Origin of the sequence: Maribacter cobaltidurans, assembly GCF_002269385.1 — a bacterium.
GTDB classification, from domain to species: Bacteria; Bacteroidota; Bacteroidia; order Flavobacteriales; family Flavobacteriaceae; genus Maribacter; species Maribacter cobaltidurans.
In genome coordinates this window covers 2494185-2724870 of record NZ_CP022957.1, presented here as the reverse complement: position 1 = coordinate 2724870, position 230686 = coordinate 2494185, and the positions used below count along the sequence as shown (strand labels likewise).

The following is a 230686-nucleotide window of genomic DNA, read 5'->3' as shown; positions in this document are numbered from 1 at the left end:
GGGGAGCCTGGGGAGCCTCGGGGGTACAACCGGGCACCAATGATGCGCTGAGGTTTTTCAATCCCATAGCCGCTACACTGGACGGACAAAGTGTTACCGGGGTCACTATTGGCAGCGTTGGAAACTCCGACTTAACCCCAGAGCGGTCAACGGAAGTTGAGTTCGGCTTTGATGCGAAACTATTGTCCGAAAAAATTGGCTTTGAAATGACCTATTTTAATAAACGTACCGAAGATGCTCTTATATTTAGGCAATTGCCCTTATCGCTCGGCGTGGGCGAAGGGCGCTTTGAAAATTTGGGTTCCGTTAAAAACTCGGGTATTGAAATTGGATTGAATACAAGAATCATCGAAACCGATAAGTTTTTCTTTGGGGTGGATTTTGTGGGTTCGTTCATAGATAATGAATTGATAGAATTGGGTGAGGGCATACAACCGGTCATTTTTGGTCAACAACGTCACGTTGAAGGCTTTCCCCTTGGCGGTTACTGGGATGAAACCTATACTTTTAACGATGCCAATGGCGATGGTTTCATTGGGCAGGATGAGATACAAGTTGGGGAAGTAGGGTACTTAGGTACGCCGTTTGCCACTACTGATATTTCATTTACCCCAACACTTAGTTTTTTCGAAAATCAATTTGTGCTAAGAGGACTCCTAAACTACAGGGGTGGTCAAAAACTTTATAACAACACCGGTTCTTGGCGAAACGGGAATAGTAACAACCAAGAACTGAACGATCCCAATGCCTCGCTTGCCGATCAGGCAAGGGCCGTTGCATCAAAATTTTTGGGCACTAATGCTGGTTATATTGAAGATGCTTCGTTTTGGAGGCTTCGTGAAATTTCGTTGACCTATAATGCGCCTGTCACCTTTTCGAGTCAACTTGGTTTTGACCGTATAAGCCTGACGCTTTCCGGGCAAAACTTGGGTGTATGGACCGACTACACGGGACTTGATCCCGAAATAAGTTCTGAGGGGCAAGCCAATTTTACTACTGAGGAATTTCTCAGTCAACCACCCGTGCGTTCTTGGAAAGCAAGGCTAAACCTATCTTTTTAACATTAAAAAATCTAAGAAAATGAGAACATTACTGAAAATAAAAAACAACTATTCCAGATTGATCTTTAATGTCGTTGTTTTGGTTGTACTTACATCGTTGAGTATATCTTGCGATTCGGTGGTAGAAGTTACAGATCCTGATATTGTTACACCGGAATCGCTTAATAGCGAAGCCGGTATACAAACCCTGCGCGCGGGTTCTTTGGGAGATCTTGCCGTGGCCATGAGCGGTTCCGCAGCAGGCCATGGGGCTACCACGGGCCTAATCGTTATGAGCGGCCTTATGGCTGATGAGTATAGTTATTCTGGAACCTTCCCCACTAGACGTGAGGCTGATACCCGAAACCTTCAAGATATTAACGGTGACATAAATACAATTTATGGTAACCTGCACAGATCACGAACCGGGGCCGAAACTACTATAGACCTTCTTGCCAATTTCGGCGGAAATCCAGAAGTGGAAAGCGAGATGCAAAGTATCGTTGGGTATGCCTATGTCATGTTCGCAGAAACCTTTTGCGGTGGGGTTCCCTTTAGCAAGGCACCTGCCGACGGAGGTGAATTGATCTATGGCGAGCCTTTGACTACTGAGCAAATGTTTAATGCTGCGGTCGAATGGTTTGATCAAGCCATCACCAACGCCGGCAGCAACGATAAATTGGCCAACCTGGGGCGGTTAGGCAAGGCCCGCTCCCTTTTGGGCCTAGGACAAATTGATGCCGCGGCTGGCGAAGTATCTGCTGTTCCATCAGATTTTGTTTACAATATTGAACAATCAGACAACAGTCGTAGACAAGAGAACGGTATTTATATAATGACCACTGTTCGCCGTCAGTTTTCTATAGCAGATGGCAAAGGCGGCAATGGTCTAATGTACCGCTCCGCTATGGATCCCCGGACACCTTGGGACGGGGGCACGGAATTTGGACAAGATGATATTACCCTGTATTACAACCAACTCAAATTCAATTCCTCCAGTGTACCCGTGGCCTTGGCCTCAGGAATAGAAGCAAGGTTGATCGAAGCCGAGGCGGCCGCTAGTGCAGATGATGCCCAAACCGTCGAGAATATACATAATGAACTTAGGGCCGCAATGGGTCTATCAGAGTTAGACCTCTCAGGAATTAGTGGCGAAGACCTGTTGCTGGCCCATTTTTCAGAACGTGCCTTTTGGTTGTTCAGTACAGGTCATCGACTGGGAGACCTAAGAAGACTTGTGGATGTTTATGATATGATGCCCTCAAGTGTGTTTCCATGGGGGCCTTATTTCAAGGGAGGGGAATATAATCCCAATCTTAAATTTCTAGTCCCACAGTCAGAATCGAACAACCCCAATTATGTTGGCTGTTTGGATTGAAAATATTTGAAAATGTCATACAAAAAAGAGAGGAGGCTTTTTAGGGCCTCTTTTCTTTTTAAGTTTGCTGAAGGCAAAGTTGTCAATTACATTTTTTATGAAAAACCTGTTAGCGATTCCAAAATTTGAACGTTCTGGAAGCTTCATTTTCTTATGTGCCTTGTTTTTGTTGTCCGGCACCGCTGGCCTTATATTCCAAGTGATTTGGATGTACCGGCTGGGACTTGTTTTCGGGAATGCGGCGTATGCAACAGCTGCAACATTATCCGCTTTTTTTCTCGGATTGGCCCTTGGGGGACGGTTTTTTGGCAAGGCTTCCGCCCGTTTTAAACGTCCACTTCGCTTATATGGCTTTATGGAGCTAGGTATTGCCGTAACGGCACTCTTGTTGGTTCCTGGCCTCCATTTCTACGAAAAGTACTATTCTGATATCGTATCTTTTTTAGGGGTTTCAAGAAGCGTTCTCTTAGTCATCAAGTTTGTATTTGGTATTTCATTACTTTTTTTTCCTTCATTTTTAATGGGAGGCACCTTTCCCGTTTTGGCACAGTACATCGGGAAAAATCGAATTGACCTTTCAAGACGTGGAACGATTTTGTATGCCGTAAATACCTTAGGGGCCGCTCTAGGTGCTTTTGCTGCCGCGTTTTATTTGTTAGCTAGGTACGGGGTCAGTGCAACCTATGGCTTTGCCATGGCCCTGGCTCTTTCCGTAGGGGTTCTGGCGCTTGTTATCGACCGCTTTTATAAGACTCCCCACCCAGCTGCTCTTGAAGCCTTCGATTGGCCTGAAAAGCACGAAAAATCCACTTACGCTACATCCGAATTGGGTTATGGCCAATTCATCACGGTCGCCTTTTTTTCCGGGGCCTTGGCACTAGCGGCCGAAACCTTATGGACTAAAATGTTAGCCCAAGTTTTACAAAATTCGGTCTATTCGTTCGCTGCAATATTGGTAGTGTTCCTTTTATCCCTAGGGCTTGGCGGTATTTTATCCCATGTGCTGGTAAGGCTAAGGGCGCCGTCAACAAAATTTTTGATCTTATTGTTGGCCTCGGCCGCAATTTTGATAGGAATATCTCCAACGGTATTCAGTACTGTGACAAACGGACTTGAGTACCTTGCAGTGAACGCATCTTGGCTTACATATATATGGTCCGTCTTTAAACTAAGCCTAATAGTAATTATGCCTCCAACTATTATTTTAGGTGCCGTGTTTCCCTTTCTGTTGAAAGCGGCCCCTACAATCCATATGCCATCTGGGATAATCGCGGGCAAATTAGTACTCTACAATTCGTTGGGCGGCTTTGTGGGACCGGTAGTGGCAGGTTTTGTTCTATTTGATTTGGTCGGCCTCTGGAATAGTATAAAAATCATTGCTGTTCTGTATGGCATCTTAGCTCTATTGATTGTTTTCCCAGCATCCGGAAAAAAGAAAATTATTCAACTTTTATTACCAGTTGCATTGATTTTCGGAATATTCGTGTTGAAAAACCCACCTCTTGTACAATTGAAAACAGGAGAAAAAGTACTGGATTATTGGCAATCAAGCGACGGTGTCGTCTCTATAATACAATTGGCGGGAAATTTAGAGATGCGATTAGATAATTTTTATGTGCTCGGGGATTCGAAATCGTTTTTGGTCGAGCAAATGCAGGCCCATGTTCCGCTTATGATACATTCAGCACCTAAAAATGTGGCGTTTTTGGGACTGGGTACCGGCATCACGGCAGGTGCCGCGTTTAATCATGATGTAGAAAATGTAGTAGCCGTTGAACTGGTGTCCAACGTGGTTACTGCGGCAAAACGTTATTTTTCACCTTGGACCAATGGACTTTTCAAAGATAAACGGGCGCATATCGTAGCTGACGATGCCAGAAACTTTCTTCTGGGCGCCAATAAGAAATTCGACGTTATTATCGGAGACCTTTTTACCCCGTGGCATGCGGGTACGGGAAGTCTTTACACCCTTGAGCATTTTGAACAAGTTAAAAAGCGATTATCGCCCGGTGGCATCTTTGCGCAATGGTTACCGCTATACCAGCTTACACCTGAGAACTTCAATACCATTGCCGCTACATTTGCAGCCGTTTATCCACAAGTGACACTCTGGCGGGCCGATTTTTCCACGGACCGGGCCAGTATCGTACTCGTTGGCCAGGAAGCAGGCTCACAGCTTAACGATAATACCTTACGCAAAAATATTGTCCATGTAGTGGGTAAGCAAATTGACCCGGAAAACAACCACATGGCCGGTCTTTTTTATCTAGGTAACTTGGAGGCCATTAGAAATCGGTTGTCGGGTGTTGAACTGAATACCGATGACAGAAGGTCTGTTGAATTTAAGGCACCTATTCTATCGCAACAAGCCAATTCGGGCAGTGCAAGCTATATTACAGGCAAGGAGTTGGATGATTTGTTGACCTTATTAAATACTAATCTTCCTGCTGGGAAAGACCCCTATCTTTCCAACTTGGCAGAGGAAGAAATTCGATTTGTAAAAGTGGGGGCGCTTTACCATCGTTATTTGCGATATGTCAGTACCGGGGAAGAAGATAAGGCAAAAAAAATACGGGAACAGATACAGTTCTTGGCACCGGACTTTTTACAGACGGAGACCAAAGCTATTGATGAATAGAATAAGGGAATACCAACAAACAAGAAATAAAATGAATTACCAAAAAACAACTGGACCGATCAAGAACTATATGAAACAAGTAAGCAACAAACCATTCTTTTTTTCGATTCCAATAATCATATCCATACTATCTTTTAGTCTTTCCTTTGCGCAACAAGATATCATCGATAAGGCCATAGCGGTTTCGGGAACCGAAAAATTGAAAAATGCAAAGGCTTCATTTGATTTTAGGGATTATCAGTATACATACAAAAGAAACCAAGGGCGATTTGAATACACAAGAATCGGCAAGAAAGGCGATGGCACGGAAATACGGGATGTCTATACCAATAAGGGGCTGGTCCGCTATGTGGCCGATACCTTGATAAGCCTTACCGAAAAAAGAGAGAAAGCCTATACCAATTCGGTAAATTCAGTGATGTATTTTGCATTTCTTCCATTATGGCTCAAAGACCCCGCGGTCATTGTAGAAGACCAAGGTAGAAGCTTGATAAAAGGTAAGGAGTACTATAAAATCCGTATTACTTTCAAACAAGAGGGCGGTGGCGATGATTTTGAGGATGTGTTCCTCTATTGGTTCGATGTTGAGGATTATAGTATGGATTATCTGGCTTACAAATACTTTACCGGCAAAGGGGGAATGCGGTTTCGGGAAGCATACAACCAGCGCAACGTTAATGGGGTCGTAATACAGGATTACCGTAACCTACAACCTAAAATAAAAGACGGCATTGATTTTGATGAAATCGAGAAGGCTTTTGAAAATGACCAACTGGAAGAACTCTCACTCATTCAATTGAAAAATGTGAAAATCAAAACGATACCCAAACCTTAGCTCAGTCTAATTCATTCAAAGACCCGAAGTAGGTTTCCCGTAAGTTCAGTCTGGAATATTTTTAAAGGGTTGCTCGTAATACTGTTTAAGGGCTTTCCGGTTTGGTCAAAGCGTGCGCCATGGGTAGAACAATAGTAAATACCGCCGTCGTTCTCCACAAACCTAACTTCCTCGGTCTGTTGATGGCTGCATATCTGACTGGCCGCCACAAAATTACCTTCTAAATTTTTAACTACGACCACATAGTCCTTCAAAATATAATCGCCGTTGTTCTGTAAGCCATTACCCTCGTTGGAGCTAAGGTCTATCGTAAAATCGATTCCGGTAGGTATCGGTCTCATATCCTCTGGGGAAACGTCTCCGTTACCATCTTTGGAACAGCCTTGAACACACGGAAAAACAATGGCAAACGCGGCACCGGCACCCAAACTTCGTAAAAATTGTTTTCTTTCCATAACAAAGACTTTTTAAAAATAAACGTCTTTTGCTAAAAAATCGTATGCAAAGAACAAATATGTAGTCTTCAGCGCATATTATAGAAGATAGTAAAATCAATAATTTCTCTACAAGGGGGTCTAATTGAGTGTTTGAACGCATCCGATTTATACTGTCCTATACCCGCAAGCGTCAACAATTTTTTTTAGTACTATGCTGATTGTGTTTAGTAAAGAACAAGAATAGCTTTTATTCGAGTTGCTACATTCAACTTTTTTTACAAACATGACGATCGTCATGTTTGTGTTTGATCACTTACGTTACTTTTGAAAAATAATGTCATTTAAATTGAGTGTAACTATATAAAAATGAGATTATTATATATTTTTTAAATTGACAGGTAATTTTAAAACCCAAACGGTTTTTTGCTAATTTTAGAGTATGAAGCGCTTTTTACGTAAAATAGTATCCATCGGTTTGACGTTCGCAATACTTTTTGCGACCACATCCTTTAGCGCTGATATGCATTTCTGTTGTAACAAATTAGTGGATATTGCCGTATTTGGTAAGGCAAAATCTTGTGATGATAAAGTTCAAAAAAGCGAAAGTCCTTCCAAGGAGTGTTCTGTAGGAGCCGAGGATTGTTGCAGGAATGAAACATTTAGCAAGGCCGGTGATGACAACGTTAAAAAGGTTACCGCGGAATTCAGCATCGAAAACTATGTTTTCTTACATAGCTTTTTTTACACCTATATAAATCGATTTGAAGGGCTAGATAAAAACATCGTTCCCTTTGTAAATTATGATCCGCCATGGATAGAGAAGGACACTCTTGTGCTTCATGAAACTTTCCTTATTTGATTTTTTTTCAAACAGATTATTGATCCAATAATCTGTACTTCTTGTTGGCCGACATCGCGTTCTGCCCTCTAATGTCGTACCCTTTATTCCAACGACACTCGCTCCAATTGGTCAAAATACCAAATAATAATGAGTCCTTATGGACACAAGCAATTAGAACATTTAATAAACCCTAAAGTATGGATTCTCAGAGAGAATACTGGATCAAGAATATGGTCTGCAGTCGGTGCCTTAAGGTCATAAAGCAGGACCTTGAAGAAATCGGTGTAGAAGTGCTTTCCCTTGAACTGGGCAAACTATCAGTCCGTATCACTACTGAAATTGATAAAAAAATCGATTTGAAAATAGCGGAGGTGCTTCATTCCAACGGATTTGAAATCGCCAAGAACGAGGAGGAAATGATCGTAGAGAATATCAAGATCACCTTAATCGAACTTGTAACAGACCTTCCTTTACATATTAAGGAAAAGACTTCCGAACATTTGGCAGCAGAACTACATCGGGATTATAAGATGTTGAGCAAGATTTTCTCTAAAAAAGAGAACATTACCATTGAAAAGTACTTTATAAAACTGAAGGTCGAAAGGGTCAAAGAGCTCATACAGTTGCAACAGCATGCGTTCTCGGACATAGCCTATCTACTCGATTACAGTAGCGTGAACCATTTATCCAGACAGTTTAAAAATGTTACTGGATTGAGCATGACAGATTATAAAAACAGCCAAGTATGGGAAAGAAGCTTCCTTGACGAAATTATATAGATAAGAACGAAAATTATGCAGATGTAAACATCCAACAAAAAATAGATTTACTAACAATTCAATACCAATAAAATGAAAAACAAAAGAGACATACGTATTTGGACCATATTAATGGTCACAGGTTTGTTAATTCTCGGGTTCAATGGCCATGCCCAAGAAAAATGGGTAGCCCCTGCAAGTGCCGATAAGATTGTCAACCCCTTAAAGGGGGACACAGATGCATTGGCAAACGGGAAAAGGACGTACAGAATGCTCTGTGTGGTCTGCCATGGAGCCAAGGGCAAAGGTGATGGCGTTGGTGGCGCAGGATTAAAGCCGCTACCGACCAATTTGACCAGTGCCGAGTTCCAAGCCCAGACCGACGGCGCAATTTTCTGGAAACTAGAGGAAGGACGCTCACCCATGGCCTCCTATAAAACCGCTCTTCCCGAAAAGAAAAGATGGGAATTGATTAACTATATCAGAACCTTGAAACAATGAAAAAGCTAATATATTTTCTAACAGTAGTGGTCTTAGGTACAACTTCATACGCCCAGACCTATAACACGTTTGAACCGAGCAAGACCCAATTTATGCTGCGTGGTTACGGGCATACAGGATTTGAATATATGGATTCTGGGGATGAAACAGAATCCACATTTTTGGGTGCGGCCTTTGCTCCAATATTTCTTTATAAACATTCAGATAGGCTGATGTTTGAGGCAGAACTGGAGTTTGTTCTTGAAGGGAACGAACTGGAAACCGGTTTGGAATATGCGGACGTTATGTATGTACTTAATAGAAACATGACCGTTAGGGCCGGAAAATTTCTTTTACCATTTGGCACTTTTATGGAACGCTTGCATCCTGCATGGATTAACAGATTGCCCAATACGCCTTTGGGCTATGGGCATGACGGAATTGCACCTTCCTCGGGTATAGGGGTAGAATTAAGAGGGGCATTTGATTTGGGAGGCCCTACTTTGAACTATTCGGTATACTCCACAAACGGTCCACGTCTCAAGGACGGTAATTTGGAACCTGAAGAAGCGGGGATGCTTCAATTCGAGAATTATGAGGACACCAATCTTGCCAAGGCTTATGGGGGTCGAATCGGCTTGCTGCCTTTTTCTGATTCTTCCACAGAAATAGGGTTTTCAGCGTATTCCACTAGTGGAACGGGGGAAGAAGATTCAGAATATGAAGATATCGGTGCCTTTCTCTATGCCTTGGATTTTTCCTTTGTCAAACAAATATCAGGAATAAGCGGCGTAGTTGACGTAAAGGCGCAATACAATAATTCCAATGTGGATACGGCAACTTTTACAGAACTGGAGGATGGTATCGCAGAAGAATACTCTTTTGATAACCAAAGTAATTCCTTTTATGGGCAATTGAGCTATAGGCCTACCATGGCAAGCAACGACTTTGTCAAGAAATTGGAGTTTGTTGGAAGATATTCAGATTTCAATGCTCCCGAGGGTGCCGAATGGGAGGAAAAATCAGTTCAGTATGCCTTTGGCGTCAACTATTGGCTGAGCTGGCGTTCTGTAGTCAAGTTGAGTTACCAGACCACGGAAACAGAAGGAGGCCATGACGGTAATGGAATCACAAATACAGATGGATTATTTCTGCATTGGGCCATAGGATTTTAATCGAATCATAAAAAGCAAAAAAATGAAAACAACATATAAATTATCGATAGTCTTGGCCTTACTGGCCATCACGGGTTTGACGGTGGTTGCGTGCTCTTCAACCAAGAAAAAATATTCGGATGTGCCCACCGAAACGGTAGCGGATACAGCTGATGATTTCAAGATAGAGAAATCAGGTGCACAGCTTTGGGGAGAGACCTGTAATCGCTGTCATATTGCCCCATCTCCAGCAGATTACAACGATACCGATTGGGAAACCATTAGCCTCCATATGAGGGTAAGGGCCAATCTTACCGAAAATGAAAGTAAAAAAATTGAAGAGTTTCTTAAATCAGCAAATTAGGTTTAGAGGTAGATGCTCCCATAGTAATAGATGCTTAGCTATGGGAGCAAAATTCCAAAAAAAGATAACAATTAAATCATAATTAAAATATAACACTATGAAAACAATAACAATCATTATTTCGGTATTCGCAATGGTTATCCTATCCAGTTGCAACCAGAAAACAGATTCTAATGCTATGCTCGAAAATTCACAAACGAGAACGGCACTCTTTGATGCAATTGCCAATAATCACAGCTATATGACCGAATTCATGGACAATATGAAAGGGAACGACCATGCAATGCAGATGATGCAGGGCAACCAACAGATGATGGGTAATATGATGAAAGGCCAGAGTATGCAAATGATGATGAAAGATAGTATGATAATGAATAACATGATGCAATCCATGATGAAAGATGGAATGATGATGGGCAATATGATGAAAATGATGCATGAAAAAGGCATGATGAGCGAAGATTGTATGGAGTCTTGCATGGATATGATGGCCGAGAAAGGAGTAGATAATATTGAACAGGCCAAATTGGAATTGAGCAAAAGCCAAAGTCATGGCGATCATCATTAAAGTATATAACATTTAAAACTAAAAAATAGAAATCATGAAAGGTCATTGGATATGGATGGTTATCGGTTGCGGACTTCCGTTACTATTAATTTTTTTCGCCCCAGCATTGGGCATTACGGGATATAACGGACTTTTTGGCTTTATCATCCTGATGTTCGTGTTTCATCTCTTTATGCCGCATGGCGCACATGGCCACGGTAGGCATAACCATTCGGAACAGAATTATAAGCAACACGAATATGGTAAGGACAAATCGTTGGCATCTGAAACCAATGAGGAACATAAGGGCCATAGCCATCATTAAAAAAAGCAGAAACCAATGAAACACACATATCAAATAAACGGACTAAGCTGTGGCGGATGTATAGCAAGGGTAAAAAAAACCATGGAAGCGCACCCGGACATTGAGAAAACGGAAATCTTTTTAAGCCCAAAAGGAAAGACGATCATAAGTATGAAAGAGAAACTTTCGGTAGAAGATTTGCAAAAGCAACTCAACAAACTTGAGGGCTATACCATTACTGAGGTCATTTAAAATAATAGTAACCATAAAATTAAGAACATGTTTTACAGAGATGGATTTTTTTGGGGAATGCACCTTATCTGGTGGGCAATTTGGTTCGTGGCTTTAGGCTGGATTTTTTTTGCGCCGTCTGGCACATCTGATGCAGAAATCAATGAAGACGATCCGGTAACAACGCTCAAAATCCGGTTTGCCAAGGGCGAGATTTCCAAGGAGGAATATGAGCAATCAAGGAATCTTTTAAGATCGGACAAATAGTCCAACAACTAACAACTATTAATCTTTAAATCTAAAACTATGCATTTTTTTGACGGACACTGGGGCGGTATGCACTTCGTATGGTGGATCATATGGTTGATCCTCTTAATATGGATCTTCTTTGTGCCATACGACATCCCTTACCGAAAATCGAAGAAGGAAGACCCTCTCGCAATTCTCAAAAAAAGATTTGCCAATGGGGAAATTACAAAAGAGGAATTTGAAGAATCAAAAAGGATTCTAAAATCCGAATAGTGTCATTTCAACTTTAACATGACACTAGGAAGTATCAGCAACTAGTAACCCTTAAAATGAATCAAAATGAAAACAGAAATCAAAAAAGCAATAGGAATTGTATTGGCCGTTTTCACATTATCGGCCTGTGCACAAAAACAGGAAAGTGCTGTAAAGGATATGCTTAAAGACCCCTCAAAACAAGAGGAAGTCTTGACCTTGATGGTCGAAGACCACGATTTGGGCAAAAAGTATATTACCAAAATGATGGATAATGATCATGCCACGGGCATGATGGTAGACGAACTCGTAAAAGCAGCGGCAAACGATACCATTCTCGCCGGTAAACTGAGCGATATGATTACCGGATACCCTGACCTTATGCTATTGACCACCCATCATTTTATGCCGGTCATTGCCAATGACAGCCTTTTGAGCGACAACTTTTGTGACCACACTTTGGAGCATGAGGAATTGGAAAAAGCTATGCACAATAAGATGGAGTACAAAAAAAGTATGGAAAAGAACCATTAATTAAAATTTTGGTTTAGCACAAAGGGTCTTTACTCCACAAATGAATTTGGAACAACTATTAACATAAAAACAACAATCATGTATCGATTAAACGTAAAAAAACTTGGTTTTGCTTTCGGTCTCACAGGAGCCTTGATTTATCTGGGCTGTATGGTCGTCATGGCTACCGCAGGGCAAGAAGGGAGCATAATATTTTTCAATAGCCTATTGCACGGTCTGGACACGACCAATATTATTAGAATGGATGTCCCCCTACTGGAGGCTCTCTTTGGCATCGTACAAACCTTTATTCTAGGTTGGCTCATTGGAGCATGCATTGCAGGCTTTTATAACGCACAAATTAAGAGGAGATAATCTAAGCTTGTGGATAGAAGAGGCTTTAGGATATGGCACTGCATTGACCGCTGGTAAGTTGTTTTTTCCTGACAATCTGCTAGCAGAAAGTGCCAAAGAACTGGGTAAATAACAAGGGTCTCACGGAAACCTTATTTGGAAAAAGTGAGCACCGTGTCCAGTAGGCTTTCGTGTATTCCTTAAGTTAAATATTCAATAAACAGTTCGGCGACAGGGAAGACCTGTTGAATCTGGAACATAATTATATCAAATAGAAGATTCCCATGCAATACGTTTGGTTTATATGGTCGCTTATCCTCCTTGCCCTTTGGGGCCTGGTTTACCTCCTGAAAAAGGATTCTAGGAAGGAAATGCTCAAAATGAGTTGGATAACGATGCCCTTCGGGCTTACAGAACCTTTGTTCGTTCCTGAATATTGGCATCCGCCGTCCCTTTTTGATTTGGCGTTAAAGACAGGCTTCGATATTGAAAGTCTCATCTTTTCATTCGCCATTGGGGGTATTGGTACGGTATTGTATAATCTTATTTTCAAACGTGGCTACGTTGAATTCCCGCACACCGAAAGAAGTCATAGAAGACACTCCCTTCATGTATATATTCTCTTTGTTCCTGTTTTGGTTTTCGGGGCCTTGAGTCTTTTTACCGAATTGAACCATATTTATTGTGGGATTCTGGCCATGTTCATGGGCGGTTTGGCAACGCTGTATTGCAGGCCAGATTTAATAGAAAAGATTTGGATCGGAGGTCTATTGTTCACGGTGCTCTACTTTATTTATTTCGGTAGCATCCTTCCGTTCTATCCCGATTATGTGGAACTCTACTGGAATCTGGAGAACCTGACCCATATACTGGTTATTGGTATCCCCGTTGAGGAACTGTTGTTCGCTTTCACTTTCGGAATGTACTGGTCGGGGCTGTACGAGCACTTATATTGGAAAAAGTTAATGAAGCCTATTATCATAAATTGAGATTAGGAAACATAAATAAAAATATCAAGAAAAACTAAATATAAAAAAGATGAAAATAGTATTAGCAATAGATGGTTCTGACTTTAGTAAAGTCGCCATAGATGAACTTGCAGCGCTGCCGTTGCCTGCGGGTACCGAAGTATGTATTGTAAATGTGTTCGAAAATCCCATGTTGGCCGCTCCTGGTGCCCTTCCATTGGGCGGCACACTTGGCAATTATTATGAAGAAACCATATCCAATGCGAAAAAATCAGCAGAAGATCTTGTTAATGATGCCTCAAAATCATTAAGAAATAATAATAACGCATTGTCTATAACAACAGCGGTGGTCAATGGACTTCCCAAAAGTGCAATTCTAGAAAAGGCGGAAGCCTTTGATGCCGATTTAATTGTAGTCGGGTCTCAGGGTCATGGTGCATTTTCTAGATTTTTGCTTGGCTCGGTCTCCCAGTCTTTGGCAACACATGCCGACTGTTCCGTCATGATAGTCCGGAAACGCGACTCGAAAGAAAAAAATAAACAGTAAAAAGTTAATGAAACAGAATCAAATGTTAAACGGTATCGACGATCATACGTGCAAAGTGACGGAAGCAATCTGCTTGCCAAATTCTAGGTTGCCACGGGTAGTTATAGTTGGAGGGGGCTTTGCGGGTCTAGCATTGGTGGAAGGGCTGAAAAACAAAGATGTTCAGGTTGTACTGATAGACCGCAACAACTTTCATCAATTCCAACCCTTATTTTATCAGGTAGCCACTAGCGGCCTCGAACCCGATAGTATTGTGTTCCCTTTTAGAAAACAAATTAAGGGGTATAAGAATGTGAGCTTCAGGCTGGCCGAGGTAAAGGAAATTCAAGCCTCTACCAATACTGTCATAACGAACAAAGGAAAACTTACCTACGACTATCTGGTCTTAGCAACGGGAACAAAGACCAACTTCTTTGGTATGGAAGAAGTGGAAAGAAATAGTTTGGGCATGAAGGATATCCGAGATTCCCTAAATATCCGCCACATGATGCTGCAAAACTTGGAGCAGGCCGCGATTACATGCGATGATGAGGAACGCGATGCCCTCACGAATTTTGTGATTGTGGGCGGCGGCCCCGCCGGAGTAGAAATGGCAGGTGCCTTGGCGGAGTTTTGCAAATACATCCTTCCAAAGGACTATCCCGAGTACCCTTCTTCCATAATGAACATCTATTTGGTGGAAGCTATGGACGAACTACTCATGGCGATGTCAGACAAAGCTTCCTCAAAAACCCTGACCTATTTGGAAAATCTAAACGTAAAAGTGTTGTTGAAAGAATCCGTTAGCAATTATGACGGTACGGTAGTGCAAACCAAAAGTGGGAAGACGATTTTAGCAAAGAACTTGATTTGGACGGCAGGTGTAAAAGGGGACTTCCCAAAGGGTATCGATGAAAGGCATGTAGTGAAGGGAAATCGCTTAAAAACCGATACTTATTTGAAAGTAGACGGTCAAGAAAACATTTATGCCATCGGGGATATTGCCGCCCTGATTTCCGAAGAGACCCCAAAAGGCCACCCACAGGTAGCACAGGCGGCCATCCAACAGGGAAAATACCTTGCCTGCACATTGATGGGGATCATCAATGATAAACCAATAGGGTTATTTAGCTATAAGGACAAGGGTTCTTTGGCTACCGTTGGTAAGCGCAAGGCTGTTGCAGATTTAGGTAAACTAAAGTTTGCCGGCTATTTTGCTTGGTTGCTGTGGTCGGTCGTACACCTGTTATCCATTAGTGGGTTTCGAAACAAGTTATTGGTCGGCTTCAATTGGGCCGTAAGCTATTTTTCCTATGAAAAGAGCAATAGGGTAATTATTAGGAATTTCAAACTTAATACTACTGGGAAAACTCAAACAAAGGATAATTCCGAAAATCATTTGGAAAAGGATGTAAACACAAAAAAATCCAGTATTGATGTCTAAACACCATACAAATAACAGCATTATTAAATTCTTCGGCAGCACGGCCAAAGAACTCAATAACAGTGGTGTTGTTCTCTTTATCACGGTCGTCGTCGCAATGGTCTGGGCCAATTCGCCGTGGAAGGAATATTATATCGACTTAATGCAAACTGATATTGCCTTTACCGTTGGCAGTCTTCAGCTATCGGAGCCACTGCTGTTATGGATCAACGATGGTTTGATGGCCCTCTTCTTTCTACAAGTAGGTCTGGAGCTGAAACGTGAAATAATCGGTGGTAAACTTTCATCCCCAAAGAATGCGGTGCTACCTATTGGTGCAGCTATAGGTGGCATGGTACTTCCTGCCCTTGTTTATTTTATGTTCAATAGCTCGGGCGAAGCTTCTAATGGTTGGGGCATTCCCATGGCCACGGATATTGCCTTTTCTCTAGGGGTTCTGGCCCTTGTCGGCAAAAGACTGCCAGCCTCTTTAAGGGTTTTTCTTATTACGTTGGCGATAGTGGATGATTTGGGAGGCGTCTTGGTCATTGCCCTATTTTATACTTCCGGTATATCCGAGATGGATCTACTACATGGGCTATTGTTCTTCGGAGCTTTGATTATCGGCAATTATGCGGGAGTGAGAAGCACTTGGTTCTATGCCATTATTGGTATCGGCGGTGTTTGGCTGGCCTTCTTTTTTTCAGGGGTACATCCAACCATTGCCGGGATTCTGACGGCATTTGCCATTCCTGGTAGGGTAAAAATTAAGGAGAATACCTTTTTAGAGCGTTTAGACCGTTTGCATAAGAGATTTCAAGAAACCAAGTCTATAAAGGGAACACTTATCTCAAAAACGCAATTGGAGATATTGGAGGATATAAAGACTACAAGTTCCGAGGCTGAAACTCCACTTCAAAAATTGGAAAGGACTTTAAACCCAATAGTGGGCTTTGTAATTCTTCCCTTGTTCGCTTTGGCAAATGCCGGAATACATCTTCATGGAGATTTGTTGAAAGTACTATCCAGCCCCGTTAGCTTGGGGATTGGTCTAGGCCTGATTCTTGGTAAAGTCATGGGTATTGCCACTTTTTCAAGACTATTGGTCGCATTAAAACTCGCCAAGCTTCCGGAAAACGTGAATTGGAACATGATTTATGGCGTGGCTTTTCTTGGAGGAATAGGCTTTACAATGTCATTGTTTATAAATGAATTGGCTTTCACGGACGAGTCCCTAATATTTACGTCCAAAGTAAGCATCCTATTCGCTTCTATGATAGCAGGGGTAATAGGCGCGGTACTATTATACAGAAACAGTAAAAAATTAATAACAGTTAAATAATAATAAGGATATGAAAAATATTGCAGTAATAGGATACGGAGTCATCGGAAAAAGAGTGGCCGATGCCATCAATGTACAAGATGATATGAACCTTGTCGGGGTTTGCGATGTCATAAGTGATTGGCGCATACAGACCGCCATTAAAAAAGGGTATTCAGTGTTCGCGGCTACAGGACAAGCAATGGGGCAAATGAAGATGTCTGAAATTCCTGTAGCTGGATCCATGCAAAATCTTCTGGGTCAAGTAGATTTGGTAGTAGACTGCACCCCAAAGAACATAGCGGCAAAGAACGTAGAGGTCTATAAAAAACAGGGTATAAAATTCATTCTTCAAGGGGGTGAAAAGCACGAGACAACAGGGCATTCCTTTAGTGCGGAAAACAATTATAGTACGGCGCTAAATATTGATGCTACCCGAGTGGTTTCCTGTAATACCACATCAATCTTGAGAACATTGACCGCTTTAAAAAGGGCAGATTTATTGGATTATGCACGGGGAACATTATTAAGAAGGGCCACCGACCCATGGGAAAGCCATTTAGGAGGTATAATGAACACCATGGTGCCCGAAAAGGAAATTCCAAGCCATCAAGGGCCCGACGCGCAAAGTGTCGATCCCGATTTGGATGTCATTACTTCAGCGGTCAAAGTTCCCCAAACCCTTAGCCACATGCATTATTGGAACGTGAAGCTAAAGAAAGAAGCATCTAAAGAAGAAGTGCTCAACGCCTTTAAAACCTCTACACGCATTAAGCTAATCCATTATGATCAAGGATTGGTTTCCAACAATACGATCAAGGAAATGTTTATGGATATGGGAAGACCTTGGGGCGATATGTATGAGGTAGCCCTTTGGGAAGATATGCTAAAGGTTGTGGGCGATGAACTTTTTTATGCCTACGTGGTCGATAACCAGGCGATCGTAATCCCCGAGACCATCGATGCCATTCGGGCACTTACCGGAATCGATTCCGATGGTAACAAATCCATCGCAAAGACCAATAAAAGTCTAGGTATTAATCAATAGCAACAACAATGAAAACATACGAAAATATAGTGGAACAATTAGGGGACAAAGCGTCCTTCTATTTGGACCACGTAAGCGAAAAAATTACCAAGGATGAACTACAACTGCCCGATGCTGATTTTGTCTCTAAAGTTTTTGCCAATAGTAATCGAAATCCACAAACGCTTCGGAGTCTTGCCCAATTGTACGGGCATGGCAATCTGAAGGATACTGGATATTTAAACATACTTCCCGTAGATCAAGGGGTCGAGCATAGTGCCGCTTTTTCGTTTTATAAGAATCCCGATTATTTTGATCCTGAGAATATTATAAAATTGGCCATTGGAGCTGGTTGTAATGGGGTAGCCTCAACTTTTGGGGCATTAGGTCTCTATGCCCGTAAATATGCCCATAAAATCCCCTTTATTGTCAAGTTAAACCACAATGAGTTATTGTCCTATCCCAATACATATGACCAAAACGTGTTCGGAAAGGTCAAGGAAGCTTGGGATATGGGCGCAGTTGCTATTGGGGCGACCATATATTTTGGATCTAAGGAAAGTAATCGACAGTTAAAAGAGATTGCGGAAACCTTTGCCGAGGCCCATAGCCTCGGTATGGCCACGATATTGTGGTGCTACACCCGTAACGACTCCTTCAAAACGGATAAGGAAGACTATCACACCGCTGCGGATTTAACAGGTCAGGCGAACCACCTAGGGGTAACCATACAGGCTGACATCATCAAACAAAAGTTACCCACCACAAATTATGGCTTTAAGAATCTGCAATTCGGAAAATATGACGATGCCATGTACGAGGGCTTAACAACAGAGCACCCCATTGACCTATGCCGGTTACAGGTCGCCAATTGCTATATGGGTAAAATTGGATTGATCAATTCCGGCGGGGGCTCCAAAGGAGCATCCGACTTGACCGAAGCCATTACAACCGCAATCGTAAACAAGCGCGCTGGGGGTTCTGGTCTTATTTTGGGAAGAAAAGCTTTTCAAAGACCTTTTAAGGAAGGGGTGGAATTGATACATGCGGTCCAGGGCGTTTACCTTGAGAAAAGAATCACAGTGGCATAATACAGATATAAGCATGCTCGATACGGAAATAAAATCATTAAAATCCCTAAACCACTACCTGCGTAAACTGGTAGAAAATAGGCTTTGGCTCAAGGTTATCATTGCCTTGTTCCTAGGTGTCGGGGCCGGCCTGTTGTTAAGCCCCCAAAACGGTTGGATCACCAAAAGTACGGCCGATGTTTTAGGGAATTGGCTGGCCTTGCCGGGAATGCTCTTCCTGAAACTGGTGCAGATGATCATGATTCCCTTGATCGTGGCTTCCATCATTACGGGTATCGCTAGTAACGATAAGGATAACTTGAAAAGGTTGGGTGGTGGCGTACTCTTATATTTCATATCGACAACAATTATATCGGTAACCATAGGCACCGTACTTGCACTGATCTTTTCCCCCGGAAAATATCTGCACCAACAGGCGGAAGTCGATCATACAAATGCATTGGCCGACGCTGCCAAAAGTTCGGAACTATCCTTTGGAATAAACGATATTCCGAATGCCATAACCAATTTACTGCCCGAAAACCCATTGGCCTCCATGGTAAGTGGCGAAATGTTGAGCATCGTCATTTTTACCATTATCATAGGGGTCGCCGTATTGTCGCTGACCGACGACCTGCTTAAACCTGTAAAATTGCTCTTAGGGGCCATACAGGAAATCTGTATGACGGTGGTCAAATGGGCCATGTTATTGGTTCCGGTCGCCGTATTCGGTCTAATGGCACAGCTTACGTCGAGCGTTGGCCTGAACTCCTTAACGGGTCTGGGATTTTATGTGCTCGTGGTACTGATGGGATTGCTCATATTGCTCGGCATTTACATCATGCTGGTCAGCATACTTGGCCAGAGCAACCCTTTTAAATTTTTGCGAAAGATCACGGATGTACAGCTTTTGGCGTTCTCAACAACAAGCTCTGCCGCGGTAATGCCCTTATCGCTGAAAACAGCGGAGGAAGAACTCAAAGTGGATGGGGCCATCAGTAATTTCATAATCCCCATCGGGACTACCGTGAATATGGACGGGACGGCCCTCTATCAGACCATAACGACCTTGTTCATAGCACAGGCCTATGGCCTTGAAATGGGCCTTCTCAATGTCATCGTTGTCGTAGTTACCATAGTCGCCGCTTCCATCGGCACCCCGGCCATACCGGGTGGTGGCGTGGTGATTTTGGCCTCTGTACTATCCAGTGCAGGAATTCCTGCCGAAGGAATCATCATCATCATCGGGGTCGAGCGCTTGCTCGGGATGTTCCGCTCTGCGATCAACGTTACCGGAGACCTAACGGCCTGCATGGTATTCGATAGGTTTTATGGAAATAAGCCAGGGGGAACCAAAGTGAGCGATGTAAAAAGGACTACCGAATATTCAACTGTTTAATTATTAAAAGAAACGGATAATGATAAAATCAATTAGCAAAATAGATCTTTCCCCGAAACCGGGCAAGGCGTACTGGGTAAACTGTCACAGGGAATGGCGGGAGGAGATCATTTATTTTATGATGGTCGACCGGTTTCATGATAGCAATAAACGGCATTCGATGAATTTCGATATCCGGCATGCCGGTTTCGGGAACGAAGAACAGCTGCAAAAGCCTTTTGGGGGCACCATCAAAGGCATCACAGACAATATCGATTACATCAAAAATTTGGGCTGTACGGCTATCTGGTTAAGTCCCGTGTTTGAAAATAACCCAGGATCCTACCATGGCTATGCCATCCAGAACTATATGGACGTGGACAAACGCTGGGGCACCAAGGAAGAACTGGAACAATTGGTGGACAAGGCACACGGGCTTGATATAAGGGTCTTTTTGGATATCGTTCTGCACCATTCAGGCGATAATTGGTCCTATCCTTTTGATTATGATTATTTCTATGCTGGTGGCCAACGGTTTCCACTAGGAGGTTGGCGCCAGAAGGACAGGCCGCTTCCAGTCGAACTGGCAGACCCCGAAATGTATAACCGAAAAGGGCAGATCAGGAATTTCGATGCGTATCCCGAGACCCAGGAAGGCGACTTCTTTACCTTAAAAACATTTAGGAACGATGGTTCTCCCGCCAGCGAAAGTTTACTGGATATATTGGTCAAGATACACTGTTATTGGATACGCGAGACGGATGTGGACGGTTTTCGTTTGGATGCCGTCAAACACATGAAAGGAAACGACATTAGCCGTTTTTGTTCCAACATAAGGGAATATGCCTACACCTTGGGCAAAAGAAACTTTTTCCTGTTTGGCGAAATTATCGGTAATGATGAGATGGGCAATCCCTATATAGGCCCCAAAATGCTGCCGAAGGACCGGAATGTATATTACGGGCTAGATTCCATTTTAGATCATCCGTTGCATAGTGTTTTGGCAGAAGTGATAAAGGGTAATTCATCCCCGAACCGATTGATACAACGGTATTCGGATTTGCAAAAGAATGCCCTAAGCCGAGGCGAATATGGGGAATTCCTGGTAACCTATATCGATGATCACGATCAGGTGGGGATGGACTTTAAGCACCGCTTTGGCCATAATGCCGCTCCCGAGCAAATTGTTGCGGGCGTGGGCTTTCTTATTTGTGCCCTTGGCGCTCCATGTATTTATTACGGTACTGAACAAGGATTTGAGGGCAACGGAATGGATGACCGATATATTAGGGAAGGAATGTTCGATCCTGATGATAAGGAGACGAACGTATTGAACCAAGATTCATGGATATTCAAGAGAATTTCGGTCTTGGCACATCTTAGACAAAAGGAAGCCATTCTAAAGTTCGGTCGAATGTATTTCAGGGAAACTTCAAAAAACGGACTTGATTTTCAGTTTCCCGATTGTGAGGAATGTCTTTTGGCATTTTCAAGAATCCTGCATCAGGGCGAAATTCTCGTAGTCTATAATTCTTCCCCAAAGGATACCAAAGAAGAATATATAGCGGTCGATACCAATATCAATGAAGAGGGTATACTTATGGAATGCCTCTATGGTAACAAGAAAAATATCAAGATAGAAAAAAATACAGATAAAGAAGCTGACCGCCTTTTCATCAAGGTAAAGCTAAAACCCATGGAGTTTTTGATGTTCAAGAACAATTCATTCAAATTTTAATTAACGGCATTATGGTTATGAAAGAACAAAAGATCGATACAAGTAAATTCTACGGATTGATGCATACTGACATCGAGGGAATCGATGCCCTTATAGAACTGGCCCTGAACATCCGTTGGTCATGGAACCATGCCTCGGATAAATTATGGGAACATCTAGATCCGGAACTATGGGAATTCACACGCAACCCATGGGTCATTCTACAGACGGTTTCACGGGATCGGTTAGAGGAGCATTTGACAGACCCAGTTTTTCAGGAAAAACTCAATGATTTATTAGAGGCAAACGAACAGGCGATTTCCGCTCCCTCTTGGTTTCAGCAAAACCATCCAAAGACCGCGCTTACCACTATCGCCTATTTCAGTATGGAATATATGCTTAATGAGGCCCTACCTATTTATGCCGGTGGCCTGGGCAACGTGGCAGGCGATCAACTAAAAGCGGCCAGTGATCTGGGCGTGCCTGTTGTCGCTGTGGGATTGCTTTATGCCAAAGGCTATTTCCGACAGGAAATAGGCAAATATGGAACGCAAAATGCCTTGTTTCCCTATAATGACCCAGGACAATTGCCCGTTACACCCTTACGCTTACCGAACGGGGAATGGCTTCGTATAAAGGTATCGTTGCCCGGTCATCCGATTTGGCTCCGTGCATGGCAGGTACAGGTAGGAAGGGCGAGACTCTATCTTTTGGATAGCAACGACGCCGCCAACTTGCCGATTCATCGTGGAATTACCGATGAGCTGTATGGTGGAGGGCCCGAACTGCGCATAAAACAGGAAATCATATTGGGTATAGGAGGATACAGATTACTAAAAGCCTTGGATATAAAACCCGAAGTCTGCCATATGAACGAAGGCCATGCGGCCTTTCTGGTTCTGGAACGTGCCAATGATTTTATGAAGGCAAACGGAACTTCTTTTGAGGAGGCACTTGCCGTAACCCGTACGGGCAACCTATTTACGACACACACGGCGGTTGCAGCTGGTTTTGATCATTTCAGTCCCTCGTCAATGGAATACCATTTAGGCGCTTATGCCAAAAAACAACTGGGCTTGGATTTTAATGATTTAATGGCCCTAGGGCGGGCCGACATCAATAACCGATCAGAAAGTTTTAACATGGCCTATCTGGCCATTCGTGGCAGCGGGGCGGTAAATGGTGTTAGCCGTTTGCACGGTGAAGTAAGCAGAAATCTTTTTAACAATCTTTTCCCGCGCTGGCCAGTAGAGGAAGTTCCGGTAGGCCATGTAACTAATGGGGTGCACATGCCATGTTGGGATTCCAAATATGCAGATGAAATCTGGACGGAATCCTGCGGAAAGGATCGCTGGAGGGGCGAACTCGCTGACCATACAGCGCATATTTCGAAACTATCCGACGAAAAATTATGGGAATTTAGGACTCGCTCCAGAAATCGCCTTGTCGATTTTATAAGGGCAAGGTTTGAGAGGCAGGCAATAGTCTTGGGCCTACCGTCGGAAGTGGTCGGGATCGCAAACCAAGTTTTTGACCCGGACACCCTGACCTTGGGCTTTGCCCGCCGATTTGTGCCTTACAAAAGACCGGACCTCTTATTACACGATCCCGAACGTTTGGTCCGAATTCTTAATAATTCGGAACATCCGGTACAATTGGTCTTGGCCGGTAAAGCTCCGCCATTTGATGAAGCTGGAAAAGGATTGATACGAAAATGGGTACAGTTTATCCAACAGCATAATTTGTATAAGCATGTCCTTTTTCTAAGTGATTATGACATGATGTTAGCGGAAAATTTGGTCCAAGGGGTTGATGTGTGGCTAAATACCCCGAGACGGCCCTGGGAAGCTAGCGGAACCAGTGGTATGAAAGTACTTGTAAATGGCGGCCTCAATTTATCGGTACTGGACGGTTGGTGGGCCGAGGCCTATACTCCCGAAGTGGGCTGGGCCTTGGGCGATGGCCAAGAACATGGCGACGATCCGGCATGGGACGCTCACGAGGCAGCAACACTATATGAGATACTGGAGCAGCAGGTCGTCCCCGAATTCTACGCACATAACAAAAAAGGAGTATCGGAAATTTGGGTGGAACGCATGAGAAAAAGTATGGCGACCCTAACGCCCCGTTTTTCCACCAACCGAACGGTTCGCGAATATATGGAGGACTTTTATCTGCCAGCGGCAATCAACTATAAAAAATGCGCAGCTAGAAAAGGAGCTAAAGGGAAAAAAATTGTTAGCGTAGGAAATGAGCTCAAAAACAAATGGAATGCCATACAATTTGGGAGCGTCGAAATTGAAAGTGCACGTCAAAAGCATCACTTTAAAGTACCGATATGGTTGCCAGAAATAAACCTTAAACATATTCAGGTAGAACTATTCGCGGAAGGAATCAACGGTGGAGCGCCCGAAAAAATCAAGATGAAATTTGATTGGATGGGGGAAGATGGGGCACATAACTTTTATGCACAGGTAAATACTTCCCGACCTATCAATCACTATACCGTTCGTATTGTACCCAGTTACGAAGGCATTTCCGTGCCGTTGGAAAACAACTTGATACAATGGCAGCATTAAAAATGGAATTTTAAATAAAAAGAAAAATGGAAACATTAGAATATCATGAAACTATATTAAATAAAGTCAGCTTCGACAAGAAGTTGTTAAAGATGGAACTGAAAAAGGCGGTTCGCAATACCACTTGTTCCCAACAGCCAGCGCTTCTTGAATGGTGCGGAGAACACCTTGGCGAGGAATACAAAAAAATGGCTGCCGGTTTTATGGAAAACAAGAGCTGTGCTTTTGAAGAGCAAGATTCATGATTGGTATGAATAGTCATTTTGGTCACAAAACCGAGTTATCAATATTCTAATTATTAAATACCTAGAACAAAAAATGCTTCCGGAAAATACAAATCTTCTAACCATCAATGGCGGTTCATCCAGCATCAAGTTCGCTATGTATAAAATGGTCATGAACCCAGAGCCCTTATTTTCCGGGAGTATCGACCGCATTGGATTGGATGGTACCACATTCAATTTTACCTACCCTGACAATGATGAAAAGATAAGTTATAAGATATATTGCCCGGGCTTTTATGAAGCTGCCATATTTCTAGTCCTTTGGCTCAAAAAACAACCTGGTTTTGATAGGGTCACATGTATTGGACATCGCATTGTCCATGGTTTGAACCACACACACGCAGAAGTAATAAACGCGTCTTTACTAAAGGAATTAAAAAATATCCGTGATTATGATCTAGATCATCTTCCTGCAGAGATCGAAATCATCGAACTATTCAAAAGTAGATGCCCCGACCTGTTACAGATAGCATGTTTCGATACTTCCTTTCACACAACGATGCCCCGTATTGCTAAAATACTGCCCATACCAAGGCGATTTGACAAAGCAGGTATTCAGCGGTATGGTTTTCATGGCTTGTCCTATACTTATCTCATAGAAGAACTCAAAACAAAAATGGGAGTTGAGTCTGATGGGAGGGTCATTCTGGCCCATCTTGGGAATGGAGCCAGTATGGCAGCCGTTAAGGATGGAAAAAGCATTGATACCACCATGGGCTTTACCCCCACAGGTGGTTGCGTCATGGGCACACGGAGTGGCGATTTAGACCCCGGCGTGGCTTGGTATATGATGAACAGCGAAGGAATGAACACCAAACAGTTCAATCATTTGATCAATCATGAATCAGGTCTTCTGGGAATTTCCGAAACAAGTGCCGATATGCAAGATCTGTTACAAAAAGAAAGCTCGGACGAAAGGGCGGCAGAGGCAGTAGCCCTTTTCTGTTATCATATACAAAAGTGGATCGGTTCGTTTATGGCCGTGTTGAGAGGCCTTGATATATTGGTTTTTTCCGGGGGTATCGGCGAGAATGCACCTATAATCCGTTCAAGAATTTGTGAAGGCTTGGGCTTTGCCGGAATTGAATTGGATGAGGACAAAAACAATCAAAATGAGTTTCAGATCTCCATGATAAATGGCAAAGTAAAAGTATTGGTAATGCCTACAAATGAAGAGTTGATCATTGCAAGAAACACAACGGATTTGTATAACAAGTCCAAAGACAAAGAAAGACAGCTATAAAATAAGTAAGACATGGAAAATCAAAATAGTAAAAAAGGAAAAATGGAAATAGCTCCGGAACTTCTGGATAAAATGGATGCGTACTGGCGGGCGACCAATTACCTATCCGTAGGTCAGATATATCTACGGGATAATCCCCTGATGCGGCAACCGTTGAAAGCGGAACATATCAAACCCATGTTATTGGGGCATTGGGGTACTACACCGGGCCAAAACTTTATTTATGTACATCTAAATCGAATCATTAAAAAATACGATCTGAACATGCTTTATGTGTCCGGCCCCGGACACGGAGGGCCGGCACTTGTAGGGAGCACCTATCTTGAGGGAACCTATAGTGAGATCTATCCGGCCATAAGCCAAGACGAAGAGGGATTGAGAAAACTGTTTACCCAATTTTCCTTCCCTGGCGGTATTCCCAGCCACGTCTCCCCCGAATGCCCCGGATCCATTCACGAAGGAGGCGAGCTAGGCTATTCGCTTAGCCATGCTTTCGGGGCGGCCTTCGATAATCCGGATCTGATAGTGTCCTGCGTGGTGGGCGACGGGGAAGCGGAGACAGGTCCGTTGGCGACCGCATGGCACTCCAACAAATTTCTGAACCCGGTTATGGACGGAACGGTACTTCCTATTCTGCACCTTAATGGGTATAAAATCGCTAACCCCACGATTCTTGCCCGAATTGGACATACAGAGCTGGAACAACTTTTTTTAGGCTATGGATGGAAGCCCTATTTCATCGAAGGCGATGATCCTATGACAATGCATCGGAAAATGGCGGAATTGTTGGACCAAGTGATCGAGGAAATCAAAACGATCAAGGAAAACGCCGCCCAAGGATCTGCTACCGAACGTCCGCAGTGGCCCATGATTATTTTGAAATCCCCCAAAGGGTGGACAGGCCCCAAATTTGTGGATGGCTTGCCCGTAGAAAACCATTTTCGATCGCATCAGGTTCCGTTGCCCGATGCCGCCAGTAATCCAGAGCACTTAAAGCAATTGGAAGATTGGTTCAAAAGCTATAGGCCCGAAGAGTTTTTTGATGAACAAGGCCTTCTTTTAAGGGAATTGGCCGATCTGGCCCCTGAGGGCGAAAGGCGAATGGGTGCCAACCCACATGCCAATGGAGGTCTTTTGTTAAAAGACCTCCATATGCCCGACTTTAGGAAGTATGGTTTGGACGTATCGCTACGTGGAAAGATGGGAAACGGGGATACCCGCGTTCTGGGAGAGTTTGCGAGGGATATTATCAAGCTGAACCGGTCGCAACGGAATTTCAGGATCTTTGGACCGGACGAAACACTTTCAAACCGTTTGAACTCGGTTTTCGAGGCTACTAGTAGGCAATGGGAAGCGGAGACCATGGATACCGATGAATTACTTGAAAAAGACGGCCGTGTAGTGGAGATGTTAAGCGAGCACCAGTGCGAAGGCTGGCTTGAAGGTTATCTCTTGACTGGAAGACATGGGCTGTTCAATTGCTACGAAGCATTTATACATATCATCGATTCCATGTTCAACCAACACGCCAAGTGGCTAAAGGTAACAGCGGAACTGCCCTGGCGCAGAAAAATTGCTTCCCTCAACATTCTTTTGGCCTCGCACGTTTGGCGGCAAGACCACAACGGGTTTACCCATCAGGATCCCGGGTTCCTTGATGTCGTCATGAATAAAAAAGCCGAAATAATTCGGGTATATCTTCCGCCCGATGCCAATTGTCTTTTATCGGTAATGGACCATTGTTTTCGCAGTAAGCATTATGTAAATGTGGTTGTTGCCGGAAAGCACCCCGCACCGCAATGGCTTCCCATGGAAGAAGCGGTCATACATTGTGCCAAGGGAATCGGTATCTGGACCTGGGCGAGCAATGACAACGGTACGGAACCCGATGTGGTCATGGCCTGTGCGGGAGACGTACCTACCTTGGAGACCTTGGCAGCGGTATCCATATTACGTGAAAAATTGCCAGACCTGAAAATACGCGTGGTAAACGTGGTAGATTTGATGAAGCTACAAACCGATACGGCGCATCCGCATGGATTAACCGATGCTGATTTTGATATGTTGTTCACAAAGACCAAACCGGTCATATTCGCGTTTCACGGCTATCCCTGGCTGGTGCACCGTCTTACCTACAACCGTACCAATCATGTTAATTTTCATGTTAGGGGCTACAAGGAAGAAGGCACCATAACGACCGCTTTTGATATGACGGTATTGAACGATATGGATCGTTTTCACTTAGTGCAGGACGTATTGGACCGATTGCCAAACTTGGGCGATGAAGTGGCTTATCTAAAACAGGAAATGCAGGACAAGCTGATCGAGCACAAGTATTATATCCGTAAAAACGGGTTGGATATGCCCGAGATCAGAAATTGGAAATGGAAAAACTAATTGGCTTTATAGACCACTTAGCATCAAGTGCAATAAAAATTAACTACACAGAATGAAGACAACTGTATTTAGCACCCATAAATTCGAAGAATCGTATTTGACATCCGCCAATGACGGCAAACATGAATTGAGGCTATTAGAGGAACGACTGTCCGAGCATACCGTTCCCTTGGCAAAAGGCTCGGAGGCCATAAGCTTATTTACAGGCGATGATGCATCCGCCAACATACTAGAAAAACTAGGTGCGTTCGAAGTCAAATACATAGCTCTTCGTTCGGCAGGCTACAACCATGTGGATATGGAAAAGGCGAATGAAATGAACATCAAGGTGGCTCGTGTTCCTGCATATTCTCCTTACGCAATAGCAGAACACACGGTCGCACTAATATTGGCTTTGAACAGAAAATTGATAAGGGCTCATAGTAGGGTACGTGAACAGAATTTCTCGTTGAACGGACTCACAGGGTTTGACCTGAATGGAAAGATCGTCGGTGTAATGGGCACAGGGAAAATTGGGGCCGTACTCATTAAAATACTTCACGGCTTTGGCTGCAAAATTTTGGCCTATGATGTCAACAAGGATGAAGACCTAGTAGAGAAATTTGGTGCCCGCTATACCGACTGCAAAACGTTATGCAGCGAAGCGGACATTATAAGCCTTCACGTTCCCCTCACATCAGAAACAAGGCATATCATAAATGCCGAGCAAATTGGGGTCATGAAAAAAGGTGTTATGCTCATCAATACGAGCAGGGGCGGCCTGGTAGATACCAAAGCGGTCATTGAAGGTTTAAAAACAGAAAAAGTCGGATATTTTGGGATGGATGTTTATGAAGAAGAGGAAGGATTGTTTTTTGAAGATCATTCCGATGAGATACTTCAGGATGACGTAATTGCGCGTTTGATGACCTTCAAGAATGTTCTAATAACGAGCCATCAGGCATTCTTGACCGATACCGCATTGACGAACATTGCGGACACTACCGTATATAATCTGGATTGTTTTGAAAAACAAATCGAATCGGGAAACGAAGTCTCCAATGAATAAAGGACAGGCTCCAATTGTAAGCTTTGAAATACATATAAACCTAAAAACAATAGCACTATGAAAAATATATTAGTACCCACTGATTTCTCCGAAAATTGTAACAAAGCCGCCGATTTGGGCGTTGAAATGGCCAAATTATATAATGCGGAAATTCATTTCTTTCACTTGATACATACTCCCGTAGACTGGGTCAAACTCGACAAGCTAAAGGAAAAAAGATATCCTAAGACCTTGAAGGAAATCGGATCGGCCAAATCTGCATTGCGGGAATTGGAAAAAAAAGCGGAGAAGGAAAACCTAAAGTGTCGCACCTTCTTGGAGTACCAGATTGAGACCACCAATATTTTAAAACATTCCGGTCATTTCCACCATGATTTTATTATCACGGGGAGTAGCGGCACCAAAGGCACAGCGCGGGAACTGTTTGGCAGCAATGTGGAAAAAATTGTACGGAAATCAGATGTCCCCGTAATCGTGGTTAAAGAGGACGAAGTTTCCTTTCCTTTTAAAAACATTGTATTTGTTTCTGATTTTATGGAGGATGTGAGTGGTGCTTTCGAACATGTAATCTCAATCGCAAAAAAATGTAATGCACATATTCGTTTGTTGCGCATCAACACCCAAACGGATACCAATAGCATCGCGGCAGGATTAAATCCGATTAAGAGATTCTTGGAAAAGTTTCCCGATTTGAAAAATTATTCCATGTACGTCAATAACGAACCCTCTGTGGAAACGGGTATAAACACGTTCCTAAGACACGAACCTGCGGATCTGATTGCTTTGTCCACCCATGGTAGTACAGGCTTTTTGAGCCTGTTTTCCAAGAGCATCGCCGAGGGTGTGGCCAATCATTCGGCACTTCCGGTAATGACGATCAAAATTTAAAAAAAAGCATAGATAGTACGATGTCGAATAACTTAAATCAAATACGAGAAAAGCCCTTTTACAAGTTATTGTTGGGAAGAACGGTATTGCCCCTCGTTACCATTTTGGGTATCGGCATCTTGTATGTTGTTTTAATGTCAATGGTCGATCATAAATCTTTGCCATTCCACATTATAATTGCAACGGCGGCCTTGGGTAAGACCATCGTGATTACGATGACTACCTTGAAGCGATTGTCTAAATTGATAAAAATCTGTCATTCATTGGAGCGATTGCTTTGGGTTTTTGGGCTGATAATCGTCATAAGCATATTCTCCTTTGCAACCGATTATGCCTGCCTTTTTCAATTCAGCCATACCACATTTGAAGGAGTTCCCGATTATTCAAATTCGTACTTGTATAATTTGTACCACTTTTTCTACTTCAGTGTGATTACTTTTTCAACGGTAGGCTACGGCGATATTGTTCCAACTTCCGATGAAGCCCGGTTCGTTGTCATGCTCGAAATATTCTTAAGTTTTTTCCTAATCGTATTTGCTTTGACCAATATTAAAAAAATACACATCAATGGATAAGATACATATCATAAAGGCAAGTGGGGAGAAAGCTCCTTTTGAAATAGGTAAAGTAAGGCATTCATTAGAACGGGCCGGTGCCGATAAATTGTTGGTCGAAGAGATAGTTCAAGAAATTGATAAGGCAATTTACGAGGGAATGACCACCAAAAAGATATATCAAATGGCGTTTAAAATATTAAGGAGAAAATCTAGAGTAAGTGCCTCTCGATATAAGCTCAAGAAAGCCCTTATGGAACTCGGGCCTTCGGGTTATCCCTTTGAAAAATTTGTTGGGGCCCTATTGATTCAAGAAGATTTTGAAACAAAAATCGGGGTAATCGTTAAAGGCAATTGTGTACAGCATGAAGTGGATGTGATAGCTGAAAAAGACAACAAGCATTATATGATTGAATGTAAATACCATAGTGATCAGGGCCGGTTTTGCAATGTGAAAATCCCGCTCTATATCCATTCAAGATTTTTGGATGTGGAAAAACAATGGGGAAAACAGCAAGGCCATAAAACCAAGTTTCATCAAGGAGGAGTTTATACTAATACACGTTTTACCACCGATGCCATACAATATGGTACCTGTGTTGGGCTGATGCTTACAAGTTGGGATTACCCGAAAGGGAACGGTCTGAAAGAACGGATAGACAAATCCGGCCTTCATCCCTTAACCTCTTTAACAACATTGACAAAGGCCGAGAAATCCAAATTATTGGATAAAGGCATTGTGCTCTGCAAGGATATTAACGAAAACCCATCACTATTGGAGCAAATAGGTATCGCCAAGCAACGACAAAAAAAAATTCTCGAAGATTCGGAAGAATTATGCACAGCACATTAAACCAATAAACATTAATTAATCCTAAAAAGAAAACAGATGAAAACAGAAGCATTGCAAAAACAGAATAACATCGAACTGGAGCCATTTTACCAAGCAATGGAAGATGATCCTAGCTTACTTGAAGAAGCCTTTGAAACATTACTGGAGATGGTAAACTCCGAGCCCAAATCCGTAAAGAAACTAGCCCTTCTTATCAAAGAGGAGTTTCACGATCTCTATTCAGAAATAGCGGAGTTATGCCAACCGGACCAAGATAAAGGGAACACATCTTCCTGTTGTGGAGGGCACTAAACGGGTACTATAAATGAAAAACAACAAAATAAACATTCACTTTTTAGGAGCTGCCGGAACCGTTACTGGTTCAAAATATCTCTTGGATACCGGCGAACGCAAAATCTTGATTGATTGTGGTCTTTTTCAAGGGCTAAAAGAACTACGTCTAAAAAACTGGATGTATCCACCCGTTGAAGTCTCGGAAATTGACGCGGTCTTGCTCACGCACGGGCATATGGACCATACAGGCTATCTGCCCAGATTGGTCAAACAGGGTTTTAAAGGCCCCATTTATGGAACGTACCCCACATTGGACATTGCCAAAATCATTTTGAACGATAGTGCCAAGATTCAAGAACAGGAAGCCGAACGTGCCAATAAGGAAGGCTATTCCAAACATAGTCCCGCCGAACCACTTTATGACTTAAAGGATGTTGAAAAAACCGTTCCCTTTTTCAAGGGAGTACCGCCCGGCCAAAGGCTGCCCTTGATGAAAAACATAAAAGCTAGATTTCAGTACAACGGCCATATCCTTGGTGCTACCTACATTGAATTGGATGTTCTCGGAAAACGTTTTGTTTTTTCAGGGGATATCGGCAGAACCAATGATTTATTGCTATATCCACCTCTAAAACCAAAAAAGGCAGATGTTCTTTTTATAGAATCGACCTATGGCGGCAGGTTTCATCCCGAAGAAGCAGAAGCACTTCCCGAAATTGAAAAATTGGTCAACAAAACCATTGAAAGGGGCGGAAGCCTTTTCATACCAAGTTTTTCCGTAGAACGTGCCCAATTGATGATGCTGATATTTTGGAGGTTGTTAAAACAAAATAAAATCCCCAAAGTACAGATGATTATGGACAGCCCGATGGGGGCCAACGTACTGGAACTGTTCCATCGAACTAGAGACTGGCATAGGTTGGAAGATGCTGAGTGTGACGAAATGTGTTCACATTTTATGGTAGTAAGCAGTTATCGTGAAACTATGGAATTGCGAAGCGATGATACACCTAAAATCGTCATCGCCGGAAGCGGAATGCTCACGGGAGGTAGAATGCTTAATTACTTGGAAACTCAAGCGCAAAACCCAAAAAACACCTTGCTTTTTGTTGGGTATCAAGCAGAAGGTACTCGGGGACGGAAATTGTTGGAAGGCGACAGAGAATTGAGAGTGTACGGAAAAACAGTATCCTTTCAAATGGAGGTGGCAGAAATAGAAGGTCTTTCGGCACATGCCAACCATACCGAACTATTGGATTGGCTAAGCAATGTCGAACAGAAACCGGAAAGGATCTTTATTGTTCATGGAGAGCAGGAAAGTGCAGAAGCATTGCAAAAAGGCATCAGGGAAACCTATGATTGGGATTCCGAGATTCCTCAGCTATACAATATTGAAGAAATAATACTTAATTAACTAATATGGTCGAACTAATCATTGGGGTACTATTAGGAATTTCCATTGTATTACTTGCAATAAAAACGGGCTTTGATAAGGACAGCAGTTTCTATCCTGTATTATTGATTGCTATTGCTTTCTACTATGTTCTTTTCGCTTTTCAAGCTAACAATACTTACGAAATTATATTCGAAACAAGCATTGCTTTGCTATTCTCGGCAATAGCAATATTAGGACATCATAGAAACCTAAAAATAGTAGGTATCGCAATGATATTACATGGGATCTATGACCTATTTCAAGGTAATATTGTGTTCTCTACAAACCCACCTCAATGGTGGCCACTTTTCTGTTTGGGAGTTGATGTAACTCTCGGTATTTGGCTTCTTTGGACTTCATCGAAACATTTAAAAACCAAATAATGAAAAATAGTATGGAAGAAAAATCAAGTACTTTAAAATATAAACACTTGGGCATTTATACACAGAATGAGCATGTGGTCTATATGCGGGAAGATTGCCATGTCTGTGTTTCCGAAGGTTTTGAAGCATTGACCAGAATCCGGGTATCCAATTTCAATACTTCCATCGTTGCCAGTCTTAATGTAATAACGTCTGATGTGCTGCTAGTCGGAGAGATAGGGTTATCCGAAGCGGCGGCGAAAAAATTAAAAGTGTCCGGAAATGAAACACTAAGGGTGTCGCACTTGGAACCTATAGATTCCTTAAGCCATGTAAGGGCCAAAATCTACAATCAAAAACTAGTTTATACGGCCTTCGAAGAAATCATTACGGATATCGTTGAAGGAGATTACTCCAACATTCATCTTTCGGCTTTTATTACGGCCTGTGCCGGAAATAGATTGGATGTCAATGAAATCTCGGACCTCACAAAAGCCATGATCGCTTCTGGAAAACAATTGGATTGGAACAAAAAAATCGTAGTCGATAAACATTGTATCGGCGGTTTGCCAGGCAACAGAACAACGCCCATCGTTGTGGCCATTGTTGCCGCCTACGGGCTTACCATGCCCAAAACATCATCGAGAGCTATCACTTCCCCGGCAGGAACAGCCGATACCATGGAGGTATTGACCAATGTTACCCTTTCTTTGGAAGAAATCAAAGCTGTTGTTGAAAAAGAAGGCGGATGTTTTGTTTGGGGGGGTACCGCGCAATTAAGTCCGGCAGATGATATGCTCATCAAAATTGAAAAAGCCTTGGATATTGATAGCGAAGGGCAGTTGATTGCATCGGTTCTTTCCAAAAAAGCGGCAGCAGGTTCTACCCATGTGGTCATTGATATTCCTGTCGGCGAAACGGCCAAGGTTCGTACCGATTACGCTGCCATGAAGCTTAAGGAACATCTCGAAGTCGTGGGCAAAGCTGTTGGCCTTGATACAAGAGTAGTTATTACAGATGGTACACAGCCTGTCGGCAGAGGTATTGGTCCAGCCCTTGAAGCAATGGACCTCCTTAGTGTACTCAAGAACGAAGTTGATGCTCCGAAAGACCTAAGAGAAAGGGCAGTTCTATTAGCGGGCGAGCTATTAGAGCTTTCTGGCGAAATCGAATCGGGAAATGGAAAGCAAACCGCCAGAGGGCTATTGGAATCAGGTAAGGCATACAACAAATTTCTCGCTATCTGTAAAGCCCAAGGTAATTTTAAACAACCTCTCCTAAAACCTTATAAATTCGAAATAAAAGCCAAAAAAACAGGTGTTTTACGGCGTATTGACAATAGAAAGATTGCAAAACTCGCCAAACTGTCAGGTGCGCCCCAATCAAAATCTGCCGGTATTTTACTGAACGTTCATTTGAACGATGAAATAGAAAAAGGCCAGTTGCTCTATACGCTCTTTGCAGAATCGCAAGGCGAGTTGAACTATGCCTTGGAATATTATGAGAGCCATGACGATATTATAACAATAGAATAAAAAAAAGAACAAATGAAAACTATATTATTCAGTCTTCCGGGAAACCAAGAACTCACGGAATTGTTAGCGGAGAAAATGAAAGCGGAAATCGGGGAATGCACCATACGCAAATTTCCTGACGGGGAATCCTACACGCGTATCCTTTCCGATGTGAAAGACAAATGTGTGGTCATGGTCTGCACCTTGCACGAACCCGATGAAAAACTATTGCCATTGTATTTTTTAAGCCACACCGCAAAATCTTTGGGCGCTATGTGCACTTGCTTGGTGGCTCCCTATTTGGCCTATATGCGACAGGACAAGGTCTTTGATGAAGGGGAAGGCGTCACCTCTAGCTTTTTCGGGAAATTGATTTCAGGTTTTGCCGATAGCATCACGACCATTGACCCCCATTTGCATAGAATACATATGTTGGGCGAGGTATACAATATTCCGAAAAGGGTCATTCATGCAGCGGACGAAATCTCCAAATACATCAAGAAGAACATTCATAATCCGGTACTTATCGGGCCCGATTCCGAAAGTGAGCAATGGGTTTCCGATGTGGCAAAAAAAGCGGGAGTACCCTTCACGGTGTTACAAAAGGTCCGCCATGGCGACCGTGATGTTGAAGTTTCTGTTCCCGATGTAGATAAATATAAGGAAGCGACGCCAGTTTTAGTAGACGACATCATTTCTACGGCCCGGACCATGATAGAAACTACGGAACATTTGAAAAGTACGGGAATGAAACCTGCAATATGCATTGGTATTCATGCCGTATTTTCAGGAAATGCCTATCAAGATTTGTGGGACGCTTATGTGGAGGACATCATTACCTGCAACACGATTCCACATCAGTCGAATAAAATTGATTTGAGCGATGTGATCGCCAAGGAAGTAAAAGAGTTGATGCACCACATATGAAAATAGGATTACACTTAATAGTATTCGTTTTTATGATTTTTTCCGCATACCCACAAGATAAAATGCTAATCGGACAATTGTCCGATAGAAGGGTGGTACGGGAAAATTTTGATAAAAATGGAGACTTTCTGAACAAGCAAACTTTTAAATCCGGAAAGCTAAAAGTAGTCAATGGTTACTATGAAATTATTGTCACAACCGAGCTTTTTGATAAAAAAGGTACCCCGACCGATAAATATACCACCACTTACCGATGCAAACCGGATGAATCCAGTATTTTGGTAATGGCATTTCCGTTTTCAAACCCAAAATCAAAGGAAACCGAAATCAATACAGTGTCCAAAAATTTCAAAGAACTCTATGATCTAGCGAACTTGGAGAATGTTGAACTCGAAATGAGCTTTGATTCGGGATTGTTGAACTTCCTTGGTTCCAACAGTAAGATTAAAATTTATGACCGCGTGTTGGAATCTAACGGAAATGGGAAAATAATCAAATCCAAAATCAATATTAAGGCCTATGCCATTGGTATACGAATTAAACAATTGGACTATGTTGCAAGTGAAAAACTTACAAGTGAGAACTTGTTATCATTCCAGAAATTTACCGAGAAAGACGGCAGCTATTTTACGATGACATACAAATAATAAATGATGAGAAACTATGACACCCTATCAGAGGCAATAAATGATTTACAGATCAGGGGATATACCTATGATTTTAATTTGGCCCCCGACTGTATAAAATGTGCTTCATTGGAATTGGAAATCCATCCCGAAGATTTTGATGTGGATGAAACCCATCGTTTTGAAGGTATGAGCAGTACGGACGATAACAGTGTTCTTTATGCCATTTCATCAAAAGATGGTATAAAGGGGCTTTTGGTAGATGCCTATGGGGTCTATGCTGAAAATATCTCGGAAGCAATGCGAAAAAAATTACGATAACCCTTAAATAGAATACTATGGACAATCACGAAGAGCAAAAGAACAAAAAAATGGACCATTTCAAAATGAATCACGACAAAGATGACCATTCAAAAATGGATCACTCGAAAATGGACCACTCAAAAATGGAAGATCCAAAATCCGACGACCATAGCAAGATGGATCACGGTTCTGGCGACCATTCAGGTCATAATCCAGGTCACGGTCAAATGGGACACGACCATCACAAAATGATGATTGCCGATTTTCGAAAACGGTTTTGGGTAACGCTCGTGCTGACCATTCCCATATTGTTCTTCTCGCCAATGATACAGGAGTTTTTCGGATATGAATTTCTCTTACCAGGAAACCCATATATCCTATTTGCACTTTCCACCGTAGTGTATTTCTATGGTGGCTGGCCATTTTTAAAAGGATTTTGGTCAGAAATAAAGAAGGGTTCACCAGGAATGATGACCCTAATTTCTATGGCTATTAGCGTCGCCTACTTTTATAGTACCGCTACAGTATTCGGTTTACGTGGTGAAGATTTTTTCTGGGAACTTTCAACACTGATCGCAATTATGCTTTTAGGCCATTGGATAGAAATGAAAAGTGTGCTAGGTGCATCAAAAGCCTTACAGTTATTAGTAAGTATGATGCCAGCCGAAGCCCACAGGGTAAAGGGTGATACTATAGAGGATATTCCCTTGGAAGATTTGTTAAAAGACGATGTGATTTTAGTAAAGCCTGGTGAAAAAGTACCTGCTGATGGGATTATAGTAGATGGTTCGAGTTACTTAAATGAATCAATGCTTACAGGGGAATCCAAGCCCGTGAAAAAAGATGAGAACGACAAAGTAATTGGTGGCTCAGTAAACGGCAATAGCACCTTAAAGGTTAAGGTAGAACATACCGGAAAGGACAGTTATCTCAACAAAGTAATCACAATGGTTGAGGAAGCGCAAAAGACCAAATCTAAAATGCAGAACCTTTCTGATAGGGCCGCAAAATGGTTAACCTACATTGCGTTAGCGATTGGCTTTGGGACATTAGCTGTTTGGCTCATTTTAGGCTTCCCTTTTGTATATGCCTTAGAGAGAATGGTAACGGTTATGGTTATCGCTTGCCCACACGCATTAGGACTTGCCATTCCGTTAGTTGTTGCTATATCTACCGCCGTATCTGCCCAAAATGGCTTATTGATAAGGAATCGAACAGCTTTTGAAGAATCCCGAAAAATATCAGCTTTATTGTTTGATAAAACCGGAACATTGACAAAAGGTGATTTTGGTGTCACAAGAGTTGAATCGGTTAAACAAGAATATTCAACAAAAGAAATCTTAAGGCTTTCAAGTGCTTTGGAACAGAGCTCGGAACATCCTATTGCAGTTGGAATTATAAAAAAGGTCAAAGAAGATAATATTACAATCCCGAAGCCAGAAAACTTTAATGCCATTACTGGTAAAGGTGTAGAGGCCAATGTGGAAGGTAAGCAAGTGAAAGTAGTAAGTCCGGGTTATTTAAGGGATGAAAAAATCACTATACCTGAAGATGCCTATAGTGACGCTGCTGAAACTGTTGTTTTTGTATTAATCGATGGACAGCTAGCAGGATACATTGCTCTTGCCGATGAAATAAGACCAGAATCTGCGGAAGCTATCAAAATATTCAAAAAGAATAATATCAAAGTTTTGATGGCCACAGGTGACAATGAAAAAACTGCAAAAGCCGTTAGCGATAAATTAGGTTTGGATGGCTATTATGCCGAGGTACTACCCCATCAAAAAGTGGAAATCGTAAAAGAGTTGGAAAGCAAAGGAGAGTTTGTGGCCATGACGGGCGATGGGGTCAATGACGCACCTGCATTGGCACAAGCCAACGTTGGAATAGCTGTGGGCTCCGGCACCGATGTCGCTGCGGAGACTGCGGACATTATTCTAGTAAACAGTAACCCACAGGATATTGCCAATTTGATTTTGTTCGGCAAGGCCACCTACAACAAGATGATCCAGAACTTGATATGGGCCACCGGCTATAACGTGGTCGCCATCCCATTGGCAGCAGGTGTTTTGTACTCATCAGGCTTTGTACTGGGTCCCGCAGTTGGTGCCGTGTTTATGAGTTTGAGCACCATTATTGTAGCCATTAACGCTCAATTGTTGAAAAGAAAAATTGGGAAAAAGTAATGAATAGAAAGGACAAACTCAACAGGATATTTTTAGTGCTGTTAAGTTTATTTGTGGTAATGCTCGGGTACGGTATTTTACTGCCTACCCTTCCGTATTACACGGAAAGACTGGCTCTAAAAGACAATCTGGATACGGACCTTATCAACTTCCATATAGGAATGTTGACCAGTATTTATCCGTTGTTCCAGCTCTTGTTCGTTATCGTCTGGGGCAAGCTTTCCGATAAATACGGCCGTAAACCTATAATACTATTGGGGCTTGTAGGTTTTGTAGTGATGAACTTGCTAACGGGTCTTGCCACTTCCCTGTCGATGCTCTATATGGCCCGTATCATAGGGGGCATCTTTACGTCAGCGGTCATTCCCGTCAGTAATGCCTATTTAAGTGATATTACCTCAGAAAAGCGAAGGACCAAAATAATGGCCTGGTCCGGGGTCGCTATCAGTTCCGGTGTGATATTTGGCCCTGTTCTGGGGGATTTCTGTCGCAAACGAACCTTCACTATACATACTCTTTTGGAGTGTTCCACCTAGACCGTTTTTCGGTTCCCTTTATTTTGGCCGCTCTTTTGGGCTTTGTGGTATTGCTGATAATCATAAAATGGCTAAAGAATACGGAAGTAAAAAGTCGTATTGCTTCTGAGGTAGTCAAATTCAGTTTTTCCCTTAGTAACTATTTTATCATTTTGTTGCTTTTATCCTTTGTGATGCAGTTCGTGGTTACCCTGTTTGAGACCGTGTTTTCAATTTATGGGAAGGATGAGTTGGCCTTTACAACCAATCAGGTGGGTATTGGTTTTATGCTTTGTGGTTCCGTGATGGCCGTTTTGCAACCCGTATTCGCAACCTATGGCGAAAAAATATTGACCTCTAAACAGCAAATAACATTGGGGTTATTGATATCGGGTGTTTCGTTAATCGTCTTCCCTTTTGTGAGTGGTGAACTATACATTTATGTTACTATAATAATTTTCGCAGCCGGGGGAGCCATGGTGACACCAAACCTGCTTTCGGCAGTTTCTTTGATATCCAAGGAAAACACGGGAAGGAATATATCCATTCAAAGTTCTACTAACAGTATCGGTCAAATTTTGGGTCCGGTATTGGGGACTTGGCTGATTGCCGGAGGGTTTTATTATCCTTTCATCATTGCCGGAGTAACCGTTTTGGTTTCTATGGGATTGGTTTATTTTTTGAAGCAACAAGATAAAGAGGTTAATCAGATCTTATTGGCCGACCAGCATAAAAAAGGGTAGCGATGGATTATAAATGGAAAATTGAAAAACATACTAAAACAGCGTTTCAAAATACTAAAGACAATTCAAAATATGTTGAGTTGGTCCGTTCGGGAGAAGACTATTTTTTAAGGCTGGAAAAGTTAATCGATAAGGCGGAAAAGGAAATCCATTTACAGACCTACATTTTTGAAAACGATGAAACAGGAAACCGTATAGCCTCCTGCTTAAAAAAAGCCGCTCAACGAAAAGTAGAGGTATATGTCTTATTGGATGCCTATGGTAGCGCTGCATTACCCAATAGTTTTGCCCAGGATTTGGTACAGCATGGTATTTTACTTCGCTTTTTTTCGCCATTATTCTCCTTGAACAATTTTTATATCGGTAGGCGGATGCACCATAAAATTGCGGTCGTCGATGAAAAAATAGCACTGATAGGCGGAATCAATATTGCCGATAAATACCGCGGAACCAAGGCTTCTAAACCTTGGTTGGACTATGCCGTTCAGTTGAATTGCCCGGCAGCTAAGAATCTACAAATATTGTGTAGCGATTATTTTTATAAAAGGGGAAGCTCAAAAAAAATACCACCCGTGTTACATTCGGCAGGTAGGGCACTCGTGGGAATTTTACAGAACGACTGGCTGCAGCGAAAAACGGAAGTCTGTGATGCCTACACGAACGCCTTCATTTATGCCAAAGAGGAAATAGTAATCGTGAGCTCGTATTTTTTACCTGGAAACAGATTGGCAAAGGCTTTGAAAAAGACGTGTAAAAGAGGAATAAAAACAACGGTTGTCTTAGCGGGTATTAGCGATGTGCCGTTGGTGCGTAGGGCCACCGAACATTTGTACTCGTCTTTTCTAGACCATCATATGAGAATTTTTGAATGGAATAATTCCGTAGTACACGGTAAAGCTGCGGTGGTTGACAACAAATGGTCTACCATAGGCTCATTTAACCTGAACAGTCTTAGTTGCTATGGCAGTATTGAAATGAACGTAGAAGTTCACTCGGTCAATTTTGCCGAAAGCCTTCGGGCCGACTTTGAAATGGTTATAAGCCAGTGTAGCGAAATTACAAAGGGGAGTCTAAGACAAAGAGCCGGTATATTCAATAAGTTGGGTAATTGGATTTCTTACCAAATGGTACGCACAGCCATGCTTTTTCTAACCTTTCTTCCGCATTTAAGGTTTTTGAAAAATTATAGGTTATAATATGTTGGCAAGTGGTTAAATGGTTTCGCCTCTTTATCTGTCTGTACGGACAAGGCGATAAATCATGAGGCACAACAACTTAAAGTAAGGAAAAATATAATCAGTGGCGGAATGCAAGCTGTAACTACGCTTGGCACGATACATATAAAACGATTAGTAATATTTAAAAACATTAACAATGACAGATTTAACAACGAACGCCATTGAACGCGTACTCCGGAACAATTACCTCGGCCACTTGGCCTATTTATGGCAAGGGAAGCCCTATTTGATTCCTATTACCTACTATTTTGATCTTACCGACAATACGATCATTAGTTATACCTCGGATGGCCATAAAATCGATGCGATGCGAAAAAACAACTCGGTCACCGTACAGGTCGAAGAAATACAATCGATGTTCAATTGGGAATCGGCCATGGTGCACGGCACATTCGAAGAACTTGAGGGCAACATTGCCAAACATAAGTTGCACCTTTTTACCGAAGGCGTGAAGAGCATTATCCGTAGAAAAGAACGGAGAGAGGTTGAGTTTATCAATGAATTTTCGAGCAAATTATACGAAAGGGGAAATCCGATTGTCTATCAGATCAAAATACTTGAGATTTCAGGAAAACGACGGGAAACGTAAAAGCAACATCGCTAATCAGATAGACTTTTTTGGCCTTAACAACCCAACAGGTCTAAATTCCAATGCTAGAATCTTATTTGTATTTTGAAATTATTTAGTGAATGGCCATTTAAAACAACTTGGAACCTATCTAACTATAGTTCTTTAAAATAGATGTACTTAATGTTAGGATAAGATGTAACTTTATATCAATTGAGTAATGCCAAAACAAACAATTTACATATTATCACTTTCCTTGTTGATTATGTGGTCTTGCAAAAAAGACGACCAAAGTTCAGAACAAGTCAACCTTTTGTTTACCGAAAATAATTTAGCAGGAGATTGGAAAAGGATTGCAGAATTTAGAGGACAACCCAATGATTCATTGGGCATATTGGAGCCCTTGGAAGATTTGCTTGCCCAATTCGAAAATTGCCGAAAAGATGATATTCTCAGATATGTTAAGGGTAACGAGCAAGAAGATAACCCCTATTTCTGGGGAATCGGGGCAATTGCTTGTCATAGCCAGATATCAAAAACTTTCACTGAAATTGGCACTTGGTCTCTCGAAGAATCAGGAAAACTGAGCCATGTTAATTCTAATAGAAGTGAATACCATATTGTAATTCAATTAAATGCCCAACAATTACTTGTCAGAATTGAATCGGATAAAAACGAAAATAGCGAGACTACGTTCGAATTTACGGAGTATGAACGCATAAGATAACTTTTATAAAAATATCCAATTGATATTACCTGCCATAAAGGGATATAGAATTGTCCTTGAAATTGGCGATGAAAAGCCTTCCCTTGTCAAAGTGAATATCTGTTGGATAGAAAATGTCTTCCTTTAATATTTGCAGCAACTTTCCTTGATAATCAAAAATTAATATCCGGCTATTTTCTTGGTCGGTGATGGCTAATTCATTAGTGCTCAAAGCAATGCCGGAGGCCACGTTTATTTTTTCATTTAAGCCGATAGTCTTGATGTGGTTTCCATCAAAATCAAAGACCTGAACCCGATGGTTGTACGCATCGGCCACGAATACCTTACCATCCTTTAGTTTTACATCTATTGGATAATACAATTGGCCCTCATTATGGCCTTGCTTTCCAATAGTATAGCTATAATTTGGTGTCTGAACGATGATACGATGGTTATAGAAATCGGCTACCAGAATGGTATCCCCATATACAGAAACACCCGCCGGGGCCTGTGGTCGTTTGTTGATTTTCAACGGACTGGTTTTACCTTTTTTATATTGCCAGATGGTGTCGGTCAAGAATTCGGGTATGTAAAGTGTTTCCTTATCCATATGGATGTTCATCGGCCGTTGTATCCCCGTGATGGAATCCAACACCTTTCCATTCAGATCGATTTTATACAAGCGGAAATAATCCGGATCTGAAAACCAAATGGCCTCCTCGTCCTTGGCCAAAGCCAAGGGGCGGGCTTCTTTGGGAAGTATAATTTTCCGTTCGAACTGCCATTGTTCTTTCGTTCTTTCACAACCGGATGTGAGAAGAACCAAAGCAAAAACCGGAAAAATGAATAGCTTTCTAAAGTTCATGCCAGTAGTTTAAAATCATAAGAGCAAGAATCAGCAACGTAAATATCCAGAGAAACCAAGTGTTGATAATGTGTTTCCTTTTGTCGTTTTGGCAGGATTCCTCTCCACTACATTTTCTTGAATTTTGAAAATTCCTTAAATGAGCGAAACCAAGTGCACCGGCCGAAAAGGTGGTCAGAAAGGGTTGGGCAGGATGTACCCATTCAAAAGTTGAACCCAAGAAACCAAATCCCGCACCGACCGATAGCAGAGCAGGCAAAAAACAGCACATCAAGGGAAGAAGGGCGGCAACCAAGCTGCTTCCCAATACCATTTTGGAAATAGTCTTCATAAAATCTATTCAATTTTGGTTAGTACGATGGACCATTGGCCAGAGAGGTTATCATCTTCCTCATCATGCACCGTTCCGCTTATGCTTGCTGTTCCAACGGTTAATTTTTGTAACAACGCCGTAGGAGTATCCTGCGATACGGAAAATCGTTCATTAGCGGTCTCAATGTACCATTGGCCATCTTCTTTCTCCGCGTTTCCAATTAGGGTCACTTCAGCTTTTTTTGCCGAAAAACCGTTCTTTTTTACCTCTTCCTGAATGCTACGTAATTTAAGTCCGTTCTCGGCAGCCAATCCTACCATATATGCCTTTCCGTCATTGAGGCTGACACGTACTTCCTGAAGCCCATCCATCTTTTTCAGTCCCCGTTCCAGGCCATAGGCGCAAGGGGCGCAATCCATTCCATACACTTCTTGGTCAACTTTGGTAATTTGCCCCGATGCTGTGCCAATTCCGAACAGACCTATCATCATAATTCTAAATATATTTCTCATTTTATACATTTTTAAAATTCTTGCTTTATAACCAGTAGCTTAAGTTTATGGCTAATCGATACCTTTCTTTCACTGCCCAAAGTGTCAAGTCCTGTACGACCGGAAACATCACACCAAAAGATATGCCCCAGGCACCATACAGACCAAGGAATGATGGGCCGACCAAAACTTTTGTACTGCGCAAATCGCTAAGATCCAGTTGTCCGTTAAATTTATTGTTACCTGGGAATTCGGCCAACGATTCTATAAAGATGCGCCAATCCGGTTTTGGGTAATCCCCCATAAAGATATTGGGCCGGTACCCCACAACGGCACTTGCGTAGGGTAGGTCGCCCAATTGTTCGCCTCTTTTCTCAAAATAATATTGGTATCCGCCACCGATCCATCCATACCAAGTGCGCGAGGCATAGCCCGTTGAAATGGCCGCGTGTAACGAGTTGCCCACATTGGCCTGTCCCCTGACATCATCGGTTGGTGCAGAAACGCCCACGATGGCGGTGGACTCAAAACGCTTCCCCACACCAAAAGCATTCGAGAAAAACCGGTACCAAAGGGAAGCCTCAATATCACCGTTGGCGGTCATATTGCTATTGCCCCTTGTCCTTGGTGCATCACCCAACCGTTCTATCATCGTGGGGGTGGTCAGGTTGATCTGCAGGTCTTCCGTAATGCCATAAGAGAACAAGTAGCGCAGCATATATGACGTTTCGGTCTCCGTACCCAGGCTCATCCCGGCCACGTTCAAATCAACCCCGCCTTTGGCAAGGGTCGGGGTCTGTAGCCCATAGAGCGGGCCGTGGCCTTGGGCCATCGCCGTTCCTGATATGGCCAATAACACTATCAATTTAAAATAGCCAATGTTCAGCGATATTTTCGGGAATATTTTGCTAATCATACTTGACCTCTTTTTTAATTATGATTGTCCAATTCCAGCTTCCACCAATTTCGCTTCGGTGATGGCCGAATCCTTACAGCAATCCAAAAGTTCACCGCTCACTACCACAGCGGGAACTTTCTTTATCCCATATTCAGCTATCTTATCAAGACAGGTCTTGTCTTCACATTGCTTGACCAGATCATAGGTCGTTACCTCACATCTACCACAGGCCAGTTCCCTGATCATTTCGACCACCGGATCGCAGACCGGGCAATTGGCCGTAAAAACTTCTACTTGACGTTTCATACTTCTGTTTTTTTTTACTGTTTATATTTCCTTGACTTGTCATTGGATCCAAACAACGAATCAAATGTAGGTCGGTGGGTAGGGTGGTCTCCAAATAAAATTTCAAAAAAAAATGACCCACATCGTGTGGGCCATCAAATCGGTTGTGATTGTGGGGGTCAACCATTTTTGTATGCTTCAAGCTTGGCCTTGAGCACATCGATTTCCTTCATCTTTTCAGTTAGGTTGTCCAATTCCAAATCTGGAAACTGTTTTCTTATAAATTCGATACGGTCTTCATTGCCACAATTTCCGGGGCAGGCCTCGACAGTTTCAGATATTTTTATGGCCAAAGCTTTTCGATAAACTTCGTCCAGTAACAGAAAATGGGCTTTATCCAATCCTTTCTGTGCTGCCTTGAACTGTATTAAAATCTTCTCTGGGTCTGTATCTTCATCGAGCATTTTAATGAGGCCACCAATTTGCCCATTGATACTTTGCAACCTCGTTTTTATGTCCTTGCTTAAATCTCGTGGTATCATCGATTTTAAAATTTTGGCAATATATAATTGTACTGGGGGTGCTCTACAAATTTATCCTGAAATTATTCAACAACAACCAGAGCCTTCTTGTATTGGTGGGCAGGCAACCGTCCCATAAGAGCAAAAGACACAGCAATCGCCTTCCTTTGGTCTTAATATTTGATTGCAGTTTTCGCATTCATAGAAAAACTGACAGGCCGTTGTTGGCATTTCCTCCTCTTTCGTATGTCCACATTCGGGACAGGTAATGGTTGAATTTAAAAGGATTCTCTCGTAGTCCATATTATTTTTTCTGAAACAGGTTATAAATAAAATTTTGCTCTGTTTTAAAAGGGGTTTTATGAATTTTTTCAAAGGATTCCAATAGGGTGAAATCTACTTTAAACAATTCCTTTAGTTTTTCAGGAGAATATTGGGTAATCTCCAATCCACTACATCTTTTTGGCCCGGTGGTCGAAAAAGTTGCCAGTATAAAATATGCTCCCGTCTTAAGGGAACGACCTAGTATGTCAATATACTTTAAGATATCTTCTTCCCGTGTGAAGAAATGAAAAGTAGCCCGGTCGTGCCATAACTCAAAGTCTTGGGTCGGTTCAAAATTCAATATGTCCGAATTTATCCACTGCACCTTTGCGGCTGACTTGCCTAATTTTGATTTGGTACGCTGAAGTGCATTTTCTGAAATATCAAGAATGGACAGGTTGTTATAGTCATTTTTTAACAAATGACTTATAAGGTTTGAGTTTCCCCCGCCAATATCAATAATTGAACTATCTTTAGGTAAGTCAAGGGAAGCTATAATATCCAATGAAGTCGAGGGTTTCCCTTCAAACCAACTTACTTCTTCATCACTTTTTCCGGTATAAACCTCTTCCCAGTGCTTTTTAGTGTATTCATCACTTTTCATAAATTTTGATATTTTGTTAAAGCATATAGGGAATATCCGAGGATAATGTTGGATAAGAAAAAATCATCGTCCTTAAATCGTGGATCCTCATCTTGGTCTTTATCGCTATTGCGAACAAATTAATGGTTTCCTCGGCGTTGGGACCAATTAAATGTGCTCCCAGTATCGTATGATCTTCTTTATTGACAATAGTCTTAAAGGCATATTCCTTAACATTCAACCGCTCTGCGTTGAACCAATTGCCCACCTCGTTATAATTGACCTGATATTCGATTTTTTGTGATTTGGCCTCTGCCTCGGTCAGACCTACGGCTGCTAATGTTGGCAAAGTGAAAACCACGGAGGGCATCGGTGGATAGCTCACTTTTTTCGTGTTCCCCTTGATGATATTCGAAGCTACAATATGTCCTTCCATAACGGCTACAGGTGTCAGGGGCAGTCCTTTTGAATCTGCCGCATCTCCGGCCGCATAAACATTTGGGTTCGATGCGCTTTGAAGATATTCGTTGACGGCAACCCCTTCTTTTGAAAAGGATATTCCGGACTTGTCCAGCTCCAAATCAAAAATTGCAGGCGGGCGACCGGCCGAATTGAAAACGGTTTCCGTTCTAAATGTCATTTCTTTACCGTCGGTAGTTCCTGTAACTGTATAGTGGTTATCTCTCTTTTCGATTTTAGAAACTTCGGTCGCTAGAACCAGTTTTATTCCCAATTCCTTCGTGGCATTTATCAAGTGTACTACAATATCCTGTTCAAAGTTTTCCAAAGGTCGTTTGCCCCTATGTACAATAGTTACATCGGCACCACAACGGGCGGCGATATGTGCAAATTCAAAGGCGATGTAACCTCCACCAATAAAGAGCAGGGATTGGGGCAGCTCCTTTAGATTGAGGAAATCGGTACTCGAAAGTGCCAAGTACCCACCTTCAAAATCCAGTACCCTTGGTTTTGCGCCCGTTGCAATCACAATCTTGTCGGCTTCGATAGTATCTGTTCCCAACTGTAGGGTATTTTTGGACAGAAATTTTGCCGAAGAATGATAGGTGTCTATATCATTATGCCTGTATCCTTTTTCTATTTTGGGCGGCATTGCATCCACAAAGGATTGTTTGAAGGCCATAATATCCCGCCAATTGACATTGGGAACCGTATCGATACCCTTATCCTTTAAGCGTATTGCAAAATCCCTTACTTCTGTCGCACCGATGATTACCTTTTTGGGGTCGCAACCTCTTAGCGCGCATGTTCCACCGTAGGGCAGTTCGTCAGTAATGCCTACCTTAAGGCCTTTGGAAGCACATTTATTGGCAATGGTCATCCCTGCCATCCCGGAACCGATAACAAAAACATCGTACTTTTTCATCTACTCGTTTTCTTTGTTTTCACCATCGATTACTTTATAACCTGTGCTGTTAATGGCTTTTTGGATTACGGTCAAATCGGCTTTGGTTTTATCATATTCCACTACGGTATTTGCACCTTCGTAACTAGCCTTGACCGATAGAATTCCATCCAATTTGTTGACCTCGCTCTCTACATGGGCTTCACACCCTGCACAGGTCATACCCTCAACATTAAAAGTGTGCTTTACAATATTGGATTGCGAGACATAGACCATGTCCTTGCTGGGCTGTGCATAAAACATATTCGAGTAATATGGAAATGCCAGCATCAATCCCGCAAAAACGGTAACTATAAAATGAAAGCTTTGGGATTGCCAAAAGGAGGGTTTTACATCATCCTCACAGGCACAGTCAATTTCCTCCTGCGTTTTTGGTCGTAGTTTCTGATACCAGGCAAAGACCAATACGAAGATAGTGATGCCGATAAGATAAGGTCGAAATGGTTCCACCCAAGAAAAGGTAGATGCGATGCCAGTGGTTCCGGCAATCAATGCCAAAACCGGGGTTATACAACATATTGATGCCGCTATGGCTGTCAATATTCCTGCATAGGCTACCTTGTTCGAGGTTTTTCCTGTTTCCATTTTATGCTACCTTTTTATTTTTCTGAATTTTGGTAAATACATTTTCCAATACCTCATTGTGATTCTGGACCAATGAATAATACAGGGTCTGCCCCTCACGTCTTGAAGTAATCAATCCCACATCCTTCATTTTACGGATATGCTGCGAAATCGCAGGGACACTCATTTCAAGTATATCGGCAAAATCGCAGGGACAAAGCTCACCTTCCTCGTTCAACAGGAATAGTATCCTTAATCGCGTTTCGTTACCGGCCAGGGCTAGCACTTTGCTGATTTCGACAATCGCCTCTGAGTTTGTTCCCAAGGTTTCGCGACAGCGCATTAACTGCTTTTGGTCGGCCTCCGCACGTGTACAACTTAATTCTGGTGCCATAGTACTGTTTTTGACAAAGGTATAATAATATAATTATTTAAGCAAATACTTAAATAATATTATCCATCGATGCTCTTTTAAAATCACACCTTACTTAAGTACATTCTACCCGATATGAAATGAAAGCCGCTACGTTGAATATTTTATTAAAAATAGGTGCTAAACCCAAAATACCATGAAGCCGTTCTTGAAGCCGGATTGTTGAGAATATCCTGTTGCCACTGGTATCTGTAGTTAATCCTTAGAACGGTCTGTGGTGTAGGCCTAAAGCTTATTGCAGGTGTAATTGCGAATAAATCATCCCCAATATTCGTATTGGTCTGGCCAAAGTTGCCAATATTGTAGTCCACATAATCCGTTCTGAGCGACAGGCTGAGTACGGCATCTTCCCAGTCCAATACTTCGGTCTTTAGTACCGGTTGGACAATATCCACAAAAAAACCAACTTGCCGATTGCCAAACTGCTGGGTAAAAGTGTCCGGAACATCGAGCCATATGTAGGCCATCTCACCGATAAACCTTGTCCCCGTTTTTTTAATGGCTGTATTTAAATCCAAGGCAAGAACATCTACCCTCCTTGATTTGGTATCAACCTGAAGCCCGTCAACTTCCTGCCTATTGTAGGTCCCGCCCATATAGGAAATACCCAATTCCCCTAATTTTCTATGCTTGATGGCGAACTTTCCATTGATGAGGGCATTGCCGCTAAAATTCTCCTCGAATCGCGAGGAATTTTCCTTGACCGAAGCCAAAAATGTTCTTTCTTCCTCGTTATCTATAATGCTTGTATCAAAGCCATTGGTGAGATATGCTTCATAGCCCAAGGTCCAAGCTCCCTTATATGCCTTTCCATATATACCAAATCCGGCATTGGAGAAAGTGGCGGGCAACAAATTGGTGCTGACATCTGGCCGCTCGACGAACTCCCATTTTGGTCCGTCATGGTTTTGGTTAAAGGATCCTATTGGGTTCAGTACGATGCCTCCCCTAAGGTTCAACAAGGGGTGCAAAGCAATGTCCATGGAGGCGAATTCAATGGCAATTTCCTCTGTCCCGTTTTCAAATTCCAGTTCGGTCAAGAATTTAATTCGCTTTGAAATGGATGCCGAAACGAAAAGGGTCAATCTTCGGGCCTGAAAAGAAAGCCCCTCCGACAATCCATCCTCAATACTGTAGATTGAGTTCGCCTCTAGATAACCGCCCAGATTGACTGGAAATTTATCGAAAGTCAAAAAAGGACGGTCATAAACCGCATCCATATTCATCGATTCCTGAATACTGTCCCTGTCGCTAGTTTGCGAGCTAAGGGTTAAAACGTAAATGTTCATTAAAGCAATGGCTGCATATATTTTACGAGACATGCACATAGATATTCTCATTATCGGCGGTTATTTCAAATGACTTTAGATTTTCTTCGGCCGGTCCTTCTAAAACTCTGCCCGAAGGGTCGAACTCACTGCCATGACATGGACAATTGAATATGCCGCCGCCGATGTTGAGTTCACAGCCCCTGTGGGTACATTGCATCAAACTGGCCAGATAATCACTGTTTTGTGTTTTGAAAATTCCTATGGGGTATCGCATGGAATGGCTCTGGATGACCACAAAATCACGTTCAATCTGCTTTTCATCTTTCACCTGCTGAAACTCACCCTTTGAAACTCGTAGCACTCCCCCTTCTTCAACGAAGGATGCATAATACAGGCCTGCGCAACTACTTAGTAAAGCGGAGGAAGCTGGCAGGACTGCAATCAGATATCCAAATTGTTTAATAAAATCTTTTCTATGCACCTATAGGGAATTAATGAATTTTATCAGTTGTGATTTTTCTTTTGGGGTCAGGGACAAATACTGGGCTTTTGAATTATCGGCCTCACCGCCGTGCAATTCAATGGCCTCTTCAATGCTCGAAGCCCTTCCGTCATGTAACAGGAACATTTGCCCGCCTTGGGAATTGCCCGATAACCCAATTCCCCAAAGAGGTGGGGTTCTCCATTCCGAAGTCCCAACATTTCCTTCGGTGAATCCATCATCCAATTCCGGCCCCATGTCATGTAACAACAAATCCGTGTAGGGATGAAATTCCTTAAAGGATAACGATTCAATTGGGGAAAATCCTGTGGTCAAAGTGGGTGTGTGACAGGCAGCACATTGTATGGATTGAAAGAGTTCTTTTCCAGTAATAATATCGGGATCCGCCTGATTTCGGGGTACGGGTGCTTTCAAAGTCTTGAGATAGAACACGACATCATTCAAGGTTTGGGTGCTTACCTCTGGGTCTTCTTCTAGCCCGCTGAATGGGTCAATAGGGTCATAAAGGGATGTAATTCCTATGTCCTGGTTATATGCGCTGACGCTTTGGTGCAACAAATCATAACTACCCGCTTTCTTTCCAAACCTGAAGATATAATTGTTTCCCTGGGGAACACTATTATTCCGAATCTTGGTGAATTCAGGAGGAATATTGTAGTGAGGTCTTCCACTAATACCGTCCTGATTTGCATCAGAAGGGTCTGCGAGAGCCAAAATATCTGCGTCAGGGACAGCATCCAACAAACCCAATCCCGTTACCGCCGGAGCGACCAATATGGAAAATGGGAAGCCGTCCGGCACGGTCTCCGGTTCAAAACCCGGTATGGCTTTATTTTGAATTTGGTTCCTGCCATCACCAAGGGATAACATCGAGGGTAAGTTTAAGTTATTGTTGCCAAACCTGACAAGTTGATTGAAAGGATGACCCTTGCCATCCCCTGAATGGCAACTTGCACAGCTGGTACCAACAAACAAGGGACCAAGGCCTTTTTCAACGGTAAAAACATCATCATTGAAAGCAATATCGCCAGCTAAAAACAGTTGTTGCTCGCTTACGGACAATCCGTCCAATGGCCCGTCCAACAGCTCAAATTCCATAGGTTCTTCGGGGCCGAAATTTTCACAGCCAAGTAGAGCGATTAAGGACAGGCCAATAAAGAAATAAATGATTTTAGACATTACTATAATAATATTTATGCTAATATAATTATATTTTTAGATAAGTCTAAATATAGATGTAAAATTCTTCAATAAAGAAGTGGTTAAATCTTAAAAAGGTTTGTTGATTTAATTATGCAAATCCCGTACTGTGGGACATTGCCGGTTAGTTAGAATGAAAATTTATATTTCGACATTTACTATGGGCTTATGCCCACTTCATCCTTTGCAATCGAATCGCATTGAATATTGCCAATAATGCTACCCCAACATCCGCAAAAACGGCTTCCCACATGGTAGCCAATCCACCTGCGCCAAGAATGAGCACGATAATTTCGCATAGTAAGCTATACCTAATATTTACTAGAGCAGCACATAGGTAGAAAGGCTACTTAACTATCAGCAATGGGGCCTTAGAGGCATACAACATTTTTTTTCTTAGCCCCTTTTTGAAAAGTGCCTCAAAAAATCCGTGTTCCCTGTAAAGCAAAACCAATAGGTCTATTGGGGTTTCAGTCAAAAATTCATCGATACCCTCTTCGGTTTTGTCTTCCTGGATAACTGTAAAGAACCATTGCCTAGGTACAAGAAGTTTGCCAAATCTTTCACGAATAAATGCTTTCTCCAGCACCCTTTCCTGTTCGTCCGCTATATGTACAAAGTGCAACTGTGCATTATAGTTTTCCAATAATCTGGACAATATTTCAAAATCTATTCTATTATCCATACTATCCGTATCCACTGCGACCCCGATACGCCTATACGGAGTATAGCTGGCATCTTCAGGTACGGCCAGTACCGGACAAGGTGCCTTTTGTGTCACCTTTTCGGTAACGGTTCCAATAAAAATTTCATCAAATCCCGAAGACGCACCCTTGGTACCCATAACGACAAGACTGGTATTCATTTCCTTAGCCAGGCCAGAAATCACATCGACCGTTGCCCCGAAACCGACCATTGCCTGAAATTTCAACTTGTCCAATTCAGGAAAGCCCCTTAGAAACTTATCCAATTTTTCCTTATTGATTTTTTCTTGTGATGCAGTGGTATCTGTTACATTGTGTGCCATAGTTGCCATACCGATGGGCGTACCGGATGGATATGCCACTGAATAGGCGTGGACAAAAACCAGTTTTGATTTCAATTTTTGTGCTAGCCCAATTGCGTAGCTCACCGCATTTTTTGAAACCTTTGTAAAATCTACAGGTATTAAAATTCCGTCATCTTTCATATCATTTTGTTTTTATTGATTTGACTCCATTAATCTTTCTTTTTAGGTTTAATTATTCAATTGAAAAGCAGGTAAAAACCATATAGAATTGCGTCTAGAAAGGCAATTGTCAGCACCGCAAGGAACATTGCCACAAAAACCAACAAGCAATACCCTTTCTCCTTTCTGGTTCTTACTTTCCTGTTTATTGAATTCCCCTTTTTTTCCTCTAGTCTCCGCTTTCTCCTTTCCCGTGACATATTATACTGTGCTTTACTAAAATCAACGCACCAATGCTATCCCCTAAGGTCATAAAACCATTCTTCTGCACGTTTGATTCCCTCCGTAATGGCCTTCTCACGAGAATACCCATTCTCTTTTACCAATTCTTGTGCAATTTTGAGGGCCTTGTTCCGAACTGACGGCTGTAGGCCATCAAGTTTTGTTTTGAAATCTTCAAATGTCCAGTCCATATTGTATACTTTTTTTAGAGCTTTCGCCCTTCCATCTCTGCTTTTACAATGCCGCGTTCAAGGGCTTCCTCCTTGGAGCATTGGTTTGTCGTATAGTATTCTTTAGCATACTTTACGGCCAATTTGTGGATGTTTTCATCCAGCATATTGAGCCTCATCGAGCAATCTTTAAAAAGTTCGTCTTTCATCTATCAAAAAAGTTTCAACACGTAAAAAACCATGACCAGTAAATAAACTATATATGCCGCATCAAATACAAAAATCTGCCAACGAGAGAAACCGTGCAGTTCCTTGCTTTGATGCACAAATAGTGTGTAAAGCAGCGGCATAAGCCCGACAAAGGCAAGGTTGACCCAGAACAGTTCAAAGTCCTCAATGGGGGTGGTTACCAAAGCCAGCGGAAAAAATGCCACCGTCATCGTTACGGCATTGTCTGCAATAACACTGGTGGTGCCCGCTGTCACCTCGCCCCCTTTTACCACGCTCCAGGTCTTGAATATTTCCGGTGCCGTGGTCATTATGCCCGTGATGAAAAGGCCTCCCACGATTTCAGAAATATTTAGGGCAGAAACAATATTTTCGGTCGCCTTCACTATGAAAAAAGCACTAACTGCTATCGCAAAGGCCCCGGCAATCGATAACCGGACCTGTTTTTTGTTCCATTCTACTTTTTTGCCCTTTTCCTTGCCTTTTATGATTGCGTGGGTCAAGAACGCAGCATAGGCCGCCAGCATAATCCACCCGTCCACAGGTTGCAGGCCACGCCAGGGCTTTGGCAGAGTTAAAATGGCCACAAGGGCGATAATGCCCAGATAAGGAAGGGACAGTACGGAAACCGAACGTTTGTTCAACGCCAGAATGTTTTTATCAAGATGTTCTTGATGTTCCTTGTTGTTCTTGAATTGTTTCCTGGAAGCAAAATAAGCTATGGTCACCATCAAGGGAATGGAAATAATATTGGAACCCAATAAGTTGCCCAGGCCAATATCGGAAACGTCCCGTGCCGCACTGGTTATATTGATGGCAACTTCAGGACTGGCCGTTACAAGGGCAAGAAAAGCGGCTCCAGCGGATGCGGTAAGCCCCCATTGCTTGCGGAGCAACTTTAAAGGAGTCAACAATCGATCCGCACCCCAGTGTGCTGCCCAGGCCGCTAGGCCCAAAACGAGTACCCATAGCCAACTGTTCATAATTCTGTCATTTTAACATTTCTCTCTTTGCTAGGTTCGATATGGATGTGCACGTCAAGTATCTCGGAATATGACCTGAACAATCTCTCCTTTACTTTGTGTGCAATATCATGGCCCTCGGTCACAGTTAATTCCCCATCGATCCAAATATGCATATCGATATGAAAGGCCGTTCCCATCTTTCGGGAATGGCAGCGCTCTACCCTTACCACTTCAGGAACGGCTTCGGCCAGTCGGATAACCTCATTTCGAAATTCGGGCTCAACAGCTTCGTCCAGCAACTCCCTTACCGATGACCTAGCTATTTTATAGGCATTGAACAGAATAATGCCCGCTGCAATGAGTGCCGCGAAATCATCCGCTATCTCAAACCCTTCGCCACCGATCAATGCTATGGAAATCCCTATAAAAGCGGCTATCGACGTAATGGCATCACTCCTATGGTGAAATGCATCGGCCTTGACGGCCGAACTATTGATTTCATCACCTGTTTTCATGACATAGCGATACAACGCCTCTTTCGTGAGGACAACAAATACCAGTATGAAGAGTGTGAAGGGTGCAGGAGTTTTGTGGGGTACCAGAATATGGTCGATGCTGTCCCTTATGATTATACCACCTGCAATGGTTAGGGCTATGGCAATACCCACCGCCACCAGGGCCTCTATCTTACCGTGCCCGTAGGGATGGTTTTCATCCGGTGGCCTTGACGACCATCTCAACCCGGCCCATAATAGTGCGGATGTCAGCACATCCGCCCCGGATTCGATCGCATCGGCAATAAGGGCATAAGAATGCCCGAACACCCCGCCCAAACCTTTGATCAATGCCAATAATGCACTGATCAAAATACCTACGAGGGTAGTTTTGAGTCCTATTCGGGATATGGCATTTGGATTCCTTTCCAAAATCTTTCTTTTGCTATTTCTTTTCTTCCCAATACGTTATTTGGACAATTTTAAAATTCTAATGGCTCCTCGCGTCACAAAGGCAAATACAATACCGCCTATGACCAAATCGGGCCATTTACTGTCTAAAAAATAAACCAGCACCCCTGCCAGTATTACCCCGCCGTTCACAATAATGTCGTTTGAGGTAAAGATGGCACTTGCCTGCATATGCGCTTCCTTGCTTTTGGCCTTGTTTATCAGCCATAGGGAAACGAGATTACCTATAAGAGCGAAAATGGAAACGATTATCATCCATTGGAACAAAGGGGTTTCACTACTGCTCAAAAACCTTCTCAGGACTTCCGAAAATCCCAGCAGGGCCAAGGCCATTTGAAAGTAACCGCTGAATTTCGCCACTTTCTTTTTTAGTGCAATGGCACCACCTACGGCAAAAAGGCTCAAAGCGTACACAATGGAATCGGCCAGCATATCCAGTGAATCGGCAATTAGACCCATCGAGGAAGAAATCCAACCCGTAGTCATTTCGATAACGAAAAAACCAAAATTGATGTACAAAACCCACCAGAGTATCTTCTTTTGTTTGGTCTCGTCTTCGGCAATAGGTGTTTCCGCCTTTTCTGTTCCCAAAAGTTTTTCCCCCAGCTTTAATGCACCCAATTCCACGTTTATTTCTTGGGCATTCCCCTGATGGTACACATCTAATTTTCTTTTCGGAATGTCAAAGTCCAGATATTTGATTTGAGGATTTGACTCCAGTTTCATCCTTATCATCTGTTCTTCGGAAGGGCAATCCATTTTACTTACCTTAAAAGTGGTTTTGTTTATGGTGGACATTTAAATAATCTGTATTAAATTCTAAGTTTGGTGTTTTAAATCTTTACTTATTATGGGATTCCATATATTTTTCCAAAATCGATTTTAAGCTCTCCAAATAATCAGCGAACGATTTAATGGTCGGTTTTGCTTCATCATCTACGGGAATCGTTATGGGGTTCTCATCCAAATACCGATAGAGTTCGGGATATTCGTGTTCAATCCTTACTGTCAATTCGTTGATTTCCTGGGTTAGCTTTTGAATTTTCTTCATCATCTTATATTTTATATGGTATTACTTGCCCCAATATTTATATATGCAATGCCCTATCTTCGGTAGCGGCCAGAAAGGCTTCCTTAAAGGTTTCTGACAATGTGGGATGCCAATGGGGCATCCGTGCGATATCCTCTGCCGCTGCCCTGAATTCCATTATCGCCAAAACACAAACCAATAATTGTTATATCATATTTTTCTATAGTTGTATTTTTTTGGTTAAATAAGGTGGAAGAACCTTGAACTTGACTCTTGGGCGCAAGGGTTCAAAGTTCTGGAACTCCCACCTGTTATTTTTTCTTACATTTCACGCATATTCCTTTTAATACCAGGTTGACATCGTTTATTTTATAATCAGCTGGTAAACTTTCTTCCGGTATTTTATTTGGCAAACAGATTGTTTTCTTACATTCGGTACAATGAAAGTGCAGATGTAAATCTGAACCGTATTCACCTTTTGCATTTTCACCGGAAATCGCAAATTTTGCCACTCCGGTTCCATCATTTATCTGATGAATAAGTCCTTTATCCTCAAAAATCTTGAGGTTGCGATAAAAGGTCGTTCTGTTTGCTGTCTTATTGGTTTCGCTCTTTTCAGCAAAGACCTTTTTCAAATCGGAAAAGGACACGGCACTTTGCTTCCTTCTCAGATACCTGTATATCTTGGACCTCATTTGAGTAGGGCGAATACCGTGACTTGACAATATTTTTTCCGTTTTGGTCATTTTAAGCTTGCTTCAAAAGCAATCTCCTTTATTGGATTTATTTTTTATAGGCGAGCAAGCGCAATGCATTGACCACCACTACCAACGTAGAGCCCTCGTGAATGGCCACGGCTATCCCTATACTTGCCCAACTCATGATTGTCGCAGGAATTAAAAGGGCAACAACCCCCAAGCTAACCCATAAGTTTTGCTTGATTATCGCCTTCGCTTTTCTGCTCAAACCGATGGCAAAAGGCAAGGTTTCCAGTTTGTCTGCCATTAGTGCTATATCTGCGGTTTCTAAAGCCACGTCGCTTCCCGCCGCACCCATTGCAATACCAACGGTACTGTTTGCCATAGCAGGGGCATCATTGACCCCATCACCTATCATTGCCAGTTTATTTTCCTGTTCCGCAAGTTTTTTGATGGCCTCCACTTTTTCTTCGGGAAGCAGACTTCCGCGAGCTTCGGTCAACCCAATTTCCTCGGCTACGGCATCTGCCACTTTCTGGTTGTCGCCCGTAAGCATTATCATTTTCTTGATGCCTATTTCCTTTAGTTGGGCAAGGGTTTCCTTGGCTTTTTCCCGTGGCGTGTCCATCAGCCCCAGCATCCCTATAAATTCATTGCCCATTTTTATTAGCATCGTGGTCTTTCCTTCCCCTTCAAGCGCTCTTACCTTTTCTGATACATCGTCGGGTACGCCCTTATCAATGTCCTCGAAGAGTTCCAGGTTACCAATGTAAATGGAATTGCCTTGATAGTTTGCCTTTATGCCCTTGCCTTGTACGGCCTCCAAATCATCGGCATCCGGAATCTTGGTGTCTTTCCCGAGCCGTTCCATTCCGTCCCGTACAACTGCCTTTGCCAGGGGGTGGTCGCTCAGTTCCTCAACCGCAATAGCAATTTCCAACAGTTCCTTTTTATCTATGCTGCCAAAGCTTTCGACGTCGGTCAGCTTTGGTTTTCCTTCGGTAAGCGTTCCTGTCTTGTCAAAGGCCAATGCGGTAAGCACCCCTAAATCTTCCAATGGGCGACCGCCTTTTATCAAAACCCCGCCACGCGCAGCCCTTGCCACACCACTCAATACAGCAGATGGCGTAGATATAGCCAGGGCACAAGGACTGGCTGCCACAAGTACCGCCAGGGAACGGTATAGGCTTTCGCTCCACGGTTCATCGATGACCAAAAAAGCAAAATTCAGTGCAACGACCAGTATAATGACCGCTGGCACATAGTACCGCTCAAACTTGTCGGTCAACAACTGGGTGGGCGATTTCTGGTCTTGAGCCTCCTGAACCATTGTAACCAAGCGGTTGAGGGTAGAATCTTTTGCCTCTTTGATTACCTTTATTTCAAGGGTATTGTTACCATTGATGGTTCCTGAAAATACACGGTTCTCATTGGGAATATCGCTTTTTGAGTTATACTCTTTGTCCGGATTTTCTATTGGTGTTTTGTCCACCGGAACGCTTTCCCCGGTAATGGGTGCCTGGTCAACACTACTGTTACCTTTTACAATTACACCATCGGCGGATATCTTGCTGTTGGGGCGCACCACGATGATGTCGCCCACCTGTAGTTCTTCAATACCCACTTCAACGGTATCGTCATCTTTCTTGAGAAGGGCTGTTTTTGGGGCGAGGTCGGTCAGTGCCGCAATGGACTTTTTTGCCTTGCCCATTGCATAGTTTTCCAATGCGTGACCCAGACTAAAAAGGAAAAGCAACAAGGCACCTTCTGCCCATTCGCCCAGATAGGCCGCCCCCGCAGCCGCGACCAGCATCAGGAAATCGATTTCAAATGCGCCTTTGGACACTTTGGTAATGGCCTCCTTTAGGGTAAAATAACCTCCAAAAAAGTAGGCTGCAATATAGAGTCCAAAAGGGATGTTGGCTGAAATCCCTGTATACTTTTCCAACAGAAAACCTGTAATTAGTGTGACCCCACTTAAAATTGCAAAATAGAGCTCCGTGTTTTTGCCGAAGATGCCGCCGTGGTCGTGATTGTGGCCATCGTCTTTGCTATGTTTTTCCTTGTCTTTCATATTATTAATGGTTTTGTTATTGTTAATTCAGGTTTAATCCGCTTTTGGGCTTGTATTTTGTTAAAGGTTAACACTTTTGCTATTTCCAATTCATTTTTTGCAAACGTATTGCATTGAGAATGGCAACGAACGAAACACCTACATCGGCAAACACAGCCTCCCACATCGTAGCCAAACCGATGGCACCCAAAATGAGAAAAATCCCTTTTACCCCAAAAGCAAGACCAATATTTTGCCATACGATACGGCGTGTTGAGCGTCCAATTTGGATTCCTCGGGCCATCCTGCTCGGCTGGTCGGTCTGGATGATAACGTCTGCGGTCTCTATGGCCACATCGCTGCCCAAACCACCCATTGCAATACCCACATCACTGGCTGCAAGCACGGGTGCATCGTTGATGCCGTCGCCCATAAATGCTACCGTGGATTCAGGTTGTTCCTTGAGCTTTTCGACCTCGTTGAGCTTATCTTCGGGTAGCAAGCCGCCTTTGGCCCAATCAATATTCAGTTCCTTGGCAACTTGTTGGGTTATGGAATCCTTGTCTCCTGAGAGCATTATGATTTTAGCTATTCCGGCCTCCCGAATCTGTTGAATGGTGTGATGTGCGTCTTCCTTAAGTTCATCGGCAATGGTCACATAGCCTGCGAATTTTCCATCGATGGCGACCATCACTATAGATTCGACTATCACATCGGTTTCAGGGGGAACATCAACACTATTGGAAGTCATCAATGCTTTGTTGCCGACCAAGACCTGCTTATGGTTGACTGTGCCCTTTAATCCCTTACCGGCAACTTCAGAAACTTCGGATGCCTTAAAATCAGTACCGTCCGCCTTGTATTCCAGAATTGCCTTTGCAATGGGGTGAGTAGATTGTTCTTCCATCGCCATCAGGTATTTCATAAATTCCACTTCCGCAAAAGCGGATGTATTTATCACTTCCTTAATCTTAAAGACCCCTTTGGTAACGGTTCCGGTTTTGTCAATCACCACAGTATTCACTTTGGTCATTGCATCGAGAAAGGATGCACCTTTGAACAGGATTCCGTTGCGCGATGCCGCACCCAGACCGCCGAAATAGCCCAGTGGAATGGAAATGACCAAGGCACAAGGGCAGGAAATCACCAAGAAAATTAAAGCTCGGTATAGCCAATCCCTAAACACATATTCATCGACAAAAAAGTATGGTAACAAAGTGAGTCCGATAGCAAGGAAAACCACGATGGGCGTATAAATCCGTGCAAACTTCCTGATAAATAATTCGGTCTTTGATTTCCGGGCCGTGGCATTCTGTACCATCTCCAGAATACGGGCGATAGAACTGTCCTTGAATTTCTTGGTGGTTTCTACTTCGATGACACCGTCGAGATTGATGCTTCCCGCAAAGACTTTTTCGTTCTGTGTTATGGTGTCGGGTTTGCTTTCGCCAGTAATGGCAGCTGTATTGAGCGATGCTTTATTTGATAACAGTTTGCCATCCAACGGGATTTTTTCGCCCACCCGTACCTGTATCTTCTCGCCAATATTGACCGTTTCGGGATTGACGGAAACGAAGTCCCCATTACGATAGACCAATGCCTCGTCCGGTCGTGCATCCAGAAGCGCCCTGATGTTTCCTTTGGCACGGTTTACGGCAGCGTTTTGGAACAGTTCGCCCACGGCATAGAACAACATCACGGCAACACCCTCTGGATATTCGCCTATGGCAAATGCTCCCAAGGTTGCGATGGACATCAGGAAAAATTCTGTAAAGAAATCGCCATTTTTAATACTTTCCCATCCCTCCTTGATGACTGGAAAGCCAACAGGGATGTAAGCCACCGTGTACCACACAATCCTGACCCATCCCTTAAAGAAAGGAAAGGCATCGAAATAGTCAATGGCAATACCAACTATGAGCATCACAAAGCTGAAAATTGCCGGTAAATAGGTTTTGAGCTTTTTTTCGCTTGCTGAAATTACAGTGGACTGTTTCCCTTTTAGCTCCCGTAGCTGTAGTTTTTTCTTTTTCATCCTTTTGTTGAGACCCAGGTCATTGCCTGCTCTTTATTTTTAATATCAAAAAATTTAACTTCAGACTTTATGAAAAAATCAGTTGCCTTCGCGGCCCATTCCTGCCATTTTTTGTTGCCCACAAAAGCCATCTTGCCATAATCTCCCAAGTGTGCCGAATCAATCTTTAGGTCTTCCCAAAAGCCTTTAAGGGTATAGCCTTCAAAATCTTCCATTTCAAAATAGAAATCCACTTTATGGCCTTTTTCAATGATTTGGTGGATGAGCGGATGCATCTTTTCCATATCCTTTTCCGTAAGTTTTCCGCTGATTTTAGCGGCAACAAGGTTCTCTTGCTTTAAATTTAAGATCTGTAACATATTCATAAATTTTAAATTGTTCTATTGAAGCTTCGCCGTCAAGCTCAGCAAAGCAGCCCTCCAATCCGGCTATTAGCGTTAATTCAGGTTACACCTTATTATTATAAAACGTAATATGTTTCAGGTTTCTTTTTCTGTGGGATGTCCTCATCACCTGTCATCTGCTTTAAATTGATTTCTATAGTTTGGGCCAAATCGGTCATTGGTGTGTCCATTGGGTTGTTTTCAAAGGGATCCTGCATTAAAATTGATGTTTTCTCAATGGCTATAAAGATGATAGGGATAGCGATGGTAAGGCCAATTTCCACAGAGAGGTAATTATCGGACAAACCAAACGGAAGCATTGTGGCAAAAACATAAATGATGAGGTGGATCAACAGGCTATGTGCCTTGGGGAATACCGTGTTTTTAATCCTTTCGCATTTGCCCATTGAATCGCAAAGACGCGCAACAGTACTGTCAATTTGTACCTGTTGGAATTTATTGATTGCCTTATCGTTGCGGGCTTCTGATAAGGCTTCAGAATGTTTTAATAGAATAGCATTGGGAACATTTTGGTCATTAATGTCCTGAATTTTTAAATAGCTAGCTACCTTAGGGGAAAAGTCCACTTTCCTTAAGGACTCACCCAGTGCATAGCACCACACAATTTGTCGTAAAACTATTTCTTTAATCCTAAATTCATACTGACTATCCTGTCGGTCATAAAAGGTTATGCCCTGTCGTACCAAAGTACGAGAGTCGTTGACAATGGCGCCCCAAATAATACGGGCTTCCCACCAGCGTTCATAGGCTTGATTGGTTCTGAAACCTAACAGTAGTGCCACAGCAGTCCCGAAAACCCCTGTAACGGCTATAGGTATCGAAATTTTACTTAGAAAACCGAATTGGTCTAAAATACCCATAGTTATGGCATAAAACACAATAAATATAATGTCATATTTAATGTATTTAAGAAAGGACCAGATGGATATCCGTTTGTTTAAGAGCATTTTGTTTGTTTATTTTTATGTTTTAAAATTGTTTGCTGGTAATTTCCGTTTATACTTTTCATTCTTGTTTATGCTGGTGCTCAAACTTCTTTCCTATTTTTTGTATAATTGGATAGATGAAAATAGCAATGGCAGAAAGGAAGACGATTCCAGAATACATTGCATAAATCCCAGAAAAAAGTTTGCCGGCATTGGTATTTGCTTCGTCTAATGGTCCCATTCCCGTAAGAATCATTGCGGCATTTAAAAAACTATCTATCCAACTTAAGCCCAACAAAAAATGATACCCCATCATTCCTATACCCAAAGAGGCTGTAACGATTACCATCATTATTACCGTACTATTGAATATTTTATGATATAGCCTATCGTTCCAAGTTCCCATATTTTTTTATTAAATTACTGGTTGTCCATTTTCAAAACCATTTGTGCAAACTGCACCTCTATGGCATCATCGATACCTTTTATGATGGAATCCAAGCCTGTATCAGCCACCAAAACCTGTCCTCTGGCACTTATCAAACACGACATACTTACACCTTGTTCAATATGTGTAATGGTTGCTTTAAATTGTGATTTAAAGGCTTTTCCTTGATAAGTAACATCTATCAGCCAATTAAAGTCGATAGGGTCGTGCCGTTTTGACAAAAAATCAGCAGAAGGCACCGTACCGGTAAACCGAAGCATCAAGGGGTCTTCCTGCCTTTCCAGCATTGCGCTGATTTCAGGGTTGTTGGTCGATAGCGTTTTAAGGTCGAGTACCCCACTGACCACTTTGGAATCATAGTCGAGATATAATGCCAGTTTGTGACTTTCTGCCTTAAAGGTTACACTATCGACCCTTGCCATCATCTCAACGTGGCCTTCTTCGGTCCTGTAAATTTTTTGGGCGTTCGCTTTCAGGAAACCAAAAAACAGGATTATTAAAAGATAGTATTTCATCTATTGTTTTACTTCAGTACCGCAATTAGGGCAAAATTTTGCCTCGACCGGCACACTCTCGTTACAGTTGCTACACTTAAACTTGCCTAAAGGTGAACCGCACTTTTTACAAAAGGCTGCGCTCTCTTCATTTTTCTCACCACAGGCCGTGCAACGAATCATAACCTTTGCATCTGAACTATCTTCCCTATAGCCATAACCGCGTTTATTGTGATGTCCGCGGGAATGATGGCCTCCATATCCGGAGCCTCTAAATAAATGTTTTAAAAATCCCATATCAGTTTATTTTTTAGTTATTCTTTAGTTAATCATCCAATGCCCTATCATCAGTTACTTTCAATCCATATTTTGGCTTCCTGTTTTTGGTCTGGACCAAAATATTTGATTTCGGCATTGCAAAACGGTTTCATAAATTGGGTGGCCCACTTTCGCCACTTTTTTTCGCCGACCAATGCTATTTTTTCATACTCCTTTTCGTGTTCAACATCTTTAGTGAAATCTTTCCATAGCCCTTCTATGTGCCACCCTTGAAAATCGTTCATCTCAAAATACCACCGAACCTTTAATCCTTTTTCAAGAATACTATGGATAAGCGGGTGTATTTTTTCAAGATCATGCTGGCTGAGTTTACCGCTAGCAATTGTGGCAACCACATTTTCGCTCTTTATGTCTGTAATCTGCAACATCTGATAAAGTTAGTATTCATATACGTGCAACGGAATTGCAAATAATCCATCCCACACCTCCCGATAGCCTCCCGTATTTAATTGTACTGTTCCTTTTCCTTACCTATATATACCAAGGCTTCGGGCAAATCGAGTTCGCGCGTTCCGTTGCCCGTTCTAATATAAAACCGTGACCTCCCGTCCTGACTTAGATAGACCGGTGTTTTGGCCGGGGCTATTTCTATGTAGCACACGTCATTTTCTCCATATCTGTAAAAAGATACATTTACAGCCGTACATAAATGGGTGCCCAATTCTAGGGCTATCAACTGCATCAAGTATTGCTCAAAACCATCTTTATCAGGTTTTTTCAAAGTTTCAAAATCCTGATTTAAACCAAGGATGTTGCCGTTATCATCTACTCCTATAAGCAATTTACCACCGTTGGTGTTCATAAAGCCCGCAATGGTCTTGGCAATAACAAATTCCAACTGTTTATTCACTTTGGATTGACGTAAATCCCACCTCAGGGTAGCCTTGAATTCCACAAACTGATTTTCGCCATCTTTGATAAGCGCTATAATTGCATTGCCGTCATTCCTTTTCTTTGTTAAAATGAAAATTTTATTTCTTAGAAAAACCATAAAGACAAGGCTGCTGCCCATAATCCCGAACAAAACATTTTTGAATATTTGGTCTAAATCACCAAAGCGTATCGTGTTTTTAATGGTTTTTAAAAAAAGTACGTACCAGTTACCAGTATCTCCTCTTTCATCATATAAGTAAAGTGATAGTCCCAAGGGCTGAATGATGAACAGTCCAAAGGCAAAGCCTGCCAAAAGCCATATCCCTATTTTTTTTCTTTGCATAGATAACGGTGTTATGGTCGTTCGGTCAAAAGCAAAACACTGTTATTTTTTGTTCTTTAACAAGACCGTCTTGCGTTTCTCAAACTCCTCTTCGTCGATTTCGCCACGGGCGTACCGCTCCCTCAGGGCTTCCATTGCCCTGTCCTTTCTGTTTTTCTGTCCCGGTGTGGGGTAGGGAATTAAAAATATCCAGAAGATGAGGATTATCCATAACCCCCACCATATCCAGTGCATTCCCCCAAAATACCAATTGTCCATCATAATTTTCTAGATTTAAAGATTCATGTTTCAGTTACTATTGCTATTGCTTGTTTGTTCGAGCCAGTTGTTGGCCATGTTTCCATCTTCAGGTCCGAAATATTTTATATGGGCTTCGCTAAACGGTAATAACGATTCGGTAAACCGTTCTTGCCAAGTTTTTTCGCCCACCAAGGCTATTTTCTTAAGCCGTGTTTCTTCGGGAAAGGAAAAATCCAACCTCTCACCGCTGCTTTTCTTCACTCCTTTTTTGCGAGGCTCCATTTCCATATACCAAGCGGCTTGTTCATTGCTTTTCAAATGTTCATTCAGGGCCTTGACCAAGGTCGCCCCATCATCGGCATCCATTTCTTGATCTGCGATGGTATATATGATTTGGTCTTTTTTATAGATTGCTATCATCGTCGTATTCTTTTGATGTTATTGGCCTTTAAGGCTACTCCAAATTGCCACTGCATTTATTGCATACTCCCGTTACGACCAGATTGATATCGTCTGCCATATATCCTTGAGGCAGGTTTACCTGTGGGATTTTACGATCGGTCAAACAAACGGTCTCGTTACACTGGGTGCAGTGAAAATGTAGGTGCAGGTCGCTGCCCACCTCACATCCACAGTTTTCCTCACAGAGTGCATATTTCATAATCCCTGTACCGTCCGCTATCTGATGTACAATATTTTTTTCCTCAAATGTTTTCATCGTCCGGAAAAGGGTGCTCCTTTCCGATTTCTCGAAAAAATTCTCTAGCTCTCCCAAACTGATGGCTACCTCGCTTTGCAGTAACTTTTTATAGGTCAACAGTCGCATCGGTGTGGGTCGTATTCCCTTGCTCTCCAATTTTTTGACGATTTTTTCCATGTGCGATGGGTCAGAGGTCGTACCGTTTTAAGGATTCCCCCGTTTTGATCTGGAAGGCATCCTCAATATCCGATAAATAGATGATACCGTCCCCTGGGTCGGGCGTTTTACCGTTTTCCGTAATAATATCGATTGCCGATTGTGCTTCTTCATTTTGACATACCAGCTCCACTTTTACCACCGGACTATCGGTTACGTGAAAATCCAATGAGGGCTTCGCGCCTTTTGCTTTGAATGCTCCAGTACCCTCCGCCTGTGAAAGCGTCATACTTTTAAAACCTTTATCGCTAAGGGCTTCGATGACCCTTTGTATCCTGTTCGGTTTAACAAATGCTTTTATTTCTTTCATTTTTAAAATGTTTAAATTTTTAATCGATTTTGAACCGAGCCTGTTCTTTAATTTTTAACTAACTAAATTAAGTCGATAAACAAACTCGGAATCAAAATCCTTGATTTTTAGAGAATTAATGTCCGTGCTCCAATTCGCCTTTCACCATTTCTGAAGAAAGAGTATAGGCCCCATTTGTTACTATTTTGATATTTTCGGGTGTTCCTGCAGGCAGGTTAACTTCTACAAACCCCAGATCGTTGACCCCCGTGCTCACGGGGATGCGTTTATATTTCATTTTATTTTCAACAGGTTCTTCATCCTCATCCATGATGAAGATATAAGACTGTTCACCTTCCTGGACAATAGCTTCCTCGGGAACAGCAAAGCCTGATTTTTCTCCTTGTACAATTCTTCCCTCCACATACATTCCGGGCAAAAGGTCCTTGTCTTTATTCTCGATATCTGCCAATACCTCTATGGCCTTTGGGTCGCTCTCAAACGTCTGCCCTATGGAACGCACGGTGGCCTTTAACAATTCATTAGGTTTTGAGGCTGTTGAAAAATAAATCTGTTGTCCCTCCTTGACCTGCTTGATGTCCTTTTCATATACTTTGAAATTGACATAGATTTTCGAATTATCGCTTATCGAGAACATTTTGGATTGTGGGGCCACATAATCGCCCAGGCTTACCATTACTTCGCCCACATAGCCACTAATGGGCGTAATAATGGGGATGGCAGAATAGATCTCCCCTTCGGCCACTTTGGAAGGGTCCAGTCCCAACAAGCGTAGTTTGGACTTTAGGCCGTTTACACTGGAAGTGGTGGAACGAAATTTGGATTGCGCCATTTGGAATTCCTTGCCAGAGGAAACCCCTTTGTCATAGAGGGTCTTTTTGCGCTCAAAATCCTGCTTTAAAAATACCAGTTCGTCATTCTTTTCCTGGTATTCCTGTTGCATGGCGATGATATCCGGGTGTTCTATATAGGCCAACACCTGTCCCTTGCGCACAATGTTGCCCGGTACTACCTTGATCGAGCTAACATTTCCACCAATAAAGGGACTAATGTTTGCCCTGTCCTGTGGGAAGAGTTCGAGTGTTCCTGTTACCTTAATGTTGTTCCCTAAATTACGTTCCTCCAGAGGTTTCGTTTCCAGACCGATGGTTTCGGCCTGTTGTTTTGAGATTGCTACAACACCTTCTTCCCCTTCTTCCTCTTCGTGGCCTTCTTCGCCATGCGCATCTTCTCCACTAGCTTCGGTTTTTGATACGCCTTCCGTTTCGTTATGCCCAAGCTCGGATTTTGGGGCATCGTTACAGCTCAGAAACATAAGTGTCAATAATACGGTACTAACTAATAGTATATTCTTCATTTTTCTTTCTTTTTAAGATTATAGATTGCCCAATTGATATTGTATCTCAATGGCCTGTTGGTTATATTGGTTGATGAAATCCAAATGGTTTATTTTGATGTTGATGGCACTGTTGAGGATGGTGATATAGCTAATGTAGTCTATCTCACCTTCCTTGTTTGCCAGTTCGGCAGTGGTCAATTGTTCCTCTGCCAGTGGCAGTGCCGCTTGTTCATAGTACCTCAACGACTTCAACGTTTTGTCCTGGGCTTTGTACAGTTGGGAGACCAGGCTCTCGGTGGTCGCCTTTTGTGTCAAATACTGGTTTTCGGCCACCATGGCATCTGCCTTGGCCGCCCTTACCCTATTTTTTTGCGGAAGGAACCACAAAGGGATGCTGATGCCCGCCTGATAGGCATTGAACCCCGTAACATCATTGTACTTGAGATTGTCATAGCTCAGACTGAACTTTGGCAGGAACTGGGATTTTTCGACCTTTACGTTCGCTTTGCCCACTGCTGCGTTCTGAAGGTCGAACTGCAGCAACGGGTTATTGCTTATATCCAAAGTGTCCACAACCGATATTGGGTTTATGATCCCATAAGGCCCATCCATCGTATCAATGGAACCATCGATTCCCAGATATTGCTTCAATGCCCTTTTGGCGATCTCGATATCATCATAGGACTGTTGCTTTAATACCTGTATTTGTTGGTACTCCGAGGTAGCCGAAATATAGGCGAGTTTTCCGGTCTCACCGCTATCGTACCTCAATTTGGCCGCACTTTCAAAATCGGCATAGATGCTGTCCAGCCTTTCGGCGAGTTTCAGGCGGGCCTTATTGTAGGCAATCTCGTAATAGGCCTGCATCACATCCCGTACCAGCTGCTGCTCACTAAGGTCATAGAATTTCTCGCCCAGCTTGGTGCGTTCCTTATAGAACCTGGATTTTGAAAACCCGGAGAGCAGGTCAATGTTGCCCTGTTGTACCCCGAAGGTACGCAGTCTTCCCTGATTCAGGCCTTGGTCTTCCCTGCCGGCATATAAAAACGTGCTGCCCAGGTCAAAACTGGTGCCCTTCAAGGCCTGTTCCCTGTCTATGAACGCTTGCCCTTCCTTAAGGGTGGGGTAATTTTCCCTTGCCATTGCTATAGCTTCATCCAAAGTCAAGGTTTGAGCGATGGGATTGTTTTGGGCCGATAGGTTACCAGATGATAAAAATCCTCCAACCAACAATAAAACTGGAATGATGGCTTGACTTTTTTTGATATAACCCGTATCGTCACCATTATTTCTACGCTCCTTACGGGATTCCAACCAACTATAAAGTACCGGGACTACTACCAATGTTAAAAAGGTTGCCGTAATCAAGCCACCAATAACGACGGTTGCCAATGGTCGCTGCACTTCAGCACCTCCCGAGGTAGAAATCGCCATTGGGATAAAGCCCATAATGGCCGCCGTTGCCGTAAGCAATATAGGGCGCAAGCGCTCGTGGGTTGCCTCGTATATCCTGTCTTTTAAATTTGTCATACCACTTTCTTTTAAATCATTGAATTTGTTGATCAGTACCAATCCGTTCAATACCGCTACCCCAAAGAGCACGATAAACCCAACACCTGCGGAAATACTGAATGGCATTCCCCGTATCCAAAGGGCAAACACGCCACCAATGGCTGCCAGGGGTACTGCCATATAAATCATTACCGACTGTGAGAACGAGCTCAAGGCAAAGTAGAGCAATATGAAAATTAGGAACAGTGCAATAGGCACTACGATCATTAATCGGTCGGTCGCCCTTTGAAGGTTCTCAAAAGAACCGCCATAGGTTATATAATAGCCCGGGGGCAGTTTCAACTGGGCATCGAGCTTTTGCTGAACCTCCTCGACCATGGACTTGACATCCCTGCCCCGAACGTTTACCCCCACATAGATTCGCCGGTAGGTATTGTCCCTGGAAATCTGCATGGGCCCGGGTTTATAGCTGATGTCCGCCAATTCCTTTAGGGGCACTTGGTTACCACTGGGCAGGTCTATGTACAGGTTTTTAAGGTTGTTGATATCCTTTCGATAGGCCTCGGCCAGACGGATGACCACTTCAAAGCGCTTTTCGCCCTCGAATATGACACTTGCCGATTCCCCTGCGAAGGCGGCACTCACATAATCGTTGAGCTTGTCAATGGTAACCCCGTATTGCGCCATCTTTGCCCGGTTATAGACAACGGTCATCTGTGGCAGGCCACTGGTCGCTTCCGCCCGTACATCACCAGCGCCATCTACGGTTTGTATGATTGCCGCCATTTCTTGCGCCTTTTCGGCCAGAACATTCAGGTCCTCACCATAGATCTTGATGGCAACATCTTCCCGCACACCCGTCAACAGTTCATTGAAACGGAGCTCTACGGGTTGGGTAAACACAAAGTTCACACCGGGGATAACCGAAATCTTTTCCTTTATTTTTTCTATGAGTTCTTCCTTGCTCTCCGCACTGGTCCATTTGCTCTTATCCTTTTCAAGGATGATGTAGCTATCGGCAATGTCCATGGGCATGGGGTCGGTAGGGATTTCTGCCACCCCGATCCTCGAGATCATGGTCTTCACTTCGGGAAATTCATTTACCAGATTTTGTAGTTTTTTTGAAGCTTCAATGGATTCGGTAAGGCTACTGCCCGGTTTTATCAGGGCCTGCATGGCAATATCGCCTTCATCCAGCTTTGGGATAAACTCCCCGCCCATAGTGCTAAAAATAAATCCTGCGATTGCCAGTAAAGCAACTGCCCCTAAAACAATACCTGCCTTAAAACGCAATGCAAACGAAAGCAATGGCTTATACGCTTTGTTCAACCCTGCCATGATTTTATCACTGAACCTATCGATACTATTTTCAAATTTGGCGAACCAATGGTCCGGGTTTTTTGCAGGTTTCAGGAACAAGGCCGAAACCATAGGTACGTAGGTAAGGCAGAGGATAATCGCCCCAAGTACGGCAAAACCAAAGGTAAATGCCATTGGACGGAACATCTTTCCTTCAACTCCAGTAAGGAAAAGGATCGGTGTAAATACGATAAGAATGATAAGCTGACCGAAAAAGGCAGAGTTCATCATCGTACTTCCCGATTCGTATGCCATTTCGTCCATTTCGGCCTGACCTATCGCTGCTTTTGATTTTTTCATCCGTTGATGGATATGCAATACCATACCTTCCACAATGATTACCGCGCCATCCACGATAATCCCAAAATCGATGGCACCAAGGGACATTAAATTTGCCCATACGCCGAACTGTTTCATCAGGATAAATGCGAAGAGTAATGATAACGGGATTACCGAAGCGGTAATCAATCCGCCACGTAAACTCCCCAAGAGCAGTACAAGCACAAAGATCACAATCAATGAACCTTCAATCAAGTTCTTCTCTACCGTACTTGTGGTCCTGGCTATAAGTTCGGCACGGCTTAAGAACGGTTCAATATAAACGCCCTCGGGAAGCGATTTCTGTATCTCGTCAATTCGTTTTTCTACATTATTGATTACATTACTTGGGCTTTCTCCCTTTAACATCAAAATCTGACCTCCCACGGATTCGTGGCCATCTTGGGTAAACGCACCATAACGCACCTGGTTGCCATAGCCCACTTTTTCGGCGATATCCCGTACCAATACGGGAGTTCCGTTTTGGGTGGTAACCACCGTATTTTCCAAATCTGCCAGACTGCGTGCCAATCCCTCTCCGCGAATAAAGTTGGCCTGATGGTTTTTTTCTATATAGGCACCTCCAGTATTGGCATTGTTCACTTTAAGGGCTTCAAAAACCTGCCCCATGGTAATGCCAAAACTTTTTAGTTTGTCAGGGTTTATGGCCACTTCGTACTGCTTTACATAGCCCCCAAAAGCATTGACCTCGACCACACCGGGCACTAATGCCATTTGGCGTTTAACGATCCAATCCTGAATGGTACGAAGTTCCATTGCATCGTATTTATCTTCGTATCCTTCTTTTACCTTTAAGGTGTATTGGAATATTTCGCCCAGACCCGTAGTAATGGGAGCCATAAAAGGCGTACCAAAACCTTCAGGGATTTCCCCGGCGACTTCGGTTAATTTTTCTTGCACCAATTGCCGAGGAAGATAGGTGCCTGCTTCGTCCTCAAAGACGATGGTAACCACTGACAATCCAAAACGGGATACTGAACGCAGCTCGATAACGTCAGGAAGGTTGGCCATTGCCAACTCAACAGGGTAGGTTACAAATTGCTCAATATCTTCAGTGCCTAGATTCGGGGCTACTGTAATAACCTGTACTTGGTTGTTGGTAATATCGGGGACAGAACCCAGGTTTATAGTGGCCATAGACCAAATGCCCGTACCTACCAGTGCCACTATGAAGAGCCCAATAATAAACTTGTTATTAATGGAAAATGAAATGATTTTGTTAATCATAGAAAAAGTATTAATTCAGTTTAAACCTCGCAATGCAAATAGATGCAATGCGTTTATAATGTGATACTTACTTTGAAAAGCATCACGTAAGGATATAGCTATCCTTAAAAAACTGAATTATACTTTAGGGGGTTGTAATACTGAAGATACTACTCCATCGGAAACGCTCTCGAAGTGTGAGAAGTTTTCCTGTGAAATAGGATTTGGTAAGGGTGTGAAAGCGATTATACCAAAATCAATCGTATGTACGTGACAGCAATGGCATTGGCAGAATGGGGAACACAGCTCACAATCTTGATCGTGGTCGCCATCATAGTCCACTACCGAAACGACCTGGGCATCGTCTTTAGCCGTTCCCGAATCGCCACAGGCCACTACATTGAGTGCCAAAAAGTAAAAGGACAATATGATTGTTAAAAATTTCACGGTACAAAAATATAAAAAAATTGATGCAACGCCTATGCAAAAACTTGAAAGGCTGAAAAATTGGCAATTTATAATTACGCATCAAAACACAAGAAATAATCCTTTGGTGCTAATTCAAATACCATACAGATTCATCATCATGTTTCAATTCAGGATATAGGGTATTTAGCAGGAGTAGGCAATCAGCCTTCTGTTTTGGATTCGTAGCATGGAACTTTGCCAACTTTTTTTGAAAGGTTTTCTTTTTGTCCAAAAGCATCAATTTTTCCCAAATACCATAGTTCTTAAAGGCTTTTTCGATATAACTCCAATAGTCGGCGTAACTATGTATAGCATTGTTTGCAAAAGCTATCCATTGAGTTTTTTGATATCGATAACCAATAATCTTATCCCTTTTTGCGCTTTCAATTATGCATACAAGGGGTTTATGTTCGAAAAGTTCATCGATTAAATAACAACCATTTAGCTCATTTGCCAAATGAAAAACTATTAATGTCGATTCGTATTCAATAGGGTCTGTTTCGATTTGGGCCAATATTGCTTCGTCCTCTTTCTTTAAGTTATATCCTTTTCGGATAAGTCTTTTTAAAAGCCACATCTTATGTTCAATAGCTATGTTTTCAAACATAGTTGCAAGAAGCGTTTTGTCGTCTTTGGATTTTTCGTTTAAGTCGATTTCCAAATATGAACTATCAATCATGTGTTCCAAGAAACCGATATGACCCTTTTTTGCTATTGAAAACCAATGGTGAATTCTTGGTTGACCATCTTTAGGTTTAAAAGCATCGGATTTATTTAATATCGATAGTTCGAATTCGTCCAAATTTTCCATTTGTTCTTCGATGGAAGAAAAATTATACCCTTTATTTTTCCATAAAAATCGGAGGTCATCGATTATAGAGTTTGTTTTTTCTTCAGCCACTACCTTCCTTCGACGCTCTTTATTTTTGACTTCCTCTTCTCTTTCCTTTTGAAGACGTTTGGCATGTTCGTTCTCTCTAACCTTGAGCTTTTTCCCATAGTCAAAATAATAAATCTGATAGGATTCAACATTGAACTTGAGTTGTCCAAGACTGACGGATTTTTCTATCCATTTGCTGAGCAATTTATTATCCTCCGTTAGAAATGGATATTTGTACGTACACAACAATCTAAAAGGTTCTGAAGATTCATCCAGTTTGAAAAAGTTTTGAAAATCCGTAAGATATTTGATATCGCGTTCCATTTGTCGCCGGCCATGAACGTCAAAATCATCCAATATCCAAATCAGAAAAACTCCTTTCCGTTTGTAAAAATCATGTCGGTCATAAATGTAGCGCAAGGATAAATCGGATAGCTGTATTTCGAAAACGAGTTCTTTGTCCAAGTATTTACAATACACATCGGGCCTACGTTTTTCATTTCCATCGTAAATAAAGGTATCATCTACGCAGATGGAATCAACACCATCTAAATTGTAAAGTTTCTCGGCTATTTTGTTTTTAAGTGTTTTATGCCTTGCACTTTCTTTTCCACGATAAAGCTGTGCCAATTGTTCCGTTTCCTCCTGCGACAGGTCGGTCTCCTTTAAGTAACAGAACGCCGCATTTGGTTGATGCTTAAAATGTAGTCTATCATACTTACTACCTGAAACGTTCAATTTTTGTTCACATTCGCAACAGTAGAGTTCTACTTCATCTCTATGATACTGCCTGCGAAGCTCAAATGAATTTTTAGCCGTGTCAAAGACATCATCGGCTTCAAGAATCTCTCCAGAAGTTTTGTCAAAAGCTACTTTTATACTTCTTTGAAACGACATCTCTATTATTGGGTAATTGTAGGGTTCGAAAACAGGTTTTGTAGCACTTGTTTATTCCCATTCATTTTCTCCAATCGCAGAATCGCCTCCTTTAAAAATTTTATAAAATCCAATTGTTTCTGTACAATTGGTAGTTCCTTAGTATAAATATCCTCAGGATTGACTCCGTTTTTGGGATATCTTGTCTGCGAACTATGTTGAATGGTCAGTAAAGCGCAAAAGTAAAATGTATGGTCTATAAATATAGAATCAAATTGAATTGGTATCAAGTGATGCATTAAATTTTGAAAATACATTTGCGACTTTTTTTTATCCGCAAGCATCTTCAAAATTTCCCTTTTTGTTTCCAAAGCTTCCTTCGTACCTAATTCCCCAAAGTATCTTGCCATGGCTTGCATTTGTGACCTAAGTATTGAATTGCTATTTTCCGGAAAGGCATATTCAATGGTTTCTAAGCCCGTTAGGATTTCTAAAAAGCCATCGAGATCTTCCAATGTAAAATTAACCAAGTCGCAATTTTTCAAACTGTCTATACTGCAAATGGCCGCTGAAATTGATTTATGGTGTTTGGCAAAGCTCTTATGGGAAAGTGGCTCCAGATCTTTCGGCATTGGATAGCTTTCAAGAAGCTCTATTACGGCCTTCATTTTTTCTTCTTTTTGCACCATAATCTTTCTTGGGATTCTAAATTGATCGTGGGATGTCTCCTCGATTTCCTTTTCGGTAAAATCGCCAGAGAAAAGAGCCGCAGCTTTATTGGCTTTCTCGCTTGCCTGTTGGAACAGAAAATATGAATTTCTATACTTTCCGTTTCGGTGGAGCAAGATGGCAGATTCCAAATCATTAAGAGCGATATTTAGCCATGTATTAATTTTTGTTTGCATAAGAGGTGTACGTGTAACCTGAATGATATCTATAAATATATTGATATTTCTTTCAGTTAATAATCTATAAGCCAATATGTCAATGTACTTTCTTATGTTTACTTCTCCTAGATGAATTTGTTTAAGGAAGCTTACTATATTTATTCATGAAAAATCTAAATAAATCCTTTGAAACAAGACTTTTTTATAATACTTTTACCGTATATAAAACCGCATACAGCGTATGCATTTTATAAAATCAAGCGATTATTAACTCGCTGTCAATTAAAGAGTTATGAAACCGCGGGATAGAGCAGTAGGTAGCTCGTCGGGCTCATAACCCGAAGGTCACTGGTTCGAGTCCAGTTCCCGCTACTAGCAATCAAAGGGCTTTCAAGAGATTGAAGGCCCTTTTTGATTTCCTTCTCCAGTTTATTTTTAATATAATCAAATTATCTGGGGATGATTAAATGATTCCGATCCAATCTTTTTCATTTTGAAACTATATTTTCGACATAAGGTCATCCTGACTTTTTAAAATTTGTTATAATTGAAAATACGGAAAACCAAAGAATATCATCAAGAAAAAGCTGTAATTAAGTAATTTGAGTTTATTCCTTGTTTTGCTTTCAACCGTGAATGAAAAAAGATAAAATAAGATTCAAAAAACCATGGGGCTTGTATATGGTACATCTTTTTACTTCCATCAACATTCCTTTTAATCCCTATCATTACATTATCATAAACAAAAACTTGTAGCAGGGGTATTTAAGGCTTCCCTTGGTTAATATTGAAAGAGTTTGCAATATTTACAGAAAGAAAAGGAGATTGATTTTAAATTATTGAACCAAAATCACCAATTAAAACCATTAGTTATGAAAAGAATCCTATTGTTCCTCGTAACGGTTTCAGATTTTTAATCAATTATTGGATTTGCCCAAAACTTCGATACTCTTTTCGAAAAATTAACTCAAACCATCGCTTCCAAATCGGATAAAAAGGATAAGTACTCTTGCAAAAGCAACGTTTATTTTCTAGTTATCTAAAGGGTCTGTCAAGACTAATTCGTAACTACTAAATAGTGTGTCCTCCAAATGGTTGATAATTTCGTGATCCAAACCATTTTGCCCATATATTAGGATACTAAGGGTGTTACTTTTTGGGGATTCTCCGTAATCTTTGTCTTTTGTTTTAAACGTGTTGTCTTTTTGGAGGCTAGAAACTGTTTTAACCAAACCCTCCTCTTTTTTCCCTTCCAATGGATTTGCCAATTCCAAGGAGTCTAGCTCGGGTGTAACGTCCGATGGGTTCTTCTCGTTGTTATCGCTATAAAAAAATTGGAAAATTTTAAGAATAATGAGAAAAGCCCCAGCTATTTTAGTAAAGCCAAAGAACCAAGATTTAATTCTACGCTCCTTATCTAAATTCATACCTTGCTCCCGATGTAGTTAAACCAAATCATTCATACTATCATCACCCAGTATGATCGAATGATCATCGAAAAACTCTTCCAATACACTTTCCTTACTTACCATATCATAATCAATTGCGACAAAAAACAGCCCCACGCTACCAAAAAAACGATATATTAACGTTGATAAACTTCTTTGCTTTGTTAACTTGTCAATTTTGTTTTCCAGTAATTTTATCATGGCTGCTTTCCTTTCAAGGTCTTCTTGAAAATGCCCAAAACTTATTTCCAATTCTTCACGAACCCTTTCAGATATAAAATCCTTGAATAATTTGGACTCCAGCTCAAGCTTTAAGTGTGTATAGATATCCTGCTGATCACGGATATGTTCAATCTTTTCAGGTTTGGTTCTAAAGATTTCAGCCATTGTGGCTGAATTAGGCCTATTTATTTCATAGTACCTTAAAATTTCTGCTTTACTCAAGCCTATGCTTTCGGTTGGCTCAATTAAATCCCTAAAAATAAATTCATTTCCATAACTATATTTTGTCAACGCATCCAAAGTTTCCTTCTTTGGTATAGAATACACCTGATCTGCAGAAATCTCATCATTCAAAAGTTCCCTTAGACTAAATGCCCTATTTAAGCTATGCCAACTGGTCTTTATGTCCTTTTCATGACACTCTTTCAAAATCTTACTAATAACAAAATCATGGTTTAGGTTTTTGATCTCATTAAATAAATGAAATAGGGCAGATGTTCTTCGGTGAGCTTAACTATAACCATATTTCCAAAAATAATTAAAAAATCCAATGCTTTTCACCCGCTTTGGGATTCGTCATGACGGCCGTGACGGTCATGACGACGACATATTCTTTTATCTACCCAAATTGCGGTGTAATTGATTTGTAAGACGTTTCAAATCTTTAAGTTACCACGAGAGGCCTCTCATTTTAAAAGATTCATTAACCATTAAAATCTTAAAAATGAGACATTTAGTAAAAGTAGTTTTAGTTGTATTGGTGTTTGGTTCGTTCATGACCTCCTGTACAAAAACAAGCCAAACGGAAGACGACAAAGCCTATGAAATGGCCACCGAAGGAGACGACGAAAGCCCGGAGGAAAAGAAGGAAGATCCCGACCATTAACTTTGATTATTCAATTACTATCTTTAAACCGTCCAATATTGGACGGTTTTTTTATTCAGCAATTCGATATTATACATGCCGCGCCAAACTATAAAATTGTTTTTCTCCGCTTTGGCCCTTATTTTGACCAATGCATGTCGAAAAAATGAAGAGTTAGCAAAATCATCAGAAGTTGAGGTTCTTTTTGAAAAAAGCAAGGCGGATTCCATTGACACGAAAACTCGGCTGGATTATATCAATGCAGCTCTTGGAAAACTATCGGAAAATGAGTTTGACTCCTTGGCCTTGGCTATGCTCTACAATAAGAGTTACTGCCACTATAAGTTACAGGAACCGGATAGTTCCCACACTATTGATGCATATACGTTTCGAAATGCGGTCCGATTAGATAACAGATACTATATCGCGAGAACCGCTAGAGATTTGGGCATCCATTTCGAAAAGAAACAGGAGTTTGACAGTGCCTTTTTCTACCATAACATTTCGAAGAACAATTTCCTTTATCTAAAGGACAGTGTCGAGGTTGGAAGAAGGCTTTTGCGACAAGGCATCATTCAAAAAAACCAGAACGATTTTTTCGGGGCGAAGGAAACCTTGGTGGAATCGCTTCGTTTTCTGGAAACGGATAGTAAGTATCGGGCCATTGTTTATAACGAATTGGGGACGATACACCGAAAACTTTCCAATCCCGAAGATGCCAGAGTGTATTTTGAGAGGGCGATATCCAGTAGTTTATCATCTTCCGATATTATTGCATATAAAAATAACCTGGCTATCCTTTATACAGAATTGGGGGAATTTGAATCCGCCATAAACCAATTACAAGATCTATTAGAGAATTCGGACATGGACCAAGAATCCGCTAGGTACGCCCGGGTTTTGGATAATCTGGCCTATTCCCGTTGGTCCCAGGACCATAGATATGGAAACATCGATTTTTTTCAGGCCCTTCGAATCAGAAAGGAAGTGGACGATCGAAGAGGGCAGATTGCCAGCTACTCGCACCTTGGCGAGTTTTATGCAGCGAAGGACCCTGTGTTATCAAAATCCTATCTGGATACGGCCATTCAAATTTCCAGACAACTAAAAATTCCGGTTGGGGAATCTGATGCCCTCGCCCTACTGATGAAAAACCAACCGGACAACATGGTGTTCAAGGACCGGTATATTTTCCTTAGGGATAGCCTTTATGCCCGAGAACTTAGGGTAAAGACCCAATTTGCCAAAATGAAGTACGACGATGAGCAGGAAAAAAATAGGATTCTACTTCTGGAAAATGAAACCTATCAAAAACAGGTTGCCCTAGTGGAAGAGAAAAATCAAAAAATCATTCTATTGTCATTGAGTGTCCTACTCTTTTTAGGAGGGCTATTCTATTATAAACTTTTAAGGCAACGTCATCGCCGCGAAAAGTTGCGTGAAGTATATTCGACGGAGAAAAGGATATCAAAAAAGATACATGACGAACTGGCCAACGATATATACGGTATAATGGCACGTATTGAACATTCCGGTACACTAGGTGGGGAAAACACCTTGATCGAATTGGAAAGCATCTATAATAGAACCAGGGATATTTCACATACTACCGGTGATATAAAAACGGATGACTTTAAAAGTGAGCTTAAAAGATTGATTTCGTTATTCAATGGTGGTAATACTAATATTATAACTAAGGGCATCAATGATATAGAATGGGGTAAATTAAACGAGGAAAAAAAGATAACCCTATACCGGGTAATAAACGAGCTCTTGGTCAATATGAAAAAACATAGTGAAGCCAGTTTGGTATCCATTCAGTTTATTAAAATAAAAAATAAGCTTAGGGTAAATTATGTAGATAACGGAAAAGGAGTTATAAAACCCATTGATAAAAGTTCCGGTCTACTCAATACGGAAAACCGTATTAAAAATATGAAGGGAACTTTTAGTTTTGATTCCGAACCGGGCAAAGGTGTGACAGTTAAATTCACGTTGCCCATATAGCAACCAACAATGTTCAAAAAAGTTCTGGTCGTTGAAGACCTTGATAGTATCGGCTTTGGTATTGCACAAATGTTAAAACAGGAATTTTCAATAAAGGAGATACAGCACGCCCTTTATTGTGATGATGCCCATTTAAAATTTCTAAGAGCCGAACAGGATAACGAACCTTTTGATTTATTAATAACGGATCTCTCCTTTAAGTCGGATCACAGGGAAAATAGGATCAGTTCTGGAAATGAACTGGTAAAGACCCTTAAATTAAAAGAACCCAGCTTAAAGGCTATCGTATATTCCATTGAAGATAGGTCGATCAAGGTAAAATCATTATTTAACGATTATAATATCGATGCCTATGTGGTCAAAGGAAGAAAGGGCTTGAAACATTTGGTAGACGCCATAAAATCCATTTCAAAAAACAAAACATATTGTTCTCCCGATCTGCAGGGTTTTTTAGGTAGACCAGAAGCCTTTGAAATTGAGGATTATGACATAGAGCTTTTAAAACAACTTTCAAATGGGCTCAACCAAAAGGAAATATCCCACTTGTTCAAAAATAAAAATATTCAACCCAGTGGAATTAGCTCCATTGAGAAACGTCTCAACAAATTAAAGTTGGAGCTCAATGCCAAAAATGTTATTCAGTTGGTGGCCATCAGCAAGGATTTAGGATGGCTTTAAGATGTTTTTCAACGTTAAAATAAGTACTTATTCAAAGGGTTATTACTTTTCGCGACTGTTTACGGTAAACCGTAAGGTTCTGCGATTTTGAAAATATAAGTTTGACAAAAATTCCTATCACGATGTTCGGTAATTATAGTCAGAAATTAATTTCATTTGCTATTTTGATGATTCTTTTTTCCTGTGACAAAGAAGTTTTACAGGATTCTGGAAATGATGAAAACACAAACACCCCTTCCGATAGTTCCGATACGGTTCAGAACAACTGTACAGGTGAGACTACGAATATTGGCGAAACTTATTTTCTTTTCGACCCAGACCAAACATCCAAAGCTAACAGAGTTGTAGAGGAAGGAGATGACCGTTCCAATGCCTTTATACAGCATGATGGCGGATTTGTATGTACTGGAACATTTAACGAAACCTCCAGATTTGCAGGAGATGGCAATTTGGCCTTGTACGCCTTGGACGAAAATCTTGACCTTAAGTGGATGTTCAAAAAAGAAAAAGGTGAGTTTTATGATGTTATAGCCACAAGCGATAATCATTACGTAGCAGTAGGTCGCCTTGAAGACAAGGATGTTTCGACGATTTATGTTGTCAAAACCACTGAAGAAGGGGAATTAACCTGGCAATTTGAAGTAAATACAGGTGTGGATAATGATTTAGGGGGCTACGCCTCCACTATTATTGAAAATCCAGTAGAAGATGGATATCTGGTTTTTGGCAAAGCTGTAAGTGGTTCCGACCTGTTCGGGTTTGGAAACGACTCATTTATTCTCTGTCTAAATTCCCAAGGAGAGCAAAAATGGGTCAAGTCCATAGGAAACTCAGCGGTTCCTATAGATGTTATACAAACCAATGAGGGTAACTTTATTCTTATTCAATATGATGTTGACATTATAGTAAGTGAAATAACAAGTGCAGGTCAAGTCATTGCTTCCAAAAAGTTTGGGTCAAGCAAAAACGACAGGGCCAATCATATCCTAAGTCTTCAAGATGGTAATTTCCTGATTACGGGAACCACATGGGGCGATGACCAAGATGTTTCGGACAACACCGGGAATTCCGATGCCTGGTTGCTTGTAATTGACAAGCATCTTAATTTGGTTAAGGAACAAACACTAGGCGGGTATGGATACCAATCTGGCGTGGAAACATTTCAACGAAAGAACGGAACACTATTTATGTACGGAAATACAAGTAATAGTGATTTTTTTATAGATTCTTCCTGGAATGATGAGTGGTTCGTTTCGCTTGACTCGGAGCTCTGTATACTAAATTGGTATACTAGTGGCCTTTATTCTGATAGAAAAGCAAGTGACCTATTATATTTTGAGGATGAAAATAAAGTAGCAAGGTTTCACGACACAAATAGCGAAATTTATAACAATAGGCCCCAAATGTTCTATGATCATTATATTATTTGGAGATACCTCAAACCCTAAGTTTATTGGGCAATAAGGACAGTACTTATATCCTTGCCCAAAAATAAAATGATAGAAAAGCACAATGGTCAATTTAAGTTTTTAGCTTAAATTGACCATTGATTTGATTCATTATACCTTAAATCAAGGTAATTTACACTTAATCCTCACAATTTTCTCTTAGGAGTTGAAAGCGTGCACGATCTTCGTCATCCATAATATCCTTACAACTTTTCTCTATCCCATTCAATGCAGCCGTCAATTCCTTACAGGTCATGTAGTCCGCATCCTCGTTCAATGCCGATAGTTTATCGATACAATCTAAACCATCCTTGGCATCTTCCAATGGACTACAGTTCATCAGGGTTAAAGATGATGATAATAAGGTAATAAATAGTATTTCTTTTTTCATAATTGGTTTGGTTAAGATGTAAAACAAACCTAATCGCTTTACCTATAAAAGCCTTACGGTTTCCCGTATTGACCCCTATTCTTTAAAGCAAATTCAAATAAAATGTTGTGCTATTTTGATTCGTATGAAAAATTGAGGTGCAATTCATCGCCCATTTCTATTATTTCATCAAATAAATCATCCTCCATACGGAAAGCCGTAAGGATTAGCAGGCCTCACGTTTTAGGTTTGTTTTCAGAACCAAACCAGATTTGAAATATGAAAAAATCAATACTATCTACTCTCGCACTGGGAGTGTTATTACTGTCCTTGGGCTGTAACAAGGACGAGGGGCCTTCAGGGGAAATGGCCTTTGAAAACCTAAATGATTTTACGACCTTGGACATAGAAACCACCATACCTAGGGTGGAAATTTCGCAATCGGGCAATCTGCTGCGTGTTTTGCTATCGGTAACGGACCAGGACGGTACCCCTTTGGAAGAGTTTACACTGGGAAATTATGCAATAGAAATGGCGTCGGGTTCCAAGGTCGAAGAGGTAAGTAAAAATAAAATAGCACTTTCCGTTTTCGACCAAAACAACAATACGCCGCTGGCCGCAGCTACAACCTTGGACTACTCGGGAAGTATGTCCTCCACTGATATAACGGACATGGAGGAAGCCTTAAGCACCTTTATTTCGTTAAAAGACCCTTTGGACCAGTTATCGGTCATAAAATTTGCCTCGCAGGTAGAAGAAGTGCAATCCTTTACGACAGATGCCACTTTGTTGTATGAAGCCATTATCACCGACCCCACTATTGGATCCCGTACGGCATTCTATAGTGCTTGTGACCTCGGGTTGGATCAAGCGAACCAATTGAACAGCGTGTTACCCTTAATCATTGGTTTTACGGATGGAGGGGACAATGCCTCCTATATATCCTTAAACGGACTTATCGACAAATCAAAAAACCTGAATATACCTATCTATACGGTAGGCTTTGGGAACGCCAATCAGGCAAGATTGACACAACTCGCCGAAGAGACCGGAGGTAGATTCTATTATGCACCTACCGGAGCTGAGATTTCAGAACTATATAGGACAATCAATGGCCAATTGAGAAAACTTTATGTTTTTGAATGGGAAGTTGACTATCCCTCGGGCAGTGAGGTCACTATTAAGATTACCACCAATTATACCGCAGCAGGTGGTGATTTCATGGACGTTTCAGAAAAAACAATCGTAATAAATTAGGAACATGCCCTTAACTCCATTGAACTGGGACCTGCGATCGAGAACGCGAAGACAGGACGATTCAGTGGAGAACGGCCGCAAATTTGTGTATCAACATGATTTTACAGAAAAAAAATGTGTGTTACTGGCCCTATTAGGTATGAGCTTGGGTATATCAGCACAGGAATCCAAGAATCAAAATATTTTCAAGCAAATGTTCGGGGTTAGCGTTAGTGAAACCTCTGATAAATTTGAGGGAACCACAACGTACCAAATGAAAGGTAACCGTGTGTTCTCTCAACTTTCAGGGGCTAATGCGCTTTCCAACCTTTTGTTCGACTCTAAAAATGTGACCTTCAATACATTTTTGAACCTAGAAAAGCATATAACCGAAGATGGGTCATTTGAACTTTCCATCCTTTTGAAGGTTGAAGCGGACAATGAGGTATGGGTCAGGATTAGGAAAGGGGAATCCCTAATTTTTCTATTGGATAACCAAAGGCTGGAACTGTCAACTTCCGGATCCTTTAATACGGATTATGACCTAATGGACCATAGTTCTGTTGCGAACTCGAGATATCCCATTTCAAAGGAAGATTTACATAAAATCAATAATTCAGAAAAGGTTGAATTTAGAATTATGTTGGATTCCTTTCAATCCGGGGAAGCAGAAGAACGGGACCGGAATGACCAGCATTTGGATGGTAAGTTTACAAAAAAGAATAAACGGGTATGGACAGAATTTTATGAAGACTACCTTTTGAATTAGGCCTTCACACCTATGTAAATACCCTTTTAATAACAAAATAAAGATTAACCCAATGGAAATTAAAAATATAGATTTTTTAAAAGTTTTGATTCGAGTTCTTGAACTTATCATATTAAAACCCCTTACAATTCCCTTAAAAATTTATAGGAACGCCCTCTTAAATTTATCCAATTCAGATTCAGTGGATTCAGAGGAAAGTAACCTATCCAGTGATTTCCCTTTATATATTTGGCTCATAAGTATTTTTGATGCCCTTATTGCGGTAGTGTATCCTATTGGAGTAATCATTGCCATAATTGCTGCCATACAAGCTCCTTTCAAAAGTTTTCAAATTTTTATAGGAATATTAATAGTCACCTATTTCTACCCTTTATTAGTTGGACTTGTACGTGAATTTGCCCAGATTTCCTTGAAAATACTTTTATATTTAAAAATCATTTCGTTAAAAAATAATACTATCAACTAAAATTAAAAAACCATGAAAAAAACAGTCCTATTTAGCCTATTTACAATTTTGGCCATTTCCATTACAATGGCCCAGGAATTCAATAAGGGAACCAATGTTATCAATGTGGGAATTGGATTTGGTGGGAGTTATGATATCTATGCATCACCTTCCCAAAGTCCTTTGATCAGCGCCAGCTTTGAACGTGGTATTTGGGAAGTTCCTGGTCCAGGAGTGGTCAGCCTAGGTGGGTACCTAGGTTACAAAACCTACAAATACTCCAACGATGATAGATGGAACTATACGGTCATTGGGGTTCGGGGGGCCTATCATTACACTGGTCTAAATGTAGAAAATCTTGATGTGTATGGAGGAGTAATGGCATCCTACAATATACTCTCCTATGACAGTTCACTTTATGGGGGTTATGGAAGTTATGGGAACTATCCAAGTGCCACAGCATTTGTTGGAGGAAGATGGTATTTTACACCAGGTATTTCGGCTTTTGCGGAAGCAGGTTATGGCGTGGCCTTCTTTACTGTTGGAGTTTCGTTTCGATTATAATACTTCTTTAATCTAGGGTTAAACAAGAACTAAGTTCAGCATGCGACAACAATTTCATAAGGCAACATCATAAATAGATTAAAACCATTACCTATGAGCTCACCCATTATAATCACCAAACGATTTTATTACTTTTTACCCATCCTAGTAATACTCTTCTCTTGTTCAGATAAGGGTATGGAACCAGAAAAAGATGACGAATTGGCTCCTACTCCCTTTAATCTCTTAGAAATACCCAATAACACCATCGAGGTGGAATTAATGCCCTCCTTCTCTTGGCAGATTGCAACAGATCCAGATGGCGAAAAGATACGCTATGATTTCATACTGGACACTAAAGCCTTACCAACCGAGATATTGAAATCAAACCTTTCGGAAGCAAATTTCACAGTGACCTCTTCTTTGGAGCTCAACACTAAATATTATTGGAAAGTTATTGCCAAAGATGAGTCGATGAATACAACGGAAAGTGAGGTCTTCAATTTTACAACAATAGAAGCACTACCCAATGAAGCCCCTGAAAATTTTAACCTGTTGACCGTTGAGGACAACAGTTTAGATGTACCCCTTAAACCGTCATTCACTTGGGAAGTGGCAAATGATCCGGAAAATGATGTTGTAAGTTATGATTTCTACTTGGGTACAGAAGCGGAAACAATTACGAAGATTGCATCTGACTTGGACCAACCTAGTTTTACGATGTCTTCGGATCTGTCGTACAATACCACGTATTACTGGACGGTAGTTGCAAAGGACGACAAGGATAACTTTACTGAAACAGAAATCTATAGTTTCATTACTGAACTAATGCCCTCTGGGGTGGACGTTCCCTTCGCAATTGTTGATGAGCCACCTATTTATCCGGGTTGTGAAGATTCAAATGATAAAAAAGAGTGTTTTACCCAAAAAATTGTAGCGCTAATAGATGACAACCTCGTTTATCCTTCTTCGGCATTAGAAAATGGTATTGAAGGACGGGTTAATTGCGTCTTTACTATTTCAACAACAGGTGCCGTTACCAATATCCGTGTTCGTGGTCCTGATCAAAGCCTTGAAAACGAGGCCATACGAATTTTGAATTTACTCCCAAACATGATACCGGGGAAACAAAATGGCGAAGTGGTAAATGTTCCCTACGGTATACCAATAACGTTCAAACTTGAGTAGAGTAAATTTTAGAGGTTACATACCATTTAGCCTTTTTTGTCATTAACCGGATTTGAGCAAACATATATTTTTAAGGTCTGTTTTTTGACTTTAACCGAGGATCGTTCTACCCCAAGAACGGTACTCAAAATTAAAACTATGAAGCGCATATTATTATTTTGGATTTTTGTTCTAGGTATAACCCAAAGGTCATTGGTTCGAGTCCAGTTCCCGCTACTAGCGAATAAACCTCATCATAATTGGTGAGGTTTATTGTTTTATGGAGACTCTTGAAATCAAGACTTTATGAGAAGTTTACCCTGAGTGAAGCCGAAGGAAATTCAGTTCCCGCTAAAGAGAAACCCTTCCAATTGGAAGGGCATTTCTTTTCAGACTATTTTAGTGCCGATAACGTTTTACAATTTTCTATTAGGGGTATAAGGTGTCTTTAAATCCTCTAAGGTTTTTTCAAAAGTTTCCATTGAGTTTTTAAATGCTTCCAGCTCTTCTTCAAAGGTTTTAAAATCCTTTGAGGCGATTTCAATGTTCTTGACTTGCGTTTTGGTCGGTGTCTGTGTTGTTTCCCAATGTGCCCCTGCCACCTGCCCTACCCTGGACCTAATTGAAGGTGGCGTGGACTCGTCCAATGACTGTTTTATAGGGTCGCCATACAAAGTTTTACGTAAGGAACTTAAACTGAGTCCTAATTCCTTAAGTTGATTGAAATGGACCTCCTTGGCCATTGGGGTTTTAAGCAAGGCCTCCTTCATGTGTCTGATTTGCTCACCGTATTCTCCCATTTTTTGACCCGCGTTGAATATTTGTCTGGAAAGCTCCGCGGTCCGATTCTGAAAAAGTTGGATATCATTGTAATCTACACTTTCCTTCTGGTTGTGTACAGGTACTACCTTAAAACTTTGGGGTTCACCTTGAAGTTGTAATTTCCCATCGAACAACACATACATTTGAACACTGTAATTTCCCGGAGACACCAAGGGTCCCTGGTCCTCTCCGGCCCACGGCGGCCTAAAATCAGGGACGGATAAATCAATTGGGTTGGGTGCGGAACGCCGTAAATCCCAAGATGTACGTTGAAGGCCTTTACCTGTTTTTCCCTCTAACCATCGTACGGGCTGCTGGTCTTTATCGGACACCAAGAAAAGTACTTTAGCTTCCTCCTGTGCTCTTTCCTCTTCCAGTGCTTCCCACCCCGCAAAGGGCACCGACATATTTTTCGACCTCAGCTCCTTTTCTTTCTCGGTACGTACCGTTTTGTCCGTCTTAGGCACATCTTTTATCCAATAGGAAAATGTAGCCCCAAATGGCGGATTATCCGTCGCAAAGCTGGTAGAGCCCAAGGTAGGCATGCCCTTTGCCTGCATGGGTGTATTGGGTACGTACCACCAAGCATCCCTTACTGGAAACAAATGGTTATTTTTTTCTGTCAATATTATTTTCAAGTTTCTTAGTGGACTATAATCGTCCAGCACAAAAAATCCCCTTCCAAAGGATGCTCCCACTAGATCATTGTCCCTTGGGTGTAATTCTATATCACGAAACGGTATGGTGGGCAATCCGGATTTTAACGGAATCCAATTGACTCCTTTATTCGGTGAAAAATAGATGCCAAATTCCGTACCTATAAACAATAGGTTCGAATCTATGAAATCTTGTTTTATGACCCATACAATGGTTTTGTCCGGTAGATCTCCAACAATCGATTTCCAAGTCCTACCTCGATCATTGCTTATAAACAAATAGGGCGTAAAATCTCCAAATTTATGAGCATCGGCACTTGCAAAAACCACATTGGCATTATGGTGCGATGGCTCAATATCATTTATAAAGCTAAGTTTTGGCACCTTGGGCAGTTCACCACTCTTGTTCCATGTAGAACCTCCGTCCTCGCTAATATGAATTATCCCATCGTCGGAACCTGTGTATAAAAGACCTTGCTGTTTTGGAGATTCTGCAATTGAGGTCAACGTTGCGTACTTGGACATAGCACCATTATCATACAATGCATCCACACTCCATACTCTTCCCATCATATCCAGTTCATACCTGTTTCTATTGGTCGTTAAGTCTTCACTAATGGGTTCCCATGAACTTCCTTGGTCATCACTCCTCCAAACCCTTTGAGACCCATAGTAGAGCCTTTGGTTGTTATGTGGGCTAATCAATATAGGGCTATCCCAGTTCCATCTATCCACCTCTTTTCCAATTGATTGCGGTTGTATGTCCATTCCCTCCTCCGTTTTCCTATTATGGCGATACAAATTTCCTTCCTGTATTTCCATATAAACGATATTTGGATTCTTTGGGTCAAAAGCATTATCATAGCCATCCGCACCCAAGGGCACGTACCAATCTTGATTGCGTACCCCTTCTGTATTCATGGTTCTTGATGGGCCTATCAAAGTGCCCAAGTCTTGGGCCCCACCTACAATGTTGTAATATGGTAAGGTGCTGTCCAATGACAACTTATAGAATTGTGAAATGGGAAGGTTGGGAAATTGTCTCCAAGTAGTACCTTCGTCAAAGGTTTCGTACAATCCACCATCCGTTCCCGCCAGTAGATGCTTTCCATTATTTGGGTCTATCCATAAAGCGTGGTTGTCGCTATGTTTTTCCCTACCAGTTCCCAATACTTTAAACGTTTTTCCACCGTCCCTTGAAACCCTGATAAATACATCCATTTGATAAACGAGGCCCGGATTAATATTGGAGACTTCTATTTCCTGATAATAATGAGGTCCTGTGCCTCCGGATATATAACTGTTCTGCTTTACCCAACTTTCCCCTTTATCTTCGGATTTATAAAAGCCCTTTTCCTCATCATCTGCCTCAATGGTGGCATAGACCAAATCAGGATTCGCCCTGGTCACGGCCAATCCAATTTTACCCATATCCCCTTTGGGTAGACCAGTGGATTTTTGGGACCAAGTTTCACCGTTGTCCATGGATTTGTAGATTCCGGACTTTGGCCCTCCAGAAAGTAGTGCCCAAACATGCCTTCTTCGCTGGTAGGCCGCAGCGTAGATAACATCTGGATTTTCCGGATCGAACTCAATATCGGTAACGCCCGTATGCTCATCGATTTTTAGTACCTGGCTCCAAGTCATACCTCCATCAGTTGTTTTATAAACACCACGATCACCTCCGGAAGACCATAAAGGTCCTTCGGCTGCCACGAACACAACATTACTGTTCCTGGGATCAACCAAAATTTTTCCTATGTGTTCAGATTTTTCCAAGCCCATGGATTTCCAAGTAGCTCCACCATCACTGGACTTATAAATACCGTCGCCCCAACCAACATGCCTACCACTTACGTTTTCGCCCGTTCCTACCCAAACAGTCTGGGGATTGTTCGGGTCGATAGTCACACAGCCAATGGAATAGGAAGGTTGTTCCTCAAAAACAGGATTCCATGTGATTCCATTATTTTCAGTCTTCCATACGCCCCCGGACCCAACAGCAACAAACCAAGTACTTTGATCTTTTGGATTTACCGCTATATCCGCAATTCTTCCTCCCATTAGTGCAGGGCCGATGGCCCTGAACTCCAAGCCCCTAACAGCATCCGACAAATCCGAAATATTCGAACTCTGGGAATACATCAGGTTTAGACTTAAAACAAGTGAAAAAATAATGGCTGTGATACTTTTTTTATTTGACATGATGTAAAAGTGTTAGTATGTCTATGGACAATGGTTGTGTATGCTAGTAAAAATAATGAAGAGCGGTCAAGATATAGATAAACGGGTCCTATTTTTTTAGCATCCTTATGCGGTTCCTGTAGTTTTTAAATCCCGCAATGCCAAACAAACTAGTTTTAGAATTACTAGAGTAATCTCACAAATTACTTTTTGAGTTAGTAATTGGACTTTTTGTTATAGCATTACATCATGGTCCATTATAACTTGCACAGAATGAAAACGATTTGTTCAATCCATGAGTGAAAATTTAAGAAGTATCTACTTGGCAGATGATGACAGTGATGACAGGGCATTTTTTTCCGATGCAATAAGCGAAATCCCCATTTCTACTTCTATTGAGGAGTTCAGTAATGGTGTTGATTTAATGTCCCATTTATTGAATAGGGAAAATAAAAAACCTGATGCCATTTTTCTGGATTTGAAAATGCCGATGATGGATGGCTTTGAATGTTTATCGGACATTAGGGATTTAAATTTTTTGAACGAAGTCCCTGTAATTATTTATTCCACATCCTTTCATCAAAAAGATGTGGACAGGCTAAAGGAAATGGGAGCCACGCTCTATTTAAAAAAACCTTCTTCCTTTAACCAATTAAAAACATTGTTACATAAATGCCTGGTTTACCTAGACCAAAAATCTTTTGAAAAAGCGACTTTGGATCCGCAGTTTCTCATCTCTATTTAAATAATCTTCCTTTATTATAAGTATTTCAGGCCTGCTTTTTTATCCTAAGTAAAAATGCTACTTTCAAAAAAGTTGCCTTGCATTGTTTTTTTAGGTCAAAAAAAAGCAGATAAATTCTGCAAACCAACTTAAAAATAATCTATTTTGCTTGCCTTAACCTAAGGAAAGAATGCATGAATTAACATACACTTCCATGGCGGACAGAAATATCGGTAGCAAAGATTTAAACGATATCCTCAAGACTGCCACGGAATTCAATAAAAAGCGCTCCATCACCGGATGCTTGGTATATCATAATGGTCAGTTTGTACAGACGCTACAGGGTGAGAAAAAGACGATTTTTGATCTCTTTGAAAAAATAAAATTGGACTCTAGGCACTCCAATGTAAACCTGGTTTGGGAAGGCCCTGCCGAAAAAGAAGTTTTTCGGGGGTGGCATATGGCGTATTATTCTCCAGAAAAAGTAAATACTGATGATGTGATTGATTTTGAAAAAAATTAATCACCCTTTCCACCTTCTACAAAGCAGATTCAGCCTCTGTAAGAATATTTTGGTCCCTGGTAAAAGATTTATGTCTAGACGAAGCAAACCCTACGTTTTAAACAATAAAAGAAATTCTACTAAGCAATTTTCTTTAAATCTTTAACTAGATTTTTTCCAGTATTACTTTTTAAGTGGAGCATAGCTTCGTGGATAATTTCAAATTCCCTTTCAGCACTCTCATTTAAAGTATCTATTGAACTTATCATCAAGGAGTTAATTTGATTTTCAAAACCATCAAAATCGGGGTTTTCCTCTAAAAAAAGACTGATTTTCAATTTATTGTTTCTATTGATATTATCATCTATTTGGATAATCATATCCTTTATTTCATCAATGTGGTTGTTCTCAATTATATTTTCAAATTTTAAGTTGATGTCATTTCTCCACTGGGTTAAAAAATGTAACCGTGTTTCAATATCCTTCTTTAAAACTAAGTATGAAGTGTTTTTCATTTCTTGAATTCTCCCTCCCATGTTACTTTGATTTTTAAATGTATATTAAAAGTAATAGCTCTAATTAGAATCGGTATACCCTTAAAATTTAAATGTGTGCCATATTAAACGAGTTTTCCTAAACCTCAAACTCATTAAAATGATCACCCAAGTCCTTTGATTATGCTTTACGCTGCCATATGGGATCCACGTGCCTTGGAAAGGTATGCCTTAGGCGAACATTTGAACCTTCTGCTGAAGATTTTGGAAAAGTAGCTTCTGCTGGAAAAACCGATAGTATACACAATTTCCGATACGTTCAAATCTGTTTCCTGAATTAATTTCTCGGCCAAATCCAAACGTTGGTTTTTGATACAACTGGCTACCGTTGAACCTGAAAGCACCTTAAATCCATTTTGTAGTTTAGCTGCGGACAGTCCATATTTCCTAACAAAATAATCAATGGAATATGGGTATTCTGGTTTTTTCCTGATTTCTTCAATGGCATCTTCCACTCTTAACATTTCACGTTTTGTCAAAGAGGATTCATGTAATGTCTTTTTGGAACTATCGCTCCTATAATGCAATATTTCCAGGGCTAGCGTAAAGTGGACTATTCCTTCTATTAGCAACCTTCTTACTATGCCTGTTTGCGAAATGGACTTTATCTGGAGTAGATGTTCCTTGATCTTTAGGTTCACCGTTCCAACATACTCATACTTATTGTTTTTAAGGAATTGGTTGAACAATTGATCCTTAAGTTTATTAGCATCACTGTTCGAGGAATCCAATTGTGAATCACGGGAAATTTGAATTACGGAGAAATGGACCTTTTTACCGGATTCCACTTTAATTTTAACGTCCTCCTCCATACCCCCAAGGATTACCGTCCTTAGGGCATCCACTTCAACAGATGAACCGCTCATTGGTAGTTTCAACGTAAAACTCCCCTCTAAACAATAAATAAAAAACAAACTGTTATCCGTTGAGTTCTTGAGGTTCAACTTTACCTCTTCTGTAGCCTTTATATCAAATTGACTATACCCGATACCCGATTCCAATTCAATGGAATGGATACGTCCGGCGCCCTTGTGGTTATCGAACATTAGTATTCGTTCCGTATCGAGTACGGATATACTGCCTCCTAAACTATTATTTAACTGATTTAATTTTGCGTGTGTTGAATTCATGGTTGACTGTTTTTAGATGGTTGAAACAAGGTATCGATATACACTTGATTTATGTTTCCAAAGATCTAGATTAGCCATCCAAGAATGTTATAACATTTTCACTTCCTGTTATAACATCTCACTTTTTCCATAAAATTCAGGACTTCGGATTTACTTGGATAAAGAGGGTAGGTAGACGGTGAAAACCGCTCCTTCGTTATTTTTGCTGGTTCCCAGAATGGCTCCATTATGTGCCTCCACTATTTTTTTACAAATGGCCAATCCAAGACCCGTTCCAGAATACTCGTTTTTACCATGAAGCCTTTGAAAAATCTCAAAAATCCTTTCTCCGTACTGGTCGTCAAAACCGATTCCGTTGTCTATAAATTCCAATTTATGATATTGACCATCCGGCAGGTTAGATATGCGATTGATAGCGTCAACGCTGGTTTTGCTATGTATAATCTGAACCACGGGCACAGTATTATCCTTAATATATTTTAAGGAATTGCCCAAGAGATTGGAAAATAATTGTTCCATCTGAAATTGTACGCCATTTATTTCCGGTAGTTTATCCGCCTTAATGGACGCTTGAGTCTCACTTATTCTTTCGCCCAAATCTTCCAAAACATCTGATAGTACCAGATTGAGGTCAATTTTTGTTGGTGTATCCTCAATTTCCTCAATTCTGGAGTACGACAATAAATTGGAAATGAGATTTCGCATTCTCTCCGAAGATGAAATTACCTTTTCCAGATAGTTTTTAGACCTGGGTCCTAGCCTTTCTTTTTCCTCTCCGTACAATCTGCTTATGAACATTTGTATTTTTCTTAAAGGCTCCTGTAAATCATGACTCGCTATTCGATTAAAGGCCTCCAAGTCTGCATTACTTTTCTTCAGTTGGGCGTTTTTGGCCTGCAGTATGGATGCATGCTCTATCTGTTTAGTGACATCCTTAAAAACTCCAACAACGTACCAGTTATTATCCGAAGGATAATACTCCCCTACGGTATTTATATATTTTATTTCTTGCTCTTTCGTTATGATTTTAAATGTAATATCTATTCTCTCCTTGGTGTTTCTGCTTTGTTCAATCACGCCCTTTACCCAATCAATATCGCTTTTATGAACAAATTTTAATATCCTTTCAATACTTGGTTCCATTTCAAATGGTCGATCAAAGCCCAATAACCTATACACATTCTCGGAAAGGCTTAAGGTGCCATTTTTCAAGTCCCATCTAAAACTTCCCGTACTCGCAATATGTTCGGCCTCCAGAAGCAATTTATTCTGTATTTCCAGCTGCCGTTCATATTGCTTCTCCTTACTGATATCCTTTAAAAAGTTTACTACTCCGGCTTCCAGCTTTACTAACCTAGCACTAAACCAAACAACTTGATCTCCAAACAGATATTTAGAGGTATAATCGAATGTTTCACCCGTAGTAAAACAATTTTTGGCATAATCAAAAACCCCGTTTTCCAGATTCTGAGGATCGTATTCCAACCATCGCACCCCAATCATGTCCTTGGTTTTCAATGACGTAATCTCCTCTATCCGATTGTTTACATACTTTATTACAAAATCTTCTATTTGACCTTCCTTGTTGAATAAAGGCTCCAAATATGCAATAACATTGTTACTGCTGTCCAACAGACGTTCCTTGAACATTTTAGATATTTCCAGTTCAGAAATCCTGTTACGAAGTGCGATTCTATCCGGCATAGAACAATGGTTTTATGAATCCCAAAATAATTATTTCCCTTCCGTCAAAAAAGTAGGAAGATGGGGAAACGGAATTATTTATAAAATTGTCTACAAGAATAAACAGTTTTTGCAATACATATGTCTGCAAAAACTGTTTAAATTGTTCTAAAAGAGATTATTCAAGACCTACAAGTCAATTCATACTACAATTTGTTCCAAAATCAAATTCTTAACAAAAAGTTCTCTTTTTTAAAATCGTCCATATGATAAGCCCAATTCATTTTAATTACTTGGGTCAAGGATTTTTTAAGGTCTTCAAAACTGGAAGGTTTCTTGATATAAATATTAGCTCCTTTTAAAAAAGTCTGTTCTATATCCTTATCAGAGGAAGAGGTAGAGTAAATCGCTATGGGCAATTCCTTTAATAACGGGTTTTTTCGTATTTCCGTCAAACACTCAAAACCGTTCATAATAGGCATATTTAAATCCAAGAAAATAAGGTTGGGCAAATTCTCTATTTGTTCCATCAAATATTCAAGGCAGCTCCTACCATTATCCAATTTCTGTAACTGTGTGTTCAAGTTAACCCCTGTTAAAGCATCAGCAAAAAACTCTCTATCATCCTCATCGTCATCAACCAATAAAATTTTCATTTTAGTCATATGATATTCTTTAATTAACGGTGTCTATTGTGTTATTTCTAATTTTCAAATATTGGGTAATGGTTAACCCTGTTACTTTTTTGAACTGACCGGACAAGTGTGGAACACTACTAAAGTTTAAGGTATAAGCTATATCGGACAATGTATTTTGTCCATCATTCAACAGCTCCTTTACTTTTTCTATTCGAATCAGCACATAAAAGTTCTCAATGGTCATAAACGTTCTGGATGTAAAGTGGTTGGACAAATAGGAATAACTATATCCCAAGGTCTCCGATAGCATTTTTGATATGGAAACATTTCTGTCGTACTCACCCCTAACATACTTTTTAATCAAGATTTTTATCTGCACTAATAAATCTGTTTCGTCTCCTTGTTCAATGATAATGCCGTAAGGTTCCAAAGCCATGGCAAGTTCCCGTAACTCTTTATCCTCAGTATCATCGGATAGTTTAACTGAATTCTCTTGAATACTTTCCACTTCCAAACCCAATGAACCAACGGTCCTTTTCACCACCTCTAAAACGAGTTTATCAACATCATAAATTAGTTCCAACTTCACTTTTCAACTTCAAATTTGATAAACCTCTAAAATATTTACTTTCACTCAACCTAAATAACGAAATACAATTTTTCTTTAACGTTATTTGGCCCTAGAAATATTAGTTCATGAAAAGGCTATTACTTTCAATATATACGCCCAAAAAAGTATCGACAGATGACCAAAAGTTATGATTAACAATTTTTTAAGTATTAACACAGGTATTATAATCTTGATATAACTATTTGAAAAATAATGCTTTAACCGAAATTATTAATGGTGTAATTCCATCTTTGTATCGATATTATTTTTTAACCAATTTATTGAAGTATTAAAGGTTGAACCGACAAGAAATTGCTCTTTCGATTAAAAACTTGGGGATGGAATGGAAAAATATAGATTAAAAAAATAACCGATGCTTCATATAGTATAAGCAATCGAAGAAAAAACATATAGCTCTTTGCTGTCCTGCCCATAGAACCCGATAATTTTTATACTTTTAGAAAAGAAATAGGTAATTAAAAAAGCCTATTTTCCAAAAAACTAATATATGCCCGAGAACGACGAACTAGACGACTATCTGGACAACCACTATATACACCGTAGTAACTGGTTAAGAGCCGCAGTCTTGGGAGCCAATGATGGTATACTTTCAACAGGGAGTATTGCCATAGGCGTTGCCGCCGCCAGCGAAATCAGGGAACCCATAATATTGGCGGCCCTGGCCGGTTTGGTTGCAGGGGCCCTATCCATGGCAGCGGGGGAATATGTTTCCGTAAGTTCCCAGACCGACGTGGAAAAAGCGGATATCGAAAGGGAAAAAGAAGAATTGGCAGAGATGCCGGAATTGGAATTGAAACGCTTGGCCCAAATCTATGAAAGTCGCGGATTAAAAAAAGAGACGGCACACATCGTTGCCAAGGAACTCACGGAACACGATGCTTTGGGAGCTCATGTTAGGGATGAACTGGGCATCAATGAAGTTAGTGCCGCAAAACCCCTTCAGGCCGCCTTTGCGTCTGGGGCCTCGTTCACCGTGGGCGGAGTTTTACCCTTCTTGGTTACACTCTTTTTACCCTTGAAAGGAATGGAGTATTATTTATATGCCTTCTCCATATTATTCCTAGCCTTACTAGGTGCGCTGGCTGCTAAAACAGGAGGTTCCAGTATTTTCAAAGCTGTGGCCCGTATCACCTTTTGGGGTACCGTAGCCATGGGGCTTACCGCATTGGTAGGACACTTTTTTGGGGTAAACGTAGCCTAAAGGCTTGCCATTTCGGTAAAATGATAATTTTAATTACTATCTACTAAAAACCGTTTTACAAAACTATCCTTTAATAACCTTCTGGCCTTGGTCAAAAGGTCATCAACCTCATCCAATGTAGCATCTTTAATACTGGCTATTTCATTAAGCGTAAAACCTTGATCCGTAGCTAATTGAAATACAGAACGCATGGGTAAGGACATTTTGCCCAATACCATTTGAATATGCCTTTCCACCCTTTCTTTGTCCAGGCTTCTATCCAATTTTTCAGCAAGTTCCTTTTCATCATCCGACACAAAGACATGGTTTAAAGTGTAATTATCCTTAATTAGGGATTTATCGTCCAGCTCTTCCAACATGACCAAATCGCCATCACCATCTGTACTAAAATCCTCTTCCATAGTATCCCACTCTGGTTGGGAAAAGGTATCGATATTCTCGAAAAAAACATGATCAAATTCCTCTTCGGTAAGACTATCATCCAACAATTCGTCTACCTTTTTGAATAGATATGGGCGAAGGTAGCTCTCATTCCTTATACTATCCCAATTATCATAAACCTCAATAAACAATTGATCCGTAAAATCATTGGGGCTAAACATGCCTTTATTTAATTTGCCCGAAAGTATTGCCGTCCTCAACCTTTTTGCCACATAGTTTTTTACTTGTGGCATCAACCGCAACAACTCATTGTTAAATGACTGCCTATTATCCTTTTTCCTAAAATCAACCAATTTGCTATAGGTCTCCTTAACCTCCCATTGAATAGTACCTTGATTGGTTTGCTTGTTTATTTCTTTTTCCATCGTTTTAAGTTTTTTATTGAATACTTTATTCTAAACTTACTTTCAACCTAAAGAAAAAAATATGACTTATGTCATCAAATTTTAACTAGTTATGACTTAGCTTGTAGAGAATTCAGGACCATACTATATGCCGTATAGTTTTGAATATTTAGACTTTAATGATAGATGAGATAAACTAAGAGCAATGAAAAATATTCTAATTCCTACGGATTTCTCCACCAATGCGGTCAATGCGATTGAATTTGCACTGGAACTTTTTAAATGTGAACGTGTCCACTTTTATTTTATGTATGCGTATGCCGATGAACTTTATGAAATAAGCCACGATAAGGAGGATGACTATTTTAAACAACAAAAGAAAAAAATAATTCAGGTGTCCAATAAGAAACTTTCAGAACTTATTTCTAGGATACAACGGGAAAAGCATAATCCTAAACATCAATTTGAAAAAATCTCGGTTTTTGAATCATTGGTGGACGGGGTCAACGATTTTGTCAACAAAAAAGACATTGATCTGGTAATCATGGGAACTAAAGGACAGACAGCCGATAAAAAAATCACTTTTGGCAGTCATACCGTTCAGGTTTTTAAATATGTAAAATGCCCTGTAATGGCCATACCTAATAACTACGAATTTGTGCAACCCAAAAAGATTCTATTCCCTTCTGATTATATGATTCCCTACAAGCGTAGAGAATTAAAACTTTTGGATACCATTGCTTATAGGTTTAAATCGGAAGTTCATTCCCTGTATATTTCCGATTTTGAAGATTTAAGCCATAGACAAACAGACAATCAATTATTCCTTAAAGGTTCGTTGCCAAATGCCAGACTCAGTTTTAATAGAACGGAAGTTAAAAACAAAGGTGTTGCCATTATGGAGTATGCCAATGAAAATAATATGGATTTGTTGGTAATGGTAAACTCACGGCACTCCTTTTTAGAGGATTTGCTCTACCGTTCTACTGTTGACCAAATAGCGCTAAACCCAGTGATTCCATTTCTTGTTTTACAGAACTTACCTCGTTAACCTTAATATTTGAGCCATGAAAAAAATAATTTTACCTTCTGATTTTTCAGAAAATGCATGGAACGCCATCTTTACGGCTTTAAAGCTTTATGCCAATACTACATGTCATTTTTATATTTTGAATGCCTATGAACCTGGTGTTTTAAAACCACTGGGAACAAAGGGGCATCAAAGGTTGGACGTTATTTATGATTCACTTTCAAAAAACTCCGAGAAGGAGCTTTCCGAAATTCTAAAATATCTGGAAATAAACCATAAAAACCCCAAGCACAGTTTTGAGACCGTTGCCAAGGAAAACACATTGGAGGAGGCCATTAAAAAAGTATCAACTGAAGAAGATATAGATTTGATTGTCATCGGAACCCAAGGAGCTACAGGCGCAAAGCAAGTTTTTCTTGGCAGTAATACCGTAAAAGTATTAAATAGCATAAAAAACATTCCCATTCTAGCCGTGCCGGATTCCTTTAATTTTCAAGAATTGAAGAACATAATTTTCTCGACTGATTTTATGAGAAACTATGATAAATATGAGTTTGAGCCTCTGTTGGAACTGGCCCGTTTATGGAATTCTAAAATAGAAATTGTCCATGTGTCGGAAGAGTTTAAACTTAATGAAAAGCAGCAAGCCCAAAAGGATATTTTAGAACATAGATTTTCTGAATTCGATTATAGCTTCCAAGACCTTCCTTTTAAATCGAGTACGGCCAACACTATTGGTCAACACGTTTCCAATAGAAAGTCGGATATTCTTGGAATCATAAGGCATCAGCACACATTTTGGGAAAAGGTCATTGGTGAACCGGTAGTAAAGAAAATAGCCTTTCACTCCACCATTCCTGTTCTATTCCTTCCGGAAAAGTAACCAGTATTCTCAAAATAGATTTTAGGAATGTTGCTTGACTACAGCAATAATATCGTTCTTCTGCAGTACGCCAGATTGTCGCCATAGCTGCTTGCCATCCTTGAACAACATCATGGTAGGTACACCCCTAACATTATATTTTGAGGCTAATCTCTGATTCTTGTCCACATCGATCTTAACGATTTTCAATCCATCCCCCATATCTTCCTTTACTTGTTTAAGAATTGGGGCCAACATCTTACAGGGACCACACCAGTCCGCATAAAAATCCACCAAAACAGGAACTTCAGAATCTATTATATTTTTAAACGAGCTTTTCATTCATTCACGTTTTTAATATACAAGTTACTAAATTTCAAACGACAATTTACTGATCAATATCATGGTTTTTGGGAAAAAGAAAATGTAACTTAAAGACTTAAATTCAAATGCCATGACACGTATTCTTTTACCCACGGATTTTTCGGATAACTCATTTAAGGCAATCGCTTATGGATTATCGCTCTATAAAAATGTAGAATGTACGTTCTATCTTTTAAACACCTATATGCCACCGGTGTATCATACGGAATATATTTTAGGAAGTCCGGGGCAAATTGGTTTGGGGGATATTATACAAGAAGAATCCAAAAAAAACCTAAATGAACTTAAGACAAAGCTAGAGAATGAATTCAAAAATCCTTTGCACACCTTCGTTACACATTCGGCATTCAACATGCTTACCAGTGAGGTAGGTCAAATTACCGAAGCGGAAAATATAGATTTGGTCATTATGGGAACCAAAGGCGCTACCGGAGCGCAAGAAATATTATTTGGAACCAATACAGTGCATGTTCTTAAAAATAGTAAAGTCCCTGTTCTGGCAATACCGCAGGACTTTGAGTATGAGGAACCGAATGTAATTTTGTTTCCAACGGATTACCAAGTATCCTTTACAAAGGACAAACTGGCAACTTTATTGCAAATAGTAAAGGAACATCGGTCCGAAATCAATGTGATGCATGTTTTCACTCAGTTAAAGCTTAATCCCACCCAGACCAAAAATCGAAAATCCTTAGAAACACTGCTGGGAAATAATGGATTGTTCCATGATGTGGAGAGTGATGAAATAATAACTGCAATTAACAAATTTCAGGTGAAGGCAAAAATTAATTTTCTGGCCATGATACAAAATAAACATACGTTTTTTGAACGGTTATTCATTGAACCTACCATTAAAAAAATAGGTTTTCATGTCAATGTTCCTTTCTTGGTAATTCCTGAAAAATGATTTATGCAAATCAATAAAATTTTAGTGACGACAGATTTTTCCAATGAGGCCTACAATGCACTTTTTTATGCTACCCAACTATTCGCCAAACAAGAATGTGAATTTTACATACTGAATGTCTATGACAGGTATACTCCTATTCAAAATAAAGCGGAGTACGAAATGGAGCACATGGCAAAAATTGAAAAGTTGAAGGAGGAGTCTGTTGAAGGACTGACAAAAACGTACCATAAGATAAACTTAGATGTTTCAAACGTCCCCCATAAATTTAAAACACTGTCTAAACGTGGCAAATTAAGTCAAGTCGTTAGACGAACAATCGACTTACTGGACATTGGCTTAGTTATTATGGGAAACAAAGGAAAAACGGGAGCCAAAGAAATCTTTATGGGAAGTAATACCCTTAAAGTTGCAAGTACCTTAGGACATTGTCCTCTTTTGGCAATTCCAAAAGAAGTAGCATATATACCAATAAAAGAAATCGCATTTATCACGGATTTTAAAAAAGGATGTAATCTTAAAACACTGGCTCCATTGTTATCGATAACAAAGCTATTAAATGCTTATTTGAAGGTCTTTCACTTAAAGGAAGAAGAATTTTTGAATACCGTGCAGGAATCCAACAGAAAGTTATTGGAGATGTCTTTAAAAGGAGTTGAACATGACTTTGAACCCATTCATGAATTTAGCTCAAAAGCCAAGGTAATAGACAGTTTTATAAAAAACAGGGGAATTCACCTCTTTTCAACGGTTTATACTAAAAAAGGTTTTTTAGAACGCATGTTGCACGAACCGGTAATAAAGGATTTAAGTATGTACACTAGTATTCCATTTCTTGTACTACCCAACAGGGATTGACAAAAATCATATTTAAGACTAACTTAAAGGAAACCATAAACCTTGCTCTACACTTCTATCTCGATTGAAGTAAAAGCACTTATAATGTATTTGACATGAAAAATATAGGCATCTGGCTAGACAGTAAAAAGGCATTGATAGTTACTATAAATGAAAACGGAGACTCTTTGAACAAAATAGATTCCCAAATTGATTTTTATAATAGAACCAGCACAGGTGGTTCCAGGGTTAAATGGGGAGGAACCCAAGATATAACCGATGAGCAGAATTATTTGGAAAAGGAAAAACAACAATTTAAAAAATACTTCAAAGAGGTGGCAAATGCTATATCTGACTGTGATGCACTGGCAATTTTTGGACCTGCTGATATCAATGAAAAACTAAAAAAGGAATTGGAGAACAATTATCCAGCGATTGGTAGAAAAATAGTTGCAGTTGAAAAAGCAGATAGCATGACCGATAATCAAACAAGGGCACTAATACGGGATTTCTTTAACAATAGATAAGGTGAATTACATGGAATCATTCTTCAAGTTTTTTGAAAATCCTGCTGTTCTTAAATTCACGAAATTGGGTTTATGGATTTTATTGATTGCAATAATCATAGGGTTTCTACGCAAATTGCTAAAAAAACGAATCGAAGATACTTCCATTAGATACAAGGCCCAGAAAGGGATAGAAATAATTGGCTATTTCCTGATTATTTTAATGATATTTATGGCCATTACCCTAGATGACATTAAGGATTACACCATTATTCTTGGTCTGTTTACCGCTGGTATAACCTTTACGTTGCAGGAGTTGATTTTGAGCATTGCAGGCTCCTTTTATATTTTTTTCGTACGGGTTTACAAGCCTGGTGATCGGATAGAAATCAACAATATTAAAGGCGATGTCATTGATATTGACAGCATCTATACAACGCTTATGGAAATGGGCGAATGGGTTAGCAGTGACAACTATTCGGGAAGAATAGTCAAAATTAGTAACGCTTTTGTTTTTAAAGGCCCCATTAAAAATTATTCAATGGATTTTCCTTTTGTATGGGACGAATTGAATATACTAATTACTTATGATTCGGATGTTAGTCTTGCAAGAGATTTAATTTTAAAGGAAGCCAATGAATTACTTTCCGATTATTTCCAGAAATCCAAAACCAAATGGCAGGAAATGGTAGAGCGCTATTATATAGAGAATGCAACTATTGAACCCACCATTGCCGTGAACCTTACCGATAATTGGATTTCGCTAAACCTGAGGTACATAACAGATTATAAACTGAGAAGAAATACCAAAAACCAGTTATTTTCAAATATTGAAAAGACCATTAAAGCCTCCAAAGGAAAGGTGACTTTGGCCTCCACAACCCTGCAACTACTAAAAATACCTGAACTTGAAGTCCAACTAAAGAAAGGAATATGAGCGAAACTACCATAGAGGTATTGAAATCCTCCGGAGAAAAAGTACAATTCTCTATGGATAAATTAAGAAACTCCTTAAAACGTAGTGGGGCGGATCATGACTTAGTGGAAAATATTGTGTCGAAGGTCAAGAACGAAATCTATCCAGGAATCACCACCAATGAAATTTATAATCGGGCCTATGCCCTATTAAAAGGAAAAAAATCGGTTTTTGCATCTAAGTACAAACTCAAAAAAGCAATTTATGAGTTGGGACCAACGGGATTTCCATTTGAGCGATTTGTAGCTGCCATTCTCAAATACTCGGGCTATCAGGTTAAGGTAGGGGTAATCCTGAATGGTCTCTGTGTGACCCATGAAATCGACGTACTTGCTGAAAAAAATGATAGTACAACCATAATTGAATGTAAGTTCCACAGTGATAAAGGTCTCAAATGCAATGTAAAAGTCCCACTTTACATACATTCTAGGTACAATGATGTAAAGGAGCACTGGGAAGGTACCAAGAAAGAAAATAAAAAATTGGAAATAGGTTGGGTCGTTACGAATACCCGCTTTACTGAAGACGCCCTTAAATATGGAATATGCGCAAATCTATACCTCCTGAGTTGGGATTATCCAAAGAACGAAGGACTAAAGGACCGCATAGACCGTTTGGGACTATATCCCATAACCGTATCCTCACTCTTGAGCAATAGGGAGAAACAATTCCTGCTAAGCAGGGATGTTGTCCTATGCAGACAACTTCTCCATGATAAATTTTTTCTGGACCACTTAGGTATCTCTCAAAACAGAAAAATTAAAATATTGGATGAAGTAGGTCAACTCTGTAATCTATAACCCATGAAGAAGATTAAAATTCAATTTTTAGGCGCAAGTGGTACGGTTACAGGCTCAAAATTCTACCTAGAAACACCAGAGATAAATATAATGGTAGATTGCGGCATGTTCCAAGGACTAAAGGAACTCAGGGAAATCAATTGGCAACCTTTGCCCATCGATGCATCAAAAATCGATTTCGTATTATTGACCCATGGACATCTGGACCATACAGGATATTTACCTAGGTTGCTCAAAGAAGGGTTTAAGGGTGAAATTATGGCTACTGCCCCAACCTTGGCAATTACTGAAATAATTCTCTTGGATAGCGGGAAAATACAAGAAGAACAAGCCAAATCCGCCAACCAGGAAGGATACACTAAACATCATCCGGCAGTACCTTTCTATATGGTACAGGAAGCAGAAAGAACGGTCGCGCTATTCAACCCTTGTGAAAAGGATGAATGGAATTCTTTATCAGAAAACGTTCGTTTTAGATTTAGATATAATGGCCATATCATTGGGGCAACGTTTATAGAATTGGAAATCTATGGGAAATTATTTGTTTTTTCCGGGGATATAGGAAGAAAGACCGATTTACTTTTGTCCCCTCCCGAACGGCCTAAATGGGCAGATTACTTATTTCTGGAAAGCACATATGGAAATAAACTACATCCTGTAGAAGATGTTTCAGAGATTTTAAGCGGACTGATAAAGCAAACGATACAGGAAAGAGGGAACCTGATCATTCCCTCCTTTGCTGTAGAACGTCTACAGACGCTCATGTATACCTTATGGTTACTTTTTAAGAAAAACAAAATACCCAATATTCCCATTTTTGTGGATAGTCCCATGGGCAATAACGTTCTTTCCGTTTTTGAAAGGTTTCCCGCTTGGCATAATTTATCCATATCCGAATATAGGGCTATGGTAAACCATTTTGAACTAATCACTTCCTATGCGGACACTTGGAAAACCATTGACGACCCAAGACCCAAAATTATAATCGCAGGTAGTGGAATGGTTACCGGAGGCAGGGTATTGACCTATTTACAGCAAATGCTCAAAAAACCGAACACCCAAATTTTGTTGGTGGGCTTCCAGGCAGAAGGCACCCGCGGTAGGCAACTTTTGGATGGAGCGCATGAATTGAAACTATTTGGAAAATATTATCCGGTAATGGCCAAGGTCCGTCTTTTGGAAAGTCTATCGGCCCATGCAGATCAAAATGAGCTTCTCTATTGGTTGAGTTCTATAGAGAACATTCCCGAAAAAGTATTTCTAGTTCATGGAGAACCATCCGCATTGGATGCCTTAAGAGTAAAACTTAAGGATGCAAAAGGCTGGAACTGCCATATTCCCAAGCAATATGAGGCTATAGAAATCGTGTGGTGACCTGAATACCTCCCTAGTTTAAAATCGAAGGGGTTATCTTTATGATTTATGTCATATTTAGTGCAGGGTTCAACCTATATTTTTGAATTAATCTTAAGCGGACGAGTGATGAAAAAAGTTCTATTTCTAATTACCATTCTACTCATGGGATGTTCTTCTACCAGTTTAATCGAAAACTGGAAGGACCCTGATACGGTATTATTTAATGCCAATAAAGTTCTGTTGGTTGGAATGACCCAGAATGAAGAAGCGCGAAGTGCCTTTGAGGAGCAACTTCAAAAAGAGTTTGACAATAGGGATGTTGAAGCTTGGAAAAGTGTTGACGTATTTGACCTTTCCTTCACGGATTCAAAAAAAAGTGAGGCGGAGTTGGACATGGTCGAGCAAAGCCTACTGGACAAAGGTTTTGATGCCATCTTATTTACAAAAATCACAGGATCCGAAAACAGGGAAAACTTTTTAAAATCCATGTCTCGTTGGGAAGATGGCCAAGTAAGGTTCAATGATGACTATCTAGAGCATCAAGGCATTTATTTTGACAGTACCTACTATGAAAATTTTAAAGTTTACTTTGCGGAGACCACGCTTTACTGCATTTGTGAAGGAAAAGAAAGGGCGATGATTTGGCGGGGTATCATAGAGATTATGGACCCTAGCAATGTGAACAAGGCTATAAAGGACTATGTAAAACTTGTGGTGACCGCACTTGAAGAACAGGATTTGATTTTTATTGAAGATTTTTAAGCTCGTTTGTGAAAACTCAAAATTTTCATAGAAGGGGACTGAATATTTTACCGAAACCTTCTTTTAATTTTCTAATCCACGGACGCTGAATATATACTTCGTAGGATAACCTTTTACTGGCAGTGCTATCCTTTAAAAAATCTTCCTTCAGCAATTGGGCAAATCCTTTTTCGTAGATAATAGCGTTTACCTCATAGTTTTGTTCAAAACTGCGATCATCCAAATTTGCCGTTCCGATGGAAGAAATGGCATCATCACTTACAATAATCTTGCTATGTAGGAATCCATCGGGAAAAAGATAAATTTTAATCCCCGACTTTAAAAAAGTCTCAAAATAAGAATGCACGGACCAACTTACCAAGCGATTATCTGCATTTTCCGAAACCAAAAGACGCACGTCCACCCCACTCAGGGCAGCGGTTTGCAAGGCTTTTATTAGAGCTTGACTTGGAATGATATAAGGATTGGTAATATATACGTATTTCTTGGCCGAATTAATAATTGAAAAATAGGTTTGTTCCAGAGCCGGAAAATCATCATCAGGTCCTCCGGAAACAATTTGAACCAATGAATCGGATGTAAATTGCGTTGCACATACTGGATTTTCTAGGGGCTGCAATAACTCTTGGCAAACCAAATACCAATCCATCATAAAAACTTGATTCAAATGAGAGGCCGCCGGCCCATCTATCTTTATGTGCATATCATGCCATTTGCCCAATCCTGGATCCCCTTTCAAATACTTATCGGAAATATTTATACCGCCGGTAAAAGCTATTTTTCCATCTACCACAATGATTTTTCTGTGATTCCGGTAGTTCAAGGAAGAGAAAAACCGTCCGAACTTGAAAGGAAGAAACGAATATACCTCAACAGCCATGTTCTCCAAACCTTTTAAATAATTCCTGCTCAAAGAAAAACTGCCAATACCGTCATAAATCATTCTTATTTTAACACCTTTTGATAATTTCCGTTTAAACAGTTCCTGTAATTTATTGGCCAATTCTCCATCCTCAAAGATGTAATATTGTATGTGAATCTCCTTTTTGGCACGTTCCAAGGCACCAAAAATAGCGTCAAAAGTGGTTTTACCGTCCTTTAATAATTGTAAGGAATTATTGCCTACCGGTGGGAAGTGTGAATTATTATAAAATAAGGTCATCAATTTTCGGAATTTCCCGTCAAAGGCATTCACCTGATTATAATCCGGATTGGGTAGCCTCTTAAACAAATTCCTTTTTAACTGAACCAGTTTATTTTTTCTTCTATTTCTCCCCAGTAAAAGATATAGTATGATCCCACCTACTGGAATAGCAAAAATGGCCAACAACCAGGCCAGACTTTTGGAAGGTTTGGCACCATGTAATAGGATAGCAATTACAATGGACAACGTTATCAATATATAAATACCGAGTAGGATAGATGTCCACATTGCATATTGAGTTTTGAAGTTTAAGGTCTGTTAACTGGAAATATAAAGTAGAAAACCTTAATGACACATGACTTTAATCACCTAATTTAAGACAAAATTGCTAGTAAGGCATATATCTGAAACATTAGGGGAACCCTAAAATAAAAAAGCCCTTGGATTGGAATCCAAGGGCTTTTTTATTTTTAAGAAATGGTTTACCAAGTTTCAATTTCTTGTTTTAAATCCTCTTTCTTTTTTCCTGTTTTTTCCTGAAGTCTACCTAACATTTCGTCAAATTTACCTTCTGCATATGTAGTATCATCATCGGTGACGTTCCCGTATTTTTGTTTGAACTCACCTTTCACTTGTTTCCACTTTCCTTCTAACTGATCTTTATTCATGACTTTAGATTTTTATATGTTTAACTATTACAAGTTACCTTAAACCATAGAGTATTTGTGCCGTAAATGGTTTGTTTATTGATTCATTCCCTGAATCATTTTAATTTTATTGAAAAATAATTCTAGTCTTACAATCTCATGCCCCTTAAAATCCAAATCCAACCACTATCCTTTTGTTATAAAAGCTAAGGAAATACTAATATTTAAAGCTATTTTAACACTATAAAACTCTATTTTCCAGAGGTTTAGTTATTGCATCAAGAATCCAAGTGATAACGGCAGGACCATCAGTAAATTCGCTTTAAGTTTAGGGTGAAGTTAGAATTAAGGACACTGATAACGCAGTCCCTAACTTTAAAAGTTAAGTTTAATTTTAAAACACATAATATGAAAATGAAAACAATATTAGCGACAATATTATTGGTAGTATCGGCAAACGTTTTTGCTCAAAATGACAAAGACAAGGAAGTAATGGCCGACGCCGAAAAGGCAAAAATGGAACTGAAGGAAATGGATGGTATGGATAGATTTTTTAATAATTCTTCTGGATATGTCATTTTTCCAAATGTTGGAAAAGGAGGACTGATTGTTGGCGGTGCATCCGGTAATGGCGTACTTTACGAAAATGGAATGCCACAAGGTATGGCCAGTCTAAAAAAGGTAGATGTCGGACTTCAAGCAGGAGGACAGGCACTTACTGAAATCATCTTCTTTGAAACAGAAGAGTCTTTGAACGATTTTAAGGATGGGAAATATGAACTATCCGCAAATGCTACGGCCATAGCCTTGGATAAAGGTATTGCAGCCAATGCCAATTACAAAGATGGTGTTGTGGTATTTACCAAGCCCAAAAAAGGTTTAATGGCAGACCTTTCAATTGGTGGTCAAAAGTTCGAATATGATGAGATGGATAGGAAATAGAAAATATCCATTGTTACTACAAGAGAAAAGCCGGAACAATTTCCGGCTTTTTTTATTTTTTAATTATAAGGTCCAAACGCTTAGAAGTAGTTTAGAACATAGCCAAAAATCCAGTAAAGAATCAGGAAAACGAAAATAGTCCCGACACAACCACATTTTCCACCACCAATTTTCCTGGCCCCGTACCAAGCCCCAATAATTTGAATTAGTTTTTTCATATTTTAAAAGTAAACAATTGTCAAGGGCAAAACTATGGTTTGTCCTTTCTGAAAGTTATAAATGATTTTTCAAATCTCACCAAAAAAAGTTTAACCGTAATGCAATTTATTTTTTGTTTTTAAGAGGTTGTTCACCTGGGTCCAAAGAGTTAGTTTTGAACCGCCTGGAGACTTCACAATATCCGCACCGTGAAAAATTTGATGAAAGAGCATTCTTTTATGCCGAACTTGATCTTGAGCATCCTCAAAATTATTATAAACCGTTGAAAAGTCAGAAAACAGGGAAAAGGTATTCTCCTCCACATTCAACAGGACTATATCCTCATGTCTTGCATCTCCACTAATTTTGCCAAATAGTCGTCTTACGGGCTTTTCATCACCCTCCAATAGATGTATAAAAATGTGGTTATGATAGACCAAACATCCTGTAATAGCATTTTGGGAATTAAAGAAGCTTGCTTTTTGCATCACATCCTTAATATCATTATGTGCAAGGTCCTTGCATGCTATGGATTTATAAATAAGTGAAAACATTGAAAAAATTTTCCCTTAAAGTTATATGGCATCCTTTCTGCTGATTAGCCCAAAAAAGTTAAATTTTAATAATATCGGCCAGATAGTTTTACTTTCCTAAATATCAGTTAAGGAGCACTTTAAAAATTTTAAAACAAAAAAAATCCTTAAAAGAGTTAATTTTTTTAACAAGGGCAAGATACTTTTACACCATTACAGGTATGCGATGCAGAAAGAAAAAACAACAAAAATGGATATCACCACTAAGGGAAGACCTGACACTCCTTTGGTGCTAACGATTAAATTTTCCATTGTGGTCGCTGCTATTGGTATTGTTTTCTGCATTATTTTTTTGGCAAATAACGGGTTTTAGTGTAAACTACTCTTCAATAGATTACTGCTCTTTCCTTTTAAAAATTTTACATCTTGTTTATCTCCGCAAAATTTGAATTTCAGAGAGTAAAAAGTTGCTATACCTTTATAAGAAATGCACCATGGGTTGGATGTAACATCGAAAATAAAAAGCCATGATGATTCCGCGATTATAGCAACCTGGTACTTTTGCCTTTAATTTTATTTTTGAGGTATTTCAGGTAAATCTATTACCTGTTCCGGACCATAAAATTTCAAAGCAACTCCAAAAACAATAACTGACAAAATCATACCAATCATAAAAACTGTATAGGTCCATCTCAGCAACCTATACTTTCTTTCAAGAACAACACCCAAGTAATACAAGTCTTTGGTTAAAGAGGAATAAATATAATCCTGATCCTTAATAACTTCCTTTATAGCCCATTGGTACTTTTCCAATTTCATTTTATGGAAATTCCCAAAAAACAACAAATTCACTTTTTTGGTTTTAACATCCTCCTCTGTAAACTCACCACTCGTTACATTTGGCTTGGTTGCCAAAATGGACATAATCATGGAAACAATACTAAACAAAATGAATATAAAAGTTGGATAAATGAGGTAGTCGTTCGATGGATTATCCAGTTTGGGAACTAAATTGGCCAAAGAAAGCGAAATGATAATTGCATTAACGGATAAAAGTATATTTGCCTTGGTATCTGCTATATCACTGAGTTTTATGTGGTTTCTTAATGTTACCCTATATAAAGTCTGTACTCCCCTATCCGGTATTTGACCCTTATACTTGGCCTTAAGCTTTTCTTTTTTAATCAGTTTTTTGCCTTTTTTCTTTGCCTTTACAAGGCGCCTAATATTCTTGTCCTTTTCACTTTGCCAATTTTCCTTTGCAAAATCAGTATAGAACTTATGTTTTACCCTTAAGAGATGAATGTTCTCCTCACGCCAATCTTCCGTGGTACAATCCCGAAGGCCCAAATTCCTGAGTTCCTCACGAAGTAATTCAGAAGTTTGAATAAAACTTTTCTTGGCGAAGTGGGATGAGTCGGCATCCCTCATTATTTCCTCTAGGTGGTTCTTAGGTTCGTAATTCATTTTTGTGGCCAAAATAAGTCCGCATACATCGTCGATAAATTCTTCATCACAGGATTCCGATTTTAGGAAATCCCGTGCCATTTGACAACTATGGCTTTCATGGTCCTCATTGGATTTTAGATAGCCCACATCGTGGAACCAGGCCGCTACCATTAGCTTCTTCCAATCATTGGTATTCACTTCTTCCCCTTCCATAAGTTCCTTGGCGCTTTTAACCACCCGCTGCGTATGTCTGAGATTATGATATAAATATTTTTCATCAATCTCACTTCCCAATTTATCGGTTATAAAAGCCTCTGCCTTAGCTACAATAGAATCCATATGAAAAAATAATTTTTAGTTTTTAAAAAGGTGCCAAAAATCCAACTTGAACCATATTCCCTTCCCTAGAATTGAAATAACCAATGTTAAAAGTTAATGCTTTTAAACTACTAATCCATAACCCACCCCCTTGGGAGGTATGCCATGTATCCGAACTTTCGTTGGAACTCCAAACCCTGCCATAATCAAATCCGGCAAACATGCCAATTGTGACCGGGGTAACGGCAGTAACGTAGCGTTTGACCCTCCATTTAAGATCTGAGGTATGGTAAAAGGACGACCTTCCCGTAAAACGTTCGTCCCTAAAGCCCCTAAGTCCGTTATTGCCCCCAATGGAAGGGATATGATAAAAGAAGATATCATTGGATTTGGACACTGTACTGTACTCTGCGGTACTGCCCAAAACCAAGGCTCCTGATGAAATAATTTTATGGTTAAAACCAAGCTTAAGGGACCCGTAGGCAAAGTTGTTGTCCTTGAGGTTGAAATTGGTCTTGTAACCCATTCGCAAACCGATATAAATCGATTTTGTTGGAAAGTCATCCGCGTCCTCGTTATCATAATAACCGGATAGCTCTGCCCCTGCATAATTCTGATTCTGAAACAGTTCTGGGCTCAAAATGCTTCGGTTAAAAAATCTTTGATCGTTTTCGTTTACTTTAAAAGATTCAAAAAGCCCCCTTATTTTCAATGTATAATAGGAAATTCCCGCGCTTAGGTTCAATTGTTTCAATCGGGCCCGGTAATAATCCCTTCCAAGGTTATCCTCGTCATTAAAGGTATCATTGCCCGTACCAAAATAATTCCTGGCATACCTATCACTTGTATAAAAACCATCCATGATAAAATTCCACTTTGGAAAAACATTTCCAAAAGCACCGGAATATTGTACCTCCGTTGCTTGGAAATTAAAATAGTATTTGGCGCTCAACGTATGTTTTTGTTTAAAATCGTTTCCATTTAAACCGTTGACGGTATAGGTATTTGATGCCCCTAAGAACACCCCATCATCCGTTCTAAAACCCGTTGTGGGAACTATGACATTCGTATTGGGCTTAAAATACCGCCAATGATAGTTATTGGTCGTATAGATATCACTAAGCTGCTTCTTGGGCTCCTCGTCCTTAAAATGGATTTTTTCATGTTCCCAATCGTAGACCTTTATACGCTTCTTGTTAGCTATCTCATAGATATCTTCACCATATCCTCCTATAATCTTAATTTTTATTCCGGGGTCGGCGTTTCCTGTAACCCTAAAAATATCATCGTCACCCAGACCGTACAACCAAACTTCCTTGGTTTCACTTTCCTTAAAAATCCTTTGAAAGAAAATTTCGTTTTTCCTATCGGTCAAGAGTCTCCTTAAAGTAACGGACAAGGCGCCGTTAGGCAATTTTTCCACCTCAAAAAGATCATCTTTTTCTGTTCCCGTTACGGCCACCACCTTGTTTAGGTATTCCCCGTATTCCCTGGCCTTATCGGGCAACGTTTTGAGTCGTTCCTTCAAACTTTGCTCCAGGAATTGAGCTGTATTGTCCCTAACCTCAACAGGTAATCTCATAAAGGCCCGTTCTATCGCTTGGGATGTCATGTGCTCTTGTATATACTCAGCTTCCGCCACCCATGTGTCTACGCCATATTTTGTTAACAAGGCCCTATCCAAGCTATTGCCCCCCATATTCTGCCATTTGGCATTGTCAATATCGCCGTCAAAGGTTTGCCATCTTTTAGTCGTTGGCACAAAGAGTTTTACCAATTTCATGGCGTTTCCGTCAAACCGGGGAAAAACATTATCGCGGTCTCTTGGCACGGGCATAAATTCCTTTTCACCATCCGGGGTTTCGTATTCTATCCACCGCCACTGATCTTGATGCCTGTCCCAGTCGCCAATGAGCATATCAAAAATTCGGGCACGGATGAAGTTTTTCTGGTCGATGGCAAAGGATTCGTCTCGCTTTATTCTTTCGAGCATATCCGTGGTACTCTCAAAATCCTTGACCTTTCCCGATACCTTGTCAATTGTTCTCCTATATCCCTTATAATTTAATTGTTCATCGGATGGACGTCTTTGTATAAAATAAAGTTCATCACCAAAATTTTCATTGTACTCCTCTAGCTGAGGCTGCCTGGGAACATAAAACAACTCAGTATCCGAATGGTTGATACCGACCGATTTCGCAAGTGGGTTTACTACCAATTGCATATAAGGGTGGGCAGTCGTAAAAAAATCAGATATAACCTCCTCTGCCCAGGTATCCCTATAGTCATCGGAATTATAGGATATACCCGGAAGCTTGAACTTTAAAAACTTTAGGGCACTCTTTCTCAGGGAACGCATGGCATATTGTTTACCATCCTTATCTGCCAATCGCAAGGAGAAAGATTGATGACCTCCACCCTCCTTTACTACATAGAGCCCGCCATATAAGGTATCTAACTTCACTACCGGAGCATTAACCGACTTACCAAAATAAGACCGATACCTCTCCCCCCACAAGAACTTGTAAAAGCCGCTTTTATCATAGTCCTCAGGATTGTCCAAAATGGGAGTGGTAACCGATTTGCTTAAACTTTCATCAAACCTTTTATACTCCTTTTCCTTTTCCATAGGTTCCAGAACATCAAACGTCTCTAGATCATCCAAATCATCTTCTGAAAAAAAGGTTACTTTGGAGCTTCCATCATTATAAAAGTCCAATCTAGCAAAACCCCGTTCCCCATAGGCGTAATCGCCTTCATATGCCATGGAGCCCCCAATGGCCGTAATGTGTTTTTTCTCAATCTTTGTTGGACTTTTACTGCCTAGGGAGCCGCTAATAATTTGATGGATTCCGCCTCCTGACAATAACTGTAGATTTTCCTCATGGCCTGAAACCAATGTAATACGGTCATTCGCTTGGGCCAAGGCACTTACGGCTATTCTTAAATAATTGTACCTTCTTGAATTTAAATGATCTGGATTGAAAGCCCCAAGATCCATTACCGCGTTACGCAATGTTCCCAAAACCGGTAAAGGGGTCATGTGCGATTTAAAAGATTCCGTTCCGGCGTAGGTGCCATTACTCATTACCGGATGATGCATGGCTATAACAATGTTCTTTCCTTGGCCATCATTAATGTAGCCCTCCAATTCCTCCATGAAGCGCCTTCTGGTCACTATATTATCGCACTTTTTGTTAATATCCACCAATCTGGACCAATTGGCAATGAACCATTTGGAATCCAGTAAGATAAGGTCAAGATTATCATTGATGACCTTGTATTCGATAGGACATCCATTTTCCGGGAAAACATCAATGCCCTCCTTGTCGATTTCCTTGAGATAATCTTCGACCTTTTCCATTTTATCCAGTTCGTAACTTTTCCATTCATTGTTCCCTGGAAGAAAAATAGTATTGCCCTTAAAATCCCTTACCAATTCCATCTGTTCCCGTATCAACAAACTATCCTTGGACCAATCTCCCATTTCCGTAGAGATATTGTCACCAGTAAAGATGACCGTGCTATTATCATCGGAAGTGTTGATTTCTGACCTAAATTTTTCCAAAAGTCTTTTGTTAGAGGCTTTGGAAGGGTTACCAAATCCACCTGCCAAATAAAACGTGTAGCTGATATTCTGTGGATTACCCGGTGAAACCTCTGGAATATTTTGATGCTCTTTGAAACTGGCACAAGAGCCCAAAAATAGTAGGATTAGGGTACAAAGAAATTGGTTTATCCAAAAAGGAAGGTGTTTAATACGAATGGGGGGTCTAATCATAAAGTCAATTTGATTACTTACTAAAAATTTAGGTTACTAATCGAAGGCTATTCCGCTAAACACTACGCCCAAAATCATAAGAATCAAAAAACCAATCACAATGGCGGTACCAATTTTTGTCTTTTTATCCTTCTGAAATATAAATTCGCGTTTTTCTTTTTCCGGTTCCTTAACAAATTCTGTTTTTTCTTCTCCTTGCTTCATATTTTTAATTTTTAATGTAAACTGTTTTTTTATTCACAAACTCTAAAATTCCTTCTCTTGAAAGTTCTCTTCCGTACCCTGAATTTTTTGTTCCCCCAAAGGGCAACCTTGGGTCTGATTTTACCATTTCATTGACAAAAAAGGCACCGTCGGAAATTTCAGGAATGAGTTCCAAAGAATGTTCAATATCCTCTGTAAACAACATGGACCCTAGTCCATAGCTAGATATATTTGCCAATTCTATCGCATGTCTTCTATTGTCCGCTTTGATAATAGCCGCAACGGGTCCAAAGGTTTCCTCATCAAATGCCGGCATTCCGGGTGTTACTTCGGTAAGAATAGTGGGTTCAAAATATGCTCCGTCCTTTTTGTTACCCACAATCAGTTTAGCACCTTTCTCCAAAGATTTGTCCACTTGTTCCTTTAAGGTATCCGCCAAATCTGCCCTGGCAAGAACACCTATATAAGTGTCGTTATCCATAGGATTTCCTACGGTAAGTTTTTTGGTCGCCCCTATAAATCTTTCCAGAAATTCATCATAGATTTCAGGACACACAATAAATCGTTTCGCCGCAATGCAACTTTGCCCCGTATTCTGCATCCTGGCCTGCACCATAGTATCCAAATACTTGTCCAAGTTCGCATCCTCAAAAACAATACAGGAATTGTTGCCCCCCAACTCCAACACTGATTTCTTCAGGTTTTTACCGGCGGCTTGTGCAATTCCCCTTCCCGCTTTTTCGCTTCCAGTCAAGGTCACGGCCTTAATACCATCATTCCTGATTAATTCCTCAATTTCCTCATGACCAGCGAGAATGGCCTGAAAACAACCTTTAGGATAACCTACATCCAAAAACAACTGCTCCAAGGCCTTGGAACACCCGGGAACATTTTTGGCATGTTTTAATATACCCGTGTTTCCAGCGGTCAATGTTGGCGCTGCAAAGCGCATAACCTGCCAAAAGGGATAATTCCAGGGCATGACGGCCAAAATACATCCTAATGGGTCGTAGCTAATAAAACTTTCCTTGGCATCGGTTTCAATAATTTCATCGGCCAGAAGGTCTTCGACATTAAAGGCATAAAAGTCGCACGCCCATGCACATTTCTCTATTTCAGCAATACTTTGGGAAATTGGTTTTCCCATTTCCATGCTTATCAGCTTTGCGTATTCTTCCTTTCTATCCAGAAGTAGCTCGGATACGTTTTGCAACAATTCACAACGCTCCTCGATCGTTTTATCCGACCATTCCTTTTGGACCGACTGGGCCATCTTTAATTTTTCTTCAATGGAAGCTGATGTATCTTTATAGTATTCTTTTATGCTTTCTCCCGTGTACGGGTTTTTTGACCAAATGTTAGACATATTCTTTTGTTTGCTTGTATAACTTTCAAAATTAAGTTTGAAATGCGTTTCGTCTTAGTTCTTTTCCTTATTTTGTTAACCCTTTTGCACTTTAGGCATTGCCGTCAATATTTAATGTATTTGAGCTAAGCCAAGTTCTATTTTAAGTGCACCTTTGTTCATGTAAATGATGAAAGACATCATGAAGTAATTTAAAATCAATCATTATGAGTAATAATACTGGAAATACACTTTTGGCCATTATCGCAGGATCCGCCATAGGTGCAGCACTAGGAATTCTTTATGCTCCCGATAAAGGAGAGATTACTAGAAAAAGAATTGCCGACAAGGCCAACGAAACAAAAGATCATTTAACTGAGAATGCTATCACCCTAAAAGATAGGGTGGCAAGTAGTATTGCCTCAGAGAAACAATCCTTAGACCACAGGGTAGAATCCTTGGTATCTGATGTGAGTTATAAGACAGAGGATGTTATTACCACCCTGGAAAAGAAGTTGTCCGAGCTGAAAGCCAAAAACAAGAAACTCCAAAAGACTTCGTAAATGGGGGTTTTTGAATCACTCAACGATACTTCTAACAAGGCTGTGGACATAAGTGAGCAGTTTTATAGGAAGACGCAGGAGTACTACAAACTTAAAGTCTTTCACCAATTAGCATCAACTACCGGAATGTTCTGTAAAATGGCCATACTCGGTAGTTTGGCTTTTTTAGGAATATTGTTTTTAACGGTAGGCGCTACAATTTATCTAGGTGAGGTCCTAGGCAGCATGATTTATTCTTGCTTAATAATGGGATTATTTTTCTTTGTCATAGTCATGGTTCTTTTTACATTTCGAAATAGAATTGACAATTTGATCGTAAGGAAATTATCCCGTAAATTCTTCAATTAAAAATGTATAAGAACTTTGATGAGATAGAATATGATTTGCAGAGATTGGACCTTGAGCGAAAAATTGCATTGGAAGAGCTTAAAGGCCTTAAACAGGAAGTTAAAGAAGATTTAAGCCCTTACAATTGGCTTGCCACTTCAATCTCCATTGTTAAGAAATATGGGATGCTCTATTTAATTAAGAAAATACTAAAATAAAACGGAAGCTCTTAAACGACCTCCACGTTCATTGGTCTTTTTACTTTATTATTAAACTCACTTGGACTAATTCCGTATTTATTTTTAAAAATTTTGGAAAAATAACTTCTACTACTAAAACCAATAGAATAGACCACTTGGGAAACATTCATGTCGGATTTGCTTAAATAATCCCTAGCAGCTTCAAGACGAACATGTCTAATATATTCCGTTACCGTTCTAGTATACAACAACTTAAAACCCTCTTGCAACTTTGCTTGAGATAATCCGGAATCCCTTGATAGTTGTTCCAAAGTATAATCCTTGGATACATTTTTCGCAATCTTATTCGCCAAATCCCTAATAATTTTCAATTCTCTCCGCAACAACGAAGTTTCTGGAAGGGAATTTTTACTTTCCCGTTCATGCTGACCTATATGCATGGCCAAAATTTCATAGACCAAACCTTCAATTTGCATGATTCTTATCATGCCATTTTTATGTTTCACCTTTCTTAATGCGGCTATTTTATTGGCCAACTTTAAATTGTATGATCCAAAATAGGAAAATCGATTTTCATGATCGGCATCCATAAAAATGGTATAGAGTTTCTTATTGAGCTGCTCAACGCCGTTCAAACGCTTCTTGAGGAATTTTTTTCTCGTAATCTGCACCACGTTAATGGCCAGTTTTACATCTTTTGAGAAATATCCAAAACTGGCAGAATCATCTGTATTGGCGATAATTACAGATTGAAATTGCTCCAAGGTCTTTCGCTCACTCTCAGGTTGGTTTGCAAAACGATTTTCACAGTAACCCTCTAAACAATAATAAAAACGTATGGGATTGAATTGTGGGGAATCATGTACCATAACCACATCCTCATGAAAAACAATATCATATTCCAACAAGGTAACTCCCCAATCAAATGGAATATATCGAATGGAACCCGTTGCTTTGGCATTGTTGACAGACAACGTAAACTCCCCCCATCTTTCCGTTAGATTACCACCAATCTGTTGCTGTAATTGGTGTACGTTATCACTTGTTGAAATACCCGTTATTGTAATTGTCATCATATTCCCCATTTGTAAACCCGGGTAGTATAACCCAAGATTGCCCAAAATTAGGGATAAGGTATGACATTTATGGAGTTTGATCCTTTAAAGACCTATGATAAAAACCAAATTGACCTATCCTTCAATAAAAAAAGCTCTCCTTGGGAGCTTTTGTATATAGTTTCTAAATGAATCCTATTCTTATAACTGATCCCGGGTATCCTTGGTCCAGGCGTCCAACATCCAGCTCACCTTTTCCAAACTTGCAATATAGCCTCCCAACATATCAATGGTTCCTTCATCCCCGGCGTCCTCGGCTTTCTTAACTACCTTGCTCATTTGCCTAAGAATAATTTCATGATCTGTTAATATACGTTCTACCATTTTTTTATCACTGATCAAAGAAGAGGTTTCCTCCACTTTCGAAAGTTTTATGTACTCCGTGAACCTACTTTCCGGATGATGCCTAAGAGTCAATATTCTTTCTGCGATTTCATCAATTTTTATTCTTGCATCGGTATATAGCTCTTCAAATTTTACGTGAAGATCAAAGAAATTTTTGCCCAATACGTTCCAATGAAATCCTCGTAGGTTTTGGTAGTAGATATTATAATCGGCCAGCAAGGTGTTTAACTCTTTAACAACTGGTTCCACCTTTGAAGTTTCAATATCCAAATAGCTCATATTAGTATTTTTTGATTAATAATTCCTTTTACCTTCAAAGTTACGTAGAAGGAACATGGAGAGTTGGCTCAATAGAAACAAGCCTTGACTCCAATCAAAACTGACTTTGATTTTATAACTAAAAAGAACTTATTTGCTTATAAGCGGCTTTAAATTGATATAATGGTAATAGACCTTACCCACGTGGTCATATTCAGTAAAGTTCTTTTTTAACTGGCCCCAATCAAAACTATCATCAAGGTCGTGTTCCTTATAATAATTGCTGATACCATCGCTCAAGAGAATATATTCATCCATCCTAATTTTATTCTTCAAAAGCCTATGGGCAACGATTAGGTCCTCACCAAATAATTTTATTCTATTTCCCACCTTGGTAGAGGCCACTTCCTCTCCATAATGAAGAATAATTTTAAGGCCAAGTACCTCTGGAATTATTGGGGCGTCCTTGGAGTCTTTATATTGGTCCCTTAACTCATCAAGTTGCTTATAAAACTCAATATAAAAATTCTCACATTGTTCAATCAGCTTCTTCAAAGGGGGCATCTTACCCGTTCTAAAAAAGAGGACAGCATCCCCTTCAATTTCTGAAACCTTGAGGCCTATCTTATTGGAGTATATTATTTTGTTCAAAAGGGTAGGAATTACCTTGGAACTAAGGTCAAAATCCGTTTCGCTCATAAATTCGGTAAAACCGCTTATATCGGGTATACACAATAAGGTTGGAGTTGTCTTCATGGAATTCATCAAATTCGGGATTATATTATATGTTAAATCTTTCTTGCCATAGCGTTTCAAAGCAAGTACCAACTTAAAGGAATTGTTTCTATTTAGGTAACTCAATAACTAAAATAATTACTTCGTAAACCCGCTATAAATATAGCATAACATACAGATTCTGTTACCGTTAAGATTCCTAGGGATACAGCAAAAAGAGACCGGGCTTCTCCCTTAGTTTTGTAATGAAACGAATTAGGAACATTTAAAAAAGATATAATGAAGAAATTATTGATGATAGCAGGAATAGGGGCACTTATTGTTAGCTGTAATGTAAAAAAAGAAGAAAAAGGAGAAATGCCAGAACTAGATGTAGATGTTATGGCAGACGCAGGAGAACTACCGGAATATGATGTAAACTGGGCCGATATCGATGTGGGAACCACCACCAAAACAGTATCCGTACCCAAGGTAGTAGTGGTCATGGAGGAAGAAGAGGTAGAAGTTCCATATATAGATGTGGACATGCCCGAAGGTGACAGTACTCAAATTGAAGAAAGAACCATTATGGTGGAAGCAGAAGTTACTGATACCGAACATAACATTGATATTAGAAAAATATTCGCTTCCGGCAATAAACTTTATGTAGTCTCAGAATTGACCAGTACAGATACTTCGATTGGTGACAAAACCATGAGGGTTTCCGATCAAGTTGTACTAAAGGCTCCAGAAATGGACGTAAAGTATATTATTGTTGGTGAAAGACCGGATAGCATGTTCAACAGTAAATACGAGTATGTCGCTAATATGTCCGAAATAGATAAGGATATGAAAGATTCTAAAGTGATATACGAGAAATAGAATTTTGGTTGATTGGTTGAAAAATGATTCTCGTGTGGTAAAACATACTTGAGTCATTTTTTTATACCCCACAACTCAAATAATAAAACATTCCCCCAATTTTAATGGAATCGACCATTACATATGATATAGACTTCATTGATAAATTAATGAGTCAACCTAGTCAGGCGGCATCCCACATGGACTTAACTTATGTCAACCGGGACACCTTGTCCATTTTAAGATTAAGAAAAGGAGAGGAATTTGTATACCAGCTGCATGAGAAGCCATTAAGAAAGAAAGGTGATTTGGAAAGAATCAAGAAGTTGGTCATCCCCCCTGCTTGGAAGGATGTTAGGATTGCCACCCAATCAAATGCGCATTTACAGGCAATTGGTTATGATGTAAAAAAAAGGACCCAATATAGATATCATCCCACTTGGCTTATTGTAAGAAATAGGGCCAAGTTCTATAAGATGCTCCATTTTGGGGAATCCCTTCCAATTATTAGAGATCGAATTGAAAAGGATTTAAGATTGGAGGGAGGGCAAAAGAACAAGGTATTGGCCTTGATTTTAAGTCTAATGGAAGAAACCCATATCAGAATAGGAAACCAACAATATGCAAAAAGGAATAACACCTATGGACTTTCTACGCTTAGATCAAAACACGTAACGCTATTTAAGGACAATGTGAAGTTTGAGTTCACGGGAAAAAAGGCAAAAAGCACAGCATAACCCTTAAAAACAAGAAACTGGTAAAATTGGTAAGTAAATGTGAGGAAATTCCAGGTTGGGAACTTTTTCAATTTTTTGACAAGGAGGGTATTAAAACTTCGGTAGATAGTGGCATGGTCAACGATTACATACATGAAATAAGTGGTCATTTATTCACGGCCAAGGATTTTAGAACGTGGGCAGGCACCGTTGTTTTCTATGAAACCCTGAAGGATTTACCACGACCTTCGTCCGATTCTCAAACGAAGAAGAATATTTTAAAGGCGTTCGATGAAACAGCAAAACAACTTGGAAATACCAGGAATGTCTGTAGAAAGTATTATGTGCATCCCTTGGTTGCAAAAAAATATGAAATGGGCGAATTGAGTATTGACGAAGATATACATTGGAAAAATTAACCCGGCCTAACTAAAACAGAACAAGAAATTCTAAAACTAATTAGGGAGTACAAACCCTTAAATAATCTTTAAACTAGAAACATGGACAAAAAATTCTCAGAGGCATGGTCTAAAATGATGGAGAAATTGAACGATTGGTTTGATGCCCTCATCCTTAATTTGCCCAACATTATTATAGCTGTAATCGTTTTTTCCGTATCCCTATTTATTTCCAGATATATAAGTAAGGGCGTGGCAAAACTTTTGGAGAAGACCAAGTTACAGGCATCCATGAAAAGTCTTTTGTCCAAAATTGCCTCTATAGTTATTGTGCTTATGGGGCTGTTCCTGGTTCTGGGAATCCTTAATCTTAGTAAAGCCCTCAATACAGTTCTTGCCGGTGCCGGAGTTGTAGGTCTAGCCGTGGGTCTGGCACTTCAAGGAGCACTGGCCAATACCTATTCTGGAATTGTCCTTTCTTATATTAAACATATAAAATTTGGTGATTGGATAGAGAGCAACGGGTTTGAAGGTGAAGTGATTGATTTGGATCTCCGTTCCGTAACCCTTAAGCAACCGGATAACAATCTAGTCTTTCTGCCCAATAAGTTGGTAGTTGAAAACCCCATTAAAAACTATTCCACAACGGCGCAGTCCAGGGTAATTCTGGAATGTGGTGTGGGTTATGAATCTGACCTGGAATTTGTTAGGAATTTGGTAAAGAAAACCATTTTGGAAAACTTTGAATCTATAGAACAAAAAGAAGACATCATTTTTCTATATGAGGAATTTGGTGACAGTTCCATAAATTTTGAGACCAGATTTTGGATCAAATCAACTTCTGCCCTTGAGGTAGCCAGGGCAAAAACGGATGCTATGATTGCAGTTAAAAAAGCGTTTGACCAAAACGATATCAACATCCCATTCCCCATTAGGACATTGGATTTTCCGCAAAAGCTAAAAATCGCTTCAGGGAAAAATGAGAAAGATGAGGAGTAAATCCATTAAAAGGGTTCTTATTCAACCCTCCCAACCTCGCTCTCACTTTTTAGAACGTGGTCACCATCGTTTTGTTCAATAAAGAGTGTTTATCATCTGTTGTTCCGTTTCTGATTACTTTTGCCCCCTTTATTTCCTTGGTGATTTTATGGTCAAAGGATTCCATGACTTTGCCTTTGGCATATCCAGAACCCCATTTCCATTTTACAACCGTACCTTCTCTAATCATGAGCCAAGACATTTCTTGAACTTGTGCCCCCCAGTGCCCCTAAAATGTTGGAGAACGGGACAATGGGGAGGAGGCTCTTGAGTGAGCCCACAAATTCTAAACAATTTGGAATATTAACTATTACTGTGAAATTCCGAAAAAATAGATTCACAAACCATTTACGACCTTCTAAATTTTAACCCAATACCTACAAAAATTTGCTGTATTTGTTTGAGCAAAAACACGGATTTATTAAGACAATAGAACATACAGGGCGTCATTAGCTTTGTAAAAAACCCAGATATGATATCCGTTGCAGAACTATTAGGGGCAATTTCTATCTTTACGGCGATGGGCTTCCTATTGATTTTTTTAAAGGAAAATGCTTTCGATAAAACCACAAAATCCGAGCTGAAGTTCCAAAACCCCAACACCAGTGAATCCTTCATTGATATAGATATGGATTCCCTCGACTACGATGGAACCAATAAAAATAATCCAGAACGCATGAATGAGAAGAAACGACATTTAGAGTCCTTTAAGCTTAGGAACAAGTTCTATCACATGAAGTAAGGATGAACATGTTAAATGGCCCACATCCCAAAAAAGGCCTATCACTTAAACGAGAATAAAAATGAGCACGTACACAGAAAAAGTAGGAAATAAATTAAATGACATCTTGGAAAAAACCTATGATGCGGAAAAAGGTTTTAAAAAGGCTGCAAACAATACGGACAACGTCGCCTTAAAGACGTATTTTGAAAATAAAGCCAAGCAGCGTTACGATTTTGGTCACGAATTGAAGAATGAAATTGCCAGTTTTGGCCAAGACGTGGACAAAGGGGACAGTCTTACCAGTAAGGCCCACAGAACTTGGATGGACATAAAGGCAATGTTTTCTTCGGATGATGCCGAAGCTATGCTTGAAGAAGCCATTAGAGGAGAAAAGGCTACTCTTGATGAATATGAAGATGTACTTACGGAAACCTCCCTGCCAAGTAGCACATCCGCAGTTTTAAAAAGTCAAAAAAATGCTATAGAAAAAGGTCTATCCAATATAAAAACCTTGGAAGACCTCGCATAAAAACAGGCTAGGAAATGGAAAAAAAGAAGGCTAAGCAGCCTTCTTTTCTTTTTTTAACACGACTTTGTTCGCATTCTTTTTATAGGTCTTGGGACTACAGTTGTATTTCTTTTTGAAAATTTTACAGAAATAACTTCTGCTTGTAAACCCAATGGAATAAACTACTTGGGAGATATTAAGATCGGTTGTCCTAATCAACTCCTCAGCTTTTTCAAGCCTCACAAGCCTTATGTATTCGCCCAGAGTGGCATCGTGCATAAATTTGAACCCAAGCTGTAATTTTGATGGGGATAGTCCGGATTTTTCAGAGATACTATTAATACTATGTTCCACCTCTGGATAGTTGTTTATATAATCCGTAAGCTCACTGATCATCTCTAATTCCTTTTTAAGAAGCGTAGTAGCCGGTTTGAGGCCTTTTTCCAAGTCTTTCTGGAACTGTTCTATCTGTTTTGCCAATATCATATGGCATACCCCGTTAAAGTAGCTTAGGGAAGAAAGTGAATTTGCAAATTTGGCATCCTCCAACTTTTTGATCAGTTCCCCAATCTCCAAATTGAATTTACCTACATGCAAATGGCCCATAACTTCTTTATCATAAGAATTCAATAAAGAAACCAAAGTTTCCCTTTCGGATTCTTCCGCGCCTTTTTGGTTCTCCTGTATATTTACCCTAAGGCAATTGAAAATGACATGTTCGTCCCTCTTAAAAATTAGCTTGGTGGTATGTGAATCATCATCAAAAACAACCGCCGTTTGTAATTCTTCCAATTTGGTAACAATATCATTACCACTGAATTTATGAAAGCAATTTCCTTTAAGGCAGTAAAATAAGTATACGGATTCGTCATTCGTTTGATCCAAAAGGAGTTCAAAATCCTGTTTTAGGGATAAATCGAATTCCATGGCCATAAGGCCTTTTTCTAAATTTACTATATTGATTTGACCTGAGCCAATTGATGAATCTACAACCAACATGGGAACCCCATTGTCATTTGTAACCTCACCCTTAAACCTCTTACTTAAGAGATTTAGCTCATGCAAAGCATTTTTTCTACGTGTTTTCATATTGGTATTTATTTCTTTTTCTGTAGGATTTTACCCTATAATAAAGATAATCCGTTTTTATGCCGGCCATTGCCGAAATAGCATAAATATTTAACGAAATACAGTAAATACGGCCAATCCTTAGGAGAATTAAACAACTTATTTCTAATGGATTACGTTTTTTGCCATTTAAATCAATACCAGTACCTGAAAATGGTTTACTTGCATGTGTAAAATGAAGAGGTTTATGTATTTTAAATTATCAAATACGGCGGAGAAGGAAATTTTGGAAAGAATGACAAAAGCTTCTTTTAAATATCCAAACCTCTACAAACCCCAAAGTATTATCCACGGATTGACAGAAGTATCCATTCCAATCATTACTATGGATAAACCAGATGAACTCTCTTTGTCCATTTGGGGACTCTTACCGGACAACTATACTGCGGACTGGAGTGATTTTCAAAACAACTTCAATACCTTAAATTTTCAAGAAGACTCCATGGATTCCGGGCTTTGGTACTCAGAAGCTTTAATAAGCAGAAGGTGTCTTATTCCCGTAACAGGTTTTTTTACTACTCTTATAGAAAACGGTGAGGCATACAACTTTAAAATAGCCCTAAAGAACGGAAGTCCCTTCTATTTGGCCGGCATCTACACGATTTTGGAAGATGGTTTTCTAACGTGTTCCATTTTAACCGGAAAATCGGACGATTTTATAAAACAAGTGCAAAACACCGTAGATTCAATGCCGGTGACCATACCTGTGGATAAGAAGGACGAATGGCTTGATTTCAATACAACCCCTATGAGAACCAGGCAATTTTTAAAGAAAATTCCTAAGCAGGATTTTAGTGCCACCTCAATTTCAGATGCATATTACAATCAAAAAAATTTGGACAAAAGCCCAAATATGTCTTTAGGTTAGCATCTAGCGGATTGAATCAACTGGTTTTTCCTGCTTTTAAATGTTTTCGATAATCCGTGGGAAGGACACCATAGGCCTCATGAAAAATTTTAGAGAAATAACTTCTACTCTTTATACCGACGAGATAAACTATTTCGGATATGGTCAAGTCAGAATTCTTCAAGTAATCCCGGGACACTTCCAGTTTTAGCTGCCTTACATATTCGTTAACCGTTTTGGAATAAAGGACTTTAAAACCTAACTGCAATTTTTTGGGACTCAACCCAGATTTTCTGCTAAGTACTTTAATTGAAATGGAACCGGAAATATTATCTATAATATATTCCGTGAGCACATGTATTTTTTTTATGTCCTCTTTGGATAGCGATTCCTTAACTGATTCCTTGGTTTCAAAATTATGGTGTTCCAATAATTGCAAGGAAAGAATAAGGTATATCCTACCTTCAATGGACAAGGTTCGCATGATACCACTCTCGTAAACATTCCCCAATTCCTTTACCTCGTCTGCAATCTTAAGGCTATAGCTACCACCATGAGAATAGGGCAAAGTATTTTTATCATCGTTGAACACAGAGAACAATAGCTGGTTTAGGTAGGTTACATTGTTGTTTTTCTTCTTTAGGTATTCCTTTTTGAAGATTCTTATAAAATTCACCTTTAGTTCCTTATTTGCCGGAAAAACGAAGTTTTTTTCCTGAAACCTTTCCGCTGACAAAATAATATTTTGAAATTGTTCCAACTCCAATTTTTCCCCTAAATGGCCTTCCTTATAGGTGAAACCTCCTTTAGAAATGAAAATGAACTCCAGTGGGGCAATACCCTTGGATTTTACGGTCAACTTTACATCATCAAAAAAGGTGATATGACAATCCAATAAGGATATGCCCCAATCAAATCCTATGTTTCTAATAAATCCTTTAGCTAAATCATTATTAAACCTAACGACCTTCTCTCCCCATTGGTCTTCCAGGGTACCGTTTAGGCACTCTTTAAAGCCCATGAGCAAATCCTCATCCCTTACACTATTTATAACAATCTCTTTCATAGTTATTTAAAACAAAAAACAACTAATACAAAGAAATTGGAATTTAGTGGCATGCATTAACAATTATGAAACGTTCATTAACACAATTGCGATGCTAAAGGGTTAAAAAAAATGTTAAAAGACTTAAAAAAGATTATTTATATGGTGAGGGACCAGGCCATCAAGCCGATTTAGTTCTTGCCTTTTTTGGATTCAATTTTTTTAAATATTGGGTAGGGGTCATGGCATACCTCTCCTTGAACAGCTTGGAAAAGTAACTTCTCGAATTTATTCCGATTTTATAGGTAATCTCGGTAATATTCAAATCGGTTTTCTCCATAAGGTTCTTGGCCATTTCCATTCGCTCGTTTCTAATGTATTGATTGACGGACATTCCATATAGATGTTGAAATCCATTCTGAAGGGTATTCTGGTTCAGCCCTACCCTTTTGGCCAATGCAATGATATTATCCACTTGTTCAAGTTCGGCAGAAATTATGTCGGTGGCCTCCTCCAACTTCTTAACGGTGGCCTGCCTTAAAATTTTTCTATTATCCGGATCTGCGGAATCATCGATATATTGTCTTAAATGATGAGCCAGAATTTCATAACACTTTCCCTCTATAAAAACACTTTTTGGAAAACCTGTGTGTTCGCATTCCATTATTTCCTCGATACACCGGGCAATATTCAAGCTGTAATTGCTCTTGTAGAAAAAAAGATTTACACCATTGACATCCCGAAACAAGGCCTCAAGGTCAGAATTCATATCCGGTAGAAAATCACCGATCTTTTCCTCAAAACGTTTACGGTTTATTTCTATTATAAAAAAGCATATGGGGTCCTTGGCCGGTAACACCACCATATTGGAATATTTTCCATTACTGGACAACATAGCGCTTTCCAAATGATTTATATCATGGGCATCTTCCTTGCCATTAAATCTATGTCTAAATTGGGATTCCCTATTATAAATGAGTTCCAAAGGTTGGACCAGGGATTGATTAAGCTCAAAATGTATTTCATTTTTAAGCCGAACGTTCAAATCCATTAGACCTACCCCATGGGAAAAGGACATGGCCTTTATGGTACCAGTACCGGCATCTTCTGGAATATCAATACAGATCTCATTGTTTTCAGTTTCATAGTCTACACGTAAACGATTTGCAATATCCTTTACAACGTCAACTACGTTGAGTTCTTTAAGTTCCTTTTTCTCGCCCATATATTGTTGCAATAACCCACAAGATATAACAAAATACAGTCAAGTTTAAAATTACGGCCCAATAGTGTTAAAGAAAATCCCATTTGTTATAAGTGCAATTAAATCAATCCATTAGGGATATTGGCAAACCCATTGAATGAGTCAATCATTACTCTTTTACAACAAACAGCATCCAGACATTAATGTGATCTTTGAAATGTAGAAAGGGGGATAGACCCTTTAGTATATTAATTTTAAAAAACACAATATGTTACGCTGGACGATAACTTTTATAATATTGGCAATTATTGCCGGAATTCTTGGATTTGGAGGAATAGCTGCGGGAGCCGCAGGTATAGCAAAAGTGCTATTTTTTATATTTATAGTTCTTTTCATTATATCCCTTATTAGAGGAAAAAAAGTAGTATAGATACTACATAACAACCTTTACCCAATTAATAATTTTAAAACAAAAATCATGAGAAAGTCATTATTTATGTTCCTTTTTTGTCTAATGACAGTAGGAATTGCGCTGAGCTGTAGGGAAGAAAAATCTACAGGTGAAAAAATTGAAGAAGGCGTGGAAGATGTTGGTGATGGTATCGAAGACGGTGCCGAAGAAGTTGAGGACGCTGTAGAAGACGTTGCCGATGATCATTAACGATAAACATTGAACACTATTTGAAGAGGGCTTTTTGCCCTCTTTTTTATTTCTTTTTGCCACTACCCGTAATGACATCAATGAGTCCATCTTCTAGACCAATCCATAAATAGTTAAAAAAAGATTTATTACGGTTTCTTTCGACTTCTATGGTCCCATACCTGTAGCCATCCTCATCTGCCCTGGAACCATCATTGATGAACAAATTACCAAGAAAGGAAATTATTTTTTTAACGTGATCACGCTCCTTGTCCAATAATTGTAGTTTAAAGTCCTCATAATTCATTTTGATATCTCCTTGCGCAGTATATTCCCCTCCACTAATGGTAAAATACATTTGGTCTATGGTCCCTTCCGCTCTTAACCTAGCGTTGGGAATCAAAAAATCATTTAAGTTGGATGTTTCCAAATTACTAAGTCCCCCAGAAACTATAAATTCATCTTTTTGATCAAAAACATTAAACTTCCAATCCAAGGTAAACATGCCGCTCCCCATGAATGCCGAATTAATTTTAATGTTTACCATATCCGTATTTTCCTGCATATTGGAGAAGTTGGTTACGGTTACCCCTAAATCTTCAAAAGTTAGAATCCCAGGTCTGGCATTATTTGGAGCGTTTTCTTCGTAAGCTAAATACCCTTCATGTATGGCTACCTTCGCAATCCGTAGTTTTACTGGTAACCTTCTAATTAACTCTGCATATAATGGACGTCTTGTTTGGTTTTCCAATAACTCTTTATCCCGGTAAACATCAAATTTGGGCTCTTGTACGTCTATCGTATCAAAATTTAAAAAAAGGGTCTCATCGACCACATCTAGATTATGCCTATTTATTCGGATGGATGGTATTTTTAAATCCAAATGATCTCTCTCATACCTTATTTTTTCACTCAACTCCTGTTTTGAATATTTTGTGTTGAACTTAAAGTCCAAAATTTCAATGGAAGTGCTATCCATACTATAGTTTCCAATAAAAAATTCTTCATATTCACCCGAAGGACCACTCACATTGGAAAAACTCAAATCGTAATCCTCAAATTTAAAAGGTATATATTCCTTTATTTGAGTAGCATCCGTACTTACATCTTTCATGGAGAAGTCAATGGTCTCCACTTTTAATAGATTCTCATCCCCTGAGGAATCGGCTATCTCCACTTTACCCTTCCTAAACACAATTTTGTCTACGGAAATCGGTTTTAAAAGATTAATGGGTTTGTTTGCTTGAGAAATATTGGTGGTGTCCTTCGGGCAGGTCTTGAAGTTTAATGAGGGTCTAACCAATTCAATTTTACGGGCATGGATTTGGTTCTTTGAAAAGAATCGCCAATAACTAAATCCTTTTACAAGGATTTCATCGGTTTGAATTATTATTTCACAGGAAGAGGTTTGGCGTCCGGTACTATTGACATTAGTATTTCCAAACTTAAGATCACCATTGACAAGGTTAATATCTATTTGATCAAAGGAATATTGAATATGATTAGGAACCTTGCGCTCCAAAAACTCGACTACGGCCTTTTTCATTTGCCATTGGGCCAAAAAGTATAGTCCTAAGGAGAAAATTGTAACACCCAGTGCCCATGTAATAATACGTTTAAAATTCATAAGCTACCAAGCATTTAATAGTTTCAATAAATCCTACCCCTTACACCATAGGTGTGCTTAGGATTTCTCCAAACCGGCACTATCGGGTTCCATAAATTTTTTAAAACTAGCTGCACTTTCAAGCTCAATATAGTTTTCGCCGTCAATGGCAATGGGGTTTTTTAAGAGATGGGGTTCTTTTTCCAAAATTTTAAGCCAATCATTCTCATCCAACTCCTGTTGGTTTTCCCCGTAGGTTTCTAAAAAATCCGGGTGATCTTGTGCAACTAAATCCCTAATTTCTTTATTAAGTCCATCTGCCAATTCTGCCCACTGGGTTCCGGTTACATTGGTTTTGGAAACATCGACAGCTAAATTTTTCTTCTTGGAAGATTGGATATAGGCATTAATTTGTTTACCGATAGAATTCTCCGAACTGTAATATAAAGTAATCTGTTTTTTGTCCATTGCGATAACTCCCATATGATTTGTTTTTAAAATTAATATCTAGCCTCACCAAAACTTAACTCATATCCCATTAAAAGTGTTCGAAACGCTATGCTAGCCCATTAACAACCTTAAAATGCACTATCTTGTTGATTACTTTAAAGATACTAAATGAACACCATACTTTGGATAGCCTATTTACTCGTTACCATTTGGAGCATTGTCAATATTATCTTTTATGGAATGCGATCCACCAAAATGATCAGTTGGTCCCTAACCGTAATCATACTACCCTTTTTAGGGCCTATTCTATACTATCTTTTTGGTATCAACCGTAGAAAATTCAAGCTTTTTAAATTAAAACAGACCGAAAAAAGAAAACTCTACTCAGAAACCTACAAGGAACTCAAGGGGGGTGAGAAAAGTGTACATGACTTTGATAATTACAAACACGATAAGATTGCTTCCTTAATACGAAAAAACAGCTACTTTGCTCCCTATGAAGGAAACAAGATCGAATTGCTAAATGATGGGGAAGAAGCTTTTGGAGCCATCTTTAAGGCCATTGAAAAAGCTGAAAAATTCATTCATGTACAATATTATATTTTAGAAGAGGGTGATTTATTGGATAGATTCTATGACCTGTTTTCAAAGAAAGTAAAAGAAGGGGTCGAGATCAGAATGCTCTATGATTCCCTAGGCAGTCATTCCCTGCGCGGAAAGGTGGTAAAACGCTTTAAGGATATTGGTGTAAAAGCATTCTCCTCAATGCCCATTCGATTCGGTAATCTATTGTTTACCCTCAATTATCGCAATCACAGAAAAATTGTGGTCATTGACGGTAAAATAGGTTTTACAGGCGGATTTAATGTATCTGACAAGTATATTAATCCTATCTCCGATCTTGGTCTGTGGCAAGATCTTCACCTTAGGTTGGAAGGTCCGGTCGTAAACAGTTTACAACGTGTATTTATTAAGGATTATCACTTTGCAGGTGATGAAGATTTACTCCTAAAGGACACCTATTTTCCTAAAATCGAGGCCCAAGGTACCAGCATAGCACAGGTAGTTTCCAGTGGCCCGGATTCCAAGTATCCGGCCATCATGCAACAATATTTGGCGATGATCAATTCGGCCAAAAAAAGTATATGCATTGCAAACCCTTATTTTATACCCGGGATGCCCGTACGCGAAGCTCTACAGATAGCCGCCTTGAGTGGTATTGAAGTGAATCTGTTGACCCCAAAAGTATCGGACTCCCTACTGGCCAAATACAGTATGTTTTCCGGATTCGAGGCTTTGCTCGACGTTGGGGCCAACATCTACCTAAGACCCGATTTTTCGCACAGTAAGGTCATCATCATCGATGGTGAAATTGCATCGGTCGGTTCTGGAAATTTTGATTACCGAAGTTTTGAACATAACTTTGAAACCAACGTCCTTGTCTACGATAAGGAGATTGCCCAAAAAATTGAAAAGTTTTTTTTCGGCCACTGTAAAAAGGAAATTCTCCTAAAAAAGGAGTCCTTTAAAAAACGTTCCATTTACTTTAAGTTTATGGAAGGCCTTGCCAAATTCTTTAGCCCTTTACTATAAAATATTGATATTTTGCCCTCATTTATACTTGTAATATTTACTTTTTTTATGCCCAATACGGAACCTCATATTATACCCGATGAAATTAGAAAAGAAGCCCTGGTGGCCCTATCGCATTACCCCGAACTTGCAGATACACCTATCGAATTCAAATTCAAGGCGCATATAAAAAAATCCACGATGCAGGCACAGCCCGCTTTTTGGAGTGTTTTTAAGAAAAAAGGGAAACGTAATTATAAAATCCTTATCAGTGAAAAAATCAAAATAGCGGATACACTATACAGTACAACGGATATGCCTTCTGAAATTATGATAGGCTGGTTGGGCCATGAATTAGGTCATATCATGGATTTTAAAGATAGGAGCGGACTTAATCTAATCGGTTTTGGAATTAAATACTTAACATCAAAAAAGTACCTTAAAAAAGCCGAGCGGCGTGCCGACTTCTACGCGGTAAGCCACGGTATGGAAAAATATATTCTGGAGACGAAGTCATTTATTCTTGAAAAAGCTGGACTTCCGGAGAAATATATCAATAGAATAAAAAGGTTGTACGTGAGTCCCGAAGAAATCATGTCCATGGTAGAAGAACGCGATGCGGCCCTCCATTAATGCCTTTGAATCTAGCTTTGCTTGTCCACAAAATCTTCCCATTCGCTAAATTTTTCCTCGCCCATTACGCGTTCCATTTTTACTTGGCCGCCCTTCTTTTTATTTTGGTCGTTCCACTCGTAGAACACATCGGGCTTTACAACAAACACCTTAACGCCCTCTAAAGCCTTTGAGCGTGCCACCTTATAATTTTTGTTGGCCTCCTTTAAAGAGTTGTCCAACACTTTTGCGGCTTTTTTGGGGTCAATATCGGCATTGGTCCCTAAATACCATGAATGATAAAAACCATCTTTGTACTTCTTGGCGCAAAGGGTATATTCCGGTACTTCTATGTCCAAAGCATGTTCCAATTCCTTAAGCGCATCATCCAGTTTATTTACGGACAACTGTGATCCTACGGTATTCAAAAAAAACTTGGTGCGCCCGGTAATCTTTATCTCGGCACGTGCCACATCCGTAAATTCTATGGTATCCCCAATAAGATAACGCCACGTTCCGCTTACAGTGCTAATGATCAATACATAATCTTGACCTTCTTGCACCTCGCTTAGTGTCAAGGACGGAGCATTTTGATCCAACGAGCCATCTTCCAAAATATAATCCGGATCAAAGGGAACAAACTCAAAATAGATTCCATTATTGGTCACCAACTTCATGGCATCCGTTTCAGGCCTACTCTGAAAAGCAATAAATCCCTCTGAAGCCAGATAGGTGTCGATTACTGTAATGGGCCTTCCCATTAGGGCATTAAAACTCTTTTCGTAAGGTCCAAAAGCTACTCCTCCAGAAGTATACACTTCCAAATTGGGCCAAATTTCATGGATGTTTTTTAAACCGTGGGCCTTTATAACTTCCTTCAACATCAATTCTATCCAAGAAGGTATTCCGCTTAATCCTCCAATATCCCAATCAGGGGCTTTCTCTACAATTTTTTCCACACGTTCGTCCCAATCATCTATTTCTGCAATTTCTTCCCCGGGCTTATAATACCCACGGAACCAAGAGGGGATATTGCTTGCGCTTATCCCACTTATTTCTCCTTCTAAATGATCGTCCTTTTCAATTAAATCTGTGGAACTACCCAACATCAAAATTCCCTTTTCAAAGAAATCCGACGGAAACTCAAAATTACTAAGTGCCAAAACCTGTTTTATTCCTGCCCAACGAATGGCCTTGATCATGACCTCTGTCACCGGTATTCTTTTGCTCGTTTTACCGGTCGTTCCGGAACTCAATGCAAAATAGTCTGGGTTGCCCGGCCAGGTAACATTTTCTTCTCCCTCGTGTAGTTTGTACCACCACTGGTCGCTGATACCGTTATAGTCAAAATAAGGCACTTTTTTAGAAAATTCCTTTGGGACTTCATCAGACTTTAGGATTTCCCTGAAACCGTACGCCTTTCCAAATTGTGTTTCGGCGGCCTTCTCCAATAGCTCCTTTAGAACCTCTTGTTGTTCCTCAATGGGATTCTCTTCCCCAGATAGGACATCGGTAACATCGATGATACCTTTAATAACACTTCCAATGATTGGCATTTTTATGAGTTTTGGTTATAGGTAAAGTTACCATTATCACCCTATGTACCTTCCTCAAAAAGACTTATGTTTAACTGCTTTGAAAACAAATCACAGGTTATTACATAATCTGTATTACAGTAGGTTGAAAATCCTGTCAATTTTTAAAAAGGAGTGAAGCCGAAGTTATACTAATGGAGAGGTTTATCTTCCGTACAATATCTTCAGTTTTTCAGGTCTGAGCCTCGCGTTTATTTCTTTTTTGTAGCCCATGAATTCCCCATCCACCTGGAATGGAATGGGCTCCTCACACCTAATATCTGCATCCTTGGTTTTAATGGTCGTTACAAATTCCGAGTTTTTGGATACATCACCATAAAAGGTTTTGATAATTTCAACAATGTCAAAATTTTTGAAGAGCAATATCTCAAATTCATTGTCATCCATTTGGCCCGTTGGGTTTATATTGGCGCCCGTACCAAATTTTCGGGCATTGGCTATGGCCACCAAAATCACCTCCTCCCTGTGTTTTTTGCCATTGGCCTCAATGGTTACAAAAAAAGGAAACTTACTTTTGGTCAATGTGGGAATGGCCTGCAATAAATATCCCAATTTACCCCGTATTTCAGATTCCTCATAATTTTCGATGAGCGCGGCATTCACCCCCATATCGGCGATATGTAGACATGTGCTACCGTTTACTTCAAGAATATCCATCACTATAAACGCATTTCCAAAGGCAATTTTTAATTGCTCTTCCAAATTATCTGGGATATTCAAATTAAGGGCAAGACCATTTGCCGAACCACTAGGGAGTATCCCAACCAGGATATCCCTATCCTTTATAGCATCCACCACTTCCCTTACGGTACCATCGCCACCTGCAATGAGTACTCTTGAGAAATGGGTCTTTTCTAATTTTTTTAGAATACTTTTTCCATCCTGTTCTCCAGTGGTTTTATAAATCTCTAACGCTATGTTCAATCCATCCGCCTTTTTCCTTACCGCTGCTATAATTTCCTTTTTATCCGTTCCACCGGCTATTGGATTTATGACCAACAATACATTCTTTTTCATACGGACAAATACTTTTCTCCAAAATTAAGTATTTTCCCGAGGGCCAGATGTTAAGGTTGACCGAATGAAATTAGATTTACAATTATATAGGGGATATGCCAACGATAAAGAAATCGTTGTCTTTGGTCATGTCTTTGAATCTTGGGGACCTAGCAACTACAGGGTCGATAGAAAGAACTTCTATCATATCAAAAGCCTATGGAAAATGTTTACCATTCGCCCGTTGGAAGGAATGAAGGTCCAAATAACATTCAAAGGATTAAAGGCAACCACAACAACCGATTCTAACGGGTTTTTTGAGTACACCCTGCCCTATCATTTTGACTTGGAGCCCGGATGGCATCCCTATGAGGTTTCCTGTATTCATGGAAACAAGGGGTTTGGTATTTTGGAGCGTTCAGAACTTCGTAAGCCCTTTAGCAAAGGGATGAATATTATTTCTGATATAGACGATACTTTTTTGATTTCACATAGTGGAAATATCTGGAAAAAACTGTACGTATTGCTTACGCAAAATGTCACCCAACGAAAAAGCTTTGAAAACGTGGTAGATCACTACGTGGCCTTGGAAAAAAACGATTTGAATAAAAATGATCCCAACTCTTTTTTCTTTGTTTCCAGTAGCGAGTGGAACTTATACTATTTTATCCTTGAATTTGCCAAATTACAGCACTTGCCCAAAGCAGTTCTTCGACTAAAAAATTTAAAAACGGGCTTGTTGGATTTTTTGAAAACGGGAGGTGGCGACCATGATCATAAATATCATAAAATCAAGAAAATTATTTCATTTTATCCTCATACTCAATACGTTTTGTTGGGGGACGATTCCCAAAAGGATGCCGACATTTATGAGCGGATATGTACCGAATATCCATACCATATTAAGGCCGTTTATATACGCCAGGTTTCAAGAAAGCCAAAACCTTTGGTTGTCGACAAAATAAAAAAAATACAAAACCGGGATATTGCCACTTGCTATTTTACTTCAAGTACGGAAGCCATTGAACACTCCGAAAAGATTGGTTTGATAGCTGCAGAATGACTATTTGGGTTACAAATACAACAAGGCCAAAGCTTCTTCCATTCTCCCATCTTCCAGCCATTTTTTGGCCAGTTTGTGGATACTAACCTCATTAACCGTACTTTCCAATATTTCCTTGACCTTCGGTAACTCCGCTACTCTATCAATATCTTCTTGGGAAGGCAAAGTTTCCATATTTCCCAGGCGTCCTAAATTATTCCCCGTAAGTACGGTGCTGTTTCTAACGGCATCGGGTAATTGATCTACCCCTATGCCCTTGTTGCGAATCGGTTTAGGAATTTCAAATAGGGAATCACCACTAGAACGTGTGTACCAGTTTCCGCCCATACGACCTACCAAATCCAATTTTGTGGTATCCAGTTTATTCTCGGAATCCAGATAGTCCTCATTGATGTGAACCAGTTCCACTTTGGCCAGAATCAGGTTACCGGCACCTGGGGTGTCGGCCAATTCTATCACTTCGGTCACTGAACATTCAATGGCTACCGGAGCCTCCCCTACCCTGGGAGGTTTTACCTTTTCACTGGGAACTTGGGTAAAGCCAGCCTTTACAAATTCGTTCACGCCTTTCTCATAGGAAGTACTGGCCAAAGACATTTGTTCCACCATAGGATAGTTGACAATATTGATGACCACTTCGGGTACTTCCAAAACATTCTGATGGGAATGCTTCATAGAACCATCGCGCCCGCTCCTATTGGGAGAAAATATCATGATTGGCGGATTGATACTGAAAATATTGAAATAGCTATAGGGGCTAAGGTTTACATTTCCTTCGGAATCAATGGTACTGGCAAAACAAATGGGTCTTGGAGCTACTGCCGATAAAAGATAGGCGTGCAATTCTTGCTGTGGAATGTTATTTGGATCAATAGTTTTTATCATATATTAATTTTTGCAGGCAAGATTTTCCCCGACACTTCCCCAAATCCTACCCGAATATCATTTTTAATGGCGTACCCTTTCATGCTTATGGTATCATTATCCTCAATAAAAGTACGGGTCTCACCCTGTTGCAATTTAATCGATTTCTTACCGCCCCAGGATAGTTCCAGTAGGGAGCCATAGGCAGTTTCATCCTTTCCCGAAATGGTACCCGAAGCCATCATGTCCCCCACCTTTACATTACAACCATTTACGGTATGATGTGCCAATTGTTGGGCCATGTTCCAGTACATGTATTTAAAATTGGAGCGACAAATTGTTTGGGTATCCGAATTTTCAGGAGCTAAGGAAACCTCTAGATTTATATCATAATTCAGCGGCCCAGTGGATTTTAGGTAAGGTAGTACTTCAGGGTCTTGTCCCGGACCTTCAACCTTGAACGGTTCCAAAGCCTCTAGGGTTACGATCCAGGGTGAAATGGACGAGGCAAAACTCTTACCTAGAAAGGGGCCTAAAGGCACATATTCCCATTTTTGGATATCTCGGGCGGACCAATCATTGAACAGGACCATACCAAAAATGTGTTCGTGTGCTTTTTCAACAGAAATGGATTCACCCAACTCTGTTTCTTTTCCGATAATGAATGCCATTTCCAGCTCAAAATCCAACCGCCCAGAGGGTTTAAAAATTGGTGTTTTTTCACCTTTGGGCAACACCTGACCTTTAGGCCTATGAACGGGTGTACCGCTGACCACTATGGACGAGGCCCTTCCGTGATATCCTACGGGAAGGTGTTTCCAATTGGGAAGGAGGGCATTCTCCGGATCACGGAACATTTTACCTACATTGGTGGCATGTTCCAAGCTGCTATAGAAATCCGTATAATCCCCAATATTGACAGGAAGATGCATTGTAGCTTCATTTTGACCAACAAGGGCACCCGATAAATTTTTCAGTTCCGAATTTTCATCCGATAATAGTCGTTGCACATCCAAACGAACCTTTCGGGTTATTTCCTTACCCAATCCAATGAAATCGTTCAGAAAAGGTTTCAAAAAATAGTGTTCCTCAACATCCAACAAATCGGCTTTTGCCAAAACAGCCAAATCAACGATTTGGGCACCAATAGCGATACCGGCCCTAGGTTCATTTCCATCCACGGAGAAAATTCCAAAGGGTAAATTGTAAATTGTAAAATCAGAATCGTTTGGCACATCAACCCAAGTAGACATTGGTTTCATACTTGATTTTATTTTATGAATTCAACCAAGATTGATAGTAGTTACCATCGTCCAATTTCATGGCGTTTTCCGTCACCATCAACGGCCTAAACGTATCGATCATTACCGCCAATTCTTCGGAGCCTTTTTGACCGATACTTCGCTCTACGGCACCTGGATGCGGACCATGCGGAATTCCGGCCGGATGCAATGAAATATTGCCTGGTTCAACACCGTTCCTGCTCATAAAATCCCCATCCACGTAGTACAATACCTCATCGGAATCGATATTGGAATGATTGTAGGGCGCAGGAATGGATTTAGGATGATAATCGTACAATCTGGGCACAAAGGAACAAATCACAAAGGCCGAGGTCTCAAAGGTTTGATGTACCGGCGGCGGCTGATGAATTCTTCCCGTAATGGGCTCAAAATTATGGATTGAAAATCCGTAGGGATAGTTGTATCCGTCCCAACCTACAACATCGAACGGATGTCCTTCATAAACCATTTCATGCAGCACTCCTTGTTTTTTCACTTTCATAAGGTGCTCGTTCAAATCGGTATGCGTCTCCAGATTCTCTGGGAGTTTGTAATCCCTCTCACAATACGGCGAATGCTCCAACAATTGCCCGAACCAATTTCGATATCTTTTCGGAGTGTAAATAGGAGTGAAGGATTCCGCATAAAAAATACGGTTCTCCTCGGTATCAAAATCGATTTGATAGATGACACCACGTGGAATGATAAGATAATCCCCGTACTCAAAAGGAATATTCCCAAAAATAGTCCGGAGCGTCCCAGAACCTTTGTGGATAAACAACATTTCATCAGCATCCGCATTCTTATAAAAGTAATCGGTCATAGATTGCTTTGGTGCCGCCACCCCTATATGCACATCATTGTTCACCAAGAGGGGCTCCCTCGCCTCCAAAAAATCATCCTTGGGTTTAACGTTAAAACTCACCAATTTTAGCGAACGAATATGTTTTTCTAGGCCTATTTTGGGGGAAACATCGGTACTCTTTACAATCTCCTTCACCATGGTAGGTCGGTTATGGTGATAAAGCAAAGAGGACATCCCATCGAACCCTATAGTACCGAACAACTGCTCAGAATAGAGTTCACCGTCCGGCCTACGGAATTGCGTGTGGCGTTTTGGGGGAATAGTACCTTGTTTGTGATATATGGGCATAAATTGACTTTTTTGGTTTGTGAACTTCTTTTAAAATTACTCATTTAGGTCCTTATAAAGTACCTCTGAGTTCCTGCTCACGTTCTATGGCTTCAAACAATGCCTTAAAATTACCTTTTCCAAAGGATGTTGCACCCTTTCTTTGGATGATTTCAAAGAACATGGTAGGTCTTGCTTGAACGGTCTTGGTAAATATCTGCAACAAGTATCCCTCATCATCACGATCAACTAAAATCCCCAACTTACTTAATGAGTCTATATCCTCGTCAATTTTACCGACACGTTCTGTAAGCACATCATAATAGGTGGTAGGAACGGTTAAAAACTCCACTCCCCTACTTTTTAGGTCGGATACCGTTTTTACGATATCATCGGTAGCAACCGCAATGTGCTGCACGCCTTCGCCTTCATAAAATTCTAGATATTCATCCACCTGGGATTTCTTCTTGCCCGGAGCAGGTTCATTGATAGGAAATTTGATTCGCCCATTGCCATTGCTCATCACTTTGCTCATCAAAGCGGTATATTCTGTAGAGATATCCTTGTCATCAAAGGAAAGAATTTGGGTAAAGCCCATAACCTCTTCATAGAAGTTTACCCAATAGTTCATTTTCCCCTCTTCCACGTTCCCTACCATGTGGTCCACATATTTAAGCCCTACTGGTTCCGGTTGATAGTCCGATTCCCATTTTCTGAAACCGGGTAGAAACACCCCATTATATTCCTTGCGTTCCACAAAAATATGGACCACTTCTCCGTAGGTGTGAATACCGGATCGAACCACTTTTCCGTGGTCGTCCTCTTCCACCTGAGGTTTCATATAACTTTTGGCACCGCGTTTCATCGCTTCCTCATACGCATAGGTAGCATCCTCGACCCAAAGTGCCGTTACCTTAACACCGTCACCATGCTTATCTATGTGCCTACCTAAATCGGTTCCACTTTTTAAGGGAGAAGTTAGGACCAATCGTATTTTGTCCTGTTGTACCACATAGGATTCAAGTTCCCTACTTCCAGTTTCCAGACCTTTGTATGCCAAGGATTTAAAACCAAATGCAGTTTTGTAGAAGTGCGCTGCTTGTTTGGAATTGCTTACATAAAGCTCCAGATAATCGGTGCCGTTGATCGGCATGAAGTCTGTTGCTTTTTCCTGTTTTTTTTCTGATGCTATTGTTGTTGACATATTGACTTACTTTATATTGTTGTTAATGCAACATAGTTGCTAAAAAATTTATGACATTACTGTTTTCATTTTTACAATGGATTCCAAGGCATTCAGTAGTACTTCGTTGGAAGCCCTGGTACCAAAGGAAATCCGAACTTTTCCAGGGGCACCAAAATTGCCCACAGGTCTAACCATAATCCCCTTTTGCTCCAATAAGGCGACCAGTTCTGTATCAGGAATAGTAGGTTGAATCATTACAAAATTTCCCTGGCTAGGCCAAAACTTGATTTGTAATGCACTTAATCCCCTAAGCACAAACTCACGTTCCTGACGTATTAGGGCTACGGTCTTTTCCACAAATTCCGTATCCTCCAAAGCTGCAATGGCCCCTTCCAAGGCCATGGTGGACAATAGAAAGGGTTTACAAATTTTTCTAATGTAATTGCTGATATGCAAAGGGGCATAACAATACCCTACCCGGAGCCCAGCCAATCCATAGGTTTTGGAAAAACTGTTAATGGCAATGATGTTCTGATCATTTTTCACAAAAGGTAATGCCGATGTATAGTCCGCAGCTTCTGCAAAATGACGGTACACCTCATCCAAAACCACAATGACGTGGGATGGAACTTTATTTAAAAAGGCAGTCAAATCTTCTTTGGGAATATAATTCCCGGATGGATTATTCGGTGAGGCCAAAAATATCAACTTCGTTCGTTCGTTCACCGCATTTAAAATCCCCTCCAGATTATAATCAAAGTTTTCCGTCATGGGAACGTTGATGGCGGTAGCCCCCATCCAACGCGTGAATGCGGTATAGGGCAAAAAACAAGGCTGACTTACAATCACTTCATCGCCCTCGTTAAGAAAAGCCTTTGAAATCATATCAATGATTTCCGAGCCACTATTGGAGGTAATAAAATGGTCCTGGTTAAGTTCTTGTTTAAAATCCCTGACCAAGGCCTGTCTTAGTCGGATATCGGTATTATCCGGATACAGACTCAGCTCCTCGAGTGAATCCATTAGCGCCTTTTTAACCTTAGGGGAATACCCTAAAGGGTTTTCATTGGAAGATAACTTATGCACTTCCACACCCTCTGGCATAACAATTTTCTTGCTTCCGCCCTTATAAGTGCTATCTTCTAAAATGTATGTTTTAAACTGTATCGGCATGCCTGTTCATCCATTATCCTTGGAAGGTTTAAAATTACAAAAAATATTTCATTTTGTTGCATTAACAACAATTTTAACGATTTTCTATGTATTTTTGTCCGTAAGCTACCGCATATGGACAGGACCGAAGGATTTGGCGTATATATTGACCGCACCTTAAAAAAGGTACAAAGCACCTTTTTACAGGCCTTTTTGGACAATGATATCGATTTGACCATTGAGCAATGGGTCCTACTACAACGAGTACATCTGGAAGGCAAGAATGCATCCCAGGCGGACATCGCCAAATCCAACTTTAGAAATAGGGCCACCACTTCCCGTGTTATCAGTGGGCTTTGCAAAAAAGGTTTACTAAAAAAACAGCGGTTCAGGGACGACCAAAAACGTTATAAATTGGTCATGACGGACGAGGGCCAAAAACTTATGGAACGTGTACTGCCCATAATCAAAGACCTAAGGAAGGTAAGTACCATTAATATTACCGAAAAAGAGTTTGATATTTTCTACCAGGTATTGGACCAACTCTATGACAATTTTGACCACTACGAGGGCTATAAAACTACAAGCTCTTAGTTACTTTTTATAATAGGGTATCTTTTAGCACGATTTGGTTTTACCAATATGTATTTTTTACTAAATTTGCAGCCACATTTAAAAAACCATCCTTTTAAATGTATTGGGTCGCGTAGCTCAGCTGGATAGAGCATCTGCCTTCTAAGCAGACGGTCAAAGGTTCGAATCCTTTCGCGATCACTTGGATTCATTGGGCCTCCGAGAGTTTCTCTTTCTGGGGCCTATTTTTTGCAAACAATTTGCAAACACCACATTTTTTAACAAGATTTAACATAATAACGACCTATTTGTTAAATTTCAAATCGATTTATAATAATTTCACTTGTTTTAATTGTTAGTTCTATTTCTTTATAATAGAAATTGTCAAACTTCGTTTTATGACATTTTTTAGGTTGGTCAAAGACTTAAAATAAAATTTTGAATATTACACTTACCAAAACAGATTATACTATTTCGACTCTACATAAGCTTATATCTTTAGATGAATATAATGGCTTTGTCAAAATGCGGGAATTCGAATTGGTACGGCAAAAATCTTATAAGTTTTACAGAGTTAAGGGAAAATTGAACGGAAAGAATGAATTCGTTGTTCAAACAGATTTTATCAAACCCTTGAAAATTTTGGTCAAGACCATAAATGTTTTGGGTATTTTGACTTCTTTGATTTTGGCGTTTATTATTTCCAACTGGACACTTGTTATCTTATACTTTGTTTTGAGACTTTTTTTGGAATTATATACAAGGTATCACGAAGAAAAGGAGATTCGTTGTTTTTCTGAAGCCTATCATAGTCTAATCCGAGAAATACAGCATAACTACTAGAATAATGCAAGGATTGATTAATGTAAAAGGTTATTCCGAGAAGTATCTAAAGTTGGCTATCAGACAATGGATTGATTTGTATTTGGAAAGTTTATATAACGAAAGGACCTTTAATTTGTTCCAACTTGAAGACTCAATCCAAATAAGAATCGATAACATTTCTAACCAATTGTTCTTTTTCTTGATTAACTATTTAAAGTACCCTGAAGATATAAAGGGACCAATTGAAATATTGGGATATACAGGAGGTGATGAGACTAGTGATTTTAAAGGCCAGGACATATTGATTTATATTCCTTCTGATGATACTGAATATGATAACGTTTATGTGGTAACGGAAAATAATAATCATTTCAAGATTGACTTTGGTGGTGGAATAAAAAAAGTCAATTCTAGAATTCCAGAATTTTTCAAATTAACACCGGTAAGCACATCATCAATAAATACTATTACAGTTTATACAAAAATGAGCGTCTATCCAGATAAGAAGCAATTCTTTAAAACCATTGAAGGAAGGTTTGCCATAATATCTTTGGCACTCTTGATATTTTTAGTATTTCATTTTCTGTATATCAATGGAAATAGCGATATGATGGAAAAAGAAAGAGTAACTTGGTTTTTATATGCCGGAGTTTCTATTTGGTTTTATATTGATGGTGAAATACTTAAAAAGGATATTCTGTATTTAGGTTGTTTTGCAATAGCAATTATACTGATGGTTTATGGTGGGAATTTTGTAAATAATTTTCCAATAATAATAACTGAAAAATTAGGGCCATTTACTTTAATGCCATTAGCTTTTTTAATGTTGCAATGGCCTCTCAGAAGAATATACAAAGGATTATTTAAGAAAGAACCAAAGACTGATAGAGGCGGAGGAATAACTGATTTCATATATTCAATGGCACTTATATTTGGCTCAATTATCTTGCCTTTTGTTTTGTATGGATTTATGAATAGGTGATTGTTATATCTTAAGAAAATTAATTGCCAAAATCATTTCTTAATACCATTCATCCATTCACAATTTATTTTGCTAATGATAAAATAGGTATATTTATAATATGCTTTCAAGCATAATTTGTGCGGCAAACAAATAATTGATTTGACTTTCCTAAAGTCCGTACAACGAACACAAAATTACAGTGGTAGCTGATTTCCAAATCAGCATGTATTTATTCGGTCCCGCTTGCGGGACGAAGAAATAGCAAGAGGGTGATGCGCAGATTGCGCCATCACGGTTGTTTTCGGGTATTCAAAACGTTGAAAACCAGTTAATTGAATGAATTTTGGAATACCGTGTAAAAACAGGGGTTACAGTAGACTTTTCCAAAATCTACAGTGAACCCTTTGGGAAGCCCTGTAAACACTGGGAATTTTTAGCGGAAAAACAAAATTGGACCATGGAAAAGCAATCAACAAACAACGGAACGAAGAAAGGAACAGGTGGGTATTCCAATATAACCCTAAAGAAAGAGACGGCCACACGCTTTCGAACCTATTCCAAAAGGTTCAACAAGTCCCATAGCGACGTATTGGACGGGATGGTCACCTACTTCCGGGAAAACAACCTGGACCCCTTTGGAGGAGGACTAAAGGTCGTACTTGACAATATCAAAAAGTTGGAAACGAAGATGATGAAGAAAATCGATAGGATCATCGCTATTATCAAGAACATGGAAAGGACGATGATAAGGAACCTGGGAAGTTCTTTTCCAAGGTGAGGACTGTCCACCAAAGAAAAGGACATGGCCTTCAAGCTTCTTAAGACCATGGGAGTCAAAGCTCCAAGTATACCGACCAATAAATTACAGGTGGCGGCCAAGATCATCAAATCCCTTGGAAGTGCATCGATAAGGCCAAGGGGAACGGGAGAGGACATGGGATACTGAAATCCAAAAAGTAGGTTGCGCCCTTTCGGTTTTTTGCTTTACGCGTATCTGCCGGAACGCTACAAAAACCCGATAGCATCCATGCACAAAAGTTAGGCGTAAGATTTGAGGTTCTTGTTCTTGTATTTTCAAACAGTTCGGCTTTAAGCTGAGATTGAGGAGATCAAAAATAATTACAATATAAATAGTCTTTTACCGTTATTTTTGTAAGAATTTATTTTCAATTGCTTAAAAAGTATTATTTGTGATTGGACTTAGCAATGGTTTAAAAGTACTACCGTTCCAATGAAGAGCTACAATAATATTTACTTAATTGATGATTTTGAAACGGTAAACTTCTTACATACAATGCTTTTGAAAAGATTAGGTTTTCAAAGCGTTTTTTCATTTACAAATCCCGAAGAAGGCCTTAAAGTTTTGTTGGAAAACCGAAATAGCCTTAAATCCTCCTTGATTCTATTGGATATCAATATGCCTGAGATGAACGGATTCGAATTTCTGGATTGTCTCTTAAAAGAAGGTATTACACAATCTTTAGACGTAATTATAGTATCTTCTTCCATCTCTGAAAAGGATAAACGGCTTGCGCTTGAATATCCGGAGTATGTACGACATTTTTTGAACAAGCCATTAGAGTCCAATCAACTTAAGACGTTACTTGAGCTAAATGAAAATTCTAAATTAATATAACTTTAATAATTTCTAAATATGCAAGATTGTAATCCCCCTTATGATATTGTTTTCGTAGTTGACGATGATCTGACCGTAAATTTCATTCATAAATCCCTTATAAAAAAGTCTTTTTTGACAGATGATATTAGGTGCTTTACGAATCCCATTGAAGCACTAAATGATTTGAGAGAAACACTTTTAAAAGGGAAACCTAATATTTTAATATTATTGGATATTAATATGCCAGAGTTAGATGGTTTTGAATTTTTAGACCGATTAAATCATTTTCGAGGAACAGAAACGGTGGAAACCATGATGGTTACATCATCTATCGACAGCTCAGATTTAAAAAGGGCGATGAACCACCCCTTGGCACTAGGATGTATTTCCAAACCACTTAGAATGGCCGATATCTCCATTTTGAAGAAAAACCTCACTGAAGTATAAAAATTTACGGATTCTTAATTTTTCTAATTCCCTTCCTTAACATGGATTTGGGATGGTTAAACCCGGTTCTAAAATATTAATTACATATCTAACAGATAATAGTTCATGAACAAAAGAAAATTGTTAGTCTTGGATCCTACCTTTAAAAATATTAAAAAGGTAGTTTTTGTAAGTCTCTTATTTTTCTCCTTGATTGCAATTACGTTCACAGGTTATCTTGAATTTTTGATTGACAAAAAGAGTAAAGACACTGAAAGGGTTAGATTAATTGCTATTCAAAGTGCCTTGAATCAAAGAATTTCAGACAGCTTAAACCTGAATTCCAAAATAACTCCTGAAATTGTAAATGACGTCGAAATAATGACACGAATGCATTTTCAATTATTAAATGGAGACGAATCGCTTGGCTTAGCTAAAATTGAAGATTACGGTTTAATTAGCATATTAAAAAGCATATCCCCTAACCAACAGCAAATTTATAATTTGGTGAATAGGAAGGAAGTTGATGTATTGAATGAAAATCTGATTAATGAATACAATAAAAACCAAGAGGCTTATCAAAAAGGGCTAAATAAAATAATTGCTACCCAAATCTCGAATTCCAGTCTACCTTTTTTAGGTTTAAGAAGACTTATCTTTTTTTTGGGAATATTATTTATAGCCATCATTTTCTTAAACTATAGGGTGTTCATACGCCCCGTAATAAAAAATGTTCGAATTCTTAGTGAGGAAAAGGAACAACAGTCGGCACGTATAAGTTCAATTTTGGAAAACACCAAGAATGCAATTTGGTCTGTAGATTTAGAACTAAAGCTGGTAACCTTCAATTCGGTCTTCGCTCAGGTTGTGACCAAGCATAGCGGAGAGGAGCCAATAATCGATAGAAAGGTACTGGGTTTGACTCCGTTTGATTGTGAGCCATTCTATAAAAAAGCATTTGAAGGTGAAATTTTCAGTACAGACTTTAAATTGGAGTGTGAGGGAAAGACAACATATCATGAGCTTTCTTTTCATCCCATTTATGATAGAAATAGGCTGGTAATCGGATGCAGTGTTTATCAAATGGAGGTTACTCAGCGAGTCGAAGCTCTTCAAGAATTAACTTTAAGCGAATTTTATTTAAAAGAGGCCCAGGAAATTTCAAATATGGGAAATTGGAATTGGAATATTGTAAATGGCAAAGTAGAATGGTCCGAACAATTTTTTAGACTTTGTGGTAAAAACCCTTTAACCTACGAACCTGACTTTGAAGATTTCTTCTCAATGATTCATCCTGACGATCGAGAATCCGTAAGGGAAACTCTCCAAGGAGATTTAGAAAGTAAAAGGCTGCATAATGCGACATATAGAATTGTAAGGAATGATGGGGAGGTACGCTATTTGTACACACGGGGAAAATTTTTTTATGATGAAAATGGTAAGCCTCATAGAATGGCCGGAACCACACAGGATATTACCGCAATGGAAATGGCTAAAACTAAAATCTTAAAGCAAAATTACGAACTTCAAAATTTCGTTTACGTTGTTTCGCATATGCTAAGGGCACCCGTTTCAACACTCAAAGCTCTTACGGGACTATATAATTCTTCAGAGAATGATTATTTGAGCAATGAGGAATTGGTGAGATTGATAGACAAGACGGTTTTCACACTTGATGATACTTTAATAGATTTGAATGAAACCTTATCACTTAAACACGTTTCGAAAGAACAATTTGAAGAAGTTGATCTGCATGAAATCATGAATAATATCGAATTGCTTTTGGCCAACGACATTGAGAGTAGTAAGGTTCAAATAAGCAGGGATTTTTCCGAAGTTCAAAAAATATTGGGGATTAAGCCATATTTAACGAATATTTTTTTCAACCTGATACAGAACGCTATCCATTATAAGTCTATGCATAGGATACTCCAAGTGAGGGTCATTTCAAATTGTTCACCAAATGGTGTTGTGTCGATTTCAGTATCCGATAATGGTATTGGAATGTCACTCAACGATTCAAAAAGAAAGAAAATATTCGATATGTATGGAAGGCTTAGTGGCTCAAGTAAGGGTAAAGGAATGGGACTTTACCTTGTAAAAACTCAAGTGGAGGCTATGGAAGGTTATATTGAGGTTGAGTCCAATCCTAATTCCGGTTCTGTTTTCACCGTCGTTATGAATGAAAATGAAAGAGTTAATTGGATGAGCCAGGTAAACTGAGCCACCCGCGCATGACGAAAGCGGCTTTTTATACAGATTGAAACTACCAGCCAATGTTCAAAATATTCATTCTAATGATTTACAACCTGAGGTGAACAAAATTTAGAATACAGTAAAAGTTTAGCATATTTACGGGACCAGTGATATAAATTGATTTGTTTTTAATAAGTTTGCGTGGATATGAAATCAAATCGTCTCAAAAATAGCATTTCCTTTATCTTTCTTGCCCTTTTCATGGCAACGAAGCTTATTGGCCTTCATGTGCTTACACATGACGATCCAGATTGCCTAGATTCTTGCGCCATATGTCACAACATTGCCGCTGACAGTCATACACCCGCAGTATTGGAAGATTCAGGGGAACCATTGTCCCCCGCCATCGAATTCGTACCTCAAAACGAAGTTGCAATTGGCTACGATTTCCAAGTTTCTACGACCACTTGCCCAAGCCTTCTTTTCTCAAGGCCCCCTCCTTCAATTTAATTACTCCTTACATTTTAGTTTGGCAAACCTTTAATCCGTAGGATTAAAATGTTATTCCCTTGTCTATTGACCCTTGTATTAGGGTGCATTCATTGGGTTTATAGAGATACTGCAAATTTCTTCGCCAAAGCAAATGTCGGGATCTGGCCTGAACGCTCCTTTCTTCAGGAGCAATATGAGAATTACATAGTATTTCAAAATGATAAAGAAATTGCTCGTTGCATGGCTGTTCATCAGTCTATGTACACAGGCATCCGGACAAGAAACCTATAAAATCCATGGACTTGTGATAGATGCAGCCAACATGTCTCCTATAGAAGGTGCCAATATTATTGGTAATCCTTTCTTTGCCATTTCAAGTGAAAACGGCAAATTCACCATAGAAAATATCCCACAAGGCAACTATGATTTTAAGGTAAGTCATGTGGCGTACACCTCCCAGACCGTTACCGTTGAAGTATTCAAAAATTTGGATGGTGTGGTCATTCAACTTCAACCCACTGTTACCAATCTTGATGAGGTGGAACTGTTGGGTAAGTCCGAAAAAAGAAAAGCACAGGAACTATCCACTATAACCGTAGGGGTTACTAAAGAGTTTTTGGAAAGCAATAGAGAAAACAGCCTAATGCAGACCTTGCGGAAAATTCCCGGGGTGAGCACCCTGACCATTGGTTCCGGTCAATCCAAGCCCGTTATTCGGGGACTTGGTTTTAATAGGGTCAGTGTTGTGCAAAATGGTATTAAACACGAAGCACAGCAATGGGGCAACGACCATGGTCTGGAAATTGATCAATATGGAATTGAAGATATCCAAATCATAAAAGGCCCGGCGTCTCTATTGTACGGTTCCGATGCCATAGCAGGTGTAGTGGACATCCAACCTCCAAAAATCCCCGAACCCAATGCTTTTGGTGGGGAGGTAAATTTATTGGGAGAAACCAATAATGATTTATTGGGTCTTTCAGCTGGAATCCAAGGAAGATTACAAAATTGGTTTTATCGTGGTCGTTTGACCTATAGGGATTATGGTGATTACAAAGTACCAACAGACCAAATCAATTATGAAAGCTACATTTTTGAGCTTCATGAAAATCATCTCAGAAACACAGCGGGTTCCGAGGCAAATGCAGGCTTTAGTATTGGGTATGTAAAAGACCATGTCAAATCAGAAACATTTATCAGTAATGTAAATGCGAAGAATGGCTTTTTTGCCAATGCCCATGGATTGGAGGTGCGGACCTCAACCATTGACTATGACAGCTCTGACAGGGACGTTGATTTACCTTATCACAAAGTCAATCACTTTAAGGCCACCAATAATACCACATTTTATATAGGTAATCATACCTTGGATTTTGATTTGGGCTACCAGAACAACCAAAGGGAAGAACGTTCAGAACCCGTGCCCCATGGCTATATGCCCACCCCCCCCAACAGCAGGGAGCGGATTTTTACCAAAAACACCTACTCCCTCAATGCAAAGGATACCTATTCTCCCCATGAAAAACATGACTTGTCTTTTGGTATAAACACCGAATTACAGAACAACAATATCGGCGGATGGGGTTTCCTTATTCCAGAATACAATAGGTATTCTGCCGGTGCTTTTGTATACGACCATTTTAAAATTCAGGAAAACCTACATCTTCAATCAGGAATTCGTTACGATGTGGGCCTTATGCGAACCAAGGCATACTTTGATTGGTTCCGGTCTCCAGTCAACAATAGGGATGGCACCACTTCTTACGTATACCTGCAACGCGCACAGGATAGGGACATTTACTTTGGAAACTTTAGTGGTTCCATAGGGATGAGCTACCTCACCAAAAACACCACTTGCAAAATAAACCTTGGAAAAAGTTTTAGGATGCCATTGGCCAATGAGCTGGCCTCGGATGGGGTAAACTACCACATGTACCGCTTTGAAAGAGGCAATTTGGACCTAGATGCAGAACAATCCTATCAATTGGATCTGGATATTGACTACACCACCGAACGGTTCAATGCAGGTATTAGCCCTTTTTTGAATTACTTCGGGAATTTTATCTACCTGAACCCTACTGCCAACTACTACGAAACCTTACAAATATACGAGTACACCCAAAGCGAAGTCCTCAGATATGGTGGTGAGGTATGGGCCGGTATGGATATTACGACCGCCCTAAGATTGGATGCTTCGGTAGAATATATTTATGCCAGACAGACCAGTGGCCCCAAAAAGGACTTTACCATTCCGTTCACCCCGCCCTTGTCCACCTTATTTTCAGCGAGCTACCGTTTCAAGGATTTTCTCTTTTTCCAAGCACCACTGATCATGGTTGACTTTAGGGTTACCGCTGCCCAAAACAATATTGTTCCCCCAGAGGTAAAAACGGAAGGCTACCAAGCCCTCAATCTATCAGCAAATACCAAAATACAACTCTTTGAACAAGGGAGTCCGGCGCAGTTACGTATCAAATTGAACAATGTGCTCAACACGAAATTTTATGATCACACCAGTTTTTATAGGCTTATCGATGTTCCAGAACCTGGCAGGAACCTATCGGTCTCCTTAACGATACCTTTTTAATCACTTTTATTAACCCTTAAACATTAAATTTTTATGAAAATTAATCTCAAACACTTAGCACTTTTTGTACTTGCAGGCATCACATTGAATTCCTGTAGCGACGACGACAATGATCTCGTTTTTGAAGACGCCCCTGTAATCTCCAACTTTGAACTTGGCATGGGAAGTACCCACGGCGATGGGCATGTAGCCTATGCCGGATCCGATATTCACTTGGAAGCCGATATTATTGCCGAAGCAGGGGTACAAAGCATCACAGTGGACATTCACGCCCATGACCTTGACGTAGGTGATGGTGAAGAAGAATGGGATTTTGCGCAAATCTGGGACGATATGGAGTACCAGAGCATCAATCCTACATTCCACGAGCATATTGATGTGCCCTCCAATGTACCTGCCGGCGAATATCACGTTATCCTAACCGTTACCGATGAAAACGGCAACAGCACCGAAGTCGTGGGGCATATTGATATAATGAAACCCATTATGGTAAGTAATCTTTCTATCGATGAAAGCGTAATGCGAGGTGATGATTTCCATGTGGAATTCATGATTGAAGCCGTTCACGGCATACACCACGTTATCGTTGACGTACACGCTCACGGTCTAGCCGTTGGCGAGGGTGAGGTAGAGTGGGATTTTGATGAGGAATTTGAAGATGGCCTGCACGAAGAGACCGAAGCAGAATTTCATGAACACATTGATGTTCCAGCTACCGCTCCTGTGGGAGAATACCACATGTTGATTACTGTTGAGGATGAAGAAGGCAATACCCATGTTATTGACCGACACATTGATGTAACTGCATCATAAATTCACAACAAACCAGTGCCGACCACAACTGAAGGCACTGGTTTTCTATTAAAAAATACAGACTATGAAAATTATAAAATATACAAGCTTGCTTCTGGCAATCTTACTAATTACTTCCTGTTCTTCAGACGATGGCAATGTCAAGGACGAAGAAAAACCAACCATTACCATAAGCTATAGTGGCGGTTTCCCACAAGCTTGTGAAAGCTTGAAGCGCGGGGAGACTTATGTGTTCAAGGCCCTAGTTAGTGACAATAGTACGCTTGCCTCCTACAGCCTTGACCTGCACCACAATTTTGACCATCATACCCACGACGACCAGGAGGCAATCTGCGATCTAGAACCTGTTAAGGCAGCAGTGAACCCCTTTATTTATATGGAAAACTTCCGCATAGATGGAAATCGAAAAGAGTATGAGATTAATATCGAAGTTACCATTCCACAGGACATTGATGCCGGTGATTACCACTGTGCCTACTCCGTGACCGATGAGACTGGATGGCAAAGCAGAACCTCTATTGACATTAAAATAATCGAATAGCAAAACTTAAAACAAATTATGAAGACAAATTTTAAATTTTTATCACTGCTCTTTGTGGCCCTTTTCACCATTACCGCCTGTACCAACGATGATAATGACGACGAGGAAGAAGTAATTCTTGTAGAACCTACCCTGGAAGATGTTGAAGTAGGGCTCAACAACAACGAGATCGGGGTTATGGGCAGGGATTTACATTTCAACGCCAGTGTACTGGCCGGAGATAAGATTGATATGGTAAGTATCAAAATTCAACCAAAATCTGGTGAGACCTACGTATCCGACTGGTCTTATGAACGAAAATGGGATGAATATAAAGGTATCAAGAATGCCACTGTACACAAACACTTCGATATACCAGAAAATGCTGTTGAAGGCATCTATGATTTCATAATCATTGTAGAAGATGAAAATGGCACAACGCTGGAAGAAGTAAGAACTATTACCATCTATCTGGCAGAAAACCTACCAGTTGACCCTCAAGTTGGGACTATTATTGTAGGAAACTTAGAAACTGATAGATATGCACACATAAGTTATTTTGGTGAAGTCCAGAATGGTACTGATGGACTGCTTATTATGAACGAAACTGCTGTAGCCCAAGGTAGCATAACCGGAGTAAAAGGTGATGGAAAATTGTATGTGGTGCTCATCAATAAAAAGCACAACCACAAGCCAGAGAGCATTGATGCCATAGATTATTCAAAAACTATTGTATGGAATATTGCTGAACATATTGATAAGGCTACAACGGGAAATTTTAGCAATACGTTCAGTGATTTTACGGCAACTCCTTTTGTTATTATATACCCAGAGTTTACCATTGGCGCAGCGTACGACAATAATCTTCCCAAACCCAATCCCATTGACGGGTTAAAGGCATGGGAAGCCGGGGATTATTATTTGGGTTTTCTTTATGAAAATACCACCTATAAAATGGGTCTTTTTAAGTACATCGAAGTGTCGTTGGTATTGCAATAGAAAGACGGAGATTGTACTTAGCTGAAAAAACAGCTACATTTATGTAAAGAAACACATTAAAATTGTTTTCAATAGTTGTTTTTTGCTTTACGTGTTCTTAACGGGGTTTTTCTCAGGATTTTAAGTAGTAAAACAATGATTTTTAAATAAATAGAAATTGGTCGAGGATATTGTCATCCCGACCAAATGGAAAATGGTTTACTTGCGTAAATCATTTTTTGTATTCAAAAAAATGAACGAGTTCAATTGCACGTATTTCTTGAATACAAAAAATAGGGAGGCGACAAGCCTCCATTTTCCATTTGCAACAATGGGTTTTAGGATTATCTAAATCCGCTAATGCTGACAATTTAGACCTTTCGCATTTAGCCTTACTTCTTTACACCTAAATGATTTCTGATAACGCACAAATATTTATGGTTTAATTCCTTTGAACCAATTTCGGTTTCTTACTTTTAACAGTAATTACTCACTTAAATACCCTCTGTTTTGAAAAAGGAAACAGTGAAAAAGAAACTAAACCAATTGGAAGCCACGGCCATTTGTGGTAACGATATTAGTTCCTCCTGTCTTTATGTCTCCGCATTGGCCATCGTATATGCCGGACAATTTGCTTGGGTTTCATTGCTCCTGGTAGCTACCGTTCTTTTCTTATTTAGAAAAATTTACGGCGAGGTAGTTGGGGCCTTACCTTTAAATGGAGGTGCCTATAACGCATTGTTAAATACGACAAAAAAGTCTACGGCTTCCCTGGCCGCCGCGTTGACGGTACTTTCCTATATGGCAACGGCCGTAATTTCAGGAAGTGAAGCCGTAAAATACGCCCACAGTATTTGGGAATTTATTCCTATTGTACCTACCACCATCGGCTTATTATTGATATTTATGGGGTTGGTAATTTTGGGTATAGGTGAGTCTTCTAAAGTGGCCATAGCCATTTTTGTCTTTCATCTCTTTTCTTTGACGACCCTTTGCGGTTTCAGTTTATTCTTCTTTTTTAATAATGGGTTTAGTGTTCTGTTGGATAACTTCAATACGCCCATAAAGGGAGGGGTAGTTACCGCATTGTTTCTTGGGTTTTCGGCGGCCATGTTGGGTATCAGCGGGTTCGAGAGTTCCGCCAATTATGTAGAGGAACAAAAAAAAGGAGTATTCCCAAAGACTTTGAGGAATATGTGGATTGTAGTGACCATATTCAATCCTCTGATAGCATTTTTAGCTTTGGCCATTATCCCAATGAATCAAGTAGTGGAGAATCAAGATTCATTACTTTCCTTGATGGGAGGCCTGTCTGGCGGTAATTGGCTTTCTTACTTAGTTGGAATTGATGCATCCTTGGTATTAAGCGGAGCTGTACTAACTTCTTTTGTTGGTGTTGGCGGACTCATGGAAAGAATGGCCTTGGACAGAATCCTTCCAAAACCGCTTTTAAGAAAGAACAGAAGGGGAAGTTCCTATCTCATATTTATTCTTTTCTTTTTACTGTGCACTTCAATTCTTTTTGTAACTCAAGGGGATTTGGCAAAATTGGCGGGCGTTTACACAATCGCCTTTTTGGCAGTAATGACTTTATTTGGGGTTGGAAATATGCTTTTAAAAATAAATAGAAGTAGGCTCCCAAGACCTGAAAAGGCAAGTTGGCCGGCATTATTGGTCGCAATCATGGCAACTATCGCGGCTATTATAGGTAATATCATTCTAAATCCGGGCTATCTAGTAATTTTCATGGAATATCTCTTTCCTACGTTATTGGTCGTTTTTTTTATGTTAAAGCGAACCTTTGTTTTAAAGGCGTTTCTGCAAGTAATAGGTTATCTTTTTCCTAAAAGTGGGTTTTTAGGCGGAACCCAAAAGAAAATACAACTTATGATCCACAAAATAAATGCACAACAATTCGTCTATTTTACCAATCACGATGATGTGGCCACCTTAAATAAAATAATGCTTTACATTAAGGCAAATGAGGCAACTAGAAAACTGAAGATTGTTTCCGTGTTGGATAAAGGGGTTCAGGGGGTCAAAAACTTAATGACGGATATACAAGTGTTGAATAGGGCTTATCCATCTATCGACATTGATTTTGTTGAGGTTGAAGGCGTATTTGGACCTGAAAAAATAAAGGAACTTTCTAAGAAATGGAACATTCCCACTAATTTTATGTTCATTGGTTCACCAGGTGATAAGTTTCCGTATCGTCTGGAAGAATTGGGAGAGGTGCGTCTTATCATTTAACACAAACCTGACGTCTTAATGAAGTGATTTATGGTTGGTGGACAATATGGGAATGCTTATCTGTGATTCCATGGTTTTAATTAGGTCCTTATGGAATATTTAAAAAAAAATGTGCGTTCGTCATGTTCCAATAGGCAATCAAATTAGGTTTTTCATCGCCTATGGACATGCGTAGACATTGGACAATGGTTTTGGCCGCTATAGAGTGAAAGGAAATAGTATCATCTTGGACTTTTTCTAGTAGCATTTCTTTGAACCATTCAAGTTGTTCCTTTCCTTTGAGCTTTGTATCAGTATCCGCATGGACAATTTTTATGGAAAAATAAAGCTTGATGATATTGCGGAAGAAGTAAACATGAGCAAGAGGAATATGTCCCGAAAATTTAAACATAAAACGTAAATAACGATAGGGGAATAGATAAATGTTTTAAAAGTCTAACGTGCCTAACACCTTCTCTCAAAAGGGCATACACTTACATTCACAGCCTTGGAATTAAACTATAAAAGCGCATATCCGTTAAAGATACTCCTCAAAAGACACAATTCCACTTCCTACTAAAGTTGTCCTCATCCTTAGTTATCATGTCCTTTTTTTAAGGCATTTAAAAGAGAACTTTGTTTCAGTTAATCTAAGCAAAACAAATATGAAACAATTTTGGTTTATTAAACCATTAGGTAACGAATTTGAGGGTTTAGTGCAAAGTTTTTTATTTAGGTTGGTCTATTTTGTACATTTCCATTTTATCTTTATTCGTCAAGGGCTGAACAAAAAAGCCAGTGCATAACAAAATGTATAATCAATTGCGGTCAGATTCCCTTATCCCCCAAAACCCTGAAATAGAATTTAAGGTCGTCAACCTTTCAAGGAAATAGTTTTAATGGTTTTCGCCAAATTTCCTAAAAATTAGTTACCATCCCTTCCGCCTGTACACAAGTATCTTGACCATTATTCATACTATGTCGTTGTGCCATATTTGATGTAAATTGTATCCATAAGTAAACTACCGTATAAATCAATGAAGTCAAGCTTTTTTCGTACCGTATACAATCATCCTTTAATACAAGCGGATGATTTAAAGGAGATAATGGACAACCACCAGAAAATCAATTTTTCTAAAGGCACGCTTTTTCTGGAAAAGGGCCAAATAGCCAATGAATATTATTTGATTGAAAGCGGACTCCTAAGAGCGTATGTTCATGACTTTGAAGGAAACGAGATAACAACGGATTTTTATGGCGAAAATGAAATTTCCATAGAAGTATCCTCCCTATTTCAGCGAATACCCACAAAGGAAAATATAATTGCACTTACCAATGGCGTTGCCTGGAAAATTGAGTTTGAAACCTTTCAGGTATTGTACCATAAAATAGAAAGCTTTAACGAATGGGGCAGGGCATGGATGTCCAATCAATTATTTCTTTCAAAACAACGGGCTATAGAAATGCTCATCAAAAGCGCAACGGAAAGATACCTAACGCTGATTACGGAGAAACCGGAAATTGTAAAGCAAGCCCCAATTAAGCATATTGCCTCTTACCTTGGGATAACCGACACCTCCTTGAGCCGTATACGAAGAGAAATTTCCGGAAGTTGATTTACTGTCATAGGACAAGTTTTTTACTGGTTCACCTAAGTATTTTTGTTTGAAACACTTAAAAAAGACGAAGATGAAACCAGAAAATCCCGTAGTGTGGTTTGAAATTTATGTTGACGACCTAAAAAGAGCCCAAAAGTTCTACGAAGCCGTATTTAACCTAAAAATGAGCGAAATGCCAATGCCGGATACGGGAGAAGAAATGGAAATGTTATTTTTTCCATCGGATCCGGAGTCCAAAAACAGGGCATCAGGAGCCTTGGTGAAAATGGAAGGATTCTCCGCAGGAAATAACAGTACCATCGTTTATTTTATGAGCGATGACTGCAGTATAGAAGAAGCTAGAGTTGAAAGTGCCGGAGGTAAAATATTTAAATCAAAAATGTCCCTTGGGGAGTATGGTTTTATGGTTTTAGCTACGGATACCGAAGGGAATATGATTGGAATCCATTCTATGGAATAATAATAGAAGCTTAAAGATGGTAGAAGTCTTTAAAACCAATATTTCCTCCCAAAGCAAGGCCGAAGAAGTTTTACGGATACTGAACAGTAAGTTTCCTGGCTATAAAGTGGATTTCGATTTGGAGGATTGTGACAATATTCTGAGGGTTGAAAATGAAAATGGGACATTAAAAATTGATGATATCATTTGCTGCCTTCTGGGAAAGCAAGTTGTGGTGGAAGTCTTGCTGGATTAAAAGAAGGATAGCGTCTCTAGTTCTTCAAACCTAAATACCTGTGTTCCCACTTATTGTGGTTTCATCTTTAAGGACTTCAACAAGATTGAAAAAATACCCCCCACTGTCTTGCAGATAAGCAATGACAAAAGGTCATTAGATAGGTTGAAGCGATTATTGATTTAATTTTAAATTTATGGGTACATAAATAATCTTTAGAATAGCCCATAAATGATACGTGAGGATCTTAGAAATACTATTGATCTTTGGACTAGGGATATAGAAGAGTTAAGTTTTGAACAGCTCTGCAAAAAACCCTCTCCAAACAGTTGGTCCCTTGGACAGGTCTGTATGCATCTTATAGACGCAACCCATTATTTTCTGGAGCAAGCGGTAATCTGCTCATCCAACAATGAAAATAGCAACGAGGAAATGAAACCGAACGCCAAGATCATGTTTGTCGACAATGAATTCCCCAATGAACGTATTGAAGGCCCACCCTCGAACAGCTTCACCCTTCAGCCAAAGAGTAAAGAGGAAATTTTAAGCTCTTTTGCTAAAATTAAAGAGTCCATAGTCCATGTTGAACGTCAGGTTTCAAATAGTACCCATGAGGGCAAGACCAAGCATCCAGGTCTCGGTTATTTTAGCGCAACGGAATGGCTACAGTTTGCAGAAATGCATTTTCGACATCATTTTAGGCAACGCGATAGGATTATGGCCTTTTTGAAAATAGACTGAATTTGTTGAAAATTAAAACTAAAAGGATTTTTATAAATGCAAAGGGATGTAAATAGATTAACGGCACAAACTCTAATCAAAGCACCAATTGAGATGGTATGGGAACTCTGGACAAACCCTGTTCATATTGGCAAATGGAACAATATGTCCGAAGAATGGCATACTCCAGTTGTGGAGAATGATTTAAGGGCTGGAGGAAAGCTGTATTTAAGAATGGAAACAAAGGATGGAAGCGAGGGTTTTGATTATATCTGTAACTATGATGAAATTGTGATGTACAAGAAAATAGCCCATACTACTTCTGATAATAGAAAGACGACGATAACATTTGTGGAAACAGAAGAAGGTGTTCGGTTAACTGAAGCATTTGAACCGGAAAGCGAGACTCCGTTAGACGTGCAGCAAGAATTTTGCCAATCCATATTAAATAATTTTAAACACTATGCTGAAAGCACGGTGTAAAAGCTATTTTAATAATTGGAAAAGTGTTTCATCAAAGATCCTGGATAACATGGAAGAAAATCAAAGTTTTGGGAATATAAAAGAGTTGCTAAAAAATAATGACCTCCCTTACGAGGATATTATTGCATCAAAGGTCCAGTTTATTACTGAGAAAGAAAACGGAGTCCTTGTTGGCTGTATCGGTGTAGAAAAATATAATGAAGAGGGACTTTTGCGCTCCTTTGCCGTTAGGGATGAGTACAAAAACAAAGGTATTGGGAAACGTCTTTTAAACCAACTCATTGACCAAAGTAAAACAGACGGTTTAAAACGATTACATCTACTGACAACAACCGCAGATGGCTATTTTGACAAGAACGGATTTAAGACAGCTGATAGAGCAGTCGCACCAAATGAGATTTCATCAACCAAAGAATTCTCGGAAATCTGTCCGTCGAGTTCGGTTTATATGATACGGGACATATAATAGCCAATCATTTATGGCCATTACTAACACCCAATTTTACGCTGCTTCCTGCAAGCTTCCAGTTTCCCATATCTCGGAAAAACCAATCTATATCTGAGAGAATGTCTAGACAAATTAGAAACACGGGTAGAATATAGAATCAACTCAGAGCCATTTTATTGTATTTATTTCGATACTCAATCGGGGTAAGACCTGTATTTTTTTTAAAAATGGTTCTAAAAGCTTTGGTGTCCGTATAGCCAACATCAAACATTACCTCGTTAATATTCTTCCGGCTCATTTCAAAGCTGCGTTTAGCGGACTCCACTTTCACCCTATTGATATATTCCAAAACAGAATTATTGGTAGCGGCCTTAAAACGCCGTTCAAAACTTCGCCTGCCCAGCTTTGTAAAATCCGCTAATTCATCTATCGAGATTTTGTCTTGGATATGGTCATCAATATATTCCTGAGCTTTTTTAATGGCTTCGTCATTGTGGTTTTTCTGACCTTGGAACATGGCAAAGGCGGCCTGGCTATCCCTATCAATATCTATGGCAAAGTATTTTGAAGCTAAAATTGCCGTTCCCCTATCCGTGTACTTTTCCACCAAATGGAGTAATAAGTTCCAATAAGAATGGGCCCCGCCACTGGAATAGATTCGATGTTCCTCGGTAATTATACTGCCATCCTGTACTTCTACATCGGGAAACATTTCACGAAACTCCTCTTGGAAACCCCAATGGGTAGAACATTTTTTGCCGTCGAGGAGACCGGTAGAAGCCAATAAAAATGCGCCCACACAAAGCGAAGCTACTTCTGCCCCATTATCATATTGTTCCTGTATCCATGGCACCAGTTTTTTGTTTTTGGCAATTGCACTTTTCATGTCTCCGAACAAAGCGGGAATTACTACCAAGTCGGTTTCCTTTACATCCTTAAGCAGTTGGGAAGCATGAATAGAAAAAAGCCTGTTATTCAATTTCACTTGTTTTTTTAATCCGACCAACTGAACATCGAACAAGGGTTGTTTACCGGATGTGACCATAAATTGATTGACTGCCGAAAACAAATATTGAGGATCTGCAATAGCTTGCAAAACGGAACTCTCCGGAACAAGTATACTTACGCGTTTCATGCTTATGACGTTAGGATTGGTATGATAAAGGTAAAATAAAAATTGTCGTGAATTGCCCTTTTGTTGTCATTTATGCACAGGACAATTTTTGCAGTAATTGTGCAAATTTGTATTGTACATTGTAACTGGTTTTAACGTGAAAAATTTAATAATGGATACGCCAAAAATTACAGTAAGCGCAAAAATCAACGCACCGTTGGAAAAGGTTTGGGACGGTTATACCAATCCCAGTCATATAGTAAATTGGAATTTTGCCGACCCAAGTTGGCATTGCCCTACCGCCGAAAACGATATGAAAATAGGTGGCACCTACAAAGCTAGAATGGAAGCCAAGGATGGCAGTTTTGGTTTTGATTTTATAGCCATTTATACCGATATAAAGGAAGGTAAAGGTTTTACTTATGGATTTGACGGAAGAACTGTTGAGGTTCAATTCAATGATTTGGGAAACCAAACGGAGGTAATCGTACGATTTGACCCGGAAACCGAAAACCCTGTTGAAATGCAAAGGGATGGATGGCAAGCCATATTGAACAATTTCAAAAAGTACACGGAAACCCTTTAAGCTAAAAAAATGACCCATCAAATGTATCCATGCCTTTGGTTTGACGGACAGGCCAAAGCCGCTGCGGAATTTTACTGTTCCATTTTTCCCAATTCAAAAATTACGGCGGAAAATCCATTGGTCGTGAAATGGGAATTGGATGGTAAACCTTTTATGGGGTTAAACGGAGGCCCTAAATTCAAGTTCAATGAAGCCGTTTCTTTTGTAATCCATTGCGACACTCAGGAAAAAATAGATTATTTCTGGAACTCTTTTACAAAAGATGGAGGTGAAGAAAGCAATTGTGGTTGGTGCAAGGACAAATTTGGTGTTTCTTGGCAGGTTGTGCCCAGTGTTTTGGAGGAATTAATGGGCCATCCGGAAAAAAGGGAAAGGGTGATACAAGCATTCCTAAAGATGAAAAAGTTCGATATTGAAACCCTATTAAATGCTTAGGTGTGGCACAAATACATACATACCTCACCTTCAATGGAAATTGTCGGGAAGCCATGACCTTTTACAAATCGTGTTTGGGCGGAAAACTTATGTTTCAAACCGTGGGCGAATCTCCTATATACAATAAAATGCCAAAGAAAATGAAACAGTGTATTTTACATTCCACACTCATACGTAAGGATTTTGTTCTCATGGGTTCCGATATGGCACCGGATACGGCGCTAATAAAAGGGAATACGGTTGCTTTGGTATTGAATTGCTATACGGAAAACGATATCAGAACCTACTTTGATAAACTCTCCCTTGGAGGTGTAGTTAAACATCCGCTTGAAAACACGTTTTGGGGAGCTTTGTTCTGTGAACTTACCGATAAGTTCGGGAACCATTGGCTTTTAAATTTTAATAATCAGTAATCACTTTAAAAACTATAATCATGGCACTAATCAATCCGTATCTGCACTACAATGGAAATGCAGAGGAAGCATTCCATTTTTACAAATCTGTATTTGGTGGCGAATTTGCACGTCTTACCCGTTTCAAGGATTTTTCAAATCCTGAACAACCCTTTCCTAAGAGCGAGGCCAATAAAATTATGCACATCGCCCTGCCTATTGGCAACAACGTCATCATGGGCAGTGACGTTCCGGAAGTGCTTGGAAAAGTAAATGAGAACGAAAACAGGTTCAAAGTATCCATTAGCACGGAAAGCAAGGAAGAGGCGGACAGGTTGTTCAACGGTCTTTCCAAAGGTGGAAACGTTGAAATGCCCATTGGGGACAGTCCATGGGGCTCCTATTTTGCCATGTTCCGGGACAAATATGGTATCGAATGGATCGTGGATTACGATTATCAAAACAAATAACCTTAAATACACCACAATGAAAAAGCACAAAATTATTTTTTGGACCGCGACCATAATCATCGCTTTATTTGAAGGAGTATTACCGATACTTACTTCACAAACCGAAATGGCAAAGGAAGGAATCAGACACTTGGGATACCCCGAATACTTTGGAAACGCATTAGTGGTATTCAAAGTTTTGGGCGTTTTGGCCCTGGTTATTCCACAAGTCCCAAAACGTTTAAAAGAATGGGCCTATGCAGGCTTTATGTTCAATTTCATCTTTGCGGCCATCAGTCATTTTGCAGTGGATGGAATGGATTTTCAATCCTTTTTCCCGTTTATTGTTTTGGCCATTTTAGCGGCTTCCTACTATGCCTTTCATCAACTTAATACATCAAAATAATATGTCATTTCAAGCCTGTCTGGATACTATTCAAAAGAAAACAGGGAAAACACCTTCGGACTTTAAAGCGCTTGCCGAGCAAAAGGGATTCACACAAAATGGGAAAATAAAGGACGGGGTAAAGGCAACGCAAATTACGGATTGGTTAAAGCAAGAATTTGATTTAGGACACGGACATGCCATGGCCATTTATGCCCTATTGAAAGGCAAAAAACCGGACTGATCAAAATGTAATAGGGTTATTCCAAAACGGTTTGAAACTATCGTCGCGTTTAAATTAATTCCTGTGGTTTACGTATTTTTATAATGTCTAGGGTTGGTTGTTCCAGAAGTATTTTTTGGCTTTCGAACTATCACATACCAACCCTAGTACATTTAAAAAACAATCTCATGAAAAAGCCAATAATCTTTTGGACAGTCCTGTTAGGTATTTCCGTATTGGTCACGGGATGTAAAAACGGGGATAAGCAGAAAAACGATATGGAGGAGAGCACGGCAAAAACCAGTATAAGTAACAAGGGTCAACTTTGTTTTCAGAATGTCTACCCATATCAGGATAATCCCTCTACCCAAGATGTATTGGAACTTAACCTGACGATAGATGGAAATACGGTATCCGGTAATTATAACTGGCTACCTGCCGAAAAGGACCAAAGAAAGGGTACTTTAAATGGCACATTAACGGACGATAACGTTACCGCTCAATATCATTTTATGCAAGAAGGAATGGAACAAACCGCTATGTTAAAAATCCGCTTGATGGATGATAAGGCCCAAGTTGAGGGAGGTGAAGCGGAATTGGGTCTAGGGGCTACAATCGACAAAATTGATTGTGGAACTTAAAAAAGTACCGCGGTAGAATACACTTCAGATTTTATTTTGCGGGTGTTTATCGGTCGCTGAGCATGGTTATCCAATTCAATCCCCAATACCAGAAAATCCAAGAAAGCCCTAGTCTTCGAGCTGTGGCCAAGAAATTATAAAATGAGCCCTTTTCGGGGTTGGATATCTACGCCATAGTGTAAGGATTTTGCTATATTTCCAAATAATTCATCAAACTGCTTTTAGCAGGTCGATAGGGCACATTCAACCCAATCTTTTAAATTGAAAAACCATTATGAAACGAATATTCTTTACCGGGGGATCGGGAAAAGCAGGAAAGCATGTAATTCCCTACCTACTGGACCAGGGACATAGAGTGATGAATGTAGACCTAGTGCCTTTAGACCACCCTGGGGTTGATAATCTGATTGCCGATATTACGGATTCCGGACAAATGTTCAATGCCATGAGTTCGTATGCCGGGTTGGACGAACTGGAACCGGGGAACGGCGTACCAAAATTTGATGCCGTAGTACATTTTGCCGCCGTGCCCAGGATTCTGATTAATCCCGATAATGAAACGTTTATGGTCAACACCATGGGTACCTACAATGTAATCGAAGCTGCCGTTAAACTAGGAATCAAAAAAATTATTATTGCCTCCTCGGAAACTACCTATGGCATCTGTTTTTCAGATGGTAAAACCGACCCAAAAGTACTTCCCCTGGAAGAGGATTATGATGTTGACCCCATGGATAGTTATGGCTTGTCGAAGGTTGTAAACGAGAAGACGGCACGAAGCTTCCAACGGCGTTCTGGCTTCGATATTTATGCCCTTCGTATTGGCAATGTGATCGAACCCCACGAATATGCGGAACTGTTTCCGCATTATTTCAAAAACCCAGAAGTGCGCCGCCGGAATGCCTTCTGTTACATAGATGCCCGTGACCTAGGGCAGATCGTGGATCTATGTTTGCAAAAGGACGGACTTGGATATCAAATTTTCAACGCTGGAAACGATCATAACGGTGCCATAATTCCCAGTACCGAATTAGCCGACAGGTTCTACCCTAATGTACCCGTAGTTCGAGAATTGGGGGAGCATGAAGCCTTATTTTCTAACCGTAAAATCCGTGAAGTTCTAGGGTTCAAGGAACAACATAACTGGCGAAAATACCTTAAATGGGACTGAATTCGTAAAAACAAACCATTCTTAAAACCAAAGATGGGGTAATGGATTATTTTGAAAAAGCCTTGAATTCGCGAATAGGAATCGAGTATAAACTATAAATATATCCAGATACTATCATGGTAAATAACCGAAATGTATATCCCCCCGACCGCAAATACTTTTAAATCCACTAAAATCAATTAGATTAATTTGGATAAAATAGAAATATAGTAACTTGTTACTATATACAATTGTTGTAGAAAATACGAATCAAGACGATAATTTAAACCAAAATAGATTTTATGATTTACTAAATGGGAAGAGATATTACTTTATATCCAAAAAAAGCTTCGAAAAAGGAACTTAAAGATTATTTAGAAAATTTAGGTTTCAAAAAATGTGACCATTTATGGGATTGGCCAAAGGGAACTCTAAACTACTCTTGGTTCGATTATGAAGATTTTAAATCAATTGATGGTGTTTCCGCTGACATTTACCCTATTGACGAAGAAGAAAAAGAGTATACAAAAAATGACTGGGCATTACACGTAAGAAATCTATATAGTGCAAGCTGGCACGACGTTAATATGCTTAATAGAGTTCTTAGAGATGCAAGAAAAAATTTTGGAGGTGATATTTATGGTGATTATGGTAAAAACCGATATGCGCCTTTGTGGGAAGATGAAAGTACACCACTCAGTAGAGGAATAAAAAATGTTTATGAGCACGTAGATTCCAATATTAAAGCTGTAATTTATTCAATACCAGAAGAATCAATAAAAAATACTTTTAACACAGAAGAAAGTAATGAAATGTTTGAGTTTTTAGGTTTAAATGACCCAAGCAGAGTAATATATAATGGCTTAGTTCCATTTGCAGTTTCTATGTTTGAATATTTCTTTTCTCAATGCTTTCAAATTTTGATTAAGTATGATAAAGAAGCTATTAAAAGGAGAGATAATTTCAATCAGAAAATTGATTTTCAAACTGCAATTGAATTATCTGAAGACAAAAAAACAATAGAAGAAGTAATTGCAAGGAATTATACTTTTCAAAACCTTAGTCAGTTAAATAAGGCTTATAAAGATTGGCTGAATATAGACGTAAGAAAAATTTTGTACAAGAAAAAGAAAGTTGGAAATTCCATTAAATATCTTGAAAACAGAATTGCTGAAATAATTCAATATAGACACGGAATTGTACATCATTTTTCATTGGACAGAACATTGACTAAAGAAGGATATATTAATATTTTAGAAGCTATTGAGAAATCAATAAATGAAATAATTTTATTCATTGAAAAAAAGTATAACATAAAGATAAATTCTGAATAATAAAGAAGTACTTTCTACAACAATATGTATAATTCATTGCTAGTTATAGCCTACTTACGAAAATCCTCGCGGATTTTCAGTTTGGTGTGTACTTGCAAAGTAAAGTACTAACCCACGCAACTACTCATAGCCGAGACGTTGTAAAACATTTAAACAAACCAATTTGAACATTAAGATTATTGCTTTATTCTCTATTATATTCTTTGGACTAATTTCTTGTGACACTTCTACACAAAAGGAATTCTTTGACAAAATGGTTCATGACGAATACCACTCAAAATATGATGGATTGGTGATTAAAAAATATATCGACAAACAAAATCGGGGCCGACCAATAATAATTATAAGGAATGAGATTTTTGGAAACAATAAAAAAGACTTTGTTTTTCAAAGCAATGGAATATTTGACTTCATACAAGTTGGTGACTCAATTTCAAAAGCTAAAGAGTCACTGATTTTACGAATCAAAAGGACAAATATGGATACGGTAATTAAATTAGATTTCGGGAAGATAAAAGGAAGTGAAAAGTATGCTTCCGAAAACCAATATCTCAAAATGAATTAATAAAAACGTTTTGCAACACGGTGTATAATTAATTGCGGTCGGACATTTTCCTGGCTTCGGCTACGCTCAGCCTGCATGAAAAGTCCACAACTAATCATGCACGAACCGTTACCTGCAAGCAAAAGAAACTGAAGATTGAAATTAAGAACAGCATCAATACAAGACCTAGATTTGGTCCAATATTGGGACACGAAACAGCACGTGATTGACTGTGACCCTGATGATGAGTGGGATTGGGAAAAAGAACTTAACCGAAATCCTGAATGGAGGGAACAACTGATAGCTGAAGTAAACGGAGAACCAATCGGATTTATACAAATAATTGACCCTCTATTGGAGGACACTCATTATTGGGGGGAAGTTGAACCGAACAAAAGAGCTATTGATATTTGGCTTGGAGAAGAACATAATCTGAATAAGGGCTACGGAACAAAAATGATGAATCTCGCTATTGAGAAATGTTTTGAAAACGAATTGGTGGATGGAATTTTAATTGACCCGCTGAAAACCAATACGAATGCTCAAAGATTTTATGAAAGACTAGGATTTGAATTTGTTGAAGAAAGGGACTTTGATGGTACAACGTGTATCGTATATGAATTAAAAAGAATAAAACCAGCAGGTAACAAGGTATCCTATGAAATGCCCTAGTCCAGTTCTCTACGGTTACTATTTAATTTTCAATTAGTTCATAATGTTGATTTTTGGGTATTGAATCGTTCAATACCATATAACTTGCTCCGCATCCTATCTGTGATACCCTGTTATGGGCGTTCACCGGCATCTGTATGATCATAAGCTAAAATAGGCCCGGCCACTTGCTAACCGGTGTGGTCCCCGATAGCTATTGGGATCCTTACCAATACCGTGAAAGCAACGAAATACGGCCACACCATGGCCTTATCGTTAATGGTTTTCACTATATTTCCATAAAATTCGCCACCAGCGCTTCCACTCGCCCACTGCCTTCGCAGATGGCGTACATAGCGCGGCGTTGTGCGTCATTAAAGACAAAAACATGAAAGCAGTAGTTTACATCAAATATGGCTCGCCAGATGTCTTAAAGTTGGTAAATGTCGAAAAGCCTCAACCGAAGGGCAATGAGATGCTTGTTAAAATAATTGCAACTACTGTAACTTCTGGTGATGTAAGGCTGCGTAGTTCAGATTTTCCGCTATTGGTTTGGTTTCCTGTCAGATTAATGTTTGGGTTATTTAGGCCAAAAAAGGAAATACTGGGACATGAATTTTCAGGCATTGTAGAAACTATCGGAAAAGATGTTACTGAATACAAAGTTGGAGATGAAATTTTCGCTACGCCTACAATGCTTAATACAGGCTCTTATGTAGAATATATCTGTATTCCGGAAAACAGAAAAAAAGGTGTACTTGGCTTGAAACCTAAAAATCTGAGCTTCAATGAAGCTGCTGCTTTGCCAATAGGAGGAATGACTGCTTTGTTTTTACTCAATAAAGCTAAACTAGATAAAGGACAAAAAGTGCTAATTTATGGTGCTTCAGGAAGTGTAGGAAGCTATGCTATACAAATTGCCAAAGAACAAGCTGATGAGGTGGCGGCTGTTTGTAGTAGTTCCAATTTTGATATGGTAAAATCACTTGGAGCAGACAGGGCTATTGATTACAAGAAAGACGATTATTCCTTGCTCAATGATAAATTCGATATTGTTTTTGATGCGGTGGGAAAAACTTCCAAATCGAAAGCAAAAAAAATCTTAAAACAAGGAGGTCGCTTCGTTTCAGTAAAGTCGCTTACAAGACCGACTCAAGAACATTTGAATAAACTAAAAGAACTTGCTGAAAAGCAAAAAATAAAACCTTATATAGACAAATGTTTCCAGCTCTCAGAAATTAAAGCGGCACATAAATATGTTGATGCGGGAGGGAAAAAAGGAAATGTGGTCATTGAAATAATTGACTAAATAAAAAACGAACACACAACACTGGTTATAATTCATTGCTGCTTTATCGCCAAATTTAAACATACAAACCATTAACAGGGCCCGATTTCTCACGGATAATTTCCTGGCTTCGGCTACGCCCATCCTGCATGAAAATTCAGCAACGAAGCCATACAAAGACCGTTACTTAATATACAAAGCAAACTATGAAAAAAATTACATTCGTAATTTCATATATTCTTCTTTTAGGAATACAAACCACATTCGGACAGAGTAAAAAAGATATTATAATAGGAAGTAGGTTTATTATTAAATCTAATATTTTAGACGAAGAAAGAACTTGTTTGATAAGTCTTCCTGATACATACCATGATTCATCTGAAACGGCTAAAAAATATCCAATCATCATATTATTAGATGGATATACCCATTTTAAAACAGCATCTGGAATAGTTCATTTTATGAGTTCCAATAGGAATCGAAACAATTTAATGCCAGAAAGTATTATTGTAGCCATAGAGAATGTTGACCGTGAAAGAGATTTTACCTTTACAAAAATTAAGACCAAACGACCTAATACTATGGGAGGTGGAAGGAATTTTTTGAATTTTATTGAGAAGGAACTACTACCATATATTGATAAAAATTATAGAACAGAACCGTTTAGAGTTCTTGTTGGCCACTCTTTAGGTGGTCTGCTTACACTTAATTCGTATATGGACGAAAATAGCGTATTCAATGCTTATATTTCTATAGACCCAAGTATTTGGTGGAATGAAGAAATGATGAAAAACAAGGTTGATTCCATTTCCCCAATATCATTGAATAAAAAACTTTATATAGCTACCGCCAATCAAGGGGACGCCAATTACGAGAGGAATAAAAAAAGACACGACTCCCTATATGCTTTTATAGCAAATAAATCAGATAAACCGCTAAATGTAGAAATAGAGTATTTTGAAAAAGAAAACCATCGCTCTGTTCCATTAATAGCTTTGTTCGAAGGATTCAAATATATTTATCAAGAGGATTGACAATTTGGTATAAAAATACTTTGGGCAACAACCCGGTTTTTAGTCCATAATCAAATTACTCCCATTAAATTGAATACTTAGGTGTAAACAGGGAATTAATGTGCTAAAATTCACTCATAAATGAAACCGCAGGCTACGATCAGACTAAAAATAACAGCATAAAAAATAACCAAACTTGAATGATACACATAACCCAATTGATTTATGTAAAAAAGGGGAAAGAAGAGATATTTCACGAATTTGAAGAAATAGCAATTCCTACCATTTTAAAATACAATGGACGACTCACGCTACGAATTCGACCAAATGATAATGCCATAATTGAAAGTAATATTAAAGTTCCTTACGGAATTCATTTAGTGGAATTTGAAAGTCAGGAGGATTTTGACAATTTTATGTTGGATGAGGAACGGAAAAAATTTCTTCATTTGAAGGACGAATCAATCGAATCCGCTATTTTGATTCAAGGCGTTCAGTTAAATTAAAAAACCAGCAGCTCACAAACCTATATAGGGATTTTTAAAGGGGTACCATACATTGGAACTAATGCCAAATTTTATAGCAGCCCCTCCTTTTCTAAATTAGATTTTAGTTTTTCTTGATTCTCCCAAAATTTGTCTTTGATATTTTGCATAATACCTTGAAAATCAGGATGATTTTTCAGCGGTTGAATCAGTGGTTCATCTTCAATTAACAAAAACCAATAGAGATAATTCTCTGTTTTGGAAAATATTCTAAGCTCTTCAACTGCCTCATTAATCTTCCCTTCATAAGCGTATTTCCAAACGAGATTCACACTTTTATAAGTCGATTGATCCCCTTCGCAGTATTCAGAGAAATCATTAAACAGTTTCTCAGCTTCCTTGTCCAACCCCATCTCTTTATAGACCTGTGCAATTTTGACGTTTTCCTGTTGATAAATATCCAGTCCATTTGCTTCCCTGGCTTCCACAAATTTTTTAAAATAGGAATAGGCACTGTCATAATTTTCCTCAATGTAGTACAACTTCCCTATATCCTGTAAAATATCAAGCCGAGTGGTATCCTTCTTCCATTCGTTTAAAAGTAAATTCCTGGTACGCTTAATATTACCATCCTTGGCAAACAGGATAAATGCCTTTAAGTGCGGAGCAAAATAGTTTTCAGAATTATAATCCAACGACTTATTGATATATTTCAAGGCTTCATCTGCAAATCCTGACGATACAAGGGCATTGCTTAGCTGCAAATACGTGTAGCTCTGGGTAATGGAATCACTCGCAACGGTAAGCTGAACCCCTTTTAAGGCATACTCCAAGTATTTATTGGTATTGGGAAGCATATGTGAATAAAATTCTGCAAGCATTTGTACGGCCAAAGATGAATTAGGATTATACTCCAACGCCTTATCAAGATGTGGCAAGGCTAATTTGTACTCCTTAGTTTGTATGTAGTAAAAAGCCTTAGCGACCAGGCTTTCGGCAGATTTTGAATCATAAAGCAAGGCCTTATCCGCAAAGCTGTTTATCTTTTCGGTGTACTGTTTCTCGAGTTGCGACATTTCGAGCAGATAGTATGAAATAGCGATGTTGGCATAGGCCAGGGCAAACTCCGGATCCTGGTCTATGGCTTTTTCAAATAATGCAATGGCCTCTTCCAAACCTTCATTAGTGCGCGAATAATAAGGATCCAATGCTTGTAGGTAGTAATCATAGGCCAAGAGATTGTTTGTTGGTTTTTTTTCAATTTGCTCCAATTCGGCAGGTGTCACGATAGCTTCAATGGCATCTGCGATTTTCTTGGCCACATCGTTTTGCAATTCAAAAATGTCCTCAACTTCTCGACTGTACTGTTCTCCCCAAATGGGAGTATCCGTTAAAGCATCAATCAATTGGATGTTGAGCAAAACTTGATTGCCGATGCGTTGCCCACTACCTTCTACCAAATAATTCACATGCAGTTCTTCGGCAATCTCTGGAATGCCCTTGTCAGTTTTTCTATATTTCTCTACCGAAGTTCTACTGATGACCCGCAAATCCTCAATCTTCTGAAGATTGTTCAATGCGGATTCCATCAGTCCGTTTACAAAATACAAATTGGTGGAATCGCTGCTCTCATTCTTGAAAGGCAAAACCGCAATAGACTTTTCAATTTTCGGTTCATTTATAGCATCTTTTTTATTGAACAGTACTATGCCAATAATTATCACGGCTAAGGATGTTGCTGCAATTAGCGGCCAGCGGTATTGCTTCAAAAAGTTGGTTTGGACCTTTTCCGGTTCGACCATCACAGTACCTTTTCCCATCTCCCCAGGGGAATATCCGTATTGTTCCCGAAAACATTTGATGAAGTAGGAGGTGCTTCCAAACCCAACTTTATAGGAGATTTCAGAAACCGTCGAAGAATCTTCCTTGAGCAGCTCCATGGCTTCTTTAAGACGGACTTGACGAATGAATTGGCTGGCCGATAATTGTGTCTGTTTCTTGATTTTCCTGAGCAGGTTAGATCTGCTCATGTGCATGGTCTTTGCTAGTTCAGACACTCCAAACTGCTCGTTGGCCAAATTTTCCACAATTATGGCCTCGGCTTGGGCTAAAAAAGTTGATCTGATGGGAGATTCGTCGGACATGTCGTTTTCTACTGGCTCTAAATTAGATAAATGTAAAGAAATAAACGTGCATCCCCATGTTTTCATGATGTATATAAAAGGATGGTTTGCGCCATAATTTATATCCCTGCGCCATAATTTTTATGCCCTCCCGAAACTTGATATAGTTCTCCGCATAGGTATTAAACCTTGCGTCACAGCCTCAACGACCTTTGTATCATCAAATAAATCAATTAATAATCTTAAAACAAAAAGTCATGAAAACAAGTTCTTTCAAATCGTTTAAAAACAGAGTAGGTATTTCCGCTCTATTGTTAGTATTCTTAACAGGATGTGGTGAATCGGCCAATAAGGAAAAAGTGGCAACAGCTGTTACCAATGAAAAAAGCGTCCCTAAACCTACCATGGACCTTCAGGCGGCTATACTATCCAACAATATCGAAGCCGTTGAACAACACATTCAAGCAGGTACCGACCTTAATAAGAAAGATGCCATGAGCGGTTCCACTCCTTTGATTACTGCAGCAAGCTTTGGGAAAATTGAAATCGCCCAAAAGCTTATCGATGCCGGGGCAAATTTAACGACCAAAAATAATGATGGAGCAACTGCTTTACATACAGCGGCATTCTTTGGTAGGGTTGAAATCGTTCAAATGTTAATTGACGCCAATGTTGACAAATCCGTCCAAAACAATTTTGGGGCAACTGCCAGAGAATCCGTAATGGGGCCATTTGAAGAAATGAAACCTATCTATGAAATGCTAAAGCAACAATTAGAGCCCCTTGGTATGCAAATCGATCTGTCGGAAATTGAAAAAACCAGACCGGTCATTGCAATGATGTTGCAGTAATCGACCTTAAAATTAAAATCTCATGGAAACACAAAGAAGATACGATATTGATTGGCTTAGGGTCATTGCCATTGGCTTGCTGCTCATCTACCATATAGCTATAATTTTTCAGCCCTGGGCCATGTTCATTGGCTTCATTAAAAGCGATGAACTATTGGAGGGACTATGGAAACCTATGACCATGCTGAATGTATGGCGCATTCCATTATTATTCTACGTATCTGGTATGGGTCTCTATTTTGCAATGCGCAAGCGCAATTGGAAGCAATTGCTTTTGGAACGAACAAAACGGATTCTTTTGCCATTCGCCTTTGGTTTTGTGGCCATAACCACCCTTCATATGTTTATTTTTCAGAAGTATTATAATCTGCCCATAGGCTATTTTCCACATGCAGGACATTTGTGGTTCCTAGGAAATATTTTTGCCTATGTGGTGGTGTTAATGCCCTTATTCTTTTATCTGAAACAGAATGAGAACGGAAGGTTACAAAATGGGTTGTCCCACCTTATGGGCAGTTTTGCAGGTCCACTACTAATTTCTATATTTTTTATCATTGAAACGGTAGTTGTAAAACCTCAGCCATTTGCCATGTATGCCCAAACATGGCATGGCTTTTTCCTTGGTCTGCTTGCTTTTTTATTCGGTTTTCTTTTTGTGTACAGTGGTAAAACGTTCTGGCAGACCGTCTTAAAGTGGCGATGGTTGTATATTGGTTTGGCCGCTGTTTTGTTTGGTATCAGGTATTTTATTTACGCTACGGAAGCACCGGGTTACCTAATGGCCATAGAATCTAATTGTTGGATTTTCGGGGTTTTTGGGCTGGGTTACAAATACTTGAACCATCCAAGCAAAACCCTAAGCTATTTAAGCCAAGCGGCATATCCTATTTACATTATCCATATGTTCGTTTTGTATGCCGGGGCTTTTCTCATCTTGCCTATGACGATACCCGTTTTTCTAAAATTCATTGCTATTACCGTGTTTACGGTTATTATGTGCTATCTTATATATGAGTTTATACTTAGGAGGGCTTCTTTCCTAAGGCCTTTGTTCGGATTGAAATGGATTTCGAAAAATGTCGATAGCGGGGAAATTATTGAACCCCAAAGGTCAAAAATTTAAAGAATTCTGTTTCTCTGAAGTAGAAAAAGTTCAGAACAACTCAATTTAAAGGTAAAGTAGAATACGGTACCAGGGCATTGAAATGAGACTTGATTTTGGATTTAGAGGAAGTACAAAGCATATTATTTTTAAATATCGGCCTAACTAAAAGCCTTGAAATGAAAAAAACCAAAGGAATACTCAAAATCATATTTATTATGGCAAGCATCGGTTCACTATACTTTGTACCATGGATTTTACTAAGGATTCTTTTAACCCCATTACCTGACACGGTTCAGGAACAGGTCAACGATGCTATTGGTTACGGGTTGGACGGAATCATAGTTTATGTAGACCAAGCTGGAAAGCCACCTCAATTTTATGCGGCTGGCTGGCAGGATCGAAAAAATAAAACTCCTGCCAACCCCAAAGCTTTATTCAGGATTGCCAGCATCAGCAAGTTATACGTTGCTGTTGCCGTAGCAAAATTAGTAAATGACAACAGGTTGTCTTTAGACAAAACGCTTGCAGATTATATGCCGGAGCTTATGGGACGAATTGAAAACGCTGATAAAATCACCTTAAGAATGATGGTGCAACATCGGAGCGGAATTCCGAATTACACCGATTTTCCGGGTTTTTGGGAAAACGATTATTCAAAAAATACCAAAGAATCGCTTGATTTGATCCTAGACACCCCTGCCGATTTTGCACCTGATAAAAAATATAGGTACTCAAATACCAATTACCTGTTGATTGGCGAAATATTGGATAAAACGCTTGGATATAGTCACCATGAATATATCAAAAAGGAAATTTTGATGCCCCTTGGACTGAACCATACCTACAGTTTGCTAAGTGAAGTGGATTTAGACGATGTTATGAGCGGATATGCCGTAGATTATGATTCCGATCTCAAGACCAATGATTTTATAAGCCCTGCCGGTTCCATGGTGGCTACCGCACAGGATGTGGGTATATTCTTGAGAGCGTTGAACGATGGCTCTTTGCTAAATGAAAATGAACAAGCTATCTATTCATCAATTTACACTTATGAACATACAGGATTATTGCCAGGATACAGCAGTATTGCCAAGTATCACAAGGATATTGATGCTGTCGTTGTTCAATTTGTAAATACCAGTGGCGGATACTCATGGAACTTATCAGAAATAATTAATAATAGAATTGTAAAAATCCTGAAGAGGAGAAAGTAACCAATATCTTCAAATTAAAATCAAATCATTTGTGATGGTAAATACAGAACAAAAACAATTGATTAAAACTGCGCGAATCACTGGCGTTTGGTATTTAATAATGGCTATTTCAGGAATCTTAGGGTTTATTGTCTTTCATTTCCAAATATTTGTGTCCGGCAATCCTGAACAGACGCTAACGAATTTAGTAGAATTAGAATCTACAGCAAGAATTAGGTTGCTATTAGAGTTTGCTATCGTAATATCCCAGGCCCTTACCGCAGTTTGGTTTTTCAAATTATTTAAAGGTGATTATGAATGGGAAGCTTGGACTCTGGGTATTTGGGGAATTGTAAACGCTTTAGCCATTATGATAAGTGCAATTTCAATCGCCTCCGCAATGGGTATAGCAAATTCTGATATAAGTGCTATTCAAGACAAGGTGTTACTAATTCAGGTTTTTCAAAATATAATTTCTAATGCTTGGGGTATCGGTGGTCTTTTCTTTGGGCTTTGGCTGTTTCCCATGGGATACATGGTAATCAAATCTAAAAGAATGCCAGTCTGGTTAGGAAGAGTTATTATTTTAGGAGGAATAGGCTATCTAGTTTCCACCGTTATCCGCTACGCAGGAATTGATCTTAGCTTCAATAGCTTTCTTACGCTACCAGCAACCATTGGAGAATTTTGGATGATAGGTTATTTATTAATTTTTGGAATACGACCTATAAAAGATTGGTAATAAAGCCATTGAAAAATAGTAATTATAAAGCATTGAATCAGCAAAAGTTCAAATAAAGCATATATTTAAGATGGAAAATTGAACTAGTAATGAAATTATTTCGAAAAATTAGACAGAAGCTCGTTGCCGAAAACAAATTTCGTAACTATCTATTGTATGCCATTGGCGAAATAGTTCTGGTGGTCATAGGAATTTTGATTGCCTTACAAATCAACAATTGGAATCAAGCCAAGAAGGATGACAATGCCTTAAAAGAGTATTTAGTGAAGATCAAGTCCCACACAATAGAAGACCTTTATAAACTGGACTCTTTATCAAGGGGTAGAACAAAAATAGCTGATCTCTGTAAAAAGGCCCGCATTAGCATCTTGGATAAAACGGAAGACGAGAATCTTTTTCTCTTTATGGGCAGTGGGTTCGCCTTTGCAGATTTGTATTTTAAACCGAATACCGGTGGGTATGAAGCTTTAAAAAATTCCGAATATTTTGGTAAGATCAACAATACGCCATTGGATTCCCTTTTGACCAGATACCATAGTTTAATAGACGAAATTGCAGCAAGCGAAAATAGTTATAATGAGTATGCAAAAAGTCAGCAAGCGTATCTTTCCACTCAGTTCGATAGGTCTTTGATGCTCGCTTACGCATTTGTACCCCCAGATTCCCTAAAAATAAGGGCGACAACGCAAGCTGAGTATTTTGAGGAGTTTGCAGCATATACATCTTCTGCTCCCTATAGAAACGTCATTAGTTTAGTAGCCTGGCAGTTTGATACTATGATTGTTTTGTATGGTCAATTAAAAGATATAGGTGAAAACGTCATCGAGGAAATAGATGCGATTACCAATGATTAAATTCTCAAGACTTATTAGGCAAACACTAGCAATGAAAAAATGACCAAGAAAAAAACAAAACAAATAACCAAATTCTTTCAGAAAAATATTGCTGGTAAAAAAGTATTATCACTTTTCATAATTACCAATGTAGTATATGTATTCATGCTTACTGTTACTATTCCCAAAACAATGGAATTTTCAAATGGAATGAAATTGCTCGATATGCTACCAATGGGATATGACTTCAATTATGTCGACCAACTAGTCAACACACTCGGAGAAATTGGACGTGAGACTTATTTAAGCAATCAAATACCTGTGGATATGATTTATCCACTTTTATTTGGAATAAGTTATTGCTTGGTACTTGCCTATTTCCTTAACAAACTCGACAAACTAAAAACGCCCTTGGCATATCTATGTCTATTGCCTTTATTAGCCGGAGCGATGGATTACGCTGAAAATTTAGGAATCATTGCTATACTCAACAGCTATCCCGAAATAGACCATAGTACTGTTGCAATAACCAGTAGTTTCAGTCTTCTTAAGAGTACGCTCACGACACTCTATTTCGTGATTTTAATCATATCGCTGGGAGCGCTAGGAATTAGAACTCTGAGAACAGGTAAAAGTACCAGGTCCCATTAGTGGAATGGGCCGTTAAGAATGATAAGCAATTCATTGGGCAAAGGATAGCTATTGATCGCTATTTAGCACCATTGGCAAGAAAAACAAAGAGGTAAAGACAATCAAATTAGCACTGTAAATAGGCACATACTCACCTAATAAGCTTATTATGAGTAACGAACCAAAAAACCAGAAAAAAGTCCGGATAACGATACTGTTGTTTTTGGGGATTTTGACCTTGCTAAGTGCTATCTGTTATTATGCAATACTGAGATTGAACCCTACAAGCATCTATGTCGGGGCTTTAATGATGTGCCCTGCACTTTCCGCCTTCATTACATTGAAGCTAATGAAAAGACCCATTTCAAGTCTTCCTTGGGGTTTGAAACACATAAAATACTTGCGCCTATCCTATTTGATTCCGGTAGCCTATATCACGCTTTCCTATATAGTGATTTGGGTTTTTGGTTTTGGTGACCTAGTCAATCAGGAAACCATGGTCGAATGGTCGCAAGAGTTAGGTATGGAAGGTTTCAGTAGTACTGCTATACTATTGACAATGATTGTTCTCTTATCTATTGTTGGTGTTATAAAGAACATCGGTTCTACATTGGGCGAGGAAATAGGCTGGCGCGGATTTTTTATTTACGAACTTCGAAAACTATTTTCCTTTGGCACTGTTTCTATAATTAGTGGACTAATTTGGGCGATATGGCATTGGCCAATTATCTTTTTGATATACAAGGGAAGTGGAAGCCTCTTGCTTCATATTACAGCCTTTACCGTAATGATAGTGGCAATTTCGGTCATTTTGGCCTACTATACTTTTAAATCTAACAGCTTGTGGCCTGCGGCACTATTTCATTCCGTGCACAATATATTCATACAAAAGATCTTCACGCCCTTGACCATAACAAATGATAGCAGTACTTTTTGGATAGATGAATATGGGTTAATGCTACCAATTATCACTACGATATTTGCCTTTTATTTTTGGCGAAAGGCGAAAGTTGAGAACTTATAAATTTTCAAATATTAAAATAAACAACCGTATCATGGTGAAGAACCGAATAAAACAAATGCTTAGAATACTATTTATTGCTGTAAGTATTGGCTCATTGTACTTCGTGCCATGGATTTTGGTCAAGGCATGGATTTTACCGTTGCCCGATACGGTTCAGGAACAAGTGGATGAGGCCATCGGCCACGGATTTGATGGTATGATTGTCTACGTGCAGCAAGGAGACAAACCACCAGAATTCTACGTAGGCGGTTGGAAAGACCGCGACAAGAAAATACCGGCCGACCCAAAAGCGCTGTTCAAGATTGCCAGTATCAGCAAGTTGTATACGGCCGTTTCAATTGCCAAACTAGCCAAAAACAACCAGTTGTCCTTGGATGAAACGCTTGCTGACTACTTTCCGGAACTTGTGGGGAGAATTGAAAATGCGGAAAAGATAACCCTTAGGTTAATGGTACAACATAGAAGCGGTATTCCAAATTTTACCGATAATCCCACGTATTGGGAAAACGAACAGGAAAATGGTAAAAAGGCACTGGAATTCGCTGTCGATCTGCCCGCCAATTTTGAACCTAATGAAGACTATGGCTATTCAAACACGAATTATTTGTTGCTTCGTCAAATCATCGAAAAAGTGACTGGGAATAGTCATGAGCAATACATCAAAGAGAAAATTCTGATTCCCCTTGGACTAAAAAATACGTTCTTTTCACTTAACGAAGTGGATTTGGATAATGTGGTGAGCGGCTATTATGTAGGCGTTGACAAAGATTTTAAGACCAATGAAAACGGAATGTTGGCCACTGCAGAGGACGTAGGCATTTTTCTTAGGGCATTGAACGATGGTTCCGTGTTCAAAGAGGGCGAACAGGAAATTTATTCCTCTATTTATGAGTACGAGCATGGAGGCCTGGTTCCCGGTTATCAGAGTCTTGCAGAGTACCATGAAGATATCGATACTGTGGTGGTTCAATTTATAAACACAACCGATTTTGAGGGATATGAATGGAATTTATCGGAGATTGTAATTAATCGTATTGTAAAGTTGGTTAGTCGAAATTCCAAATAAAAAATATCACGTAAGACCCATGAAAAAAATAACCGCATTTAGTTTTATAATAATTGCATTAGTTTTTGGAGTTATTTTCTACCAGAAAGTTGAGTTACCTACGGTTTGGGAAGGATATTTCACTAAAGACTACTACGGACAATTTGGTCCCTTAGCCATATGTGTGGAACTTCTGATTGCAGGCTTATATCTCTTCAAGAACAATAAAAAGGTCAATTTTTCATTGGCCTTATTCGGTTTTACCGTATTGATGGATTTTATTTTTACACTCGCCGGGCTTTTTTCTAATACATTACCATTTTACGCCAAATTAATCTTTCTTATTTGTGCTGTTTGGTCCCTGTGGCTTGCGTTTACCGATACTTTTAAATTGGGGCGCATTACTTTTTGGAGTGCACTGTTAAGTTTTGCTTTAGGAAATGTTGTTGAACTCTTTTTTAATTTATGGTAAAAATGAACTTTAATATCAGCAACCTTTATTGTTTATCAATTATTAATAGAGTTTTATAGTTAGCCATTCGAAGGAACTAAAATGATTCAAAAATAATTAATATTAGGAGCACTTATCTGTTTATGATTTATATACATAAACACTTTATGTCCTTTATAACAATTGAAAACACTACATGTTGAGGGCTTTTGGTTGTTTTTTTCTTCACAAACCTATTATTCTCGCGGTTCATTACCTTACTATGCTTAATTTGCATGCTGACACCAAACTAAAACGTACTAAAAATGAAAATCCCTGTCATTTTCAAAAGGAAAATTTCCTTCGTTATCCTTTCCACACTATACGTTCTACAAATCAATGCACAAAATGCTTCCAATGCTTACGAGGATTTGGTTGCACTTTTTAAGGAATGGAGAGCCTTTGAAAATCCACCTTTACGGGATGGAGCTCCGGATTATACCCAAGAAACCTTCAATACAAGATGGCCGGTCTTCAAAGCCCTTCATCAAAAACTACAGGAAATGGACACCACGGGTTGGAGCATTCCCCACCAAGTGGATTGGCGCATTGTACATGCCGAAATGAACGGCTATGATTTCAACCACCGCATTCTAAAGCCATGGCAACGAGATCCGGCCTTTTATACCACCATATGGACGGACCGTAGCGATGTACCTGCCCATGAGGGTCCTACCCACCACGCTGTTTTGGACCTTTGGAAATATGAATTTCCGTTGAACAAGGAACAGCGAGCCAAATTATTGGAACAACTAATTGTAATCCCAAGCTTGAACGAGCAAGCAAAACTGAACCTTACCGGTAATGCAAAGGACCTTTGGATTGCCGGTATCAGAGATATTAAAACCCAAAGCCAAAACCTGGAAAACATGAAACAGCTTCCTGGGATAGCAAAGGATAAAAAATTGATGAAGGCCATTGATGAAGCGATTACCTCAACAGATGGGTTGGCAAATTGGTTGGAGGCCGAAGCCTCCTCAAAAACCGGTCCTTCAGGTATTGGAAAGGAAAATTATACTTGGTACCTGCAAAATGTGCATTTGGTTCCATTGACTTGGGAAGACGAGGTGATGCTCCTAAAGCGCGAACTTTCACGTGCTTGGTCGGCCCTTAAACTAGAAGAGCACCGCAACAGAAACCTACCGGAATTGACCGATGCCAGTTCCCCCGAGGAATATGACCGTCGGGCCAAGGAAGCTGCCAAAAGCCTTCTCGATTTTTTGGATACTAATGAAATGGTGACCGTAAAGGACTATTTTGAACCCGCCCTCAATGCACATTTAGGTGCATTTGTGCCCAAAGAAAAACGAAACTTTTTCTGGATAACGGCGCATTATGATCAACGCCCCCTTTACTCCCATTTTTACCATTGGTTTGAACTGGAGCGAATGGATACGGAACCCCACAAAAGTGAAATCAGACGAACACCTTTGCTCTATAATATTTTCGATTCCCGAAACGAAGGTACGGCCACTGCCGTAGAAGAAATGTTTATGGATGCCGGACTCTATGATGATTCTCCCCGCTCTAGGGAAATTGTGTACATCATGATCGCACAACGTGCCGCAAGGGGCCTAGGTTCCTTGTATGCCCATGCCAATATGATGACCATGGAGGAAGCCGGAGGAATCCATTCGGAATACACACCAAGAGGGTGGATGAAAACCGAAAAGGAACTACTGCTTTTTGAACAACACCTCTACCTAAGACAACCGGGCTATGGAACCAGTTACATTACCGGAAAATATTTATTGGAAAATACTTTGGCGGAATACGCAAGAGTGAAAGCCGCAAGGAACGAACCGTTTGAAATGCGTACTTTCTTTGATGAATTGAATTCGGTAGGCAGTATACCCATTTCCTTGGGAAGATGGGAAATGACCGGAGTCCAAACCTATTTGGGTCTCGACTAGTTTTTGAAAAGGAATACCGCTGTCCATGACCGATACCAAGCCTAAAAAACTATCCCGCCAAATGGGAATTCTGGCCCTTACGGCGACAGGTGTCTGCTCCATGTTAGGTGCCTCGATCAACGTGGTGCCCTTTATGATCCAACGCAATGTACCCGGCATTGGCCCCTATGTATTGCCGGCCTTTGCTTTTGCCGCAATACCGGCGCTATTTGCAGCTTTGGCCTATGGTATATTGGGGTCCGCCATGCCAAGAGCAGGAGGTAGTTACATTTATGCGAGTCGGGGTCTCAATCCCTACTTGGGTTTTGTGGCCAGTTTTTCACAATGGTTCGGGCTATCGATTGTTATTGGTGTTATTGCCTATGTGACCGTTCCGTTTATAAGGGATGTAACTTTGGCTTTGGGCTGGCAGGGCATATCCAATAGTTTGGAAATCGGATGGATCCGGGTATCCATTGCCTTGGCCCTTATTTGGTCCTTTGTGGCTATCAATATTAAGGGTGTAAGAAGCTATGAGCGTATTTTACTACCCATGATGTTTTTGATGTTCGCTTTGGGCGGGATTGTAATTGTCTCGGGATTGATTTACGACTCCTCTGATTTTCTAACCGCACTACAAGAAAAAACAGGAAATACTTTTGAACCCATAAAAAGCATCGCTTTTGACTGGCGTGTATTTCTATCGGCCGCAGCCTTATTATTTTCCAGTTTTATCGGGTTCGATTCCATTGCGCAAGCGGGCGGGGAGGCCAAAAACCCGACAAAAGCTTTACCTACCGCCATTCTATTGGCCATTTTTGGCGTAGGTCTTTTTTACTTTTTATTTGCCGCTTCGGTTTACCATATTGTGCCATGGAGTTTTGTTGCCCAAGAGGCCTTGGAAAAGGATATATCCGCACCGGGCCTATTGAGCTATGTTTTGCCCTCTGGTTTGGGAATCGCTATTTTAGCTGGGGCCGCCATTGCCCTGATCAATGATTTGCCTGCCATGCTCTTGTCCGTCTCCAGATTAATGTTCGCCTGGGCAAAAGATGGTATTTTTCCAAAGGCTGTTTCACGGATACACCCTAAAAACCATACTCCGCACATTGCCCTTTTAGTAGCTGGTGGTATGGCCAGCATCGGGGTTTTGGGATCTCATTTTGCCGGGGACTTCTTTTTGGGCATCGACATTATGGTGACCTCAATGATGGTCAATTTCTTGTTGATGTGTATCACTTTAGTGTCCATCCACAGCATCAATCCCAATATAGCCAATGGAATCTCGGTCATAAAAAATAGAAACTGGCAATTGTGTATCGGTTGGCTGGGCATTATTAGCCTAACCGCATTTTTAATCATTCATACTTATAAAGATCTCACCACTAGTGCCAGTGCCTGGTATTTTCACTCTACCCCTATTTGGTTGATCGTTATGGGCTTGGCCAGTGGTATCTTTGCGTATAATTGGGGCCGCTTAAAGAAGAACAAAACCGATATTGCAACACGATTTTTAAAACTCCCTGAAGAATAACAAATGCGAACAACAATACAATTAGCTGATGGTTTAGAAATTTCAAGAGTTATTACCGGACTCTGGCAAATAGCCGATATGGAGCGTGATGGCACTACCCTGGATCCATTGGCCACCTCAAAATATATGCAACCCTATTTGGATGCCGGACTCACTTCTTTTGATATGGCCGACCATTACGGATCTAGCGAAATTATTGCGGGTACGTTTAAAAAAAGCTTGGATGACAAAAACCAAGTGCAGTTATTTACCAAATGGGTCCCCAAACCCGGTAAGATTACCCGGGAAGACGTTCGGGAAGCGGTAAACACCGCTTTGGATAGAATGCAACAGTCTTCTATTGACCTGATGCAGTTTCACGCGTGGTACTATCCGGATGCCAGTTGGTTGGATGGTCTTTTTTATCTGAAGGAATTGCAGGAAGAAGGTCTTATTAAACATTTGGGCGTTACCAACTTTGATGCCGCCCATTTACGAATAGCCTTGGCCAGCGGTATCCCAATTGTAAGCAATCAAATTTGCCATTCCTTGATAGATCAACGTGCCATGGGTAAAATGGCAGATGTTTGCAAAGAATACGGTGTAAAATTATTGGCCTTTGGTACCTTGGCCGGTGGATTTTTAACCGATAAATGGTTAGGAAAACCAGAACCTTCACAAGAAGCATTGACCACGTGGTCACAAATGAAATATAAGCGCTTTATTGATGCTGCAGGAGGATGGCAACCGTATCAAAACGTATTGCAGACCGTAAAGAACATTGCTGAAAAACACCATGCGTCTATCGCCAATATCGCCACAAGATACATCCTTGAGAATCCGGCCGTAGCTGCCGTAATCGTTGGAGCTAGACTGGGTGAAAGCGAGCATATCCAGGACAACAGAAGCATGTTGGACATCAACTTGGACTCTGCCGATTTAGATGCTATTAAAACCGCTCTGAAAGCCTTTCAAATGATACCGGGCGACTGCGGGGACGAATATAGAAAACCACCGTTCTTGACCGCATCCGGAGACCTCAGCGATCACTTGGAAACCATTCCGAAAGCTTTTACCCCTATTAAAACAGGTAATCATCGCGAACAGATTTTTAGCGGAACCGAATGGGAAGCATACGCAGGGTATTGCAGGGCCGTGAAAATAAACAACCGTATTCATGTGTCTGGTACAACGGCCACGCATGGCAGTAAAATGATCGGAGGTAACGACCCCGCCGCGCAGACGCATTTCATTATTGACAAGATAGAAGGCGTCATCACTTCTTTTGGTGGCACGCTGGCCGATGTGGTTCGTACCCGAATTTTTGTAAACCAACTAAAGGATTGGGAGTCCGTAGCATATGCCCATGGTGAACGGTTCAACGGTATCAATCCGGCAAATACCTTGGTGGAGGCCAAATTGGTAGGCGATGGTTATTTGGTGGAGATTGAAGCGGAGGCGGTTCTATCCTAATTATCTTTTTAAATCATATCAGGGTTTGTACATCTACCATTTCAGATTTGATTTTTTGATCTCGCTTTCAAAAGATGGCCACTCCTTTTTCATAAAACGGTCTACCTCAGTTGAAAAATCTGAAATCAACATCTTCGCCTGTTTCAAAATCTCTTGATGCTGTTGTGATGGCACACGGGTCTGGGCCGCAGCAATATTCAATACTTCCCTAATTTTGGAATAGGGCGAGGTTTCAAAGGATTGCCATGCCCCTACTTGCCTTTCCGGTCTTGGGGTCTGCCCTTTTGCCCGCAAGTCTTTTAAGGCCTGCTTCATTGCATTGATTTTTTTCTCCAAGGATTTATTAACTTTATCAGAGTTACCTTCAAGCTGCTTTGATAATTTCTCCACCTGCTTTATCTTTTCATCAATAGTTTTCAATTTTTCGGATAACATAGCCACTTCCGTATCAGCAGCTTTCCGATAGGCATATAGTTCACGATCTACTTCGGGATCTACATCAAATCTTGGGTCAGGAATAACCTTTACTTTCGTAGTATCCGTTGAAGAACCATATTGCACTACGATGGAGTATTCACCGGGCAACACCGGGATATCCCGAGAAAAATCATCCGACCATGAACCTGGTAAGGAACTCGCTTTCTCATCCAACTTCCAAATCAAATAGTTAAGCCCTTCTTCTAAATCCTTGGTTTGTACCGAATTGATTTTGTTGTTTTGAGCATCAAAAATATCGGCCTTTAAAAGGCTGTCACTCTCCCGTATTTCGGATATAAAAAATGGAATCTTTGTTTTTTGAAACACCTTGTTCTCGCCCTCAAAGGTGGTATGGAAACCGGTCCAAATATTTCCCGGGGGGTTAATGAACAAGCCTTTTACCTGAACGGCATCGTTCATGGGGAATGCAGTAACACCCGATTTTATTCGGTTCCCTGCAATTTCCCGTAAGGATAGCAAATCGTCCAACACCCAAATAGCCCGTCCAAAAGTTCCAACGATCAAAGCCGACTCCGGTTCCTGAATCTTTAAATCCATGGTGGAAACGGAAGGAAATCCATTTTTAAACTGGGCCCAGGTTTGTCCTTCATCCACACTGACCCACAATCCATTTTCTGTTCCCAGAAATACTAAATTGGGTTCTACAGGATCCTGGATAATACTTAAAGCATAGCCTTTCACCGTATTGGCATCGACCATTCGCTGCCATGTTTTTCCAAAATCGACCGTTTTAAAAAGATAGGGCTCGTAATCACCTTTTCTGTAATTGTTTACGACCATCCAAGCAGTACCTACATCGTATCGGGAAGCTTCAATTTGGGCGATCCATCCTTCCTCAGGTAATTGCCCAACATTAGGCGTTAAGTTGACCCAGGTCTCGCCACCATCTTTGGTTAATTGAACTTGACCGTCGTCGGTTCCTACCCAAACCACTTCCTTGTTTTTCGGACTTGGGGCTATCGTTAAAATAGAGGAATATCGTTCGGCACCCGATACATCCAAGGTGAGTCCCCCATAGTCCTTTTTTTGATAGTCTGGATTGTTAGTTGTCAAATCTGGAGAAATAACTTGCCAAGTAGCCCCTTTGTCTTCAGTATAATGAACAAATTGCGATCCATAATAAGCAGCGTCGGGATTGAAGGGGTCCCTAGCAAAACCCGCATTCCAGTTAAAACGAAGTATGGTATTTAGGTCGGGTGCCGGGGGTTGAATACTCACATAATATCCCGTCAATTTATCGTACCGATACAAGTTTCCATTTTGTGAGGAACCATAGCCAAAACGGGAATTATCGAGGTCGGGTGAAATGTCAAAACCATCGCCCCCCACCAAATATTGCCAATACAGGGTACGTATACCTCCGCGTTTCCATGTATATGCCGGTCCGGACCAGTTGCCATTGTCCTGCATACCTCCGTACACATTATATGGGCGGTCATTATCCACACCCACATGATAAAATTGCGCCACGGGAATGGTCTCTGGAAAATACCAACTTTTTCCATGGTCGTAAGTAATACCCAAACCGCCATCACCACCGATTATAAAATGCTTCGCATCCTTGGGATTCACCCAAAACGCGTGAAAATCCGCATGGATTCCCTTAGTTTCATCAGCCGGTATCATTGGGATGGTATCAAAAGTTGCCGCCCCATCATAACTGACGGATAAAGGTTGGTAAATGTTATAGACCCGGTCGGCATCTTCCGAATCGACTGCCAAATCCTGAAAGTAAAACGGTCGGTTATTGGCAAACTTGGGATTATCATTGATCATTTTCCAACTGCTGCCACCATCATCGCTACGATAGATGGCATTCTTTTTCGCCTCTATCTTGGCATACATTCTATTGGGCTCCGAAGGGGCAATTGCCAACCCGATACGTCCTAAATCACCTGAGGGCAACCCATTCTTTTCATTCAATTTTTTCCAACTTTTTCCCGAATCGGTTGTTAGGTAAAGTCCCGAACCTTTTCCCCCAGAAGTGAAATAGTAGGGTGTACGTTCATGTTCATACATGGCCACAAAAATTCGATTCGGATTTGTTGGGTCCATCACCATATCTGCAACTCCCGATTTTTCATTTGTAAATAGCATTTTCTCCCAATGTTGTCCGCCATCTACGGTTTTAAAAAGTCCCCTATCTGCATTTGCCGTAAAAGGATCTCCCATGGCACCTACATAAACAACATTAGGATTTTTGGGGTCAACGAGGATTCTATGGATAGCCTTAGTACTTTCAAGGCCCATATGTTTCCAAGTAAGTCCGCCGTCGGTACTTTTAAAAACACCCATACCTAGGTTCATGGAATTTCTTGGATTTCCTTCCCCCGTTCCCACCCAGACCACATTAGGGTAGCTTTGTTGAATGGCCAATGCACCAATATTCTGGGTTGGTTCGTCGTCAAAAACAGGTTTCCAGGCAGAACCTCCATTTTCGGATTTCCATACCCCACCAGATGCCGCACCTACATACATGATTTTGGGGTTATCGGTCACGACGTCAATGGCCGTTATCCTTCCGCTCATATTCGCAGGACCTACATTGCGTATGTTTAGGTTTTTAAGGGTTGAGAAATCGATTTGTTGCGCACTTGCCAAGCTTAAACAAAATAGGGCCAATAGGACCGTTGTAAATACGTTAACTTTCATCCGATATGTTTTCGTTACCGTCAAAAATAATATATCGTACAGAATAAAAATTGATATTGCAATTATTAGTCAAAGGGATGTCCTGATTAACGATTATTACTTTTCTACGGGACGGGATTCAACCTTCTGCGTATGCCTTATTTGATGAATAGTGCAACAACCAGCACAGATCAACATCACTCATAAGAACAAACCATAGTCCCTTCCAAGGAATATATTTTACATTATTGTACGGTTAGAAAAATTATTATTGTCTCAATTTGAGACTTTAACATTTAAAAACCCTGTTTTATTTAAATTATTGACTATTTTTCCCTGTATAAATTATCACTAACCACCCTTTTATTCTTAGTAAAATTAAAATTCGTAAATACCTTAACAGTTTCATGAAAACGAATTGACCATATCGGAATTATAAAAAACCGCCGTGGATAATTTGAGAGTACAAACAAAATGTATGAACCCAACAAAGAGAAAACTATGTTATTATCCCATTTAAATTTTGCCAAAAAAGTTGCCATTTGGCAAAAGACAGCTGCACTGCTATCACTAATTACACTAAATGCAATGGCCCAGGAAGTGGGTCAAAGGGAACGTTTGGTTTCCCCTGAATTAAAGGATGATAATACCGTGGTCTTTAGTATAAGGGCTCCAAAAGCAGAAAACGTAACGCTTTCCGGGAATTGGATGCCTATGGTACCCGATGGAAATCAGGGAATGAAGAGACAGACCGTAGCTCTTACCAAAGACGGGCAAGGTGTATGGTCTGCCACTGTTGGGCCATTGGAGCCCGAATTATACGGCTATTCCTTTTTGGTAGATGATGTTACCACCTTAGACCCTTCTAATTTAATGGTGGCAAGGGACGGGACTTTTAGAACGGAAAGCCTCCTTTATGTCCCAGGTGATGCGTCGGACCTTTATTGGGCCAAAACAGGTCCTAAAGGAAGTGTGCATCAAATTTGGTATGAATCCCCTACGTTGGATTTGACCCGTCGTATGTTCGTTTACACGCCACCGGGATATCATGAATCCAAGGAAGATTATCCGGTTTTATATTTACTACATGGCGGAGGCGGTGATGAAGAAGCGTGGCCAACCCTTGGCGTGGCTCCAACCATCTTGGACAATCTTATCAATAGTGGCAAGGCCAAACCCATGATCGTGGTTATGACCAATGGCAACCCTACCCAAGCGTCTGCACAAACCATATCTCCCAAACTACCCAAAGTAGAGCAATCCGCCAGGGGAATGGCCAACATGATGTTCGAAAAAAGTTTGGTCAACGATGTGATTCCCTATATTGAAAACAATTTTAGGGTAAAGGCCAATAAAGAAAATAGGGCTCTAACAGGTTTAAGCATGGGTGGTTTACAAACCATAAATACCTCCTTTGAAAACCCAAACCTTTTCGATTATATCGGTGTCATGAGCATGGGCTTTGCAGATTTGAGCCGATTCGGAATTGAGGTAGACCATTCAAAAAGAGCCCAACAGATTTTGGCGCTCAAAGAGGCAGACCCCGAGCTATATTGGATAGCCTGTGGAAAAGATGATTTCCTATATGAAAGTGTGGTTACCATGCGTAATGAACTTGACAAGCAAGACTTCGATTATAAGTACCGTGAAAGTATCGGAGGACATACTTGGAGCAATTGGAGAATCTACCTATCCGAATTTGCACCCATGTTATTTAAATAATTGAAAATATTTAATTTAAAATGAAGCACTTGACCAACACACTGAAAACAACCTTTTTCTTAGCCATTATCTTTGGAGTATTTGCGTTGGAAGGTAACGCCCAAGAAACCAAAAAAAGGTTGCCCATTATAGATGTACACGTACATGCCATGAAGGTTAACCCAAACTTTTCTTCTGAAATGTGTCCGTGGTTCCTCAAGGATATGCCAGGAAGTGGACCCAATCAGAATCCGCCATCATTTATCAATACCGGATGTGTCGCCCCTTTGAAACCGGCAAAGACCGATAAGGAAATGCAAGAGGCCATTCTTAGGGCCAATAAGGAATTGAACATCACTATGGTAGTAAGTGGAGATGCGGATATCATTCATAAATGGCATAGCGCTGCACCAAATCGAATTATTCCATCCTTCGGGATAAGCAACTCCAATCAAATGACCGTGGAGGCCTTTAGGGATTCCCTGTCCAATGGCTTTTACAAAGTCATGGGCGAGGTAGCTCCACAATATCAGGGAATGTCCCCAAGTGACATGTCCTTGGACGAATATTTTGGGGTTGCCGAAGAACTTGGTTTTCCCGTAGGAATTCATATGGGTACGGGCGGTAACGGAATGGCCAATATTACTTCGCCCAAGTATAGAGCCTCTCTTGGACAACCTTTTTTATTGGAAGATATGTTGGCCCGCCACCCAAAACTAAAAATCTGGGTCATGCATGCCGGTTATCCCATGATAGACCAGATGATTGCACTTATGGGAGCCAATGCCTATGTGTATGTTGACTTGGCCGGGTTTATTTGGAGTTATCCCCAAGAAGAAATCCACGCCTATCTGAAGCGATTGGTCCAAGCGGGCTTTGCCAAAAGAATTTTATATGGAACCGATTTAATGATGTGGCCCGGTCTATTGGAAACTTCAATTGGTGTTATTGAAAATGCAGATTACCTTTCTGAAGACCAGAAACGAGATATATTCTTTAATAATGCGGTCAGGTTTTTCAATTTGGACGCCTCCAAATTTGAGTAATGAAAGAACGTTTATTAACTAAAATTTCTAGAAAGGTTTGCCCAAAAATCAAAGGTTCGTTTCATTGTTTATGAACCTTGTTTGTTGCGAATAAAAGCCTTTTTATACTCAGAAGGTACTTTGCCAAAACGCTCCTCGAAAATTTTGGTGAAATGACTTCTGCTGGAAAATCCAATGTGATAACAAATTTCAGATTGGTTCATATCCGTATTTTGAATAAGTTCTCGGGCAACTTCCAAACGAATGTTCGTTACGAATTGGTTCACGGTACGGCCATGAAGATACTTAACCCCAGTCTGCAACTTACTTTGTGAAACTCCGATCATATTTGCCAATTCCTCAATGGAGGGCCTTCTGCTTATATTTTTCCTGATCAAATCTCCCAAATCCGTTATTCTGGATAACTCTGCCTTGCTCAATTTTGGCGATAAATCATCTGTGTTTTTCTCCCGATCATGGGCCTCAATCTGAAATGCCAACATATTCATTAATGCCCCTTCGGCCAATAATCTCCCAACAACATCGGTTCTTTTATTATCTATTAAGGTCGTTGCCACTTCAGAAATCCTCCCACTTATTCCTCCGAAGAACCTAAAGGATTTATCCTTGTTTAGAAAAGGCGAAAAAACACTTTTTTAAATCGGATTGTAAGCTTGTACTATTATTATTACCTGAAATTTCCAATTTGCTGGGCTCCAAAATGACGTAACAACATTTGAAATCGATCCCCTTTGGTATAACAAACTCAGCACTTTCACCATCCTCTCCAACCAAGATGAAATTTTGGCTTTGATGAATCTTATGATAAGTTTTCTCATTTGAATATTTGTGCAACTGATAGCCATTTACAACAATACCCAAATAGAGTAATTTATTGGGTGAAAAATTAAGATTGAACTTTAGATCTTGTTCAAAACGAATGCTATATGCCCAAGCCGTAACACCGGCAAAAGGTTTAAAAAGACTAATATGTCCCCTTCCCTTCTCATTGTCCAACTTTAAATTGGCGGCGCCAAAATCTTCTTCAAATATTGCACGATAATGCTCTGCGAACTGTCGCAGCATATTTACAGGGTTACTTTCCTGAATATTGAGCATCGCATTCTATTTAAAAATTACGCCGGTAATCAAAATCTTCTAGAATTACTTAAAAATTAATAGCTTTAAACATACCATTTTTAGTACTCCGACAAACCGAAATAAATATAGGAATTTTCTGTTTAAAATTAGATCTACTATTTCGTTTTCAAACAAATTCCGTGTTCCATTTGGGCCGAAATCCTTTCATCAGGTGTTTAAATTATATCTCTAAATTCCAATATCTAGATTTATCTATGAAAATTAGTTCGCAATAGCGAAGTCTAAGAGAAGAAAGTTGATTTTACTCAATTTTTAGTGTTTTGAGGGCCATTTCGATTAAATCTTGACTCATTTCATTCAAAATTGAAGGTTTTTGTCCATTTATTTGGATTTTTAGATAAAAGGTGTAGGTTATGAGTTAGTCATAATCCAAAACACTTTTATGCGTCAACTAAAAATTACAAAGCAAATCACGAACCGAGACACGAAGTCACTTGAAAAATACTTTCAAGAGATCAGTAAAATCGAACTGATTACAGCAGATGAGGAGGTGGAATTGGCCCAAAGAATAAGAGAGGGCGACCAAAAGGCTTTGGAAAAATTGGTAAATGCCAATCTAAGATTTGTGGTCTCAGCGGCCAAACAATATCAAAATAGAGGGTTAAGTTTAACAGACCTTATTAATGAAGGAAATTTGGGACTGGTCAAAGCCGCAAAGCGCTTTGACGAAACCCGAGGCTTTAAATTTATTTCCTATGCTGTGTGGTGGATACGCCAAGCTATTTTACAGGCGTTGTCCAAGAATGGAAAATCCATTCGACTACCCCAGAATAAAATTGCAACGAATACCAAAATATATAAGGTATACTCCGCATTGGAACAGAAACTGGAACGCCCACCAAATCCATCGGAAATTGCATCGGAATTGGATATGAGTGTAAAAAAGGTGGAAAGTTCCATTAAGAGTTCCGGAAGGTCACTATCGTTGGATGCTCCCTTTAAGGAGGAAGAATCATCCAATCTATACAACGTACTTTCCTCCAAGGATGCGGATAAACCGGATGAAAAAATGATGGAAGAATCACTTCAAACCGACCTGGACGAAGCCTTGAACACAATACCTGAAAGACAGCGTGATGTAATCCGCCTATTTTATGGTATTGGAAAAGAGCCCCCTATGAGCCTTTCAGAAATTGGTGATTTATTTGATATTACTCGGGAACGTGTGAGACAAGTACGCGAAAAAGGACTGCGTGCACTAAGAAAAAAGTCCAGAAATAAAGTATTAAGAAGTTATTTATAATTTAAAAAAAGAACTATGCTAAAAATAGAAGTAAAAGAAGGAGAATCCATAGAACGTGCCCTCAAACGGTACAAAAGAAAATATAGAAGAACCAAAGTATTGGACCAGATTAAGGATAGACAACATTACACCAAACAGTCTACAGAAAGAAGGGAAGCCTTGCAAAAGGCCGAATACAAGCAACAATATCTATTGGAGAACGAAGACCAATAAGAGCAAAAAGGGTAATTATCAAATTACCCTCCCTTTGGCTCATAAACTAACAAATCCACGATAATTTTGGTTAATCCTTGAGGATTAACTATCTGATAATCAATATAACATAAGCTTAACATGGCTAATTTGTTAGGTTCATGGAGAATCTTATGTTATGCCCCATAAATACCAATGAATGAAAATTATTTATATAAAAAGAGAAAGCAATGTGAAAGAAGTGTATAGAACCAGTCTAGGCCGTTTGAACTGGAAGGTAACCTATATTAAAAAATATTTTCTAGGAATGCCGTTCAAAACCATGCACAAATACACACATACTTTTTTCACGAAAAAAAATAACAGAGTAGAAAAAATGCTATTCATTTAAACTAAACGATCACTTTTAAATTTTAATAAACAACAAAACTATCTTATGAAGATTTTAGTTATCGGAGCGGGAAATATGGGACTCACCTACGCTGAAGGAATGTCCAAATCCAAACTATTGAAAAGAAGAAACATCATGGTGTTGGATACCTCCGAGGAAAAATTAGAAGCGCTTAGGAAAGAGGCCAAATTTGATACTTATAAGGAATTGGCAGATTGTGTTCCACAGGCAGATATCATTTTTATTGCCGTTAAACCATACCATGCTGATGCTTTAATGATGAAAATGGAGCCATTGGTCAACAAGGGTCAAATTGTAATTTCGATCATGGCCGGGGTAACCATTAAAACGATTAAAGATCTTACAGGCCTTAATAAAGTGGTACGGGCTATGCCCAATCTACCCGCTCAAATAGGAAAAGGGTTGACCTCTTTTGTGGCCTCTGAGGAAGTATCCAGAATAGAACTTTTAACCATTGAAAGTTTATTGGATACCACAGGCAAGTCCATTTTGGTAAGCGACGAAAATTTTATCGATGCTTCTACAGGTATTTCTGGAAGCGGTCCGGCCTACGTGTTTTATTTTATGCAAAGTATGATGGAGGCGGCGCTAAAAATGGGCTTTTCCAAAAATGTCTCCAAAGTCCTGGTAAGCCAGACCTTTACAGGTGCCATTGAACTCTTCAATCAGAACGACCTTTCACCCAATTCCTGGATGGACAAGGTGGCCAGCAAAGGAGGTACTACCCGTGCCGCTTTGGATAGTATGGATAATAACAAGGTAGGTGAATTAATTAAGGAAGCTGCCTTTGCAGCATTTGAACGTGCCATTGAACTTGGAAAAGAGAAATCGTATGTATAAGGAAAAAATAGTAGTGAAAGTTGGTACCAACGTAATGACCAACAAAGACAATAGAATTGTTAGACCTGTATTACGAAACCTAGTAGAGCAAATTGCAAAATTGTACGAAAGGGATATTATTACCGTACTGGTTTCTTCCGGATCCGTAATTGCAGGAAAAGAGGTTTTGGGAAAATCCAATATCGAGGATAGGACCCAAAGACGGCAAGTATATTCTGCCATTGGACAACCCAGAATGATGAGGCTTTATTACAATATTTTCCATGATTATGGAATGAAATGTGCCCAGGTACTTCCCACCAAAAGGGACTTTAGCCCTGGTGTTCACCGGCAAAATATGATCAATTGTTGTGAAGGTCTATTGTCTGAAGGTGTTATTCCTATTGCCAATGAAGATGACGCCGTATCCGTAACTATGAGTATGTTTTCCGATAATGATGAATTGGCAAGTTTGATTGCCCAACTATTGAATGCGGACAAACTCATCATCCTAACCGATATCGATGGACTGTACACAGGTGATCCCAATGAAAAGAACAGTGACTTGGTGCAACATGTAAAACCAGAGGAAAATCTGGACAAGTATATCAAGGACAATAATAAAAAAGAGGAGGAAGGCCGAGGAGGCATGGGATCCAAACTGGATTACGCCCAGCAGGCGGCAGCCAAGGGTATACCGACCTATATTGCCAACGGTAAAAAGAAGAATACCATCATCGACATCATTGATGGTAAAAATGTAGGGACAAGAGTAACCTTGGAAGAAGAATTAATAAAATGAAAATATTGACTACAGAGATAAAAAACAACGTATTAACAAGCATGATAGACCTGTTGGACAAAAACAGGGAAAGTATCATCAAAGCAAATAAAAAGGACTTGGACCTATTCCAAAAAGAGGATCAGGCCATGTATGACCGTCTTATTGTCACGGATAAGAAAATAGATGGTATGATACAATCCATACGAGAGGTTCAGAGCCAGGAAGATCCGGTTAACCAACCCATTTCAACCAGGATTTTGGACAATGGATTGGAGATAACCAATAAAACGGCACCTTTCGGAACCATAATGATTATTTACGAATCGCGCCCTGATGTTACTATAGAGGCCGCTGTTTTGGCTTTTAAAGCCAGTAATAAAATACTCCTTAAAGGAGGCAAAGAAGCCTTGCACAGTAACACCATACTTACAGAATTATGGCACAAGGCGTTGGAGGAAAATGGGCTTCCAACGGATTATATCCAACTGTTGACCATGAACCGACAGGAAACCCAAGATTTTCTTAAAAATCCTGTCGAAAAGTTAGATTTAATAGTTCCCAGAGGTGGCGAGAGATTGATAAACTTTGTAAAAGAACACGCCAATTGCGCAGTGCTTGTTAGTGGTAGGGGAAATAATTTCCTTTATGTGGACGAAAATGCCGATTGGGAAAAAAGTCTAAAGGTCATTATGAACGCAAAAACGGATAAAATATCGGCGTGTAATGCATTGGACAAGATTTTGATCAGTCAAAGTATAAATAACTACAATCAAAAATTAACCGAATTATACAACCTTCTCAGTTCCAATGGAGTGGATATTTTGGTCGATGATAAGGTTTCCAAAACCCTGACTAATGCCACCCTTATTACCGACGATTCTATTTGGAAAGAAGAATTTTTGGCTATGAAATGTTGTTTGGGAGCTGTGGAAACTTTAAATGAAGCCGTATCCAAAATCAATGAGAATTCCGGTGGCCACTCTGCAACCATTATGACCAGCGACAAGGGTAGTGCCAGGCAATTTATGGAGGAGGTAGATTGCGCTGCCGTATATCAAAATGCCTCTACACGTTTCACCGACGGAGGACAAATGGGAGTAGGTGCAGAACTGGCGATTAGTACTGACAAGTTACACCATAGAGGGCCTTTAGGGCTAGAACAATTGGTCACCAACAAATATTTTGTCTTTGGCGACGGTCAAATAAGGGAGTAACGAATATTAATTACCAAATCTTAAATCATATATGTTTGAAACGATAGAAAATATAGAAGGAGCAACCATATATCATGGAGAAATCCACAATAGGATTTATTTATCGGAAATAAATCAGGAGAAAATAGATGCCATCCTGCCCAAAATGACGGCTTTGGCAAAACAAAAGAAGTATGACAAGATTCTGAGCAGGGTTCCGGAAAATGCCATAAATAAATTTGAGTCCAATGGCTATACCGTAGAAGCAAAAATACCTGGACTTTATCATGGAAAAACTACAGGATATTTTTTGGCCGATTATCTGAACGAGGGTAGACATCAATGTGATGAAAAACAGTTGAAAATCATTGAAACGGTAAAAACCATTGCCATGGCTGCCAACAAACCCAATGAAAATCCCCACATGGGCATACCTAGTAATCACGAGGTAAGAAAATTGGGGTCAAAGGACTTTTCGGAATTGGTAGACTTGCATGAAAAAGCATATAAGTACCATCCCAAGCATATTAAAAGGGAGCAAGATTTTGAACAATTGGCGGAACTTGACCATCAATTCTATGGCCTATTTGTGAAAGAACAATTATTGGTCTCGGCTATTTTGAGAGTACACCCAACGGAATCTAATCTTGAAATTGTTGATTTTGCTACACATCCAGATTACCGGGGACAGAATCTTTCCTATTATTTGGTGCAGGAAATCAAAACTTTGATGCAGGATGTAGGTTGTACAACAATCTATGCGTTAGCTAGGGCCACGTCCTATGGTTTAAACATCACTTACAGCAAGCACGGATTTAAATATGCAGGCACGCTTACGAACAATGCTTTTGTCCGTGATGCATTGGAAAGTATGAATGTTTGGTATTACAATGAGTTGAAGTAACTAAATCACAGGAACTTCCTCTCGGGATCAAACGGTTTTAAATCCATGGAAGGGGTGTTACCTTCCAAGACCTCTGATATAAGTTTTCCGGTTGCAGGACCCATACTCCATCCCATCATGGCATGGCCGGTTGCAATAAACAAATTATCAAAGTGGCCTGTCTTCCCAATGTACGGGAGTCCATCCGGCGATACAGGACGTAAACCGCATTTGGCATTCCTAATTTCTTCTTGGGTTATTTCAACGTTAGGATAAAATTTCTTTACGGCCTCTGCAATAGCTTCGACCCTATTCAAATTAATATCATAATTAATCCCTGAAAATTCCATAGTTCCCGCAAACCGGGTAAATCCTTCCATAGGTGTAATCGCCACCTTTGCCTCCATTAAGATGGCCGGTAATTCTATTCCCGTAGGCCTATGAACATCAATGCAATAGCCCTTTCCCGCCTGTACCTGTAATGTCAGACCCAATTGTTTTACCAGGTTATTGCTCCACGACCCGGAGGCCAATACTATATCGTCCGGGGTATAGGTATCTTTATCGGTATGTACTTTACGGATGGATGAATCGGAATAATCGAACTTAAGTACTTCCTCCTCATACTTTATCTGGACCCCGCTCTTTATTAGGTACTCCCTCATCTTGGCCATGAAGACATTTGGCGTGCTATGGGCATCGCAAAAGTAATGCAAAGCACCTTTTCCTATTACCTTCATATCTCCATGCAACGCTTTTAGTTCATCGGCATTGAGATTGGAAACCTCCAAACCCATCTCTTTAGCCTTCGCGGCCACTTCCTTTTCGGCATTGCCATAGGCATCAGTCTGGTAAATCATGAGCAGCCCCTTCTTTTCCAAATGGAAATCTCCCAAATCCCGCGACTCCTTTATCTCATCGTACAACTTGGAACTCAACAGATTAATGTCCTTTATTATCGGTGCAGCTTTTTCGACCTTTTCCTTGGTGGAGGATTTGTGAAAGGACCATGCCCATTTAAAAAAATCGATATCCCAGCGTGGCTTAATATAAAAAGGACTTTTGCTGTCCATCATCATGGATAATCCTTTGGTAATTACTCCTGGCGCCGCCAAAGGTACAATATGGCTTGGGGTAAGATATCCCGCATTCACAAACGAGGCCCCCATCCCTCCTTGCGATTTTTCCAGTACGGTAACTTGGTATCCCTTCTTATGCAAATAATATGCGGAACAAAGTCCCATAATTCCCCCACCAACAATCAATGTATTTTTGTCCGCCATGTTTAAACAGGTATAATTATAATCTTACTCCAGTGTCAAAAAATCTCATAGAATCTAAAATAGCCTATTCATTGGGTTATTTTTATTGTTTTATTCAATTCCAATATCTTTTCTATAAAAGATTCATTGTTTTTTGGGCTTATGTAGATTTCATTAAACTTATCATATTTAATTATCAATCCTTTTCTTGCAGTAGCTGGTCTGAAACCCACCCAAAGTGTTTTTCCTTTTATGATTTCCGTTATACGCTCAAGACTTATTTTCCCATTGAAAGGCCCACTCCTATAAATTAGACCATTCTCTTTAGTAAGTTCATAATTAGTTCCGAAATACAGCCAAAATAAAAATCCGACAATACCAAGAACAGGTATTAAAGACCAATATTCCCCCTTCTCCATTTCTCCTTTTAAAATCCCAGCTATGGTGACAATAATCAAGAATACATTTGTCCCAAAAATTATCACACTGAATAATGTATCTTTTTTACTTTTGAACTTCATTTTGGTCTTGACTATATCACCTGAAAACCTTGGGCATACGGATCGGATTCATCAATACTGATTTCATTATAACCGTATTGTCTTGCCCAACCTTTAATACTAGGTATTATACCCATAAAATTACCAATTTTACATTCTGATTCTACTTCACCAATAAATTTGGAACCAATAATACTTTCATGGATGAATTCTTCCCCTTTTTCCAGTTTTCCTTTGGCATACCACTGCGCCATCCTTGCTGAAGTACCCGTGCCACAGGGTGATCTGTCTATGGCCTTATCCCCGTAGAACACGGCATTTCTGGCCGCAGCATCGGGGGAAATTGTAGTGCCCGTCCAAAGTATGTGGCTCACATCCTTGATAGACGGATTTTCTGGATGCACGAATTTTCCGGGATATTTCAAATTGATTTGCTGCCGAAGCTCCCTGGCCATTTCTATCAGTTGCGATGCGGAATAATTCTGGAGTCCGGAAAAATTTTCCTGCGGATCGACAATGGCATAGTAGTTACCCCCATAGGCCACGTCAAAAGTAAGATCCCCAAGAAATTTGGAGGTAACGGTCAATTCCGAAGCTGCCAAATAAGAACCCACGTTGAGCAATTTTACCCATTCCACTTTATTGCCATTCTGATGGTAGGTAACCTCGACCAAACCGGCCGGAGCTTCCATTCTGACCTTCCCTGGTTCCTTGGGAACAACGACTCCCTCCTCAATGGCCATCGTTATTACACCAATGCTGCCATGCCCACACATGGGAAGACAGCCACTCGTCTCTATAAAAACAATGCCAAAGTCATTTTCTGGGTTGGACGGCGGATATAAAAAGGCACCGCTCATCATGTCGTGGCCCCTGGGCTCAAACATCAACCCTTTTCTGATCCAATCGTATTCCTTTATAAAATGAAGTCTTTTTTCACTCATGTTAGCCCCTTTAAGATCGGGAGCCCCTTCAACGATCAACCTTACGGGGTTTCCGCAAGTATGACCGTCAATACATTTAAATACATGTTTTTTCACACAAATCAGCTCTTTTTTACATTTTCAATATACGTATTTACCCTTCTTTCCAAAATAGGTAGGGTTACCGTACCTTGTCCTAAAATGACTTCATGGAATTTTCTGATGTCAAAATTTGGTCCTAATTCATTTTCTGCCCTTTTTCTCAGTTCCCTAATCTTTAGTTCTCCCATTTTGTAGGATAAAGCTTGTCCGGGCCATGCAATATATCGGTCCGTTTCGGTATTGATTTCATGAAGGGACAGTGCCGTATTATTCTTCATAAAATCCAATACTTGCTGTTTGGTCCATCCTTTGGCATGGATTCCGGTATCCACAACCAATCTGGCGGCCCTCCACATCTCATAAGTCAGTTTTCCGAACTTCTCATAAGGCGTTTTATACATACCCATCTCATCTCCCAAAAACTCGGTATACAGCGCCCAACCCTCACCAAAAGCAGATAGGTACATATTTTTTCTAAACTGTGGAATACTATCCGACATTTCCTGATTAAGGCTGCCCTGCAAATGATGTCCAGGAACCGACTCATGAAGTGTCAGGGAAGGCAGGACATACAAGGGCCTACTGTCCAATTTATAGGTATTGACCAAATAATAGCCCGGCTCCGTTGGACTACGGGAACCCGAGTAGCGACCCCCTGTATATTTTGGCGCTAAGGCATCCGGTACTTTTTTTACACCATAAGGTTTTCTGGGTAGGGTTGAAAAATAGGTGGGTAATTTTGCATCGATCTGTTTTGCAATGTTCCTAGCTTCCTTCAATAAATCCTCCCCATTCGTTACATAAAATTGTTCATCGGTACGGAGGAACTCCAAAAAGTCGACAAAACTTCCCTTGAATCCGACCGATTTGATAATCTCTTCCATTTCAGACCTTATCCTTGCTACTTCCTTTAACCCTATTTCGTGTATATCATCCGCAGTATACTTGTCGGTCGTGGTATAATAGTTTACCCTATTCTGGTACAACTTCGATCCACCTGGGGTATCTGAAATACCCACACTATTTCGGGTGTTGGGTATATATTCCGATTCAAAAAAGAGTTTTATTTTTTTAAAGGTAGGAACCACCGATTCAGCTATGGCCACTTTGGCCGCATTCAAAATAGAATCATTTTGTGCTTGGGTAAGTGAAGCAGGTAGCTCCTTGAAAGGAGCATAAAATGGATTTTCTTCAACTTCTACGCTAATATGCTGGTTATAGGTGGATTCATATCCGTCAAAAATTACCTTGGGCTGTGAGACCTTCTTCTCCAGTGCGATACGCAATATTTGAAAGTGCTCATCCGCGAAACGGGGCATATCATCAAGAACATTCAAATATTCCTTGGCACTTTCATAATCGCGAATGGGCCTAATGCGATAATTTAGGCTAAGGTGAAAACCTTGATCCGCCTGTATCGGGTTTAAATAAAGTCCAAAATTGTACTCATCCACCCTATTTTGAAGACTGAATTTTAGCAATTCCAAGGAAATCCTTTCCGTTTCGGAAAGTGTCTCTAGGTCAATATTGCCAAGATCTTCGAGTTTTTTAGCGGCAAATTGGGCATCTTTTTCATATACCTCGGGCAGATATCTGCCCAATGGGTACTCGCTTCGATCATACAATTTAAACTTCTCAACCTCCCCTATGATTTTCTCCAATGCTTCAGTACCGTTATTGAAGTTTTGGGCGTAAAGGTTCATTCCGGCCAAGAATACCCATAGGCCAAAGACAAGATGCTGCTTAAAAATTCGAAGTGCCATGTTCTATAGTTTATGCCATGATTTCTTCCAATTCGAGATAATCGGGCAATTGAGGTCTGTTCGCCATTCCAATTTCAATTATTTTCAAAACCCTTTCCCGTTCAGCACCTTGCAACGGAAGTCTTGGTGCCCTAACATTTTCCGTGCCTATACCTGTGGCTACTTCGGCCAATTTTATGTTCTGCACAAGTTGCGGATTAATGTCCAGTTCCAATAGGGGGAGGAACCATCTGTAAATTTCTAGAGCCTCTTTGATCCTACCGGCCTTTGCCAATTTATAAATGGCTACAGTTTCCGCGGGAAATGCACATACCAAACCGGCTACCCATCCTTCGGCACCCATCAACAAACTCTCTAGACCCAAGGTGTCCACACCTGTCAAAACTTTGAGTCGGTCACCAAACCTATTCTTTATTCGTGTTACATTGGAAATATCCCGTGTACTCTCCTTTACGGCCGTAATGTTCTCCTCTTGGAGTAAAACTTCGAACATATCCAAAGTCACCATGATACCATAATCAATAGGGTTATTGTAGATCATAATGGGCAAATCCGTACTTCTTGCCACTTCTTGAAAGTAAGTCACCGTTTCCAAATCGTTCGCCTTATAGCGCATTGGAGGCAACATCATAAGACCTGAAGCCCCATTTCTCTCGGCAGCCTTTACCGCTTCTATAGCTCCCTGTGTTGTCTGTTCTGCTATGTTAAGGACAACGGGAACCTGGCCATCCACAATTTCAACCGTCTTTTTTAATAGGGTCTCTTTTTCTGTTCCCGTTAAGGTACTTGCCTCGCCAAGAGTGCCGCCCAAGATAATTCCGTTTACCCCAGCAGCTAACTGAGCCTCTATATTTACTTGAAACATATCCAAGTCCAAATTTCCCTCCTTTGTGAATTTTGTCGTAACCGCGGGCATTACCCCGCTCCATGAAAGTGCCATATTACTTTAATTTTGTTTTCGTAAAATTAGCTATACAATTAAAAAATCATTAATTCGATTTTACCAATTACCAATACTAAATTACCATACAACTTATATATTCATTACATTTCATGAATAATTGAAACTACTCCTAAGACATGAAGGTACTTCCGTTTATCATTCCAAAATCGCCATCCGAGAATCTGGTTTTCCAGATTGATGAAGAAATCCGCTTCTATGATAAGCTGCATCAGCATGAAGAGATACAGATTAGTTATATAAGTAGGGGGCACGGTAAGCTGGTCCTTATGGATAGTATCCATCCTTATCATCCAAATGATCTGTTCGTTTTGGGTAGTAACATGCCCCACCTATTTAAAAGCGAGGGAACGGATAAGTCCACCTCCAAAATGTATACCCTCTTTTTTACGAATGAGTCCTTTGGAAAGGACTTTTTTGATTTATTGGAACTTCAGTACTTAAAGTCATTTTTTACCAAGGTCCAGAATGGCTTTAAAATTTTGGAAAACCAAAAGGAACTAGGCCTAATCCTACAAAAAATGGAGGATAAAAATAGATTGGACCGGTTTTTGGGCCTGCTACATCTGTTAAAACGGTTCTGTGAAGTGCCTATAAAAAGTCTATCGCTTGGGGCACCATCAAAAATACGGAGCTTGGACGAAGGGGAAAGGCTTCAGCGGATATTCGATTTGGTTATCCAAAATTTTAAAAGACCCATTAGCTTGGAAGAGGTTGCCGAACTGACATATATGACCAAGAATTCCTTTTGTAGGTTCTTTAAAAAACATACGAATCAGAGTTTTTTTGATTTTTTGATTTCCTATAGGGTAGAACATGCCTGTCAACAGCTGGCACAATCCAAGAACGATGCTATTATGAATATCGCAGAAGGATGCGGTTTCCAGTCCCAATCCAATTTCAATAGAAGGTTCAAGGAAATAAAGGGAGTTACGCCTACGGAGTACAGAAAATCCATACGATGACTTATTTTCTTCCAATACAATGGAATTCCTAATATATTTGAAGAATATTTATTATAAAATACATTTCCCAACAACCACTAAAAGAATAGATTAAAATGAAAAATTGGTTACTATCCGTTTCGCTACTGTTTATTGTTCCCGTATGCTTCGCCCAAAAAGCAAATACCAAGACCTTAGAGAAATTTACAGAGTTGAAGGTATACGACCGCATTGTGGTTTCCTTGGTAAAAAGTAACGAAAACAAATTGGTCATTACCGGCGATGACAAGGATGAGGTTAATATTTCCAACAAGAACGGACTTCTTAAGATAAAGATGGAATTTGGTAATTTTATGGATGGAGACGAAGCGAAAGGCACCTTATATTATACAGAGGATTTGATTTTAATCGATGCGAACGAGAATGCCAAGATTATCTCCGATGTAACATTTAAGGCCTCCAAAGTGGAAATCAAGGGACAGGAAGGCGGAATTATAGACCTAAAAGTTTCCTTGGACGAGGTTAATGTCCGTGCCGTATCCGGAAGTGAAGTAACCCTAACTGGAACCAGTAAAAAACAAGAAATATCTGTCAATACAGGAGGCAAGGCGTATTGTAAAGGTTTGGACACATCCGAAACCATGGTTACCGTTATGGCTGGTGGCAGGGCAGATGTAAAAGCATCGGAAGAAGTAAACGCCAAGGTAAAGGCAGGTGGCTCCATATATATCTATGGAAACCCCAAAAACGTGAAAAAGGACAAGGTATTTGGAGGGAAAATAAAGGAAATGTAATTATTGTCCTATTTCCTTGGCTTCAAAAGAGACCAACACATTTTCCCGAAATTTAGCTGTTATCTCTATAGGATTACAACAGACCTCACAATCTTCTATATACGTTTGGTCCGTAATGGATGAATCCATAAGCATAGATACCTCCTCCCAGCAATAAGGGCATTGAAAAAAATGTTCATACATGGGGATTGCCGATTAATTTCCCTTGAGTCTTTTGGTCAATTCCTCCAAGGTCATTCTTTGTATCAAATTTTCGGCATTGGAAGTAAAGATTACCTCATTGCCCAATTGGAGTCCCAAATCATCCTCTTCCCTGTGCAAAATTAAATCTGAGGGTTTGGCCTGAATTTCCTCCAACTTTATATCGAATCTCTTTTTAAGCGTAATCTCCCCATTCTTCCGGGCCAGTTCAAAACCAGCATAGTCAAACAAACGCTTGAGTCCACTAAAGAATCGGATTCCAACGAAAAGCAGCCCGGCCATGGCAAATTTTACGGCCAGGGTAAACACATCTACTTCATCGCCATTTATAAAGGTCAATACGAGATTTATCGCCCCGTTAATTCCGATAAAAAAGGCGACCAAACCTAGTAAAACCGCAAAAACATCCGTTAAAACCGCGTTGAGGGTTCTGGTAACCAAGAATCTATTATCGATGGTCTCAGCCTTAAAACCAAAATCTTTTAAATATTCAAAGTTTTTAATTCGGGCAATCTTATCATCAATGGCAGCGTCCAAACTTGAAATATCCAATGATAGGCCCCTTCTATTTATTTCTTCCTTTAATTGAAGCTGGGATTCAAAGGTCAATAGAGCATGTTGTTCCAACACCTCCAAAATTTCCTTGTCCGTTTTGTCATTATACATATTGCTCGTCGTTATTTGTTGACCTGCGGCTATCATATTTCAATATTCAGTAATTGCCCTGTAAGCTGAAGCAACTGTAGTTCTGCCAATTTAGCATCGTACTTTGCCAAATTCTTATTGGTTTGTGCATTCAATAAATTTATCTGTGCCTGCCTGAATTCAATAGAAGTAATCCTTCCCAATTGAAATTGTTCCCTCGAACGTTCAAAATTATTTTGGTTGGTGACTACGTTTTGTTCCTGAATTTTAAATATTCGAAGTCTATTTTCATAAATGGCCATGGCATTTTGCATGTCCCTATTAACCTCCAGTTCTACTTGCTTTCGCAATAACTCTTGGTTTGCATAGGTAATCTTGGCATTTTTTACCCGCACTGCGGTACCTCCGCCATCAAATAGGTTCCACGTTAAACTGGCACCAAGTCCAAAACTTAGCTGCGTACTATTGGTCCCCGGGAAAACCTGCCCGGTAAAGAATACTTGATCCGGATTTTGACTTCTGTTCCATCCATAGGACCCCGTAAGGCCAATAGTGGGAAGATATCCTGATTTATTTACCTTGATATCATAGGCATTGATCTTAAGGTTTTGCTCCGTTTGCAAAATGGCCACGTTATTCGATATGGATTGTTCCATATAATCCACCAAGGTAATCCTGGGGGTAAAAGAGACTAGCGTATCGACCACAAAATTTGAACTTAAGTCTTGATTCAAGAGTACGTTTAAATCCCTTTTTGCGTTTTCCAATTGTTGTTCCGTATTCAATAAATTGATACTGTCATTGGTCACGTCCACCTGGGCATTAAGAATGTCCAATTTGGTATTTTGTCCATATTCAAAGGCATATTCTGATCTTGTGATACGCTGTTTTGAAATTTCCAGAGCCTCCAATTGTACATTTCTGTTCTCGGTTAGCCTGGCAATTTCAAAATAAACACTGAACATTTGGAGCATTGTATTTTCAATGGTCTCTCGTGCTTGCAACTCCGATAACTGATATTGCTCCTTAAGCCTTTTGTAATTATAGAACCTACCCAATCCATCAAACAAGGTATAATTTAAATTTAATCCTGCATTGTATCGCTGACTTTCAAGTCCGCTTAAGCTAACATCGGCCTGAGGGTTGCCAATACTATCAAACCTACCTGGAAATTCCTGGCGACTTTCGTTATTGGTGTAGTTGGCTCCTGCCGTACCCGTAAGCGTAGGCAAATACCCTGAGTTGAGTAAACTGGCGTTGTTCCCTGCAATATCAATTTGATTTTTTGCGATAATTATTCCAAAATTATTTTCCAATGCCTTGGCTACCGCCTCCTCCTTGGAAAGCAAATTTTCTTGTGCAACGACTAGAACGGAAGACAGTAAAAGGAAAATTGTTAATCTAAAATGTGTCATTATAAGGTTTCTTCTTTATGATATGCTTCGTCTTTGGTCAACGATCCATTTAGTCCCTGATGTTTTATACCTTCCAAATGCTCTGCTTCCCTTTTTTCAAGGATGGCCCTTTCCACCTCTTCCTTGGTAATCTTATGACCGGAAGCCAACATTCTATTCTTGGATTTTAAGTTATTGCCAAACGATAAAAACAAGGGCAACATTAGCAACGTCAATATCGTAGCTATTCCTATTCCGTAGGCAATGGAAATGGCCATTGGCTTTAGGAATTGTGCCTGTCTACTGGTTTCTATCATTAACGGAGCCAAACCGGCAATAGTGGTAGCGGATGTCAAGAAAATAGCTCTAAACCTAGACCTACCCGCCTCATAAATGGCCGAATCAAAAGTCATTCCTTCCCTCAGGTTAGAATTAAACTTTCCGATTAACACCAGACCATCATTCACCATAATTCCGATTAAGGCTATGATTCCCAATATGGAAAGCACGTTAATGGGAAAGTCATGTATCCAATGCCCCCAGGCCACCGCAGTAAAGCTAAAGGGAACCAGCAATAGCAACATCAAAGGCTGACTAAAACTTCTGAACGTAAAAGCGATGGTTATGTAAATAAGAAGCAAGATGGAAAGACCTACAACTTTTAAGGACCCTGTTAGTTTCCCCAGTTCCCTGTTCTGCCCCTCATAGGAGGCCGTTACGGTCGGGTATCTAGACTGAATATCGGGCATGATGACATTCTGAATTTCTGCCATAATCTCCGTTGGGCTATCCTTGATATCCTTCATATCCGCAGAAACCTGAATTTCCCTTCTACCTTCCAATCTATTAATCGCGACATCGCCACGTTCAATAGTATATTCTGCAATTTCTTTTAAAGGAACACGGTCGCCCGTTGGAGTTACGATTCGCATATCATCCAAATTGGTTATGGAAGATCGATCTTCCCGATCATATCGTACCCAAACCCTAATTTCATCCTGTGACCTTTGAAAGCGCTGTGCCTGTACCCCAAAGAAACCTGCACGTACCTGGTTCATTACTGTTCTTAGGTCTAGCCCTAACAGATATGCATTTTCCTTTAACTGAAGTCTTATTTCCTTGATACCCGCGGGATCATTATCCGAAATATCCTTTAGCCTGGAATTATTCTGAAGTATACCCTTCAGTTCATTTTTGGCCGCTTTTAGTTCTTCAATATTATTTCCCAACAAGGAAACGGAAACGGGAGATCCTCCAAAATTACCACCAGAACCGTAGATCAAACTTTCCACACCGATAACCGGACCTACTAATTCTTCAATTCTACGGGTAACCATATCCGAAACTACCTCATCCGGTCGTTCCTCCCCAGGTAATAGGTTTATCGTTAATTCTGCGCTTGATGAACCTGGCCCGATTCTTCTGATCATATTTTCGAACATCATCTTATCGGTTCCCTGTAAATATTTATCGGTCAATTCCTGATTTACGATTACTGCCTTATCCTCAATCATGGAGATAATGGAGTCCGTAATTTTTTCGTTGGTACCATTGGGCATTTGCAGCTCAATGCCTACCCTATCACTGGCCACCCTAGGGAAAAATGCAGTTCTAATAATTCCGCCCCCAACGGAGCCGAAGGTTAGAATCAATGCCACAGCGAAAAAACTAAAGGTTAGTATTTTATATTTCATGGCGAACCTAAGTGCCGGACTATAAAGTTTATCCCGCATCCAAACCATTAACTTATCCCCTGAATCATTGATTACCCTAAGTTTGGCAAAAGCCTTTGCCAATCCTTTTTTTGGTTTTTTATCCAAAGGCTGTAGGGCCTTCGAATGTGCCAAGTGGGCCGGTAAAATAATCAATGCCTCAACCAAGGAAACTACCAAGGTTAATATTACGATTACCGATACCTCTCCAAAGAATTCCCCAATTCTACTGTCCAAAAACAAGAAAATGGAAAAGGCCAGAAGGGTAGTGATAATAGCAGAAATAATTGGAGGCAAAACTTCCATAGTACCATCCACGGCAGCTTGTACAGGAGATTTACCTTTTTCATAATGCTGGTAAATATTCTCCGCGATTACGATACCATCATCTACCAAAATCCCGATTACGATAATCATACCGAACAGCGATAGAACGTTTATCGTCACATTAAAGAATCCGGCAAAAACGAACATTCCTAAGAATGCCACCGGTAAACCAAAAGCTACCCAAAATGCCAATCTTGTGTTTAAGAATAACGAAAGAAAGACCAGAACCAGGATCATACCCATAATGGCATTCTCCGTCAAAAGTTGTGTTCGTTGCACCAAGGTTTCGGACTGATCCGAAACTATATCCAATTTAACATTGCTATACTTTTGGTTGAACTCCTCGATATATGCCTTAACATCCTCGGCAGATTGAATTAAGTCTTCCGTATTCGTACTTGTTATAGAGGTATTTACTGATAAGTTTCCATTAAAATATGTGGCATTTGGGTTTTCAGCGAAACGATCGCGTATGTCGGCAACATCCTTTAACCGTACCGTACTACCGGAAGGGTCTGCCTTGACTATTAAATTGGATAGTTCATCGCCGTAATACGATCTATTGTTTGCCCTAATTAGATATTCTTCGGCATCTGTCTTTATATTACCGCCCGTTACCAAAATATTGGCATTACCAACTGCAGTAGCCACCTCTTGAAATGAAATTCCGTAAGCCAATAGACTATTTTCATTAACCGCTATTTCTATTTCTTCTTGGGGAAATCCTGAAATCTCTATTTGGGAAATTCCTGGAATGGCCCTTAAATCGTTTTCTATCTGGCGACCTACATTTTTTAAAGTGGCCAATGGAATGTTCTCTCCGCTAATGGCAAAGGAAATTGTTTGGCGTACGGCTTCCAATTTTGACACCACCAATGGCTCCATACCCGTTGGGAACGTAGGAACCCTATCTACTGCGTTCTTGACTTCAAGAAGCATAAAATCAATATCCCTTCCTTTTTCTATTTCGATATTGATAGTCCCACTATTTTCCCTTGAGGTGGAGGTAACACGGTCAACACCTTCCAATCCTTTTAAATTATCCTCAATTTTAAGAACAATACCTTCCTCTACCTCCTGTGGCGATGCACCCGGATATGTAATTGTAATGGATATATTCTTGGAATCCGTCAAAGGAAAGAAGGAGGACTTGAGTGATTTGGCCCCTACTATACCGAAAAGGGCGAAAGAAATCACTACCACATTGACCGCAACATGGTACCTTATAAAATATTCTATAATTTTTCGCATTATCCCTTGGAATTATCTGGTTGATCTTCGTATACCTTTACGGCCATACCCGTAAATGCCCCGATCAATGGTTTGGACATAATTGTCATACCATCTGGAACATCCTTCAACACTACGCTTTTCTCTGAAAAATAGACTGGTTTAACGTCGATAAGATCCAGGACGGAATCCCTTACGACAAATATTTTATTACCCTCTAGGAGAAGGCTTCTGTCTATTTCTATGGCATTTTCCTCTTTTTTGGCATCGAGGTTGGCTTCCAAGTACATTCCTTCCCTTAATTTGTCATTATCTACTTCTATATAAGCCTTGATTGTTTGGGATGCCTGATCTATATTCCCATTTATTCTTGTAACCTTTCCCTTATATACCTCATTATCATCAAAATTGGTCAATTCAACAGACTCACCAACTTTTAAAAGATCTGTAAAGGACTTACTTACGGCAACTTCCAATTCATAAACTCCCGGATTGATGAATTCCCCTAATTTCTGACCAGATCTGACCAAGGTTCCTTCGGTAACAAGTGCTTCTGTCAATACTCCGTTGAAAGGGGCACTAATCCTATATTTTGAAAGCCTTTGTTCCAAATTCTTAACATTGTAATAACTAGTTAGAATACCCCTACCGGAAATAAAGAATCGTTCACTTTCAGAGTTCATTTCAGGTAATTGTGGTGTTCCTTTTGAAAGGTCGAAATTATTAAGATAAGATTGCCATTTAGGATAAAACTCCGGATAGTCCAACCGCAAATCGGGCATGATAGAGGTCAACTCATTGTACAAGTTACTTTTAGCCGATTGAACACTAGCAGTATATTCCTGAGCATCGATATTAATAATAGTTTCACCTTGTCTATAGGATTGTCCTTCCTTGAACAATTTATTTCCTCTTCTAAAAACACCTTGGACTTCAGCATACAGTTCAACCCGCTGTTTCGCCCTCAAATTTCCATTAGCGGTAACAATGATTGGAATAGTCTTATTTTCAACGACTTCCGTAAAAACGGTTTTTACAACTTTCTGTGCTCGTGGTTTAAAGACTTTCTTATTGTCTATAATCATTTTTGCAAAGAAAAATGAAGCTAATATTAACACGATACCCAGTCCGGTAAAGATGATTTTTCGCATTTTTGGTTTTGGTTTTAACTATTGATTTTTTAAAACGAATACAAATATAGTCCCGTATATTTTCAACCCTTTTATAATATCAGTGAAACGTCCAAATTGATTTGTGAAACGACTTGGAGCAAACTTTAACTTTTAAAGACCCAATAAAGAAAAGTTCAATACACTTATAGACATTAAAATAATTTTAGATTACAAGCTAATTCAATAAATATCAGTTAATTAGAACGAAATCGAACATTATTAAGGGGCGAAACTACAAAAAATCGTTTCCCGTAGATAACTTGAAGAAGGTTAAAAATTTCATAAAAATTGGGATAGAGAAACTATGAAGGAACGTCTATCATGTTTATGTATTACCTTAAAACAAAAAAGAGGTGCTACCAACACCTCTTTCTTCACCAAACTAACTAAAAGTGTAAACTACTCTTAATTTTCTATGTCTTCAAATTTTGTATCGGCCATTCTGGTTCTGTTAAGCTTAAGCTCTTTGAACTCCTTTTTTTTGTCAAATCCGTCATAATCAAACACCAAGTACTCTTTTGTTTTAAGTTTTTCCAAGTTTTCAAATGATGAAAAATTATTGTTCTGTATTTGAAAAATCTGTAAGCTGGCCAGTTGGTTGAATTCCTCAGGGATTTCACCATTAAAACTGTTATTAGCCAAAACCAATTCCTTTAATTTGGTCAATTGCCCTATTTCTCCTGGAATAGCACCTTCCAACGTATTTTCAAAAAGCCCTAAAGTTTCCAATTCGGCTAATTGGCCAAGTGAACTCGGAATATTTCCTTTCAAGGAATTGCTGGAAAGGTTCAATATCTTAAGTTTCTTTATTTGTCCTATACTTTCTGGAATACCTCCAGACAGAAAATTATTGAAGGCGGTAAGTTCCTCTAGATTTGAAAGTCCGCCTATATTTTGAGGCAAACCTCCTTTCAACCTGTTCATCTCCAACTTTAAGACCTTTAAATTAGACAATAGGGCCAAATCTTCAGGCAGTTCTCCCGTAATTAAATTGAAGGCTAAATTCAAAACTCTTAGATTCTCCAATTTGGAAATTCCTAATGGCAAAGGACCCATTAAGTTATTGTTGAAGAGATTTATCTCGACCACCTGGTCATTTTCCACCTTTACGCCGTACCATTGGGAAACAGGCTTGTTCAAATCCCATTTCCTTTTCCAATGCGCACCATTCGTGCTATTATAAAGACTGATCAAGGCCTTTCTTTCCTTTTTTGAAACCTTGGCCATACCGAGGCTAGAAATTAACATGAAAATGGAAAGTATCAAGTAAAGCTTTTTCATATACCTCGAAATTAGTTTTTCTTATTTATCTTTAAGAATTATCTTACAAATTTCTATCATAAACGATAAAAGACCAAAAATTATCGTTAAAGGAATCCACATTGTTGTGAAAATGCCAAATTATGTTGTGAAACCGCTAAAACTGTATGTTTACTTTATTTAAAATTTTCAATTTCCAAAGTAAGTGCTTCCCACTTTTGCATATGCTTTTCCAATTTGGCCTTTTTAGCTTGGTAATTATCAAAGAAATTGGGCTTGGCAATTGTAGCATCATAATTCATAAGAAGATCATGGTCTATTTTTTTTATTTCCTTTTCGAGTGCCGATATTTTGCTTTCCATACCACTAAGTTGATTCTTTAGACTCTTAAGTAGCTTTTGATCCTCAAAGGACGTGTTTTTGTTTTGGATGGGCTTCTCCTCCCTTTTATCTTCTTTCTTTTCTATACCCCTAAAATCATTGACTTTTCGCTGTTCCAGATAAAAATCGATATCCCCTAGATACTCCTTGATTTTCCTGTCTTTAAATTCATATACCTTATTTGTAAGTCCCTGAAGGAAGTCCCTGTCGTGGGAAACCAGAATAAGTGTTCCTTCAAAATTTAAGCAAGCTTGCTTAAGCACATTTTTTGATTTTATATCCAGATGATTGGTAGGCTCATCCATGACCAGAACGTTAAAGGGCTGAAGAAGCATTTTGGCCAAGGCTAGCCGGTTGCGTTCACCACCAGATAAAACCTTGACATATTTTTCCACATCATCTCCCCTAAACAAAAAAGAACCCAATATATCTCTTACCTTACTCCTATTGGATTCGTTGGCCGCATCTATCATGGTATCCAAAATGGTTTTGTTCCCATCCAAATATTCAGCTTGATTTTGCGCGAAATATCCAATTTGCACATTGTGCCCCAGTTTAAGATGACCTTGATGTTCCAACTCTCCAACTATAATTTTGGCCAAAGTAGATTTCCCCTGTCCATTTTGCCCTACAAACGCCGTTTTGCTATCTCGTTCCACCAGTAAGTCGATATCTCTCAATACCTCTTTGCTGCCATATGATTTTGAAAGATTTTCCATTTCCACCACTACTTTTCCCGGGGTAATGGAAACCGGAAACCTAAGGCTCATGACGCTATTATCATCTTCGTCCACCTCTATTCGTTCAATCTTATCCAACTTTTTGATAAGGGACTGTGCCATAGAGGCCTTTGTGGATTTTGCCCTAAACTTTTCAATCAACCTTTCTGCCTGCTGTATTTCCCTATCCTGATTTTTTTGCGCACTTAATTGCTGCTGCCTTATTTCATCACGCAATACCAGATATTTGGAATACGGTTTATTGTAATCATATATCCTTCCCAGTGATATTTCAATGGTTCTGTTCGTTACGTTGTCCAGGAACATTCTATCATGGGATACGATCATGACCGCACCCGTGTAATTATTCAAGAATTGTTCAAACCAGATAATGGATTCAATATCCAAGTGGTTAGTAGGTTCATCCAAAAGCAAAACATCGTTGCTCTGTAGGAGTAATTTGGCCAGTTCTATACGCATGCGCCATCCTCCTGAGAAGGTTTCCGTTTTCTTATCAAAATCGTCTCTCTTAAAGCCAAGCCCTTGAAGTATTTTTTCGGTTTCACCTTGATAGTTATAACCTCCCAATATCTCATAATGTGAAGTAACATCACTTAAGTCAATGATGAGCTGATTGTAGGAATCACTTTCGTAATCCGTTCTTTCGGCCAATTGATGGTTGATCTCATCCATTTTGGCCTCCAATACCTTAATTTCCTCGAATGCTTGATAAGCTTCCTCCAAAACCGTTCTACCAAGTTCAAAATCTATATCCTGACGCAGAAACCCAATTTTAATATCCTTTTCTATGGCAATGGTCCCAGAATCTATGGGCATATCCCTGGCCAACAACTTCAGCAAAGTAGATTTCCCAGCTCCATTCTTACCTACCAGTCCTACCCTATTTCCAGCGTTTAACCTAAAGGATATTTCCTCAAATAAATACTCCCCTCCAAATGAAACGGATAAATTGTGAATATTTAGCATTCTAACAAATTTTAAAAAAAGAACCCACGGAATTATGTTGTGATGGTTTCTTTTTTGGATTTGCAAAGGTCAAAAAAAAGGATAAGAACTCTATGGTATTTTCACAGAAGTTCTTATCCGTTCAAGGATTTGAAAAAATGAATTCCCAAACATTCAATTAGACCACAAATATTGAAATCTATTGATGTTTATCTCATCATCCAAGTCCGTTCCATTCTCCAAAAAATTGAACAATTCATTTGCCGCCCAAGGAGCAATCATCACTCCATGCGAACCAAAACCATTTAAAACATGAAACATTTTGTTCCCGGGATGGGTTCCTATCAAAGGCCGTCTATCCTTTACGGTGGGTCTAACCCCAGCTACATGACCTACCACTTGATAAGGACAATTTATAATGTTCTCCAGTTTTTTAAGTAGTTCTGCTTTTGCTTCTTCTGAGGGTTCATTGTCCTTATCCACGGAATTATAGTTGGCTCCGACCAAATAAAAACTTGGCTCAAGTGGTATAACAAAAATGGATGATTTAACGGCGCTCTCTAGACCTAGTTCATTGGATTTTATGATCAAATATTCTCCTTTTGAACCGTTCATGGGAAGATAATTGAAAAACGGATTTTTTTTAAGCCCAAAACCCTCAGCAAAAAGAATATTGCGGGCTCTAATTCCCTTGTACTCTAAATAGTCCTGCTTTTTCCTTATCTCGGAATAATCAAAAGTTTCTCGTATATGAATATCAGGATGCAATATTTCATTTTGATAACTCGTAAGGAATAATTCGGTATTTAGTTTATATGCTCCATTTAAACTTCCAAAATCAAATGGTGCAATTAGGGCCTTGTTCGAATTCCTTTCCAGTTGTGGAGATAAAAATTGGTTCAATGCATCCTTATCGGAAGCTTCGAACCATAGATTCTGTTCCTCTATTGAACTGAATTTACGTAAGATGGGTTGATCAATGAGGAACTTCACATTTAATTCCTTTTCCAATTCTGTGTAAAAGCTTTTGGAATAGGGCACCAGTTCATCGGCTCTCCAGGCTAAAGTAAACCGTTTTAAGATGACCGGGTTGGATAACCCTGCTGCTACCTTTGAAGAGGTCTGGGATTGGTCACTAATGACACAAAAACTTCTTTGATTTCGCCTTAAGGTTTCACAAAAAGCAGTTCCTGCCAAACCCAAGCCAACGACAATATAATCTACCATTTGGCAAAAATAGACATAAACAAAAAGCTCCGATATATTATCGGAGCTTATATTATTGAATTGGAATTTTCATTTGGCTTAGTATGCCCACATATCTTGTTCCCTGTCCCTAATAGCTTCCTTGATACGTTTAGCCTCCAACAATTGGAAAAGTGCATTGTCCGCAATATATTCGCTGACCTCACGGTCTCCATGAACATTGTCTTCTTTATAGATAACAGCATTAAACCTTCTTGCGTTCAGCAACATATCATAAGAGATGGGTTGAGCGGAATTTTGCTGGTTAAAGACTTTGGCCTCGTGCAAAATTTCACGAGCATCTGGATACCATACCCAAAACAACTCCACCATATCAGGATTTTCATCATCGATGAAGTTTACGTCCGGCGCAACTGGAGCAATACCCAATAAACGATATTTTAACTCCCCCTGTCTTTTATCAAAATACCACATTCCTTTGATATGGTATTCCTCAATTTCACCTGCAGTGATATTTCTACGGGTAATGTATTCGGCAGAAACCTGCTCCCCAGCATTCATTTGTTCATAACCATAGTCCAATGTATCCACTGACTGTAGTGCACCGGATAAGTCATTATAGGTTCTTTTCTCGGTAAAATAGGAATCCGCATAGGCTTCCAGATTACCTTCCTTAAGATTTTTGATCAACACATGGTACAAAGACCTTCTGTCTTTACCTATATCCATGGTATCTGTTGGATAATACAAGGGAAAGTTTACCCTTTCATCCAAATCAATGGTTTCCCACAGTGTTTTGGACCAAAGAATATCCCGATCATCCACATAACCGTATTCCAAAGGAGCATCGTTGTCCACGGCTTTTTGTTCTTCCGTACGAACCCCTATTTCTTGTGGTTTTTTAGCGTTCAAGATATTGGCCTGAGCCATTATGGAAGCCGGCAACAAGGTTACCGCGCCCATTACTAAAACATTTTTCCAATTCATTCTTGTTAACTTTAAAATTAACCGGGCAACCCTTTTGGGGCTACCCGGTAGTATTTACTATTTTAGTTTGTTATCTCCACAACTACCGGAGATACTTTCTTCAATTTGTAACTTTTGTTGTTCGTAATATATGCTTCGATATCGAAGATCTGAACCACATCACCTCTACCTGCACGTTTCAATGCAGCTTTAGCTTTAGAGTCCAACTTATTACCTCTAACACTTACTGTAGGCTGACCTGGAACTTTGAACTTAAATCCGCTTACCGCAAGGTTCAAGTCAAAATCAAAATCATCCAACATAGCGCCAATTGTAGCAATCTCAACGTTGGCCCTAGGTAATTTTACACTACCTGCCTGCTTGCTAAGCGTACCTTCAGGTCTTGGAATATCCTTAATCCTAAACGTAGCCGGTGTATTTATTTTTGTACCGTCAGGTAAAATACCACTAGCATTAATAGTAACTTCCCTACCTGTACCTGGATTCATTACGTACTTACTAGCACTCACTTTCTTAAGTCCGGGAGCGGAAGCACTTACTTTATTATCTGGAATACCAGGGATAGAGATGGACATTGGGTTGGCTACACCACGATACACAACGTTCATCTTATCTGCAGCGATCAATGCTGAATTTGGTTTTGAAATGGTAGCAAAGGAGTTTTTAACAGGTACTTCTATTTCTTCTCCGTCCTGCTTGAAGAAAATCGTACCTTCTACCTCGTGGTCTCCGGCAGAACCGGCTCCAATCAACATTTTAACACCACCAGCTTCCAATTTGTAGTCTGTACCTTCAGAAAGCTTTCTGCCGTCCAAAGTCAATTCAGCTCTTACCGGAGTAGAAGTATTATCCGTTTTACTGATGATGATTTTACCATCATACCTTTCTCCGGCATAATAAGCAGATTTAGATGCAGAAAGTGATGTTGCAAAGTTCTTTAAAGAAACTTGACTTGTTAACTCTCCTTCCAACATAGATTTCAAGGCAGATTCTTCAGTAGCTTTAACATCAGCTTGTAAAGCAGTCAATTTTGCCAAAGAGGCCACAAGGGGATATCCCTCGTAATGATAGTTGATCCAATCTTGCATACCATCCTTTGCCTTTACTTTTCCTTCTTCGTTGCCAGTCTGAAATCTATCGATAACAGATTGCTTCAAAGACGCCGGAACAATAGCGGCAACTTGATCTCTATAGTCGGTAAGTCTTTTCATAAACTCTTGACCACCTTCTGATAAATTATCTCCTTGGAAGAATTTCTGATCCAAATAATCTGAATTATCCATACGGGCATAATCCTTAGGGTCTTCCAATCCCTCCGTCATTCCGTCTTTAAGAGTTTGTAAATAGTCATAATACTCTTGGGACATTGCTTTGATTTTCTGGGCATCTTGGTACAGCTTTTCGTATTTAGCCGCATCTTCAGATGCTTTTGTTTCCAGACTACCCAAGAACGCTTCGTTACTTGCCGTAGTCATTTCATTAGAAGTCTCTAGCTTTTCGTTCATTATGCCGAATGCTGCTAGCACCTCTTTACTCATATTTAACGCCAGCATTGCGATGAAGATCAAGTACATTAGGTTGATCATCTTCTGACGTGGTGTTTGTTTTCCTCCTGCCATGGTTTTTTAATTAGATTTTAATTAATACTGATTTGGTTTGGTTTTATTAAAATCCAATTTAGTTTCTGTTCATTGCGGACAACATTCCACCATAAACACCATTCAAAGAAGAAAGGTTTGTGGACAATGAAGCCATTTGCTCTTTAAGCGCACTTGCATTCTGAACAACTTCCTCGTTAACGGAAGCTTGTCTGCTAGCACTTTCCAATTGTACTTTATAAAGACTGTTTAAAGATTCCATTTGAGCGGCAGCCTGTACCATTTCTTCGGAATACTTTCTTGTAGACTCCATAGCATCAACAGTAGGAGCGATACCTTTCGCAGCACCTTCAAAGTTCTTGATGCTAGATCCCAAGCTCTCCATTAGGCTGGCGTCAACACCTGCCTCTTTTAAAAGATCATCCAATTTTTTGGACAAAGAAGTTTCTGCTTCCTTAACTTCAGCTAGTTCATTTTTTCTTCCTTTGGATTCCCCGCCAGCTAATTCTGGATAGACTAAAGACCAATCCAATTCATCGTCTACTGGTTCAAATGCACTAATAGCGAAGATCAATGCTTCTGTAATAAGACCGATCGCCAATAAAAGACCACCTGTTAAAGGTCCAAACTCCCAGTGAAGAATTTTAAATAATGCACCTATGATTACGACTGATGCTCCAAGCCCGTAGGCCATGTTGAATAATTTTTTTGTTGATTTTGACTGTGCCATGATTTAATTTTAATTTAAAGGTTTAATACTAAAGATTTGGTTAATAATTGATATGAATAGTTTACTAGTTTACTCTTTTTATTGCGTTGAATCTTCTTCGCCCATGTAATCCTGTACGGTTCTGAAGCCTATGTAACTACGGGCAGAATCCGCATATTCGTAATCCCTTGTGCTTACTTGTAAGAAATAGGCAACATCTTTCCAGGAACCACCTCTGATAACTTTTCTCGTATTGGATTGATCACCTCCGTTAGGGTTCATAGTGGATACATAATCGTACGCACTTGGATCATAACTGGAGTTGGTCCATTCCGCCACGTTACCGGCCATATTGTATAAGTTAAAGTCATTCGGCTCATAGGACTTGGCTTCTACCGTGTACAAAGCGGCATCCGCTGCGTAATCACCTCGCTGAGGCTTAAAGTTAGCCATAAAACAACCCGTGTCACTAATTACATATGGACCACCCCAAGGATAAGTACCTCCTTCAATTCCACCTCTTGCGGCATATTCCCACTCTGCTTCTGTAGGTAACCTAAATTGGTTCACAAATTGCTTTCCACGACTTTTTTGGTCATCGTTTTTAAACTTTGTTCTCCAATTACAGAAAGCTTTTGCCTGTTGCCAAGAGATTCCAACTACCGGGTAATCACTGTAGGCATCGTGCCAAAAATAATCGTTATGCATTGGTTCGTTATAGGAGTATTCAAAATCCCTGATCCATACTGTAGTATCTGGATATATTTCCAATTCCTCATGACGGATAAAGTCCTTTCTGCTGCCTTTGCCTTTTTTTGAAGCACGAGCTGCTGCCTCGATATCCATCCAGCTATACTTATATTTTAGCTTAGTTACATCGATGCTTCTTTGACCATTATAGGATTCCTCTTCTGGAATATACAATGAATCCATCACCTCGGCGTAATATTCGTCCGGATATTCTGAAGTGTCCCAAATGAGGTCCTCATCTTTATTTAGAGCCCTTCCTTCATAACCAGTTTCTCCCATACCTGAATAATTATCAAGCATATATTTATCATAAACAGAGGCTCTGGTAGTATCCGCATCCTTAAATGCATAATCCCCAATTCCTCCATCCTCGGGTCCAATTCCAAGCTCATCGGCCAAAATGGCCAAACGTGTTCTGGTTATAGAATCCTTTACCCATTCCACGAATTGACGGTATTCACTATTGGTAATTTCAGTATCGTCCATATAAAAGGATCTTACCGTAACTGTCTTTGTAGGTGCGTTCAATACTTTGGCTTGGTCTTCTTCACTTTTACCCATAATGAAAGAACCCCTTGGGATAAGTTCCATTCCATATGGTTTTTCGGGATACCATTTTTTGCCCTGGGCTCCGACTAGCTCTCCTTTAGTCTTTGACCCACAACTCGTGAGCAAAAAAACAAACGCTATAGATGATAACAATAGCTTCTTCATACTTTAGGTTAAATTTCGATTATGGTTAAAATGTAAATACTATAATGTTATTCTAATTCTTAAAACTATCTTTTGAATAAATTATTGTATTAATAATTTTATGTCTTACTAATTTTTCAATTAATTAAAGCCCTTTTTATAGGCCTTAAACCACCGTTCGGGAATTTTTTGGTCACATGCGTCCAAATAATCCTGCTCTGTGCAAGGTAATAACGCTTGTGTACCTTCTTTAGTATGTGAAGTAAAAATAGATGGCACCTCTACCCACCATCTTTCTGTTAAAAGGCTCTTGTAGAAAACGAGCTCCTCTTCCTCGTTGGGAACATTATATTTGGTAAAATCGTCCGTTTTATTGTAGGGCGACTCCTTGATACGATAATTTATACCTTCTATAAAGTACCATATTATATGAGCTAATAGTTGTTGACATTGGACATTGTTTTCCATTTCAAAAATACCAAACACCATGACACGCTCACTAATACCCGCGTATCTTGCTATGGCACAAATTTCCCTTCCCGTAAATCCGTTAGGTGAAAAATTTCCTGAAAATCCAATTTCACTGGCCTTTATGGCTCTTGAATCCAGGCTAACCATGTGTGCATTTCTGAGCACCGGTTCCGCCAGAGAAAGATCGTTGGCTATTTCTCCCAACCTATAAGAGTCAAAAAAAAGACGCTCCATAAGATCCACCTCCTCTTGAGCATTGAAATAACTCTGATAGCCAATATTGGAAAAATTGAAAAGATTATTAGGCTTGTCCGTAATGATTTTGCTCATATAGGAATGGGAGGATATGAGTTCATCATCAATACCAAAATCAAATCGGCTATCCACGGAGACCAAGTTGATCATATCCTTAATTCCGTCAAAAGCACGATATGCCGGATAGGTAATGTCTTGCGTAGCTCCTAATATTATAGGTATAATGCCCTCTTCCAAAAGACCGGCCGTAACCTCCTTGACCACAAAATAGGTATCCTCGACCGTTTCACCTTCTTCCAGATCGCCAAGATCCACGATGGTGGTATCCCAGTTACCAAGCATCAGTTTATACAACTGTAACCGAATCGCCGAAACGTCCAAAATTTCCAGCTTCTTTTCATAGGCATTCCTGGATTCTTTGACGCCGAAAATCGCAACGGTCGCATTGGCTAAAACCGGCAAACCGTCTTTAACCGTATGAATATATGTATTTCTACCTATTGCCTGGGCTGGCAACAATTCGCAATGGGCAAGCACCCTATCCTCTACAGGAACTAAAAAATCAAAAGCCATGTTGGTTTTAAGTATTGATTTTGATTATTTAAAAGTGAAGCCTTCTATCACTTCCTTTCAAAATTATACTACTTTTTTGATTTGGGTTTCGCTTTCGTCTTTTTTTTGGGAGCCTTTTTTTCAATTAATTCTGCAGCTTCTTCCAATGACATTTTGGATACATCCACCGTCTTGGCCAATTCGACCTTAGTTTTACCTTTTATAATATTGTGCCGTCCCCATCTTGCCTTTTCAATTCTAATGCCCTGGTCTGGCCAGTTTTGAACGACTTTTTCTCTTTCCTTCTGCTTTTTGTCTTCAATAAGCGCCACAATATCATCTTTGGACAAATTATCAAAGTCATATTTTTTGTTGACATTGATAAACATACCGTTCCATTTTATATAAGGTCCAAATCTTCCGACACCTTTGGTTACATCCTCACCTTCATAACTGGCAATAGGGGCATCGGCCTCTTGTTTCTCCTTTATTAACTCTATGGCCCGTTCCATTTCAACTTCCATGGCACTTTCATCCTTGGGTAGCGAAATAAAGGTCTTGCCAAAACGTACATAAGGTCCAAACCTACCTACATTGGCCTCGACTTCTTCACCTTCGTAAACCCCTAATTTTCTTGGAAGTTTAAAAAGGTCCATAGCCTCCTCATAGGTAATGGTATTTAATGATTGATCCGGCAAAAGACTGGCAAAAAGTGGTTTTTCTTCCTCTTCTACTGTTCCAATCTGGACCATGGGCCCAAATCTACCTAAACGTACAGACACCTGTCTTCCAGTTTTCGGGTCTTTCCCCAGCACACGTTCACCACTGGCACGATCCGCATTTTCCTCAACATCTACCACATTGGGATGAAAATCCTTATAAAAGTTCTTCATCATTTTCTTCCAATCTTCCTCGCCCGTAGCAATTTCATCAAAATCCTCTTCTACCTGAGCGGTAAAATTATAATCCAGGATATTTCCAAAATTACTGACCAAGAAATCGGTGACAATGGTTCCTATATCGGTGGGTACCATTTTACCTTTATCAGAACCAACATTTTCAGTGAGGTTCTTTTCCTTTATCCTATTGGCTTCCAAAACCAATTGGGCATATTTTCTTTCGGTACCCTCAACGGTACCCTTTTCTACATATCCCCGGTTTAAAATTGTTGAAATGGTAGGTGCATATGTAGATGGCCTTCCTATTCCTAGTTCCTCCAATTTTTTAACCAAGGAAGCTTCGGTAAATCGATAAGGTGGTCGTGTAAATCGCTCTGTGGCGGAAATATAATTGTTTAAGAGAACTTCGTTTACCTTCAATACCGGAAGCATGCCATCCTGTTCCTCTGCCAAGTCCTCATCATCAACACCTTCAAGATAGACTTTCAGGAAACCATCAAACTTAATGACCTCTCCGTTGGCCGTAAATTCTTCGGAATGCTTATCTGCCTGAATGCGTACATTGGTTCGTTCCAATTCAGCATCGCTCATTTGGGACGCTATCGTTCTTTTCCAAATAAGATCATACAATTTTGCCTGGTCTCTTTCAAGCGAAGGAGATTGATTTCCCATATCCGTGGGACGTATTGCCTCGTGAGCCTCCTGTGCTCCCTTGGACTTGCCTGTAAAGTTTCTGACCTTGCTATACTTCTCTCCGTAATTTTCAACAATTGCCTCCTTGGCAGCATTTATTGCCTCGCCAGATAGGTTTACGCTATCCGTTCTCATATAGGTTATGAGTCCGGCCTCGTACAAACGTTGTGCCACCTGCATGGTTCTGCCCACCGAAAAATATAGCTTTCTTGACGCCTCCTGCTGCAATGTGGAAGTGGTAAATGGTGCCGAGGGAGATTTCTTGGCAGGCTTTTTATCCAGTTTGGCTACAGAAAATTTGGCTTCTATATTTTCTTCCAGAAAGGCATTCGCTTCCTCTTTGGATTCAAAGGACTTTGGCAACTTCGCCTGGAAAACACTGCCAGAATTCGTTCTGAACTCCGCAGAAACCTTAAAGGATCCTTCCGGGACAAAAGCTTCAATATCACGCTCCCGCTCCACAATAAGTCTTACGGCAACGGATTGCACCCTACCCGCAGATAATCCCGGTTTTATCTTTTTCCAGAGTACCGGAGACAGCTCATACCCTACCAAACGATCCAACACCCTCCTAGCTTGTTGGGCATTTACCAAGTTGTAATTGATATCCCGTGGATTTTCAATGGCCCTTTGTATGGCGGCCTTTGTAACCGAGTTAAAAACAATTCTTTTCGTTTTTTCTTTATCCAAGCCTAATTCTTCTGCCAAGTGCCAAGAAATGGCTTCTCCTTCTCGATCTTCATCACTTGCCAGCCATATGGTTTCCGCTTTGTTTGCAAGATCTTTTAATTTTTTGACCAAGGCCTTTTTTTCCTTATCAACAATATATTTGGGCGCAAAATCATTCTCCACATCCACTCCCAATTCCTTGGACGGCAAATCTGCAATATGTCCAAAACTGGACTCTACCTTAAAATCCTTTCCCAGAAATTTTTCGATGGTTTTTGCTTTCGCCGGAGACTCAACTATTACTAAATTCTTGGCCATGCGTTGGTTTTTATGAGCAACAAAAGTAGTCGATTTTTTTAATTTGCCTCAACATATAATAATATGGTATAAAAAAACACCCATGTTTAATGGGTGTTCTCAGTTGAATAAAGGTCAATATTAGTTGAGTTCCAACTCGCTGATCAAATTGATTTTATGATCTAAATATTCATATTGATACAAAACTCCTTCACCTACCATTAAAAGATTTTCCTCCAAGGGAATTACATCAAAGGTCACCACGTTTTTAAAGTGGTCCAAGGTCTTTAGGTTTGCTATATCGGATTTATCAAAAACTTTTAAACCGGAAGCGCCATCACAAATAAATAGCTTCTCATCCTTTATGCCCAAACCGTAGGGCTCATCCATACTGTAGGTTTGTTTAAGTACGGGTTCAGAAATATTGGAAATATCTATGATAAATAAACCACTTTCCGTTGCTCCACAGGTATTGCCTCCTCGTAGTGTAACATAGGCGTAGTTATCGTCTACCACAACCGGGTCACAGGCCGTACCATGCTGAAATTCCGAAACAAAGGTTGGAGTCGCCGGAGAAGAGATATCATATATGTACATCCCTCTCATACTACCTAGAAAAAGATATTGACCTTTGTTAAATATGGTTTCTATATCAAAACCGGCAAAGACATCTTCCAGATCCTTAGGGTTTTCTAGGTTGGAAATATTGAAGACATTTATATTATGACTGTCCACCGCATAAAGATATTGGTCCACAATCTTAAACCGGGCCAAAGAACCTCCCTGTCCTACCGATGCGTCATTGGCGGATTCCGCAAGAGCGAAGTCAATACCGGAAAACCTTTCCTCATATTCAGATTTCAATCTTTTTTCCGTTACTATTTCCCAACCTATTAATATTTCCTCATTGTAATCAATAGTCTCATACTCTATAAAATCTGCTTCCGAAGGCCATATTATATTGTCCCTTAGTACATTTTCCAAACGGTTTACAATGGTGATGTTATTGATATTGGAAATATCCAACACAACTAAATCCATAAGACTATCCGCGAAGAGATAATCGTCTTTTACCGAAATATCCACGTTTCCCGCAATTTTTATAAAAGCAATTTTTTGGGGAGAAGCGGGATTGGAATTATCGATAACATGAACACCTTTATATTTATCGTTCACAAAAATGTAGTCCTTGTAAGCATAAATTTTTCCGGATTCGTCTATTGGTATCGGATCAATTATGTCCACACCATTTTCAAATTCGGCAAGACTTATTTTAAGGGGTTTGGCCACTTGGTACTCTTTGTAAAGGTCGTCGTCCTTTTTATCACAGGAGATAAACAATACGCCAAGAAGAAGGAAAAAGGCAAGTTTTTTCATAGCAGATCCATTTTGCACGTTATTTATTCCAACCAACATTTTGATCAGGCACAATTGGCCTTTCCCACGAATTGCGGAAAAAGTTTGTTACATAATAGATTCATTTTAAGATGAAAAGTTGCGTCAAGCCAGCCTAATATTCCTTCATTTCAGCCACAAAGCCCAAACCGTCCTTATATATAAAATAGACGGGTATTTTTGATAACATTGCGGTAAACAAAACACCAACACAACACAGTAAAATTCCTAATTCCGCGACAATACCCATAACAACGACCAATCCGAAAATAACCAACCAATTTTTATTGCCCAGTTTAAAACTGGCCTTTACAGTTTCCATGGCAGTTAGATTTTCATTAAATGCAACAAAAGCAGGAAAAAGGGACAAGGGAACCACCAAATAGAAAATACCTATTCCACACGTGAAAACTCCCAAAATACTTAAGCCCAACATGATTAAAGAAAGTACAAGAATTTTTCCAAGGCGACCTTCCCTAAAGAAATAAAAGTAATCGTCGTTGCCAGCCCCATCTACATCCTTTTGCCTACAAATTTTCAAAAACGCCGCATTCAATGCAATGGCAAAAGTGGTCATTCCTATCATTACTATAGGCAGTAATATGGACATGCTTAAAATAACAATCAACGGTGGGTCATCATTACGCAACATCTCTGGATCTGTAATTCCTGCCGCAATCATAGGAATATAAATCATGAAATAAAAAGGAAGTACGGTTACAACGGTTAATAATAGCGTTATAAAACCCTGTAGCCAAACCTTTTTGAAAAGGTCTATAGACCTACTGAATATGGAACCAAAATCCAAAGGTTGCTTTTCCTCTATTATTTTTTTTAGTTGCCCAAGGCTCATGGTGGATAATTTAATAGGGTTAATTTAATGGCATTTAAAGTATAAAATTAAGCTAAATTAAACTGTCAACTTGTCACATTTTTGAATATAATGCTATCTTTGCGGACCCATTATTCAATGGCAATTTGAGGAATTTATGGAGAAAACAATTGACGAGAGCATTCAAGGTTCCGCTTTGAGAACTGAAAATAAAATTCACAACGGGCGGAATCTCTACATAGAGAGTTATGGTTGTCAGATGAATTTTTCCGATAGTGAGATTGTGGCCTCCATTCTAGCACAGGAAGGTTTTAACACCACCCAAAAATTGGAGGACGCAGATTTAGTTCTGGTAAATACCTGTTCCATACGTGAAAAGGCCGAATTGACCGTAAGAAAACGTCTTGAGAAATTCAATACCATTAAAAAGGATAGACCACATCTAAAAGTTGGTGTACTGGGGTGTATGGCAGAACGTTTGAAACATCAGTTCCTTGAAGAAGAAAAAATAGTGGATATGGTGGTGGGCCCCGATGCCTATAAAGATTTGCCCAACCTCATCCAGGAAATCGATGAAGGTAGAAATGCCGTTAACGTTATTCTTTCAAAGGACGAGACTTATGGGGATGTGGCCCCTGTAAGATTGAACTCCAACGGGGTTAACGCATTCGTATCCATTACCAGGGGCTGTGATAACATGTGCACTTTTTGCGTGGTACCTTTCACCCGGGGAAGGGAAAGAAGTAGGGACCCACAATCGATAATTAAGGAAGTAAACGACCTGTGGCACAAGGGATTCAAGGAAG

The 230686-nt window shown here is 39.9% G+C and carries 242 protein-coding genes, 2 tRNA genes and 1 pseudogene (2 of these 245 only partly in view); 141 read left to right on the top strand and 104 right to left on the bottom strand.

Annotated elements, in window-relative coordinates:
- From CJ263_RS12065 to CJ263_RS12050, 4 genes are all read left to right on the top strand, one after another.
- On the top strand, positions 1-1061 hold the 3' end of the coding sequence (locus CJ263_RS12065; RefSeq protein ID WP_094997507.1) for a SusC/RagA family TonB-linked outer membrane protein. Its footprint begins 2203 nt before the window's first position; the window shows 1061 of its 3264 coding nt (coding positions 2204-3264); its start codon lies off the left edge, out of view; its stop codon occupies positions 1059-1061.
- A gap of 19 nt (positions 1062-1080) precedes the next feature.
- Positions 1081-2418, top strand: coding sequence for a hypothetical protein (locus CJ263_RS12060; protein ID WP_094997506.1), 1338 nt, complete (start codon positions 1081-1083; stop codon positions 2416-2418).
- A 97-nt stretch (positions 2419-2515) separates the two neighbouring features.
- Positions 2516-5056 carry a spermidine synthase gene (locus CJ263_RS12055; RefSeq protein WP_158657142.1) on the top strand — a complete coding sequence of 847 codons (2541 nt, stop codon included), beginning with the start codon at positions 2516-2518 and terminating at the stop codon, positions 5054-5056.
- Positions 5057-5087: 31 nt separating this feature from the next.
- The gene (locus CJ263_RS12050; protein ID WP_158657141.1) at positions 5088-5891 is read left to right on the top strand and encodes a DUF6503 family protein; all 804 of its coding nucleotides are present in this window, start codon (positions 5088-5090) and stop codon (positions 5889-5891) included.
- A gap of 11 nt (positions 5892-5902) precedes the next feature.
- On the opposite strand, the gene CJ263_RS12045 is transcribed toward CJ263_RS12050, so the two are convergent.
- Positions 5903-6346, bottom strand: coding sequence for a QcrA and Rieske domain-containing protein (locus tag CJ263_RS12045; protein ID WP_094997503.1), 444 nt, complete (start codon positions 6344-6346; stop codon positions 5903-5905).
- Between the two features lie 421 nt (positions 6347-6767).
- Here CJ263_RS12045 and CJ263_RS12040 point away from each other — a divergent pair, with 421 nt between their 5' ends.
- The 41 genes from CJ263_RS12040 (at position 6768) to CJ263_RS11845 (ending at position 43068) form a co-directional block, all read left to right on the top strand.
- On the top strand, positions 6768-7187 hold the full coding sequence (locus CJ263_RS12040) for an HYC_CC_PP family protein (protein WP_094997502.1): 420 nt from the start codon (positions 6768-6770) through the stop codon (positions 7185-7187).
- Positions 7188-7366: 179 nt separating this feature from the next.
- A complete protein-coding gene (locus tag CJ263_RS12035; protein ID WP_094997501.1) occupies positions 7367-7948 on the top strand; it encodes a helix-turn-helix domain-containing protein in 582 nt (193 codons plus the stop codon).
- A 72-nt stretch (positions 7949-8020) separates the two neighbouring features.
- Positions 8021-8428: a c-type cytochrome gene (locus CJ263_RS12030; RefSeq protein ID WP_094997500.1), complete on the top strand. Its 408-nt coding sequence runs from the start codon at positions 8021-8023 to the stop codon at positions 8426-8428.
- A complete protein-coding gene (locus CJ263_RS12025; RefSeq protein ID WP_094997499.1) occupies positions 8425-9582 on the top strand; it encodes a porin family protein in 1158 nt (385 codons plus the stop codon). The genes CJ263_RS12030 and CJ263_RS12025 overlap by 4 nt, the downstream gene beginning before the upstream one ends.
- Positions 9583-9604: 22 nt before the next feature.
- On the top strand, positions 9605-9925 hold the full coding sequence (locus tag CJ263_RS12020; RefSeq protein WP_094997498.1) for a hypothetical protein: 321 nt from the start codon (positions 9605-9607) through the stop codon (positions 9923-9925).
- A 97-nt stretch (positions 9926-10022) separates the two neighbouring features.
- Positions 10023-10493, top strand: a complete 471-nt coding sequence (locus tag CJ263_RS12015; protein WP_094997497.1) for a hypothetical protein — start codon at positions 10023-10025, stop codon at positions 10491-10493.
- A 34-nt stretch (positions 10494-10527) separates the two neighbouring features.
- Complete coding sequence (locus CJ263_RS12010) at positions 10528-10797, top strand: hypothetical protein (RefSeq protein ID WP_225621508.1); 270 nt, start codon at positions 10528-10530, stop codon at positions 10795-10797.
- 15 nt (positions 10798-10812) lie between these two features.
- On the top strand, positions 10813-11028 hold the full coding sequence (locus CJ263_RS12005) for a heavy-metal-associated domain-containing protein (RefSeq protein WP_094997495.1): 216 nt from the start codon (positions 10813-10815) through the stop codon (positions 11026-11028).
- 27 nt (positions 11029-11055) lie between these two features.
- On the top strand, positions 11056-11274 hold the full coding sequence (locus CJ263_RS12000; protein WP_094997494.1) for an SHOCT domain-containing protein: 219 nt from the start codon (positions 11056-11058) through the stop codon (positions 11272-11274).
- A 39-nt stretch (positions 11275-11313) separates the two neighbouring features.
- The gene (locus tag CJ263_RS21460) at positions 11314-11529 is read left to right on the top strand and encodes an SHOCT domain-containing protein (protein WP_094997493.1); all 216 of its coding nucleotides are present in this window, start codon (positions 11314-11316) and stop codon (positions 11527-11529) included.
- A gap of 66 nt (positions 11530-11595) precedes the next feature.
- Positions 11596-12042, top strand: coding sequence for a hypothetical protein (locus tag CJ263_RS11990; protein WP_094997492.1), 447 nt, complete (start codon positions 11596-11598; stop codon positions 12040-12042).
- A gap of 78 nt (positions 12043-12120) precedes the next feature.
- Positions 12121-12396: a DUF5676 family membrane protein gene (locus CJ263_RS11985; RefSeq protein WP_094997491.1), complete on the top strand. Its 276-nt coding sequence runs from the start codon at positions 12121-12123 to the stop codon at positions 12394-12396.
- A 263-nt stretch (positions 12397-12659) separates the two neighbouring features.
- On the top strand, positions 12660-13364 hold the full coding sequence (locus tag CJ263_RS11980) for a lycopene cyclase domain-containing protein (protein WP_094997490.1): 705 nt from the start codon (positions 12660-12662) through the stop codon (positions 13362-13364).
- Between the two features lie 49 nt (positions 13365-13413).
- Complete coding sequence (locus CJ263_RS11975; RefSeq protein ID WP_094997489.1) at positions 13414-13890, top strand: universal stress protein; 477 nt, start codon at positions 13414-13416, stop codon at positions 13888-13890.
- 7 nt (positions 13891-13897) lie between these two features.
- A complete protein-coding gene (locus CJ263_RS11970) occupies positions 13898-15313 on the top strand; it encodes an NAD(P)/FAD-dependent oxidoreductase (protein ID WP_094997488.1) in 1416 nt (471 codons plus the stop codon).
- A complete protein-coding gene (nhaA, locus tag CJ263_RS11965) occupies positions 15306-16634 on the top strand; it encodes a Na+/H+ antiporter NhaA (protein ID WP_094997487.1) in 1329 nt (442 codons plus the stop codon). Before CJ263_RS11970 ends, nhaA begins: the two co-directional genes overlap by 8 nt.
- 10 nt (positions 16635-16644) lie before the next feature.
- The gene (locus tag CJ263_RS11960; protein WP_094997486.1) at positions 16645-17661 is read left to right on the top strand and encodes a type II glyceraldehyde-3-phosphate dehydrogenase; all 1017 of its coding nucleotides are present in this window, start codon (positions 16645-16647) and stop codon (positions 17659-17661) included.
- An 8-nt stretch (positions 17662-17669) separates the two neighbouring features.
- Entirely contained in the window at positions 17670-18731 is a 1062-nt protein-coding gene (locus CJ263_RS11955) for a class I fructose-bisphosphate aldolase (RefSeq protein WP_094997485.1), read from the top strand.
- Positions 18732-18744: 13 nt separating this feature from the next.
- Positions 18745-20109, top strand: coding sequence for a dicarboxylate/amino acid:cation symporter (locus CJ263_RS11950; protein WP_094999230.1), 1365 nt, complete (start codon positions 18745-18747; stop codon positions 20107-20109).
- Between the two features lie 19 nt (positions 20110-20128).
- Positions 20129-21826 (top strand): alpha-amylase family glycosyl hydrolase, encoded by a 1698-nt coding sequence (locus CJ263_RS11945; protein ID WP_094997484.1) that lies wholly within the window; start codon positions 20129-20131, stop codon positions 21824-21826.
- A gap of 17 nt (positions 21827-21843) precedes the next feature.
- The gene (glgP, locus tag CJ263_RS11940) at positions 21844-24384 is read left to right on the top strand and encodes an alpha-glucan family phosphorylase (RefSeq protein ID WP_094997483.1); all 2541 of its coding nucleotides are present in this window, start codon (positions 21844-21846) and stop codon (positions 24382-24384) included.
- A gap of 26 nt (positions 24385-24410) precedes the next feature.
- A complete protein-coding gene (locus tag CJ263_RS11935; protein ID WP_094997482.1) occupies positions 24411-24629 on the top strand; it encodes a hypothetical protein in 219 nt (72 codons plus the stop codon).
- Between the two features lie 73 nt (positions 24630-24702).
- A complete protein-coding gene (locus tag CJ263_RS11930) occupies positions 24703-25911 on the top strand; it encodes an acetate/propionate family kinase (protein ID WP_094997481.1) in 1209 nt (402 codons plus the stop codon).
- A 12-nt stretch (positions 25912-25923) separates the two neighbouring features.
- Positions 25924-28308: a phosphoketolase family protein gene (locus CJ263_RS11925; RefSeq protein WP_094997480.1), complete on the top strand. Its 2385-nt coding sequence runs from the start codon at positions 25924-25926 to the stop codon at positions 28306-28308.
- 52 nt (positions 28309-28360) lie between these two features.
- Positions 28361-29356: a 2-hydroxyacid dehydrogenase gene (locus tag CJ263_RS11920; RefSeq protein ID WP_094997479.1), complete on the top strand. Its 996-nt coding sequence runs from the start codon at positions 28361-28363 to the stop codon at positions 29354-29356.
- 57 nt (positions 29357-29413) lie between these two features.
- Entirely contained in the window at positions 29414-30244 is an 831-nt protein-coding gene (locus CJ263_RS11915; RefSeq protein WP_094997478.1) for a universal stress protein, read from the top strand.
- 20 nt (positions 30245-30264) lie between these two features.
- Entirely contained in the window at positions 30265-30819 is a 555-nt protein-coding gene (locus tag CJ263_RS11910) for a potassium channel family protein (protein ID WP_094997477.1), read from the top strand.
- Entirely contained in the window at positions 30812-31651 is an 840-nt protein-coding gene (locus tag CJ263_RS11905) for an ATP cone domain-containing protein (RefSeq protein ID WP_094997476.1), read from the top strand. Before CJ263_RS11910 ends, CJ263_RS11905 begins: the two co-directional genes overlap by 8 nt.
- A 36-nt stretch (positions 31652-31687) precedes the next feature.
- A complete protein-coding gene (locus CJ263_RS11900) occupies positions 31688-31942 on the top strand; it encodes a hypothetical protein (RefSeq protein ID WP_094997475.1) in 255 nt (84 codons plus the stop codon).
- 13 nt (positions 31943-31955) lie between these two features.
- Positions 31956-33338, top strand: coding sequence for an MBL fold metallo-hydrolase RNA specificity domain-containing protein (locus CJ263_RS11895; protein ID WP_094997474.1), 1383 nt, complete (start codon positions 31956-31958; stop codon positions 33336-33338).
- Positions 33339-33343: 5 nt separating this feature from the next.
- Positions 33344-33742, top strand: a complete 399-nt coding sequence (locus CJ263_RS11890) for a DUF6010 family protein (protein WP_094997473.1) — start codon at positions 33344-33346, stop codon at positions 33740-33742.
- Positions 33742-35256 (top strand): thymidine phosphorylase family protein, encoded by a 1515-nt coding sequence (locus CJ263_RS11885; protein ID WP_229702446.1) that lies wholly within the window; start codon positions 33742-33744, stop codon positions 35254-35256. The genes CJ263_RS11890 and CJ263_RS11885 overlap by 1 nt, the downstream gene beginning before the upstream one ends.
- 12 nt (positions 35257-35268) lie before the next feature.
- Positions 35269-36162, top strand: a complete 894-nt coding sequence (locus CJ263_RS11880) for a ribose-phosphate pyrophosphokinase (RefSeq protein ID WP_094997472.1) — start codon at positions 35269-35271, stop codon at positions 36160-36162.
- Positions 36159-36809: a hypothetical protein gene (locus tag CJ263_RS11875; RefSeq protein ID WP_094997471.1), complete on the top strand. Its 651-nt coding sequence runs from the start codon at positions 36159-36161 to the stop codon at positions 36807-36809. The genes CJ263_RS11880 and CJ263_RS11875 overlap by 4 nt, the downstream gene beginning before the upstream one ends.
- 6 nt (positions 36810-36815) lie before the next feature.
- The gene (locus tag CJ263_RS11870) at positions 36816-37109 is read left to right on the top strand and encodes a phosphoribosylpyrophosphate synthetase (protein ID WP_094997470.1); all 294 of its coding nucleotides are present in this window, start codon (positions 36816-36818) and stop codon (positions 37107-37109) included.
- Between the two features lie 65 nt (positions 37110-37174).
- Positions 37175-39277 (top strand): copper-translocating P-type ATPase, encoded by a 2103-nt coding sequence (locus tag CJ263_RS11865; RefSeq protein ID WP_094999228.1) that lies wholly within the window; start codon positions 37175-37177, stop codon positions 39275-39277.
- Positions 39277-39813, top strand: a complete 537-nt coding sequence (locus CJ263_RS21355; protein WP_262494250.1) for an MFS transporter — start codon at positions 39277-39279, stop codon at positions 39811-39813. The genes CJ263_RS11865 and CJ263_RS21355 overlap by 1 nt, the downstream gene beginning before the upstream one ends.
- Positions 39801-40535 carry an MFS transporter gene (locus CJ263_RS21350; protein WP_262494249.1) on the top strand — a complete coding sequence of 245 codons (735 nt, stop codon included), beginning with the start codon at positions 39801-39803 and terminating at the stop codon, positions 40533-40535. The genes CJ263_RS21355 and CJ263_RS21350 overlap by 13 nt, the downstream gene beginning before the upstream one ends.
- 2 nt (positions 40536-40537) lie before the next feature.
- Positions 40538-41731, top strand: coding sequence for a phospholipase D-like domain-containing protein (locus CJ263_RS11855; protein ID WP_094997469.1), 1194 nt, complete (start codon positions 40538-40540; stop codon positions 41729-41731).
- Positions 41732-41909: 178 nt separating this feature from the next.
- Complete coding sequence (locus tag CJ263_RS11850) at positions 41910-42362, top strand: pyridoxamine 5'-phosphate oxidase family protein (protein WP_094997468.1); 453 nt, start codon at positions 41910-41912, stop codon at positions 42360-42362.
- Positions 42363-42561: 199 nt separating this feature from the next.
- On the top strand, positions 42562-43068 hold the full coding sequence (locus CJ263_RS11845; protein ID WP_094997467.1) for a hypothetical protein: 507 nt from the start codon (positions 42562-42564) through the stop codon (positions 43066-43068).
- Positions 43069-43093: 25 nt separating this feature from the next.
- Here the strand turns inward: CJ263_RS11845 and CJ263_RS11840 are convergent, their stop codons facing one another.
- The 41 genes from CJ263_RS11840 to CJ263_RS11650 form a co-directional block, all read right to left on the bottom strand.
- Positions 43094-43912 carry an NHL repeat-containing protein gene (locus CJ263_RS11840; RefSeq protein WP_094997466.1) on the bottom strand — a complete coding sequence of 273 codons (819 nt, stop codon included), beginning with the start codon at positions 43910-43912 and terminating at the stop codon, positions 43094-43096.
- The gene (locus CJ263_RS11835; protein ID WP_158657140.1) at positions 43902-44243 is read right to left on the bottom strand and encodes a hypothetical protein; all 342 of its coding nucleotides are present in this window, start codon (positions 44241-44243) and stop codon (positions 43902-43904) included. The genes CJ263_RS11840 and CJ263_RS11835 overlap by 11 nt, the downstream gene beginning before the upstream one ends.
- Before the next feature lie 5 nt (positions 44244-44248).
- Positions 44249-44737 (bottom strand): heavy-metal-associated domain-containing protein, encoded by a 489-nt coding sequence (locus CJ263_RS11830; RefSeq protein WP_094999227.1) that lies wholly within the window; start codon positions 44735-44737, stop codon positions 44249-44251.
- A 25-nt stretch (positions 44738-44762) separates the two neighbouring features.
- A complete protein-coding gene (locus tag CJ263_RS11825) occupies positions 44763-45632 on the bottom strand; it encodes a hypothetical protein (protein WP_229702444.1) in 870 nt (289 codons plus the stop codon).
- An 18-nt stretch (positions 45633-45650) separates the two neighbouring features.
- Positions 45651-45920: a thioredoxin family protein gene (locus tag CJ263_RS11820; protein WP_094997464.1), complete on the bottom strand. Its 270-nt coding sequence runs from the start codon at positions 45918-45920 to the stop codon at positions 45651-45653.
- Between the two features lie 158 nt (positions 45921-46078).
- Positions 46079-46441, bottom strand: coding sequence for a metal-sensitive transcriptional regulator (locus tag CJ263_RS11815; RefSeq protein ID WP_094997463.1), 363 nt, complete (start codon positions 46439-46441; stop codon positions 46079-46081).
- Between the two features lie 66 nt (positions 46442-46507).
- Positions 46508-46723 (bottom strand): GDCCVxC domain-containing (seleno)protein, encoded by a 216-nt coding sequence (locus CJ263_RS21260; protein ID WP_094997462.1) that lies wholly within the window; start codon positions 46721-46723, stop codon positions 46508-46510.
- 1 nt (position 46724) lies between these two features.
- A complete protein-coding gene (locus tag CJ263_RS11805) occupies positions 46725-47348 on the bottom strand; it encodes a class I SAM-dependent methyltransferase (protein WP_094997461.1) in 624 nt (207 codons plus the stop codon).
- A 16-nt stretch (positions 47349-47364) separates the two neighbouring features.
- Positions 47365-48711, bottom strand: coding sequence for a dihydrolipoyl dehydrogenase family protein (locus tag CJ263_RS11800; protein ID WP_094997460.1), 1347 nt, complete (start codon positions 48709-48711; stop codon positions 47365-47367).
- Positions 48712-49335, bottom strand: coding sequence for a mercuric transport protein MerTP (gene merTP / locus CJ263_RS11795; protein ID WP_094997459.1), 624 nt, complete (start codon positions 49333-49335; stop codon positions 48712-48714).
- Between the two features lies 1 nt (position 49336).
- Positions 49337-49708 (bottom strand): ArsR/SmtB family transcription factor, encoded by a 372-nt coding sequence (locus CJ263_RS11790; RefSeq protein ID WP_094997458.1) that lies wholly within the window; start codon positions 49706-49708, stop codon positions 49337-49339.
- 146 nt (positions 49709-49854) lie between these two features.
- A complete protein-coding gene (locus CJ263_RS11785; protein ID WP_225621505.1) occupies positions 49855-51069 on the bottom strand; it encodes a hypothetical protein in 1215 nt (404 codons plus the stop codon).
- Entirely contained in the window at positions 51059-51379 is a 321-nt protein-coding gene (locus CJ263_RS11780) for a QcrA and Rieske domain-containing protein (protein WP_158657139.1), read from the bottom strand. The genes CJ263_RS11785 and CJ263_RS11780 overlap by 11 nt, the downstream gene beginning before the upstream one ends.
- A 120-nt stretch (positions 51380-51499) precedes the next feature.
- Positions 51500-52699, bottom strand: a complete 1200-nt coding sequence (locus CJ263_RS11775) for a di-heme oxidoredictase family protein (protein ID WP_094997456.1) — start codon at positions 52697-52699, stop codon at positions 51500-51502.
- A 367-nt stretch (positions 52700-53066) separates the two neighbouring features.
- The gene (locus tag CJ263_RS11770; RefSeq protein ID WP_094997455.1) at positions 53067-53909 is read right to left on the bottom strand and encodes a universal stress protein; all 843 of its coding nucleotides are present in this window, start codon (positions 53907-53909) and stop codon (positions 53067-53069) included.
- A gap of 275 nt (positions 53910-54184) precedes the next feature.
- Entirely contained in the window at positions 54185-54361 is a 177-nt protein-coding gene (locus CJ263_RS21115) for a hypothetical protein (protein WP_188669465.1), read from the bottom strand.
- Between the two features lie 14 nt (positions 54362-54375).
- Positions 54376-54519: a hypothetical protein gene (locus CJ263_RS21110; RefSeq protein WP_183114810.1), complete on the bottom strand. Its 144-nt coding sequence runs from the start codon at positions 54517-54519 to the stop codon at positions 54376-54378.
- Between the two features lie 33 nt (positions 54520-54552).
- The gene (locus CJ263_RS11760) at positions 54553-55551 is read right to left on the bottom strand and encodes a sodium:calcium antiporter (protein WP_094997454.1); all 999 of its coding nucleotides are present in this window, start codon (positions 55549-55551) and stop codon (positions 54553-54555) included.
- On the bottom strand, positions 55548-56459 hold the full coding sequence (locus CJ263_RS11755; protein ID WP_081894367.1) for a cation diffusion facilitator family transporter: 912 nt from the start codon (positions 56457-56459) through the stop codon (positions 55548-55550). The genes CJ263_RS11760 and CJ263_RS11755 overlap by 4 nt, the downstream gene beginning before the upstream one ends.
- A gap of 36 nt (positions 56460-56495) precedes the next feature.
- Positions 56496-57296: a cation transporter gene (locus CJ263_RS11750; RefSeq protein ID WP_094997453.1), complete on the bottom strand. Its 801-nt coding sequence runs from the start codon at positions 57294-57296 to the stop codon at positions 56496-56498.
- Positions 57297-57339: 43 nt separating this feature from the next.
- The gene (locus tag CJ263_RS11745) at positions 57340-57549 is read right to left on the bottom strand and encodes a hypothetical protein (protein ID WP_067036942.1); all 210 of its coding nucleotides are present in this window, start codon (positions 57547-57549) and stop codon (positions 57340-57342) included.
- A 37-nt stretch (positions 57550-57586) separates the two neighbouring features.
- Positions 57587-57715 carry a hypothetical protein gene (locus CJ263_RS21345; protein WP_262494261.1) on the bottom strand — a complete coding sequence of 43 codons (129 nt, stop codon included), beginning with the start codon at positions 57713-57715 and terminating at the stop codon, positions 57587-57589.
- Between the two features lie 124 nt (positions 57716-57839).
- Positions 57840-58274 carry a Fur family transcriptional regulator gene (locus CJ263_RS11740; protein ID WP_094997452.1) on the bottom strand — a complete coding sequence of 145 codons (435 nt, stop codon included), beginning with the start codon at positions 58272-58274 and terminating at the stop codon, positions 57840-57842.
- Positions 58275-58311: 37 nt separating this feature from the next.
- Positions 58312-60300, bottom strand: coding sequence for a heavy metal translocating P-type ATPase (locus tag CJ263_RS11735; RefSeq protein WP_094997451.1), 1989 nt, complete (start codon positions 60298-60300; stop codon positions 58312-58314).
- 79 nt (positions 60301-60379) lie between these two features.
- On the bottom strand, positions 60380-62314 hold the full coding sequence (locus tag CJ263_RS11730) for a heavy metal translocating P-type ATPase (protein WP_094997450.1): 1935 nt from the start codon (positions 62312-62314) through the stop codon (positions 60380-60382).
- Entirely contained in the window at positions 62311-62673 is a 363-nt protein-coding gene (locus CJ263_RS11725) for a SpoIIAA family protein (RefSeq protein ID WP_094997449.1), read from the bottom strand. Before CJ263_RS11725 ends, CJ263_RS11730 begins: the two co-directional genes overlap by 4 nt.
- A 101-nt stretch (positions 62674-62774) precedes the next feature.
- Positions 62775-63665 carry a bestrophin family protein gene (locus CJ263_RS11720; protein WP_094997448.1) on the bottom strand — a complete coding sequence of 297 codons (891 nt, stop codon included), beginning with the start codon at positions 63663-63665 and terminating at the stop codon, positions 62775-62777.
- Positions 63666-63723: 58 nt separating this feature from the next.
- Positions 63724-64050, bottom strand: coding sequence for a hypothetical protein (locus CJ263_RS11715; protein WP_027392783.1), 327 nt, complete (start codon positions 64048-64050; stop codon positions 63724-63726).
- A gap of 14 nt (positions 64051-64064) precedes the next feature.
- The gene (locus CJ263_RS11710) at positions 64065-64607 is read right to left on the bottom strand and encodes a hypothetical protein (protein WP_094997447.1); all 543 of its coding nucleotides are present in this window, start codon (positions 64605-64607) and stop codon (positions 64065-64067) included.
- Positions 64608-64769, bottom strand: a complete 162-nt coding sequence (locus CJ263_RS21455; protein ID WP_394339924.1) for a zinc-ribbon domain-containing protein — start codon at positions 64767-64769, stop codon at positions 64608-64610.
- A gap of 164 nt (positions 64770-64933) precedes the next feature.
- Complete coding sequence (locus CJ263_RS11700; RefSeq protein WP_094997445.1) at positions 64934-65293, bottom strand: SpoIIAA family protein; 360 nt, start codon at positions 65291-65293, stop codon at positions 64934-64936.
- A 77-nt stretch (positions 65294-65370) separates the two neighbouring features.
- A complete protein-coding gene (locus tag CJ263_RS11695) occupies positions 65371-66141 on the bottom strand; it encodes an AlbA family DNA-binding domain-containing protein (protein ID WP_094997444.1) in 771 nt (256 codons plus the stop codon).
- Between the two features lie 42 nt (positions 66142-66183).
- Complete coding sequence (locus tag CJ263_RS11690) at positions 66184-66402, bottom strand: SHOCT domain-containing protein (protein WP_094997443.1); 219 nt, start codon at positions 66400-66402, stop codon at positions 66184-66186.
- A gap of 27 nt (positions 66403-66429) precedes the next feature.
- Positions 66430-66801, bottom strand: a complete 372-nt coding sequence (locus tag CJ263_RS11685) for a SpoIIAA family protein (protein ID WP_094997442.1) — start codon at positions 66799-66801, stop codon at positions 66430-66432.
- A 34-nt stretch (positions 66802-66835) separates the two neighbouring features.
- Positions 66836-67258, bottom strand: a complete 423-nt coding sequence (locus tag CJ263_RS11680; RefSeq protein WP_094997441.1) for a Fur family transcriptional regulator — start codon at positions 67256-67258, stop codon at positions 66836-66838.
- A gap of 10 nt (positions 67259-67268) precedes the next feature.
- The gene (locus tag CJ263_RS11675) at positions 67269-67607 is read right to left on the bottom strand and encodes a P-II family nitrogen regulator (protein ID WP_036383461.1); all 339 of its coding nucleotides are present in this window, start codon (positions 67605-67607) and stop codon (positions 67269-67271) included.
- A 115-nt stretch (positions 67608-67722) separates the two neighbouring features.
- Positions 67723-68964: an efflux RND transporter periplasmic adaptor subunit gene (locus CJ263_RS11670; protein ID WP_094997440.1), complete on the bottom strand. Its 1242-nt coding sequence runs from the start codon at positions 68962-68964 to the stop codon at positions 67723-67725.
- 18 nt (positions 68965-68982) lie between these two features.
- Positions 68983-73383, bottom strand: coding sequence for a CusA/CzcA family heavy metal efflux RND transporter (locus tag CJ263_RS11665; protein ID WP_094997439.1), 4401 nt, complete (start codon positions 73381-73383; stop codon positions 68983-68985).
- 117 nt (positions 73384-73500) lie between these two features.
- Positions 73501-73809: a DUF6660 family protein gene (locus tag CJ263_RS11660; RefSeq protein ID WP_094997438.1), complete on the bottom strand. Its 309-nt coding sequence runs from the start codon at positions 73807-73809 to the stop codon at positions 73501-73503.
- Between the two features lie 109 nt (positions 73810-73918).
- Positions 73919-75607 (bottom strand): DUF6035 family protein, encoded by a 1689-nt coding sequence (locus CJ263_RS11655; protein WP_094997437.1) that lies wholly within the window; start codon positions 75605-75607, stop codon positions 73919-73921.
- Between the two features lie 5 nt (positions 75608-75612).
- Complete coding sequence (locus CJ263_RS11650) at positions 75613-76491, bottom strand: HEPN domain-containing protein (RefSeq protein ID WP_094997436.1); 879 nt, start codon at positions 76489-76491, stop codon at positions 75613-75615.
- Between the two features lie 281 nt (positions 76492-76772).
- On the opposite strand from CJ263_RS11650, the gene CJ263_RS11645 reads away from it, so the two are divergent.
- Positions 76773-76845, top strand: a tRNA-Met gene (locus CJ263_RS11645).
- A gap of 659 nt (positions 76846-77504) precedes the next feature.
- Here CJ263_RS11645 and CJ263_RS11640 read toward each other — a convergent pair.
- A complete protein-coding gene (locus CJ263_RS11640; RefSeq protein ID WP_094997435.1) occupies positions 77505-77900 on the bottom strand; it encodes a hypothetical protein in 396 nt (131 codons plus the stop codon).
- An 18-nt stretch (positions 77901-77918) separates the two neighbouring features.
- Positions 77919-78572 carry a hypothetical protein gene (locus tag CJ263_RS11635; protein ID WP_094997434.1) on the bottom strand — a complete coding sequence of 218 codons (654 nt, stop codon included), beginning with the start codon at positions 78570-78572 and terminating at the stop codon, positions 77919-77921.
- A gap of 295 nt (positions 78573-78867) precedes the next feature.
- Here CJ263_RS11635 and CJ263_RS20955 point away from each other — a divergent pair, with 295 nt between their 5' ends.
- From CJ263_RS20955 to CJ263_RS11620, 4 genes are all read left to right on the top strand, one after another.
- Entirely contained in the window at positions 78868-79029 is a 162-nt protein-coding gene (locus CJ263_RS20955) for a hypothetical protein (RefSeq protein ID WP_158657138.1), read from the top strand.
- A gap of 75 nt (positions 79030-79104) precedes the next feature.
- On the top strand, positions 79105-81015 hold the full coding sequence (locus CJ263_RS11630) for an ATP-binding protein (RefSeq protein ID WP_094997433.1): 1911 nt from the start codon (positions 79105-79107) through the stop codon (positions 81013-81015).
- Positions 81016-81024: 9 nt separating this feature from the next.
- Positions 81025-81693, top strand: a complete 669-nt coding sequence (locus CJ263_RS11625; protein ID WP_094997432.1) for a response regulator — start codon at positions 81025-81027, stop codon at positions 81691-81693.
- Between the two features lie 122 nt (positions 81694-81815).
- Positions 81816-83141 (top strand): hypothetical protein, encoded by a 1326-nt coding sequence (locus CJ263_RS11620; RefSeq protein WP_094997431.1) that lies wholly within the window; start codon positions 81816-81818, stop codon positions 83139-83141.
- Between the two features lie 139 nt (positions 83142-83280).
- Here the strand turns inward: CJ263_RS11620 and CJ263_RS11615 are convergent, their stop codons facing one another.
- Positions 83281-83532 carry a hypothetical protein gene (locus CJ263_RS11615; protein WP_094997430.1) on the bottom strand — a complete coding sequence of 84 codons (252 nt, stop codon included), beginning with the start codon at positions 83530-83532 and terminating at the stop codon, positions 83281-83283.
- 258 nt (positions 83533-83790) lie between these two features.
- On the opposite strand from CJ263_RS11615, the gene CJ263_RS11610 reads away from it, so the two are divergent.
- The 5 genes from CJ263_RS11610 (at position 83791) to CJ263_RS11590 (ending at position 87692) form a co-directional block, all read left to right on the top strand.
- A complete protein-coding gene (locus tag CJ263_RS11610; protein ID WP_094997429.1) occupies positions 83791-84768 on the top strand; it encodes a vWA domain-containing protein in 978 nt (325 codons plus the stop codon).
- Positions 84769-84772: 4 nt separating this feature from the next.
- Entirely contained in the window at positions 84773-85516 is a 744-nt protein-coding gene (locus CJ263_RS11605; protein WP_094997428.1) for a hypothetical protein, read from the top strand.
- A gap of 52 nt (positions 85517-85568) precedes the next feature.
- Positions 85569-85982, top strand: a complete 414-nt coding sequence (locus CJ263_RS11600) for a hypothetical protein (RefSeq protein WP_094997427.1) — start codon at positions 85569-85571, stop codon at positions 85980-85982.
- A gap of 12 nt (positions 85983-85994) precedes the next feature.
- Entirely contained in the window at positions 85995-86525 is a 531-nt protein-coding gene (locus tag CJ263_RS11595) for a hypothetical protein (RefSeq protein ID WP_094997426.1), read from the top strand.
- 93 nt (positions 86526-86618) lie between these two features.
- A complete protein-coding gene (locus CJ263_RS11590) occupies positions 86619-87692 on the top strand; it encodes a TonB family protein (protein WP_094997425.1) in 1074 nt (357 codons plus the stop codon).
- Between the two features lie 395 nt (positions 87693-88087).
- On the opposite strand, the gene CJ263_RS11585 is transcribed toward CJ263_RS11590, so the two are convergent.
- Positions 88088-91354 carry a WD40/YVTN/BNR-like repeat-containing protein gene (locus tag CJ263_RS11585; RefSeq protein ID WP_094997424.1) on the bottom strand — a complete coding sequence of 1089 codons (3267 nt, stop codon included), beginning with the start codon at positions 91352-91354 and terminating at the stop codon, positions 88088-88090.
- A gap of 274 nt (positions 91355-91628) precedes the next feature.
- On the opposite strand from CJ263_RS11585, the gene CJ263_RS11580 reads away from it, so the two are divergent.
- Together CJ263_RS11580 and CJ263_RS11575 are read left to right on the top strand one after the other, a co-directional pair.
- Positions 91629-92078, top strand: a complete 450-nt coding sequence (locus CJ263_RS11580) for a response regulator (RefSeq protein ID WP_094997423.1) — start codon at positions 91629-91631, stop codon at positions 92076-92078.
- A 169-nt stretch (positions 92079-92247) separates the two neighbouring features.
- On the top strand, positions 92248-92580 hold the full coding sequence (locus CJ263_RS11575) for a BLUF domain-containing protein (RefSeq protein WP_094997422.1): 333 nt from the start codon (positions 92248-92250) through the stop codon (positions 92578-92580).
- Positions 92581-92699: 119 nt separating this feature from the next.
- On the opposite strand, the gene CJ263_RS11570 is transcribed toward CJ263_RS11575, so the two are convergent.
- The 5 genes from CJ263_RS11570 to CJ263_RS11550 all read right to left on the bottom strand — a co-directional run bounded on the left by CJ263_RS11570 (position 92700) and on the right by CJ263_RS11550 (position 97153).
- Complete coding sequence (locus CJ263_RS11570) at positions 92700-93095, bottom strand: hypothetical protein (protein WP_094997421.1); 396 nt, start codon at positions 93093-93095, stop codon at positions 92700-92702.
- Between the two features lie 146 nt (positions 93096-93241).
- Complete coding sequence (locus tag CJ263_RS11565; protein ID WP_094997420.1) at positions 93242-94243, bottom strand: helix-turn-helix domain-containing protein; 1002 nt, start codon at positions 94241-94243, stop codon at positions 93242-93244.
- A gap of 150 nt (positions 94244-94393) precedes the next feature.
- Positions 94394-95947: a PAS domain-containing sensor histidine kinase gene (locus tag CJ263_RS11560; protein ID WP_094997419.1), complete on the bottom strand. Its 1554-nt coding sequence runs from the start codon at positions 95945-95947 to the stop codon at positions 94394-94396.
- A 203-nt stretch (positions 95948-96150) separates the two neighbouring features.
- On the bottom strand, positions 96151-96591 hold the full coding sequence (locus CJ263_RS11555) for a response regulator (RefSeq protein ID WP_094997418.1): 441 nt from the start codon (positions 96589-96591) through the stop codon (positions 96151-96153).
- A 10-nt stretch (positions 96592-96601) separates the two neighbouring features.
- On the bottom strand, positions 96602-97153 hold the full coding sequence (locus CJ263_RS11550) for a helix-turn-helix domain-containing protein (protein WP_094997417.1): 552 nt from the start codon (positions 97151-97153) through the stop codon (positions 96602-96604).
- Between the two features lie 529 nt (positions 97154-97682).
- Between CJ263_RS11550 and CJ263_RS11545 the strand changes: the two genes are divergently transcribed.
- The gene (locus CJ263_RS11545; RefSeq protein ID WP_094997416.1) at positions 97683-98396 is read left to right on the top strand and encodes a VIT1/CCC1 transporter family protein; all 714 of its coding nucleotides are present in this window, start codon (positions 97683-97685) and stop codon (positions 98394-98396) included.
- A 29-nt stretch (positions 98397-98425) separates the two neighbouring features.
- Here the strand turns inward: CJ263_RS11545 and CJ263_RS11540 are convergent, their stop codons facing one another.
- On the bottom strand, positions 98426-99202 hold the full coding sequence (locus CJ263_RS11540; protein WP_094997415.1) for an RNA polymerase sigma factor: 777 nt from the start codon (positions 99200-99202) through the stop codon (positions 98426-98428).
- Positions 99203-99386: 184 nt separating this feature from the next.
- Here CJ263_RS11540 and CJ263_RS11535 point away from each other — a divergent pair, with 184 nt between their 5' ends.
- Together CJ263_RS11535 and CJ263_RS11530 are read left to right on the top strand one after the other, a co-directional pair.
- Positions 99387-100232, top strand: coding sequence for a universal stress protein (locus CJ263_RS11535; protein WP_094997414.1), 846 nt, complete (start codon positions 99387-99389; stop codon positions 100230-100232).
- 16 nt (positions 100233-100248) lie between these two features.
- Positions 100249-101094: a universal stress protein gene (locus CJ263_RS11530; RefSeq protein ID WP_094997413.1), complete on the top strand. Its 846-nt coding sequence runs from the start codon at positions 100249-100251 to the stop codon at positions 101092-101094.
- Positions 101095-101115: 21 nt separating this feature from the next.
- On the opposite strand, the gene trxA is transcribed toward CJ263_RS11530, so the two are convergent.
- The gene (gene trxA / locus CJ263_RS11525) at positions 101116-101415 is read right to left on the bottom strand and encodes a thioredoxin (protein WP_094997412.1); all 300 of its coding nucleotides are present in this window, start codon (positions 101413-101415) and stop codon (positions 101116-101118) included.
- A gap of 112 nt (positions 101416-101527) precedes the next feature.
- On the opposite strand from trxA, the gene CJ263_RS11520 reads away from it, so the two are divergent.
- From CJ263_RS11520 to CJ263_RS11490, 7 genes are all read left to right on the top strand, one after another.
- Positions 101528-102364, top strand: a complete 837-nt coding sequence (locus tag CJ263_RS11520) for a universal stress protein (RefSeq protein ID WP_094997411.1) — start codon at positions 101528-101530, stop codon at positions 102362-102364.
- Positions 102365-102367: 3 nt separating this feature from the next.
- Positions 102368-103222, top strand: a complete 855-nt coding sequence (locus CJ263_RS11515) for a universal stress protein (RefSeq protein WP_094997410.1) — start codon at positions 102368-102370, stop codon at positions 103220-103222.
- 95 nt (positions 103223-103317) lie between these two features.
- Positions 103318-103728, top strand: coding sequence for a hypothetical protein (locus CJ263_RS11510; protein ID WP_094997409.1), 411 nt, complete (start codon positions 103318-103320; stop codon positions 103726-103728).
- 10 nt (positions 103729-103738) lie between these two features.
- On the top strand, positions 103739-104644 hold the full coding sequence (locus CJ263_RS11505) for a mechanosensitive ion channel family protein (protein WP_094997408.1): 906 nt from the start codon (positions 103739-103741) through the stop codon (positions 104642-104644).
- A complete protein-coding gene (locus CJ263_RS11500) occupies positions 104641-105483 on the top strand; it encodes an ATP cone domain-containing protein (protein ID WP_094997407.1) in 843 nt (280 codons plus the stop codon). The genes CJ263_RS11505 and CJ263_RS11500 overlap by 4 nt, the downstream gene beginning before the upstream one ends.
- A 3-nt stretch (positions 105484-105486) precedes the next feature.
- A complete protein-coding gene (locus CJ263_RS11495) occupies positions 105487-106857 on the top strand; it encodes an MBL fold metallo-hydrolase RNA specificity domain-containing protein (protein ID WP_094997406.1) in 1371 nt (456 codons plus the stop codon).
- A 108-nt stretch (positions 106858-106965) separates the two neighbouring features.
- The gene (locus CJ263_RS11490; protein ID WP_094997405.1) at positions 106966-107601 is read left to right on the top strand and encodes a hypothetical protein; all 636 of its coding nucleotides are present in this window, start codon (positions 106966-106968) and stop codon (positions 107599-107601) included.
- Between the two features lie 25 nt (positions 107602-107626).
- Here CJ263_RS11490 and cls (CJ263_RS11485) read toward each other — a convergent pair whose 3' ends face one another.
- Both cls (CJ263_RS11485) and CJ263_RS11480 read right to left on the bottom strand, forming a co-directional pair.
- Positions 107627-109033 carry a cardiolipin synthase gene (gene cls, locus CJ263_RS11485; RefSeq protein ID WP_094997404.1) on the bottom strand — a complete coding sequence of 469 codons (1407 nt, stop codon included), beginning with the start codon at positions 109031-109033 and terminating at the stop codon, positions 107627-107629.
- A gap of 194 nt (positions 109034-109227) precedes the next feature.
- Positions 109228-109413, bottom strand: a complete 186-nt coding sequence (locus tag CJ263_RS11480) for a CsbD family protein (protein WP_094997403.1) — start codon at positions 109411-109413, stop codon at positions 109228-109230.
- Between the two features lie 393 nt (positions 109414-109806).
- Between CJ263_RS11480 and CJ263_RS11475 the strand changes: the two genes are divergently transcribed.
- On the top strand, positions 109807-110334 hold the full coding sequence (locus tag CJ263_RS11475; protein ID WP_308423230.1) for a lipid-binding SYLF domain-containing protein: 528 nt from the start codon (positions 109807-109809) through the stop codon (positions 110332-110334).
- A gap of 80 nt (positions 110335-110414) precedes the next feature.
- Here CJ263_RS11475 and CJ263_RS21105 read toward each other — a convergent pair whose 3' ends face one another.
- Together CJ263_RS21105 and CJ263_RS11470 are read right to left on the bottom strand one after the other, a co-directional pair.
- Positions 110415-110552: a hypothetical protein gene (locus CJ263_RS21105; protein ID WP_188669450.1), complete on the bottom strand. Its 138-nt coding sequence runs from the start codon at positions 110550-110552 to the stop codon at positions 110415-110417.
- Positions 110553-110642: 90 nt separating this feature from the next.
- Positions 110643-111086, bottom strand: a complete 444-nt coding sequence (locus CJ263_RS11470; RefSeq protein ID WP_094997401.1) for a BLUF domain-containing protein — start codon at positions 111084-111086, stop codon at positions 110643-110645.
- Between the two features lie 205 nt (positions 111087-111291).
- On the opposite strand from CJ263_RS11470, the gene CJ263_RS20950 reads away from it, so the two are divergent.
- Complete coding sequence (locus CJ263_RS20950; protein WP_158657137.1) at positions 111292-111438, top strand: hypothetical protein; 147 nt, start codon at positions 111292-111294, stop codon at positions 111436-111438.
- Between the two features lie 200 nt (positions 111439-111638).
- Here CJ263_RS20950 and CJ263_RS11465 read toward each other — a convergent pair whose 3' ends face one another.
- Genes CJ263_RS11465 through CJ263_RS11455 form a run of 4 tightly spaced genes read right to left on the bottom strand, consistent with a single transcriptional unit; the run spans position 111639 to position 118183 of the window.
- On the bottom strand, positions 111639-112853 hold the full coding sequence (locus CJ263_RS11465) for a Pycsar system effector family protein (protein ID WP_094997400.1): 1215 nt from the start codon (positions 112851-112853) through the stop codon (positions 111639-111641).
- A gap of 22 nt (positions 112854-112875) precedes the next feature.
- Positions 112876-116613, bottom strand: a complete 3738-nt coding sequence (locus tag CJ263_RS11460) for a ShlB/FhaC/HecB family hemolysin secretion/activation protein (protein ID WP_158657136.1) — start codon at positions 116611-116613, stop codon at positions 112876-112878.
- 36 nt (positions 116614-116649) lie between these two features.
- Positions 116650-116817, bottom strand: coding sequence for a hypothetical protein (locus tag CJ263_RS20945; RefSeq protein WP_158657135.1), 168 nt, complete (start codon positions 116815-116817; stop codon positions 116650-116652).
- Positions 116818-116821: 4 nt separating this feature from the next.
- A complete protein-coding gene (locus CJ263_RS11455) occupies positions 116822-118183 on the bottom strand; it encodes an NAD-dependent succinate-semialdehyde dehydrogenase (RefSeq protein ID WP_094997399.1) in 1362 nt (453 codons plus the stop codon).
- Positions 118184-118389: 206 nt separating this feature from the next.
- Here CJ263_RS11455 and CJ263_RS11450 point away from each other — a divergent pair, with 206 nt between their 5' ends.
- Genes CJ263_RS11450 through CJ263_RS11440 form a run of 3 tightly spaced genes read left to right on the top strand, consistent with a single transcriptional unit; the run spans position 118390 to position 119270 of the window.
- Positions 118390-118725 carry a YtxH domain-containing protein gene (locus tag CJ263_RS11450; RefSeq protein ID WP_094997398.1) on the top strand — a complete coding sequence of 112 codons (336 nt, stop codon included), beginning with the start codon at positions 118390-118392 and terminating at the stop codon, positions 118723-118725.
- On the top strand, positions 118726-119073 hold the full coding sequence (locus CJ263_RS11445) for a hypothetical protein (RefSeq protein ID WP_094997397.1): 348 nt from the start codon (positions 118726-118728) through the stop codon (positions 119071-119073).
- Positions 119074-119075: 2 nt separating this feature from the next.
- Positions 119076-119270, top strand: a complete 195-nt coding sequence (locus tag CJ263_RS11440) for a hypothetical protein (RefSeq protein WP_094997396.1) — start codon at positions 119076-119078, stop codon at positions 119268-119270.
- A gap of 11 nt (positions 119271-119281) precedes the next feature.
- Here CJ263_RS11440 and CJ263_RS11435 read toward each other — a convergent pair whose 3' ends face one another.
- From CJ263_RS11435 to CJ263_RS11425, 3 genes are all read right to left on the bottom strand, one after another.
- Positions 119282-120328: a helix-turn-helix transcriptional regulator gene (locus CJ263_RS11435; RefSeq protein WP_094999223.1), complete on the bottom strand. Its 1047-nt coding sequence runs from the start codon at positions 120326-120328 to the stop codon at positions 119282-119284.
- Between the two features lie 180 nt (positions 120329-120508).
- Entirely contained in the window at positions 120509-120991 is a 483-nt protein-coding gene (locus tag CJ263_RS11430; RefSeq protein ID WP_094997395.1) for a Dps family protein, read from the bottom strand.
- Positions 120992-121120: 129 nt separating this feature from the next.
- Positions 121121-121726 carry a DUF2652 domain-containing protein gene (locus tag CJ263_RS11425; RefSeq protein ID WP_094999222.1) on the bottom strand — a complete coding sequence of 202 codons (606 nt, stop codon included), beginning with the start codon at positions 121724-121726 and terminating at the stop codon, positions 121121-121123.
- Between the two features lie 258 nt (positions 121727-121984).
- On the opposite strand from CJ263_RS11425, the gene CJ263_RS11420 reads away from it, so the two are divergent.
- The 3 genes and pseudogenes from CJ263_RS11420 to CJ263_RS11410 all read left to right on the top strand — a co-directional run bounded on the left by CJ263_RS11420 (position 121985) and on the right by CJ263_RS11410 (position 124658).
- On the top strand, positions 121985-122566 hold the full coding sequence (locus CJ263_RS11420) for a hypothetical protein (RefSeq protein WP_094997394.1): 582 nt from the start codon (positions 121985-121987) through the stop codon (positions 122564-122566).
- Between the two features lie 104 nt (positions 122567-122670).
- Positions 122671-123680 (top strand): annotated as a pseudogene (locus CJ263_RS21450) (DNA topoisomerase IB).
- Positions 123681-123761: 81 nt separating this feature from the next.
- Positions 123762-124658 (top strand): mechanosensitive ion channel family protein, encoded by an 897-nt coding sequence (locus CJ263_RS11410; protein ID WP_094997393.1) that lies wholly within the window; start codon positions 123762-123764, stop codon positions 124656-124658.
- Between the two features lie 49 nt (positions 124659-124707).
- On the opposite strand, the gene CJ263_RS11405 is transcribed toward CJ263_RS11410, so the two are convergent.
- Positions 124708-124887, bottom strand: coding sequence for an HVA1 family protein (locus CJ263_RS11405; protein WP_308423229.1), 180 nt, complete (start codon positions 124885-124887; stop codon positions 124708-124710).
- Positions 124888-125169: 282 nt separating this feature from the next.
- Between CJ263_RS11405 and CJ263_RS11400 the strand changes: the two genes are divergently transcribed.
- Entirely contained in the window at positions 125170-125439 is a 270-nt protein-coding gene (locus CJ263_RS11400) for a hypothetical protein (protein ID WP_094997392.1), read from the top strand.
- A 61-nt stretch (positions 125440-125500) separates the two neighbouring features.
- On the top strand, positions 125501-125950 hold the full coding sequence (locus tag CJ263_RS11395) for a ferritin-like domain-containing protein (RefSeq protein ID WP_094997391.1): 450 nt from the start codon (positions 125501-125503) through the stop codon (positions 125948-125950).
- 30 nt (positions 125951-125980) lie between these two features.
- Here the strand turns inward: CJ263_RS11395 and CJ263_RS11390 are convergent, their stop codons facing one another.
- Positions 125981-127018 carry a helix-turn-helix transcriptional regulator gene (locus tag CJ263_RS11390; protein WP_094997390.1) on the bottom strand — a complete coding sequence of 346 codons (1038 nt, stop codon included), beginning with the start codon at positions 127016-127018 and terminating at the stop codon, positions 125981-125983.
- 226 nt (positions 127019-127244) lie between these two features.
- On the opposite strand from CJ263_RS11390, the gene CJ263_RS11385 reads away from it, so the two are divergent.
- On the top strand, positions 127245-127925 hold the full coding sequence (locus tag CJ263_RS11385) for an SOS response-associated peptidase (RefSeq protein ID WP_158657134.1): 681 nt from the start codon (positions 127245-127247) through the stop codon (positions 127923-127925).
- A gap of 16 nt (positions 127926-127941) precedes the next feature.
- Here the strand turns inward: CJ263_RS11385 and CJ263_RS11380 are convergent, their stop codons facing one another.
- Positions 127942-128970: a helix-turn-helix domain-containing protein gene (locus tag CJ263_RS11380; protein WP_094997388.1), complete on the bottom strand. Its 1029-nt coding sequence runs from the start codon at positions 128968-128970 to the stop codon at positions 127942-127944.
- Between the two features lie 160 nt (positions 128971-129130).
- Positions 129131-130174, bottom strand: coding sequence for a helix-turn-helix domain-containing protein (locus tag CJ263_RS11375; protein WP_094997387.1), 1044 nt, complete (start codon positions 130172-130174; stop codon positions 129131-129133).
- Positions 130175-130421: 247 nt separating this feature from the next.
- Between CJ263_RS11375 and CJ263_RS11370 the strand changes: the two genes are divergently transcribed.
- Both CJ263_RS11370 and CJ263_RS11365 read left to right on the top strand, forming a co-directional pair.
- The gene (locus CJ263_RS11370) at positions 130422-130583 is read left to right on the top strand and encodes a DUF1328 family protein (RefSeq protein WP_094997386.1); all 162 of its coding nucleotides are present in this window, start codon (positions 130422-130424) and stop codon (positions 130581-130583) included.
- Between the two features lie 48 nt (positions 130584-130631).
- On the top strand, positions 130632-130814 hold the full coding sequence (locus CJ263_RS11365; protein ID WP_094997385.1) for a hypothetical protein: 183 nt from the start codon (positions 130632-130634) through the stop codon (positions 130812-130814).
- 46 nt (positions 130815-130860) lie between these two features.
- Here the strand turns inward: CJ263_RS11365 and CJ263_RS11360 are convergent, their stop codons facing one another.
- Positions 130861-132420 (bottom strand): DUF748 domain-containing protein, encoded by a 1560-nt coding sequence (locus tag CJ263_RS11360; RefSeq protein ID WP_094997384.1) that lies wholly within the window; start codon positions 132418-132420, stop codon positions 130861-130863.
- A gap of 57 nt (positions 132421-132477) precedes the next feature.
- A complete protein-coding gene (locus tag CJ263_RS11355) occupies positions 132478-132882 on the bottom strand; it encodes an arsenate reductase family protein (protein WP_094997383.1) in 405 nt (134 codons plus the stop codon).
- A 135-nt stretch (positions 132883-133017) separates the two neighbouring features.
- On the opposite strand from CJ263_RS11355, the gene cls (CJ263_RS11350) reads away from it, so the two are divergent.
- Positions 133018-134442 carry a cardiolipin synthase gene (cls, locus tag CJ263_RS11350; RefSeq protein WP_094997382.1) on the top strand — a complete coding sequence of 475 codons (1425 nt, stop codon included), beginning with the start codon at positions 133018-133020 and terminating at the stop codon, positions 134440-134442.
- A 48-nt stretch (positions 134443-134490) separates the two neighbouring features.
- A complete protein-coding gene (locus tag CJ263_RS11345; protein ID WP_094997381.1) occupies positions 134491-135054 on the top strand; it encodes a hypothetical protein in 564 nt (187 codons plus the stop codon).
- A gap of 11 nt (positions 135055-135065) precedes the next feature.
- Here the strand turns inward: CJ263_RS11345 and CJ263_RS11340 are convergent, their stop codons facing one another.
- The gene (locus tag CJ263_RS11340) at positions 135066-136589 is read right to left on the bottom strand and encodes a GH3 family domain-containing protein (RefSeq protein ID WP_094997380.1); all 1524 of its coding nucleotides are present in this window, start codon (positions 136587-136589) and stop codon (positions 135066-135068) included.
- Between the two features lie 183 nt (positions 136590-136772).
- The gene (locus tag CJ263_RS11335) at positions 136773-137645 is read right to left on the bottom strand and encodes a diacylglycerol/lipid kinase family protein (RefSeq protein WP_094997379.1); all 873 of its coding nucleotides are present in this window, start codon (positions 137643-137645) and stop codon (positions 136773-136775) included.
- Positions 137646-137709: 64 nt separating this feature from the next.
- Between CJ263_RS11335 and CJ263_RS11330 the strand changes: the two genes are divergently transcribed.
- Entirely contained in the window at positions 137710-138687 is a 978-nt protein-coding gene (locus CJ263_RS11330; RefSeq protein ID WP_094997378.1) for an App1 family protein, read from the top strand.
- 9 nt (positions 138688-138696) lie between these two features.
- Here the strand turns inward: CJ263_RS11330 and CJ263_RS11325 are convergent, their stop codons facing one another.
- From CJ263_RS11325 to hisC, 5 genes are read right to left on the bottom strand one after another with little or no spacing between them, the layout of a single operon-like run.
- Entirely contained in the window at positions 138697-139572 is an 876-nt protein-coding gene (locus tag CJ263_RS11325) for a flavin reductase family protein (RefSeq protein WP_094997377.1), read from the bottom strand.
- Positions 139569-140804, bottom strand: a complete 1236-nt coding sequence (gene fahA / locus CJ263_RS11320) for a fumarylacetoacetase (RefSeq protein ID WP_094999221.1) — start codon at positions 140802-140804, stop codon at positions 139569-139571. Before fahA ends, CJ263_RS11325 begins: the two co-directional genes overlap by 4 nt.
- A 22-nt stretch (positions 140805-140826) precedes the next feature.
- A complete protein-coding gene (locus tag CJ263_RS11315; RefSeq protein WP_094997376.1) occupies positions 140827-141987 on the bottom strand; it encodes a homogentisate 1,2-dioxygenase in 1161 nt (386 codons plus the stop codon).
- Positions 141988-142039: 52 nt separating this feature from the next.
- The gene (gene hppD, locus CJ263_RS11310; RefSeq protein WP_094997375.1) at positions 142040-143170 is read right to left on the bottom strand and encodes a 4-hydroxyphenylpyruvate dioxygenase; all 1131 of its coding nucleotides are present in this window, start codon (positions 143168-143170) and stop codon (positions 142040-142042) included.
- Positions 143171-143218: 48 nt separating this feature from the next.
- The gene (gene hisC / locus CJ263_RS11305) at positions 143219-144325 is read right to left on the bottom strand and encodes a histidinol-phosphate transaminase (RefSeq protein ID WP_094997374.1); all 1107 of its coding nucleotides are present in this window, start codon (positions 144323-144325) and stop codon (positions 143219-143221) included.
- 114 nt (positions 144326-144439) lie between these two features.
- Between hisC and CJ263_RS11300 the strand changes: the two genes are divergently transcribed.
- The 15 genes from CJ263_RS11300 (at position 144440) to CJ263_RS11235 (ending at position 158549) form a co-directional block, all read left to right on the top strand.
- Positions 144440-144898 carry a MarR family winged helix-turn-helix transcriptional regulator gene (locus CJ263_RS11300; RefSeq protein WP_094997373.1) on the top strand — a complete coding sequence of 153 codons (459 nt, stop codon included), beginning with the start codon at positions 144440-144442 and terminating at the stop codon, positions 144896-144898.
- A gap of 106 nt (positions 144899-145004) precedes the next feature.
- Positions 145005-145078 (top strand) — tRNA-Arg (locus CJ263_RS11295).
- A 237-nt stretch (positions 145079-145315) separates the two neighbouring features.
- The gene (locus CJ263_RS11290; RefSeq protein WP_094997372.1) at positions 145316-145720 is read left to right on the top strand and encodes a hypothetical protein; all 405 of its coding nucleotides are present in this window, start codon (positions 145316-145318) and stop codon (positions 145718-145720) included.
- Positions 145721-145724: 4 nt separating this feature from the next.
- The gene (locus CJ263_RS11285) at positions 145725-146684 is read left to right on the top strand and encodes a hypothetical protein (RefSeq protein WP_094997371.1); all 960 of its coding nucleotides are present in this window, start codon (positions 145725-145727) and stop codon (positions 146682-146684) included.
- 325 nt (positions 146685-147009) lie between these two features.
- The gene (locus CJ263_RS11280; RefSeq protein ID WP_094997370.1) at positions 147010-147444 is read left to right on the top strand and encodes a BfmA/BtgA family mobilization protein; all 435 of its coding nucleotides are present in this window, start codon (positions 147010-147012) and stop codon (positions 147442-147444) included.
- 24 nt (positions 147445-147468) lie between these two features.
- Positions 147469-147612 carry a hypothetical protein gene (locus CJ263_RS20940; protein WP_158657133.1) on the top strand — a complete coding sequence of 48 codons (144 nt, stop codon included), beginning with the start codon at positions 147469-147471 and terminating at the stop codon, positions 147610-147612.
- A 285-nt stretch (positions 147613-147897) separates the two neighbouring features.
- Positions 147898-148302: a response regulator gene (locus tag CJ263_RS11275; protein WP_094997369.1), complete on the top strand. Its 405-nt coding sequence runs from the start codon at positions 147898-147900 to the stop codon at positions 148300-148302.
- 18 nt (positions 148303-148320) lie between these two features.
- A complete protein-coding gene (locus CJ263_RS11270) occupies positions 148321-148731 on the top strand; it encodes a response regulator (protein WP_094997368.1) in 411 nt (136 codons plus the stop codon).
- Between the two features lie 105 nt (positions 148732-148836).
- A complete protein-coding gene (locus CJ263_RS11265) occupies positions 148837-150933 on the top strand; it encodes a sensor histidine kinase (protein ID WP_094997367.1) in 2097 nt (698 codons plus the stop codon).
- Between the two features lie 180 nt (positions 150934-151113).
- Positions 151114-151416, top strand: a complete 303-nt coding sequence (locus CJ263_RS11260) for a hypothetical protein (RefSeq protein ID WP_094997366.1) — start codon at positions 151114-151116, stop codon at positions 151414-151416.
- A gap of 199 nt (positions 151417-151615) precedes the next feature.
- The gene (locus CJ263_RS11255) at positions 151616-153985 is read left to right on the top strand and encodes a TonB-dependent receptor (RefSeq protein ID WP_094997365.1); all 2370 of its coding nucleotides are present in this window, start codon (positions 151616-151618) and stop codon (positions 153983-153985) included.
- A gap of 33 nt (positions 153986-154018) precedes the next feature.
- Positions 154019-154798 (top strand): DUF4625 domain-containing protein, encoded by a 780-nt coding sequence (locus tag CJ263_RS11250; protein ID WP_094997364.1) that lies wholly within the window; start codon positions 154019-154021, stop codon positions 154796-154798.
- An 88-nt stretch (positions 154799-154886) separates the two neighbouring features.
- On the top strand, positions 154887-155339 hold the full coding sequence (locus CJ263_RS11245; RefSeq protein ID WP_229702415.1) for a DUF4625 domain-containing protein: 453 nt from the start codon (positions 154887-154889) through the stop codon (positions 155337-155339).
- Between the two features lie 18 nt (positions 155340-155357).
- Entirely contained in the window at positions 155358-156317 is a 960-nt protein-coding gene (locus CJ263_RS11240; protein ID WP_094997362.1) for a DUF4625 domain-containing protein, read from the top strand.
- A gap of 504 nt (positions 156318-156821) precedes the next feature.
- Entirely contained in the window at positions 156822-158549 is a 1728-nt protein-coding gene (locus tag CJ263_RS11235; RefSeq protein ID WP_094999220.1) for an APC family permease, read from the top strand.
- Between the two features lie 88 nt (positions 158550-158637).
- On the opposite strand, the gene CJ263_RS11230 is transcribed toward CJ263_RS11235, so the two are convergent.
- Complete coding sequence (locus CJ263_RS11230) at positions 158638-158940, bottom strand: hypothetical protein (protein ID WP_094997361.1); 303 nt, start codon at positions 158938-158940, stop codon at positions 158638-158640.
- Between the two features lie 625 nt (positions 158941-159565).
- Here CJ263_RS11230 and CJ263_RS11225 point away from each other — a divergent pair.
- From CJ263_RS11225 to arsN2, 6 genes are all read left to right on the top strand, one after another.
- Positions 159566-160144, top strand: a complete 579-nt coding sequence (locus tag CJ263_RS11225) for a Crp/Fnr family transcriptional regulator (RefSeq protein ID WP_094997360.1) — start codon at positions 159566-159568, stop codon at positions 160142-160144.
- 73 nt (positions 160145-160217) lie between these two features.
- Positions 160218-160607 carry a VOC family protein gene (locus CJ263_RS11220; protein WP_094997359.1) on the top strand — a complete coding sequence of 130 codons (390 nt, stop codon included), beginning with the start codon at positions 160218-160220 and terminating at the stop codon, positions 160605-160607.
- Between the two features lie 16 nt (positions 160608-160623).
- Positions 160624-160842: a hypothetical protein gene (locus CJ263_RS11215; protein ID WP_158657132.1), complete on the top strand. Its 219-nt coding sequence runs from the start codon at positions 160624-160626 to the stop codon at positions 160840-160842.
- Between the two features lie 210 nt (positions 160843-161052).
- Positions 161053-161562, top strand: coding sequence for a DinB family protein (locus CJ263_RS11210; RefSeq protein ID WP_094997357.1), 510 nt, complete (start codon positions 161053-161055; stop codon positions 161560-161562).
- Positions 161563-161598: 36 nt separating this feature from the next.
- Positions 161599-162024: an SRPBCC domain-containing protein gene (locus CJ263_RS11205; RefSeq protein ID WP_094997356.1), complete on the top strand. Its 426-nt coding sequence runs from the start codon at positions 161599-161601 to the stop codon at positions 162022-162024.
- 49 nt (positions 162025-162073) lie between these two features.
- A complete protein-coding gene (arsN2, locus tag CJ263_RS11200) occupies positions 162074-162490 on the top strand; it encodes an arsenic resistance N-acetyltransferase ArsN2 (protein ID WP_158657131.1) in 417 nt (138 codons plus the stop codon).
- Between the two features lie 139 nt (positions 162491-162629).
- On the opposite strand, the gene CJ263_RS11195 is transcribed toward arsN2, so the two are convergent.
- Positions 162630-163607 (bottom strand): GlxA family transcriptional regulator, encoded by a 978-nt coding sequence (locus tag CJ263_RS11195; protein ID WP_094997354.1) that lies wholly within the window; start codon positions 163605-163607, stop codon positions 162630-162632.
- Between the two features lie 136 nt (positions 163608-163743).
- Between CJ263_RS11195 and CJ263_RS11190 the strand changes: the two genes are divergently transcribed.
- The 14 genes from CJ263_RS11190 to CJ263_RS11125 all read left to right on the top strand — a co-directional run bounded on the left by CJ263_RS11190 (position 163744) and on the right by CJ263_RS11125 (position 173183).
- Positions 163744-164172: an SRPBCC family protein gene (locus CJ263_RS11190; protein ID WP_308423228.1), complete on the top strand. Its 429-nt coding sequence runs from the start codon at positions 163744-163746 to the stop codon at positions 164170-164172.
- Between the two features lie 9 nt (positions 164173-164181).
- Positions 164182-164607 carry a VOC family protein gene (locus tag CJ263_RS11185; protein WP_094997353.1) on the top strand — a complete coding sequence of 142 codons (426 nt, stop codon included), beginning with the start codon at positions 164182-164184 and terminating at the stop codon, positions 164605-164607.
- Positions 164608-164609: 2 nt separating this feature from the next.
- Positions 164610-165020: a VOC family protein gene (locus CJ263_RS11180; protein WP_094997352.1), complete on the top strand. Its 411-nt coding sequence runs from the start codon at positions 164610-164612 to the stop codon at positions 165018-165020.
- A 20-nt stretch (positions 165021-165040) separates the two neighbouring features.
- Positions 165041-165469 carry a VOC family protein gene (locus CJ263_RS11175; protein WP_094997351.1) on the top strand — a complete coding sequence of 143 codons (429 nt, stop codon included), beginning with the start codon at positions 165041-165043 and terminating at the stop codon, positions 165467-165469.
- Positions 165470-165485: 16 nt separating this feature from the next.
- Positions 165486-165854, top strand: a complete 369-nt coding sequence (locus tag CJ263_RS11170) for a DoxX family protein (RefSeq protein WP_094997350.1) — start codon at positions 165486-165488, stop codon at positions 165852-165854.
- Between the two features lies 1 nt (position 165855).
- Entirely contained in the window at positions 165856-166077 is a 222-nt protein-coding gene (locus CJ263_RS11165; protein ID WP_094997349.1) for a DUF4287 domain-containing protein, read from the top strand.
- A gap of 167 nt (positions 166078-166244) precedes the next feature.
- Complete coding sequence (locus CJ263_RS11160) at positions 166245-166697, top strand: hypothetical protein (protein ID WP_094997348.1); 453 nt, start codon at positions 166245-166247, stop codon at positions 166695-166697.
- A 274-nt stretch (positions 166698-166971) separates the two neighbouring features.
- Positions 166972-167868, top strand: coding sequence for an NAD-dependent epimerase/dehydratase family protein (locus tag CJ263_RS11155; protein WP_094997347.1), 897 nt, complete (start codon positions 166972-166974; stop codon positions 167866-167868).
- Between the two features lie 293 nt (positions 167869-168161).
- Entirely contained in the window at positions 168162-169181 is a 1020-nt protein-coding gene (locus CJ263_RS11150; RefSeq protein ID WP_094997346.1) for a HEPN domain-containing protein, read from the top strand.
- Between the two features lie 163 nt (positions 169182-169344).
- Complete coding sequence (locus tag CJ263_RS11145) at positions 169345-169746, top strand: hypothetical protein (RefSeq protein WP_158657130.1); 402 nt, start codon at positions 169345-169347, stop codon at positions 169744-169746.
- A 135-nt stretch (positions 169747-169881) separates the two neighbouring features.
- A complete protein-coding gene (locus CJ263_RS11140) occupies positions 169882-170397 on the top strand; it encodes a GNAT family N-acetyltransferase (RefSeq protein ID WP_094997344.1) in 516 nt (171 codons plus the stop codon).
- Positions 170398-170764: 367 nt separating this feature from the next.
- Entirely contained in the window at positions 170765-171685 is a 921-nt protein-coding gene (locus CJ263_RS11135) for an NAD(P)-dependent alcohol dehydrogenase (RefSeq protein ID WP_094997343.1), read from the top strand.
- A gap of 185 nt (positions 171686-171870) precedes the next feature.
- Complete coding sequence (locus tag CJ263_RS11130; RefSeq protein ID WP_094997342.1) at positions 171871-172698, top strand: alpha/beta hydrolase; 828 nt, start codon at positions 171871-171873, stop codon at positions 172696-172698.
- A gap of 179 nt (positions 172699-172877) precedes the next feature.
- Entirely contained in the window at positions 172878-173183 is a 306-nt protein-coding gene (locus CJ263_RS11125; protein ID WP_094997341.1) for a DUF1330 domain-containing protein, read from the top strand.
- A 71-nt stretch (positions 173184-173254) separates the two neighbouring features.
- Here CJ263_RS11125 and CJ263_RS11120 read toward each other — a convergent pair whose 3' ends face one another.
- Positions 173255-175306, bottom strand: coding sequence for a helix-turn-helix domain-containing protein (locus tag CJ263_RS11120; protein WP_094997340.1), 2052 nt, complete (start codon positions 175304-175306; stop codon positions 173255-173257).
- Positions 175307-175542: 236 nt separating this feature from the next.
- Here CJ263_RS11120 and CJ263_RS11115 point away from each other — a divergent pair, with 236 nt between their 5' ends.
- The 12 genes from CJ263_RS11115 (at position 175543) to CJ263_RS11060 (ending at position 188076) form a co-directional block, all read left to right on the top strand.
- Positions 175543-176136 (top strand): ankyrin repeat domain-containing protein, encoded by a 594-nt coding sequence (locus CJ263_RS11115; RefSeq protein WP_094997339.1) that lies wholly within the window; start codon positions 175543-175545, stop codon positions 176134-176136.
- 22 nt (positions 176137-176158) lie between these two features.
- On the top strand, positions 176159-177259 hold the full coding sequence (locus tag CJ263_RS11110; protein WP_094997338.1) for an acyltransferase family protein: 1101 nt from the start codon (positions 176159-176161) through the stop codon (positions 177257-177259).
- 158 nt (positions 177260-177417) lie between these two features.
- The gene (locus CJ263_RS11105; RefSeq protein ID WP_094997337.1) at positions 177418-178455 is read left to right on the top strand and encodes a serine hydrolase domain-containing protein; all 1038 of its coding nucleotides are present in this window, start codon (positions 177418-177420) and stop codon (positions 178453-178455) included.
- Between the two features lie 34 nt (positions 178456-178489).
- Positions 178490-179176 (top strand): DUF4386 domain-containing protein, encoded by a 687-nt coding sequence (locus tag CJ263_RS11100; RefSeq protein ID WP_199768146.1) that lies wholly within the window; start codon positions 178490-178492, stop codon positions 179174-179176.
- 89 nt (positions 179177-179265) lie between these two features.
- On the top strand, positions 179266-180030 hold the full coding sequence (locus CJ263_RS11095) for a DUF6090 family protein (protein WP_094997335.1): 765 nt from the start codon (positions 179266-179268) through the stop codon (positions 180028-180030).
- 39 nt (positions 180031-180069) lie between these two features.
- Entirely contained in the window at positions 180070-180660 is a 591-nt protein-coding gene (locus CJ263_RS11090) for a hypothetical protein (RefSeq protein WP_094997334.1), read from the top strand.
- Positions 180661-180808: 148 nt separating this feature from the next.
- Positions 180809-181663, top strand: coding sequence for a CPBP family intramembrane glutamic endopeptidase (locus CJ263_RS11085; protein ID WP_188669449.1), 855 nt, complete (start codon positions 180809-180811; stop codon positions 181661-181663).
- 31 nt (positions 181664-181694) lie between these two features.
- Positions 181695-182729, top strand: coding sequence for a serine hydrolase domain-containing protein (locus CJ263_RS11080; RefSeq protein ID WP_094999218.1), 1035 nt, complete (start codon positions 181695-181697; stop codon positions 182727-182729).
- A gap of 19 nt (positions 182730-182748) precedes the next feature.
- Complete coding sequence (locus CJ263_RS11075) at positions 182749-183180, top strand: hypothetical protein (RefSeq protein WP_094997332.1); 432 nt, start codon at positions 182749-182751, stop codon at positions 183178-183180.
- A 284-nt stretch (positions 183181-183464) separates the two neighbouring features.
- Positions 183465-185111 carry a hypothetical protein gene (locus tag CJ263_RS11070; RefSeq protein ID WP_094997331.1) on the top strand — a complete coding sequence of 549 codons (1647 nt, stop codon included), beginning with the start codon at positions 183465-183467 and terminating at the stop codon, positions 185109-185111.
- A 25-nt stretch (positions 185112-185136) separates the two neighbouring features.
- Positions 185137-186624, top strand: coding sequence for an APC family permease (locus CJ263_RS11065; protein WP_094997330.1), 1488 nt, complete (start codon positions 185137-185139; stop codon positions 186622-186624).
- Between the two features lie 3 nt (positions 186625-186627).
- Complete coding sequence (locus CJ263_RS11060; protein ID WP_094997329.1) at positions 186628-188076, top strand: aldo/keto reductase; 1449 nt, start codon at positions 186628-186630, stop codon at positions 188074-188076.
- A gap of 33 nt (positions 188077-188109) precedes the next feature.
- On the opposite strand, the gene CJ263_RS11055 is transcribed toward CJ263_RS11060, so the two are convergent.
- Entirely contained in the window at positions 188110-191226 is a 3117-nt protein-coding gene (locus CJ263_RS11055; RefSeq protein WP_094997328.1) for a VPS10 domain-containing protein, read from the bottom strand.
- 480 nt (positions 191227-191706) lie between these two features.
- Here CJ263_RS11055 and CJ263_RS11050 point away from each other — a divergent pair, with 480 nt between their 5' ends.
- A complete protein-coding gene (locus CJ263_RS11050; protein WP_094999217.1) occupies positions 191707-192927 on the top strand; it encodes an esterase in 1221 nt (406 codons plus the stop codon).
- A 29-nt stretch (positions 192928-192956) separates the two neighbouring features.
- Positions 192957-193952, top strand: a complete 996-nt coding sequence (locus CJ263_RS11045) for an amidohydrolase family protein (RefSeq protein WP_229702413.1) — start codon at positions 192957-192959, stop codon at positions 193950-193952.
- A 68-nt stretch (positions 193953-194020) separates the two neighbouring features.
- Here the strand turns inward: CJ263_RS11045 and CJ263_RS11040 are convergent, their stop codons facing one another.
- Both CJ263_RS11040 and CJ263_RS11035 read right to left on the bottom strand, forming a co-directional pair.
- Positions 194021-194509, bottom strand: coding sequence for a helix-turn-helix domain-containing protein (locus tag CJ263_RS11040; RefSeq protein ID WP_094997326.1), 489 nt, complete (start codon positions 194507-194509; stop codon positions 194021-194023).
- A gap of 43 nt (positions 194510-194552) precedes the next feature.
- Positions 194553-195050: a hypothetical protein gene (locus CJ263_RS11035; protein WP_094997325.1), complete on the bottom strand. Its 498-nt coding sequence runs from the start codon at positions 195048-195050 to the stop codon at positions 194553-194555.
- A 424-nt stretch (positions 195051-195474) separates the two neighbouring features.
- On the opposite strand from CJ263_RS11035, the gene CJ263_RS11030 reads away from it, so the two are divergent.
- From CJ263_RS11030 to ablB, 6 genes are all read left to right on the top strand, one after another.
- The gene (locus CJ263_RS11030; protein ID WP_094997324.1) at positions 195475-196335 is read left to right on the top strand and encodes a sigma-70 family RNA polymerase sigma factor; all 861 of its coding nucleotides are present in this window, start codon (positions 195475-195477) and stop codon (positions 196333-196335) included.
- A 15-nt stretch (positions 196336-196350) separates the two neighbouring features.
- On the top strand, positions 196351-196548 hold the full coding sequence (gene rpsU / locus CJ263_RS11025) for a 30S ribosomal protein S21 (RefSeq protein WP_094997323.1): 198 nt from the start codon (positions 196351-196353) through the stop codon (positions 196546-196548).
- A gap of 415 nt (positions 196549-196963) precedes the next feature.
- Positions 196964-197779, top strand: a complete 816-nt coding sequence (proC, locus tag CJ263_RS11015) for a pyrroline-5-carboxylate reductase (protein WP_094997321.1) — start codon at positions 196964-196966, stop codon at positions 197777-197779.
- Entirely contained in the window at positions 197772-198560 is a 789-nt protein-coding gene (gene proB / locus CJ263_RS11010; RefSeq protein WP_094997320.1) for a glutamate 5-kinase, read from the top strand. Before proC ends, proB begins: the two co-directional genes overlap by 8 nt.
- The gene (locus CJ263_RS11005; protein WP_094997319.1) at positions 198557-199756 is read left to right on the top strand and encodes a glutamate-5-semialdehyde dehydrogenase; all 1200 of its coding nucleotides are present in this window, start codon (positions 198557-198559) and stop codon (positions 199754-199756) included. Before proB ends, CJ263_RS11005 begins: the two co-directional genes overlap by 4 nt.
- A gap of 31 nt (positions 199757-199787) precedes the next feature.
- Positions 199788-200639 carry a putative beta-lysine N-acetyltransferase gene (gene ablB / locus CJ263_RS11000; protein WP_094997318.1) on the top strand — a complete coding sequence of 284 codons (852 nt, stop codon included), beginning with the start codon at positions 199788-199790 and terminating at the stop codon, positions 200637-200639.
- 5 nt (positions 200640-200644) lie between these two features.
- Here ablB and CJ263_RS10995 read toward each other — a convergent pair whose 3' ends face one another.
- The 5 genes from CJ263_RS10995 to CJ263_RS10975 all read right to left on the bottom strand — a co-directional run bounded on the left by CJ263_RS10995 (position 200645) and on the right by CJ263_RS10975 (position 206108).
- The gene (locus CJ263_RS10995) at positions 200645-201901 is read right to left on the bottom strand and encodes an NAD(P)/FAD-dependent oxidoreductase (protein WP_094997317.1); all 1257 of its coding nucleotides are present in this window, start codon (positions 201899-201901) and stop codon (positions 200645-200647) included.
- Between the two features lie 68 nt (positions 201902-201969).
- Positions 201970-202401, bottom strand: a complete 432-nt coding sequence (locus tag CJ263_RS10990) for a PH domain-containing protein (RefSeq protein ID WP_094997316.1) — start codon at positions 202399-202401, stop codon at positions 201970-201972.
- An 11-nt stretch (positions 202402-202412) separates the two neighbouring features.
- The gene (locus tag CJ263_RS10985; protein WP_094997315.1) at positions 202413-203420 is read right to left on the bottom strand and encodes a 4-hydroxyproline epimerase; all 1008 of its coding nucleotides are present in this window, start codon (positions 203418-203420) and stop codon (positions 202413-202415) included.
- Between the two features lie 5 nt (positions 203421-203425).
- On the bottom strand, positions 203426-205168 hold the full coding sequence (locus CJ263_RS10980; protein ID WP_373288307.1) for a DUF885 domain-containing protein: 1743 nt from the start codon (positions 205166-205168) through the stop codon (positions 203426-203428).
- 10 nt (positions 205169-205178) lie between these two features.
- Positions 205179-206108: a dihydrodipicolinate synthase family protein gene (locus tag CJ263_RS10975; protein ID WP_094997314.1), complete on the bottom strand. Its 930-nt coding sequence runs from the start codon at positions 206106-206108 to the stop codon at positions 205179-205181.
- Positions 206109-206248: 140 nt separating this feature from the next.
- On the opposite strand from CJ263_RS10975, the gene CJ263_RS10970 reads away from it, so the two are divergent.
- Together CJ263_RS10970 and CJ263_RS10965 are read left to right on the top strand one after the other, a co-directional pair.
- A complete protein-coding gene (locus CJ263_RS10970; RefSeq protein ID WP_094997313.1) occupies positions 206249-207094 on the top strand; it encodes an AraC family transcriptional regulator in 846 nt (281 codons plus the stop codon).
- Between the two features lie 95 nt (positions 207095-207189).
- Positions 207190-207867, top strand: a complete 678-nt coding sequence (locus tag CJ263_RS10965) for a head GIN domain-containing protein (protein ID WP_094997312.1) — start codon at positions 207190-207192, stop codon at positions 207865-207867.
- Here the strand turns inward: CJ263_RS10965 and CJ263_RS10960 are convergent, their stop codons facing one another.
- From CJ263_RS10960 to CJ263_RS10885, 16 genes are all read right to left on the bottom strand, one after another.
- On the bottom strand, positions 207868-208050 hold the full coding sequence (locus CJ263_RS10960; RefSeq protein WP_094997311.1) for a CPXCG motif-containing cysteine-rich protein: 183 nt from the start codon (positions 208048-208050) through the stop codon (positions 207868-207870).
- 12 nt (positions 208051-208062) lie between these two features.
- On the bottom strand, positions 208063-208770 hold the full coding sequence (locus CJ263_RS10955) for a hypothetical protein (protein WP_094997310.1): 708 nt from the start codon (positions 208768-208770) through the stop codon (positions 208063-208065).
- Complete coding sequence (locus CJ263_RS10950) at positions 208767-210128, bottom strand: TolC family protein (RefSeq protein WP_094997309.1); 1362 nt, start codon at positions 210126-210128, stop codon at positions 208767-208769. Before CJ263_RS10950 ends, CJ263_RS10955 begins: the two co-directional genes overlap by 4 nt.
- Positions 210128-213397, bottom strand: coding sequence for an efflux RND transporter permease subunit (locus CJ263_RS10945; protein ID WP_094997308.1), 3270 nt, complete (start codon positions 213395-213397; stop codon positions 210128-210130). Before CJ263_RS10945 ends, CJ263_RS10950 begins: the two co-directional genes overlap by 1 nt.
- A complete protein-coding gene (locus tag CJ263_RS10940) occupies positions 213397-214527 on the bottom strand; it encodes an efflux RND transporter periplasmic adaptor subunit (protein ID WP_094997307.1) in 1131 nt (376 codons plus the stop codon). The genes CJ263_RS10945 and CJ263_RS10940 overlap by 1 nt, the downstream gene beginning before the upstream one ends.
- 426 nt (positions 214528-214953) lie before the next feature.
- Entirely contained in the window at positions 214954-215829 is an 876-nt protein-coding gene (locus CJ263_RS10935; RefSeq protein ID WP_094997306.1) for a hypothetical protein, read from the bottom strand.
- Positions 215830-215984: 155 nt separating this feature from the next.
- Positions 215985-217895 carry an ABC-F family ATP-binding cassette domain-containing protein gene (locus CJ263_RS10930; protein ID WP_094997305.1) on the bottom strand — a complete coding sequence of 637 codons (1911 nt, stop codon included), beginning with the start codon at positions 217893-217895 and terminating at the stop codon, positions 215985-215987.
- Between the two features lie 153 nt (positions 217896-218048).
- The gene (locus tag CJ263_RS10925; protein WP_094997304.1) at positions 218049-219101 is read right to left on the bottom strand and encodes an NAD(P)/FAD-dependent oxidoreductase; all 1053 of its coding nucleotides are present in this window, start codon (positions 219099-219101) and stop codon (positions 218049-218051) included.
- 78 nt (positions 219102-219179) lie between these two features.
- Positions 219180-220067, bottom strand: coding sequence for a type IX secretion system ring subunit PorN/GldN (porN, locus tag CJ263_RS10920; RefSeq protein ID WP_094997303.1), 888 nt, complete (start codon positions 220065-220067; stop codon positions 219180-219182).
- Between the two features lie 62 nt (positions 220068-220129).
- The gene (gene porM / locus CJ263_RS10915; RefSeq protein ID WP_094997302.1) at positions 220130-221686 is read right to left on the bottom strand and encodes a type IX secretion system motor protein PorM/GldM; all 1557 of its coding nucleotides are present in this window, start codon (positions 221684-221686) and stop codon (positions 220130-220132) included.
- A 58-nt stretch (positions 221687-221744) separates the two neighbouring features.
- Complete coding sequence (porL, locus tag CJ263_RS10910) at positions 221745-222395, bottom strand: type IX secretion system motor protein PorL/GldL (RefSeq protein WP_094997301.1); 651 nt, start codon at positions 222393-222395, stop codon at positions 221745-221747.
- A 78-nt stretch (positions 222396-222473) separates the two neighbouring features.
- Complete coding sequence (porK, locus tag CJ263_RS10905; RefSeq protein WP_094997300.1) at positions 222474-223838, bottom strand: T9SS ring complex lipoprotein PorK/GldK; 1365 nt, start codon at positions 223836-223838, stop codon at positions 222474-222476.
- Positions 223839-223958: 120 nt separating this feature from the next.
- Positions 223959-225116 (bottom strand): formimidoylglutamase, encoded by a 1158-nt coding sequence (locus CJ263_RS10900; RefSeq protein ID WP_094997299.1) that lies wholly within the window; start codon positions 225114-225116, stop codon positions 223959-223961.
- A gap of 68 nt (positions 225117-225184) precedes the next feature.
- Positions 225185-227674 (bottom strand): type I DNA topoisomerase, encoded by a 2490-nt coding sequence (gene topA / locus CJ263_RS10895; protein WP_094997298.1) that lies wholly within the window; start codon positions 227672-227674, stop codon positions 225185-225187.
- Positions 227675-227794: 120 nt separating this feature from the next.
- Positions 227795-229030, bottom strand: a complete 1236-nt coding sequence (locus CJ263_RS10890; RefSeq protein ID WP_094999215.1) for an LVIVD repeat-containing protein — start codon at positions 229028-229030, stop codon at positions 227795-227797.
- A 133-nt stretch (positions 229031-229163) separates the two neighbouring features.
- Positions 229164-229901 (bottom strand): hypothetical protein, encoded by a 738-nt coding sequence (locus tag CJ263_RS10885; protein ID WP_094997297.1) that lies wholly within the window; start codon positions 229899-229901, stop codon positions 229164-229166.
- A 136-nt stretch (positions 229902-230037) separates the two neighbouring features.
- Between CJ263_RS10885 and miaB the strand changes: the two genes are divergently transcribed.
- A protein-coding gene (gene miaB, locus CJ263_RS10880) for a tRNA (N6-isopentenyl adenosine(37)-C2)-methylthiotransferase MiaB (protein WP_094997296.1) crosses the window boundary here: on the top strand, positions 230038-230686 show its 5' portion. 797 nt of this gene lie beyond the right edge of the window; the window shows 649 of its 1446 coding nt (coding positions 1-649); it begins with the start codon at positions 230038-230040; the stop codon falls past the right edge of the window.

Coding starts and splice junctions, on each gene's coding strand:
- CJ263_RS11195 (WP_094997354.1), bottom strand. CDS start 163,607: ATGAAACGCGTAAGTATACTTGTTCCGGAGAGTTCCGTTTTGCAAGCT.
- CJ263_RS11460 (WP_158657136.1), bottom strand. CDS start 116,613: ATGATTAGACCCCCCATTCGTATTAAACACCTTCCTTTTTGGATAAAC.
- CJ263_RS12045 (WP_094997503.1), bottom strand. CDS start 6,346: ATGGAAAGAAAACAATTTTTACGAAGTTTGGGTGCCGGTGCCGCGTTT.
- CJ263_RS12060 (WP_094997506.1), top strand. CDS start 1,081: ATGAGAACATTACTGAAAATAAAAAACAACTATTCCAGATTGATCTTT.
- CJ263_RS11070 (WP_094997331.1), top strand. CDS start 183,465: ATGAAAATCCCTGTCATTTTCAAAAGGAAAATTTCCTTCGTTATCCTT.
- CJ263_RS11260 (WP_094997366.1), top strand. CDS start 151,114: ATGAAATCAAATCGTCTCAAAAATAGCATTTCCTTTATCTTTCTTGCC.
- CJ263_RS11630 (WP_094997433.1), top strand. CDS start 79,105: ATGCCGCGCCAAACTATAAAATTGTTTTTCTCCGCTTTGGCCCTTATT.
- CJ263_RS11540 (WP_094997415.1), bottom strand. CDS start 99,202: ATGGAAAAAGAAATAAACAAGCAAACCAATCAAGGTACTATTCAATGG.
- CJ263_RS11910 (WP_094997477.1), top strand. CDS start 30,265: ATGTCGAATAACTTAAATCAAATACGAGAAAAGCCCTTTTACAAGTTA.
- CJ263_RS11120 (WP_094997340.1), bottom strand. CDS start 175,306: ATGTCCGACGAATCTCCCATCAGATCAACTTTTTTAGCCCAAGCCGAG.
- CJ263_RS11495 (WP_094997406.1), top strand. CDS start 105,487: ATGAAGAAGATTAAAATTCAATTTTTAGGCGCAAGTGGTACGGTTACA.
- CJ263_RS11535 (WP_094997414.1), top strand. CDS start 99,387: ATGAAAAATATTCTAATTCCTACGGATTTCTCCACCAATGCGGTCAAT.
- CJ263_RS11730 (WP_094997450.1), bottom strand. CDS start 62,314: ATGAAAAAGAAAAAACTACAGCTACGGGAGCTAAAAGGGAAACAGTCC.
- fahA (WP_094999221.1), bottom strand. CDS start 140,804: ATGTCTACTTGGGTTGATGTGCCAAACGATTCTGATTTTACAATTTAC.
- CJ263_RS11450 (WP_094997398.1), top strand. CDS start 118,390: ATGAGTAATAATACTGGAAATACACTTTTGGCCATTATCGCAGGATCC.
- CJ263_RS20955 (WP_158657138.1), top strand. CDS start 78,868: ATGAGACATTTAGTAAAAGTAGTTTTAGTTGTATTGGTGTTTGGTTCG.
- CJ263_RS11360 (WP_094997384.1), bottom strand. CDS start 132,420: ATGAATTTTAAACGTATTATTACATGGGCACTGGGTGTTACAATTTTC.
- CJ263_RS11675 (WP_036383461.1), bottom strand. CDS start 67,607: ATGAAAGAAATAAAAGCATTTGTTAAACCGAACAGGATACAAAGGGTC.
- CJ263_RS11500 (WP_094997407.1), top strand. CDS start 104,641: ATGAGCGAAACTACCATAGAGGTATTGAAATCCTCCGGAGAAAAAGTA.
- CJ263_RS11990 (WP_094997492.1), top strand. CDS start 11,596: ATGAAAACAGAAATCAAAAAAGCAATAGGAATTGTATTGGCCGTTTTC.
- CJ263_RS11170 (WP_094997350.1), top strand. CDS start 165,486: ATGAAAAAGCACAAAATTATTTTTTGGACCGCGACCATAATCATCGCT.
- CJ263_RS11560 (WP_094997419.1), bottom strand. CDS start 95,947: ATGCCGGATAGAATCGCACTTCGTAACAGGATTTCTGAACTGGAAATA.
- CJ263_RS11240 (WP_094997362.1), top strand. CDS start 155,358: ATGAAGACAAATTTTAAATTTTTATCACTGCTCTTTGTGGCCCTTTTC.
- proB (WP_094997320.1), top strand. CDS start 197,772: ATGTATAAGGAAAAAATAGTAGTGAAAGTTGGTACCAACGTAATGACC.
- CJ263_RS10935 (WP_094997306.1), bottom strand. CDS start 215,829: ATGAAAAAGCTTTACTTGATACTTTCCATTTTCATGTTAATTTCTAGC.
- CJ263_RS12000 (WP_094997494.1), top strand. CDS start 11,056: ATGTTTTACAGAGATGGATTTTTTTGGGGAATGCACCTTATCTGGTGG.
- CJ263_RS11275 (WP_094997369.1), top strand. CDS start 147,898: ATGAAGAGCTACAATAATATTTACTTAATTGATGATTTTGAAACGGTA.
- CJ263_RS11105 (WP_094997337.1), top strand. CDS start 177,418: ATGAAAAAAACCAAAGGAATACTCAAAATCATATTTATTATGGCAAGC.
- CJ263_RS10940 (WP_094997307.1), bottom strand. CDS start 214,527: ATGCGAAAAATCATCTTTACCGGACTGGGTATCGTGTTAATATTAGCT.
- CJ263_RS12015 (WP_094997497.1), top strand. CDS start 10,023: ATGAAAACAATAACAATCATTATTTCGGTATTCGCAATGGTTATCCTA.
- porL (WP_094997301.1), bottom strand. CDS start 222,395: ATGGCACAGTCAAAATCAACAAAAAAATTATTCAACATGGCCTACGGG.
- CJ263_RS11600 (WP_094997427.1), top strand. CDS start 85,569: ATGGAAATTAAAAATATAGATTTTTTAAAAGTTTTGATTCGAGTTCTT.
- CJ263_RS11610 (WP_094997429.1), top strand. CDS start 83,791: ATGAAAAAATCAATACTATCTACTCTCGCACTGGGAGTGTTATTACTG.
- CJ263_RS20945 (WP_158657135.1), bottom strand. CDS start 116,817: ATGAAGCAAGGAGAAGAAAAAACAGAATTTGTTAAGGAACCGGAAAAA.
- CJ263_RS11595 (WP_094997426.1), top strand. CDS start 85,995: ATGAAAAAAACAGTCCTATTTAGCCTATTTACAATTTTGGCCATTTCC.
- CJ263_RS11585 (WP_094997424.1), bottom strand. CDS start 91,354: ATGTCAAATAAAAAAAGTATCACAGCCATTATTTTTTCACTTGTTTTA.
- CJ263_RS11250 (WP_094997364.1), top strand. CDS start 154,019: ATGAAAATTAATCTCAAACACTTAGCACTTTTTGTACTTGCAGGCATC.
- CJ263_RS11790 (WP_094997458.1), bottom strand. CDS start 49,708: ATGGCACCAGAATTAAGTTGTACACGTGCGGAGGCCGACCAAAAGCAG.
- CJ263_RS11725 (WP_094997449.1), bottom strand. CDS start 62,673: ATGTTACAGATCTTAAATTTAAAGCAAGAGAACCTTGTTGCCGCTAAA.
- CJ263_RS21260 (WP_094997462.1), bottom strand. CDS start 46,723: ATGGACTACGAGAGAATCCTTTTAAATTCAACCATTACCTGTCCCGAA.
- porK (WP_094997300.1), bottom strand. CDS start 223,838: ATGAAGAAGCTATTGTTATCATCTATAGCGTTTGTTTTTTTGCTCACG.
- CJ263_RS11380 (WP_094997388.1), bottom strand. CDS start 128,970: ATGAAAGAGATTGTTATAAATAGTGTAAGGGATGAGGATTTGCTCATG.
- CJ263_RS11915 (WP_094997478.1), top strand. CDS start 29,414: ATGAAAAATATATTAGTACCCACTGATTTCTCCGAAAATTGTAACAAA.
- CJ263_RS11100 (WP_199768146.1), top strand. CDS start 178,490: ATGGTAAATACAGAACAAAAACAATTGATTAAAACTGCGCGAATCACT.
- CJ263_RS11900 (WP_094997475.1), top strand. CDS start 31,688: ATGAAAACAGAAGCATTGCAAAAACAGAATAACATCGAACTGGAGCCA.
- CJ263_RS11785 (WP_225621505.1), bottom strand. CDS start 51,069: ATGTCTCGTAAAATATATGCAGCCATTGCTTTAATGAACATTTACGTT.
- CJ263_RS11430 (WP_094997395.1), bottom strand. CDS start 120,991: ATGAGCTATTTGGATATTGAAACTTCAAAGGTGGAACCAGTTGTTAAA.
- CJ263_RS10995 (WP_094997317.1), bottom strand. CDS start 201,901: ATGGCGGACAAAAATACATTGATTGTTGGTGGGGGAATTATGGGACTT.
- CJ263_RS21105 (WP_188669450.1), bottom strand. CDS start 110,552: ATGAAAAAACTAATTCAAATTATTGGGGCTTGGTACGGGGCCAGGAAA.
- CJ263_RS11665 (WP_094997439.1), bottom strand. CDS start 73,383: ATGATTAACAAAATCATTTCATTTTCCATTAATAACAAGTTTATTATT.
- topA (WP_094997298.1), bottom strand. CDS start 227,674: ATGGCCAAGAATTTAGTAATAGTTGAGTCTCCGGCGAAAGCAAAAACC.
- CJ263_RS11215 (WP_158657132.1), top strand. CDS start 160,624: ATGGTAGAAGTCTTTAAAACCAATATTTCCTCCCAAAGCAAGGCCGAA.
- CJ263_RS11425 (WP_094999222.1), bottom strand. CDS start 121,726: ATGAAGACAACTCCAACCTTATTGTGTATACCCGATATAAGCGGTTTT.
- CJ263_RS11720 (WP_094997448.1), bottom strand. CDS start 63,665: ATGCTCTTAAACAAACGGATATCCATCTGGTCCTTTCTTAAATACATT.
- CJ263_RS11690 (WP_094997443.1), bottom strand. CDS start 66,402: ATGATGGACAATTGGTATTTTGGGGGAATGCACTGGATATGGTGGGGG.
- CJ263_RS11895 (WP_094997474.1), top strand. CDS start 31,956: ATGAAAAACAACAAAATAAACATTCACTTTTTAGGAGCTGCCGGAACC.
- CJ263_RS11465 (WP_094997400.1), bottom strand. CDS start 112,853: ATGGATTCTATTGTAGCTAAGGCAGAGGCTTTTATAACCGATAAATTG.
- CJ263_RS11655 (WP_094997437.1), bottom strand. CDS start 75,607: ATGTCGTTTCAAAGAAGTATAAAAGTAGCTTTTGACAAAACTTCTGGA.
- CJ263_RS11750 (WP_094997453.1), bottom strand. CDS start 57,296: ATGTCCACCATAAACAAAACCACTTTTAAGGTAAGTAAAATGGATTGC.
- CJ263_RS10975 (WP_094997314.1), bottom strand. CDS start 206,108: ATGGCACTTTCATGGAGCGGGGTAATGCCCGCGGTTACGACAAAATTC.
- CJ263_RS11715 (WP_027392783.1), bottom strand. CDS start 64,050: ATGGGAACTTGGAACGATAGGCTATATCATAAAATATTCAATAGTACG.
- CJ263_RS11710 (WP_094997447.1), bottom strand. CDS start 64,607: ATGAAATACTATCTTTTAATAATCCTGTTTTTTGGTTTCCTGAAAGCG.
- CJ263_RS11620 (WP_094997431.1), top strand. CDS start 81,816: ATGTTCGGTAATTATAGTCAGAAATTAATTTCATTTGCTATTTTGATG.
- CJ263_RS11510 (WP_094997409.1), top strand. CDS start 103,318: ATGAAAAATATAGGCATCTGGCTAGACAGTAAAAAGGCATTGATAGTT.
- CJ263_RS11615 (WP_094997430.1), bottom strand. CDS start 83,532: ATGAAAAAAGAAATACTATTTATTACCTTATTATCATCATCTTTAACC.
- CJ263_RS12025 (WP_094997499.1), top strand. CDS start 8,425: ATGAAAAAGCTAATATATTTTCTAACAGTAGTGGTCTTAGGTACAACT.
- CJ263_RS11420 (WP_094997394.1), top strand. CDS start 121,985: ATGAAGAAATTATTGATGATAGCAGGAATAGGGGCACTTATTGTTAGC.
- CJ263_RS11095 (WP_094997335.1), top strand. CDS start 179,266: ATGAAATTATTTCGAAAAATTAGACAGAAGCTCGTTGCCGAAAACAAA.
- CJ263_RS11625 (WP_094997432.1), top strand. CDS start 81,025: ATGTTCAAAAAAGTTCTGGTCGTTGAAGACCTTGATAGTATCGGCTTT.
- CJ263_RS11135 (WP_094997343.1), top strand. CDS start 170,765: ATGAAAGCAGTAGTTTACATCAAATATGGCTCGCCAGATGTCTTAAAG.
- CJ263_RS11605 (WP_094997428.1), top strand. CDS start 84,773: ATGCCCTTAACTCCATTGAACTGGGACCTGCGATCGAGAACGCGAAGA.
- CJ263_RS21455 (WP_394339924.1), bottom strand. CDS start 64,769: ATGATTCGTTGCACGGCCTGTGGTGAGAAAAATGAAGAGAGCGCAGCC.
- CJ263_RS11165 (WP_094997349.1), top strand. CDS start 165,856: ATGTCATTTCAAGCCTGTCTGGATACTATTCAAAAGAAAACAGGGAAA.
- CJ263_RS11390 (WP_094997390.1), bottom strand. CDS start 127,018: ATGAAAACACGTAGAAAAAATGCTTTGCATGAGCTAAATCTCTTAAGT.
- CJ263_RS11050 (WP_094999217.1), top strand. CDS start 191,707: ATGTTATTATCCCATTTAAATTTTGCCAAAAAAGTTGCCATTTGGCAA.
- CJ263_RS11005 (WP_094997319.1), top strand. CDS start 198,557: ATGAAAATATTGACTACAGAGATAAAAAACAACGTATTAACAAGCATG.
- CJ263_RS11375 (WP_094997387.1), bottom strand. CDS start 130,174: ATGGGCGAGAAAAAGGAACTTAAAGAACTCAACGTAGTTGACGTTGTA.
- CJ263_RS11370 (WP_094997386.1), top strand. CDS start 130,422: ATGTTACGCTGGACGATAACTTTTATAATATTGGCAATTATTGCCGGA.
- CJ263_RS11855 (WP_094997469.1), top strand. CDS start 40,538: ATGGATTATAAATGGAAAATTGAAAAACATACTAAAACAGCGTTTCAA.
- CJ263_RS11650 (WP_094997436.1), bottom strand. CDS start 76,491: ATGCAAACAAAAATTAATACATGGCTAAATATCGCTCTTAATGATTTG.
- CJ263_RS11565 (WP_094997420.1), bottom strand. CDS start 94,243: ATGAATTCAACACACGCAAAATTAAATCAGTTAAATAATAGTTTAGGA.
- CJ263_RS11480 (WP_094997403.1), bottom strand. CDS start 109,413: ATGAATAAAGATCAGTTAGAAGGAAAGTGGAAACAAGTGAAAGGTGAG.
- CJ263_RS11920 (WP_094997479.1), top strand. CDS start 28,361: ATGAAGACAACTGTATTTAGCACCCATAAATTCGAAGAATCGTATTTG.
- CJ263_RS12040 (WP_094997502.1), top strand. CDS start 6,768: ATGAAGCGCTTTTTACGTAAAATAGTATCCATCGGTTTGACGTTCGCA.
- proC (WP_094997321.1), top strand. CDS start 196,964: ATGAAGATTTTAGTTATCGGAGCGGGAAATATGGGACTCACCTACGCT.
- CJ263_RS12005 (WP_094997495.1), top strand. CDS start 10,813: ATGAAACACACATATCAAATAAACGGACTAAGCTGTGGCGGATGTATA.
- CJ263_RS11760 (WP_094997454.1), bottom strand. CDS start 55,551: ATGAACAGTTGGCTATGGGTACTCGTTTTGGGCCTAGCGGCCTGGGCA.
- CJ263_RS11955 (WP_094997485.1), top strand. CDS start 17,670: ATGAAAACATACGAAAATATAGTGGAACAATTAGGGGACAAAGCGTCC.
- CJ263_RS11300 (WP_094997373.1), top strand. CDS start 144,440: ATGGACAGGACCGAAGGATTTGGCGTATATATTGACCGCACCTTAAAA.
- CJ263_RS11880 (WP_094997472.1), top strand. CDS start 35,269: ATGAAAACTATATTATTCAGTCTTCCGGGAAACCAAGAACTCACGGAA.
- CJ263_RS11440 (WP_094997396.1), top strand. CDS start 119,076: ATGTATAAGAACTTTGATGAGATAGAATATGATTTGCAGAGATTGGAC.
- CJ263_RS11470 (WP_094997401.1), bottom strand. CDS start 111,086: ATGTTTTCACTTATTTATAAATCCATAGCATGCAAGGACCTTGCACAT.
- CJ263_RS20950 (WP_158657137.1), top strand. CDS start 111,292: ATGCAGAAAGAAAAAACAACAAAAATGGATATCACCACTAAGGGAAGA.
- CJ263_RS11575 (WP_094997422.1), top strand. CDS start 92,248: ATGCATGAATTAACATACACTTCCATGGCGGACAGAAATATCGGTAGC.
- CJ263_RS11090 (WP_094997334.1), top strand. CDS start 180,070: ATGACCAAGAAAAAAACAAAACAAATAACCAAATTCTTTCAGAAAAAT.
- CJ263_RS11330 (WP_094997378.1), top strand. CDS start 137,710: ATGAAATTAGATTTACAATTATATAGGGGATATGCCAACGATAAAGAA.
- CJ263_RS12055 (WP_158657142.1), top strand. CDS start 2,516: ATGAAAAACCTGTTAGCGATTCCAAAATTTGAACGTTCTGGAAGCTTC.
- CJ263_RS11530 (WP_094997413.1), top strand. CDS start 100,249: ATGAAAAAAATAATTTTACCTTCTGATTTTTCAGAAAATGCATGGAAC.
- CJ263_RS10970 (WP_094997313.1), top strand. CDS start 206,249: ATGAAGGTACTTCCGTTTATCATTCCAAAATCGCCATCCGAGAATCTG.
- CJ263_RS11950 (WP_094999230.1), top strand. CDS start 18,745: ATGCTCGATACGGAAATAAAATCATTAAAATCCCTAAACCACTACCTG.
- CJ263_RS11445 (WP_094997397.1), top strand. CDS start 118,726: ATGGGGGTTTTTGAATCACTCAACGATACTTCTAACAAGGCTGTGGAC.
- CJ263_RS11590 (WP_094997425.1), top strand. CDS start 86,619: ATGAGCTCACCCATTATAATCACCAAACGATTTTATTACTTTTTACCC.
- CJ263_RS11820 (WP_094997464.1), bottom strand. CDS start 45,920: ATGAAACGTCAAGTAGAAGTTTTTACGGCCAATTGCCCGGTCTGCGAT.
- CJ263_RS11205 (WP_094997356.1), top strand. CDS start 161,599: ATGCAAAGGGATGTAAATAGATTAACGGCACAAACTCTAATCAAAGCA.
- nhaA (WP_094997487.1), top strand. CDS start 15,306: ATGTCTAAACACCATACAAATAACAGCATTATTAAATTCTTCGGCAGC.
- CJ263_RS11490 (WP_094997405.1), top strand. CDS start 106,966: ATGAAAAAAGTTCTATTTCTAATTACCATTCTACTCATGGGATGTTCT.
- CJ263_RS11230 (WP_094997361.1), bottom strand. CDS start 158,940: ATGTTTAAATTTTCGGGACATATTCCTCTTGCTCATGTTTACTTCTTC.
- CJ263_RS11770 (WP_094997455.1), bottom strand. CDS start 53,909: ATGAAAGATGACGGAATTTTAATACCTGTAGATTTTACAAAGGTTTCA.
- CJ263_RS11580 (WP_094997423.1), top strand. CDS start 91,629: ATGAGTGAAAATTTAAGAAGTATCTACTTGGCAGATGATGACAGTGAT.
- CJ263_RS11325 (WP_094997377.1), bottom strand. CDS start 139,572: ATGATAAAAACTATTGATCCAAATAACATTCCACAGCAAGAATTGCAC.
- porM (WP_094997302.1), bottom strand. CDS start 221,686: ATGGCAGGAGGAAAACAAACACCACGTCAGAAGATGATCAACCTAATG.
- porN (WP_094997303.1), bottom strand. CDS start 220,067: ATGAATTGGAAAAATGTTTTAGTAATGGGCGCGGTAACCTTGTTGCCG.
- CJ263_RS11125 (WP_094997341.1), top strand. CDS start 172,878: ATGATACACATAACCCAATTGATTTATGTAAAAAAGGGGAAAGAAGAG.
- CJ263_RS11695 (WP_094997444.1), bottom strand. CDS start 66,141: ATGCAAAGAAAAAAAATAGGGATATGGCTTTTGGCAGGCTTTGCCTTT.
- CJ263_RS11800 (WP_094997460.1), bottom strand. CDS start 48,711: ATGAAAAAGTACGATGTTTTTGTTATCGGTTCCGGGATGGCAGGGATG.
- CJ263_RS11080 (WP_094999218.1), top strand. CDS start 181,695: ATGGTGAAGAACCGAATAAAACAAATGCTTAGAATACTATTTATTGCT.
- glgP (WP_094997483.1), top strand. CDS start 21,844: ATGAAAGAACAAAAGATCGATACAAGTAAATTCTACGGATTGATGCAT.
- CJ263_RS11210 (WP_094997357.1), top strand. CDS start 161,053: ATGATACGTGAGGATCTTAGAAATACTATTGATCTTTGGACTAGGGAT.
- CJ263_RS11110 (WP_094997338.1), top strand. CDS start 176,159: ATGGAAACACAAAGAAGATACGATATTGATTGGCTTAGGGTCATTGCC.
- CJ263_RS11355 (WP_094997383.1), bottom strand. CDS start 132,882: ATGGGAGTTATCGCAATGGACAAAAAACAGATTACTTTATATTACAGT.
- CJ263_RS11850 (WP_094997468.1), top strand. CDS start 41,910: ATGACAGATTTAACAACGAACGCCATTGAACGCGTACTCCGGAACAAT.
- CJ263_RS11035 (WP_094997325.1), bottom strand. CDS start 195,050: ATGCTCAATATTCAGGAAAGTAACCCTGTAAATATGCTGCGACAGTTC.
- CJ263_RS11830 (WP_094999227.1), bottom strand. CDS start 44,737: ATGAGAAATATATTTAGAATTATGATGATAGGTCTGTTCGGAATTGGC.
- CJ263_RS10980 (WP_373288307.1), bottom strand. CDS start 205,168: ATGGCACTTCGAATTTTTAAGCAGCATCTTGTCTTTGGCCTATGGGTA.
- CJ263_RS11735 (WP_094997451.1), bottom strand. CDS start 60,300: ATGAAAGACAAGGAAAAACATAGCAAAGACGATGGCCACAATCACGAC.
- CJ263_RS11840 (WP_094997466.1), bottom strand. CDS start 43,912: ATGAACTTTAGAAAGCTATTCATTTTTCCGGTTTTTGCTTTGGTTCTT.
- CJ263_RS11115 (WP_094997339.1), top strand. CDS start 175,543: ATGAAAACAAGTTCTTTCAAATCGTTTAAAAACAGAGTAGGTATTTCC.
- CJ263_RS11515 (WP_094997410.1), top strand. CDS start 102,368: ATGCAAATCAATAAAATTTTAGTGACGACAGATTTTTCCAATGAGGCC.
- cls (WP_094997382.1), top strand. CDS start 133,018: ATGAACACCATACTTTGGATAGCCTATTTACTCGTTACCATTTGGAGC.
- CJ263_RS11150 (WP_094997346.1), top strand. CDS start 168,162: ATGGGAAGAGATATTACTTTATATCCAAAAAAAGCTTCGAAAAAGGAA.
- hppD (WP_094997375.1), bottom strand. CDS start 143,170: ATGTCAACAACAATAGCATCAGAAAAAAAACAGGAAAAAGCAACAGAC.
- CJ263_RS10960 (WP_094997311.1), bottom strand. CDS start 208,050: ATGTATGAACATTTTTTTCAATGCCCTTATTGCTGGGAGGAGGTATCT.
- CJ263_RS10945 (WP_094997308.1), bottom strand. CDS start 213,397: ATGCGAAAAATTATAGAATATTTTATAAGGTACCATGTTGCGGTCAAT.
- CJ263_RS11640 (WP_094997435.1), bottom strand. CDS start 77,900: ATGAATTTAGATAAGGAGCGTAGAATTAAATCTTGGTTCTTTGGCTTT.
- CJ263_RS11545 (WP_094997416.1), top strand. CDS start 97,683: ATGCCCGAGAACGACGAACTAGACGACTATCTGGACAACCACTATATA.
- CJ263_RS11870 (WP_094997470.1), top strand. CDS start 36,816: ATGAGAAACTATGACACCCTATCAGAGGCAATAAATGATTTACAGATC.
- merTP (WP_094997459.1), bottom strand. CDS start 49,335: ATGGAAACAGGAAAAACCTCGAACAAGGTAGCCTATGCAGGAATATTG.
- CJ263_RS11555 (WP_094997418.1), bottom strand. CDS start 96,591: ATGACTAAAATGAAAATTTTATTGGTTGATGACGATGAGGATGATAGA.
- CJ263_RS11835 (WP_158657140.1), bottom strand. CDS start 44,243: ATGAAGACTATTTCCAAAATGGTATTGGGAAGCAGCTTGGTTGCCGCC.
- CJ263_RS11935 (WP_094997482.1), top strand. CDS start 24,411: ATGGAAACATTAGAATATCATGAAACTATATTAAATAAAGTCAGCTTC.
- CJ263_RS11505 (WP_094997408.1), top strand. CDS start 103,739: ATGGAATCATTCTTCAAGTTTTTTGAAAATCCTGCTGTTCTTAAATTC.
- CJ263_RS11975 (WP_094997489.1), top strand. CDS start 13,414: ATGAAAATAGTATTAGCAATAGATGGTTCTGACTTTAGTAAAGTCGCC.
- CJ263_RS11410 (WP_094997393.1), top strand. CDS start 123,762: ATGGACAAAAAATTCTCAGAGGCATGGTCTAAAATGATGGAGAAATTG.
- CJ263_RS11960 (WP_094997486.1), top strand. CDS start 16,645: ATGAAAAATATTGCAGTAATAGGATACGGAGTCATCGGAAAAAGAGTG.
- CJ263_RS12020 (WP_094997498.1), top strand. CDS start 9,605: ATGAAAACAACATATAAATTATCGATAGTCTTGGCCTTACTGGCCATC.
- CJ263_RS11520 (WP_094997411.1), top strand. CDS start 101,528: ATGACACGTATTCTTTTACCCACGGATTTTTCGGATAACTCATTTAAG.
- CJ263_RS11265 (WP_094997367.1), top strand. CDS start 148,837: ATGAACAAAAGAAAATTGTTAGTCTTGGATCCTACCTTTAAAAATATT.
- CJ263_RS12010 (WP_225621508.1), top strand. CDS start 10,528: ATGAAAGGTCATTGGATATGGATGGTTATCGGTTGCGGACTTCCGTTA.
- arsN2 (WP_158657131.1), top strand. CDS start 162,074: ATGGAAGAAAATCAAAGTTTTGGGAATATAAAAGAGTTGCTAAAAAAT.
- CJ263_RS21355 (WP_262494250.1), top strand. CDS start 39,277: ATGAATAGAAAGGACAAACTCAACAGGATATTTTTAGTGCTGTTAAGT.
- CJ263_RS11435 (WP_094999223.1), bottom strand. CDS start 120,328: ATGATGACAATTACAATAACGGGTATTTCAACAAGTGATAACGTACAC.
- CJ263_RS10925 (WP_094997304.1), bottom strand. CDS start 219,101: ATGGTAGATTATATTGTCGTTGGCTTGGGTTTGGCAGGAACTGCTTTT.
- CJ263_RS10950 (WP_094997309.1), bottom strand. CDS start 210,128: ATGACACATTTTAGATTAACAATTTTCCTTTTACTGTCTTCCGTTCTA.
- CJ263_RS10890 (WP_094999215.1), bottom strand. CDS start 229,030: ATGAAAAAACTTGCCTTTTTCCTTCTTCTTGGCGTATTGTTTATCTCC.
- CJ263_RS10965 (WP_094997312.1), top strand. CDS start 207,190: ATGAAAAATTGGTTACTATCCGTTTCGCTACTGTTTATTGTTCCCGTA.
- CJ263_RS11815 (WP_094997463.1), bottom strand. CDS start 46,441: ATGATACCACGAGATTTAAGCAAGGACATAAAAACGAGGTTGCAAAGT.
- CJ263_RS11055 (WP_094997328.1), bottom strand. CDS start 191,226: ATGAAAGTTAACGTATTTACAACGGTCCTATTGGCCCTATTTTGTTTA.
- CJ263_RS11030 (WP_094997324.1), top strand. CDS start 195,475: ATGCGTCAACTAAAAATTACAAAGCAAATCACGAACCGAGACACGAAG.
- CJ263_RS11775 (WP_094997456.1), bottom strand. CDS start 52,699: ATGTCTAAAATCATTTATTTCTTTATTGGCCTGTCCTTAATCGCTCTA.
- CJ263_RS12050 (WP_158657141.1), top strand. CDS start 5,088: ATGAATTACCAAAAAACAACTGGACCGATCAAGAACTATATGAAACAA.
- CJ263_RS11160 (WP_094997348.1), top strand. CDS start 166,245: ATGAAAAAGCCAATAATCTTTTGGACAGTCCTGTTAGGTATTTCCGTA.
- CJ263_RS11825 (WP_229702444.1), bottom strand. CDS start 45,632: ATGATTAGCAAAATATTCCCGAAAATATCGCTGAACATTGGCTATTTT.
- CJ263_RS10900 (WP_094997299.1), bottom strand. CDS start 225,116: ATGGCTTTTGATTTTTTAGTTCCTGTAGAGGATAGGGTGCTTGCCCAT.
- CJ263_RS11060 (WP_094997329.1), top strand. CDS start 186,628: ATGCGAACAACAATACAATTAGCTGATGGTTTAGAAATTTCAAGAGTT.
- CJ263_RS11890 (WP_094997473.1), top strand. CDS start 33,344: ATGGTCGAACTAATCATTGGGGTACTATTAGGAATTTCCATTGTATTA.
- CJ263_RS11685 (WP_094997442.1), bottom strand. CDS start 66,801: ATGATAGCAATCTATAAAAAAGACCAAATCATATATACCATCGCAGAT.
- CJ263_RS11335 (WP_094997379.1), bottom strand. CDS start 137,645: ATGAAAAAGAATGTATTGTTGGTCATAAATCCAATAGCCGGTGGAACG.
- CJ263_RS11570 (WP_094997421.1), bottom strand. CDS start 93,095: ATGGGAGGGAGAATTCAAGAAATGAAAAACACTTCATACTTAGTTTTA.
- CJ263_RS20940 (WP_158657133.1), top strand. CDS start 147,469: ATGGCCTTCAAGCTTCTTAAGACCATGGGAGTCAAAGCTCCAAGTATA.
- CJ263_RS11175 (WP_094997351.1), top strand. CDS start 165,041: ATGGCACTAATCAATCCGTATCTGCACTACAATGGAAATGCAGAGGAA.
- CJ263_RS11670 (WP_094997440.1), bottom strand. CDS start 68,964: ATGAAGAATATACTATTAGTTAGTACCGTATTATTGACACTTATGTTT.
- trxA (WP_094997412.1), bottom strand. CDS start 101,415: ATGAAAAGCTCGTTTAAAAATATAATAGATTCTGAAGTTCCTGTTTTG.
- CJ263_RS11225 (WP_094997360.1), top strand. CDS start 159,566: ATGAAGTCAAGCTTTTTTCGTACCGTATACAATCATCCTTTAATACAA.
- ablB (WP_094997318.1), top strand. CDS start 199,788: ATGTTTGAAACGATAGAAAATATAGAAGGAGCAACCATATATCATGGA.
- CJ263_RS11930 (WP_094997481.1), top strand. CDS start 24,703: ATGCTTCCGGAAAATACAAATCTTCTAACCATCAATGGCGGTTCATCC.
- CJ263_RS11065 (WP_094997330.1), top strand. CDS start 185,137: ATGACCGATACCAAGCCTAAAAAACTATCCCGCCAAATGGGAATTCTG.
- CJ263_RS11475 (WP_308423230.1), top strand. CDS start 109,807: ATGAAAACAATATTAGCGACAATATTATTGGTAGTATCGGCAAACGTT.
- CJ263_RS21110 (WP_183114810.1), bottom strand. CDS start 54,519: ATGAGGCTCAATATGCTGGATGAAAACATCCACAAATTGGCCGTAAAG.
- CJ263_RS11385 (WP_158657134.1), top strand. CDS start 127,245: ATGTATTTTAAATTATCAAATACGGCGGAGAAGGAAATTTTGGAAAGA.
- CJ263_RS11315 (WP_094997376.1), bottom strand. CDS start 141,987: ATGCCCATATATCACAAACAAGGTACTATTCCCCCAAAACGCCACACG.
- CJ263_RS10930 (WP_094997305.1), bottom strand. CDS start 217,895: ATGCTAAATATTCACAATTTATCCGTTTCATTTGGAGGGGAGTATTTA.
- CJ263_RS11980 (WP_094997490.1), top strand. CDS start 12,660: ATGCAATACGTTTGGTTTATATGGTCGCTTATCCTCCTTGCCCTTTGG.
- CJ263_RS11405 (WP_308423229.1), bottom strand. CDS start 124,887: ATGATTAGAGAAGGTACGGTTGTAAAATGGAAATGGGGTTCTGGATAT.
- CJ263_RS11395 (WP_094997391.1), top strand. CDS start 125,501: ATGAGCACGTACACAGAAAAAGTAGGAAATAAATTAAATGACATCTTG.
- CJ263_RS11155 (WP_094997347.1), top strand. CDS start 166,972: ATGAAACGAATATTCTTTACCGGGGGATCGGGAAAAGCAGGAAAGCAT.
- CJ263_RS11805 (WP_094997461.1), bottom strand. CDS start 47,348: ATGAAAAGTGATGAATACACTAAAAAGCACTGGGAAGAGGTTTATACC.
- CJ263_RS11285 (WP_094997371.1), top strand. CDS start 145,725: ATGCAAGGATTGATTAATGTAAAAGGTTATTCCGAGAAGTATCTAAAG.
- CJ263_RS11945 (WP_094997484.1), top strand. CDS start 20,129: ATGATAAAATCAATTAGCAAAATAGATCTTTCCCCGAAACCGGGCAAG.
- CJ263_RS11885 (WP_229702446.1), top strand. CDS start 33,742: ATGAAAAATAGTATGGAAGAAAAATCAAGTACTTTAAAATATAAACAC.
- CJ263_RS11745 (WP_067036942.1), bottom strand. CDS start 57,549: ATGAAGAAAATTCAAAAGCTAACCCAGGAAATCAACGAATTGACAGTA.
- CJ263_RS10955 (WP_094997310.1), bottom strand. CDS start 208,770: ATGATAGCCGCAGGTCAACAAATAACGACGAGCAATATGTATAATGAC.
- CJ263_RS11270 (WP_094997368.1), top strand. CDS start 148,321: ATGCAAGATTGTAATCCCCCTTATGATATTGTTTTCGTAGTTGACGAT.
- CJ263_RS10990 (WP_094997316.1), bottom strand. CDS start 202,401: ATGAAGTTCAAAAGTAAAAAAGATACATTATTCAGTGTGATAATTTTT.
- CJ263_RS11185 (WP_094997353.1), top strand. CDS start 164,182: ATGACCCATCAAATGTATCCATGCCTTTGGTTTGACGGACAGGCCAAA.
- CJ263_RS11865 (WP_094999228.1), top strand. CDS start 37,175: ATGAATCACGACAAAGATGACCATTCAAAAATGGATCACTCGAAAATG.
- CJ263_RS11130 (WP_094997342.1), top strand. CDS start 171,871: ATGAAAAAAATTACATTCGTAATTTCATATATTCTTCTTTTAGGAATA.
- CJ263_RS11700 (WP_094997445.1), bottom strand. CDS start 65,293: ATGTTGCAGATTACAGACATAAAGAGCGAAAATGTGGTTGCCACAATT.
- CJ263_RS11905 (WP_094997476.1), top strand. CDS start 30,812: ATGGATAAGATACATATCATAAAGGCAAGTGGGGAGAAAGCTCCTTTT.
- CJ263_RS11345 (WP_094997381.1), top strand. CDS start 134,491: ATGCCCAATACGGAACCTCATATTATACCCGATGAAATTAGAAAAGAA.
- CJ263_RS11455 (WP_094997399.1), bottom strand. CDS start 118,183: ATGTCTAACATTTGGTCAAAAAACCCGTACACGGGAGAAAGCATAAAA.
- CJ263_RS21460 (WP_094997493.1), top strand. CDS start 11,314: ATGCATTTTTTTGACGGACACTGGGGCGGTATGCACTTCGTATGGTGG.
- CJ263_RS11740 (WP_094997452.1), bottom strand. CDS start 58,274: ATGACCAAAACGGAAAAAATATTGTCAAGTCACGGTATTCGCCCTACT.
- CJ263_RS11255 (WP_094997365.1), top strand. CDS start 151,616: ATGATAAAGAAATTGCTCGTTGCATGGCTGTTCATCAGTCTATGTACA.
- CJ263_RS12030 (WP_094997500.1), top strand. CDS start 8,021: ATGAAAAACAAAAGAGACATACGTATTTGGACCATATTAATGGTCACA.
- CJ263_RS11970 (WP_094997488.1), top strand. CDS start 13,898: ATGAAACAGAATCAAATGTTAAACGGTATCGACGATCATACGTGCAAA.
- CJ263_RS11365 (WP_094997385.1), top strand. CDS start 130,632: ATGAGAAAGTCATTATTTATGTTCCTTTTTTGTCTAATGACAGTAGGA.
- CJ263_RS11925 (WP_094997480.1), top strand. CDS start 25,924: ATGGAAAATCAAAATAGTAAAAAAGGAAAAATGGAAATAGCTCCGGAA.
- CJ263_RS11075 (WP_094997332.1), top strand. CDS start 182,749: ATGAAAAAAATAACCGCATTTAGTTTTATAATAATTGCATTAGTTTTT.
- CJ263_RS11985 (WP_094997491.1), top strand. CDS start 12,121: ATGTATCGATTAAACGTAAAAAAACTTGGTTTTGCTTTCGGTCTCACA.
- CJ263_RS11845 (WP_094997467.1), top strand. CDS start 42,562: ATGCCAAAACAAACAATTTACATATTATCACTTTCCTTGTTGATTATG.
- CJ263_RS12035 (WP_094997501.1), top strand. CDS start 7,367: ATGGATTCTCAGAGAGAATACTGGATCAAGAATATGGTCTGCAGTCGG.
- CJ263_RS11875 (WP_094997471.1), top strand. CDS start 36,159: ATGAAAATAGGATTACACTTAATAGTATTCGTTTTTATGATTTTTTCC.
- CJ263_RS11680 (WP_094997441.1), bottom strand. CDS start 67,258: ATGGAAAAAATCGTCAAAAAATTGGAGAGCAAGGGAATACGACCCACA.
- CJ263_RS21115 (WP_188669465.1), bottom strand. CDS start 54,361: ATGGACTGGACATTTGAAGATTTCAAAACAAAACTTGATGGCCTACAG.
- rpsU (WP_094997323.1), top strand. CDS start 196,351: ATGCTAAAAATAGAAGTAAAAGAAGGAGAATCCATAGAACGTGCCCTC.
- CJ263_RS11085 (WP_188669449.1), top strand. CDS start 180,809: ATGAGTAACGAACCAAAAAACCAGAAAAAAGTCCGGATAACGATACTG.
- CJ263_RS11340 (WP_094997380.1), bottom strand. CDS start 136,589: ATGCCAATCATTGGAAGTGTTATTAAAGGTATCATCGATGTTACCGAT.
- CJ263_RS11400 (WP_094997392.1), top strand. CDS start 125,170: ATGATATCCGTTGCAGAACTATTAGGGGCAATTTCTATCTTTACGGCG.
- CJ263_RS11220 (WP_094997359.1), top strand. CDS start 160,218: ATGAAACCAGAAAATCCCGTAGTGTGGTTTGAAATTTATGTTGACGAC.
- CJ263_RS10885 (WP_094997297.1), bottom strand. CDS start 229,901: ATGAGCCTTGGGCAACTAAAAAAAATAATAGAGGAAAAGCAACCTTTG.
- hisC (WP_094997374.1), bottom strand. CDS start 144,325: ATGCCGATACAGTTTAAAACATACATTTTAGAAGATAGCACTTATAAG.
- cls (WP_094997404.1), bottom strand. CDS start 109,033: ATGTGGACATCTATCCTACTCGGTATTTATATATTGATAACGTTGTCC.